This is a genomic window from Hymenobacter fodinae (assembly GCF_004745825.1).
GTDB lineage: Bacteria > Bacteroidota > Bacteroidia > Cytophagales > Hymenobacteraceae > Hymenobacter > Hymenobacter fodinae.
In genome coordinates, this window is sequence record NZ_SRLA01000004.1 from 230,687 (window position 1) to 461,372 (window position 230,686).

Genomic DNA, 230,686 nt, shown 5'->3' on the forward strand with positions numbered 1-230,686 from the left:
TTTCGTATTCGTGCACATCAGTCGTACACTCCTACCTAACGCTCTATGGCCAATCAGCCAATCAAAAATACTCCTATGCTGTACCCGTGGCATCACTTTGTGCTGCTACCGGCCCTGCTTATTCTGTCCATCTACAGCGTTAGGCGCTACTTGGCCGTGGCCGGCGACGACTCCGAAGATTCACGTCTGTGGTTTACGCTTATGGCGCTGGCGGTGGTGAGCTTTGGTGTGCTGGTTATGCTGCGCCAGCATTATGCGCTGCAACTTCAAGACCGGCTTATTCGCCTGGAAGTGCGCCAGCGCTACTTTGAGGTTACCGGCCAGAGCCTCCGCCCCCTAGAAGAACAGCTTACGCTAAAACAGATTCTTTCCCTACGTTTTGCCGGGGATGCAGAGCTACCCGAGCTAGTGCAGGCCACCATCCGGGAGAAGCTGGCACCAAAGGATATTCAGGCTCGCATTCAGGATTTCCACTTCGACCACATGCGGGTCTGAGGTAGAAATACTACGAAGCGGGTGACTGAAATGGACAATTGATCGGCGAACTTTGTTGCTCTATTTGTGCTTGTAAGCACTACTTCTGCTTTTTTACGGCAACTCACTGAGTTGCCACTTCACTCTGCCTCATGATTCTCTACAACGTCACCACCAGCCTCGACCCGGAAATTGCCGACCAGTGGGTGGCCTACATGCGCGATACGCACATGCCGGAGGTAATGGAAACCGGCTTTTTCCTAAAAAGCCAACTCTGCCGTCTGCTCAACGAAGAGGATGGCGGCGTTACGTATGCCTCGCAATACTATTGCGTGAGCTTAGAGCAGCTGGAGGAATACCAGCGGGTAGCGGCTCCGGCTCTCATCAAAGAAATTGAAAAGCACTTTGGGGGTCGTTACGCCTCCTTCCGCACGATGCTGGAAGTTGTTGACTGACCTCCTGCAACTTCCACCAAACAAAAGGGCCCGCTGCCATGGCAGTGGGCCCTTTTGTTTGGTACTGGCCTAGCATTGAGCTTATGGCTCTACTAAAGCCTATTTCTCATCCTGCGGCTGCGTGACAAGCATCTCTACGGTTGGGTCACAGACGTAGGCCTGTAGCTGCTCAATGGTCAGGTTGCCGTTGTGCCACTCGGGGTCGAGGTTGGCACCTATTTTTTTGTAGAAGCCAATGGCGGGTTCGTTCCACTCCAGCACCTGCCATTTCATGCGGTTGGCACCAGTGTGGCGGGCCTCAGCTACCACGGCGTCAAACAGGCGCTTGCCAATGCCGGTGCCGCGCAACGATTCCGTTACTACCAGATCTTCCAGGTAGAGCATCCGGCCCTTCCAGGTGGAGTAGCCCGTGTAGTAGAGCGCAATGCCCTGAATTTTGCCCTCCTGCTCAGCTACAAAGAACTTGAAAATAGCGTCTGGCCCAAAGCCGTCGCGTTGCATGTCTTCCAGCGTATTCGTGACTTCCTGCGGGGCGCGCTCGTACACGGCCAGCTCCTGAATGAGGCCTAGCACTTGGGGTAAATCGGCCTCCCGGCCACGACGGATGGTGATAGTTGACATAGGTGCAAATGTAGTGGCCTAGGCCATTTTTCAACCTTCAACCGTACGGCTAGGCCACTTATATAACACAATGCCCCTCAGCTTTATCAGCCAAGGGGCATTGTTATAACTAGCCGGGAGCCAGATTTACATTACAGGCTGCATCTTTTTGATGTCCTCCGTTGCGTTTACGGCGTTGATTTCGCGCGTAGCTGGGTTTTCAGGTGCCTTTTTACCGCCCGTAGTGTCGGGAGCGGCTGGAATGGGGGGCAGCGGCTGATCTACAATATCTTCGTCCCGCTTGATATCGGGGTTATTGCAGGAAGTTACGGACAGCGTCATCGAGGCGGCCAGCAGACCGAACAGGAGCGTTTTTTTCATATCTGAATGCAAAAGAACAGAGGCAATTACGCGAGTTGCGGCCGCGAAGATACGGGTTGATGCGTTGATTGTTGATGTGTTAGGTACTGATTGTTGCTAGTAGCGGGTTGCTGTTGGAAGTCACTATATCAACTAAGCTAGGCCTGTTTCCGACAACAATCCTTCACTTCGAGCTACAATCAGCCTTTCCACTATTACTTCTTATAGGGGTTTACCCCCATGTTTTGGTACGCAAATGCCCAGATGTCGGCCCACTCGTCAATCTGCAGCTTGGTGCTTTTGCCGGCACCGTGGCCCGCATTCACGTCCACCCGAATCAGTTGGGGCTTGGGTCCCGAATTGGCCGCCTGCAGCGCCGCCGCAAACTTGAAGGAGTGCGCTGGCACCACGCGGTCGTCGTGGTCGGCGGTGGTAATCATGGTAGCGGGGTAGCTGGTGCCTGCCTTCAGGGTGTGCAGAGGCGAGAACTTATAAAGGTTCTGAAACTGGTCGTAGTTATCAGAAGTGCCGTACTCGGGAGCCCAGTTCCAGCCGATGGTGAACTTCTGGTACCGCAGCATATCCATTACGCCCACGGCCGGGAAGGCCACGCCGCACAGATCGGGGCGCTGCGTCATGGTGGCCCCCACCAGTAGGCCACCGTTTGAGCCGCCGGCCATGGCTAGCTTCTCCGTGGTGGTGTAGCCCGTCACCTTCAGATACTCGGCAGCGGCAATAAAGTCATCAAACACGTTTTGCTTGTTGGGCGTCATGCCGGCTTTGTGCCAAGCTTCGCCGTACTCGCCACCGCCACGTAGGTTTGGAATAGCCAGCACGCCCCCGTTTTCCAGCCACAGCATCCGCGCCACGCTGAAGCCTGGCGTCAGGGAAATATTGAACCCGCCGTAGGCATAGAGGTATGTGGGGTTCTTACCGTCCAGCTTAATGCCCTTCTTGTGGGTGATGAACATGGGCACCTTAGTGCCGTCCTTGCTAGAGTAGAACACCTGGGTGGTCACATAGTCGTCGGGCTTCACATCTACCGCCGGCGCCCGGAACACCGTGCTGGTATTCGAAGCCAAATCGTATTTGTAGATAGTGGTTGGGTAGGTGAAGGACGTGAAGGCGTAGTACACCACCTTAGAGTTGCGCTTGCCGCCAAAACCCGAGGCCGTACCAATGGCGGGCAGGGCTACATCGTGCTTGAACTGGCCCTTCTCAGTGTACACCTTTATAAGGCTGCTGGCATCTTTAAGGTAAGAAGCCACCAGATAGCCGCCTACCTGGTCTACGCCTTCCAGCTTGTTCTCGGTCTGGGGCAGTACTTCTTTCCAATTGGCCTCCTGGGGCTTTTTGGGGTCAATGAGCACCACGCGGTAGCGGGGCGCCTTGTAGTTGGTGTGTACCAGCAGCTGCCCACCCACATTGCCTACCACCGAGTTGTTGTACTCGTAGCTGCTGATGAGGGGCGTGAAGGAGTTGGCTTGCTTGGGGTCGGTGAGGTCGCGCACCGAGAGGCGGTTACCGTCGGCTTTACCATTGGTGAGGTAGAGGACCAAAAAGCGTTCATCCTCGGTGGTACCCACCGTCCGGAAGCCTAGAGCCATCTTGGGGTCTTCGTACACCAGCTTATCGGTGCTTTGGGGCTTACCTAGCTGATGGTAGTACACCTTATGGTACTCGTTCTTGCCAGAAAGCTGATTTTGGCCGGCCTTGGGCGCATCGTAGCGGCTGTAGAAGAAACCATCTTTATACCAGGCCGCGCCCGATACCTTTACCCACTGCAGTTCATCGGTGAGCGGCTTACGCGTTTTCAGGTCCAGCACTTTTATCTGCTGCCAGTCGGAGCCACCACCGCTGGTAGCGTAGGCCAGGTAGCGGTGGTTGGTAGAGAAGTAAGTGCCCGCTAGGGCCGTGGTACCATCGGCAGAAAACTTGTTCGGGTCGAGCAGCACGTCGGGCTGACCTTCCTGGCCGTCTTGCTGGGTGTAGAGCACGGCCTGGTTCTGCAGACCGTCGTTTTTGCTGAAGTAGAGTTGGTTACCCTCCTGCTGCGGAATACCAAACCGCTCGTAATTCCAGATCTTGGTGAGCCGCTCCCGGATTCGGTCTCGGAACTTGATCTGGCCTAGGTAATCAAACGTGACCTTGTTTTCAGCCTCCACCCACGCCTTAGTTTCGGGCGAGTCGAGGTTTTCCAGCCAGCGGTATGGGTCGGCTACGAACGTGCCGAAATAGTCGTCCTTCTGATCGACTTTCTTGGTTTGCGGGTATTGCACAGTGGAGCGGGAAGTAGAAGCCTCCGCCTTACCAGCCGCCGGAGTGGGGGCCGTAATAGCGGGAGCCGTGGTTTGCGCGGAGCGGCACGAAGCCAGCGCCGCCAGAGATAGTACGGAAACAGTAATTTTTTGCATGAATACGGGTAACATGGCAGGGCGCCGAAGATAATCTACAATGCCTAAAGTCTGGGCTATTGCATGCGGCCCACCTTCGGAATCACCTGAATAAGGAAGCGTTTGTTGTCGCCTTCGCGGCGCCCCTGGTAGCGCCCGGTGCCATAAAACCCACTGCCGCCAATAATCAGTTCAATACTCCGGTCTTGCCCGAAGTTGATACCGTTCTGCTTCCAGAAGTTCAGCAGGTTCAGGGCGCGGCGGTAGCTCAGTTGATAAGTAGTTTGCTCCTCGGCCGTATTGCGGGGGTCGCCCTGGGGGTAGCGGGCGGCCATGCCTTCTACAATCACGAGGTAGCGCACGGGCTGGTCGGTTTTGATGCTTTTGAGCACCGAGCGTAGCGTGCGGCCAGCCTGCAGCAAAGCGGGCTTGTAGGCTTCCTGTATCTCATCACGACCGGCTTTAAACTGCACGGGCACCAGCAGCTCGTGCCGCTCATTGGTGGGGTCATATTTGAAGTACTTACCCTCTAGCTTCTGCAGGGAACGGCGGATTTTGGTAATCTGCTCCAACTCAATGGCCTTGGCTTTTAGCTCACCATTGGCCTGCTGCAGCTCTCCTTCCCGGTCTTTGAACAGCTTGAAGCTATACACGAACAGCACCAGCATCACCACAAACAGGGACGTCATCAGGTCCACATAGCTGGGCCAGAAGAAGTCGTTGCTTTGGCGGTTGTTGGATGTGGAGTTGTTCATGTAATGAGGTAAGGGTTTGAGCTAGAATACAGCACTGGAAGCCTTCCTATTGTTAAGTTCGACCAATTTGGCTACCTGCTTCATAACTGACTTATCATGCTTACAAGTGAAGCACTCACTACTGTACAAACCAGCACGATAATCCATAATAAGCCGCTTGTGGCCAAGCTGGCTGAGATTATTCCGCACGTATTGCAATTCGTTTTCAACTCTGGTGACAACCCAATACCTAGCAGAGCTATGATCAGTTGGTCCTTGCCCGAAATAGTATACGCCATTATTGCCACATACTTCCAGCATGTTCAAAGTAGTATCAGCGGCAAAAATGTACGTTGTCCTGTCAAGGTTTGGTAGAATCACTAGCCGCTTAATGAGCTCCTCATTGTACAACTCACTATACTGAACAGGAATTTTAATCCTAACTATTTCGCTCTGCTGAGCATATCCAGCAAACGAAATGCTCATACACAATCCTAATCCAGTTAGAAACTTGTTCATAACTACTGCGGCCGCACGCCTCCAAATAGCTTATCCATAAACCGTTGGAAACGGTTCTTGGAGGTGGCTTTTACCAGCACCGTGTTCAGGTTGGAAAGCTCTGAAAGCAGCTTGGCTTGAATCTGCGAGTCGAGTTCTACTTTGCGCATCAGTTCGCGCTGGGTGGCAGTTACGTCGCGGCTGAGGTCAGCTTGTTGCACGTTGAGGTTCTGGAAGGGCTCCAGCTGTTTCAGCAACTTATCGAAGATGTTATCGGCGTTAAGGCGGTCAAAGTACTGCTGCCACTTCTCGTAGGCCAGTTGGGCTTGCCGCTCGTTGTAGGCCAAGCGCTGGGTCATTACATCGGCCAGGGAAACGCCGGCTTGGTCGATGTGCTGCTCGGCGCGGTCTTTAAGGTTGCGCAGCTCCACTTGGTGCTTCTGGAAGAAATCTAGCATGAGCTGCACCGAGTTGTTGTTGCCGCCGATGTACTGGCCTAGGTCGTTAATGCCCTTTTCAAAGCCACGCAACCGGTCGAGGATGCTATTGACACTTTCTGCCGACTGGTACCCCTTAGCCAGCATGTCGTTAAGCTTCTGCTGATAGCCGGTGAAGGCTGCAAACATCTCCGCCGACTCTCGCACCTTATCAAACACCAAGATGTTGGCAGCGGCCATTTTATCATAACCAATGGTATCGAGCCGCTCCAGGAAGTCGCTCTGCACCCGAATATTCTGGGTAACCTTGTCCATCAAGGGGTTAAACAGCTCTACCTGGCCAACAAACTGCTGATTAAATGCATCCAGTACCGACTTCAGATTAGTCAGGGAGCTAGCCATATCAGCGTGCAGCACGGGCAGCAAGCGGGCCTGCAGGAAGGTATAGTATTGGTTTTGCTTACGATCAAGCTGCTCCCGAGCCTGGCGTAGCACCCCGTTACCGAGCAACGTCAGCAACAGGCCTACAAAGGAACCCGTCATGGCAATGAGCACACCCGTGAGGAACGGTGTCAAGGCATTTTCATCCGACACCCCATTGCGGGCAATGCCCACCAGGCCTAGTATCACCCCTAGAAAGGTACCCAACAGGCCTAGGTAAAGCGGGGTGGCTACGTTGGCCTGCACTGAGTTATCCAGCACCTCGCTCTGCCGCTCCGAAATGTCCTTTAAAATCCCAAAGTCGGCGGCGGCACCTTTGTTGTGGCGCAGGTAGTCGTTAGTATCTAGTAGGATCTCTTGGAACTCCGGCGAGGCATTTTCGGCCTTAATGAGATTGGAAGCGAAGGACTCAGGCGGGGCGTCGGCGGCGTAGTCGGGCAGGTCGCGGCCGTCGGGCAGCACAATGCGCTGCTCTACGCGCAACGCTTCCTTTGCGGGGTATAGTTGAGCCAGCCGCTGCGCATTGGCCCGCGTCCGCAGAAACGTGCGGATTTGCAGGCCTACTACAATGGCTACTACGGCTACTTCCAGAATGATTTCAAGCATATAACTACGAAGCTACGGCTAAAAGCTAGTTCCCCTCCCTAAAAGAGGGGGTCAGGGGTTGTTGACTGGCCTAGAGCGGGTTTAGAACTAAAAGCCTAAAACCCGATCCGACGTTCAGCCACGACCCCTAACCCCTACTCTTTTAAGGAGGGGAACTAGCTTGTAATTTCTAGTTACTCAAACCGGATAGCGGCTTTCTGCTCAATCTGCCAGTTTCCGGCCACCTTGCGCAGTACACCTTCCTCCTCGGTTATAATGCGCGTGACCGGGCCCGTAGGCTGCTGGTATTTGCAGGCCTCCCGCAACGAGTATTGCGCGCTCTGGATGGCGTAGGCGTGCACTGCCGGGTTAGAGGTCACGCTAAACGTTGCCAGTTCAGGCCACTGCGGGTCCAGATGAATTTCGTAAATGCTGTCGTGCTGCGGCTCATCACTGAAATCATACTCATTGAATGCCCCATTCACGGGTACTTTCACATAACGCGTTTGTTGCACGGCAGCCGCCGACGCAATTGGCTCTGCAGGAGCGGCGGGGGCAACTGACGCCGCAGGGCTAGGTAATTGTACAGGAGGCACCAAGCTCTCAAACTCATCCCGTGGTGAAGCCGAAGGCGCCCCAACAGGTATTACCGGCGGGGTAACCGGCACCTCCGTAGCAGCCGACGGAGCCGAGTACACAGGCGCCGCTACTGGGGCAGGCGTAATAGGCCTAGGAGGCGCAGGCGCCGGTGCGGCGGGCGCTGGGGGCGCCACTGGAGCGGGCCGCGCTGACTGGCCTGCCGGTTTGGCTGTCGGGGCAGCGGCAGGAGTTGGAGCCGCTGTTGTTTGTCCGCGCAGTTTTTTGAGCTCTTCTTCAACCCGCTGTTGCACCAGTATTTCCACTTCACGCTGCTGCGCCGGCGTTAGGCGGTCGGCGCTGGCGGTACCCAGGCTGGCGCTGCTGCCCATCACCCCGTTCTTCACCGAGTCTATTTCTGAACGATGCCGCCCTAGCCGGTCGCCAAGAGCCGTAATGCTTCGGCGCAGCAGTGCATAGAGCACCAGGCTCAACAAGGATAGAATCAGAGCCAATGGCCCGAAGAATTTGTTCATTAGGCTCTCCCCTGCCCCATTATTAACCGCGGTAGGGGTACTTGCTACACCCGCCTCCGCTAGGCCAGCGTCAGACGGGCTGGCACTCATGGTGTCGTCGGAGGTAGTAGTGGTATCCGTTTGTTCTGTGGCCACCTCCGCATTGCTTAGCTCACCAATGGGCGTACCATTCTGCACGTAGTTGTTAAGTGCTGCCTCCAGCGTTGCCAAGCGTTGCATGCGCGCAGGGTTAGCACGCCGCGCCGGCGAAGCTTTCAGGCGGTTGATTATCTCCGTGGTCAGCTTCTGCAACCGCGATGAGTTGGAACCGAGACCCTTATACATCGTTCCCTTCCCTTCCAGCGGCTGATACAGTGCACTATACACCCGCTGACTGTCAGCCTTAATGCTGCTCTCAAACGCACTCAGTGAGCTGCCACAGTTCAGCCTACCCTTGAGGTTGGAGCGCCCGTTGTCGTCGTACACATAGCGGGCCGTGGCGCACCAGATTTGCACCTTTTGCTCATCGAGCGTAGGCTGGCCTAGCGGGGTTTGGGCACGACTGCCCGCCGCCAGAAGCAGCAGGCCGGAAAGTAGAGAGGCGGCGCGACGGGAAAGGGTCATAGGGTGTTAGTTGGGTAGGGAGTACAGGACGAAACTAGAGGTAGAAGTTTGTTCCCCTCCTCAACTGAGGAGGGGAACTAGTTTTTGCTCTAGTCTGGGATTCTTCTATCATGCCTGCAGCTCGCGGCTCAGGTTGTAGAGTGCCTGTTTCAGTGGCAAGAAGAACAAGGTTTCTGGCAGGGTTTCGTCGGAGGACAGCTGGCGCTGGAACTGGTGCAGGCCTAGGCTTAAGCTATCCTCGATTTCACGCTGCAGAATGTCCTTCACACGCTGACGGTCTACGTCCACGCCTACTTCGCGCAGGTAGGGTGCTACTTCGTCGCCTTCGAGCACGAGGGTGAGGTAGTGACGTACGTTTTCCAGCACTTGGTCTTTCAGCGCGGCATCTACCTGATTCAGTTTCAGGCGCTGCTGATTTAACTCAGTGCCTTCCACGGCGCCGCTGTACTTCACGGGCTTGATGCTGTCGTAGTCTGCCGTATTCGACTTTTCCTCAAACAACACGCCACCGTTGGTAGTGGCCTCCTTAGGGTTGTCAGCCAGGATAACGCGGAAGTTGTGGGGCGGCTCGGTGCCGGTTACGGCGTGGAAGATGGCCTTCGTAATTTTCTCGATGGCCACCAACGAGCTACCACCAGCTAGCAGGCGCAGGTAAAGGCTGCCTTTGCCGGAGAAGCAGAGGTAGCGCGGCGTTTTCAGGCCGAGGTGCTTGGTAAGCTGCGCCGTGTGGTAGATGATGCTGGTGTAGTGCAGGTAGAACAGTACCCGCAGTTGCCGACCTTTACCTAAGCCTAGAGCCTGAGTAAAGCGCAGCGCATCATCGTACTTAAACAGCAAGCTAGTCACGTCAGCAGAACCAAAATCGGTGTTGCTGAGAGCGGCACGCAGGTAGCCTTTGTACTCCTGATTTTGCTCGGAATCGGGCAGGCTTTCCACGTGGCCTACGCCAAGGCGCAGCAGACCGTTCTGCTTGGGCGCACCTTGCACGCGGGCGTACCCGTCGCCCCACAGGTCGTCGCCGGCGAAGCGGAACGAGGTGCTGTAGGCCGGTTTCTGATCGGCGAAGAGCAGCAGGTCGGTGGTGCCGCCGCCGATGTCGATGTTCACCACGTTTTCGTCGCGGTTGGGGACTACCTGGTTGGTGGCCGTGAGGTAGTAGTACGGGGCCACCGACTCGGTGAGGCAGATAGTGGAGCGACGCGTCTTGAATACCTGCTGGAACGACTCGTCCCACACTTGCTGGAACTGGTTGCGCAGGAAGCCATCGAAGCTCAGCGGCGCAAACCACACCACGCGGGTGTCTTCCAGAATACCGCCGTGCAGGGCCGCCTTATGGCGCAGCAGCAGCAGGATTTCCTTGAAGAAGGCTTCAATGCGCGACACGCCCTGCGGGTCCAGCTCGGCCGACCATTTCAGATTGGTAATGAAGCGGTTCTGGGGCAGCTCCGAAGCATTTTCCGTGTTGATGCTGAAACCGATGTTGATGTTGCTAAGCACCTTGGCCGGCTCGTTGGCAAACGACGTGGTTTCGCAAACAGCAGTACGAATCGGGAATTCATACACCGAGCCACCTTCGCCCACGAAGGAAGGCACAAACTCCCGGTTCTGTAGGGTAGCAATGTAGGTCCAGATCTGGCCGGCGCCGGTGCGGTAGCGCTGCGCAGCTGACAGGCCGGCATCGGCCACGGGTGCGTGCAGCCACTCTACCTGCACATCGGCCTCACCAATGGTGAGCGGACGCGGGTGCGCGGTGGGCGAATCGGCGTAGGCAATGTGGGTGTTGGTGGTACCAAAGTCCACTGCGAAGGTAAAGCGGCGGGTACCACGGTCCAGCTCGCGCCAGCGCGGCACGAACAGGCCGCGGGCCGGCTCGGCGCCAATGGTGGCAGGCGGGCAGGTAAGCTCTACTATGTCGAAGTGGGTGCCGGTAACCTCGTAATAGGTGCTGCCGGCGGTGGCCATGCTCTTCTGGGTGCGCTCGTAGCGGGTGGCGCGGCGGGCGGCACCTTGCTCCGTGATTCGCTCCCCATTCACGAAGAACTGCAGGTCGTAGCGGCGGCTGAGCATGGTGGGCGAGTTATCGGCGTCCACCAGCATCACCTTGTAAAGGTCGTTGTACTCGGGCTGGTAGCGCACCTTATAGAACGGAAACACGCCCACGCCTACGGTAGCCTTTACAATGCGGCCCTTCTCCAGAATCTCGCGGCCCTGAGCATCCTTCGGGTTTTGCGGATTGGTGTAGTAGCTGCGCTCAAACGTGATGAAGCGGCCCGCCTGCACCGGTACCCGCAGCTGCACGCGCACGTGGCTCAGGTCGATGGTGAAGGTGAGCAGCTCAGCTAGCTCGTTCTCCGTGAAATACTCGAAGAAGGCTTGCTTCAGCGGCAGCAGGTAGGGAAAACGTGCCCGGCCTTGCCCGTCGGCCCCGTACTGGAACGTGACTTTACCGGTGTGAAAACGCTGCGTGTTCAACTCATAGGGCAGTTCTACCAACGAATCTTCCAGCAAGTCGCCCACCGTGAGGTAGGGGTACTTGAAGCCTTTGCCGGGCAGCACGCGGTTTTCCAGGGCTACTTCGTCGTGGTAGGGTACCGGCGTGCGGTCGTCCCAGGGCTGACCGTTGAGGTAGTTAGCGCCGGGCATCGTGAGGTTGGGGCGCAACACCAGTGGCCTAGGGCGGCCGGCAATAGCCTCCCGCGTGGGCTGGATGAACAGGTCGGAGCTGGTCACGGCCGATTGATCGGCGCGGCCGGGCAGCGGCACGTTCTTCACACTCACCAAGTTGCCATGCACGTCTACGAGTGCGGGGTAGCGAGCAGCAAATTGTTGGGCCGACCGGTCGCCCTGCATCTGGAGCTGGTTGATTTTGCTGCGGTCAAGGCTAGCGTACACGCTGCCGGCAAACTCGCGGCGCTGCAACTGCGGGTAGGCCAGGAACAGTTCATACACGAACTCGCGGAATTGTGGGTCACGGTCTTCGAGCAGCACAGTTTGCTTGTCGAAGTAGTGGCCGCGGGCCTGCGGACGCTCTAGGTCCAGGGGCTTCACCTCGGGGCCGGTGAACAGGATAGTCAGCGGCGAGGTGCCGCCCAGCAGGCGCGTGCCGCCCGCTAGCTCCGGCGACTCGTAATACACCAGGTACATGTCGGTGAAGTCGCGGAACCGCTCGTCTTGCATGTATAGCTGCAAGGTTTCGCCCAGCAGGCGGGTGCCCTCCTCCTGCCGCATCCGACGAATTTCTGCCTCGGCATTCCAGCGGCGCAACGTGATTTTGCGGCCGGCCTGGGTGTAGAGGTGGTAGTTGTAGAGCAGCTCCAGCAGGTCCCAGAAGTGGGTCGTCAGCTCGTGGTACACCGAGCCGGGGTTGCGCTGCCCTTCGCGGGCCAGAAAGTCGAACGCCGTTTCAAACAGGTGCATCCGCGCAAACGGCGTCGGGATGCTCACGGCCAGGTTGCGGGACTTGCCGCCAGCCGGGTCCGTAACGGTATTGATTTCGGTGCTCGTTACCGGCGCCGTTTTCTGCCAGCCTTGAACTTGCTGGGAGCCATTATTATGTAAGCGAAGGACTTTGGCCATGTGCTGCGGAATTCTATTCTAGAAAGCTAGTTCCCCTCCTCAGATGAGGAGGGGTTAGGAGTGGTTGAAGTGGTCTAGTGCAACTCGTATCTGTCATGTCGAGCTTGTCGAGACATCTCGCGTGCTGACGTTGAGTTAGTGTTGCAACGATTCGAGTAAGATGTCTCGACAAGCTCGACATGACGCCCTTACCTAATCGTTCAGGCTAAACAACATCAGCAACGGGGTCAACCACCCCAGCGTCGGCTAAAGCCGCCGCATCCCCTCCTCATCTGAGGAGGGGAGTTTTCGTTCAACAGTTATACCACCTTTACCTTCTCTGCAAACGCCTTATCGGTCACATCATAGAACAGCTCCAGCATCTTGCGGAAGTTGTCGGGTTCCTGGATGGACTTCTCGGTTTTGTTGAGGTTATCGAGGAGGTAGTTGTGGCTGAGGCCTTTGTTGAAGAAGTCGTTCCACTTCTTTTCCACGGGCTTGCCGAGGATCATGGCGTTGAAGTCGTCAGTCTGCAGGTCGAAGGGACGGAAAGAACGACGGTTCTGGGCTAGCTCCTGCAACCACTGATCCACGCCCGAGTCCTGGCTGTGCAGGAAGGTGTTCAACTCCCGGAAGATAGGCTCGTTGCGCATGGCGTAGTCCAGCTTCAGGTTGTCGGCGTAGGGCGCTTTGTCGGTGGGCAGGTGCTGCTTGTGGTAGCGCGTGAAGTACAGGAACTGCGTGAGCTGCTTGGCAATGATTTCGCGCGACTCGTCGGGCAGGTGGCTGAACTGAATTTCCGGCGCGTCGGCCTGTAGGCCATACTCGTGGAAGTGCGGGCCACCGGTGCGCAGCTCGGCGGGCGAATAGCGCATGAAATCCACGATGCTCAGGGCCGCCAGCAGCTCAATTACGTGGGCCTTGTTCTTCTGCTGGGTGCCGCCAGGCTGGTTTTCGTAGGGCGTATCGGGCGTGTCGGCGAGGTAGTACAGCGCGTCGAGGCCCTGAAGGTTGTGCTCGTAGTAGCTGAGCGCTGCTTTCGTTTTCGTCAGGAAGTTGTTGGAGTCGATGACGGCGTTGTCCTCGCTCTGCAGGGCGAAGTAGGGCATTACTGTTACGGCACCCGTAGGAGCGTCGCGCAGGTAGCGTGCATTGCTGAGGCGCGTGTTGGTGTCCTTCAGGTTCTTGAGCATGAGCGGGAAGCCCGCCGCGCCCGTACCGCCGAAGATGCTCGACACGAAGAATACCCGGTCGCCATCCTGGAAGTTATCGGCGAAGAACCGCATTTCGGGGCTCTCCACCAGCTTGTTGAGAACGATACTGCCCACGTTCGGGGAACCGCGAAAGCCAATGGTCAGGGGGCTTTCCAGGTTATCCTGGGTGAAGAGCAAGTCCACCAAGCCTTTGGAATCCACCGACAGGCCGTCGTAGCTCAGGTATTGCCGGAAGCTCTGGTTGATGCCGCCGAAGTCGAAGATAAAGGTATCCTTCACCGAGCCGTTCACATCCTGTGAAATGCCGCTCAGCGTGCTGATATCGGTCTTGAAGAAGCCTTCTTCCCGAGGGCCGAGGCGCTTATAGATCTGCTGGTAGCTCTGCAGCAGTTGCACCGTGCGGTTCATGTCGCCGTTGTGGGCGTCGGGGTCGATGATGATGGGCACTACCCGGTCGCAGTTGGGCAGGTCAACGCCCGCGGCCAGCAGCATGGTGAGCGAGCGAATTACGCGGGAGCCCGTGCCGCCAATACCGAATAAAAAGAGTTTAGCCATGTATGTTCGTTTTCAAGATCTGCGGTATGTCAGGCAACTATTGAGTCATCATCTTCGAAGTTGTAAATAGCCCCATTCAGAACCATGTATAAATCTTCAAAATGACGTGCCTGTTGTACAAGTAAGGTCAGGTGATCAGGCTCAATAAATTGAGTCATTACATCGTCATCCGCTTTTACACAGCGGTCAACCTGTTCTTGCAATTCTTTGAAGCGGTAATTGCCGACTATGTACCATTCACTTTCTACTGGAATACTACCCCAATAGAAATAGGTAAGCACTTTTTGCCATTTACCGAAGTTGCGTTTCAACTTCAGCTTACGTCTGAACTTTCTGCCAGCAGCATCAAAATACAGCTCTGGTTTTCGTTGTGAGCTATAGTAGCCCGCTAGGTTGCAATAACTTAGATCCCGAGTATTTTCTACTAAATAGCAGTAAGGCTTTGCCTCCTCATGCAGACATAGAAGAGGAAAAGTTGGGACCATTAGTACGCTTAGAAAGGTGTTGTGCTGGCGTTGGTGGAGCCTTTGCGCAGAATCAGGGAGAAGATAAAGAACCAGAACAGGCCTAGAATGGCGTTCCAGGTGGCCAGCCAGTAGATGTAGCTGTGGTCGGTGACCTGCTGGGCGTGGGCCTGACTGATAGCCAAACCAAAGGCAATCAGTCCGTTTAGTATCAAAAATATTGCCCAGTGGCGGCCCTTGTTGAAGGTAGCTACTCCCATCATCCGGTTGATGACATAGTAGAATATCACGACCAGCGCCAGCGAAATGCCAATGTTAAGAAGACCGATATTGGGGAAAATAACGTCGCGGTACACGGGCGTGTCGGCGGGTGGCTGCGGAGCCCCGATAAGTTCGTAGATGGAGCGGAATAGTGCTTTCATGGAAGGAAGTAGGGCCAACTAGCCGTTGGCAATTCGTTGAACGATGAGGGCGGAACGAAATTGTAAGCACGACCCCAACTCGGGAGCTGGGCATTCGGCTTCGTTAATGAACGAAAACCATTCCAATTGCGCTAAAAATGACGCTCTGCCGCCAGTGTAAATAAGCCACTCAGCTTCTACTCAGCTGGCTGTAAGGTCAATGGCGCCTCGAAAATTGGCTTTTTTTCTGCACCACTCTGCGCCTCCAGGCCGTCTAGCAGCGAGCTGAGCGCGAAGGTTTTGGGCGCCGGGGTGGCGTCGTTCTTGGTAGTCCACTGCGCCACCCAAGCCGGGCGCTGGTCTTGGAGGCGCAGCACGAGTGGCCTAGCGGCTTTGGGCTGGCGGGTGAGGCGTACTTTGGCGAAATGGGTGAATTTGCTTTCGGGGCCACTGCTAGCGCGGTTCTGGTCGGTAGCAGCAAATACGTCGAGCAGCTTGGCGTCGGTGTCAACACCCTGCAACTTCAGGTTCTGCTTGAGGTAGGCCACTTCGCGGTACTGGCCGGGTAACTGGCCTAGGTCTAGGCCCACTACAAACTCCACGGGTTGCTGAGCGGAGGCTTCTGATACGGCTATTACGCGGTACGACTCCGCGTTGCGCTTGCTGGCGCCGGCGTCGCCGTAGTACCAGCTGCCTTTGTTCTGGAACTTGCTGAGCAGTGAGTAGTTCGGCTGCGGATACGTAACGCCGAAGTGGGCTTGCTTGGCAGGCTGCTGCTCCAACAAAGCGGCATCAAACTGCCGCACGGCACTGGCGGAGCCAACCACCCAGATGTAGTAAGGAATTTCCGTGTCGCAGCAGTTAGTTTTCTTGCCGGAAGCTACCAGCGCCGGATAATAGGTGCCGCGGAAATCAGACGTATAGCCGTACACCGACACCGCCAAGTCGGACTTTTCGCCGCTGCGCGAAAGCGCGTCGGCAATGTCGGTTTTGATGTAAGGAATGGCACCCGCGTTTTTCGGCGAGTAAATGAAGTCTGAAATCAGGACGCTGACGGTACCGGGCTGGTAGTAACTCGTCATCAGCGTGTCGAGGACCGAGGGAATATCAGTGCTCTTGGCGGGCTGCTGAATGCCGCTGCGCACCGTGCCGGAAATAGCTTGGTAGGAGTCTTTGTACGGCCGTTCTTTGATGCGGTAGAAGGTCTTCTGCCGGGCTGCCGAACTACGGTTTACTTCTGAGAGGAATTGCGCCACATGCTGCTGAAACTTGGTGTTCTCGCCGCCGGCTCCGGTTTTGGGCATGAAGCCTTCCATAGAACCCGACACTTCCAGAAACACATTCACAGCTTGCAGGGGTTGCGCGGTGGTGGCTGCAGCTTCTGGGGTGGCAGCCTCTGGTTTAGGCGCCGACGTTGTCTCGGAAGACCCTTTGGACGGCGTGGAGGTGGTTTCAGCGGCAGTACCCTCTTCCGTTTTCATATCGGAGCGGGAGTAACAGCCGGGCAGCAGCAACAGAGACAAGCCTAGGGCAGGCAGCAGGCGAGGAAAGGAAGACAAGTGGCGCATCGAGCTAAAGTAACGACAATCTGCCCTTGCCGGATACATGTTGAAATGGGGATTTAGTGAAATTGTAAGCAGGCAAGGAAGGAAACAGTAACGAAGTGCTAAGGCAACACACTAAAAAGTACGTCATCCCGCCGAAGAAAGGATCTTACTCCGGTGAACGACTGGCCTAGAGCAGCTCGTTTAAGCGGAGTAAGATCCTTTCTTCGGCGGGATGACGTACGGGAGGTATACCGTTTTACCTCGTCACTTCATCACCTTATACCTGTGCTACAAATTAGCTGTAGTCAATCTCGGTGTTGTCGCCGATGTTTAGGCTGTGGCGGGTGCCTTTGAACAGAGCGTCGGAGCCGACGATACAGTCGTGCATAACGGCGGAGCGCAGCTCGGAATAAGAGCCAATGATGGAGTCGCTGAGGATGGTATTCTTGACGATGGTCCTATCGCCGATGGCCACGTTGGGGCCGATGATGGAGTTACTGATCTGGCAGTCTTTGCCGATGCTGACGGGCGGGATGATAATGGTATCGGGGAACTGCGGCACCTGGCCTAGGAACTCGGGCACATTGAGCAAGCGGGCATTGGCTTCCAGCAGGCTCTCCTTACGGCCGCAGTCAAACCAGTTATCCACCGACACGGTACTCATATCGGCGCCGTCCTGAATCATGAGCATGAGCGCGTCGGTGAGTTGGAACTCGCCGTGGGTGCGCTGGTTCTGATCAATGATGCGCTCCAGAGCCGACGCCAGCCAGTCGGGCTTATCTATCTTATAGAGGCCTACGAGGGCGAAGTTCGACTTGGGGATGCGCGGCTTTTCCACCACTTTGGTTACGCGGCCGTTGCTGGCCGTTTCTACCAGCCCAAACATCGAAGGCGTTTTTACTTCCTTCACAGCCAGTACGTTGCCGGGGGTGCGCATCACGGCGGGCAGATCTACATCTACAATCGTGTCGCCGAGCAGAATCAGGATGCCGTCTTGCTCGTGGCGAAACTGGTCGCGGGCCAGCCAGAGGGCGTGGGCAATGCCCTCGCGGGGCTCCTGCACCACAAAGGAGCTGCGCAACTGCGGGTATTGACGACGTACATAGCTTTCAATTTTCTCGCCCAGGTAGCCGATGATGAACACAAACTCCTCCACCCCGGCACTAACGAGCCGGTCGATAATGTGGCCTAGAATTGTGTTGCCAGCCACGGGCACCAGCGATTTGGGCTGCGTGTGCGTGTGCGGCCGCAGGCGCGACCCAATACCGGCAACCGGAATAACTGCTTTCATGAACAATGAGCGTGGCGTAAGCACGCAAAATAGTGAATTGAGCCGGGAGACAGCCATAACACAACCGCTATGTTCTGAATCCGTACTTTGCAGCGCACCGGTTTGTGTAGGGCCAGCGGCTTGCGGCAGTAACCGGCTGACATAGCCTTGGGTTCAGCTATTCTTCATCTGTTTCTCCTTTTCCTAACTACCTATTTCTCTCCCAATCATGAAACGCTTTCTTCTCTACTTCGCGGGCCTGGTAATTCTGCTCTCGCAGTCCTCGTGCGGCTACAACGGCATGGTGAGCCGCGACCAGGCCGTGAAGGCCCAGTGGGCTAACGTGCAGAGCGCCTATCAGCGCCGCTCCGACCTGATTCCGAACCTGGTGAATACCGTGAAGGGTGCCGCTAACTTCGAGAAGTCAACCCTAACCGACGTTATCAATGCCCGGGCCAAGGCTACCAGCGTGCAGCTCAACGCCGAGAACCTGACCCCCGAAAACCTGCGGCAGTTTCAGGAGGCCCAAAGCCAAGTAGGCGCTGGCCTAGGCCGATTGCTGGCTGTGTCAGAAAACTACCCGGAGCTGAAAGCCAACGCCAACTTCCAGGAGTTGCAGGCGCAGATTGAAGGCACGGAAAACCGCATCAACGTAGAGCGCAACAAGTTCAACACCGTTACCAACGACTACAACGGCTTCGTGAAGTCCTTCCCCAACAACCTGTTTGCAGGCGTGTTCGGGTTTAAGGAGAAGCCTTACTTTGAGGCCGACGCTGCTTCGCAGAAAGCGCCCACTGTTCAGTTCTAATTTGGATTGTTAGGGTTTTTGGGGTCTTAGAGTCTTGGAAATTAGGTTGGCGCTCTGTGTTACAGTAGTAACTGGCCTTGCATCAATTCAGCTTCCAAGACCCTAAGACCCTAAGATCCCAGAGCCCCAACAACCATGACCAACCCGCTAACCCCAGAGCAAGAGGCTGCCCTTGTAGCAGCCATCAAGCAGGCGGAAATCACTACGTCTGGTGAAATCCGTGTGCACCTGGAAGACACCTGCCCCACCCCCGAGCCCCTCGACCGCGCCGCCCAGGTGTTTGCCGACTTAGCCATGCATAAAACGGCTCAGCGCAACGGAGTACTGTTTTACATGGCGTGGGAAAGCCGCCAGTTTGCCGTTATCGGCGACATTGGCATCAACTCTATGGTGCCCGACGACTTCTGGGAAACCACCAAAGAAACCGTGCTGCAACTGTTCCGGGCCGAGCGCTACGTGAGTGGCCTAGAACAAGGGGTGCGCATGGTGGGTGAGCAATTGCAACGGTACTACCCGTACAACGCCGCCACCGACAAAAACGAACTCGACGACTCTATCTCGTTTGGCGACTCTAAGCCGCCACGTGTATGATCCAATCACTCTCTCTTGTGCATCGGCGCTGGCTACTGGTGCTGGTGTTGCTGCTAGCCCTGGTGCCTGCGTTCAGCCAGCTGGCGCTAGGCCAGGATGTGCCCCCTCGCCCCAACCCGCCCCGCCTCGTTAATGACTTGGCCGGCATGCTGCGCCCTGATGAGGTGCAGCGGCTGGAGGACAAGCTAGTGGCCTACAACGACTCTACGTCGTCCCAGATAGCCGTTGTCACGGTACCCACGCTGGGCGACTACGAAATTGCCGACTATGCCCAGAAACTCTACGAGACCTGGGGAATTGGGCAGAAAAACAACAATAATGGGGTGCTGATATTAGTAGCCCAACAGGAGCACCAAGTGCGCATCCAGCCAGGCTATGGGTTGGAAGGTGCCATTCCGGATGCCCTAGCCAAGCGAATTATCTCCAACACGCTGGCTCCGGCTTTCAAGGAGGAACGCTACTACGAGGGCCTAGACCGGGGCACCGATCAACTCATTGCCTTAGCCAAAGGTGAGTACAAAGCCGACCCCAGCACCATGCCCCAACGGCAGCGCAGCCGCGACACTAGCGGCTCCGGCTGGACGTTCTGGTTAATTATCGGCATACTGATCCTGTTCATTCTGCTCCGTAACCGGGGCGGTGGAGGCGGTGGCCGACGTAACCGTGGTTTCGGCGGCACCATGATTCCACCCGTCATCTTCGGCGACTTTAGTGGCGGCCGCGGCGTATTCGGCGGCGGTGGCTTCGGTGGAGGAGGCGGTTTTGGGGGCGGCGGAGGCGGTGGCTTCGGCGGCTTTGGGGGCGGCAGCTCCGGCGGCGGCGGCGCTAGCGGCAGCTGGTAAATTCCACCTACTGATAAGAATAAAAGCCCTTGAACATAGCTGTTCAGGGGCTTTTTTATGCTCCTTGTACTTATAATTATTCTGTAGTAAACATAACCAGTACTTATCGGACTCCTAGCTGCCTCTTATTGGTGCCTACTGAACTCTGCCCTATCTTGAACGCCACCATAACGCCTTACTCTACTTTATGCCGCTTGTTCGTGTTTCTCTATGCCTAGCCTTACTCTCGCTCACACAGTGTAGCAGTTGTAAAATTGCTGACCCTGCGCCAATCCTCCTGCCCGCAGAAACTCAGAATGGAGCCTATACATTTGGCTGCCTTGTCAATGGCAAGCCCTTCGTGGCCTCAGGCATTACCCGTACAAGAGGAGATTGGCCGGTTGCCAATAGCTTGACTATCGGTGCACATGCCGGAAATAAGCAGGAGAGCGTCAACATTAACCTACTACTTACAGGCCTGCTAAACAGTAATGCCGTGTATGCCCTCCAACCTCAGAATACTGGATCTTCCACTACGGGTTTCTCAGCATTCTGTAGTACCGAGAAATGCGAATACGATGGCACACGCATCAAGAAAGGGAGTCTGACCCTAACCCGCTTTGATGGCGTCGCCCGCATTGCCGCCGGTCGCTTCGCCTTCACCTTATATGAACCTGGATGCGACACGCTGCGCGTTACGGATGGACGCTTTGATATGCGGTTTTAACGTAGACCTCGCGTACGCGAGACCGTTCCAAAATAGAGTTTTCCAAGGCAGACGCCTCTACAAAGGCCACTTGTCATCTAGGAAATGTCGCTTGACATAATTCTAGTTATAGATGCACTCTTCAGATTATACCAGATATTGTCTTACTAGAAGCAATAATTCTATTATGAAATATTCTATAGCTGAGCAGCTTATCCGCAAAGCCTTTTTCCTATCTGTATGGTGCTTGGAGCAGTGCCATGATATGCCTCACTATCAGCGTAAGGTGGCGGCGCTGGCACAGCTTCCGGCAGGCACGGTTGGCAAGGAGCTAGCGGAATGCTTGCTGGCGAGGGAGCTAACGCTTGTGCCCGGCTTTGAAAGTCACGATTTAAAACATGTGGTACTGGCCTACGAGCTGGAGCCCGTGGGGGAAATCCGTTTGCAAGCTTTCATGCTCGGCAATGGTAACTGGACGCTGCCAAGCATCCTCATCTTCTTGTTTGGCTTGGTGCTGTTGCCGCAACATTGGCGCCTATTCAAGCAAGATTTCCGTGCAGGCCAGCGGTGCCAGCCCATTGCTGCTCTTACTATAGAAGAGTGCCAACACCAACCACTAGAGGAACTCCGCCGCCACCTGTTTAGCCGCTACTGCGAATTAAAGCCCGCCAACAAACCCAACGTTCACATGCGCCTTAGCTTGCTAGGCAGTTACTGCCTAATGATAGTAGGAGTAGCCGCCATGCTGTTTTGCTTCCCCTTCCTGTGGTCGGCTAGCCTGCCCGACTTGGTGGGTGCTGGTTTCCCGTTTATAGCAGGAGCTATCTTGGTTGTGGGTGGCCTACTTAACCTGACTATTCAAGCTAATCTTACCGCAAAAGAGGTTAGAATTCGAGAGTAACTTTGAGCCAGCCCGCGGCCATTTAAGTAGCCAAAAAGCCTTTCTAGGCCACTCCAGCTCGTTCTACCAGAACCGATTGGTGCACACCACCTGCGTCTTCTTCTTCAGGCGCAGGCCGAGCAATATCTCGTGGCTGCCGCCGTGGTAGCCGGCTAGTTGCGAGAGGCCAGCATCGTAGGAATAGCCTACTGTGAGTTGTTCGTAGCTGAGGCCGACCATGCCCACGAAGGAGTCGAAGGCGCGCCACGACACGCCGGCCCACAGCAGGTCTTGGTACTTGAGCTTGGCGTTGAGGTCGAGGGAAAGTGGAGCCGGTTGTACCGCTTTCACCAGCACGGAGGGCACCAACGACCAGTCGTCGCTGAGCGGCACGCGCACCCCACCCGTGGCAAAGTAGTGTCGCTTTAAAGTGTTGCCCTCGCCTGCCTCCAGAGAGTTGGGCCCATAAGAGAAATTGAGCTTGTTGCCCAGCAGTTGCGCCCCCGATACCCCGAAATAGAAATCGGAGCTGTACACCCACAGGCCTACCGACCCATCGAGCACCCGGGAAGCTGCACTGGCAGCCACGGTAGTAGGGTCGAAGAATTGCAGCTTCTGCCCATCAACGGCAAACTGCTGCATACCTACCGATGCACCCAGTGCAGCCCGGAGGTTAGGCCGCAGCACCAAGTTATATGCGTAAGAAAGGTAGGCGCCAGTGCGGCTGGTGGGCCCGGTTTCATCTCGGTAGACTAGGCCCCCGATGGCGTGAAATGGCCGCCGCCGGTCGCGCAGGGTACGTTTGCTGGTGGTGCGCCACTTGCCCAGCGAAGAGCTGCCGCTCACGTAGAACGTCTTGGGAGCTCCTTCTAGGCCAGTCCATTGGGTACGGTAGCTGAGCTTGACATCGATGTAATCCTCTACCCCGGTAGCGCCCGGATTCAGGATGTAATTATTGTTCATGTACTGGCTGTACTGCGCCTGCTGCTGAGCCAGGGCCGGCACGGCGGCTACTAGCAGCGGGAGCAGCAGTAGAGTTAAAGCTCTTTTCATATCAGTAGTTGCCTGAATGCTGATCAAGAAGATAGTCCTGCTGCGGCAAGCGCAGCAGGACGTTTGATTAATACAGAATCGTAATTGAGCCACTGTACGACTTGCCCAGCGGGCCCTTCGTCACGACCACGTAGTAGTAGGTACCCACCGGAGCAGGCTTACCGTTCATGTCGCCGCGCCATTCGTTGGCCCGGCTGTAGTTTTCGGCGGAGAAGATCTTGTTGCCCCAGCGGTTAAACACGGTCACCGTGTTGTCGGGAAACTGCTCAATGAACTCAATCTGCCAGGTATCGTCGCGGCCGTCCCCGTTAGGCGTGAAGGCATTCGGAATGCGAATGGGTGGGCGCACCGTTATCGTCACCTGGTCGCTGTCGGCGCAACCGCCTTCTCCCGCTGAGAGAGTATAGGTAGTGGTTTCGGTAGGTGAAGCAATGGGCCGCAGTGGGTCATTATTCCGGAAACTCAGGCTCGCCTGTGGCGTCCACGTTACGGGGTAGTTGCCATCGGCGCGGCCTTCCAGCGTGATAGAGGTGCCCGCTAGAATCTCCCGGTCGGGGCCAGCATCTACATCGACGGGCGGTTGAATCCGGACTGGTACACCGTTAGAGACCACCGATACGGGCTGACTACACACGTTGGTTGTGCGCAGGCGTAGCGTCACGGTTTGGCCTTCCCGAAGCGTAGTGCTGGTGAACACCGGGCCCGTTGCGCCGGGCACGTCGTTGCCATTTACCTGCCACTGGTACGCGGGATTCGGGCCGGCCTCCGTTACGTTGGCAATGCTAAAGGTGAGCGGCGAGCCTAAGCAAACTGGTCCGCCCGGCTGCACGGCAATAGCCAGCGTGGGCAGCGGCGTGGGAGTACGGGTAACCGTAACCGTTGCCGTTGCTGGCCCCGTACTGCACAGCCCCGCCGTAGCCGTAACCTCCACGGTCACTTGGTCGCCAGTGGCAAGAGTGCTGCTGGTAAAGGTAGCGCCGGTAGCTACTAAGGAGTTGTTTACCAACCAGCGGAACGTAGGGGTAGCGCCGACATTTGTAACCACCGCTGCAAAGGTGAGCGGCGTACCGGGGCACTGCACGGGTGGCGTCGCCAGGGTTACAGTAGGTGTAACGGCCGGCTGCACCCTGATGGTCACCACATTAGATACTACCGTTGAGCAAGAGCCCGTTCCCGAAGTTACCCGCCGCCTGAAGTAGGTAGTAACGGTGAGTGGGCCCGGCGCAAAATCTCCCCCCGTAGCGCCAGCTATGGCAGTCCAGTTGGAGTTATCCGTCGAGGATTCCCACTGATACGCATATGTGCCGGTGCCGCCCGTAGCCGCGCCGCCGCTGGCAAGGGTCGCTGGCGCAGTACCTGTACAGATTTCCTGATTCGCACCAATAACTCCAGCTGTTAATACAGGCAGTACTGTCAGGGTTATAGTGTTGGAATACTCTGGTCCACAGCTTCCCGAAGTTACCCGGCGCCGAAAATAAGTGGTGACCGTAAGAGGGCCTGGCGTTAAATTAGCTTCAGTTACGCCCGCAATAGGTGTCCATGTAGAGCCATCTGGGGAGGCTTCCCACTGGTAGGTAAATGTACCACTGCCACCCGTGGCTGGGGCCGTACTAGTGAGCGGGGCCGGGGCAGCACCGAGGCACACCGTTTGATCAGCGGCAATACTGCCCGCCGTTAGGGCCGGCAATACAGTAATCTTGACAACATTAGACACCACCGGACCGCAAGAACCAGTTGTTACAGTGCGCCGGAAGTAGGTGGTAGCTGATAAGGGGCCGGGCGCAAATTCGGCACCCGTGGCCCCAGCTATAGGACTCCAGGTGGTATTATCCGCCGAGGATTCCCACTGATAGGCAAACGTACCGGTTCCGCCCGCGGCCGGAGCTGTGCTGGTAAGCGGAGCTGGTGTAGCGCCAAAGCACAGCGTTTGGTCAGCGGCAATGGTGCCCGCCGTCAGCACTGGCAGAACCGTGATGGTAACCGTGTTAGATGGTGTGGTAGTGCAGCTTCCAGACGTTACTTGCCGCCGGAAATAAGTGGTAGTAGTAAGCGGACCAGGAGTGAAATCAGCACTGGTAGCGCCAGCAATGGTTGTCCAGGTAGTATTGTTAGTCGATGACTCCCACTGATAGGCAAACGTGCCCGTGCCACCCGTGGCCGGGGCCGTGCTCGTTAGAGGGGCTGGCGCGGCACCCGAGCATAGGGTCTGGTTGGCCGCAATGGTACCTGCCGTTAGGGCAGGCAGCACGGTTAGGGTAACCACCGGCGAGTACACTGGTCCGCAGGTGCCTGCCGTTACGGCGCGCCTGAAGTACGTAGTACCAGCAAGCGGACCCGGCGCATAAGTAGAGTTGGTGGCACCCGCTACGGCAGTCCAGTTTGCGTTATCAGTAGAGGATTCCCACTGATAGGCAATGGTACCCGCACCACCCGTAGCCGGAGCCGTGCTAGTAAACGGAGCAGGCGTAGCGCCAGGGCACAGCGTCTGGTCGGCGGCAATGGTACCGGCTGTTAGCACCGGCGCTACCGTGATGGTGACAACATTGGAAACGGCCGGAGCACAAGCAGTGCCTGAGCTTGCCCGACGCCGGAAGGAGGTAGTAGCCGTGAGTGGGCCGGGCGCGAAGGTTTCGCCGGTGGCTCCATTAACGAGGACCCAAATTGTATTGTCGGTTGATGACTCCCACTGGTACGCAATGGCACCCGCACCACCCGTAGCTGGGGCAGTACTAGTGAGCGGAGCTGGGGTACCGCCAGCACATACGGCTTGGTCAGCAGCAATAGTCCCAGCCGTTAGGGCCGGCACTACTGTAATGGTAACGGTGTTTGAAGCTACTGCGGCGCAGACACCTGAAATTACTTGCCGCCGGAAGAAGGTAGTGGCCGTGAGTGGGCCGGGTGAGTAGGTTTCCCCGGTGGCACCGCTGATAGTCGTCCAGGTGGTATTATCCGTGGAAGATTCCCACTGATAGGCAAATGTGCCCGTACCACCCGTGGCTGGGGCCGTGCTCGTTAGAGGGGCTACGGTGCTGCCTGCGCACACAGTTTGGTCGGCGGCAATGGTGCCCGCTACTACGGCTGGCGTAATTGTGATGGCTACTGAAGCAGTGAAGTTGGGCGTGCAGTAAGGACCCGACTGGTCGGGCAACAGCAGTTGAGCGCGCCGCCGGAAATACGTTATGCCAACGGGCAGTGAAGCAGCTGGCTGGTAGGTTGGTCCGTTGGCAGCACCGGGGACGTTTGTCCAAGTCGCGTTATCAGTCGACGTTTCCCACTGGTACACGAGCGGCAGGCCAGCATCCCCGGAGGCATCAGTAGCGCTGGTAAGGGGGGCCGGTGCGGTGCCTGCGCACAGCGTTTGCGGGCTGGCAATGCTACCCGGATTCGGCAAATTCGGCACTTGAATAGTGCCCGAACTTTCGCGGCAAAAGCAGTCGGTCTCGATACGCAACGTCACTGTGTAGTTGCCGGGCGTAGCATACGTATGAGTGATGACAGAATCCGTTGCAGAAGGTGTTGTTTTAGCACCGTCGCCAAAAGCCCAAGTATATATCTTCTTGTTAAAATTAATAGGCGGGGCCGTGAAAGTAATTTGCCTACAACCTGTTATCTGCGCACTAGGCCCCACGCGCAACAGGGAGCTTTGGTTGAAGTTCACTAGGCCTAGGCCACTCAGGCGGCTGCCGCCTAGCTGCAAGCTATCATCGGCGTATTCAATTTTAGCCCCCAGCGAGTCGGGGTACGGGATGAAGCCCACCGCGGGCTGGTTGTCGCGGGCCACGTAAATCTTGCCATCTGGCGCAGCCTGCAGTGAGCCAAGGTCAACCGGTGTTTTCTGGTTGAGTGGAATATCTAGCTTGGTAGCCGGACCCGTACCGCCGATATTGAATTGCAGCAGCTTAGGCGGGTTGCGCACCGTGGCATAGAGGTAATTACCGGACGAAAAGCTCACCCCATAGTATTTCCCCTCACCGCGGTCGACGATGTAGGGCACCTGCGGATTGGTGCTCACCTGGCCCGTGCCGGTATCAAACCCAAACAGCTCCACGGTGCTGCTGCTATCGCCTAGCGCTTCGCTGTAGCGGGCCAGGGCTAGCCGCTGCCCATCAGGAGTTACCCGCATCTGGCCTTTGTAGCCAAGGGCTGCCACGCTTGGTGCGTGCAGGCTACCGACGGCTGAAGGAATGGGCGCATCGATGAGAACTGGACCTACATAGCCGACCGATGGCCGCACCCGGTAGGCCAGAAAGGCATTGCCCCGGTTATTATTGCCCGTCTTCGCATTGCCCCAACCGTGGGCGATAACCCAGATATCGCAGCCGTTTTTGTGAAATACGCCCGTGAGCTTCTCCGCCGTGCCGCGCGCCAGGGGCGTGTTTTTGGTAGCCGCAATGACGGTACCAGGCCCCCCACCGGTCGGAATCTCAATTTCCGAGTAGCTCAGGCCAACGGTGTCTTTCAGGGTGAAAAGCAGGTAGCGCGTGGGTTGGCCCGCCTGAGGTAAGCCCGGCAGCTTGATGGGCAGGGGGCCGTCGGTGGTGAAGCGGCTGCCCGCCAGCCCCGTGCCGTTAGTCATTACAGTGCCGTCCCCGTTCCACACGGTTTCGCCATTGCTATAAAAGAGAATTTTGCCGTTTCTATCTGACATCACTCCAGAGCCGGCAGGAGCATCCATCGCCCCATCGGTGAGCACCTTTGGGAGAGAGTCGGCAGAAGCCTCATTGAAGTCCAGTCCTGCCTTAAAGCCGAAGTACCAGGTGTTGGCAAACTTCTCGTCGGCCGCGCACTCCGGAGATGTTGCTTGCGCCAGAGCCGTTGTAGCTGCGCCGCTCAGCAATAAAACCACAAGAGTTAACAGCCAGCTAGCAACCCGCCACATCGGCCGGAAAAACCGGGTATTAACCGGGCGTGCCGACTGGCCTAGCGGGGAGGTATGTGGGAACGAAGTTGCGGTAGTAAGTAGGGCAGGATGCAGTAAGTTTGTGGGCATAGGGAGGCAAGTAAGCAGGCGAACTAGTAAGCGGATACTCAAAAGAATAGGTATCACTCACCGCCCTTTAGAAACGAAGCCAGCAGTTGAATTAGTGCTAGGAAAAACTCAACAATCTGGTTTTAGTAAAGCTAAGCACTGCCCGCCAGCTTTGTGCAAACAAATGCTTGAATAGTGCTGCATTTCTTGCATCTGAGCCACTAACTGATTTGCGTAGGTCTGCTAGGCCACTTGCTTGTTATCGTGCCGCTCTTGGCATTGCTTTTTCTGTCCTCTCGGCAGAGTTATAGCCCCTATCTGAACTTAAGATGAATGTGCACTCTGGAGCCCTCAACACCCCTAAGAGGTAAGGGGCCATGAGGAACATTGTGGTGGTAAAACCTGAACCCGGCTCTAGTGCCTGGAGCAGAGATAGGCCTAGCCACGGTCCGGCTTCAATTCGACGAGCTTAACGTTCTGTTAGCGCCGGATACTTGTACCTTAGTCAGGAGAGCTTCACATACAGAGCCCTTCAGTAGTTACTAGCAGTTGCGCTAAGTTAAAGGCTACTCCCTGCCACCTCACCTATGCCAGAACAACCCGTTGCAGATACCTCTTCTCCTGACCCTACACAGCCAGGCACCCCCTCCAAAGTAGTGCAAGGCCTGCACCGCTCCGATGAGCAATTTCGGTTGCTGGTGATGGCCAGCTCCGATATGGTCTATAAGATGAGTGCCGATTGGAGCCAGATGCACCAATTGGTGGGCAAAGAGTTGCTGGCCAGCACTACCACCTCAACTAGCACTTGGCTACATGCCTACTTGCCGGTCGAGGAGCAAGCCCCCACGATGGCTATCATCCAGGAGGCTATCCGTACAAAAAACATATTCGAGCACGAGCATCGGGTGATTCGCGCCGATGGCTCCGTGGGGTGGGTTTACTCCCGGGCGGTACCGGTGCTTGATGCCCAGGGCCAGATTCTGGAGTGGCTGGGCACGGCCAAGGATATTACGTCTCGCAAACAGGCCGAGCAGGAGTTGCTGCTTCTGAAAGACGAAATAGCGCAGCGCGCTCAAGACAACTACCGGGCGTTGTTCAATGTCATCGACGAGGGCTTTTGCGTGCTAGAGCTTCAGTTTGATGCGGCCGGCAACGCCGTAGATTGGATTTACCGCGAGGCTAATCCGGCCTTTGAACTGCAAACGGGCTTCCGCAACCCGGTAGGCCAGCGCATCAGCCACCTCCAGCCCGACCTCGAGCGTAGCTGGTTTGAGCAGTTTGCCCACGTTGCCCGCACAGGGGAGCCAACGCGCTTTATGCAGGAAACGCCGGCCATGAACCGTTGGTACGACGTATATGCCTTCCGCGTTGGGAATACCACCACTCCCCTGGTGTCGTTGCTGTTTACCGATGTAACGGCCCGAAAACGCCATGAGCAGCAGCAGGCGTTCTTACTCCAGCTTAGCGACACGCTACGGCCCCTGTCGGACCCGCTGGAGATTCAGTACCAGGCCGCTTGTGTGCTAGGCCAGTACCTGGGCGCCAGCCGGGTGGGCTACGCCGAGGACCAGGGCGACCAAGCTCACATTGTGGTAACGCGCAACTACACCCAGCCCGGCGTACCGAGCATTGAGGGGCGCTACCATTACGACGACTACGGGCCCGAACTGCTGCGCGCCTTTCGACAAGGTCAGACGGTGGTTCGTCCGGACATCGCCCACGACTCCACCCTCTCCGACGTTGAAAAGCAGGCTCACGCCGACCTGCAGCTAGGGGCCACCGTGAACGTGCCCTTGCGTAAAGACGGACAACTGTTGGCGGTGCTATTTATGCACTACTCTACTGCCCACGCCTGGACCGACCAAGAGCTGACCTTGCTGGCAGAAACTGCCGAGCGCACCTGGGGCTCTGTGGTGCGCGCCCGCACCGAAGCCGCGCTGCGCGACAGTGAAGCCCGGTTTCGGAACTTAGTAGTAGCGCATGCCTACGCCGTGTGGGAAACGCAACCCAATGGACAATTAGTCCAGGACAGCCCGAGCTGGCGGGCGTACACCGGCCAGACCCTGGAAGAATGGCTCGGCTATGGCTGGCTTGATGCTATCCATCCTGAAGACCGAGAATATGCCGGGCGCCAGTGGCAGGAAGCTGTAGCGGTTGAAGGCACCGTTAACGCAGAATTTCGCGTGCGCTCAGTGAGTGGAGGATACCGCTGGACCAACGTGCGGGCCACCCCCATCCGGGATGCGCAAGGCCGCATTAGCAAGTGGATGGGAATGAACATCGACATACACCAGCAAAAATCAACCGAAGAAGCATTGCGGCAGTCGGAAAAACGTCTGCGCATTGCCCTAGAAGCGGCCAAGCTGGGCACCTGGGATTGGGATATACCCACGAACGAGATACGCTGGAATGCCCGGCACTACCAACAATTTGGCCTGGAGCCCACCTCTACTGCACTCACGTCAGCTGACTTTGCCCGCCATCTGCATCCCACTGACCGCGACGCCGTGCTCACTCGCCTGCAAGCCGCCGTTGACGCGAATGGGTTGTTTGAAGCTGAGTTTCGGATCCTCACTGAGCAGGGCACCGTGCGCTGGATGAGCAGCCACGGCCAAGCTACCGACACCGGCCCCGATGGCCGCGCCCTGCGCATGAACGGGGTGCTGCTCGACATAACAGAAAGCAAGCAGGCTGAGCAGCAGCAGCTGGAGCTGGCGGCCTCCCTGGAGCGTAAGGTGCAGCGGCGTACGCAAGCCCTGCAGCAAAGCCGCGACCTCCTCCAGTCCGTCTACGATACCAGCCTCATCGGAATGGCCGTGCTACGGGCCAACCGCAACGCTTCTGGCTCCATTGAGGATTTCACTTTCGTCTCCGTCAACCGCAAGCTGCAGGAAGAAACTGGCCTAGCCGACCTGATAGGCCAGCGCTTTACCACACTTTTTCCCGGCCCAGAATTTAGCAGTTTGCTGGCACTGATGTGCCGCGCCGTGGAAACCGGCCAGCCGCAGCAAACTGAATACTATCACCCCTACGCAGACATCCGGCAGTGGTACTCCTCCATGTACGTACAGCTCGACGACGGCGTGGTGGTTACCACTCTCAACATAACCGAGCGTAAACTGGCCGAAGAAGAGCGCCTGCGCCAGTTTACCTTGCTGCAGCAGGCCGAGTCGGTGGCAGAGCTGGGCAGCTGGGAATATGAGCCAGGAGCGGGTACGTTGCGCTGGTCGGCAGGCATGTACCGCTTGTTCGGGTTGCCTGAGGGTAGCCCCGTTGCGCCCACTATTTATCTCGACTATGTAGTGCCAGATGACCGTGCGGTGGCCGAGCGGCTGGTTCATTGCCTGACCAAGGAGCCCCGCGACCTAGAAGAAACCCTGCAGTTGCGCGTAGGCAAGCTTGTTAAAACCATCCGTGTGAAAGCGGTAGTTTTAGCAGCTGCTCCCGATCAGGCGGCCGGTTTGCTGGGGGTAGACCTCGACATTTCCACCGTACACCAGCTGGAGCAGGACAACCTACGTATGCGCCTAGAGCAGCAGCAAGCGCTGTTTAACGTGGTACTCGAAGCGCAGGAATCGGAGCGCAAACGCATCGGCGAAGCGCTGCACAACGGGGTAGGCCAGATACTCTACGCCACCAAGCTCCAGCTCGACCAAGCCCGGACGCAGGTACCAGAGGCCGCCTGGGCGCGCGCCTACGACCTGCTCGCCGACGCTATCCGCCAGACCCGCGCTATTTCCCACGAGTTGGTGCCGCTGGTCCTGACGGAGTTTGGGCTGGAAGTGGCCATGCAGGACATTTGTCGCACGCTTAGCACGGCCCAGCTTACCATTGAGTGTCACTTGTCCCTGGAAGAACTAACCCAACCATTGCCCCAGCAATTGCAGGTGGCATTATTTCGGATGGCCCAGGAATTAGCCCAAAACATCATTAAGCACGCTCGTGCTACGGAAGCCAGCCTGGCGCTGGAAGTAGTGCCGGGCTATGTACTGCTGCGGGCGGAGGACAATGGCGTAGGTTTTCCGGCTCAAGAGGCGACTAGTATGGGCCTAGGGTTGCGCGGCATCCGCGACCGGGTAGCCCTGCTGGGAGGGGCCGTGCACACGGGCTCCTCGCCGCAAGTGGGCACCTACGTCCGCATCCGTATCCCGTTGTTCACCTCTTCGGCTACCTAGCAAGCCTAGTGCCTCTAACGCAGCCGTTGGTTGGCTACAGCCCTATTCTAGTGGTTAGCGGAAGAGGGTATTGTTAATCGTTCTTCACTGCTTTTTCTGTCTTCTACGCCCAATTATGCGCCCTGCTGATACTCGCCACCGTGGCCCGCACCCGAACGACGAAAGGCTGTTTGCCCCCAAATGGGTGCCGGTTCTGCGCCGCGCGGTGGCCGAACTCTCGTGGCTCCTGACGCGCGGCTATCCACCTAGTGCCACTCTAAAATTAGTGGGCGACCGGTACGCACTTACGGAACGGCAGCGCTGGGCCGTGGGCCGCGCCGCTTGCACCGATGAGCAGTATGCCCAGCGTGCCACCACGCGGCTACCCACTTCTCCGTTAGGTGGCCGCCCCGTGGCCATTGATGGATTCAATTTGATTATCACGCTCGAAACTGCCTTGAGTGGTGGAGTGGTGCTGCGTGGCCGCGATACCTGCCTGCGCGACCTATCTAGCATTCACGGAACCTACCGGGCAGTGCAAGAAACCGACCGTGCCATTCGGCTAGCCGCCGCGGCCCTACACAAGCTGGCCCCTGGCCCAGTGCAGTGGTTGCTTGATCAACCAGTTTCTAACAGTGGCCGACTGGCCGCACGCCTGCGGGAACTGGGCCCCGCCCTAGGCCTGCCCTGGACGGCCGAGGTAGTACTCAATCCCGACCGAGTCTTGGCCGAAACTACGGACGTGGTCGTCACCTCCGATTCTGCTGTACTTGACCGCGCGGGTTCCTGGCTCAATCTGGCCGCCCTAGCGCTAGAAGCCGAGCCGGACTATTGGCTGCTACCGTTAGACGAAGGCAGTACAGAAAGTGAGGCTTCTTAGCGGTATTCTCTCTTACCCGGGGCGCGGCCAACTGGCTTAGCTTTGTTCTGTAGTATACGCTAGTTCTACCTTCCTAGGCCACTTAATGGTCGCTCATCACACCTGCTTGTATAGCAACTAGCAGGCGGTTTTCAGCGGGCGGCACCGGACAGGAATAAAGCGGGCTATACGCACAAAAGGGGTTGTACGCTTGATTGAAATCAAGTACTGCTTGCCCCTGCTGAATCTGGCCCAACCGCATATCTAGGTAGCGCCCACCCCCGTAGCTTGTGTGCCCGTTCGTGGGGTCAGTAAAGGGAATGAATAGATAATCCTCGAAGCCCGGCTTTTGCTTTAAATCTAAGCTTTGATACACCGTGAGGTGCAAGGCTTGGCCTTCCAGCACGAAATGTAGCTCGCCATATTTCTGATAGAGTGGCCTACGGGCTGTGCTGGTGGGCATAGGAAATGGAGCCTGGGAGGAGTCGCGCACGAAACGGGCCAGTACGCAGGCGCTATAGTTAACCGGAAAGAAAGCTAGGCCAGTAAACTTCTCCCGCACCGCCGGCGGCAGCGGCGACTCAGCGGGGTTACGGTACTCCGCATTCAGCGTCTGCTGAAACTTTGCTATGGCCTGGACATGCTCTTGCGGAGTGGGCCGCTTACTAGGCGTTTGAGCAACCGCAGCGGTGGCAGTTGTCAAGAAAATCAGAAGAATGTACAGCCGGTAGCAGGAGCGCAGCATCATGCTGCAAAATACGCAGCACTATTCCCTTCCACCTAACTGCGCCTGGTCCTTTACTGCTCCCGCACCTGCTGGTACAGGGGTAGCTCATAAAATGGGCGCAGCAGCTGCACCACATCTAGGGCATCAGCAAGGGCTTGGTGGGCAACAGTATCATCTTCGAAGCCGGCGCGAGCCTTGCAGGTTTGCATGGTAGGCAGGCGGGTGTCTTTGCGCCAGTTGAGGTAAAAGGCGGCCGGGTCGAGCATGGCGGGCTCAGCCCGAACCAGAATGCCGTAGCCGGGCAGTTCCCGCAGAAAACCCAAGTCGAAGGAGGCAATGTTCTTACCGGCCATCACCACAGCTACGCAATCGTGCTTGTCGGGCTTGAATCCCTGGCCTAGCAGAAATTCCCGCAGTTGAGGCAGCAGTTCCTCAGGTGTGCATAGCTCGGGGTTGGGCTCTTTGCGCGCCAGTTCTTGCAATAGGCCCGCGTTCAAAGCTAAGGCACCAGCCGTACCCACGTATTCGGGGTGGCGCACTACCCGTCGGAAAGCGGGCAGCTCCGCCAGGGGACGCAGGTGCTTGGTATCTTCCACCACGGCCGCCAGCTCCAGAATCTGGTGGCGCTGGGGCTTGCCGCCGGTAGTTTCAAGGTCGAGGGAAATGTAGCGCATGTAAGTAACAGGTACGGCCTTGCCGCGCTCATGTTCCAGGCTATTCTTATCATCAAACTATGAGAGTTCTTGCTAGGCCAGTCTGTTGCTGAGTTATCGTTACCAAACCGTAAATAAATCGTACCACTACAGTCCTAACGCTTTATATAGGTGTTAAAGGGTAGCGTTGCCGCTTTCCTTCCGCTCCGGCGGCCTGTTTCATTCCGTACCTTCGCTCCATGACCGATACTGCTTCTGCCGCCCGCCCCCATAAGCTTTTCCTCCTCGACGCCTTCGCCCTGATTTACCGCGCCCACTTTGCGTTCAGCAAGAACCCGCGCGTGAATTCTAAGGGCCTTAACACCGGCGCCATCCTTGGCTTTACCAATACGCTGGTGGAGGTGCTGCAGAAGGAAAAGCCTACTCACATTGGCGTGGCCTTCGATGCCCAGAAAAAGACCTTTCGCCACGAGCAGTTTGCCGATTACAAGGCCCAGCGCCAGGCCATGCCCGAGGACATAGGCCTAGCCATTCCCTACATCAAGAAAATCATTCAGGCCTTCAACATTCCCATTCTGATGGTGGATGGCTTTGAGGCCGATGATGTAATTGGCACCTTGGCTCAGCGGGCCGAGGCCCAAGGCTTTGGCGAGGTGTTTATGATGACGCCCGACAAAGATTACTGCCAGCTGGTGACCGACTGCATCAAGATCTACCGGCCGGCTTTCATGGGCAATGCCGCCGAGGTTCTCGACGTGCCGCACGTGCTGCAGCGCTTTGAAGTAGAGCGTGTGGAGCAGGTGATTGATATTCTAGGCCTGCAGGGCGACGCCTCCGATAACATTCCGGGCATTCCGGGCATCGGGGAGAAAACAGCTAAGAAGTTGGTGCAGGAGTTCGGCTCAGTGGAAAACCTGATTGCCAACGTGGATAAGCTTAAGGGCAAGCTGCAGGAAAACGTACGCACCTACGCCGAGCAGGGTCTCCTGAGCAAGGAGTTAGCCACCATCCACCTCACGGTTCCCATTGAATTCCACGAGGAGAACCTGCGCCTCGAAGACCCCAACACCGAGCAGCTTCGCCAGTTATTTGAGGAGCTTGAGTTTCGGCAGCTGGCTGCCCGCGTGCTGGGTGGCGGTAGTCCAGCTGGAGTGAGTGCAGCGCCTAACCCGCGGGCGGGTTCGCGCCGCCCTAAAGTGGCTGAGGGCCAGGGCAGCTTGTTCGGCAGCTCTTCTGATGCAGCCGTAGCCATTGGCGCCGAAGAGGGCGAAACCGGCTCTTTTGGCGCCCCGACGGGTCCGCGCCTTACCCTGGCTGACGTGCCCCACCAGTATCACTTGGTTGATACACCCGAGCTCCGGAAGTCGTTGCTCAAGTTCCTGCTCCAACAAACGGAAGTAAGTTTTGACACAGAAACGACTGGCCTAGACACCATGACGGCTCGCCTTGTAGGCCTATCGTTCTGCTGGCTGCCCGGCGAGGCCTACTACGTGCCCGTACCCCACGACGACCAGGAGGCCGCCCAGGCCTTGGTAGACGAGTTTTGTCCCTTCTTCGAGGCGAAAGATATTCTCAAAATTGGGCAGAATATCAAATACGATCTTACCATTCTGAAGCACTACAAGGTGCAAGTGCACGGACCGCTCTTTGATACGATGCTGGCCCACTATCTGCTAGAGCCCGATATGCGCCACAACATGGACGTGCTAGCCGAAACGTATCTGCACTACACGCCGGTGTCCATTATCTCGCTCATCGGGCCAAAGGGCAAGAACCAGAAAACCATGGCCGACCTGCCGCCGGCCGAAGTATCGGACTACGCCTGCGAGGACGCCGACGTCACGCTGCAGCTCAAGCATGTGTTTGAGCCCATGCTGAAGGAAGTAGGCCTGCTCGACTTGCTCAATGACGTAGAAAACCCACTAGTACCGGTGCTGGCCGACATTGAGTACGAGGGCGTAAAGATTGACAGCAGCGCCATGGGCGAGTACTCAGCCGAACTACAAGGGTACATTCAGGAAATCGAGCAGCAGATTTTCTCGGCCGCCGGTGAAGAGTTTAACATCGGCTCTCCGAAGCAATTGGGCGAAGTACTCTTTGACCGCCTAGGCCTAGGCGGCGGCAAAATCAAGAAAACCAAGACCGGCCAGTACGCCACCGGTGAGGAAGTGCTCAGCACCCTGGCCGCCGATAACCCCATCGCCGGCCTGATTCTGGAGCACCGCCAGCTCACCAAGCTGCGCTCAACCTACGTGGAGGCCCTGCCCCAGCTGGTGTGCGAGCTGGATGGCCGCGTACACACCTCGTTCAACCAAGCCGTAACCGCCACGGGCCGCCTCTCTAGCACCAACCCCAACCTCCAGAACATTCCTATTCGGACGGAAAAGGGCCGCGAAATCCGGAAGGCCTTCGTGCCCCGCGACGACCAGCACGTATTGTTAGCCGCCGACTACTCACAGGTGGAGCTGCGCATCATGGCCGACTTCTCGGGGGATAAAACTATGATCGAAGCCTTCCGCCAGGGCCTCGACATTCACACCAGCACCGCCAGTAAGGTGTTCCACGTGCCCTTGGACCAAGTTGACGGTGAGATGCGCCGGAAGGCTAAAACGGTGAACTTCGGTATCATCTACGGTATCTCGGCATTTGGCTTGGCCCAACGCATTGGTATCAGCCGCAAAGAAGCCACCGACATCATCGACACCTATTTTCAGGAATTTGCCTCGGTGAAGCAGTTCATGGATGACAGCATCAACAAAGCGCGGGAGCTAGAATACGCCACTACCCTACTGGGTCGCCGCCGTTACCTCCGCGACATTAACTCCCGCAACGCCACGCTGCGTGGCTACACCGAGCGCAACGCCATCAACGCCCCCATCCAGGGAACCGCCGCCGACATTATCAAGAAGGCCATGATCAACATTCATGAGTGGCTGCTGCAGGAAAAGCTCGGCACGCGTATGATCTTGCAGGTACACGACGAATTGGTGTTTGATGCCGTGAAGGAAGAAGTAGAGCACATCACGCCCAAAATCAAAGAGCTAATGACCCAAGCCCTGCTCCTGCCCCACGGTGTACCGCTGGAAGTAGAAGTGGGTACCGGCAGCAATTGGCTGCAGGCGCACTAGGCCTAAGGCGATTTTTAGGCTTGTCATTCCGACGTAGGAGGCACCTCTGTAATCCGTTTCAACGGGTTTACCCGGGCGGGTGCTTCCTGCATTAGAATGGTAAACGCTTTTATCTGTAGGTAAGGTATCCGACCAATCTAGCAGGCCGTATAGCCCAGTATCGGCATCTTTTAGCCGATGGAAACTGCGATGCAAGAAAAAACGCACACAACAACCCTGCAAAATGTAGCCCGCGGAGTGCTAGGCTCCTTCATGGTATTAGCTGGTACAGGGCATCTCACCTTCTCCCGCCAAGAATTTCAAGCGCAAGTTCCAGATTTTGTACCTCTGGATAAAGATACCACTGTTCTGGCCTCAGGAGTGGTTGAGATAGGCTTAGGCTTGGCCTTACTCACATTGAAAGGCAAAAACCGCGTACGAATGGGCATAGGCCTAGCAGCATTTTACGCGGCCGTATTTCCAGGAAACATCCATCAGTACACCCATCATATTTCTGCTTTCGGTCTAGATACCGACACCAAACGGCTCGGACGCTTGTTCTTTCAGCCCGTACTCATGGCCTGGGCTCTGTGGTCGACGGGGGCGCTGCAGAAGCGCAAGTAAACGGGAGCTAGCGGTCTGGGCCATTGGGTCGGTAAACTCTCAGGCACCGAACTGGTATTACAGGATATGACAATAGAATCTTCCTTCGACGTCGTGGTGATTGGGGCCGGCCCCGTAGGCCTAGCCTGTGCCATTGAGGTGCAGCGGCGCGGCTTTTCGGTGGTGGCCGTAGATAAAGGCGCCTTGGTGAACTCCATCATCGGCTACCCCACCAACATGGAATTCTTCTCGACGCCGGAACTCCTGGAGATTGGCGGGCACCCCTTCCCTACTAGCCACTACAAACCCCTGCGCGAAGACGGCCTTGACTACTACCGCCGCGTGGCCTTCGCCGAGAATATTCCGCTACGCCTCTATGAGCGGGTTATGGGCTTGGAGGGTGGCCTAGGCCAGTATGAAGTTGTGACGGAAAAGGGTCGCATCAAGTGCCGCTACGTCATCATTGCCACCGGTTTCTACGATGTTCCTAACTACCTGAACGTGCCGGGTGAGGATTTACCCCATGTGAACCACTACTACAAAGAGCCGTATGCCCACACCGGTCAGCAAGTGGTAATTGTCGGGGCCAAGAACTCTTCCGCTAAAGCGGCGCTGCAACTGTTGCGCGCCGGTGCCGATGTAACCATGGTTATTCGCGGCGCGGAAATCAGCCAGTCGGTGAAGTACTGGATCCGGCCCGATCTGGTAAACCGTATCAAGGAAGGCCGCATCAAGGCGCTGTTTAACACTAGCATTCAGCACATCACTCCGGAGGCCGTGGAAGTGCAGACGCCTACTGGCCTAGAGACGCTGCCGGCCGCCTACGTGTATGCCCTCACTGGCTACCACCCCGACTTCCGTTTTCTGGCCGACCTGGGCATCACCTGTCAAACCGACGCCGCCCAAACCCCCACCCACGACGCCGAAACCCTGGAAACTAACCGCCCCGGCGTATACCTTGCCGGCACTGTATGCGGTGGCCTCAATACCAGCCGCTGGTTTATTGAAAATGGCCGTTATCACGCCCAAGTAATTGCCGCTCGCCTGGCTGGGGAGAAAGCCCCTGAACTGCCAGAAGTGCTGCAGCCCGTGCAACTCTCTTAAACTAGTCTGCTTGGATACCGTTAAATAAAAAAAGCCTCCGCTGTTAATAGCGGAGGCTTTTTGTTTGGCCTAGGCCAGTATTACTTACTGCGGAAATTTCACACCACGGTAGTCATTAGGATTGATTTGCGGAATGCTCGCGCCGTATTGGATATTAATGGCTCGAATCATCTCGTTCGCAACTACTGCATAGCCACGAGGAGTTGGGTGTACACCATCGAGCGAGAACAGGTTACCGGCAATGAAGCTCGCTGTGTTATTCACACCGTTGGTTACAAAACCAGAAGCAGCTACACGTGAGAAGAAAGAGTTAGCATCAAATACTGCCAGACCTTTCTCGTTGGCTTTGTTGACGATAGCTGTATTAAAAGCCGTAGTAGCTGTACGAACCGAGGTTTGCTCAGTAGCATCCAGCACAAACTGGTTAGGAACGGGGTTAGACTGAAGCGCACTCAGACCTGCACCCACTGGGAACGGGTTGCCTGTAGTGGTAGTACCAATAACAGCAGACGAGGGCAGTGTCAACAGGTCGTTGTCGGTAGCCAAACGTACTACCTGAGCACCAGCCGTGCCGGTCGTCTGAATGTACACATCCAGGGCTGGGTTAGCCGCTTTGAAGCGCGCCCGGATATCAGCCACGCGCACGGTGGTGAAAAAAGGGACGTTTGTTACGTCAGGAATAGTCGCTACAATCCCTTTGGCACCATTAGCCGTCAGAGCGTTGATGATGCGGTTGTTCTTGAGCGTGAACGTATCCGTACGGGTAATGGCACCTCCTACACCACCAGTTGTAGCATAGCCTAGCACATCGTTGTTGCCTAGCCAGTTAGAGAAGAAGGTGGCCGTAGCCGCTTCCGCTTTCACCCGCTGGAAGTAAGACTGGCTATTGCCAAGCGGGGTAATACGCTCAAAGAATGGATTGAACGTAGCCGCGGTTGGGGCACCCGTCTGGCCGGCTAGGTTGCCAAAGTTTGCCGTATGAATGTCCGCCAGTCGAATACCAGGTACACCCAAGTTATCTACTCGGCCATCGTATTTAGTGTAGGGGGCCGACCCTGGAGCACCAGCTATGCGGCCAGCGTTACCCGCTACGTTGGCCGTAATTGGCGAACCAGTGGCGCTGAAGCCTGTCAAACGGAGGTAGCCAGAGCCATTGCTCTGCGCTTCTGTGAACAGAGGCTGATTAAACTCACCACCGCCAGCTGTGCGAAACTGGTTGGCCAGAATGCTTGGATACGAGTTTTGCTGACCCTCTAGGTACAGGCCATTATCAGAGAAACCTGCTGTTAGGGAGTTACCTACTGCAATGTAGCGGGTGAAGTCTGCTGTACCGCGGCTGGCTTCGAAGTCTTTCTCCAGGTCAGGCTGGCAAGCTGTGAGGCCAAGCCCGAGTAGCGTTACGAAGGGCGTAACTTTACGAAATAGAAACGTATTCATGAGGTAAGAAGGAAGTCGCGGTTAGAAAGCGTAGTTCAGGCCGATGCCCGGAATCACAATGTTGGTTTTGTAGGTTCCCGCAATACGGTCCGTGGTACCATTATTAACCAACTGCTGCTGCGTTTCAGTACGCTTCTGAATGCTCACGTACTGCGCCGACAAATCAACGCCGAACTTACCGAAGCTATAAGAAGCCCCGATAGTGCCGCTGAAACGGTCGTTATCGGGAGTTTCGGGAGTTACATACCCATCTCGCACTGGGGTCTCGTCATATGCGCCACCAGCCCGAACCGTTAGGCCATCCGTCAGCTTATACTGACCGCCCACCCGAATCGTCAATGCGTCTTTGTAGTTACGCTTCGACTCGCTGAACGTCTGCCCATTGATTTGCTTGTCGAAGTCAAAACGCAGCGTCTCGTACTTGCTCCACTGGGCGAAGTTGCCATCAATACCAATGGTCAGCTTATCAGTAGGCATAATACCTACCCCAATGCTGGTAGTAGCAATCAGAGGCAGAGTAGCACCAAATTTGGTAGCCTCAAAACGGGTAGCAAACGAAGCTGGAATACCAGTGAACGTTACATCACCATCTTTCACTTGTGCATCGATCTTCGAGCGGTAGTTAATACCAAACGACACTTTATCAGAAGGCTTAAAGAAGATACCCGCATTGAAGCCTAGCTTGGTTTCGGCCTTGCCGTCAAGCTCAATATGCCCGTACGAATCCGGCAAAGGCACGTCGCGCTGCAAGTTAACGGCACCGTAGGCAAGTACTACTAAGCCTGCACCTACGCTGATTTGATCAGTAATAGCGTAGCTTACAGTAGGCTGCACAAAAATCGACTTCAAGTCAATGTCAGTCAGAGCAGTGCGGCCTTCCCATCCTTCAGCATACTGCAGTTTGCTACCAAATGGCGTATACACGGCAATACCTGCGCGAAACTTGCCTTCAGCAGGGCCAAAGCCTGCATACAGGTTGAAGGGCGTCACCACGCTGTTGCGCAGTTCGCGCTGCTGATTACCGCCTTGAGCTACGAAAGCGCTTCGGGCCAGAGTGGCGTTTACGCCTACTTGCACACCTCGGTCCTTCACCATGGCCAGTGCGCCGGGGTTGTAGAACATGGCTGCCTGGTCGAGGGAGAGACCCACACCTACACCGCCCATGCCGTTATTTTTCTGTCCGGCCAGCGTAACCTGGTAGCCACCCGCCGAGGCCGCCGTACCCGTAAGTAGCGCACCACCCACGAGGAGTAGAGATTTTAGAGTCATAAAAAGGAAATGAGTGAGAATTTTGGGGTTGCAGCACTAAATGTAGGTAGAAAAAACATTCTACTATTAGGCAAGCCGAGTAAGTATTTATGCCGGCACGCAACTTCCAGAAATGTGACACTTCATGACCTGTTTTTTGCAGCAAGACCGTGCCGCACTAGCTAAACTGGTTGCTGCCGCGCAGCTTGCCAGCTCACATTTTCTTGAACGCCTTAAAGTTTACTACAGGCTAAGCAGTTACACTTCGCTGCCCAGTGCTGCAAAACTACCCTGGGCAGTGTAAACCTACTCCTCACGCGGGCCTTCGGCCGAGACTTCGGCCAGCACCTGGCGGGTTTTTAGGTTGAGGCGCTGCCCTGCCACCAGCAGATTTACTCGCAAATTTTGCACGCTGATAGGTTCTCCGCGACCAATCCGGCCTAGGTTATTCCCTTCTTGGTGGCACCCGTCAATCATGACTACTACTCCATCACCGAATATCTCTACCTCCTGCCCACCACGGATAATGATACCGGTTTCTTCCGACAGGCCTAGTCCCAGACACATGGAATGCGCAATGAGGGCGTGCGCCAGTCGGCCAAACCTGCCGCGCTCAATAAAGTGCTGATCAATAAGCAGGCGCGGCAACAGGCCTAGACCTGCCTTGGTCTGGATGCCGCCCTTGCGCACGGCCCGCCAGCCGTAGCCTTCCACCAACATTGTGTCGGGGAGGGCGGCGGCTCCGGCGCTGGTGCCAGCCACGATGAATGTAGCCTCTTGCCGGTACCGCTCCCGCAACACTTGCAGAAACTCGGTGTTGTGCAGAAAATCCGTGATGCGCTCCTGGTCGCCGCCACTGAAAAACACCAGCCCCGCACGGCGTAGGCGGCGCAGAGTGGCGGCGGCATCGGCGCGGTAGTGCTCGTTAATGGGCAAGTGCCGGGCATTGCGGCAGCCTAAATCGCGCAGGGCTTTCTCGTACGCGCCGGCCGTGCGCGACGCATCTCGCGAGGCCACCGTGATAATTTCAACCGGGGTATCAAGAGACGGTAACAGGTCGCAGAGCAGCGCTAGCATGGCGTCATCATCGCCGCCTCCAAGAGCAACGAGCGTACCAAGCGGCAAAACAGACGAGTGAGGCATAGGACTAACGCGGCATGAGCGGGCGCCAAAAGTACGCGCCCAACCGACTCCTCAACTGCCTTGGGCAAGGGAAGGTTACGCTCCGCTAGGCCACTCTTGGTAATCGAACTACCCCCGGCCGCTCATGTGTTGCGTCAGGGAGAGTCCGAAGCTCAGCCGTTGTCGTACATCTGGCGGGGCTTCGGCGCCGGATTTATTCTGCTCTGTATTCACTGAATCCGACCCGGAAAAACTACTTTTGCGCGCCGGTTCGGCACTTGTCACCAATTCCCTCTGCCTAGCGAGACACACCCCTCTTTTTTACATGAATCAGCACCCGACTCTCGAACACATTACGTCCCTGATTCAGGAGGGCGAGTTTTTCAAGCTCAAAGAACTCCTTAAGAATTTTGAACCGGCGGAGCTGGTTGAGCTGATTGAGGAAGAGGAAGAACGGGAGCAGCTAATTATTTTCCGGTTGCTGCCACTGAGCTTGGCTACCCAGGTATTTGAGTACCTGGACCTGGACATCCAGAAGCATTTTCTTGCCAACCTTTCGCAGGATAAAATCACGGGCATTCTGAATGAGATGTCGCCCGATGACCGGACAGCACTACTGGAATTCCTACCCGATGATTTCGTAAAGGAGTTAATTCAGACGCTCTCAGAACCAGAGCGACGCGTGACGCTGGAACTGTTGGGCTACCCCGAGTACTCGGTGGGCCGCCTGATGACGCCCGACTACATTGCCATCCGGGAGAACTGGACCGTACAGCAGGTACTCGACTACATCCGCCGCCACGGGGGTCAGTCGGAAACACTGAGCGTGCTCTACGTGACCGATGAGCGGGGTGTGCTGATTGACGACATTCGGATTCGGGAGTTTCTGCTGGCCGATCCGCAGAAGCGGGTTCGAGAGCTCATGGACAGCCGCTACGTGTTTCTGAAGGCCATGCAGGACCAGGAAGAAGCTATTGAGGTGTTCCGCCGCAACGACCGGGTGGCGCTGCCGGTAGTGAATGATGAGGGCGTGCTGTTCGGCATCGTAACCATCGACGATATTCTCGACATCCGGGAAGAAGAAGACACCGAAGACATCCAGAAGCTGGGTGGTTCGGAGGCGCTGGATGAGCCCTACCTCGATACGCCCATTTGGAAAATGGTGAAAAAGCGGGCCGGCTGGCTCGTAATCTTGCTCATTGGCGAGATGCTCACTACTTCGGCCATGCACCACTTCGAGGATGATCTGCAGAAAGCCGCCGTGCTAGGCCTATTTATTCCGCTGATTATTTCGGCGGGCGGTAATGCGGGCTCCCAGGCCACTTCGCTTATCATCCGGGCCATGAGCTTGGGCGAGTTTACCCTCAGCGACTGGTGGATGGTAATGCGCCGCGAAATCCTGTCGGGGCTGGCCTTGGGCAGTATTTTGGGCGTGGTGGGTGCGTTGCGCATTGTCTTGTGGGCCAATTACATCGACCCCGGCTACTTCGGGGAGTATTGGCAGCTAATTGCCGTGACGGTAGGCTTCTCTTTGCTGGGCATTGTGCTGTGGGGGGCACTATCGGGGGCTATGCTGCCCATGCTGCTGCGAAAGCTAGGTTTAGACCCGGCTACTTCGTCGGCACCGTTTGTGGCCACGCTAGTTGACGTTACCGGTCTTATTATTTACTTCTCGGTAGCCACCTTTGTATTGCGAGGCACGCTACTGTAGCTTCTGTAGGACTGAGAGCCAATGCTGAACGGGGGTTTCTGCGCAGTGAAATGGGCCGTAAGACTACTAGGCCCCTTGAGCGGCTTGGGGCTGCTGGCTGGCTGCGCCGCCGTAGGCCACCTCGATGCGCTACCGGAAGGCCGCTATAGCACCGTGCAAACCAACGATGCTACCTTGCGTGGCGCCTGGCCTAATGGCCGGCCCCTGTATGCCCGGCAGTCGGCCGATACGCTCTACCTGCTTCCCGACAGCACTGCCAAAGTACGTTCTTCTTGGACTCCGCTCCCCACTTATTACCGTCTTCGCCCCGGTCGCCACGTGGTACTGGCCGCTCGTCGCCTCGACGTTGATGTGTTCACGATACCCTTCAAGGTGCGCCCACCTCGCGCTGGTGTACCGGTACAGCTAAACACCAATTTTAACGCGGCTTTGTACTTAGGGCGCCGCCTCGATTTTTACCACCTCACCAGCCACCAACTGCTGGGTGGCCGCCGTCAGCCCATCATCCGGACTACGGGCTTGGGCTACGGCATCTTCACTGGCCTAGGCTCCTCCCAAATTACGCCCGACTTCACCCGACAGCACGCTACTACCGATTACGAAGGCTTTGTGCTGCACGCGGGAGTAGCTACCATTTACGACGCCCACATCTTCAACCTAGGCTTGGCCGTGGGCGCCGATCAGTTACTAGGCCCCGATGGGCGGCACTGGATATATCAGCGCAAGCCCTGGTTTGGGGTGTTGTTCGGACTAGACTTGAATTAAAGTGAACTGCAAGGCCTTTTTCTGCTGAACATGTAAGGCATTCCAACGGTCACTATGCTGACTGCTGGAGCAATAAGCTACGGCTGTAGTAAAGCCGTTATTCTGTCCTATGGGCCTTGCGCCAGCGTCGGAAGCCTAGCCAAGCTGGCAGCAAAGCCAGTAGCATAGGGCCAAGCCAGAGCAGAAAATGATAGCTTTCAGCCACTGATAATGCCATTCGTTGAGATATAGGCCATCCGGCAACCAGCATTCCGGCTAATAACACGCTTATTATGCCATACGCGGCCGCAACCCACCAGTGCAGCGCAGCCAATAGAGGACCCGACGTTAAGTCGGCTAGCTTCACTAGGCCGTAACGCACTAGTAAAGGCGCCCCTAGCCAAATAGCACAAGCCATTGCTATAGCTATTGCCGAAACAACATAGAAAAGGCCCATAAGAAGCCAGAACAGGGCAAAGGCGAGCCCAATACCAAACCCGGGGACTATAAATCCTACGACAATACAAGCTACCAGCAGAACCAGTAGCATATTCCGAATAGCACGAAGCAAAGGATTTGCTTAAAAATCTACCCGGCCACGGTTGGCTTTTTTATCGCCGTGTTTTTTCTTGGACTCTAAGCGCTGGCGCACGGCGCCTTGGCTGGGCTTGGTGGCCTTGCGGGCTTTGGGCTTGTGCAGGGCTTTGCGCAGCGTATCGTAGAACTTCTGGAGGGCTATTTCCTTGTTGCGCAGTTGGCTACGGTCCTCTTGAGCGGCAATCAGCAACTCACCCTCAGTAGTTAGTTTGGAAGCCAGCTTTTGTAAGAGCGTCTGCTTCTGCTCGTCTGTGAGCAGCTGAGAACTGGGGATGCTGAATCGTAGCTCTACCCGAGATTCTACTTTGTTTACGTTTTGGCCACCGGGGCCACTGCTACGGCTGGTCTGGAACTGCAGTTCCGGCAGTAAGGCATCGGCGGGAGGTAACATGAGGTAATGGGCTGATGGGTGGTTGAGAGCTAAGCGGCTAGGCCAGTTTAGGCAGTAAAATTGAGCATTTTCCAGAGTAAGTGGCCTAGCAGGCCCGTGCGTATTGTCCAGGCCAGAGTCCGGACCCAGTTGGTGCGCACTAGGCCGTCGATGGCCACGTAGTCGTAGCCGTGGGCAAGGCGGTTGTGGAAGGGTACGGAAATAAAGAACGTAGCGGCCCAAATCAGCACTACCAGGCCCAGGGCCCACCACACCTCCTGGCCTAGCACCCGGCCCTGCCAGGCCAGCCACCCGGCTAAGCCCAGTTCCAACACCATCGGGGCCATTACTACCCAGCTAATGCGGCTAGAATGCTGCTGATGAAACGTGGGAAAGGTTTCGCGGGCGGCTTGCGCAAAGCTGGGGTAGTGCACCAGCTGCACCGTCCAGATAACACCGGTAAGATAAGTAGCCAGGGCAAAATTGAGCAGGAGCAGAAGCTTGAGCGACATAAGGATAAACTGGGTGTCATCTTGACCGCAGGGCGGACTCTGGGTGAAGCCGATACATGGTAACGCAGATGCCGCCGGGCGGTCGGAATCAGAGTTCTAACCTGGCCTAGGCCCACGCAGCCCCGGCCCGACCCTCGGCGTCCATAGGCCTACGCGAAACGGTGGCTTCGTGCTACATTCGCCCTACACATTTAGTCCTGTTCCTTTTATGCCTTTCCCCCCTTCTCTGCGGCCCTGGCTGCTCGCAGCGCCCATGCTCAGCCTGGTGTTTACGGCTTGCCAACCAGGCGGCAAATCTGGCGCGGGCCAGCCCGACCTGCTCCAAGCGAACCTCGACACCACCGTGCGCCCCGGCGACGACTTTTTCACCTACGCCAACGGCGGCTGGCTGAAAACGCACCCCATTCCGGCTTCCGAAAGCTCGTGGGGCATTGGCAAGGAAGTACAGAACGAAGTGTATGCTCGACTGCGCGCGCTGAACGAGGAAGCCGCCAAAGCCAATGCCAAGGAAGGCTCCAACCAGCAGAAGATAGGCGACTTCTGGACTTCCGGCCTCGATTCCGTAACCATCGACAAGCAAGGCATTGCGCCGCTGAAACCGGAGCTTGACCGCATTGCGGCCATCAAGTCGGTGGCCGATGTGCAGGCCGTGATTGCGCACCACAAGATGCTGGGCGTGAATTCTCTCATTGGCGGCTATGTGAACCAAGATGCCAAGAAGAGCGACCAAATGGCCCTGCACCTGTACCAGGCAGGCCTAGGCCTACCTAACCGCGACTATTACTTCAACAAAGACACCCGCACCAGCAACATCCGCCGAGAGTACGTCCGCCACGTAGCGCGCATGCTGCAGCTACTCGGCCAAGACTCCGTAACGGCGCAGCGCCACAGCACCCAGATCTTGCAGTTGGAAACGGCGCTGGCTGGCTCTTCGCGCAAGCTGGAGGCCCTACGCGACCCGTACGCCAACTATAATAAAATTGCCGTTTCGGGGCTTGATAAGCTCACGCCTGGCCTCAACTGGAAGCAGTGGTTGGCTCAGATGGAGCTCTCCAAGGCAGATACCGTGATTGTAGGCCAGCCAGAATTCCTTCAGAAGGCAGGGCAGCTGCTGAAAACTATGCCGCTGGAACAGTGGCAGGCGTACTTGCAGTGGCACCTTGTAAATACCTTCGCCGGCCAGCTCAGCCGCCCAATCGACGATGAGCACTTCCGCTTCTATGGCACCATTCTGCAAGGCCAGAAGGAGCAGCGCCCCCGTTGGAAGCGCGTGCTGGATGAGGAAGAAGGCGGCATGGGCGAAATCCTAGGCCAGCTGTTCGTGAAGGAATACTTCACTCCCGAAACCAAAGAGCGCTACGCCGAACTGACTAAAAACGTAGTAGCAGCCTTCCGCGACCATATTCAGGCCCTGGACTGGATGAGCGACTCCACCAAGCAAAAAGCCCTGGTGAAGCTAGCTAAGATTACGCCTAAAGTGGGCTACCCTGACAAGTGGCGCGACTACTCTTCCCTGAAGATTACCCGCGACTCTTACCTGGCCAACGTCATGCGGGCTAATGAGTGGCAGTACCGCTACAACATCAATAAGCTGGGTAAGCCCGTTGACCGCACCGAGTGGCAAATGACGCCCCAGACGTATAACGCCTATTACAACCCCAGCAACAACGAGATTGTGCTGCCGGCCGCCATCTTCTCGGTACCTGGCCTAGCCGACAAAGACGCCGACGACGCCATCATTTACGGCTATGCTGGTGCCAGCACCATCGGCCACGAGCTGACCCACGGCTTCGACGACGAAGGCAGCCAGTTTGATGAGAACGGCAACTTGCGCAACTGGTGGAGTAAGAAAGACCGCGCCGCCTTCCAGAAGCGCGTAAACGGCATTGTGCGTCAGTTCAACGGCTACACCGTGCTTGACTCGCTGCACATCAACGGCAAAGCCACCGCCGGCGAGAACATTGCCGACTTGGGCGGCATCGTCATTGCTTTCGATGCGTTTAAGAAGACGGATCAGTACAAGAAGGGCGAGAAGATTGGTGGCCTCACGCCTACGCAGCGCTACTTCCTGGGCTACGCGCTGGGCTGGCAGAACCACCAGCGCGATGAGGTACTGGCCCAGCGCATCCTCACCGACGTGCACTCCCCGGCACAGTATCGCGTAAATGGTCCCTTCGCCGACGTGCCCGCCTTCTATGAGGCCTTCAACGTGCAGCCTGGCCAGAAGCTCTACCTGTCCGACTCGGCGCGTGTGAAGATCTGGTAAGTAGTAAAGTCCATGCCAGCAAAAAGCCTTCTTGCCTTACGCAGGAAGGCTTTTTTATTGCGACGAGAAAGTCCACCCGTTGCCTACTACTGCTTCGAAATTGCCGGGGGTTATTTGATACGGAAATAGCTAAAGCTGAGTGGCCTAGGCCACTTGCTTGCTCTCAAACCCAACCGGTTTTCTATCCTATGTCAGTCAGGTGAAATTCTTTTGCTTGTTGGGGCAACGGTTATAGAGTAGGTTTCATCTATCTCTCTGACACTCATCTTCTATCACTTATTTCTTTAGCTCATGAAAACGCTTCGCTTACTACTTCCCGCGCTGCTTCTGGCGCTATTCGTGCTTCCTAGCTTCCGGTTGCGGCTGGCAGACACGCGCGAAACCCGTCAAGTGGGTGACTTCACTTCTCTGACCTTGGCGGGCTCTCCCAACGTAGTGTTGCGCCAGGGTAGCCCGCAGAAAGTGGAAGTAGAAGGTGACCCCGAAGACCTGAAACACCTCGAAACTACCGTAACCAACGGGCGACTGCGCATCGGATCCAAACCGACTAACGGTAACTCGTGGTACCGTAACCGGGGTTCCATTAAGGTGTACGTAACCATGCCCACTATCAAAGGCTTAATAGTAAGCGGCTCGGGCAACATCAAAGCCGCCGAGGCCGTGAAGGCTACTGACCTGAACTTGTCGGTGAGCGGCTCGGGCGGCATTGAACTCGTGAGCCTGACAGCTGATAAAATCAACACGGCGGTTTCGGGCTCGGGCAACATTGACATTGCGGGCGTGGCTCCTACGCAGGACATCAGCGTGAGTGGCTCGGGCAATGTGAAAGCCAGCAACCTGCGCAGCGAAGCCTGCCACGTAGCTATCAGCGGCTCGGGCAACTGCCGTCTTATGGCCACCAAAAGCCTCGATGCAAGCATTGTCGGTTCCGGCGACGTGTACGTGATGGGCAGCCCCAAAATCAGCAGCTCTGTTGTTGGCAGCGGCCGTATTCACCGCGAATAGGCCTAGGCAACTCCTCACAAACCACAACGCCCCGGCTGCTTAGCAGTCGGGGCGTTGTGGTTTAGTTGGGTTCAGGCTGCTTTTAGTAGCAAGTGGCCTAGAAGTCGAACAGGCCACGGCGGGTGCCCGACTTTGTCTTCTCCTTCGACTTGGGTTTGTCTTTGTCGCCCCTGAAGACGCGGTTAATAAAGCTAGTGTTTTTCTCTTTCACTAGGATGTAACGCACGGAAAACGCCGTAGGAAAGCGGGCCCAATCGTCGGAGCCAAACTCCACGGTGGGTTTGAAGTCAACGGAGAGCACAATGGGCGACAGGGCAATCTTATACTCCACGCCGGCCAGTGCATCGATGCCCCCGAAAGCGCCATCGTCCTTGTGGTTACCCACGTGGCCCCCGGCCCCAAAGTAATAGTTGAGGCTGGGCCCCAGAATACCAAAGTGCCGCTCGGCTAGCAACGTCGCCGACACCTCCCGCGACGATACTAGGCCCAGGCCTTCGAGGGTCGTTTTCTCAAAAATCTTCTGCTGCACGGTAAGGCCGTACTGCCCGCCCCCAACCCGAATACCGGCCGCGGTGCGGTACTTCTGTGCCTGCGCGGTGGTGGCCGCCAGCAACCCAATACTGGCTACTAGGGCTGTATGGCGAAACGCCTTCGAAAACATCATAATCTTGTAAGACTCGCAGCCCAACTCGGCCTACCGTAGGCCGTTCAACGAAGATGCGGCGTGCAAAGTACGGGCCATCTGCTGAAAAGGCCATGTAAGTTGAGATGAGCGGCGTACCTTGCTCCGTATTTGCTTTGCCTTCATTCCTCCCACTACCGCGTGTACATTCATCAGGTGGCGGCTTACTTGCCCGCCGAAATCATCACTAACGAGCACTTTACCCGCATCAACGGGCTGTCGAACGAGTGGATTACCGAGCGGACCGGCATTCGGGCGCGGCGGAAAGCTGCCGCCGGAGAAAATACCAACACCATGGCCCTGGAAGCCACGCGCCGCGTACTGGCCGCCGCTTCCGCATTTGCCGCCACTGAGGTAGACTTGATTGTAGGCGCCACCTACACCCCCCACGATACTATTTACACGCTGGCCCATGCCGTACAACGCGAGCTAGATGTGTCGGATATTCCTGTAGTAAGCATCTCCTCGGCCTGCTCTTCGTTGCTGAATGCCATTGAAATTGTGGAAGGCTACTTTGCGCTGGGCAAAGCCCGCCGGGCCCTGGTGGTAGTAAGTGAGCACAACACCGCCTACAACAACGAGCTGGACACCATGGCGGGCCACCTCTGGGGCGACGGTGCCGCGGCGCTACTACTCACCCCCGAGCGCCTAGCCCCCACCGACCTTGATGTGCGCACGGTCATCACGGGCGGAGCTGGTAACATTGGTAAGGCCGACGTATCGGTGACGCTGAAACCGGTGGAAAAAGGCATCGTGATGCCCTTCGGCAAAGACGTATTCATGAACGCCTGCCAGTATATGACCCGCGTCACGCAGCAGGTACTGGAGCGCAATCAGCTAGGCGTGGAGGATGTTCGGTACCTGATTCCGCACCAAGCCAACTTGCGCATCACTAAGAATGTGCTGCAACAGCTAGGCCTGCCCGAAGACCGGGCCGTGTCGAACATCGAGGAGTTGGGCAACACGGGTTGCGCCGGCGCTGCCATTGCCCTCGCCGATACCTGGCCTAGCCTGCAGGAAGGAGAACACGTAGTAATTACCGTATTTGGGGGTGGCTACTCGTATGGGGCCATGCTACTGAAACGCTAGGCCACGCGTGGGTGCCTTTGCTGCCTTTCTAAAACGCGACGTGTAAGCGTACGGCCGCCACACTCACGGGGCCTCGGTCGCGGTTGTAGGCGGGATGCAGTACAAACTGGTAGTCGGGACTGATGGCCGCGTGATAATGCGACAGGTTAAGGCTGTAGTACACCTCACTGAGCATCTCGGGGGAGTAGTTCAGCTTGCCATCCCCGATGATGAAGCCGTAGCCGCCCGCCGCCAAATAGTTGCGGTGTGGGGCAGAGAGGCCGTTTGCCACGACCGCTAGGCCTAGGCGGTCGTCGGGGCGATGCCAGCGCGTGCCCGTGCTTACCAGGCCTAGGCTGGCTGAGCGGTCAATTTCGGTGAAGGCCCACGTTTCGTGCTTGCCATCATTGTAGCTCACTCGCCCGAAAGCGCCTATAGCTGGAGTAAGCTGCTGCTCGGCACTGAGGCCCAGGCCAGTTTTGGTGCGCCCCATCGCCCGCGTAGCCGTGATATCGGGTACTTCTAAAGCGGTAGCCTGCCGGTAACTTCCCATATTAGCCACGATACGGTAGGCCAGTAGGCGCACTAGGCCAGGGTGCTGGGCTACGTGGTAGGCGCGAGTCAGCTCCAGCGTTTCAGAGTGTGCCTGTCCGTAGTGGTAGTTTAGAATGGGGCCGTTAGCCTGCTTTGGCACCAGCGTAGTAGCCGCCCGAAGCGCAAATGCCGGCGTAACGTACTCGGCCACAGCCCCCACGGTGTAGCCGCGCGTGTTGGCCGGGTAGTCCCAGGCGCCGTTGCTCATCAGGCTCCAGTTGAAAAACTGCGTACGTGGGTCGTGGCTATAGCTGTTCTGGTCGAAGAAATCAGCAATACTGATTTTGCCCAAGTTTAAAGCTAGGTAGCGTTGCGGGGCTGTGCCCCCAAGCTGGTTGGGACCATCCTCAACAACTGCCCGAGCGCCTCCAAGCGCCCACACTTGCCGCAGGTAGAGCCGAGCTAGGTAGAGCTGCGGGGCAGGATTTCCAATTCGGAAAGTTTCGCCGTTGGTGAAGCCCGCAATGCCACGGGCGCCGCTCAGGCCACTTCCCCCTGCCACTTCAGGGTTGAGGTACAGGCCCGCCCCCGACCACAGACGCCGCCCGATAAAGGCGGTGGAGGTAAATGAGAGCTTCGCCTTTTCGCGCGGCGCCAAGCTATAGGCACCGGAGTACGGAGCGCTAAATGGGGCATGCCACTGGTCGATGAGGGTTTGTTGAAAGTGCAGGCTCCAGGGTTGCTCCTGGGTGGTATCGGGAGGCACTGGCCTAGCCGTGCCCGCTGATATTCTTAGTGGCCGTGTAGTAGATGGAGAAGCGGGAGTTTGGGCCTGCACCACGTGGCCCGATAGCCATGCTACCGCCGCAATAACTCGAAAAGACACCATAAACAGTGGGCAACCAGAGCCAGTAATAGCGAAGACTACGCCAGATGACCCGCGCAGGCCACCTAGTGCCGTTACCGTACGCGCCGTGCCCTAGGCCACACTGCTACGTCAGGTATTTAACCGGACCCAATGTTGAGCTTGTTTGTATGTTCTTTCGATGAACTCTGCCTGACCCTACGGGATAAACACTAACCGGGCTTTGCCTTTCGGGCCGTTAGAGTCAGTCCAGCGGGCCACGTACGTCCCGGACCGCAGCGGAGGCAGGGTAACGGGCAGAATGTTGAGCCCCGGCTGATAGTTTAAGACGGTGCCGCCCAGGTAGCGCCCAATCATATCGTAGAAACGCAAGGTAAGGGCTCCGGAACTGGCGCCCGCCTGATACTGAAGCCGCACCGCCGAGCCAGCCCCTTCTACTATAGTAGGGTAAAACTCTAGGCCACTCGCCACCGACGGGTTATCAGTAGCTACGAGCGGCACCACTTTATCGAGGGAGTTATCGGGCCGCCGGACGCGCAGGCGGTAGTAGCTCAGGCCCGACAGGGGTTGCGCATCGGTAAAGCGGTAGGCCCCGCCCGAAACACCAGCCGCTACGTTGCCAACCACTTGCCAACCGGCAGCGGTAGTATCAGTAGCGGTAGCCCGTTCCACCACAAACCCCGACAAAAAGCATTCGTCGCGGGTAGACCACTGCAGCACCGTCCCGACGCCGGGCACAAATTCCACAAACTGGCCGATGAGGGGCGCCGGTAGCATGGGGGTCCCTCCGCATTCGGGGTTCACGAAGCTGCGGGTGCGCAGCACGTAACGGCCACCCGCCACGTCGCTGGCAGTGTTTAGCGTGCGGCTTACCTGTCCCCGCGATACGGCGTAGTGCATCACGGCGCGGGGCAGAATCAGGTGGGAAAGCTGCTGGGCGTGGCCGAGCTCGTGCAGCGCTACCGACTCAAAATCTACCTGCGAAGAGGTGGGGTTACCGGGGCCGAACTGCCACGCGCTGGCATCATCAAACTGGGTATCAATTTCCTTCACGTAGAAGCTTACTCGCGTTCTACCAGCGTCCAGGTAACAGCCGGTGTAGTAGCTGGTTGTGCGACCTAGCACATTGGCGGGCAGTTGCGTACCGCTGTCAAAGCCCACGGAGTTTTCTCCATCATCTTCTACGCCAGTTTTAGTGCGAGTAGCTCCCACTTCCCAGTTCACGCCGGTTTGGCACCGCCAGCTAATCAAGGCTCGCTGCCAGGCAGCACTGGCCGCCGTGTTGGCAGCAAAGCCGGCATCGAAGCGAAAGGTGTAACCCCCACGGGTGTTTTGATTGAGCTCCCCGGGCACCGACCGCGCTTTAGAGGCATTATCTTGAGCGTTAGTAGCTGCGTAAATAATGGTAACGGCCAGCACACTAGCTATCTGTTGCTGATCGGTGGTGGTCACGCGCACCGTACCTGTACCGGCCGTATTGCCGGTGGAGGTATACGATGGCACCAGCACCCGAATCTGGTTGTCTGACCAGCTCACGTAGTCGGCATCCGTTATCTTGGTGTAGGAGGCGCCGCCATCATCAGCATTACGGAACTCCACTGAGCCGTTGCCCCGCGTGTTGCCGAAGCCCGCCCCAGAAATGGTGAGTACCGCGCCCGTGCCGGCCGTGATGGTTAGTGGAGCCAGCGTGGTGATGGTCGGGGCCAACACCTTATTGGCAGTGGTGGGCGCCTCCCGGCGACGTAGGGCCGTTTCTAGGGCCGGGTTGGTCTGGACTAAGCGGGGCTGAGCTCCGGGCACCAGTGCTTGGTAGAAAGAGTCGTCGAGGGCGGGGTAGGTCCGAAAGGGTTCGGCGGCGGTAGCATCACTTAGCTCATAGCGCACAAACCCCTGCTGACTGGCGTAGGCCGCCCAGGCGGGACCGGCTGAGGCCGTACCCGGAAAGGCTGCGGGCTCCAGAAAAAACACTCCTTGCTCGCCGGGCGTCAGGCTAAGGGTATTGGTAAGCACTTGGCGGTCTAGGCCTACGGTACCTCCTTCCGTGATAAGGGTTAGCTCGGCGCCGCTAGTGCCTTTCAGGAGCTTATATACCCGCACCCGGTTAGCCGTGAAAATGCGTCCATTCGTGCCTCGGAAACCCCGACTTTCAAGCACCTCTCCTTCTACAATGAGTGGCACCTTATTAGCCCGCGTGAGAGGATCGAGGGCTACAAGCGAACAGTGTATTTCAGCGCTTGGTGAGGGCGCAACCTGCGCGGCTACCCGCGTAGCACTTAATACAAAAGAGAGGGTAGAGAGTAGAGCAAAAGCCGGTGCATTCATATGGTTGAGCAGGCCTCAGGTGGGGCGCAGGCTCAAGATACGTGATTTGCCTTGCCATGGCGTATCACGGAGGCCAAGCTCCCCATATTTTATTAGAGCCACGAAAGCACAACCCTAGAAAATATAAAGGCTACCTCTACCAACCGTTTGCCCTTAGGCCCACTCTATATTGCGCTTCCGATTTATTCTACAACCGTTTTACTCTCATTCTCTATGTGTGCTGTCTATTTAAAGGTGCTGCTAGCTGCTACCCTCGCTGCCCCACTAGCTACCTTCGCTCAGTCTGTTACTCCGACTACTCCAACTCAGCCCATTTATTCCACTCCTACCACTGAGGCTCCCGCCAAAAGCACTTTGTTTAAAGTCGGTACTGGCCTAACGCATGGGTTTGAATTTGGAGGCTTTTCTGGGTTGAGTATCCCTGTAGTGTTAGGGGTCGAGCACCATCTTACGCCCGCCGTTTCCATGTATGGCAATCTGTTTGGGGGCTTGAATATTGTTGACCGCACCGCCTACTACAACCGCCCACTGCTGCGCGAAATTGGTGCTGATGCTGGCGTCCGTTACTACTACAACCAAGAGAAGCGAAAGCAGAAAGGGCGGGCGACTGGGCCGTTTGTAGGTAACTACTTAGCGCTGCATTCTTCCTCCTCGCTGTTCTCTTACCGTACCCAGAACTCTTATAATGTGCGCAATTACTTTGGCTACGATTACTCTACGCTAAACTTGTTATGGGGCATGCAACGGCGTATTGGCGGCCACGGGCTGATAGATGTATACGCCGGGGGCGGAGTGTCAAACCCGTTCCGATTCTCTGATCAAGACCGCTTTTCTCAATACAAACGGCGACCTACGCCAAACCTGGAAATTGGCGTGAAGCTCAGCTTAGTGCCCTAATTGATTTGTTGATGTATACCGAGTGGCCTAGCACTTCAACCAGAAGCAGCTAGGCCACTTCTCATTTAAAACAAACTCCCCTGTACTGGCTGCGGAATTACATGGGGGGGCTGCACCTGCATACCGGTCAGATGGTGCAGGCGGGCCAGAAAGTGTTGCGCCCACAGCGGCGAGTGCATAATGTCTTTCTGATGAATGAACACATAAGCCGCGTGTAGGCCACCCTCCAGCCAGCTGGCAATGCGGGCAGCCCAGTCGTCGGCGCGCCGGAAGTCGGAGTCGACGAGACCGTGGCCGTTGAGGCGCACGAAGGCCGTGGGTGTGGTTAGGCGCATGTGCAGCACGTCGCGGCGCCCGGCCACATCACTCAGCACCAACACCTTGCCCAGTGCTTCCAGCATTGCCGACACGGCGCCCAGCAACTCTTTATCAGCAAACCAAGCGGGGTGGCGTAGCTCCACGGCCAAAGGGATGTAGTCGGGGAAATCGAGCAAATAGCGCTCCAGGCGGCGCAAATGCTCAGGCCCGAAGGTAGGCGGCAGTTGCAGAAAGGCGTGGCCAAGGGTTTCGCCCAAGCCCTCAATGGCCCGACAGAACGATACCGTCAGGTCGTCGGCGTTATAGAGGGCACGGTCGTGGCTGATGCTTTGCGGGAGCTTGGGGCAAAACCGGAACGATGCCGGCACGGCCTCGCGCCACTTGCGTACCGTGGTAGCATCGGGAATTCGGTAATGGGTAGTGTTGAGCTCGATGCTATTAAACTGCCGCGCATAATGGTGCAGGTAATCCGCATCTTTGATGCCCGCCGGAAAGTACGTACCCAGCCATGCCTTGTTTGTCCAGATAGGGCAGCCCACATACACCCGCGGTGGAGCTGGTTGCGCGGGCAGAGCGCGGGCCAATATACCAGCCGTTTCGGGGTGGTCTGGGGGCAGGCGAAAATCAACGTAGCGCAGGTCGGAAAGACGGCCAAAATCCATACCCAAAGGTACGCTGAAACTGTGCTCTCTCTTGCGCCTTTCGCAAGCGCCTGATCAAGTGGCTTAGCTCTCTTATCCTTATGAAAATCCCGGGACTTTTGCAACCTAGCTCCAAGGATAGCGGACCATCCAATGCCAAAATTTTTTTAGCTGTTGATAGTCTAATTTTTCAGCTGTCCCGGAATAAGCCTAATAAGAATACAAAAACAGTCTTGGGGAAACACAATAGATGTTTTAGCACGGTTACAGGGAATTATTTAAATACAAGTTTTCTTAGAAAAGGTAAATTACAAAGCATAGATGCAACCTTATACGTTTTACAGGAAAGAGGTGGTTTGGTGGAGGCTTCTAGATTTGTCAGACTCACCAACCAAGAGAACAAATGAAGTTGATTGTACGACTGCATGTCTCGGGCTTGATGATGGCCATGCTCCTCGTGTTGCTGACGGCCTTCTCGGTCTCGGCTCGCACGCTGCGGGTAAGTGATGATGAAAAAGCCCCGGCCGCTTCGGCCAAAAAGGCCGCCGTTCTGCGGGGCCGCGCTTCCTGGTACGGGAAGGAACACCAAGGTCACCGCACCAGCAACGGCGAGCGTTTCGACCGCCACCAGTACACTTGCGCGCACAAAACCTTGCCCTTTGGCACCCGGCTGCGCGTTACCAACCCCGAAACGGGCGAGGCAGTAGTAGTGCGCGTAACCGACCGCGGCCCCTTCCGCCATCAGCGCATCCTAGATCTATCAGAAGTAGCCGCCCGCCCGCTAGGAATTGTCTCACAAGGAGCCGTGTCGATAGTGGCGGAAGTAATGCCTGAAGACACCCCCCTAGGCCCTACTAATGCGCCTGAGAACCTGACGGCCCTGCTGGTACAGGATACGACCGGCGCCGCAGTAAACGTGCATACCAACATCCAGGCTGGTGAAGTAGAAGCCGCCGACATTGCCCTGCTGGCAGAGCCCACCGCTACCTACGTTATTCAGGCCGGCACTTTTGGCGACCTGCGCAACGCCCAGGCCATGGTGGAGAAAATTCAGAACCTCGAGCCGAAGCTGGTCGTGTCTACCGTGGCCACCAACTCGGCCGCTGGCAAACCGCTCAACCGTGTAGTAGTAGGCCGCTTCGCCACCCAGGCTGATGCCGAACAAGCGCGGCAGCGTCTGCAGCGCATGGGCATTGCCGGGTTAGTCCGCCAGGGCGAGAATCTGTAGGCCACCTTACATCAAACAAAAAGCCGTTTCTGATGCAGGAACGGCTTTTTGTTTGATGTAAGCTTTCGAGCGTAATTTTTCGAAGAGGTACGCTAGTAGTGTCACCCTGAATAGAGGCCTAGCCGCGCACCTCACTCTAGAATACGCAGCATTTACTACCTTCCGGGCTCTTGCTATCAGGTAGTGTATGCTTCGTATTCTTAAGGCCGGCTTGGCGTTGCTTGTTACGCTTACCCTCACGTGGGTACTGAATACCAAACAGGGTGACATTCCGCCCATTGGTAAGCTCCTGAGCCCTTACCGCGGCTTCTGGCAGAACGGAGAAACGGCAGCGGCTACGGATGAGCATCTCACCCTCCGGCTACCTGGCCTACACCAGCCGGTGCGAGTGCGCTTCGACGACCGGCGGGTGCCGCACATCTTCGCCGAAAACGAGCACGACCTCTATTACGCCCAAGGTTACCTCACCGCCCACGACCGGCTCTGGCAGATGGAGTTTATGACCCGGGTGGCGGCGGGCCGAATTTCGGAGGTAGTAGGCCCCAAAGCCCTGGAATACGACCGGTTTCAGCGGCGCATGGGACTGGCCTACGGGGCCGAAAACTCTGTGCGCACCATGCTCCAAGACCCTACCACGCGGGTAGTGCTGGAGTCGTACTCCGAAGGAGTGAATGCCTACATCAACAGCCTTGCCCCGAAAGACTATCCTTTCGAATATAAGCTCCTGGATTATGCCCCCGAGCCCTGGCAGCCACTCAAGTGTGCGCTATTGCTGAAGCTGATGGCCTGGGACCTAAGCGGCCGCTCCGATGACCTGCGCCTAAGCAACATTCTGAGCAAGTATGGCCCCGCTGTAGTAAACGACCTCTTCCCCGATTACCCCAACCGCACCGACGCCATTGTACCCACCGGTTCGCCGCTAAACTTCAAGCCTTTGCCGGTTCCCGCAACGCCTCCTTCGTTTCAGGCGGCGCTGTCAGACAAGGTGCCGGCGCGGGAGCCCGATGCAGAGCTAGGCTCCAACAACTTTGCGGTGGCGGGCAGCCGCTCGGCCTCTGGCCTACCCATTCTCGCCAACGACCCGCACTTGCAACTGAACCTTCCGAGCATCTGGTACCAGATACAGATGGCGGCACCGGGCGTGAACGTATATGGTGTAACTATTCCGGGCGCGCCGGCCGTGATTATTGGCTTCAATGAGAACGTCGCCTGGGGCGTAACCAACGTAGGCGGCGACGTGCTCGACTGGTACCAGCTTAAGTTCAAGGACAACATGATGCGGGAGTACTGGCACAATGGCCGCTGGAAGCCCATCCGCCGGGTGGTGGAGCGCATTGTGGTGCGTGGGCTGCCCGACCGCCTCGATACGGTGCTCTACACCCATCATGGCCCCATTGTGTACGACCGAGAGGAGAAGGTTTTCAACAAACAGACGCCCATTCGGCACGCCATGCGCTGGACCGCCCACGATGGCGCCAACGAGGTGCTGACGTTCTACCGCCTCGACCGGGCCCGGAATTACCAGGACTATAGCACGGCCCTGCAGACATACGGCTCGCCGGCCCAGAACTTTATTTTTGCCAGCAATCAGAACGATATTGCCATCCGGCCGAACGGGCATTTCCCGCTGAAGTGGGCAGACCAGGGCAAGTTTATTTTGGATGGCACTGACAAGGCCTACGACTGGCAGGGCTGGATTCCGATGGAGCAGAACCCGCACGTAGAAAACCCCGCGCGCGGCTTTGTATCATCGGCCAATCAGCCCTCGGCAGGCCTAGATTATCCCTACTACCTGGGCTGGGACTACGCTCCTTCCGACCGCGGCCACCGCATCAATGAGCGCTTGGCCAAGATGCAGCGCGCCACCCCCGACAGCCTGCGCCAACTCCAAAATGACAACCTGGGGGTAAACGCCCGCACTATGCTGCCCTGGATGCTGGAGACAATGGCCGGCACTAAGCTGACCGATCATAAATATCCTCATGAGCCGGCTGCATCCGAAGGGGCGGCCATACGGGTGCTAGCAGACTGGAACTACATATACCAGGCTGATGCTGTGGCGGCTTCCATTTTTGACCTGTGGTACACTAACTTAGTTGACCGGCTGTGGCAGGACGATTTTGGGGCAAAAGCAACTGGCCTAGAGATGCGCTATCCATCGCAAGACCGCACGAACCGCTTGTTGCTTAGCCAATCGATGGGGGCCCGCTTCGGACTCGCTCCGGCTAGCCCTTGGATTGACGACCGTACCACTCCTCAGCGAGAAAATGCGCGTGATTTGCTAGCGGCCTCCCTACACTTTGCTGTTGATTCCCTGACCCGCAAGTTTGGACCAATGGGGCCCAAGTGGGGTTGGGCCAACCAAAAGAGCACCGACATCAACCACCTGGCAAACCTACCGGGCTTTGGCCGTATGGATATTGATTGCGGTGGCAGCCGCGGCTCGGTGAATGCCACGGGACCGCGCAACGGTCCCTCCTGGCGAATGGTAGTGGCGTTGGGGCCGCAGGTGAAAGCTTACGGAATCTTCCCTGGTGGGCAGAGCGGCAACCCCGCCTCAGCTTACTATGATGATATGATTGAGACCTGGCGCCTGGGCAAGTTGGATGAGCTAGTGTTTCTGCGCGCCGCCGACGAAAACCACCCGCGCCTGCAAGCCGCTTGGCGCCTAGAGTCATCCAACTAGCTTTTAAATAGGGGGTGCCTCTGGTTTAAGCATTTCTGCGGTTTCTTCACTCCCTCCGCGGCCGACCAGGGCCTTCATATGTATTGCTGCTTATGAAATCACTTGCCGTTTTTTCTTTATTACTTCTGGTATTTTGTGCGCTAGGCCAGTTGCTGCTGCCGTGGTGGTGCATTGTGCCTATTTGCTTTCTACTGACGGCTTTGCGCGGATCTTCAGGTGGCCTAGCCTTTCTGGCAGGGCTATTTGGTGCCGGCCTTAGCTGGTGGCTTCCGGCCATCTGGCTTAATCAGCACGGGGTTCAGCGCTTGGCAGAGCGGCTGGCAACCTTATTCCCGCTGGGTGGAAGTGTTGGGCTACTGCTGCTGCTTTCGGGGCTGATTGCGGGCTTAGTAGGTGGCCTAGCGGCACTAAGTGGCGCGTGGGCTCGGCAGGCGCTGGCTCCTAGGCCTACCACGCAAGCACTTCAATAAGGTCAAGTTCTGACTTCTGTTCATAAAAAAGCCGCTTACTGAGTTAGCAAGCGGCTTTTCGTTGTAAGAGAATGGCCTAGGCCAGTTTAGTACTGCGTGATGAAGGCATATGCCGACAGCGTGTAGGTAGCTACCGAGGTGAAGTGGTTGCCACCCTGAATGGGACGCAGCTCTACTTGCTTGGCACCCCGGGCCTGCATAGCCTTATAAGCATCTTGCGAGTTGAAGTAGGGCACGTAATCATCGGCGGTGCCGTGGAAGAGGGCCGTGGGCGCCTTGGGCTGCCAATCGTAGATGTCGTTGTCGCGGAAGGCGGCTAGCAGGGCAGGGTCGGAGTCGGTGAGTACGCTCTGGCGGAAGGCATCGGTGAATAGTTGCTTGGGCAGGCTGGGTACTGAGCCAAAAGGGTTGGCCTGCAGCTGCGTAGCATACGGCTCCTTAAAATACGCCGACAGCGGGCGGTTGAGCTTATATACGCGGTTGTAGGTATCCAGCACCCACACGTAGGTACTCAGGAAGTTCAGTGGCTGATCAGAGTTAAGAATGTACTTGGCAAAGGCCGTTTTGTGGTAGGCTCCCGCGCCGGGGGCGCTGGCTGTTACGGGCAACTCTGAAGCATACTTCTCTTCCAGCAGCTTGTGCAGAGCCATGGTAGCGTAGCCGCCTTCTGAGTAGCCCAGCAAGAAGTTCTTGGCGTTTACCTTGATGTTCTGCTGCTTGCAAAACTCCCGGGTGGCCCGCAGCATATCCGCCGAGGCTGAGGCCAGCGACGCGGCATGCTCGTACGGGTGGGGTAAATCCTTGGAAGACCCGTAGCCAATGTAGTCGGGGGCCGACACTACGTAGCCCGTAGAGGCCAGCACCGACACCGCCGACCACAGCTCACTGTTCTGGCTATAGTGCGAGGGCGCGCGGTCTTCATCATCGGGCCGGATGGTGCCGTGCTGATAGCTGATAACCGGTAGAGCTTGCGTAGTTACGGGCACCAGCACCGCGCCTGAGGCCGTAATGCTGCGGCCATCGGTATTTTGGGTGGTGTAGGTGAGCTTGTATACTTTGATGGGCAGGCGGGCTAGCGCCCCCACTAGGGGCACATCTCCAACGCGGCTGGCCAATGTGGCCTGGCTGTATTCGCCAATGAGAGAGCTACCTACCAGCACGCTGGCCGGAGGGGTTACCGGGGGCGTGGGTGGGGCAGTAGTGGTGTCGGGAGCGTCGGGGGCAGGCGAGTCGCTTTTGCAACCCGGAGAGGCCGCCAGAAAAACGAAGAGCCACGCTAGCAGCGCGGCTGGTATACGCACAGGGCGATTAGTAAACAGAGGGTGCTTCACAGTACTACTTTACAAGCTGAGTTCTTACTTATCCTCAACATCAGCCCCGGCAAATAATTCATCTAGCGTCAGTTAGACTGGCCTTTTTTATCAGCTAAAAACGTGACGGCTGAGGTTAATTGGCATATTTCGCCTTTACGACTAAAAAAATAGTTGTATAACTAAAATTTAAGTTATACATTTAACTACATCACTTACTTCATATGTCACAGACCTTTCCTGAGTTAACCCGCGCCGAAGAGCAGGTAATGCAAGTGCTTTGGCGTCGCGGTCCTTCCTACGTGAAAGACGTGCTGCCGGAACTCCCCACGCCTACGCCCGCCTACAACACCGTTTCCACCATTATTCGCATTCTGGAGCAGAAGGGGTTTGTCGGCCATGAGGCCTTCGGGCGCACCCACCGCTACTACGCCCTGGTGGCCCAAGACGACTACCGACGCTTCTCCTTGCGCAAGTTGCTAGGGGGCTACTTCGGTGGTTCCTTCTCTCGGCTCGTGTCTTTCTTCGCCAAGGAGGAAGACTTAGATGCCCATCAACTGGAAGAATTGCTGCGTCATGCTCAACTAGACTCACCTGCTACCCCGCCTGCTGATGAATCTCTCCCTCCTACACCCGAGTCTGAGCGGCCTGCTTAGTGGAGTGCTCCTGAGCACCGTGCTGCTTGGGGCCTGCTGGTTGTTCTACCAGTTGCTATTGCGCCACGAGCGGTGCTTTCACTTCAACCGCCGCTTCTTGCTGTACACGCCTTGGCTGGTGCTGGTAGTACCGCCGCTGCTTGGGGCCGCCAGTCCGTGGCTGGCCAGCTGGCGCCAAAGCTGGGCTAGTGCTGCCTCTTCTGCCGAGGGCCTATTGACTGGCGGAATGCTGCCGGGAGTTACTATTGAGTCTGATAGTCCGCTCAGCACTGCTGATGGGGGATACTGGTTGCTGGTGGTGTATGGCGCGGGAGTTTTAGTGCTGCTAGGCCACCGCGCCTGGCAACTGCTGCACCTGTGGCACTTGGCGCGCACCTGGCCCAGAGAAGCCCGAGCGGGGTACACGCTGGCCTACACCGGCGGACAGCGACCCGTCAGCTCCTTTGGACGCCTGATTTTTTGGGACGAAACTACTGAGCTGGCTCCGGCCGAGGCCGCTCAGGTTCTGCGCCATGAGGTGGCCCATATGCAGCAGCATCATTCCCTGGAGCGCCTGAGTTTGGAGTTGGCGCGGGGGCTGCTGTGGTTCAACCCCTTCGTGCACTTCTACCCCGCCGCCTTGGAGCTTACTCACGAACTGCTGGCCGATGAGCAGGCGCTAGGCCACCCCTCCCCTACGGCGGCTGAGGCCTACACCACCCTGCTGGCCCGGGTAGCCCTGCGGCAGCTGCATCCTAATTTACCCGTTGCGCATTCCTTCACTCAATCATTTACCCTTACCCGTATTCGTATGCTTACTACTTCATCCCCTATTCGGCGCTGGAAACAGTGGCTGCTGGCCCCGGTGGGCACTTCGCTGTTGTTGCTGGTTGCCTGCGAGAAGTCAGCGGAGAAACCTGAGCCTTCCGCGGCCATCACGTTGAAAGAAGTGACTATGGCCACTCCTTCCTCAGAAAGCACTCCTGCTCCTCCCCCACCCCCGCCGCCAGCCTTCACCTATGTAGAGCATATGCCTGAGTACCCTGGTGGCCCAGAGCAGTTGCTTGCTGATATTGGCAAGGCCGTGGTGTATCCGGAAAGTGCCAAAGCCGAGAAGCTGGAAGGCCGCGTATTTGTTCGGTTTATTGTCGGCACGGATGGTACCATTCAGGCGGCTGAGCTGCAGAAGGGCATCGGCTATAACATTAAAGTCCCGGATGGAGGAGGCAAGCCGGTTGTAACGAAAGTAGTAACGCCCGCCGCACAGGCCATGAACGACATGGCGCTAAATGCCGTGCGCAACCTACCCGGCAAATGGAAGCCTGGCACCCAGGACGGCAAGCCGGTAGCCGTTTTCTACACCGTGCCCATCACGTTCTCGCTGAAGTAGCAAGGCTATACTTGACATGTTATGAAAGTATCTGCTTTGGCAGGCGTGGTCTGGTGCTTCAGCGCGCTGGGGGCTGCCGCCCAACCCACACCTGTAGCTTACCCTGTCCTTAGCAAGACCCTCGACAGCCTGGCCTACGTAGATCAGTGGCCTATGCAGCAGCTATTCAAGCAACTGCCCGACAGCGCGGGCCGCAATCTGGTGCAAGTAGAGGCCGATAATTTCGCCCGGCACCAGCCCATCCTCGAGCGAATTGTGCGCCAGGTAGGGTACCCCGGCTTCCGGCAAGTAGGCGAAACAAGCTCCAACAACTTCTGGCTGTTGGTGTAGCACGCCGATGCCCACCCAGCATTCCAGCGCCAAGTGCTGCAGCTTATGCTTCCTGAGGTACGCAAGCACAACGCCAACCCAACCAACTATGCCTACCTCACCGACCGCGTAGCCATCAACTCGGGCCAGCCAGAAGAATATGGCACGCAGGTGGTGTACGAGGGAGCTGGCCTAGGCAAAGCGGTACCTAAGTCGCTGCGCGACCCACAGAACGTAGACAAGCGCCGGGCCGCTATCGGGATGGAACCACTACAATCCTATCTTAACATGATGACGAATATGCACGAGGAAATGAACAAGCCTCGGTCCGTCAATCCCTAGAATAGTTGGCGCTTTCTGTACCGGTAGCCATTACCAGCAAAGAGAGCCAGTGCTAGGCCTGTTAAGTTCTCCAGGCTGCCGACTCGTTCTACTACCACAGCGCCACCGCTCGTGCTACCGCGGGTGGTGGCGTTGTGGTAGTGGCCTAGCGCGTTAAAACCAAGTTAAAAGCAATTGATTGCGGTAGAAGCCCCGGTCTGGCATTCCCGTTATCCCCGGAAAACCCTCTAACTTAGGGGCTCCATTCGCCTTCAATCTGTTTTTCTTCAGTGTCTTATTTCCGGACCATCACCCGCCTGACGGCCCCCGCGCTGGCTACTCTAGGCCTCGTCTTCACGCTCACCACCCTGCCCGGCTGCGGCTCACGCTCCGGCACCGATGCTGAAAACCCCTCGGCCGTAGCCGATACTACCAAGCCCGCGGTAGTGGATACCGTAGCGCTGCAGCGCGCTGCCATGCGCCGCGATTCGCTCAAGGCCGACTCCATCGTGAAGAAAAGCGGGCAGCTGCCCGGCGCCATTTTGCCCGGTCACCGCATTGTGGCTTTCTACGGCAACATTCGGGCGAAGGGCATGGGTATTTTGGGTCGGGAGCCTAAGGAACAGATGCTGGCTAAGTTCCGGAAAGTGCAGAAGGAGTGGCAAGACGCCGACCCCTCGCTGCCCATTCAGCCGGCTCTGCACAGCGTAACCATTACGGCGCAGGCCGCTGCTGGCAAGGATGGTAAGTACCGCCTGATGAACTCTAAGTCGACCATCGACGAAACCATTCAGTGGGCTAAAGACAACAACTGCATTGTGTTCCTGGACGTGCAGGTAGGCCTCTCCGACCTGGAGCACGAGCTGCACAAGCTGGAGCCCTGGCTGAAAGACCCCATTGTGCACATGGGCATCGACCCGGAGTTTGCCATGCAGACCAAGGGCGTGCGTCCGGGCAAGAAAATTGGGACTTACGATGCCAAGGATGTGAACTACGCCATCAACTTTCTGGCGCGCATTGTAAGCGAAAACAAGCTCCCCCCGAAAGTGCTGACCGTGCACCGCTTCACGCAGGGCATGATTACCAACTATAAAAACATCAAGCTTGATCCGCGCGTGCAGGTGGTAATGCACATGGATGGCTGGGGCAACCCCACCCTGAAGAAAGACTCCTATAAGGCCTACGTGGAAAAGCAGCCCGTGCAGTACACTGGTTTCAAGCTCTTCTACGAGTACGACCCCCGGCCGGCGCCCCACCACATGATGACGCCCAAAGAAGTACTAGCCGAGCTCAACCCCAAGCCGCTGTACATTCAGTATCAGTAAACCGTAGGCCTGCCATACAAAGCCCCGCCCCTATACGGCGGGGCTTTTTTCTTGCCTTTAGAATGTCATGCAAAGGTCACGGGTGCAACTTCATGTGCGCTTTACATGAACTCTGTATTTTACGGGTGTTTACCCCGCGGCCGGCCCCGGCTGGGTAGTACCTATGGTTATTAGAAACTCTCGCGCAGGGCGGCGGGATGTCAGCTGCTCATTCCCCGTCCATGCCTGTTATGCCTGCTCCCACTGCTCTACACGACTACCTGACGGTGTTTCGACACTTGCCCGGTAACTTTCTACTGTTACTCCCCGACGCCGATTTTACGATTGTAGATAACACCGATGGGCACGCGGGGGTATCGCTGAAAAGTAGGGAGGAAGTAGCCGGCAAGCCATTGTTCGAGGCCTACCCGCCGTCGGACGAGGAAAACTACCAGATTTTTCGAGGGTCCCTGGCCTACGTGTGCCAGCAGCGGGAAGAGCACACCATGCCCCGCATCCGCTACGATTTGCCCCGTCCGCTGGAGCAGGGAGGTGGCCTAGAGGAGCGGTACTGGCAAGCCACTCACTACCCTATTCTGAACGATGAGGGCCAGTTGCGCTTTATTCTGCAGCAGACGGAAGATGTAACGGCCCAGCACTTGGCGGAGCAGCGGGAACGGCAGGACCGCCTAGAGCTGGAGGAAAGCCAGGCCCGGGCCCGCTTTCTGCTGGAGGAGCTGCCCGTGATGATGTGGTCTACCTCACCCGATGGCTCCGCTGATTACCAGAACCCGCGCTGGCTGGAGTTTACGGGCCGGCAACTGTTGGGGCTGCAGAGCAAAACCTGGCTGGAAGACATTCACCCCGACGACCGAGCACACGCCCAGCAAGCCTGGAATGAGGCTCAAGCCAACGGCCGCACCTACCAAGTAGAGTATCGCCTGCGCCGCCACGATGGGCAGTACCGCTGGATACTAAGCCAGGGCGTGGCGCGCTACAATAAAGCCGGGGAGTTGGTAGCTTGGGTGGGGACCGGCCTCGACATTCACGACCAGAAGCAGGTGCAGCAGCAGTTGGCCGCCAAAGACGAGCAGCTCATGCAGATTATGAGCCAGGTGCCGGCTTATATTGCCACTGTTACCGGGCCCGACCATCGGTTTACCTTCGCTACCCCCAATTATAATACCCTGATGGGCGGGCGGGTACAGCTAGGCCAGCGCGCCACCGATCTGCTGCCCGAGGTAGCCGCCCAGGGATTTATGGAGCTGCTCGACACCGTGTACCGCACCCAAGAGCCCTACGTAGGCCACGAAAATCACATCGAGATACTTAACCCCGTTACCGGCGCCACCCAGGAGTATTACCTCAACTTCGTGTACCAACCCCTTTATGGTACCGATAAGCAGGTGCAGGGCATCCTGGCCTTTGGGGTAGATGTTACGGAGCAAGTACTAGCCCGACAGCGGGCCGAGACCCTAGCCACCGAGGTGCGCCGCAGCGACGAGCGCCTGCGCCGCATGACGGAAGCCCTGCCCAACATCACGTTTATTAATGAAGCTTCCGGGACAGGCCACTACGTTAGTCCGCAATGGTACACCTACACGGGTTTACCCGTCGGCTCCAGCGTTGCGGCCCATTGGCGGGCAACGGTTCACCCAGATGATCTGGCCCGGGCAGAGCGCGAGTATGCCCTGGCTCGGCAAGAAGCACGAGGCTGGAGCTTTGAAGTGCGTTTCCGCCGTCACGATGGGCAATACTGCTGGTTCCTGAACCAGGCCCAATCCGAACTCGATGCCGACGGTAAGCTCCTGCGCTGGTACGGCTCCGACACCGATATTCATGCCCAGAAGGAGCTGACCGAGGCTTTACGCCAAAGCGAGGAGTATTTTCGGTTTCTGGCGGAAAGTGTGCCCCAGGTTGTATGGACTGCCGCTGCCGATGGGCAAGTCGACTACTTCAATCAGCGGCTGCAGGAAGTTACTGGCCTAGCCCCCGCGGCCTGCTTGGGTAGTGCTGCTTGGGCTAACATTCTGCACCCCGATGACCAGCAGCGCACCTTGGCCGCGTGGCAGGCCACCCACGAGACAGGCAGCCCCTACGAAATTGAGTACCGGTTCATCTCGCGCACGGGGGGCTACCGTTGGTTTTTGGGCCGGGCTGAGCCCTTACGCAATGAGAAGGGAGAAATTGTGCGCTGGTTTGGCTCCTGCACTGATATCGACGAGGTGAAACAGACCCAGCAGCTTCTGCACCGGCAAAATGCTCAGCTCACCCAGATCAATCAGGCTCTGGACAACTTCGTGTACACCGCCTCTCACGACCTGAAGCAGCCCATCACGAATATGGCCGGCATCTTTGAGGAGCTTAAGCGCACAGCCACCTTCCACGACGAGGCCGCCGCCCAGCTCATTGGCATGTTTGAGGGGGCCCTGCAACAGATTAACACCACTATCCAAGATCTTTCGGCGGTAGTGCAGGTGCAGCGCCAGCACGAGCAGTTACCCGTTGAGCTGATTGACCTTCTGCCTTTCACTCAGGAAATACTGCACAGCCTGCAAGACCAGATTGACCACTCGCACGCCTGCATCGAGCTCGATTTTGCCGCTACCCCTATCCTGCCATTTGTGCGGCCTAACCTGCAGAGCATCCTGTTTAACCTCATCAGCAATGCCCTGAAGTACGCTGCCCCTGACCGTCCGCCCGTAATTCGGGTGGGCACATGCTGGGCCGAGGATAACCTGCTGCAGCTTACCGTCCAGGACAACGGCCTCGGCATTGATCTGGAGCGCCACGAGCGGCAGCTGTTTCAAATGTTCCGGCGCTTCCACCACCACGTGGATGGCTCGGGCATGGGCTTGTATCTAGTAAACCGAATTGTGCAGCAGCTAGGTGGCAGCCTCGAAGTAGAAAGTGAAGTTAACACTGGCACGCTGTTCCGGCTGCTGCTGCCCATTCAGCCGGTATAAACACACAAAAGCCGCCACCTCAGCGAGGCAGCGGCTTTTGTGTGTTTTATCACTTACCCAGCTTAGTGGGCGGCGTTCAGGTCAACTTTCTCGCCGGGCTTAGCGCGTTTAATCAAGAAGATCAGCGGCACGCACAACAAGAAGAAGGTTCCAATCATCAGGAAGGTTTGAGAGTACGTGATGAGAGCCGTCTGCTTCATAAGCATGCCTTCGAGGGCGGCATAGGCCTGGCGCTGTGCCTGCACCATATCGGCTCCCTTAGCCATAAAGCTGGCTATTAAGCCTTGCATACGCTGCTGGGTCTCAGGGTCGTAGAGCGAGATGTTGGGCAACAGGCCTACGCGGTTCTGCATAGTCGTGCGCTCCAGATACGTACCCACCAGGGCCACCCCAAATGAGCCGCCCAGCTGACGAATCATACCGGTGAGACCAGCAGCCTGGCCGGCGTCTTTACCGCTCAGACCTGCCAACGACATGGTGGTAATGGGCAGGAACAGCAGAGCCAGTCCAAAGCCACGCAGCATGAGGGGCCAGAAGAAGTCGCTCTCGCCGGCGGTGGGCGAAATCTGGGTGCTCATCCAGTAGGAGAAGACAAAGAAGACGGCAAAACCCACCGGCAGCATGAACTTCTGCGACACCCCCGCCTGGATAGATTTACCCACAATTGGCATCATGAAGCCCGAAAGCAAGGCACCCGGCAGCAGCAGGTAACCAGTTTGCTCAGCCGTGAAGCCCAAAATGCGTTGGCAGAAGATGGGGAACACGAACACCGAGGCAAACAACCCGAAGCCTAGAATAAAGCTTAGGAAGGAGCCTACTGCCAGGTTCCGGCTTTTACCCAGTACCCGCAGATCTACCACGGGCTGCTTGGCCGTCAGCTCCCGCCAGATAAAGCCAACCATACCAATGATGGTAAGGCCCGTGAAGAGCAGAATGCTCTGGTCTTCAAACCAGTCATTGCTTTCGCCTTGCTCCAGCACGTATTGCAACGAGCCTACCCCTAGCACCAGCAGGAAAATACCTAGCCAGTCGATTTCGCCGATAGGCCTACGAACGGCATTCTTGATCCGCTCGGGGTCACGAATAAACAGGGTGGTGAAGATGGAGGCCATGATGCCCACCGGCACATTCACGTAGAAAATCCAGGGCCAGTCGTAGTTATCCACAATCCAGCCACCCAGCGTCGGGCCTATGGTTGGGCCAATGATAACCCCCATGCCAAACAGCGCCTGGCCTAGCGCCAGCTGCTGGGGCGGGAAGGTATCAATGAGAATAGCTTGGGAGGTAGCCATGAGTGCACCGCCGCCCACGCCCTGGATAAAGCGGAAGGCTACCAGTTCCCAAATGTTAGTGCTCTGCCCGCAAGCCATGGAGGCCAGCGTAAAGAGTATCACGGAGAACAGGTAGTAATTCTTGCGGCCGAACTGCTCGGCCAGGAAGCCCGTCATCGGAATCACGATAACGTTGGCAATGGCATACGAAGCCACTACCCAGCTTACCTCCTGTTGGGTGGCCGAGAGGTTACCCATCATCTGGGTAAGGGCCACGTTCACGATGCTGGTATCAATTAGCTCCAGCAAGCAGCACATCACCACCGTAATGACGATGATCCACTTGGTAAATCCGGTTTCCAATGTCGTAGTGCTTAAGGAGAGGTGCGCGGCACCCGACTCGTACTCAGCTCAATGAAGAGCTAAGCCCATTCGCCGAGTACCACGCACTAAACTTATTTCGTCGCAACTGTAGCGGTTACGCTCATACCGGCACGCAGGGGGTGCTCGGGGTCAACTTTGTCGAGGATGATTTTCACGGGTACGCGCTGGGTTACTTTCACGAAGTTACCGGAAGCGTTATCAGGGGGCAGCAGGGCAAAACGAGCACCCGTAGCCGCCGACAGCGACTCGATTTTACCCGTGAATTCTTCGTGTGGGTAAGCGTCTACCTCCACACTCACGGGCTGGCCTACGCGCATATTCTCCAGCTGAGTCTCCTTGAAGTTAGCAATAACCCACGTGCGGCTGCTAGCTACAATGCCAAACAGTTGCTGACCAGGACCTACTACTTGGCCGGGCTGCACACCTTTCTTGCTTACGGTACCATCGGCCGGAGCTTTGATGGTGGTATAGCTCAGCTGCAGCTGGGCATTGTCGAGGTCGGCTTGGCGCTGCTTTACCACGGCTTCGGCTACGGCTACTTGCTGCTGAGCGGCAGTTACCTGCTGGCGAGCCACCGCTACTTGCTCCTGAGCAGTAGCCCGCTGAGCAGTAGTAGAGCGCAGATTAGCCTGCACGGCGTCGTAGTCACTTTGCGGAATGATATCTTCTTTGCGCAGGAATTCGCTACGCTTCAAGTCTTTCTGCAGACGTGCACGGTTAGCGTCGCTCACGCCAATAGTGGCCTGGGCGGTGCGTACGTTAGCTGAGGCCGTACCTACGGCGGCGCGGGCGGCAATTACGTTAGCTTGGGCGGCAGCCAAAGCAGCCTGGGCAGCATTAACGCGCTGCTGGTAATCGGAGGGGTCAAGTACTACGAGTACGTCGCCCTTCTTCACTGGCATGTTGTCATCTACTTTCACTTCCAGCACGGGGCCACCTACGCGGGGCAGTACCGGATATACGTCGCCCTCTACTTGGGCATCGTCGGTTTCCTCGTGGGTTTGTCCGAACTGGTAGCGCTGGTAGCCGAAGTAGCCGCCAATCAGCAGCACCAGGGCTAGAACAATCAGGATGATGGGGCGCTTAGAGCGGCCCGCCGGTTGCTCGTCCACTACTGGCTCATAAGCCGCAGATTGAGTAGGCGCTACGGTCGAATCGTGTTGAACGGGGGTTGCCATATGGGTACTTGGTTGTTCGTTGTCGGTTGTTGAGGAGAGGCTGGTCGAGTGGCCTAGACCAGCCAACAAATACTTACGCCGATTGGCGGTATGCTTTGGGGCAGCCAGGCTTTACCAGCAGCGTCACGCACGGAGCAGTGCGCACTACAGATTCGGCGGTGCTACCCATTAAAAAACGCGTGAGGCCCGTTTGGCCATGTGCTCCAATAACAATTACGTCGGCCGGGTGACGGCGTGCTTCTTCTACGATTTCGTGGGCGGCTTCGCCGTACACAATTGCCGTAGTTACTTGAGCGCCAGAGGTAAGAGCCGCCTCCCGTTGCTGAGCCATTTGCCGGGCTAGCTCCAAATCATTGAATGGCGCCGTTGGAGCTGCTGGCCCGGGCTCTAGCACGTGCAGGAGCCGCAGCTCGGCTCCCGTACCCGCCGCCAGGGCCGCCGAGTAGGTTACCAGCGCCTCCGTTGCGGCAGAAAAATCAATCGGACACAGGATGATCATGTCAGGGAATGAGTAATTGAGTGATGAGTGAGTTAGGCGAGTGAATGCGTGGTACCAATTGAGTACTTCACTCAATTACTCAGTCACTCAACCACAGCTACCAAATCTGCTCGCCGGTGGCGCGCTTGAGCTGGTACTGGCCTAGCGTGTAGTTGTAGATGGCCTGCAGACGAGCTAGGCGCGCTTGAGCCAATGACGTTTCAGCATCCAGCACGTCGAGGTTGTTGCCTACCCCATAGCGGTAACGGGCCTGGGCGCGGGTAAGGGCGTCGGTGGCCTGGTTGATTTGCTGAAGGGAGTTGTCGTAGCGGGCCGTGCTCGATTGAATGTTGTTAGCAGCCTGGCGCACGTCGGCGCGCACCTGCTCCTGGGTATCCAGAATCCGAGCCTGCGCACCCCTAATGTTGGCGGCAGCTTCTACCCGCTGGTTTTTGTTGCGGTTACCATCATAAATGGGCACCGAAAGCTGTACCACCCCCACCGAGTTCGGACGAATGCGGTCAAGGTTAGGCAGGTAGCCGTTCTTGGCACCTAGCTGTCCACCCACACCCAGCAATGGCATATTACTACGCTCAATCAGCTTCAGGTTCAGATTAGCCGTTTGCTCAGCGTCGCGGGCCAGCTTTATTTCCGGGCGGTTGGCCTCGGCGTTGGAGAAGGCAGCATTCACATCAATGGCCTGGGGCTGGTACGTGAAAGTACCACGCACGGGCACGTTCACGTACTCTGGGCGGTGCAGTAACCGGGCTAGCTGGGCCTGCTGGTTGTTAAGCTGATTTTGCAGGTCTATTTTGGCGTTCTGGGCCTGCGTAATGCGCACCTGCGTGGTGGTCACGTCGAAGCGGGTGCTAACGCCCCCTTCCACGCGCTTTTCCATCTCGCGCTGGTGCTGCTGCAAGGAGGCAATCTGGGCATCTTGTACCTTAATGCTCTCCCGCACAAACAGAATATTGTAGTACACCTGCACAGCCGAATAGGCCAGGTCACGGCGTGTTACGTTTATCTGGTCGGCGGCCGTTAGGCGGCGGCTTTCTGCTAGGTTGTAGGTAGCATCCTTCTTACCGAAGTCCAACAGACCATACTGCAGCGTGATGTGGGCGTCGTAGTTATTGTTAGGAGCTAACTGGAAAGCAGGAGCCTCAGGGCTGAGCTGCACCTTCACCACGGGGTCGACGCGGGTGTAGGTAGCCGTACCGGTGATTTGCGGTAAGAAGCCACCACGAGCTTGGGTCACGCGGCTGGTAGCGGCATTTACTTCCTCTTCCAGTGAGGTAATGGCAGGGTTTGCGTCTAGCACCGAACGGATGGTGCCATCCAGCGTTAGAGAATCAGAGATAATAGGCCCTTGTTGTGCATGGGCCGCGCCGGCGGTCAGGAGCCCTAAGGCAACCAGGGGGACGGCTATTGTTGGTCGGGAAAGCATACGGATGTACGACTTGGTAGTGCCCGCCTAATAACCAATGATGTGCCAGCTCATTAAAATCTCTTTAATGTCATGCAAAACTGCTCATAGGACACTGTAAAGGCTGAAAATATTTTTAAAATACAAATTTACGGCTTTGCAGTCACGCAGCTTTATTCCTTAAATATCAGGATTACCTAAAAATTATTCCTGATATTTAAGGAATAAATTGATGTTCAACAGCACAACTAGCGGCTCTTTGTACTGAAGTTGAAGCACATTTTGCTGGACAAATTCCCAATAAACTCTTCGCGCTGCACCTAGTTTCCGACTTCTATGCCAGACCAAGACGATTCTCTGCTGCTGTACCTTAATGATGCTATTGCTACGACCCGCAACAAGGAGGACTTGTTTCGGAACATGACGGAAAAGCTGCGGCTAATATTTCCATTTGATGCTATTACCATCATTTCGCTGGATGCTGACCTGCAGTACCGCCGGATTTTTATGCGCGACTATTTGGGCGAGGTTATTATCCCTACTGTTCCGGATCCTAAACTGATTCGGAAGTCGGTAGAGGGTACGCCCATTGCTCAATTCGTGCGGCAAAAGCACCTGCGCCACTATGATTTGCAGGAGTTCTTAGACCAGAACGGAGACTTCCCACCATTCAGGGGGTTGCTAGAACAGGGCATGCGTTACATGACGGTGGTGCCCCTGCGCACGGGCGGCAACCTAATTGGATTACTTTCCTTGGTGGCCCGGCGTCGCCCTGAGCTTTCGGAGCAAGACGATGACCTGCTGGAGAAAATTGGCAGCCTAGTGGCGGTAGCTGTCACCAACGCACTAGCGTTTGAGGACATTGCTCGCCGCGAGCAGGAGAAGACCATGCAGCTGGCCCTTAACAACGCTCTGCTAAGCATTAAAGAGCGCGGAGAGCTGTTTCGGGCCATTGCCACGGAAATTAACCGGGTAGTGGCCTACGATTACTTTGGGGTGCGGATGCGCCAGCCTGACTCGCCGGTGCGGGCGCTGGCGGAGTTTAACAAGCAGCCCGATGGGACCTTTCAGGCCTTGGAGGAAAACCGTTACGACTCCTTCCCGCAGTCGGATGCCAGCAGGCAGGCCGTAATGGCGCTGTTCTCAGAGCCGGGCGTGTATGTAGGGGCCGATTTTGAAGTCTTGGCCCGCCGCTACGATCTGCTACGCTACATCCGGGAGGAGCGCGGCACCCAATCCTTGCTTTGCGTTCCGCTTAGCTCCGGCGACGAGTCGACGGCGGTGGTTATTCTGGCCAGCTATCAGCCTTTTGCCTTCTCCGCCGAAACGCTGGAGCTGATCTTGACCCTTGTACCGCAGATTCGGCTGGCCATTCAGAACGTGTTGGCCTTTGAGCAGATTGACCTGCTGCGTACCCAGCTGGAGCGGGAACGCACTTACCTCATCGACGAAATCAACACCACCGCGGCCGCCCGCCTCGACGACTTTGTGGGTGGCAGTGCCGTGATGCAGCAGGTGTATACCCGCCTGGCCCAGGTAGCCCCCACCGACACTACCGTGCTGATTGAAGGGGAAACCGGCACTGGCAAGGAACTGGTGGCCCGCGCCTTGCATAACCTGTCGCCCAGAGCCGAGCGGGCTCTGATTAAGCTCAACTGCGCCGCTTTGCCCGCTCAGCTCATCGAGAGCGAGCTATTTGGCCATGAGAAAGGCGCCTTTACCGGAGCCCACGACCGCCGCATTGGCAAGTTTGAGCTGGCCGATGGAGGTACTATCTTCTTGGATGAAGTGGGCGAGTTACCTCTCGATTTGCAAGCGAAGCTGCTGCGGGTGCTCCAGGAAAAAGAGTTTGAGCGCATTGGGGGTCGGCGGGTTATTGCCGCCAACGTGCGGGTTATTGCGGCCACAAACCGGGTGCTGGAGGAAGAAGTGGCGGCCGGGCGCTTCCGCGCCGACCTGTACTATCGCCTCAACGTATTCCCGATACGGCTGCCCCCTCTGCGCGAGCGGCCCGAGGATATTGAGCCCCTGATGCGCTACTTCCTGGAGCGTTTCACGAAGCAAATGGGAAAACCCGTGCGGGGCCTACGCGAGCGAGACCTCCGCGCCATGAAGCAATACAGCTGGCCAGGTAATGTGCGCGAGCTAGAGCATGTACTGGAACAGGCCGTCATTGTCAGCCAAGGGCCTTTCCTGGAGTTTGCGGGTTTCTCGGCGGTTGCTCAAGCAGCTCAGGCCCCAGTGGCAACCCCAGATGCTGGTGGGCCTATCAAAACCCTGAAAGACCAAGAGCGTGACCACATATTGGCGGCCCTGCGCCGCACGGGCGGCCGAGTTAGTGGCCCTACTGGGGCCGCCATCTTGCTAGATATCAACCCCAAAACGCTGGAGGCCCGGATGAAAAAGCTAGGCATTCAGCGCACCATCACGGCGGGGTAGCAGCTTGCCTAGTAGTGCCGGAGCGCCCATAACATTTTGGTCTTTCGTGGCCGCGCAGAAAGCTCAGCCGTAGGCCAGTCTAGTAATTCACTTTGCCTTGACTGTTATGGCCCAGCCTACCACCACTCCTCAGCATACCGATCCTGCCACGAAGAACCAGGAGAAAAAGAACGAAGAAACCATCAAGGACAAGCCCGATGGTAAAAAGAAAACCACCCAGAAGGGTAGTTAACCACGCATTCAGAAGAGCCCGACTACCGATGATAGTCGGGCTTTTTTGTGGCCTAGCGCAGCACGAGGGAGCTAAATGCAGCGCTACCGGTGTTTTGACCGTACTTTAGAACCGAATGCCTGCTCCCGACTTCGACCCTACCCAGCTTACCCGCGACCATGTGCTGCGCGCCCTGCGCCAGCTAGACCGTGAGGGCCAGCGCATGCCCTTGAGCACCGTTTATGATTTGGTATACAAGGGCCGGCGCTACCCCCCGCGCACGGTAGCCCGCCTGGCGTGGCAACTGGCTTGCAACGCGCCCGAGGCTAAGTGGCCTTTGGCAGCTGGCTCGCCCACCAACCGCGTGCTAGAGCAGCTCGACTTTACCATTGCCACCAAGCGCCCCACCCTCGAAAACTCGGCCCTAGACGGTGATGTGGCCGCTCAGGAGGCTATGCAGGAGCTGTACCCACTCAAGGCAACCAAGGCTGTTACGGCAGAAAAAACATCAGTGCCTGCCAATGATGCCACAGTTCAGGAGCCGACACTGGCCTACCAGCTGCCCGCCGCCGAGCCCTATGGCCGCGAGCAGGCATTGCAGGAGCTCTTCATAACAGAAGCTAAGCTCGATACCACGCTGGCGGCGCTGAGCAGGCGCCGGAATTTGGTGCTGCAAGGGCCACCGGGCACGGGTAAAACGTTTCTGGCGCGCCGCCTGGCCTGGCTGCAGCTGGGCGCTACAGATGCGCGCCGGGTGGAGCTAGTGCAGTTTCACCCGAGCTACAGCTACGAGGATTTTGTGCAAGGCTTCCGGCCCGATGCGCAAGGCACTTTTCGGCTACAGGAGGGCATTCTGCTGGATTTCTGCCGCCGCGCCCTGCAGGAACCTGACCAGCCCTATTTCCTGCTGATTGACGAGCTAAACCGCGGCAACCTGAGCCGCATTTTTGGAGAGTTGCTGCTCCTGCTGGAAGCCGATAAGCGCGGCCCCGAACATGCTGTGCGCCTGCCCTACTCCCCCGCCGAGGCACCGCGCTTCTACGTGCCCGCCAACGTATACTTCATTGGCACCATGAACCTGGCCGACCGCAGCCTGACACCCCTGGATTATGCCCTGCGCCGCCGGTTTGCCTTCGTGGAGATGGAACCTGAGTTTGGGCCGCCACTGCAGGAACTGTTAGCCCGGCAGGGTGTACCGGAGGTGACAATCCAGCGCCTGGCAGTGCGCCTCACGGAGCTCAACGATGCCATTACCGATGACCCAGAACTTGGCCCGGATTTCCGCATTGGGCACAGCTACTTCTGCCAGCCTCCCACTAAACCCACGGAGGCGGAGCACTGGCTCACACTGATTTTAGAGCAGGAAATTGCGCCGCTGCTAGATGAATATTGGCTCGATCAGCCCGCCAAAGCCGTATCGCACAAAAAAAAGCTGCTCCGAAAATAAGCCCAGTCATTTCAATTAACGCGAGGAAGTATTGGGCTAGCTGATAAAAGCGTCACCCCAGACTTCGGCTATTAACCGGAATAAGACCTGTTCGCTAGGCCACTCTTCGCACATGATTCCTATCCAGAACCTGTACTACCTGCTCTGCTACGCCTGGAACCGCCTGCCAGAGCGCGACGAGTTGCTGGCGACGGATGCTGCAGAGTTTCACCGGCCACTGGAGTTACTGGCTCACGTGCTGCTGATGGGCACGCGCCGCTTATTGCGGCAGGGTTTGGCAGTCTCCTACAGCACCCGGGAGGAAGAGCTGCCTGAAATACGGGGGCGGGTACAGCTGGCACCCACAGTAACGCGCAACTTACTACCACAGGGCCGAGCCGTGTGTGTGTATGATGAGCTAGGTCCCGATACCCCATTTAACGGCTTGCTGCTGGGCACGCTAGGCCACCTCAGTTGCACCCGCAGCTTGCCCGCTACGCTACGCCATGAGCTGCGCCTGATCATGCGCCGGTTCCATGGTAACGTTACCGTTAGGCCACTTACCCTGGCAAATTTGCGCGCCGTGCGCCGTCTGCGGCCCACCGGGGCCAGTGGGTTTTTGCTGAATGTGTGCGAGTTGGTGTACCAGAGTGCGTTGCCGGCGCCAGATGCTGATGGCCCCTCGAGCTTCCGCGATTTCCGGCGAGATGAAGTGCTGATGGCGCGCTTGTTTGAGCAGTTTGTACGCAACTTCTACCGCCTAGAGCAGCGCCGTTTTCGGGTGCTATCTGAAACCATTTCCTGGCAGGCAGAGGCCCCAGACGAAGACACTCTAGGCCTGTTGCCAGCCATGATTACAGATACCACGCTGGAGGCCCCCGACCGCAAAATCATCCTCGATACCAAGTATTACGCGGCGGCCTTGCGCATGCGCTACGATCAGCAAAAGCTGATTTCGCCCCACCTGTACCAGCTATATGCCTACCTGCAAAACCAGTCGCCCACCGCGGGCCAGCAACTGGAAGGCATCTTGCTTTATCCGGCGGCGACTCAAACCTTGGATGTGCGCTACGCCCTCGGCGGCCACCCCGTGCGCATTGTAACCATTAACCTAGAGCAGCCCTGGCAGCAGATTGCCGCTGATTTGCTAGGCTTGGTGCAATAGGAGTTTCATTCTTACCGTGCTCGGAATGACAACAGTCGTGAACTGAGAGTAGGCATCTTCGCTGATAAATTTGTCAGCTTTTTGACGGTTTGGTTGAAAAAATGCAGCCCTTTAACGGCATTTGCGTCGATTGGTTGCAATTGGCCGGGCTTCTGGCTAAACTTCACCACGCATTTCCTCTCCATCACCAAACTGTTTACCCCTTGAAAAGACGCGACTTCGTAGGCCTGACCGGGCTGGCGACCGGGGCGCTGTGGCTCCCTTCTCTGCCGGGCTTTGGCGAATCCATCCTCGTGGACCCGGCCCGCCTGCTCGAAACCGTAGACCCCGCCGTGAAGAAGCGGATGGCGGATGCGGCCCTGAATGCGGCAAAATCGGCCGGTGCCACCTACGCCGATGTGCGTATCGGGCGCTACCTCAACCAGAGCATTTTCACCCGCGAAAAGCAGGTGCAGAACATTGCCAGCGGCGAAAGCTACGGCGCGGGCGTACGGGTTATTGCTAACGGCACCTGGGGCTTTGCCGCCACTAACATTGTAACCGAGGCAGGCCTAGCCAAGGCCGCCCAGTTGGCCGTGGAAATTGCCAAGGCCAACTCCAAGGTGCAGAAGGAGAAGGTACAGCTGGCCCCGCAGAAAGGCTACGGCGACGTTTCCTGGAAAACCCCAATCCAGCGCAACGCCTTTGAGGTGCCGGTGAAAGAGAAAGTAGAGCTGCTGCTGGCGGCCAACGCCAAGGCCCTCGACAACGGTGCTAACTTCGTAAACTCCAGCCTGTTCCAGATCAACGAACAGAAGTACTTTGCCAGCACCGACGGCTCCTACATCGACCAGGACGTGCACCGCATATGGCCTACGTTCAGCGTAACGGCCATCGACCGCACCTCCGGTAAGTTCCGCTCCCGCGATGCGCTCAGCTCTCCCATGGGCCTGGGCTACGAGTACCTCACACCCAAGGCCGCCGACAAAATTGCCGGTCCGCAGGGCACGGGCCTTATCGGCTATAAGCAGAGCTACGATATCTTGGAAGATGCTGCCCTAGCAGCCCAGCAAGCCAAGGCTAAGCTTACCGCCAAGAGCGTTACAGCTGGCAAGTACGACCTCGTGCTGGACCCCAACCACCTAGGCCTGACCATTCACGAGTCGGTAGGCCACCCCTTGGAGCTCGACCGCGTGCTGGGCTACGAAGCTAACTACGCTGGCACCTCCTTCGCTACCATGGAGTGGAAAGCCAAGAATATCCCGTACGGCTCTAAGTACGTGAACATCGTGGCCGACAAGCTGCAAACCGGCTCACTGGGTGCCGTGGGTTACGACGACGAAGGCGTGAAAACCAAGGAGTGGGACCTAATCAAAGATGGCAAACTGGTTGACTACCAGAAGACCCGCGACCAAGCCCACATCGTCGGCCAGAAAGAATCGGATGGCTGCTCGTACGCCGACTCCTGGAGCACGGTGCAATTCCAGCGCATGCCCAACGTGAGCCTGCGCCCCGGCAAGGAAAAAATGAGCGTCGACGACATGATTAAGGGCGTGGACAAGGGCATTTACATTGCTGGCCGCGGCTCCTTCTCCATCGACCAGCAGCGCTACAACTTCCAGTTTGGGGGCACGGTATTCTACGCCATCGAGAAAGGCAAGATTGCCGGTCAGCTGGAAGACGTGGCCTACCAGGCTAATACCCAGGAGTTCTGGAACAGCTGCGCCGGTAGCTGCGACCAATCAGACTACCGCCTGTTCGGCTCCTTCTTCGACGGCAAGGGCCAGCCCTCGCAGGTATCGGCCGTGAGCCACGGCTCGGCCACCACGCGCTTCAACGCCGTGAACGTGATTAACACCGCTCGCAAAATCAGCTAATTACTCGCATCAACTTCCGCAATGGCAATACTTTCCAAAGACGAATCCCAGGCCATCCTCAAGAAGGTCCTGAGCTTTAGCACCGCCGATGAGTGCGAGGCAACCTTAACCGGCTCAACGGGCGGCAACGTGCGCTCGGCCCGCAACTCCATCAGCACCAGCGGCGGCGTCGATAACGTGTCGCTAGCCGTAGAAGCGCGCTTCGGTAAGCGCAGCGGTGTGGCTACCTGCAATGAGTTTGACGATGCCACCCTGCGCCGCTGCGTACAGCGCGCCGAGGAAATTGCCCGTCTCGCCCCCGAAAGCCCCGAGTACATGCCCCTGCTCGGCCCGCAGAAATATCTAGAGTCGCCGCAGGCATTTGCCAAAAGCACCGCCGACATCACGCCCGCCTACCGCGCCCAGCAAGTGGGCGCCAGCATGAAAATCTGCGACGAGAAGAAGCTGACTTCAGCGGCTTTCCTCAACGACTCGGCCGGGTTTGTGGCCAAGCGCAACAACAAGGGCCTGGAGGCCTACCAGCAGCGCAGTGGCCTAGAGTTCAGCATTACGGTGCGTACGCCCGACGGAACCGGCTCAGGCTACGCCACCGCCGACTACAACGATGCCAGCAAGTTTGACGCCGCCCGCCTGACTCAGATTGCCGCCGATAAGGCTTCTGGCTCGCGCAACGCAAAGGCCTTGGAACCCGGCAAGTACACCGTGATTCTGGAGCCCGCGGCCCTGGTAGCCAACACCGATGCCTCCCTGATGCAGGCCCTGATGGGTGCCCTCGACGCTCGCAACGCCGATGAAGGCCGCTCGTTCCTGAGTAAAAAGGGAGGTGGCAACCGCAAGGGCGAAAAGCTCTTTGACGAGCGCGTGACCATCTACTCCGACCCCACCAACCCGGAAGTGGCCGACTTGACTTTCTCCGGCGACGGCCGGCCCCAGCAGAAAGTAACCTGGATTGAGAAGGGCGTAGTGAAGAACCTGTACGCCACACGTTACTGGGCGCAGAAGAACAACATTCCGGACCTGCCCCGCCCGGGCGGCTGGATTATGGAAGGGGGAACCCAAAGCACCGCCGACCTCATCAAGGGCACCCAGCGCGGCATTCTGGTAACGCGCCTGTGGTACATCCGTCCCGTTGACCCCCAGACCCTGCTTTACACGGGCCTCACCCGCGACGGAACCTTCTACATCGAGAACGGCAAGATCAAGCACCCGGTGAAGAACTTCCGCTTCAACGAGTCGCCCATTATCATGCTCAACAACCTGGAAGCCATTGGTAAGCCCGTGCGCGTGGGCGGCAACTTGGTGCCCCCGCTCAAAATCCGGGACTTCACCTTCACCAGCTTGTCTGACGCCGTCTAGGCCAGTACTCCTCCCCCAGCCCTTCCATCCTAGCGAGGGGCTGGGGGTGGAGTCACTACAATTATCTACACATCCAAACCTGTACTCTCTTGAAAAGACGTGATTTTGTGGGCCTGACTGGCCTAGCGACCGGGGCGCTGTGGCTGCCTTCCATTCCGGGCTTCAGCGGAACGCTGGTTGATCCGGCCCAACTGTTAGAGCAAGGCGTGGATGTAGCGGTAAAGAAGCGCCTGGCCGATGCAGCCCTAAATGCCGCCAAAGCCGCCGGTGCTACCTACACCGACGTTCGGATTGGCCGCTACCTCAACCAAGGTGTTTTCACCCGCGAAAAGCAGGTGCAGAATATTGCCAGCACGGAAAGTTATGGTGCCGGTATTCGGGTTATTGCCAACGGTACGTGGGGCTTTGCCGCCACCAACATCGTGACCGAGGCAGGCCTAGCCAAGGCCGCCCAGTTGGCCGTGGAAATTGCCAAGGCCAACTCCAAGGTGCAGAAAGAGAAGGTGCAGTTGGCTCCGCAGAAAGGCTACGGCGAGGTTTCCTGGAAGGCCCCTATCAAGCAAAACGCCTTTGAGGTACCGATCAAGGATAAGGTAGACTTGCTGCTGGCCGCCAATGCTAAAGCTCTGGAAAACGGCGCCAGCTTCGTAAACTCGGTGCTGTTCCAGGTGAATGAGCAGAAGTACTTTGCCAGCACCGATGGCTCTTACATCGACCAGGATATTCACCGGATTTACCCCACGTTTGGCGTAACGGTAGTTGACCGCGCCTCCGGTAAGTTCCGCAGCCGTCAGTCATTGAGCTCCCCCATGGGCCTGGGCTACGAATACCTCACGCCCCGCGCCGAGGACAAAGTAGCAGGCCCCGCCGGCTCTGATGTTATTGGCTACAAGTACAGCTACGACATGCTGGAGGACGCCGCCCGCGCCGCCAAGCAAGCTAAGGAGAAACTGACGGCCAAATCGGTAACGCCCGGCAAGTACGACCTCGTGCTTGATCCGCACCACTTGGGCCTGACCATTCACGAATCGGTAGGCCACCCCCTGGAGCTTGACCGGGTAATGGGCTACGAAGCCAACTACGCCGGCACCTCCTTCGCTACGCTGGAGTGGAAGGCCAAGAACATTCCCTACGGCTCCAAGCAGGTGAACATTGTGGCCGACAAGCTACAGCCCGGCTCGCTGGGCGCAGTGGGCTACGACGACGAAGGCGTGAAAACCAAGGAATGGAACCTGATTGAGCAGGGCAAGCTCGTGAACTACGAGAAAATCCGTGACCAGGCTCACATCGTCGGCCAGACGGAATCGGATGGGTGCTGCTACTCTCAGTCGTGGAGTGACGTGCAGTTCCAGCGCATGCCCAACGTGAGCCTGAAGCCTAGCCCCACCAAGATGAGCGTGGACGAATTGGTAAAAGGCGTTGATAAAGGCATCTATATTGCCGGTAACGGCTCCTTCTCCATTGACCAGCAGCGCTATAATTCGCAGTTCGGTGGCCAGGTGTTCTATGCCATTGAGAAGGGCAAGATTGCGGGCATGCTTGAAGATGTGGCCTACCAGACCAACACGCTGGAATTCTGGAACAGCTGCGCCGGTAGCTGCGACCAATCAGACTACCGGTTCGCGGGCTTCTTCAACGATGGTAAGGGGCAGCCTTCCCAAAGCTCGGCGGTAAGCCACGGCTCGGCCACCACGCGCTTCAACGCCGTGAACGTGATTAACACCGCCCGCAAGATTGGCTAGGCCACTTCAGCCTAGCATTCCGAGTATTTTGCGCAGCAAGCAGAATACTCGGAATGCTAGGTGAGGCAGCCCGTCTCCACATCAGAAATCAGTTCATCAAATGGCGATACTTTCCAAAGACGAAGCCCAAGCTATTCTGAAGAAGGTGCTGATTTTCAGCACTGCCGACGAGTGCCAGGCCAACCTGAACGGGCGCACGGTGGGCAACATCCGTTACGCCCGCAACAACGTGAGCACGGCCGGCCTGTCCGACAACATTTCCATGGTGGTAGAATCTCGGTTCGGCAAGCGCAGTGGCGTGGCTACCTGCAACCAGTTCGACGATGCCACCCTGCGCCGCTGCGTGCAGCGGGCCGAGGAAATTGCCCGCCTTGCCCCCGAAGACCCCGAATACATGCCCCTGCTGGGGCCGCAGCAGTACCTCACGCCCGTTAGCTATGCAGCTAGCACCGCCGCCATCAAGCCCGACTACCGGGCCCAGGTGGCTGCCGACAGCATAGGCCTAGCGGTAGGCAAACAGCTAACGGCTGCTGGCTACCTCGAAGACGGCGCTTACTTTCAGGCCATGCGCAACAGCAAGGGCCTCGAGGCCTACCAGCAAAGCACCGGCCTAGACTTCTCCGTGACGGTGCGCACGCCCGACGGCACCGGCTCGGGCTATGCCGTAGCCGACTTTACCGACGTTTCGAAGTTCAACGCCAAGGCCCTGACCCAGATTGCAGTAGACAAGGCTGCTGGTTCGCGCAACGCCAAAGCTTTGGAACCCGGCAAGTATACCGTGATTCTGGAGCCTGCGGCCCTGGTTTCGGATGAGGGCTTGCTTAACAACCTGATCTACTCCTTCGGGGCCCGCGAGGCTGACGAAGGCCGCTCCTTCCTGAGCAAAAAGGGCGGCGGTAACCGCAAGGGCGAAAAGCTCTTCGACTCGCGCATCAGCATTTACTCCGATCCTCTCAATGCCCAGGCGCCTAGCTCGGTGTTTGACGGGGAGGGCCTGCCGGTGAAGCGTATGAACTGGGTGGAGAAGGGCGTGGTCAAGAACCTGTACTACTCCCGCTACTGGGCCCAGAAGAACGGCGTTGAGCCTACGGCATTTTCCGGCAACTTCATTATGGAAGGCGGCACGCAAAGCGTGCAAGACCTGATCAAGAGTACCGAAAAAGGCATCTTAGTGACGCGCCTGTGGTACATCCGCGACGTGGACCCGCAGACGCTGCTGTTCACCGGCCTCACCCGCGACGGAACGTTCTACATTGAGAACGGCAAGATCAAGCACCCGGTGAAGAACTTCCGCTTCAACGAAAGCCCCGTGATTATGCTCAATAACATTGAGGCCATCGGGCGCCCGCAACGGCTGGGCGGCAACTTGGTGCCCCCGCTTAAAATTCGGGACTTTACCTTCACCAGCCTCTCCGACGCAGTATAAGCAACGCGGTCGTTCTGAGGATGCGAGCAACTTGACAGATAGCCTAGCCTAGAGCCTACATCATGTTTTTCGCGTCCTTGAAATGACCGCTCAGCTTTCCTTATGGGGTACCTTTCTACCCATGCAAGACGCTATTCTCGACCTCGTTCGGCAAGCGCACGCCCTCACAGAGTCTGCGGCAGTTGCAACAACAGACCCTACAACCCGCAAGCAATTCGTGTTGGCTGACTTGTCCCTGCACTTGGTGCAGGCCGCTCTGCGTCATGAGCAGCCCGTTCCTGAAGAGTTGAAGCGCTATCTGTTTAGCGTCCTGACTGTATGTGATGGTTTCGTGCCAGACCTAGACCTTAAGGCAATGGCGAATGCAGTACTGCCACTGCCGGCCGAACAGGCACCTCTGCCTGTGTAATTAGGAAGTGCATTACACAGGCAAGAGCAATACTTGCGTTGCCCGTTACCTTTACTGAAAGTGGCCTAGGCCGCTTTTCCGTGGGCTATTCTTCGCTTACTTATCCGGCAGCATGTTTATCCCATGGCCACTACCCTAGGCCACTACTTGCCAAACTGCAGGGCGGCGTAGGCCTGTATCACGCGGTTTTTGAGGCGCGGGTCGTTGGTGCCACTGATGTTTTTCACGTCATTAATGTCGTTGACGCCGGCATTGAAACGGCCTCCTATCAGTAGGTTGCCCAGCTTGAGGCCGCCACCAGCACAGAGGCTTAGGTCGCCGCGTTTATAGTCACTGTACGGCCCGTTGCCAGAAGCCGAGGTGCTCAGCTTGCCATCCGCTTCCTGCCGAAGCAATACCCCAAATTGCGGCCCAGCCTCCACGAACACAGGCCCAATAGTCACCTTGGCCAAGACGGGCACATTCAGATAGTGCAACTTGGTGTCGTAGTTGCTGAAGTTGTCTTTGAATGACGCGCCTTGCAGGGAGTACAGCAGCTCGGGCTGAATGGAAAGGGGGCCTAGCAGCTTAGCCTCGTAAAAAATACCCGCGTGGTAATACGTCTTGTACTTGGTGGAAGTGGCTCCTAGGTCCTGGCCATCGAGTACGGCGGCGTTGATGCCGGCTTTCACGCCCAGCTGAGCGTGGGCAGTGCTAGCGGCCAGTAGCAAGGCCAGCACGAACAGGAGGGTTTGTTTCATAGCGCAACGGTGCAGGGTAGTTAAACAAGATTTTTTTGGATCTAACGAAAAACCCACCCCTAAGTATACGTTTGCTAGCCAGGGAAAAGAGTTTTTTCCTCCGCTGGAGGCTAATATTTCGGAGTTACTCGCCTACTTAAGCCACCTTACTGTTTCGTTCCGCGTCCTTTCCCGGTCTCTACCTTCCATTCTGTGCCCGCTTCGTTCACTTTCGTGCGTCTGCAATACCACTCCGGCGACTGGGACGCCGTGGATGAGCGGATGCCCGCCAACTTGCTGCATTCCCTAGTGCAATACACCAAGGTGCCCGTCAACCCCAAGGAAAAGGTCGTGGCGCTCGATTCGCCGGAGCTGTTTCGCTACCCGTTCTGCTACCTCTCGGGGCACCGGCTAGTGCAATTTTCGGCGGCCGAGCGCAAAAACTTCGAGCAGTACGTGCGTGGGGGCGGGTTCGTGTTTGTGGATGATTGCAACCACGACATCGACGGACTCTTTGCCCGCTCTTTCGAGGAGCAGATGCGCGTGTGCTTCGGGGCTTCGGCCCTCAAAAAGCTACCCAAAACGCATCCTATCTACTCGCAATTTTTCAAGTTTCCGGAGGGCCCGCCCAACACGGGCTTCGAGCTCAATGGCTGGGGTGATGACCTGGTGCACGACTACCTCAAGGGCATCGAAATCAACGGCCGCCTCGGGGTGCTCTACTCCAACAAAGACTACGGCTGCGAGTGGGACTACGACTTCCGCAACAAGCGCTTCCTGGCCGAAGACAACACCAAATTCGGCGTGAATATTTTGCTGTATGCGCTAACCGCCTGATCCAACAGATTACCCTTTTTCCTCCTGGCACTCCTCCGTGGAAATTCGCGGAAACAACAGACACATGACCGAACAAGACGTAACTCGCCTCCTTCAGAAAATACCGCAGCTCAAACAGGAAATCGGGAAAGTAATTGTAGGCCAGCAAGAAGTGCTGGATGAGGTGCTGGTGGCCCTGCTGGCTGGGGGCCATGCCCTGCTAGAGGGCGTACCTGGCCTAGCCAAAACCTTGCTGGTGCGCACCTTGGCCCAAGCCACCGACCTGCCCTTCCGGCGCATTCAGTTCACCCCTGACCTGATGCCCACTGATATTCTGGGCACCGAGGTGCTGGAGGAAGACCACGGTACTGGTCACCGTTCGTTCAAGTTCAACGAAGGTCCCATCTTCGCCAGCTTAGTGCTGGCCGACGAAATCAACCGGACGCCCCCCAAAACTCAGGCAGCCTTGCTAGAAGCCATGCAAGAGGGCCACGTAACCTACGCCGGCCAGGAACACGCGCTGCCCAAGCCGTTCTTTCTGCTGGCTACCCAAAACCCCATTGAGCAGTCGGGCACGTATCCCCTGCCGGAAGCTCAGCTCGACCGTTTCCTGCTGTACGTGCGCATCGGCTACCCCACCGAGCAGGAAGAGTTGGCCGTGTTGAGCGGCACTACGGGCGCCGTGCGTGCCGAAGTGCGCCCCATTCTGGGAGGCGAAGATGTGCGGCAGTTGCAGGTGCTGACGCGCCAGGTGAGCATCAGCCCGGAGTTGTTGGACTTTGTGAACCGGCTGGTGCGGGCTACTAGGCCTGCCACCTCGGAGGTAGCCTTTATTAAGGAGTATGGCCGCTGGGGAGCGGGCCCCCGTGCGGGACAGGCCCTGATTTTGTGCGCCAAGGCCCGGGCTCTGCTACAAGGCCGGTTTGCCGCTACACTGGAAGACATTCGGGCGCTGGCCCCCGCCGTGCTGCGCCACCGTGTGCTGCTAAACTTCAACGCCGAAGCCGAAAACCTGACTCCCGACGACGCGGTAGCGGCCCTGCTGAAAGCCGTTCATGTGTAGCACGCTGCATGCGTTGCTAGTATCCCTCGGCTACACTGGAACGGGCAACGCACAACTGGCAACCGGTAACTGAATTCTTATGCTGACCCCTGAACACTTACATGCACTCCAAAACCTCTCGCTGGCGGCGCGCCAGGCGGCCGAGGGCTTGTTGCACGGTCACCACCTGAGCCGGCGGCGCGGGGCCGGCATGGAGTTCAGCCAGTACCGCCCCTACCAGCCCGGCGACGACCTGCGCCGCCTCGACTGGCGCTTGGCCGCACGCTCTGACCGCTACTACCTGCGGGAGTCGGAGGTGGAAACCAGCTTGACGGTGCACCTAGTGCTGGATGCCACCGCCAGCATGAACCACCGCGACGACAACGGCCTCACCAAGCTCGACTACGCCCGGTTACTCTGTGCCGCCCTGGCCTACGTAGCCACCCAGCAAGGCGACGCCGTGGCGTTGACCATCCTGCACCCGAGTGGCCTACAGCACCTGCCGCCCCGCGCTGATGCCCGCCAACAGTCGCGCCTCTACCATGCGCTGGAGAATGTGCAGGCGGCGGGCAAGTTTCCGGATGCGGCTACGCTGGCCCCGCTTACGGCGCGCCGCCAGCCCTCGCTGATTATTTGCGTGAGCGACTTATACGAGGAGGATGAAGAAATTGGGCGCTTGCTGACGCGCCTGCGGGCGGCGGGCGGGGAGGTGCTATTGCTGCATCTGCTGGCCCGCAATGAGGTGGAGTTCACGTACCGCGGGGCCGTAACCTTCGAGGACCTGGAAACTGGCCGCACCTTGCAGCTCGATGCCGATCAGCAGCGTCAGGTGTGGCAACAACACCTGCAGGAGTGGCTCCGCAACACTGCCTCCCAGGCGCGCCGCCAGGGCTTCGACTACTATCAGCTTAACACTGCCGCCCCCCTCGACCAGGGCATGCGGGAGTTTCTGCGCCTCCGGGGCAAGATAATTTAAGGAGATTACAAAACTCTTACCTATTCCTTATCAGTTCTTTACACACATTAGAATGAAACATTTTTTGTGGATTTTATTGCTGAGTTTGGCAGCACATGCCCAGGGCCAAACAACAGTTCGCCGGAGGATTATGGGTCTGCCGCTCGACAGCGTTACTCATCGCATTTCGTACCGCGGCACATTGTCGGTACCAAGCGTGCCTGCGGCTGAGTTGTATGGGCGTACGCAGGAATGGATTGCTCGCCAGTTTGAGGACTCGCGAGAAGTGATTCACTTCTCCGACCCCGCTCGCGGCGTGCTAATCGGGCGAGCCATAACCCTTGCTCACGGCCCTCTAACTGAGGGCTTACAAGCCCGCGACTTCCTTGTAAATTTCTTGTTCTGCCTACGCTTTATAGATGGCAGCTGCACCTATGAATTTACAGACCTGAGCTACCCTCGCAACCTGATTACGAGTGCAACTTCGAGCAGCTCAGGTGGACAGGTAGCCGATGCTTTAGCTGAGTGGGCTAACCAACATATGACCTCCCGCATTAGTACGGCAGAAGCACAGTCAACGCGCACTCCTGTTGAGCTCGATCTGGCAGCCGATGCAAACTACACTGCTAAAGGTCTACCCCGCCTTCGAATTTTGCGCGACGCCCGTGGTATTGACACGGCTATGCGCGGACTCGTAACATCATTCAGCCAAACCCTCGGCGTTAAACCCTAAATACTCAGGTCTGAACTCAACTGCCTGAACTTTCTAATCATCCTGATGCAGTAGCTCCCGGCAACGCTAACAGTTCATCTAGTGTCTGTGACTATAGATTACTGGCCTACAGCCCAACTCTGCACCCACTCTTGTAAAAGACCACCCCTACCTCTCCTCGCTCGTTAGTCTTTCACTTCATACGTCTTACAGCTTGCCCGCTTTCTACCTTCAACACCCTACTGCCAGCCTACTAGCTCTGCTGAGCTTGCTCGTGCCGGTGGCTATTTACCTCTGGAACCGGCGGCCGGGGCGGGTGGTGCAAGTAGGCAGCCTGCGCTGGCTGGAGGCCGCCGCCAACCGACGCCTGCGCAGCCTAAAACCCGAGGGTCTGCCGCTGCTGTTGGTACGGATAGCTATTCTAGGCCTCTTGGCATTGGCGTTGGCCGAGCCAAGTTGGCGCAGCCCGGCCCCGGCGCGGCGCGGCCAGATATTGCTCAGCCCCGCGGCTTCCCCTGAAGCTGTGCGCAGCCTCCGCCCTACCCTCGATTCTTTGCTGCGCCGCGGTTATGAGCTGCGAGAGCTCCGTCCGGGGCTGCCGATAATTGCTCCGGAAGCTCAACAGGCTCGACTGGCAGGCCAGATGGCAACCGCCCCAGATACCGATACCCTGGCTGCTCTAGGCCACTCAGACACTGACAATACTTGGGCTCAGGTGCAGCAAGCAGCCGACTCGTTTCCGAACCGGCCGCTGGTAGTAGTTGCGCCCCTGTTGTTGCACAATTTCCGCGGTACCCGCCCTACCTTGCCCGCCAATGTTAGTTGGCGCCCTACCCCCACTGCTACCGACTCTGTAGTAGAAGTGGTGGCCGCCTGGCAACCGCGCCCCGACAGTCTGCTACTACTACTCGCGCACGGCACCGAAACGGGTACATCTTTCCGGCGTGTGCGCCTAGGCCACCCGGCTAGTGGTTCTGCTCTGCGCGTGCTGCCGGCACCGGCCGAGGTGCGCTACCAGGAGGTGGCCGGAAAAGCAACCTTGCAGATCAAGAATCCGGGAGGTCTCCGTACCGTTTCAGTTCAGACCGGCCCCAGCCACTACTGGATCAGCTATGATGCTTCTCACGCAGCCGATGCCCGGGTACTGCGGGCGGCGTTGCAAGCCGCTGGCTCCGTGGCACCGGTAGCACCCCGCCTAACGGTTTCTACTGCCCTGCCTACTTCTTCCGACTCCTTGGCGTGGCTGTTTTGGCTGCGGGCGGAGCCGGTGCCGACGGAGTGGCAACAACGAGTTCGTAAGGGCCTGCACCTGTGGCAGGAAGCCGCTGGTCCAGGAGCCCCGGCAGCTACTCATGTTGCCTGGGCCGAGAGTGCTCCTGTCCAGATTCAGCGCCACGATACTCTTCCCGTACCTCGGTTGGGGTGGGCTCTTTGGCAAGATGCGCAGGGTGGCAGTTTGCTTTCAGCTCAGCCCCTCGGCCAGGGTCGGCTTTATCACTTGCACACCCGCCTAACGCAGCCTTGGAGTGGGTTGGCTGACTCACCGGAGCTGCCAGCTCAGCTCTTACCCTTGCTGTGGCCTAGCGCAACGGCAGGCTCGGCCTTGCCCGACCTGCGGGTACTAGACCCTGCCCAGGTACTAGTATCGCCTACCAGCCTTGCTGCTTCTACCTCAGCTATCCCGTTGCCTACCGAGCGCGGCCCCGTGCACGACTACACGCCGTGGCTGGTGCTGGCCGCAGGGATATTATTTGGATTAGAGCGGTGGTTGGCCGCCCGACGTAGTGCTCACTCTGTTCCCGCGTCAGTATGAATACCGTAGCTACTCTTCCGGTTTCTGAGGCCACCGCATTACTCCACAACTTGCGCCGGAGGTGGCTAACCCGGCGGGCCCTAATCTTGCTTCTGCCCACGGTGGCGGCGTTGCTAGGCCTAGGCATAGCTGCCGCCTACTGGCCTACCCTCCGCTGGGTGGCTGTATGCGGCATAGTACTGCTTGTGGGCTGGCTTACCTGGCAGCTCGTTCGCCTTTCCCAGACTGATGTATCTGCCGTCACCCGTTTCCTCGACCGGCGCTACCCAGAGCTAGAAGACAGCACAGGCTTACTTCTATTACCGCCCGCTGAGCTAAGCTTGCTGGCTGGCTTTCAGCAGCAGCGCGTGGCAGAGCGACTCCAGGCCTTGCAGACGACGGCAAATACCCCGCTGTTGCCCGTGGCTTTTCAACGGCCCGTAATTCTAGCGGCGGCACTACTGCTAGCGGCAGCTAGCTTGTGGTGGCTGCGCCCAGCTCCGGGTAACTCGCAAGCCGCAGCGCCCGCCCTGCAGCTACACTTCGAGGAGGCACCAACTTCCCCCGGCAAACTTGCGCCGGCCCGGGTACTCACAACGCGCATCCGGGTGGCGCCCCCTGCCTACACCCGTAAAGTGGTCTACGCGGCGGCTCAGCCCTCGTTTCAGTGTCCACAGGGCAGCAGGGTACGGTGGAAAGTGCAAGTAAGTCGGGCAGCTGATACCCCGCCCGTGCTGGAGCTTGGCTCGCGGCGGATAGTAATGCGGTCCGCCCCAGATCAGCCTACCGTATTTACGGCGGAGCTCCCAGTGCAAGCTTCGGTCTTGTACCGAATTCGATTTGCGGGCCGCCCTTCTGATGATTATGCTATAGAGGTGCAGGCCGACCAAGCCCCCGTACTGCGTGTAGTAACGCCCAAGGCCTATACCCTAGTAGAGTTTGGGCGCCCCCCTCAGGTAGCGGTAGAAGTAGCCGCGCGAGATGACTACGGCTTAGCCCGCGCCCGCCTGGTGGCCACCGTGGCCCAGGGCCAGGGCGAAGCCGTGAAGTTCAAAGAAGTAGTAACAGACCTCAGCTCGGGGCTACGCGGCCAGCCTACCCAGGCAACCCTGCGCCATCAGCTCCGGCTGCCTAATCTAGGCCTTACCTATGGCGACGAGGTGTACTTCTACGTGCAGGCCTGGGACAACCAGCAGCGCATGACCCGCACCGATACGTACTTGGTGCAGTGGGAAGATACCACGGTGCAGGAGAGCACCCTGGATGTATCTATGGGGGTAAAAAGCGCACCCGCTTATTTCCGCAGTCAACGCCAGATTATCATCGACACCGAAAAGCTTCTGGCAGAGCAACCTCGCTTATCGGCGGCCACGCTGCTAGAGCGCAGCAATGCCATTGGTTTCGACCAGAAGATTCTGCGCATGCGTTACGGCAAGTTTTTGGGTGAAGAGTCGGAAGGTAACATCGGCGCAACGGCTCATGCTCCTACCGCAGAGCCTGAGGAAGAAGAGCCGGGCCTGGGTTCGGTGGTGGCTGAAGACCATGCTCCCCAGGACAAGCCCGCCGCGGCAGCTACGGAAGAACACCACGACCAAGACGGCCACGACCACGGCCACGCGCCTGCTAACCCCAACGCTACGGCCAGCGAAAACCGCACCGCGGAACTGATGGAACCCTACATGCACCGCCACGACGACTCCGAAACAGCCGATTTTCTGGAGCCCGCGGTGAAAGCCAAGCTACAGGCCGTACTCAGTCAGATGTGGGATGCGGAGCTCCACCTGCGTACTGGTCGGCCAAAGGAAGCGTTGCCCTACGAGTATCGTGCCCTGCGCCTACTCAAACAAGTGCAGCAGCAAACCCGCGCCTATGTGAAAAAGGCTGGTTTCACGCCCCCGCCCATGCCCGAAGCCACTATCCGTCTCACCGGCGACCTGGCCGGGGCCGGAGCTCCTCGTTATCAGCAACCGCAGGCAGCTAGCCCACTACCCCAGCCCACGGTGCGCGCTGCCTTGCGAGTACTGGGCCAGCTGCGCCTAGGTCAGCCCGCCGGGCCAGCGGCGGCGGGAGCTCTTGACCAAGCGGGTGGCGAATTGGCCCGGGCAGCCCTGCAGCAGCCTGGCCGCTACCTCGTGGCGTTGCGCACCCTACGCGAAACCAGTGCGGCGCTACGGGCGCAGCGGCCCTTGCCCACTGCCGCCCTCCCAGTAATTGAACGAGCTCTAACCGATCTGCTTCCCGCGGCCACTCCGGCTCCGCAGCGCCTCCCAGGCGCCAACCGACTGGCTCGCCGCTATTTTCAGCAACTCAGCCAGTAAGCCTCCTGACTCCGCATGACGTATTCGCTCCCCACTCCGCTGCTGCCGTTCCTGTTGGTGCTAGCGCTTTGCGTACTGCTGGCAATAGGCCTGAGCGTAGCGGCGTTGCGCCGCTCCAATCGGGCTCGTCGCGGGTGGCGCTTAGTGGCCAGCTTGCTAGCCGTAGCTGGGCTGTGGCTGTTGGCATTCCCCCCAAGTCAGCCCCTGCGCACTAGCACTACCGAAGCGCTACTTCTCACGGATGGGTATTCTCCCGACACCCTACGCCACCTGCTGCGGCAGCTAGGCCCCGGCACTCGGTTTTGGCGCTATACTAGCCCTACCGCCTCTCCCGACACGCCCACGCTAAGCAACCTAGCGGCCCTGCGTCAGCGCCTTCCTGGTCTGCAGCGCTTACACGTACTGGGGCAGGGTTTGCCTGCCGCCGACCTACCGGAGCTTGGGGATCTTCGGTTGCTCATGCACCCCTCTGCTCCAAGAGCGGGTTTTCGGCTGGCTGGCTGGGCCCGTACAACTCAGGTCGGAAAACCGTGGGTAGTAGAAGGAAGCCTGACCACGAGGGAAGCTACTGGGACCGTTTGGGTTCGGTTGCGGGCCGCCGGTGGCTTACGCGACTCCGTGCAGTTGCCGGCTGGCCACGGTGCGTTTCGTTTGCAGTTTGTGCCTAAAACGGAGGGTCGGGCTGTGTATCAGCTTGATGCCCGAGCTGCCGCCAACAGTGGCCTACGCGTGCTCCCGGAGCCTCTGCCGCTCACGGTAGTTGCGGCCCATCCCCTACGGATTCTGCTGTTAGCAGCCTCGCCCTCTTTTGAGTTTCGCTTTCTAAAGGAATATCTGGCTCGGCAGGGGCACTCGGTGGCGTTGCGCGTGGGTCTTAGCCGGGGCCTCACGCAAACAGAATTTCTAAACCAACCAGCGGCAGAAATCGGGCGGCTTACCCCTGCGCTGCTAAGCCGCACAGATGTTGTTCTGACTGACGCGACCAGCTTAACGGCGCTTTCTGGCGCGGAGACAGGAGTATTGCAAGCAGCTCTGCGTAACGGGCAAAGTGGCCTCCTGCTGCTGGCTGATCCTGCTGCCCTGCTGCCCCGCGCCCTACCCGCCCGCCCCGACTTTGTGCTGGAGCTTCAGCCAACCAAGTCAGCGCAGGAGCCCCAAGAGCTTTATTGGGCCGAGATTAGCCCCGCTAAAGCCGTGGTGCCGGCTACGTTGCGCCCTGCCCCTGCCCTACGCGCTCTTGTTACTACCCAACGTCGCCAGCTGGTAGCCGCATCCCGCCGGATAGGCCTAGGCCAGGTGGTAGTAGCTACCATTTCCGAGACGTTCCCCTGGATGTTGCAAGGTCGCCCGGCTGTGTATGGGGCCTACTGGAGCCATCTGCTCTCGGCGGTGGCACCGGCCGTAGCGCCCGGACCAACTATCCTGCCCCAGGATGCTTGGCCCCGCCCTAACGCCCCACTCACCCTTCGGACCACAGGCCTACCGTTGACGCCGATTACCGTTCGGGCGCCTACGGGTCAGTCGGCACGCGTAGCCTTGCAGCAAGATGCCCGGGTGCCGGAGTGGGCTGAGGGCACCTACTGGCCTAGCACCAGTGGTTGGCACCAAGCAACCAGCGGGAGCACTACCGCTTGGTTTTACGTCTTTGGTTCGCAAGAATGGCGGGGGCCTGAAATGCAGCTACGGCAGCAGGCGGCCGCGCAATGGCAAGCGCAAACGCAAGCCCGTATTCGGCCAGCAGTAGCGGCCACTACCAGTTCGCAGCCCTGGTCGAGGTGGTGGGGCTTCGGCCTGTTTTTGCTAGGGGCTGGCCTACTGTGGCTGGAAGAAAAGCTGTAGGCCACGGCAAAATCAAACGGGCAACAAGACAACTTGATTGCCAGCACCTTCTCTTCCGCTGCCAACAGAACTAGGCGTGCCCTCCCTCCAGAAACTGAACAATTTACCTGCTCTGCTTGTACATAAACGAAAAAGCCCGAATTGCTGTTTGCAGCAATTCGGGCTTTTTACTGAGTTAAGTAGCTAACTGGCCTAGGCCAGGTGCAATTACTTCTGCTCGGTGGTAGTCGTGGTGGTGGTAGCCTCCGTAGTGGCAGGAGCCGCCTCGGTGGTAGCAGGAGCAGCGGTAGTAGCAGCAGCCGTGGTGTCGGTGGTTGCAGCGGCAGCCGTGGTGTCCGTAGCCGTAGTTTCTACCGTGCTGGTTTCAGTAGCGGTGGTAGTTTCAGCAGGCTTGTTCTCGCCGCAAGAAGCGAGGGTAGCAGCGAATACAACGGCCAGAGCGGATACCTTCAGAAGGTTCTTCATTTTTGGTAGTAGGTTTGGAAAATTTAGTCCGAAAAACGCCCTTTATACCGTCCGGCATGAATGGTAACCCAACTGCAGAAAATATTTTTTTGTCGGGTTACCAACGGGGGGCTCATGTATTAATCAACGATGCGAATGGGTAAGGGACAACCTTCCTACACCGATGAGGAGTTTGTGGCGGCTATCCGCCGCGGCGACGACCGGGCGCTGGCGCAGCTCTACCGGCTGCACTTCCCTATGATTTCGCACTACGTGCTGCAAAACAGCGGCACCGACGACGAAGCCAAGGATGTGTACCAAGAGGGCGTGATGGTATTTTACGAAAAGGTGCGTGATGGCTCCCTGGAGCTAAGCTGCCAAATCAAAACGTACCTCTACGCAGTGTGCCGCCGTCTGTGGCTCAAACGGCTCACCGAGAAAACCCGCTTCGGCGGTCGTCTCGATGACCACGAACCCTACCTCGAAACCGGCGCCGAAGCTGACTTAGAGTTGGCGGAGGAGCGCGACCGACGCTTTGCCACTATGGCCGAGGCGCTCGAGCGCATTGGGGAGCCTTGCCGTTCCCTATTAGAGGGCTTTTACCTGCTCGATAAGTCGATGCAGCAGCTTACGGCGGAGTTTGGCTACACCAATGCCGACAACGCTAAGAATCAAAAATACAAATGCTTGGTGCGGCTTAAAAAGCTGTTTTTCAACCAGTACCAGGAATTTGAAACCTAAGAACTGGGTTGATAAGCCAGAGCATGCTACCAGGGCCAATCGGCGCTGGTGCAGCCACCGCTTATTTAACCGCCTGTTCTTATAGCTAGGATTACGCGGGACCACCCACCCGCCCTACCAAGATGAAAACCGAAGCTGATTATTACGCTTTATTTGACGCCTACCGCTCGGGTGAGTTGGCCGCGCCTCAGCGCACCGACCTGGAGCGGCGCTTGGCAATGGACCCTGACCTGGCCCGGCGCCTCAGCGACTACGAAACCCTGACTGGCACGCTCACGGCCTATGGTCAGCGCTTGGCATTGCGCCGCAAGCTGAACGCCATTCAGGCTGATATGGACGCGGAGCAAGCCGTACGCCTGTCACCGGCGGAACGAATGGCTCCGGCTTTTTCCTCGGGAGAAGCACCACGGCCGGCATTGCGCATTTCCCGCACCGAGGAGAAGCTGCGCCAGTTTTGGGGCTCACACCGCGCTACCATGATGGTGGCCGCGTCGGTAGCAGTAATGGCGGTGTTTGCCACGCTGCTAGGCATGGAATGGTGGAAAGCCCGCCAGCAACCCTCTTTGTATGGGTATGCTACGCTGCGCCGCGAGGTAGACCGCATCAAGCGCACACAGCGCGTGATGAACAAAGCCATCAATCAAATTGGTACCCCGGCCACTCCGGCCGTCAACCAAGGAAAGTTTAGTGGTACTGGCTTCGCGCTGACCGCTGATGGCTACTTGGTAACCAGCTACCACGTCATTCAGGGAGCCGACTCTCTGCTGATTGAAAGCCGTGACCGGCAGCGTTTCCGCGCCGAGCCCGTGTTTACCGATGTGGCCCACGACTTAGCCATCCTGCACATCAAAGACAAGTCGTTCAAAGGCTTTGGCCGCCTGCCCTACTCCTTCAAGCGTGGGCAGTCGGAGCTAGGCGAGCGGGTATACACCTTGGGTTACCCGCGTGAAGATTTGGTGTTTAACGATGGTTCGCTGAGCGCCCGCTCGGGTTTTGAGGGCGACACAGGTTTTTATCAGATCAGCATCCCGGTAAACCCTGGCAACTCGGGTGGCCCACTGCTGGATGATCGGGGCAATCTGATTGGTATCATCAGTGGCCGGCAGATGGACGTACAAAGCGCGGCTTTCGCCACCAAATCATCGTACCTGATGCGCTTAGTTGACTCTTTAAGTGCCGCTCGTACCGGACAGGCCTACAACCTGCCGCGGGCTAACCAGTTAGCCGGCACCTCGCGGCCCCAGCAGATCCGCAAGCTGCGTGACTATGTATTCGTAGTGAAAGTATACGAATAAGGCCATTGCCCCTACCTTACAAGAAAGGCCGATTTGCTTAGCGAATCGGCCTCTCTTGCCTTTATAGGTTTTGTTGCACTTCACCTTGCCCTCCGCTAGAGTAAGATACTTGGTCTAGAAAAACTGCTGAAGTCAACTATATCAAAATTGCTGGGGTTTGCGTACACGCTTTCCGGTGGTCACTCCACCGTATCATCCCTGACTTCATCTGTTCGACCTTTCATTCTCTGCTATGAGCACCCCAAACACTCAACTGGAAAAAAACATCGACAAAATCGTCCCAGAAGACATCATTAACACGCTGCAGAGCGGTTATAAGGTTTTCACCGGCGACTCTGCTCAGCTAGAGGATTTCCTAAAACACGGCGGCCAACTCTTACGCAAGGCCTCGCAGCGCTTCACTACCACCCAACTAATTATTGGGGTGGCCGTGGTAGCCAGCATTGCCATTATTGCCGTAGCCAAAACCTCCGAAGCCGATACCGACGAGGCTCACAGCTAAGCCTTGGTTTGTATACCTCACACAAGAGCCTCGTTCCACTACCTGGAACGAGGCTCTTTGCTTTTCTGGAATACACTGCTGTACACCCGCTTACACCGGGGCCATTACTTCCGGCGAGTTGTGGGCAGGTGAGTTTACCAGCGTGCTAATGGCGTAAGCCTGCATACCATCGGCGGGGTACGGCTGTAGCAAGTGCTGGTGGTCGGCTAGGCCTATGGTGTCGTCTAGCCAAGCCAGCTCAGCATCTCTGCCGGGCAAAATCACGGGCATACGATTATGAATAGTAGCCATCAGCTCGTTTGGCTCAGTAGTGACAATGGTGAACGAAGGCACTACTTCCCCGGTCTGCTTATCTAGCCACTCGTCCCAGAGGCCAGCAAAGGCAAAGGGTTGCTCTTCTTTCAGCAGAATACGATAGGGCGTTTTGCCATGCGGGCCAGCCTGCCACTCGTAAAAGCTATCGGCGAGAACTAAGGCTCGCTTGCGCTGCAGTAAAGTCCGGAAAGAAGGCTTTTCGGTTAGGGTTTCAGCCCGGGCGTTGATGGGCTTCGGAGCCGCCTTCAAGTCCTTTACCCAGCCAGGCACCAACCCCCAGCGCGCCAGCTGAATCTGGCCCGGGTCGGAGTTAAGAATGATGGGTAGGGTTTGAGATGGCGCTGCGTTATAGGTAGGATCAGTCAGGCCAGCCGCAAAAGCGGCATCAAACCGGTCTTCGAGAATGCTGGGAGGTGGAGTGAGAGTGTAGCGGCCGCACATAACAGGTAGGGAGGGTATAAGATTCTCTGTTTACGTAAACGGCGGCAACCCGACTACCCACTTTCTTACTAGGCCATAACAATCAGGCCCCAGCCGGAGTCGGCTGGGGCCTGATTGGGTAAGTTGTATTCGACTGTTGCGAGGGTACTGCGCTTACTCCCGCACAAACGGCAGATTACGGGTGATGCCTGCTTGTTGCACGCGCACGAGGTAAAGCCCCCGTGGCAGACCTTCAAGCGCCAGCGGAATAAGCTGACCGCCGGTGGCTGGGGTATGTAGCACTACCCGCCCTAGCGCGTCGCAAATCTGAATGCCGTAGGTACCAGCCGGCAGCCCCGACAAGTCGAGCGTAGCAGCACTGGCAGCAGGGTTCGGATAAATTGCTATCTGGCCGGGTGCTTGCGCGAAGTTCACCACCTGCACGGAGCTGTACTGCTCTTTACCATCCAGGTCTACTTGCCGCAAGCGGTAGTACAAAGGTTGCGCGCTGAGGCTACGCACGTTGGCATCGGTGTACGCGTAGTTGGTCTGCTGGCTCTTGTTGCCCTGAGCAGGGAGTTTAGCCAACCGCTCAAACGTGTGTCCATCGAAGGAACGCTCAATATCAAACCGTTCGCTGTTGCGCTCCGAAGCGGTAGTCCAAGTCAGCTTAGCATCGGCAGCTACGGCCGTGGCTACAAAGCGCGCTAGCTCCACTGGTAGCGGAGCCGATACCCCGGTTACTGCTTTTGCTACGTTGTTTGCGAGGTCTGGGTCGGGTATGGCAGACTTAACCTGCGCCTCACTATTCATAGTAAGCGGCCCCGAGTTGGGCAACGTTACGGTCACCTGTCGCGAAACATCCGGTGCACCGCTGCCCAAGGAGTTTACCTTCGTAAAGGTCACTAGGCCAGTACCAGGGTCATAGGTACCTCCTGCGGCGGGCGCTACACTGCTCGCCGGCAAGTTTTGCGGCAGTTGCAACGACAATACCACATCTTGTGCGGTGAGGCTGCCTTTGTTGCTGCCTGTGATGGTGTAGGTTACTTTCTCACCGGGCTTGGCAGTTGCTGGCCCACTGATAGTAGCTGCCATATCGGCTCCTTGCACCGTTACGCTGATGTTAGCCGGGCTAGAAGAGTAGGCAGCCCCCAGAATGGATTGCATGGTGTAGGGTACTACCACGGTTCCGGCAAAGGTACCAGTGGGAGTAAACGACACAACACCCTGTTTGTTGACAGAAAAGACGCCTTTCCCTTCCACTTCCAGGGAGGTCTGCTGGCCCGCAGAGGCGGGGTCTAGGTCTACGGAGCCAGCATCGATACTGCTTCCCGGCGCTACATCATTATCGAGCACCTTAACCGTAACCGATTGGCTGTAGGATGTAGAAGCTACATCGTCGGCGGCGAAGGGGACCTGTACAATATTCAGGTTGCGGATTTCGTGCACGTTGGTGTTGCCGCCAGTTGAGCCAGAAAAGCCCAAGCGCAGGTTGGCTGGGGGCGTGTCTACGGTAAAGTTTTCAACAGCGGTGCGCACCTCTAGCCCGTGCTGAATGCGCACAGTAATGCGGTAAGCCGTTTTACCAGTGACTTTGACCGGTACCACATCAATGTAGGCGCGACGGTAATCCACTGAGGTGTTCTGGGCCCGAGGAGTAGCCACGTCCAGCGAAAAATCTAGGTCTCCGGGCTTGGTGCCTATCAGGTACGGATAGTCGGTAGTGGCCGAGCCGTTGCCTGCTCCCCGAATGGCAATGCCATCGGGCACGCGGCTATTGACATTCAGGATGCTGCTGCCTCCCGAGCGGCCTTCATTGCCGTTAGAATAGTTGCCGAACTCGTCAATGCCGATGCCAATGTACCCCGCCGAGACACCAGGAGCAGTTGGAGTAACAGTCTTTTGCGCGTAGCCTAACGACCCGCCCGATGCTCCAATTCGGAATCCAGTGGACGGCTGCTTGCTGGCATCAACTAAAAACACGCTGAAGCCATCGGCGCCGCTACCGCCGTAAGAAAAGAATTCAAAGGAAATGGAAAAGCCTTCCGAAGAAGGAAAGCTTACATTGTCGATGACGTAGCCAGCCTGGTCGGTTTTTTCGTCGGTGAGCCGCAAATATCCCTCGCCAATGGGGTCGTTGCCAGTGCCGCCAACTCCGGTTAGGCGAGCCGTGCCGCCAAACGAGAAGTTGGAGGCAGAGCTACCCTTGAATGTTTCGTTTCTAGGAAACGACGGCACCGTTGACTGGGCAACTGCGGGTGCTACTAGGCCATAGCAACCCGCTAGCAAACAAGCTTTCTGCCACCAAGAAATACCCTGACTTTGATGATTATGGAGGAAACGTGTTTTCATACAAAAGAACTAAGTGTTTGGACAGAAGTAGTAGACCGAAAAGTCAAATACGCTTTCCTGTAATTCCCTCGCAACCACTAGTTCAATGCGTTACCTGTCATAATCCTACTTCACACCAATTATCAGAATTGGTTTACAGCCAGGAGCGAAATTGTACTATTAAATAATTACTTCAATGTAGCTACACGCATACATACAAACTATTCTATTATTGTAATCCTCTGTTTTTCAGCATACATTATAGCCGTATGGAGGCAATATGAGAATTAGATAGCAGTGGCTTTGACACAACGTTTATTGCACCAAAGCCTATTACCTTAACCATAGTGTTGTCTCCTGTGTGCCTTGATATCTTCCCCACGCCACTGCATCATTTCTCAACCGCTAGGCCACTGCTAGTGCATTACTGGCGCTGGATATTTCTGCATTAGGTGTAGGAGTACTCCGTTGGTCCAGCCGAAGCCATCTTGCAGGGGGTACTCTCCACCCCCACCCGGAATGGAAGGTTGTAGCACATTATATTTCTCCATTAGCTTACCAGTCTGCTGAAACACGCTACTGTTTAAGCTTATCCAACGCTGTGCAATGGTGCCTGCCAATTCCTGCTGCTGGTACCGCCTCAACCCCTGTATACTCATCCACTGAAGCGGCGCCCAGGCATTGGGAGCATCCCACTGCTGGCCAGTAGTTGCTAGGGTAGTTACGAGGCCGCCGGGTTTCAGAAAGTCGCGCTGGAGGCCTTCTGCCACCCGCTTAGCTTGAGTGGCAGTGGCTAGGCCACTCTCCAAGGGAAAGACGCCGGCCAATGTGCGGACAGGAGAAAATTGACGCTTTTCCCAGTCGTAATCCACAAACCAGTTGGCTTGCTTGTTCCAGCAGTACTGCTGAATGGCTTTGGCACGAGCGGCAGCTTTGGCACGAAAACTTTTCGCAGCAATGGCATCGGCGCGTAGGGTACTGCTGCGGGCCAGAGTAGTTTCCAGGTGATATAGTAGGCAGTTCAGGTCCACGGGCACTAGGCTGGTCGTGCGAATAGACTCTAGGCCTGCGCCGGGCACAAACCAACGGCTGCTGAAATCCCAGCCAGAGGCAGCGGCGGCACGCACATCGCGGTAGAACTGGGCTGCGGGCCGGTTGCCGCGTTTGGCCGCCAGCACATCTTCTTGGTATGATTCTTCCCGGGGCTCGGAACTCTGGTCCCAGTAGCGGTTCAGAATCTCTCCGCCGGGCAGGCGCACCACCGAACGCCGGGCCTGGCCTACCCCCAAAGAATCGGCTCCCGCCATCCAAAACTGATATTCACGCAGCAAAGCACCGTGGTAGCGGCGCAGCACCGTATCGCCCTGCTCTTGCGCCAGCAGCTCTACCATGTGGCTAAAGAATGGTGGCTGCGAGCGGGTGAGGTAATATGTGCGGTTACCGTTGGGAATAAAGCCGTACCGGTTGATCAGGAAAGCAAAGTTGTCAACCATTCCCCTGATAAGCTCGGGGCGGTGACTGACCTGCAGGCCTAGCATGGTGAAGTACGAGTCCCAGTAGTAAACCTCCCGAAAGCGGCCGCCGGGTACCACGTAGGGGCGCGGCAAGGGCAGCAGGGAAGAATAAGGAGCCACCGAATCGGTAGGTGGGCGCCGCAGCACCGTCCAGAGCGTGTCGAGGTGGGCACGCAGGCCCCGACTGATGGTGGTGTGGTATGCGGTTTCGGCCGATGTGGGAAGGCGGAAGTAGGCCAGCACGAATCGGTTTAGGTCGAAGCCCGGCAGTTGGCGCTGCTCATCGTAGGCCTTCAGAATTACGGCAGGCGTTTCGCGCGGGATGGCATCTACGAAGGTTTTGTTATCGGGAAACACCCGCTGCATCTGCACCGCCTCAAACAACCCTGGGAACAACTGTCGGGGCGTGCGCAGGGTAGTGTTCTGCGCAGAAACGGTGAGAGTCAGCAGACAAAGGCAGGTGAGCAGAACATTTTTCATACGGCGCGGTGGTGGGCATAAAATTCCCGGACCTCTCTTGTCTACGAAAAACTGCCAACTGTGGAGGTGCTAGGCCACTTGCCAGCGTCCTCGCTGCCAAGCCTTATTCGGGTTGCTCCCGCGGCAGGGCTATAAAAAAGGTTGAACCCTGCTCCTCAGCGCTTTCCACCCAAATTCGACCACCGTGAAGTTCCACAATAGCTTTTATGATGGACATGCCTAGGCCAGTGGTCTTTTCGCCGCGCAGGCCCGGCCGACGGGCCGGCGTAAAGCGCTCAAACAGCACGGGCTGCAGGGCCGCCGGAATGCCCACTCCGGTATCAACCACTCTGATCTGCACCTCCTGTGCGTCTTCCTGCAGGTAGATGGTTATTTGCCCACCATCGGGGGTAAACTTGATGGAATTACTGAGCAAGTTATTGATTACCTGCATGAACTTGTTTTTGTCGAGGGAGTAGTACAATTGCTCTGGCCCTTCATAAGCAAAGTGCTTGCTCAGGTTTTCCTCCGACGACTGGAACTGCTCAATTAATTGCCGGAGCTCTTCTGCCAAATTGGTACGCTCCGGCTTCATCTGCACGTTTACCGACTCCAGGAACTCAGTGTCTACGAAGTCCCGAATCATGTTGATACTGTCTTGACACGTGGTTTGCATCACCATCAGCAGCTCATTTATCGTGCTGTCATTCAGCTCTTCTACTTTTTCACTCACGAAGCCCGCCACCTGCTTGATCATGATGAATGGCCCGGCCAAGTCGTGCGACAAGATTTCGAGGGTCGTGTTCTTTTTGGTGTTGAACCGGTCGGCATTTTCTAAGTATTCCCGGTTGCGCGTAACGTCGGCCACCGTGCCGCTGATATAGGTGGTGCCGGACTCATGCTCTACCCTGGCCGCGGTTATGCAGAGCCACTGCACCCCTCCTTCTGGGTCATTCGGCTTTTCCAGCCGTAGCTCCACGTCTTCCACAAAGCGGCCTTGCTGCAAGTGGCCTAGCCGCGCCTGGGCATAGCTTATGTCGTCGGGGTGCACCCGAGCCACAATGCTGGGCAGGGCCTCCGTTAGCGCCTCGGGCTCTACGCCTAGCACACTCTGACAGGAGGCACTTGCATATACTACCCGTCCGCTTTCTGGGTGGTACACAAAATACAATAGCTGACCGCGTTCAGCTAGCGGACGAAACAGAGTGGCAAAATCAAGCATTGAGGTAAGGTATTATATGTACTATCATACGATGACAACTGGGCGGCGTTGTGATCTGCGCAGCTGAACCGTTTTACGTGAAAATACCGTCACTCTGCTTTCTCTAAAGCAGCCTCCGGATGAGCTCTAACCTGGGCCGTTGGCTCAATGAACAGATGACGTACGTCGGGGTACTGGTGCTGAATGCTGCGCTGCAGGCGCTGTACGGCTTCGGTTAGGTCGGCGGTGCAGAGGTTCGGCCGGAACTCTACGCGCAGCACCATCAGGATTTCGTGCGGGCTCAAATACGACGACATGGGCGTGTCGGTGGCTACCACAGCCGAGTCGGCGCGTGCCAGGGCCTTCACGTTCTGGAGCAACGCATGCTCCGCCGGTTCACCCAACAGCAAGCTTTTGTTCTCGCGCAGCAGCAGAGCTGCCACCACCAGCAAAATTCCCCCAATCAGCAACGAGGCTACCCCGTCGAGGTAGGGGTTTTGGAAGTAATGGCTCAGGAACACGCCCAAGAAAGCTACCAACAGGCCTAGCAAATCGGCAGCATCTTCAAACAGCACCACAAAGATAGAGGGGTCTTTGCTACCACGAAATGCCTGCCAGAATGACTTCCGGCCCCGCTGTGCGTTGAAGGTGCGCCGGGCTACCAGAAAGGAGGCGCCATCGAAGAGGAAGGCTAAGCCCAGCACTACGTAGTTCCAGGTCGGGTCTTTCAGGGGGCCGGGGTCATGCAAATGCTGAATGCCTTCGTAGATGGAGATACCACCGCCAATGGCAAAAATGCAGATGGCCACAATAAACGACCAGAAGTACAGCTCTTTGCCGTAGCCGAAGGGGCGCTTCGCGGAGGCGGGCCGCTGACTACTGCGGAGCCCCAGCAGCAACAGCCACTCATTGGCCGTATCTACTACAGAGTGAATCCCTTCGGCCAACATAGCCGAGCTACCCGTAAAAGCGGCCGCCACAAATTTTATGACGGCAATGGCCAGATTGGCGCCCAGGGCAGTTACAATGGCTACTTTAGAAGAGGGCGGCTCGGTCGTAGTGGTAGCAGGAGTAGGCTCGGTGTTCACGCAGATGTATGAATACGGGATGTACGGAAGGCGGGAGTGGCCTAGCGCCCTTGCTACCGCCTCAGTAATACGGCAGCCCACTACCGAAGGCTGCTACGCACGACCTTTTTCTCCATTTCCGGTTTCGGCGCCTCGCCTACTACTATGTTCATTCTCAGTGATATTTCAGCCGCTAGGCCACTACCCGGCCCATGGACTTGCTTGGCCTGGGGCTCTGCCCGAGTTCGTAAGCTGAAAGGCTTTTGTGCGTAGCGCCTAGGCCACTGTTTTCGTACGCAGGAGTTCCTTACCGCAGCCGCCACTACTCTTTCGTAAGTAAAAAGAGCCTAAGTTGCGGGCCCACTGCCTTTGTTGCCTTACTACTTTTTCTATGGAAACAACTCACACTTTGTACCTGGGCCTGATGGCCGCGGTGTTGCTAGCTGGTGCTTTCCCCGCGGCAGCAATTGCCGACCAGGGCCCAACCGCTCAACAGCCGGCTCGCTCCGTGGTAGCCCCTGGGGCCCAGCTCACGCTTGTCGCCAAGCAGTTTAAGTTCACGGAGGGCCCCGCCGCGGATAAGGCCGGGAATGTGTTTTTTACGGATCAGCCCAACAATAAAATCTGGAAGTACAGTACCGACGGCAAGCTTTCGGTTTTCTTGGATAAAGCGGGCCGCGCTAATGGGCTGTACTTCGATAAGCGTGGTAATCTATTGGCTTGCGCCGATGAGCAGAACCAATTGTGGTCGATTGATAAGCAGGGTCGGCCTACAGTGTTGCTCACTCAGGTTAATGGCCATCAACTCAACGGCCCCAACGACCTGTGGGTTCACCCCAAAACCGAGGGCATCTACTTCACCGATCCTTACTACCAGCGCGATTACTGGACCCGCCAGGCGCCCGACCCAGGGCTGGGGGGCCAGCACCTGTACTATCTGGCGGCCGGCCAGAAGGCGGCAGTAGTAGCCGACGCGCAACTTCAGAAACCCAACGGTATCATCGGCACGCCTGATGGGCGCCTGTTGTACGTGGCCGATATTGGGGCCAACAAAACGTATAAGTACCAGATTACTCCAGAGGGCAGCCTCACCAACCGGCAGCTCTTTGCAGAGCAGGGCTCCGATGGCATGACCCTCGACCAAGAAGGCAACGTGTACCTGACGGGCAAAGGCGTGACCGTGTATAACCCAGCCGGGCAGCAGATAGAGCACATCGACGTACCCGCCGATTGGACTGGCAACGTCTGCTTTGCGGGCAAAGACCGCAAAACACTTTTTATCACGGCCTCGGAGGCAGTGTATGTGCTCCCCATGCGCGTGAAAGGGGCACAGTAAAACAAGCGTTGCCCACAAGTGGCCTAGCTACTCTAGGGTAGATTTACTTCTGCTTAGGCTTTTCTCACAATAAAAAATTTTGGCCATTCTACTTTCCGCAATTTGCTAGCCGCCTAATTATTAGGCGCTTTAGCATAGAGTAAAGCTTAACACTTGTGCGGGGTGCTACATACAAAAATCAGGTTCTAGTAAGGCAGAATGAAGCCAGCGCGTAACTTGGGCGTCTTCTTTCCTCGGACACTACTTGTGCTGGCAGGCGCCGCCGCTGGTTAAGCTGCTGCCCGTGTGCAACCGAATGCCCACCCTAGAAGAAACCTCGCACGTAGCACAGGGCCACACTTGCGAGTGAAAACCAAACCGATACGCCCACTGCATATGACCAAAATCAAAGTAGCCAACCCCGTAGTAGAGCTTGATGGCGACGAAATGACGCGCATCATCTGGAAATTCATCAAGGACAAGCTGATCACCCCTTATCTTGAACTGGATATCAAGTACTACGATCTGGGGATTGAGTACCGGGATGAAACCAACGACCAGGTAACCATTGATGCCGCCAATGCTATCAAGCAGTATGGCGTAGGCATCAAGTGCGCCACCATCACCCCCGACGAGGAGCGCGTGAAGGAGTTCAACCTGAAGCAGATGTGGAAGTCGCCAAACGGCACCATCCGCAATATCCTTGATGGCACGGTGTTCCGCGAGCCCATTGTGACCAACAACGTGCCCCGCCTAGTACCTAACTGGACGGCCCCCATCTGCATTGGCCGCCACGCTTTCGGCGACCAGTACCGCGCCACCGACTTCGTAACCAAAGGCAAGGGCAAGCTCACCATCACCTTCACCCCTGAAGATGGCGGTGAAGAGCAGTCGTTTGAGGTGTACAACTTCAAAGGCGACGGCGTGGCCCTGGCCATGTACAACACCGACGAGTCGATCCGGGGCTTCGCACATGCCTGCTTCAACCAGGCCCTCATGAAGGGCTGGCCCCTGTACCTATCCACCAAGAACACCATCTTGAAGAAGTATGATGGTCGTTTCAAGGACATCTTCCAAGAGATTTACGAGCAGGATTATTTCACCAAGTTCCAGGAAGCTGGCATCACCTATGAGCACCGTCTGATTGACGACATGGTGGCCTCAGCGCTGAAGTGGAATGGCAACTTTGTGTGGGCCTGCAAAAATTACGACGGCGACGTACAGAGCGACACGGTTGCCCAGGGCTTCGGCTCGCTAGGCCTGATGACATCCACCCTGGTTACGCCCGACGGCAAGACCATGGAGGCTGAAGCCGCCCACGGCACCGTAACGCGCCACTACCGCGACCATCAGAAGGGTAAGCCTACCTCCACCAACCCCATTGCCTCCATCTTTGCTTGGACGCGCGGCCTGGAGTTCCGGGGTGTACTGGATGGCAACCAAGAGCTCATCGACTTCTGCAAAGCCCTGGAAGCTGTGTGCATTGAAACCGTAGAGAGCGGCAAAATGACTAAGGACTTAGCAGTGTGCATCCACGGCAACAAAGTGGAACACGGCCGCGACTACCTCTACACCGAGGAGTTCTTGGAAGCCCTCGACGAAAACCTGAAAGCTAAACTGGGCAAATAAGCTTAGCGTAGCCAGTAAGCAAGAAGCCCAGTCGGTGTCCGGCTGGGCTTTCTTGCTTCCGGGACTAGGCTGGCAGTAGTCACACAAAGAGGTTAATACTTCATAAGTGGCCTAACCGAAGATTCACATCTCAAGGCCTCCTAATTATCAATACCCACGCTCAGCTAAATAATAATTATTCTAATAATAAATATTGTTTTATTGATTAAATATCGTGTATTTAACAGGTATAACGCCCTACTTACTACTCCTAAGCCTACCTATTGCCGCTGTTGAATTGATTGTCGTAGCTGCATTACGATCTGGGATATGTGTGCCTTTAAGACCGAGGTGCTTATTGTCGCCTCACCTACACTGCACCGACAGGGCCTATTAGCTGTACTCCACGAAACCTGGCCTACTTTACCCATTACGGTGCTGCCTGAAGCTACTTTGCTGCCTCAGCTAGTGCAGCAACAGTCATACGCCGTGGTGGTGTTAGACTGCAGCCTGCTTACTGAGCCCGTACCAGCAGTACTGAAGCGCTTGCAGACAGTCAGAAGTGCTCAACCTGTTCTCTTACTTACCAGTTCGCGGTTGCCGCCTGATTTGCGCCACTACCTCGCGGAGGCGCCTGCCACGTGCTCGTGGCTGCCACTACAGGCGGCGCCTTCGGCTGTAGCGGCTTTGTTTCACCGCTTACTTCCCGATTACCACCCAGAAAAAGCCGCATCAGCAGCTCCGGCTCCTCGCGTGCGGGTGCCAGCAACGCCGTTCAGCCGCCGCGAATTGGAGGTACTGCGGCTGGTAGTGCAGGACCATTGCAACCAGGAAATAGCCGACCAACTATTCTTAAGCGTGCGCACCGTAGAAAGCCACCGCCGCGCGTTGCTGCAAAAAGCCGGGGCTAAAACGCTCGTAGGCCTTGCCGTACAGGCTGTGCAGCAAGGCTGGGTTTCCTCCCAAGGGCTGCCGGGAACTTGCTAGGCCTCTCAGCAGAAGCCACCGGGCAAGCAGAAAGCAAATAAAAAGGCCACTGCCTGTGGCAGTGGCCTTTTCCCTCGCGTTAGCTGGCAAATATCATTCATCCACCCTACTCCGTTTGCCCAACACTAACACTTCGCGGTAGAAGCCTTCCTTTCCATTAACCCTACAACGCGCTGTTATTTTATTGAGTCAAAGGTATGTAGGCGGGCAGGTACCGTGCTGGCTTACTAGGTCAACGCGTCTACTTTCCCTGTCGCGGGCAGGTTTTGCCCGGTAAATGACTCAAGCTACCTCCTCTCCCGCGTACCTTGGTCGTGCGTGGCTAGTCACTCAGGGCTGTTATGGGAAATTCCCATTTCCCATGACGTAGAGTGCCGTATGCGCTAGGCCAGTACTTTCGGGTAATGAAAGCGCCTACCCTTGCTTCCCTAGTTTACCTACGGGCGGCAGCGCAAATTCCAGCTACTCCTGCCTTACCTACTACAAGCCCCACGGTTTGGTAAACAAACGGGGCCACCATACACCAGCCCCGCTGCGGCGGCTTGCTACTTATACTGTGGAACCTTAACCGACTGGCCTAGGCGCGCCCTACACTCTCGCGGCTGTACTTGCTGCGGTACTGCTTGGGCGAAAGGCCAGTCACACGCTTGAACGTCAGGCGGAAGGCCTTGGGGTCAGTGTAGCCGACGTGGTACATCACTTCGTTTACGTTTTCCCTGGTTGACTCTAGGCTGTTCTTGGCCACTTCCATCTTCACCCGCTGGATGTATTCTACTACGGAGTTGGAAGTAGCCTTTTTAAAGCGCCGCTCCAAGTTACGGCGGCCGAGCGCCAGCATAGAGGCCAGTTGATCCACGGTAATCTTCTCTTGGTAATTGGCCTCAATGTAGGCCTGGGCTTTCTTGATGGGCTCGTCTTCGTGCTCCTTCTGCCCATTAAACACCACGAAAGCCGACTGACTTACCCGTTCAATGTCAATCTGAAACACCTTGGCGCAAATCACTGCCATTTCACGGCTAGCGTATTTCTCAATCAGGTACAGCACTAAGTTGAGGTAGGAAAATGCCCCACCGCTAGAGTAGATGCCGTGCTCATCGGTAATGAGCCGGTCTTCACGCAGTTCTACCTCCGGAAACAGGCGGCGGAAGTCGTTGGCGGCGGCCCAGTGGGTAGTGCATTGCCGCCCGGTGATGAGGCCAGTAGCCGCCAGCAGAAAAGCCCCTAAGCACAGGCTGGCTACCTCAGCCCCGGACTGGTACTGCTGCACTATCCAGGGCAGCAAGGCACGGTTGTTTTCCAGGGCCTGCTCGGGGTCACCATCTACAGCCGGAATGATAACCAAGTCGGTTTTGGCTACTTCCGTTAGTACTGCGTCAGTAGCCACAGTGTAGCGCCCGCCACAAACCGAAGTAGCGGCCTCCAGCCCTACCAGCTGCACATGGAATAAGGCCGGCTTGCCCATGCGCCGAAGCAACGCATTCACCTCCGTAAATACCAGCCGAGGGCCCTCTATACTGCCCAGTATGGCTCCTTTGGGCACCAGAATTGAAATCTGTTTCATAGCAGAAAGGTTAGTGGGTCAGTGTCGCAATTACCCCCGATTTAGTCGCAATTGCCCCGCAGTAGCGGAGGCTCAATTACTAATTTTGCTAGCATAACCTCGGGCAAGATAATGAATATTACTATATCCATTAGTCTTGATAAACACTCTTTTTGCCCTGTGCTTTGCTTCACTACTTACTCTACCCATACACCAGATGAGCACTTTCCAACTCACGCCTTATCTCACCTTCAACGGCACCTGCCGCGCCGCCATGACCTTCTACCAGCAGTGCCTGGGCGGAGAGCTGATGGTGCAGACTTTCGAGGGTACACCAGCCGCAGAGCACCTGCCCGCCGACGCGGATGCCCAACAGCACGTGCTGCACGCTATGTTGAAAACCGATGAATTCTTGCTGATGGCCTCCGACGCTGGTATGCAGGAAGTTACCAAAGGCACCATGGTTTCGCTTTCCCTCAACTGCACCAGTTCCGCGCAGATTCAAGACTTATTCATCCGGCTCTCAGCGGGTGGCACCGTCACGATGCCGCTGGAAGACACGTTCTGGGGCGCCACGTTCGGCATGTTCACCGACCAGTTCGGCATCGACTGGATGCTCAACTACGACAAAGAGCCCCAACAGCACTAAGCTTTCCTTTTGCTTCATTCATCCACTTAACCTGAGGCTAGGCCTCCTGCGCATCATGAAAAAGACCAAGCTTCTATACTGGCTCGCCACGGGTCTGCTAATAGTCCTCATGGCAATGTCGGGCATCATGAATAGTATGAGTACACCGGAGTCAGTAGCGGCGTTTGAGCATTTGGGCTACCCGGCCTATCTGCTGCCTTTTCTGGGCGTAGCCAAGCTGCTAGGCTGCGTTGCCCTGGTGGTGCCCGGCTTTCCGAAACTGCGGGAGTGGGCCTACGCGGGTTTTGTGTTTGATTTGGCTGGGGCCATGTACTCCAGCATAGCCGTGGGTGACCCTGCCAGCACGTGGCTGCCTATTGGGGTTGGCTTCCTGCTGATTGCGGCTTCTTACCGGCTCAACCAGCGGCTGACCGCACCCAAAGCCTACCCGGATGTTGCACCTGGCCTAGCTCCTGCTTTGTAGGCTCCTAGGCCACTGAAGCGGCTTAGCAGTAAGATGGACGGCCGTTCCGACGTCGGTACGTCAACTACCAGCCAACGGTATAGTCTGAATATGCATCCTGTTAAACGTGCCCAGCCAACTCCAGCTCGTCTGTATCATGATGATAGAAGTCTTTAAAACCAACGTGAAAGCCCGGCGCCACGCCCGGCTGCTTCTCGACCGGATTCATACCAACTTCCGGGGCTACCGGGCCAACTTCGACTTAGAGGATTGCGACCAGATTCTGCGGGTGGAAAGCGCCCACGAGCATATTCAGCCCCTTGGCCTAATTCAGTTGCTGCGGGAAGCTGGCTTCCGAGCCGAGGTGCTACCCGATTAGGGCTAGGCCACTTCCAGAGAACAAGCCCTAGATAAACGCCACCGGTCGTGCGGCCGGTGGCGTTTATGCGTTCAAGAAAAGCGGCATTTAGGCAGAATAGTAGCGTTTTCGGGGAGCAGCCTCTACCTTCCGGTCAGTACTTTCCTTTCACTGCTCCTGCCCGCAATGTCCGAAACCGCCCTGCACGAAAGCATTCTTCTGGTTCTAGGCCTGCTGTTTGTTATGCTTCTGCTCGTGATGCTGAGCCAGAAGCTCCGGATGTCGTACCCTATTTTTCTGGTGGTGGCGGGCCTGGCCCTGAGTTTTATTCCGGGCCTGCCGCGCATCGTCATCGACCCCGACCTGATCTTCCTGATTTTCCTGCCGCCCCTGCTCTACCAGGCTGCCTGGGAAACCGCTTGGAAAGACTTCTGGCGCTGGAAACGCCCCATTTTGCTGCTGGCCTTCGGGCTCGTCTTCTTCACCTCCACCATAGTGGCCTACGTCTCCCGGGCCATGATTCCGGGGTTCACGCTACCGCTGGGGTTTCTGCTGGGCGGCATTATTTCTCCGCCCGATGCCGTGGCGGCCACCTCCGTACTTAAGGGCATCAAGGTGCCGCGTCGGGTCACGAGCATTCTGGAAGGAGAAAGCCTCATCAACGACGCCAGCAGCCTGATCGTGTTTCGCTTCGCGCTAGCCGCAGTGGTGTCGGGCACATTTTCGGCCCATCAGGCGGCTACCAGCTTCCTGCTGGTGAGCACCATGGGCTTGGTAGTAGGGCTGGTAGTGGCCTACGGGTTCTACCTCATTCATCGGTTTTTTCCCACCACGCCCAGCATCAATACCGTGCTCACGTTTATTGCCCCCTACGTGATGTACTTGCTGGCCGAGGAGTTCCACTTCTCTGGGGTGCTGGCCGTGGTGAGCGGGGGGCTGCTCCTCTCCCACCTCTCCCACCGGGTATTTGATGCCGACACTCGTTTGCAGGCCAACAGCGTGTGGGCCAGCGTGGGCTTTGTGCTCAACGGGCTGGTGTTTATTCTGATAGGCCTAGAGCTGCCCGTGGCCGTGGAGGGACTGGGCACATACTCGCTGCAGCAGGCCATTGCCTACGGAGGCGCCATCAGCCTAATTATTATCCTGATTCGGCTGCTCTGGATGTACCCCGCCGCCTTTGTCCCCCGCTGGCTGAGCCGCGGCATCCGGACCAATGAAACCAGCCCCGGCTGGCAGGGCCCCCTCATCATTGGCTGGGCCGGGATGCGCGGGGTGGTATCGTTGGCCTCGGCCCTCTCGGTGCCACTACTGCTCAGCAACGGTCAGGCCTTTCCGCAGCGCAATCTGATACTGTTCATCACATTCGTGGTTATTCTCGTCACGCTGGTGTTTCAGGGCCTCACCCTGCCCTTAATTATTCGCCTTACGGGCGTGGCGGAAATTGAAGAAAGCATGCCTACCGATGCTCAGGAAGCCGGTATCCGGCTCCGGCTGCGCCACGTGGCCCTCGCCCACATGGACCAGCACTACGGGCGCGACATGCAGCAGAATGAACTCATCAAGGCTCTGCAGCAACGCATGCAGGCCGAAGCTCAGCGCACTGGCAACCTGCTGGAAGCCCTTGACTACGACGAAACCAAGCGCCAGGCCCTGAAGCGTTACCACCAAGTACTGCTAGATGTGCTGCGAGTACAGCGCGAGGAGCTCTTTGTTCTGCGCCATGAAGATGTGTTTGACGAGGAAATGCTGCGCCATCAAGAAGCTCAACTCGACCTCGACGAAGCCAAGATCAGCCACATGCCGCACTAGCGTTAGGTGGTGAGGTGACAAGATGATGGAGGTAATCCAGTGGTTGGCTGGTGCGCTGTGACAAGACAGCAAGACCACGAGCGCAGATCCCCTACTAAGCAGAACGGTATCGAACAACGGTTGAGTAGGCCACCGCTGAAAGTGGCCTAGGCGCGTTAACTACCTGTGCTGCACGTCGTATAGCCGTGAAAGGACTTTCTTTCACGCCCTCCAACCACCCTCGCTATGGATCAAAACGAGCATAACCGCACCCAAGCCCAGCTAGCCAACGACGGCAGCGACGCTTCCCGCCCCGAAAACGCCCACGGCCTCGCCGGCCAACAGCAAGGCGCCGCCAACCCAAACATCGACAAACCCAACGATACCAGTGGCCGCCACGGCGGCAACCACGGCAACGATGGCGGCGAACTAGTCCGCGACGCCAAGGGCAGCAGCCACCGCGGCGACGAACCCAACGCCGAATCGGAGAATACCGGGGGCGGCGACGATAACACGGGCAAGCATCACACCCAGCACACCACCAAGGACCAAACCAGCTACGGCACCGGCAACGCCGTGCCCAGCTCGGCCAACGACGGCGGCAAAATAGACGACGCCAACAACCAGTAACTTCCCGGACTGCGAAAATCCGTTTCGCGACGAGCCACAGGCGAGTTCCTATGCATGGTAACATGACCGGATAATCGCAGTGCTCGTCGCGAAACGAGTGTTCAGTAGCTTCTTAGACCGTCATGCTGAGCGGAGTCGAAGCATCTCTACCGCTTCGTTGCTAGACCACTTGGTTAGCCAGAGGTAGAGATGCTTCGGCTCCGCTCAGCATGACGTTCTTTTCACTTTCTGTTCGTTATTCTGCCTAGGCCACTTTCCTGGAATGACGGGCTCTAAAGCATCGATTCTAGCACCGTCCGTCCAACCTCGGCCATAACACAGCGCCCCTGGGCAGCCGTAGAGCGAGCCTACCTTCTTTGCTCCATTCATGGCTACTCCCCTCGATAAATTACCGGCCCATGTGGCCCACTCCCACATGCTGGTGCACGTAGTAGTTGAAACGCCCAAGGGTGAACGAAACAAAGTGGCCTACGAGCCCGATCTGGGCGTATTTATGCTGAAAGGCGTGCTGCCCGAAGGCCACAGCTTCCCCTACGATTTCGGATTTGTGCCTTCTACCAAAGCTGAAGACGGCGACCCGCTCGATGTGCTTCTGCTCCTCGACGCGCCCACCTTTGCCGGCTGTGTGGTAGAAGCCCGCCTGATCGGAGCCCTAGAAATTGAACAGCTGGAAGACGACGGCTCCCGCGTCCGCAACGACCGGCTGCTGGCCGTGGCCAACAACTCCCGCCTGCACAAAGGCCTCCACGAAATCACGGACCTCTCCCGTGAAATGCTCCACGAAATCGAGCACTTCTTCAGCTCCTACAACTCCGTAAAAGGCGGCGAAATAAAAGTGCTTCACCGCGTAGGAGCAAAAAAGGCCCACACCCTATTGGCGCAAGCCCTGCTGTAAGCAAGCACAACAGGTTTCTACCATACCACCCGTCATGTCGAGCTTGTCGAGACATCTCGCGTGCTGACGTTGGCGTGGTAATCAAACTGCCCAAGATGACGTGCTTTTGGAGTGGTTTAGCCTACTAAGTCAGTACAAGTAATGAGCTAAAGTTCAGTGGTGGCACGGTAGCGCCTAGAAGAGTAAATGATCAGATTGTCAGCAGCATACTGCTGGTTCTCTTTCACTCTCCTTACTCTCTATCTTCATGTTAGATATTCCGTCCCTAACTACCACTAAACTTCCTCGCTACGATCAGGCCATTAAGGATTACGCTGATGTGCAAGGCAACATCCTCAAAGGACACGGCCGCGACCATGCCGCTTTCCTGTTCATTGAGCTGACCTCTGATAAGGCAAAGAGTCAGGCTTGGCTGCAGTCCTTATTGGATGGAACGGGGCCCGTTACGCTTACCTCCACGGCCAAGCAGCTGCAGGATACGGTTCGCTTCAAGCAGTTTCGTATTCCCGGCGACTTGTTTGCCATGATTCTGTTTACGACCGCGGGGGTGGAAGCGCTAGGCCAAACGCCCCCCACGGAGCCAAAACAAGCAGATCTGCCTCCTAGTGTGGCTCATCTTGCTCCCGCCTTCTCGCGGGGTATGCGCACGGAGGACACCCGGCAGCTACTCTCCGACCCAGCGCCTGAGCCAGATGTTTATGACCCCGGCTGGTTTAAACCTGGCACCGCAGAGCCCACGCCTCTTCACGCTCTCCTGCTGCTGGCCGATGACGACTTCGACCTCCTGCAACGCACCGTCCGCGCCGTTTCCGACGACCTGACAGGCATTGGTGAGATTCGTATTCTGGAGTGGGGCCACGCGCTGCGCAACGCCGATGGCAACGGCATTGAGCACTTCGGCTACGCCGACGGAGTAAGTCAGCCGGTGTACCTGGCCAATGATATGCCCAACGACGACCCCACTAGTGCCGATTTTGAAGATATTGACCGCTGGGACCCTAGCGCTACGCCCGAGGAGCTGGTGCTAGTACCCGATCCGCTCGGGAAAGGACAGGGCAGCTTCTTTGTGTTTCGCAAGCTTCAGCAGTACGTGCGGGAGTTTAAAGAAGCTGAAGAAAAGCTGGCTAAACGCTTAGCCCTGGCCAAAGGCGACGAGGAGCGGGCCGGCGCTATGCTGGTAGGCCGCTACGAGGATGGTACCCCGGTAGTAGAGCGCGGCAGCGACGGGCTCATCAACCCCATTGCCAACAACTTCGACTATGCCGAGGACATGCAGGGGCACCGCTGCCCTTTCCACTCGCACATTCGTAAGATGAACCCGCGTGGCGAAACCGCCCAACAGGCCACTGGCGCTTCCGCTGAGGAGCGGGAAGAGATGCGCAAGGAAGAACTGTTGCGTCGCCTCACTCGCCGTGGCATTCCTTTCGGCGACCCCGAAGAAGCGCAGAAGGAAGATGGCAAACCTGTTGGGTTGCTGTTCATGTGCTTTCAGCGCAACATCGCCCAACAGTACGAATTCATCCAGAAGTTCTGGGCAAATAACGCCGGTTTCCTTAAAAAAGAACCTGCCACGGGCCTCGACCCCATCATTGGGCAAGGCACGCGCGATAAGCTGCGCTTTAACTATACCTACGGCGGCGCGGGCTGCCGACAAGCTGAGTTCAAGGAATTTGTGAAGCTACGCGGGGGCGAGTATTTCTACGCTCCGTCGATGAGCGGGCTACGGGCCCTGGCGGGGGATAAATCGGTCTGATGTCAGTCTACTCTAGTTGCTTATTGCCTCAAGGCCTTTGGGATTTCACTAAACCGGCTCTTGAACGTCACGCTTGATTTGGGGTTCCCTGCCGAAACACGACCAAATAAAAGTCAGATTAGAAGCACCACCTCACTGTCGAAGGGCGCTACCGATAAACTTATTGCTTGCCTGCTCAAAAGCAAGCATAAGCACCTGGCGCCAGTAGCCTTTCAGTGCATCTCTTGCCCATGTTTCTATGAGAAGTATTCGGTTGTTTCTACCATTACTATTGCTGCTCTTGCCCCTAAAAGGCTGCAAAGTGCCCGACGTGAATCCGTTTGCGAAGGCAACTACGGAAATGACTTCTGCTCTTACCCTTGGCCTCGATCATGCCACTACGCAGCTAGGGTTAACGACCAAGCAGAAGCTAGCCCCCGCTCAGCTGCAACAGCTACAAGCCCAGCAAAAAAAGCTGCGTCAGCAGGCAGCGGCTATTCAGGAGATCTTAAAGGCGCTCGATGCGTATTCGGGCACCTTGGTGGAGGTGGCCGATGCCAACTCTAAAGGCAAGGAATCCATTAACGAAGCGGCGGACGCTCTAGCTAGCATCTCCACCGCGCTTGGCCCCAGCGTTAGCTTAGGCATAAAAGGGGCGGCGGAAGGCGTAAAAGCCATTTCGGGTTATGTCCAAACTATCCGTACTCTCAGTTCCCTGAAAAAAGCAGTCCAGCCGGCTGATGCCGCCATTCAACGCGTGGCTACCATTCTACAAGCCAACTTCGCTGACTTGGCCAGAATTGATAGCACGGCCGCCGATATTCAGGAGGTGATTATCACGGATCAAAACCAGCTTATTCTTCAGTCTTACGACGACCTGCAGCAGCGTCAGACGTTAGCCGATACGATGACCGCCTATATTGTGGCTTTTGAGAACACAGCGTATAAGCCTTCTACCCCACGCCGTACCCAACGGCTGGAGCAGCTGTTGAAGTCCATGAAGGCAATTGACAAAGCTGTTCCGGCTGCTACCTCAGCGAATCCTGCCCAACTTAGCGCCACACTCGCCCTGTTAAGTAAGCGGGAGGCATTCTGGCTGCAAAGGGCCACCGACGTCAACCGGTTACGGCCGCGCTATGAGGCGGTGCAGGCCCAGCTGGCGACCATCAGAACCGGTAGCAGCCAGCGTCGCAGCTTATTTGCCCAGAGCACCCACTTGGTCCAAGTCTGGGCGCGGGCTCATACCTCACTCAAAACGGCTGTACTGAAAGAAAGCCGCTCCGTTTCTTTTCAGGAAGTACTTGTTGCGGCTCAGGAGTTGAGATCCTTCATCGACAAGATTGAAACGAACAAGCAATAACGCTTACTGCCATGCCAAAAATAGACTGGGACAACCTGCTACTCCTCTCTGAGTGGGCCGACGCGCTGATGCAATTGTTGGCGGCGGCCGAGGATGCTATTAAGAGCAAAAATGCCACCCAGCGGCAGCAGGCAAACGATATGCTAAAGCTTTACATCAAAAAATCGCCGATAGATGCCGGCCCGCTGGATACCATTGCGGCCGCAGCCATTATCGACGTGGACATTGCCGTAATAGAAGAGGCCTTATTCAGAATCGGGCAGCGGAAAGATGAGCTACAAAAGCAGATTCAGCTTATACAAGGCGTGACCAAACAGGCGAGCAGTAGCGCGAAGGAACTCCGGCTCGATGGCCTCAAAAAAGCAGTAGATAGCACCAAGACAGCGCTGGAAGGATTGAAAGCCGTAAACGACGATTTGAGCAAGAGTGATAGTAAGCTGACGAAGAAGCTGGATAAGATAGTAGCTGACTTGAATAGCCTGGAAGAGGAATAGGACCCTGTGTGCATAAACTTGAAAGCCCGAAACGGAGTACTACTGAGGAGCTGAGTAAGATATCATTTAGCCCTGCTCAAAAAAGCCCCCACACGCCGCTGCGCGGCGCTGGAGGCTTTTTTGCTTATCTGTTTAGTCTTTCATAATTAGCTGCTCGCCAAGAGGATAAATATCGTGGTGAGTGTGGCTTCCGAGGCGCCAGCCGGTTGGGCCAGCGCAGTTAGTCTTACTACTGTCAGTTGGGCGCCCCCACCCCGCCAGCTGTTGGCGCAGATTTTCCGGCCTAGGCCACCCTGCTCGTTCCGTGGGCAGTTGCAGATGCTGGCCCTCAAACTGCCGGATACCATAGGAGGCTCCGTCCACCTCCGCGAAGGCCGGGCTACACCGCACGTTGTAGTCCTCGTCTATTGAGAACAGCTGGCGGTCGAAGGCGCGGTGCAGGTTGGGGCACAGGGCCAGCCCGTTGCCGATGGTGTCGTCGTGACTGAGGGCCCAAGGCACAATGTGGCAGGCATCGAGCAAGGGATTGAGGGCGGCCGTGCCCGTGCTCACCAGCTTCAGGCCCGATATGGCGCAGGTGTGGTTGTAGGCCTCTAGCACAACGCGCTTAAACAGCCCACTCCGCACGGCCGCATCAAGCTCATCGGTAGCGGCGGCCCGGACGGCATACGTGGCAGCGGGCTCCTCCAGCATCTGGCGGCGCAGCTGTTGCACGGCCTCGGTGCCGGCGCGGGGCTGGTATCGGAAGCGCGTCTGTGGAAAGTAACGGCGCATCAGGGCCTGGCGCAGCTCCTCGCGGGCCATCGGCTCCTGCAGCAACGCCCACAGCTCCGCATCCAGATAGGCGTAGGCCACCGTGTCGCGCAGACTCCGCAGGCTCTTAACTGAGCGCGAAGCCGTCAGCAGCAATTCCATGCCGGGTAGGGTGCGCAGGTGCCAGAAACCGTCGCCGGTGAGGTGGTAGAAGGGCAGGAAAAAGTCGTTGGCCCGAAACAATGCCGAGGTGCTCAAGTCGCGGCAGAGGCTCCGGAAAGCAGCCAGCAATTCTGGAGTGATATAGATGCAGTTATCTTGGATACTACCCTCCTCAATGCCATCAAGCACGGCTAGTAGCAACGCAGGCTTATATGGAGCCTCCCCGTGCTGGCGGCTGCGCGCCACGCGCAGGTGGGTGAAGCGGTGGAGGTAGATATCGTGTACGGATTTCGGCACAGTTAACTCAGCTGAAAATTGTCCGCTTATTTTTAGACGTATGTAGCCGCAATAAGCGCTAAAAAAATCCCCGCCTGCAAACAGGCGGGGATTTTCTATGCAATAACATTGCTTGTCAACAGCTACTACCCTAGGCTGCGGTAGCGCACGCGCTTGGGCTCTAGATCGCCGAGGCGCTTCTTCTTGGCTTCTTCGTAGTCGGAGAAGTTGCCCTCGAACCATACTACTTGTGAGTCGCCTTCGAAGGCCAGGATGTGAGTGGCGAGGCGGTCGAGGAACCAACGGTCGTGGCTGATGATAACGGCGCAACCGGCGAAGTTTTCCAACGCGTCTTCCAGGGCCCGGATGGCATTTACGTCCAGGTCGTTGGTCGGTTCGTCGAGGAGCAGCAAGTTGGCGCCTTGCTTAAGGGTCGTAGCTAGGTGCACGCGGTTCCGCTCACCACCGGAAAGCATGCCTACCTTCTTCTCCTGGTCGCCGCCGCGGAAGTTAAAGTTGCTCACGAAGGCGCGGGAGTTCACCTGCCGACCGGCCAGCAGCATAGTTTCGGTGCCGCCCGAAATCGTCTCGAACACCGACTTGTTGGAGTCCAGGGTGTCGTGCTGCTGGTCTACGTAGGCCGTTTGCACGGTGGGACCTACCACGAACGTACCCGCGTCGGGCTGGAGCTGGTCGGTGATGAGGCGGAACAGGGTGGTTTTACCAGCGCCGTTCGGGCCGATGATGCCCACAATGCCGCCCTGGGGCAGGTTGAACGAGAGGTTCTCGAACAGGAGCTTGTCGCCGAAGGCTTTGGTCAGCCCTTCGGCCTCGATTACCTGAGCCCCCAGGCGCGGACCGTCGGGGATGAACAGCTCCAGCTTCTGCTCTTTCTCCTTGGCGTCTTCGTTCACCATTTTATCGTAGCCGGCCAAGCGGGCCTTACTCTTGGCCTGGCGCGCTTTCGGGGCCATGCGTACCCACTCCAGCTCGCGCTGCAGAGTTTTCTGGCGCTTGCTCTCGGTTTTCTCTTCCTGAGCCAGGCGGTTGGCTTTCTGCTCCAGCCAGCTGCTATAGTTGCCCTTCCACGGAATACCCTCGCCGCGGTCTAGCTCCAGAATCCAGCCGGCCACGTTATCGAGGAAGTACCGGTCGTGGGTTACGGCAATTACGGTGCCTTTGTACTGCTGCAGGTGCTGCTCCAGCCAGAGCACGCTTTCGGCGTCGAGGTGGTTGGTAGGTTCGTCGAGTAGCAATACATCAGGCTCTTGCAGCAGCAGGCGGCACAGGGCTACGCGGCGCTTCTCGCCACCCGAGAGGTTTCCGATGATGGCGTCGGCCGGTGGCGTGCGCAGGGCGTCCATGGCGCGCTCCAGCTTGCTATCGAGGTTCCAGGCGTCGAGCTGGTCGAGGCGCTCCTGCACGGCACCCTGGCGCTCCAGCAGCTTGTCAAAGTCGGCATCCTCGGCCCCGAAGGCCTCATTAATTTCGTCGAACTCCTTCAGCAGGGCCACGGTTTCGGCGGTGCCTTCCTGCACCACCTCCAGTACGGTTTTGGTGGCATCCAGCTGGGGCTCCTGCTCCAGGTAGCCCACCGAGTAACCCGGCGACCATACTACGTCGCCCTGAATCTGCTTATCTACGCCGGCAATAATCTTGAGCAGCGAGGACTTACCCGAGCCGTTGAGGCCGAGCACGCCGATTTTGGCGCCGTAGAAAAACGAGAGGTAGATGTTTTTGAGAACCTGCTTTTGGGGAGGGAAAATCTTGCTTACCCTCTCCATGGAGAAGATAATGGTGGGTTGGTCGCTCATGTGCTTGGTAAGAAGAAGGAATTGCGAATGAAAAGTGGAAAGTGGCCTAGCCAGCTGTTGAGGGCCGAATAGCGCCACTAAAAGTTGCGCGTCCGGATTAGGTTCCTATTTTGCGGGTCGAATCTGCCCGGGCGTGCCCGGGGCAGCGAGTCTAGGTAATTTAACCTGATATTGTATGTGTCTTTTGTTCTGAAAATAACCGCATTGCCCGTCCGTGCGTAGCTTCTTGCACACGGAAACAGCCATGAAAACAACAGGTGACGAGTTCCTGATTTTGTCAGGCAGGTCAAAGGTAGGCAGCCGGGATAAAGATTCCACGACTGACCCGCACCGAGGATTTGGCCGACAACCCGTAAACTTGTACAGCTTTCTGGCCTGAATACCGACCTTTCCACCTATTCCGCTCCCCTGCTATTCTACTTATGGAACAACAAGACCACCTACTGGCCGAAGCCCGCCGTTATGGCTACATTGAGGGCGACCAGGTGTGGCTCCGCCCGCTGCTGGACCTGCCCGCCCGGCAGGTGGGTCAGGTTAAAGAGTCCGGCGACGCATCCCTGATCTACTTCGCCCAGCGCTTCGAGCTCTTCCGCAACAAGGTAGAAGATCTGCTGCAGAAGATTGAGGAGTCGGAAAACAAAGGCTCCTTTCTGATGAAGGCCCTGCACCTCAAGGAGCAGGTAGGCAGCTACGATGCCCTGGGGGATTTTGAAAGCCTGCACCGCCGCCTCACCGAAGCGGAAGAGTCCATCAAGGTTACCATTGTTCGTAACCGCGAGAAAAACCTAGCTACTAAAATCGGGCTGATTCAGGAAACCGAGGAGCTGGCCAACACCATCGACTGGCAGGCCGGCACCGAGAAGGTGAAAGATCTGCGCCAGGGCTGGATCAAGACTGGCCCCGTGGAGAAGCACCTCACCGATGAGCTGGAAACCCGTTTTCAGGCCGCCGTTGATAAGTTTTTCGCCAACAAGAAGGAGTTCCTAGCCGAGAAGAAGGCCATGGTCAACCGCGTGTATGACCGCTATAAGGAACTGATCCACAAATCAGAAGCCCTGCAGAACTCCAACGACTTCGAGGAAACTACCCGCAAGCTTAAGCAGCTGCAGCAGGACTGGAAGGAAGTGGGCGGCTCCTTGCCCCGCAAGCAAGCCAACGACCTTTGGACGCGGTTCCGGGCGGCGCACAACCACTTCTTTGAGCGCCTTAAGGTGCACATCGAAAGCAAGCGTACTGAGGGCCAAACCACTTCTACCGACGACAACCTGACCCGTAAGCGAGCCTTGGTAGCCGAAGCGCAGGCACTGTTGAGCCAGCCCATGTCGCAGGCGGTGGCCCGCGCCAAGGAGCTGCAGGCCGCCTGGAAAAAGGTAGGCCCCGTGCGCGGCGAAGAATCGGACCGGGTGTGGGAGCAGTTTATCTTGGCTTGCGATAAGGTATTTGAGATGAGCGCTCTGGAGCACTTTATCCGGAAGCGCCAGCCCGCCGGGCCGGAAACCGGTTCACCAGAGGAACAAGTAACTATTCGGGTGCAGGCCCTGCGCGACTTTATCAAGTACGACAAGCAGGAGCAGGAAGTGCTGGAAGAAAACTTGGGCAAGCTCAACGACTCGCCCGGCAATGAAGCCTTCCGCACCATGCTGCAAGGCAAAATCAGAGCGTTTGAGCGAAAAATCCGCACCAAAAACGACCTGATTGAAATGTTGCGTCAGCGAGTTACCAAGTAACTCAACCTTCGCTCATATTTTACGTTGTCGTCAGCAAAAGCAACCCTGACCCGGTAATGGTGTCATGCCCTTTGCCTCGGCTAGATTTTTGCTGACGACGCTCTACAATTTGCCAACCTTTTTTAGTAGCACACACGACTATGTACTGGACTCTGGAACTTGCTTCGTATCTGGAAGATGCACCCTGGCCTGCCACCAAGGATGAGCTCATCGATTACTCTATCCGCTCGGGTGCCCCGATGGAAGTAGTGGAAAACCTGCAGGCCCTGGAGGACGACGGTCAGCCGTACGAGAACATCGAAGAAGTGTGGCCGGACTACCCGACCAAAGAAGACTTCATGTTCAACGAAGACGAGTATTAATAGAAGAGCTTAGAAGTGAGAGCCTAGAACTGAGCTTCTTTTCAGGTCAAGATCAGGCCACTAGAGTCTCAATTCTTATGTCTGATATCTCAGTTCTGCACATTGAACAGTTGATTGCGGGGTATGGACAGCGCGTCCTGCTCCGCAATCTTTTTTTGTCGGTACCGGAGCCGGCGTTTGTGGCTATTGTAGGCCACAATGGCTGCGGGAAAACCACCTTATTCCGGGCCCTGACCGGGCGCATCCCATACGAGGGTACCATTCAGGTGCTAGGCCAGGACCTGCGCACCGTACGCCAGCCGGCTAACAGTGGCCTACTGGCCTACCTGCCCCAACGCGGCAGCGTGGAGTTTTCTATCTCGGTGCGGGAGTTGGTGGTCATGGGCCGATTCCGTCACCACCGCTTCCTGAGCGCTTACTCCCCCACCGACTACGCCCTAGCCGATGCGGCACTGACCCAAGTGGGCGCCGCGCACTTAGCCACCCGCGACTTTACACTACTCTCCGGTGGCGAACAGCAGCTGGTGTGGCTGGCTCAACTCAGCCTCCAGGACGCGGCCCTCTACCTGCTCGACGAGCCCACCCAGCAGCTCGACGTGTACTACCGCCGCCGTGTGTTCGATCTGCTGCAATCATGGGTGCAAGAGCAGCGTAAAACCGTCCTCTGCATCACCCACGACCTCGATAACCTGCTGGCCCTGCCCGGCGGCTACCTGCTCAACCTCTCCGCCCCAGCCCCCCAGCTAGAGCCCCTAACCCCCGCCACCGTCCGCGCCGCCCGCGAGTACCTGGAAAGCGAAGAAAGTTTGAAAGTCACAACGTAATTAGGTGGCGAGGTGATGGAGTGAGGAGGGAACAAGTAAGTGAAGTGGCCTAGCGCACCGTCTAGGTAGCTCCGATGGGATGATATGTTGATTGATAAGTGGCCTAGTGGATCAGTAGGCCACTTAGTCACCCTATCACCTCATTACCTCATCACTAAAATCACCTCTTGCCTGGCCTGCCGCGAAGTACATGCCAGATGGATTGCAGAAAAGGCCACGGAGTCACGGAATTCATTATCTGGAAGTTCTCCACCCAGGAGGTTTTTTCATCCAGAAAATCAAAGATGCGCTCGGTGGGGTTGCGGCTGAACAGTTGGGCGAAGATGTCGCGGGTGTGCTCTCCGCGGCGCTGCATAATGTCGAGCAACAGAGTATCGAAGAGATGGAACTGCCATTGGTCGCCGGTGGAGTTTTGGGGCGGCTGGCCAGTACGGGCTAGGGCCTCTACCAACCGCGCCGAGTGGGCCTGAATACGCTTGAAGGCGTAGCCGGTGCTGGGTTTGGCCCGCCCCGCCCGCGTGCCTAGGTTGATAATTCGCTCCCCCACCCGGGCCGGAAACGGATGGTCAGTCATGGGGATGGCCCCTACTTCTTCCGCCGTAATCCGGAACTCCGTCACACCCAGCGTGTCGCGCAGGTACGCCCGTATGGCCTCCTCATAGGCCTGTTTGGGCAAGATTTCTCCCGAGAACAACGTGTACTCCACCAGGGCGGTACGCTTGCTGAAGGGCAACACGTAGATGAACCGCGGCTCCTGGTGCTGCTCGCCCCGGAAATCCATAAACTCCATGGTGGTGGGATCGAAGACATCTTGCTCCGTTTCTACCTCCCACCCCACAAAGTGCTGCAGCAGGTACCGGTGCTTCTCGGGGCGGCGCTCCACTTGGGGCGGGCGGCTATCAAACCCGTAACGCGCCGTGAAGTCGCCGAGCAGGGTAGTAGCCTGCACGCCCACGCCCGGCACGTTTTGCAGGTGGCCTACGGTGGTTTGCAGGAGCGTAAACTGCGGGTTGTCGGTCAGGGCCTGCCGCACAAACCGATAGAAGTCCAGCCCCCGAATCATTTTGTAGCGGTGGCGCTTCAGGGCAAACACCTGCTCGAAGCCGGGGCTGCGGAACGCTATCTGGCCCCACTCGTGGGTCACTATCTCGTCGAACAGATTGGGCTCGTCGTCCCAGAAAGACCAAGTCCGGTCGTTGATGTCCTTAGCTTCGGGTTCCAGCAGCAGCACCCGCTTGTCGTGCAGCCGCGGCTCCTGGCTTAGGTGGTAGGCTAGGCTCAGGCCAGCGGCCCCGCCGCCCACAATCAGGTAGTCGAAATCAGAGGTTGCGGCCATACAAAACGGCGGCCGAAAGGGCCGCCGTTGCAAGGTAAGACAGTTGAACCGAACAGGCCATTAGGGGTGCAAAGGGGCCGAAAGCGCGCCGGCCAGATCCCGTACGGCGTCGCGCACGTCAAAATCAAGCTGGGAACTGAAGTGCTGCCGACCAGCCAGAATACTTACCTGGGAGCGTAAGCGCTCCACCCACAGCCGCTCGTTGTCCTGGTAGCCGGAGGTATAGGGGTCATCGTCGGAGAGCAGTACCGTGAGCTTGTCTTCTGGAATGAGGCGGCGTGCGGCTTCAAAATTGATAGGCGCGTGCATCCAGTTCAGAATGTCCTGCCAGGGGCTGTCCACCGAAAACCAGCCGGCCACGCACAGCACGCCCCCAATTTGCGACGCCTCGGGGTGCTGCTCCGCCACGCGGGCCAGGTAGTGCAGAATGGCTAGGCACCCCACGCTGTGGCCTACCAGAAACACATGCGGACCCAGCTTTGCCGGGGGCAGCACCTCGATGAGGTAGTCAACGGCCCGCTCAATTACGGGCAGGTCCCAGGCGGGCATGTCCAGAGCGTGCACGTGGTAGTTGAGGCCATCTTCGGCGGCTACAGCCTGTAGCTGCTCGCTGAGCCAGGGGTACCAGTCGCTGTGAGGTGCACCGGCCCAGCGGGGCACAATAAATACCTCACGGTTTTTGGAAGAAGTTGCGGTGGGATGCATACGGTGTCGTTATAAGGTCGAGCTAACAAGGTACCACTAACCACTGCGTTTTTCCATGTTTTCTCAACTCACATTTCAGCCGCTTGAACGAAAAACCGCCACGCCTCCCGGCTGGGAAGCGTGGCGGTTGCTGGCAGCTTTTGCCTGACCCTGGCCTAGAAGTTGGGCGAGAGCAGGTAACGGCTATAGAACTCGTCGATAATTTTCACGGCCGACTCCGCGTCGTCCACAATCTGCACCAGCTCCATATCCTCGGGCGAAATGTTGTGCTCTTCGTGCAGCATCACGTCTTCAATCCACTTAAACAGACCATTCCAGTAAGCCGAGCCCACCAGCACGATGGGGAAGCGGCCAATTTTCTTGGTCTGGATTAGGGTAATGGCTTCAAACAGCTCATCGAGCGTACCGAAGCCGCCGGGCATGCCAATAAAGCCCTGGGCGTACTTCACGAACATCACCTTCCGCACGAAGAAGTAATCGAAGTTGATCACCTTGTCGGGGTCGATGTAGATGTTGTGGAACTGCTCGAAGGGGAGTTCAATATTGAGGCCTACTGAACGGCCGCCCTCGGAACGGGCACCTTTGTTACCGGCTTCCATGATGCCGGGGCCGCCCCCCGTGATTACACCGTAGCCGTGGCGCACCAGCTTAGCCGCAATTTCCTCGGCCATCTGGTAGTAAGGGTTTTCGGGCTTGGTGCGGGCCGAGCCGAAAATAGAAACGCAGGGCCCGATTTTGGTCATCTTCTCGAAGCCCTCCACAAACTCAGCCATCACTTTAAAGATCTGCCAGGAGTCGGCAATCTTAATCTCGTTCCAGTCCTTATCCACGAACGCCTTCCGGATGCGCTGCTCGTCGTCGAGCTGCACGGTACGCTGCCCGTGGGTTTGCTCCCGAATGTCGCTGATGGTGGTAACCTTGTTGTTATTGATATCGGGCTGGACGATGGTTTGGCCGCTGCCGGCATTCAGGACCTGATCGGCCACTTTGGTGCGGCTGGTTTTTTTGAGCTTCGACATAGGAGCTACGTGGGGTAAGTAGGGCGCAGACAGCCGGCGGCACGAAGTTGCCGACAGCGGTGGGGATGGGCCTGCGCCGGGTAAAAAAATTAGGAAAAAGGCAAAAAGAAGGCCGCCTCACGGAAGGAAGGCGACCAAAAGTAGCGACCGGCAAGTTAACAATTTGTTAACATTACGCTAGTCAGGGTGATGAAATTGTTAGCCAACCCCTAGGCCAGCCCCCTTCATCCATCAATGAGTATCAAAACCCGTTTACTCATGCCCTATGGTGTTACTGCGCTCGAATGGCAATAACAGGGTCTAGGTTGGAAGCCAGCACGGCCGGAATGATGCCTGCCAGCACTCCAATAACTACCGAGACGGTTAGGCCTAGCGAGATGTTACCGGGCGTTAAGAATAGTGGCAGGCCCTCCTGCGGAATCAGGGTAATCAGCCAGACCAGCAAGATACCGGCTGCCCCGCCCAGTAGGCACAGGAAAACCGCCTCGAACAGAAACTGGAATAGGATGAAGTAGTTCTTAGCACCCAACGACTTCTGAATACCAATAATATTGGTGCGCTCCTTCACCGACACGAACATGATGTTGGCAATACCAAACCCGCCCACGAGCATGGCAAAGGACCCTATAACGGCCCCCGCAATACCAATAACGGAGAAGAGCTTGGTAATGGCGTTGGCCAACATTTCGGGGCGGTTGAGCGCGAAGTTGTCTTCCTCCTGCGGTTTCAGCCCCCGGATGTTACGCATCACACCCTTTAACTCGTATTCCAGATCCAGTAGGCCAGGATCATCATCAGAACCTTTAATGCCGATGCTGGGCGACACGCCACCCATACCGTTGGTACTTAAGGCAAACATCTTCGTGAACATGCCAAAAGGAATCAGGCAATTGGTGTCGTTACTGGGCGTATCCAGCAGCTTTTTGCCCTCCTTTTGCAACACGCCAATGATTACAAACTTCTGGCCACGGGTCTTAAACTCTTTGCCCAGGGCAGAACCATTCGGGAACAAGTTTTCCGCAATTTCAGCCCCAATAATGGCCACGTTACGAGCCGACTCCACTTCCTGGAGTGTAAAATAGCGTCCTTCAGCAATGGGCACTTCCGACACCTTGTTGAACTCCAAACTCACACCCTGCAGGTTGCAACCTTCCATGCTGTTGCTTCCTACCTTAAATAGGTTGCCGCTGGTGTTGGCGAAAATGGCGACGCCGTTGTTGTTAGGCCCTAGGCGGCGCTGCAGTTCGCGGAACTCCCGCACGGTGGGCACGGGACGGTTGAAATATTTCCACCACGCAAAGTTGGGCTCAAACACCCAGGGCCACTTGTTCACATAAATCACCTTGTCGCCCACGAAATTCATGCTCTGCCGGATATTGGTTTCCAGCGAGTCGACGACGGTAAACACGGCAATAATGGCGAAGATGCCCACCGTTACGCCGAGCAGAGACAGAATCGTGCGCAGCAGGTTGGATTTAAGGGCTTGCCACGCGAAGCGGAAACTCTCCAGTGTTAGGCGCAATGCTTTCATGAAGCCAAGAGGGGCTAGGGTATTAGCCAGAACCGTAAACGTATCAGTATAACCAGTTAACCAGTAGCTCAGTGGAGCAAGGCCGCACCTTTTCGGGCGAAAAGTAACGATTAATCCGGCGCGAATGCCTACTTTTGCGGCTCAATTTTTTCATTAGGTTCCCCACCTATTGCCCTGTCTGGCCCATGAAACTGTCCGAGTTCAAATTTGACCTGCCTGAAAACTTACTGGCGCAGCACCCGGCCAAAAACCGCGACGAATCTCGCCTGATGGTGTTGCACCGCGACAGCGGCAAGATTGAACACCGCGTATTTAAAGATATCATCGAATACTTTGGCGAAGGAGATGTTTTCGTAGTAAACGACACGAAAGTATTTCCGGCGCGCCTCTACGGCAACAAGGAGAAAACCGGCGCTAAAATCGAAGTATTCCTGCTGCGTGAGCTGAATAAAGAAATCCACCTGTGGGACGTATTAGTTGACCCGGCCCGTAAGATTCGGGTGGGCAACAAGCTTTATTTCGGTGAAAGCGACATGGTAGCCGAAGTTATCGACAACACCACCTCGCGCGGCCGTACCATCAAGTTTTTGTTCGATGGTTCCGACGAGGAGTTCTACAAGGCGCTGCACGACCTCGGCGAGACGCCCATCCCGAAGGAATTCATTCCGCGCGAAACGGAAGCCGCCGATAAAGAGCGCTACCAGACCATCTACGCGAAGCACACTGGTGCCGTAGCGGCCCCTTCGGCTGGTCTGCACTTCACCCGCGAGGTAATGAAGCGCCTGGAAATTAAAGGTGTGGATGTAGTTCCCGTAACCCTGCACGTAGGCCTAGGCACCTTCCGCCCTGTTGATGTGGAAGACCTAACCAAGCACAAGATGGACTCGGAAAACTTCATCGTGCCGGCTGATTCGGCCGTGGTGGTTAACCGGGCGTTGGATGCTAAAAAGCGCGTGTGCGCCGTAGGTACTACGTCTATGAGGGCTATGGAGTCGTCAGTTTCGGCGCACTCCCGCCTCAAGCCCACGGAAGGCTGGACGGATAAGTTTATCTTCCCTCCCTACGACTTCAAAATCTCGAACGCCCTGCTCACCAACTTCCACACCCCGGAGAGCACGCTGATGATGATGGCCTCGGCTTTTGCAGGTCATGAACTCCTGATAGAGGCTTACCAGCTGGCTATCAAAGAGAAATACAAGTTTTTCAGCTACGGCGACGCCATGCTGATTCTGTAATAGCAGGTAGCAGTGGCCTAGCGCCCTGCTTAGCTGACGTACTACAACGCCGAATATCCAGCAGGGTATTCGGCGTTTTGTATGTAGCGCAGTGCGTACTTTACGGCACAATCTGCCACCCATGAACTCAGCCCCCACCTCTCCGCTAACTCCTTCCACCTCCCCGCGCTTTGCTATTCTGGTAGCAGGCGGTAGTGGCACCCGAATGGGGGCCGGGCGGCCCAAGCAATTCTTGGAGTTACTGGGTGAGCCCGTATTGCTGCACACGCTCCGGCGTTTTACGGAGGCGGCTCTGCGGGTGCAGGAGTGCGTAGTGGTGTTGCCCCCTGATCAGTTTGCCAGTTGGCAGGAGCTCTGTGAGCAGCACCAGGTAACTATTCCGCATACGGTGGTGGCGGGTGGGCACAGCCGGTGGGCTTCGGTCCGCAACGGGCTGGCGCACCTGCAGGGGCAGGCGGCCGGTACTGTAGCCGTGCACGATGGGGTACGCCCCCTGGTCTCAGCTGCTGTAATTGAAGCTACGTTTGCCGCGGCCGAAGCGCACGGCGCCGCCATTGCCGCCGTCGCCCCCAAAGATTCTGTGCGTAGTGTAAGTCAACAGGGCTCCTTCGCCCTCGATCGGTCTCGCCTGCGGCTGGTGCAAACGCCCCAGTGTTTTGAGCTAACGTTGCTACAGCGCGCCTATCAACTCCCCGAGCTTTCGGCCTTTACCGATGATGCCAGCGTGGTGGAAGATCTGCACCCTATTCAGCTCGTGCCCGGCGACTATCGCAACTTAAAAATTACTACGCCAGAAGACTTAGTACTGGCCGAAGCCTTGCTCCGTAGCTCAATACACTAACCTGCTCTTCTGGCTTCTTCCTAGGCCACTAGTTAATACGTACACCAGCTACGCGCCCTCTGGTTATACTGTTAAACCAAGGCATATAGCAGGTGTATGAGAGTTATACTGGCCGAAGTCGGCTATCGACCACAACGGATAAGGCGGGTTTTGCCATTACTGGTCACGGAGGCCAGATTATCGCAGGCCTGGGTGCCCGTGGGGTCGTAGTTGAGCAGTAGGTTCTGCTCTTTCGCGTTGATGAAGCGCACGGTGCCCGCTACAAAAGTGCGGCTGCAGCCCTGCTTAAACTCTTTCAGGAGGGGCTGCTCGATGGTGGCCGTGTAGGCGATACCGTTGCGGTTGGTTCCGCTGGCGTTTCCCGTAACGGAATACACATCATCGAGAATAGTGCGCGTGCCGCCTCCTGCCGTTCGGTTGTATTGGCGTTGCGAGGCCCACGTGTGAGTGCCCGCCGCAGTAGTTACGCTGGCATTTCGCACATCCAACGCCCAAGAGCCATTTCCGAGGTTAGTAAGTGTCCGGGTGCCGGTATGCAGGTTATCATTGCGGTAATACTCTACTAGCGAAACAGTAATAGTAGCTCCGGCCTGGCGGTACGGGCCCGCAAACACAGCCACTATTTTGCCGCGGCGAGCTACTCCATTTGGCCCCAAACAATTCGTGGGTCCGAAGTCGAGGGTGAGAGTATGGGTAGCCGCATTGTAAGTCCGGGTGCAGCAAGAACCAGCCAAGCGCGCCAGGTCGGTTGGCTCTAGGGCGGGACTACCGCTTTGGGTGGCGTCCGCAGGAGAGGCTGCTTCCAGCATATCTCCCAACGTAGCATTATCGTCTTCGGCAACGCTTTGATCTTCCACTGAAACCGTTGCAACGGCGCTGCTTGGGTCGGAAGTTTTTTCGCAGGAAGAAAAGGCGAGTAGGCCACCCAGCAGTATAAAGCTGGTGCGCAGGCAGAAAGTAGAATTTACCATGGGGAACGGGAGTAAAAGGTGGGAGAGTAAGTGCAAATCTGCTCTTTCGACCGCGCCGCATTATCCAACGTTTAACCACCCATGGAACTTTTTTTGAAACTGCTTTCCCAACTCCAAGCACAAGGGCGCGTATAGCTCAAGTACACCCTTCCTGCCCAATGGTAATTTATTGACTATATGCCAGTTTCCCGTCCGCTATACCTATTGCTCTTGCCCGCTTTCTTCGCTTGCTCTTCCGGTGAAAGCAACAAAGACCCTGTTGCGGAAGCCAAATTTCAGAACGAGAAACGCATTAGCGATGAGGCCATTACCAAAAAACAGTCGCGGGATGCGGAGTATGTAGTCAATTCGGCAAATCGCAACATGTTTGTGCGCGACATCAGCCAGCTGGCCCAGACCAAATCAACTTCGCCCGACGTAAAAAATCTGGCTCAAAGCCTGGTAGCGGCGCACGCTGGCAGCCAGCAGAACCTCCAGACGCTAGCGGGGCAGAAGAGCATTGTGCTGCCAACTGGCCTAGGCGGTGACCTAGCCAAGTCGCTAGGCCAGTTGGCGGGCTTGAATGGCAACTCCTTCGACCAGAAGTACACTGATTTGCTCATCGACTTGCACGAAACGGCCGTCGATGAAACTGATGACATGCGCGACGATGCCTATGATGGCGACATCCGCCAATATGCCAATCAGCAGCTGCCGGTGTTAAAGCAGCACTTAGAAGCCGCTGAACAGCTACAAGAAAAACTCAAAAAGTAATCTCTCCTACTCCATCACCTAAACCGATTCCATGAAACTGCGCATTCTTTCTGTTCTGACCCTGGCCACCGCGCTTTCCCTTAGCAGCTGCGGCGACGCCAACAAACGCACCGACGGCACCGCGGGCACTGCTGTAACCGATATGGACTCGGCCGCTGCTGAAGGCGGTGTGAAAGCCGATGCCGTTGTAATTGATAACAACGCCGGTCCGACCGTAACCGCCGACGGCGATTCAGCTGAAGCCGCAGCTAAATAGCCTAGGCCACTAGCCGCGGCTAGTGCTATTCTTGCTTGTTCTGCTCTACTCTTTCTTTTCTTTCCTTATCGCCCATGAAACGCTCCTTTCTGTCCTTGGCTTGCTCGGCGGCGCTGTTGGCTGGTACAGTAGCCTGCAATTCCCAAGACTCGGTGAAGCAGGCTGAGCAGACCAACGAGGCGAAAAACGAAGCGGCTGCTCCTGATACTGAAGTGGGCGACGTAACGAAAGCGGGCAAAGACTTCGACGCCGACTTTATGGCGAAGGCCGCTAGCGGTGGCATGCTTGAAGTGCAGCTAGGCCAGGCCGTAGCGACTAAAGGCACCACGGCGGAGGGAAAGGAATTCGCCAACATGATGGTGCAGGACCATACCAAAGCCAATGCTGAGCTAAAGGCGCTGGCTGCCAAAAAGAACATCACGCTGCCCTCTACCCTCGGCGACGATCATCAGCAAGTGCTGAAAAAAGTAACTGAGGAGAAAGGAGTAGCAATGGATAAAGAATACCTAAAGGAAATGATTGAGGATCATGAGGAGGATGTAAAGGAATTCACGGAAGCCTCCGTAAAAGCCTCTGATCCTGAAATCAAAGCCTTTGCCACCAAGCAAGTACCCGTACTCCAGCACCATCTAGAAATGGCGCAGAAAATGAGCGCTACCGTAGAGGCACGCAAGTAAGCTGGAGTTGTTTTTCTGTTCCTACCCAATCCAAACTAACATCCTACTAACTATGAAACGCACGCTGTTAAGCATGGCCGTAGCTGCCCTGATGGCTACCACTGCTTGTTCATCTAATGACTCAACCACGGCTGCCACGGATACTACGGCGCCTACGGACCCAACTTCGGCACCCGCCAATGACGGCATGGGTACTACCAATACCGACTCTGCCGGTGCCAGCACCAACACCGCCATGTCTGGCGACACCAGCGCGGCGGGCGGGTCGGCCATGGCTGACCCCAACGGTCCCACTGCTCCTCACTCCACCGACGCTGAATTCATGAAGTCGGCGGCGGCCAGCGACCAGAACGAGATTCAGCTAAGCAAGCTGGCCTTGGAAAAGGGCGTAACCGGTATGGTGAAAGACCATGCTAACCAAATGATTACCGACCACACCAAGTCGACGACTGATCTGAAGGCCATTGCCCAGAAGAAGAACGTGACGCTGCCTGCCGACATGGATGCCGAGCATAAAACCATCGCGGCTGATATGCGCAAGCTTTCGGGCAAAGATTTCGAAACTAAGTACATGCAGCAGATGAAGACCGACCACCAGAAAACCCTCAACACGCTGGTTGCTCATAAGACCATGACGAAGGACACTGAGGTGCAAGGCTTCATCGATAAAGTGCAGCCGGTAGTTGCGGCTCACCTGAAGATGTTCAGCAGCATGTAGTAAAAAGATCTTTCCTGATTACGTAAAAAACCGTCCTTGCTTCAGGGACGGTTTTTTGTTGTGCCTGTGCCTAGGCCTATATTTAACGAGCCCGGACTCACCTACACCGGCGGCCTTTCTCCCATGGATGGCAACGAAGCCCCCCTCCACAACCGCGACGAGTTTCAGCTCGAACGCCTGATTCTGTTTACCGACGCAGTTTTTGCCATTGCCATTACGCTGCTCATTATCGAAATCAAGGTACCGGAGCTGCACCATGGGGCTTCAGAAAGCGCTATACTCGCTCACCTCGCGGCCCTGACGCCAAAGTTCATTGGCTTCTTTGTGGCGTTCTTCATTATTGCCATTTACTGGTTGGCTCACCATCGGGTGTTCCGCTTCGTGACGCGTTATAATAACCGGCTCATCTGGCTCAACATCCTATTTCTGCTCAGCATCGTGCTTATGCCGTTCACGGCTGCTTTCCAGGGCGAATATCCCCTGCTGCGTACCCCGTGGGTGCTGTACTCCCTGAGCGTTCTATTCACAGGCTTTATGCAGCTATGCCTACAGGCCTACATCCGCAACCCCGCTAACGGCGTTGCACCGGCGATTTTCGCTACGCATCCCGACCTTGACTTAGTGCGGCCCTTGGTGCCGATGAGCCTGTTTGTGGTCAGCATACTGCTGTGCTTCATCAGCTCCCCCTGGGTTTGCAAGCTTTTCCTGATTGTGATGGCACCAGCCATGATGCTTTATGGCCGGCGTTACCGCCGGCTCTTACACGAGTACGAGCATCCGGTTGTGGTAGTCTAGGCCAGTTCTTAACGCGCGGGAGCAGCTACCCACTGCACCGAGTACGTCTCGCAGGGAGAGGACGATAGGTTCATGCGGAAGGTCTGCTTGCGTACGGTTTTGCCGCCGCTGAAGTCTCCTTGCAGATCAAAGTGCCAGGCACTGCCGCTAGGAGCATCCTGCACTACCCCGCTCACCCTGCCGTCGTGAATTTCAAAGATTTCCTGAGGACCGAGGGTACGCTTTGCCTGCGTTCCGGCACACTTCCAGAAACCATCAAACGTCAGACCTGAAAGGTGCTTCCCGTCGGCTGATACCACAAAGTCAATCTTATTTTCTTGTGGTCCGCTGGTTGTAGAACCGGTCCAGTGAGTGCCTTTAGGGGGCGCAGTGAGTATTGCAACAGTTAGGAGGGCGGGAAAAAGCAGGACTTTCATCGTGGGAATATTATAGAGCAAGGCCTTAACATACAAAAGTCCTGTATATCGCGCAACCTCTATAAGGATTGCTGCTTTATACAGGACTTTTGCTGGTGCGTATCCTCCGCTTTGCCGGCTAGGCCTATGCTGCTTTTTCGGCTTTGCTGGTGGTTTCCGCGGCGTACTTACTGGTGCGAAGTTCCTCGGCCAGGAAACGACCCGTGTGCCCTTTACCCGCCTTGGCTACTTGCTCGGGCGTGCCTTGGGCCACAATGGTACCACCGCCCGCGCCCCCTTCCGGCCCAATGTCGATGATATGGTCAGCTACCTTAATCAGGTCCAGGTTGTGCTCAATAATAAGTACCGTGTTGCCCTTGTCGGCGAGCTTCTGCAATACGTCGGCGAGGTGGTTGATGTCCTCGAAGTGTAGGCCCGTGGTAGGCTCATCGAGGATGTAGAAGGTCTTGCCGGTGTCTTTTTTGCTGAGTTCGGTGGCCAATTTCACGCGCTGGGCTTCACCGCCCGAAAGCGTGGTAGCTTGCTGGCCTAGCGTGAGGTAGCCCAGGCCTACTTCGTTCAAGGTCTGAATCTTGCGCAGAATACGAGGCTGAAACTCGAAGAACTCCACGGCTTTCTCCACCGTCATGTCGAGCACGTCGGTGATGGACTTGCCTTTAAAGCGCACTTCCAGGGTTTCGCGGTTGTAGCGACGGCCTTTGCAGGTTTCGCAGGGCACGTGCACGTCAGGCAGGAAGTTCATCTCAATGGTGCGCATGCCAGCCCCTTCGCAGGTTTCGCAGCGCCCGCCTTTCACGTTGAAGGAAAAGCGTCCCGGTCCGTAGCCCCGGATTTTGGCCTCAGGCAACGACGCGAAGAGCTGGCGAATTTCGGTAAACACGCCGGTGTACGTAGCTGGGTTGGAGCGCGGCGTACGGCCAATCGGCGACTGGTCTACCTCAATCACTTTGTCGATAAACTCTAGGCCCTCAATTTTCTCGTAGGCCAGAGGCTCGCGCTTGGCGTTGAAGAAATGCTGGTTCAGGATGGGGTACAGCGTGTCGTGGATCAGCGACGACTTGCCCGAGCCCGACACGCCGGTTACGGCGATGAGCTTGCCCAGCGGAAACTTGGCTGTTACGTTTTTGAGGTTGTGGCCTTTGGCACCCTTCAATACCAGCTCGTTGCCTTCGCCAGCGCGCTTCTTCTTGCGCAGCTCAATGTGCTTCTGCCCGCTCAGGTACTGTGAGGTGAGGCTGCCCGAGGAAAAAATTTCCGTGGGCGAGCCTTCGGCCACAATGTGTCCGCCATGAATACCGGCGCCAGGGCCAATATCCAGCACGTGGTCGGCGTGCATGATCATATCCTTGTCGTGCTCCACCACAATCACCGAGTTGCCCAGGTCGCGCAGGTGCTGCAAGGCCTTAATCAGGCGCTCGTTGTCGCGCTGATGCAGGCCAATGCTGGGCTCATCCATGATGTAAAGCACGCCAACCAGCTGGGTACCAATCTGGGTGGCCAAACGAATGCGCTGGCTTTCACCGCCAGAGAGCGTCCGCACGGAGCGGTGCAGGTTTAGGTAGTCGAGGCCTACTTCTAGCAGGAAGCCAATGCGCTTACGAATCTCCTTCAGCAGCTCGCGGGCAATTAGGTTCTGGCGGTCGGTGAGGCGGTCTTCCAGCCCTTCAAACCAGCCAGCTAACTCGCTCAAATCCATCACCGATAGCTCCCCAATGTGCCGGTCGGCAATCTTGAAGTGCAGCGACTCCTTCTTCAGGCGGTAGCCGTGGCACTCAGGGCACTCCTGAGCCTGTGTATACTGCTGAATCCACTCCCGGATGTTCTCCGAGTCGGACTCCATTTGGCGCTGCAGGAACGGGATGATGCCCTCGAAGGGCTCCACGTAGTTCGGCTTTTTGGGGTCGGCGTCTTCGTCCTCGGGCACACCATAGAGCAGGCGCTGCACCAAGTCTTCGGGTAGCTTCTCGATGGGCGTGCTGAGGCTGGCCTTGTTCTTTTTCAGAATGAGGCCTAGCTGCTGGAAAATCCAGATGTCGCGGTACTCACCCAGGGGGGCAATGCCGCCGCGGCTTACGCTCAGCTTCTTGTCCGGCATCACCGATTCTTCGGTGATTTCCTGCACCTCGCCTAGGCCATTACAAGTGGGGCAAGCGCCGTAGGGCGAGTTGAAGGAGAAGGTGTTTGGCGCCGGGTCATCGTAGGCGATGCCGGTGGTGGGATCCATGAGGAAGCGGGAGAAGAACTGGGTGCGCTTGGCTTCGTTCTTCTCATCGGGGGCCAGCACCAACATGGTGCCTTTGCCGTGGGTAAGGGCGTTCTGCGCCGAGCCCGACAGCCGGAAACGGTCCTCCTCCTTTACCACCAGACGGTCAATCACAATCTCGATGTCGTGGATCTTGTAGCGGTCCACCTGCATCTTGGGCGTAATATCGAGTAGCTCGCCATCTACGCGCACCTTCGTGAAGCCCAGCTTGGCAATTTGCTGGAACAGCTCGCGGTAGTGCCCCTTACGGCCTTTTACCACCGGCGCCAGCACTACCAGCTTCTTCTCATTGTAGTGCTTAAGGATGTAGTTGATGATCTGGTCGTCGCTCTGCCGAATCATCTTCTTGCCCGTGGCATAGCTGAATGCCTCGGCGGTGCGGGCGTAGAGCAGGCGCAGGAAGTCGTAAATCTCGGTGATGGTGCCGACGGTGGAGCGGGGGTTGCGGGAGGTGGTCTTCTGCTCGATGCTAATAACCGGCGACAAGCCCTCGATCTTATCCACGTCGGGGCGCTCTAGGCCACCCATGAAGCTGCGGGCGTAGGCCGAGAACGTTTCCATGTAGCGGCGCTGGCCCTCGGCATAAATCGTATCAAACGCCAACGACGACTTGCCCGAGCCTGAGATACCCGTAAATACTACCAGCCGGCCGCGCGGAATCTTAATAGAAACGTTCTTGAGGTTGTGCTCCCGGGCCCCGTATACTTCAATGAAGGGAGCCTCCATGTCGGCGGCGTGGCCTAGCTGACCCTGCACTAGTGAAGGCAGCACGCCCGGCAGCGTGGTAGCCGCCGAGGCTACTATGGTCTCGGAAATCTGCTCGGAGCGAGGGGTAGAGGCTATAGCCGCTGCCTGAGCGCCTTTCGCCGTGGTGAGGTCGGGCTGAGGAGCTGCCGGAGCCGCTTTCTTGGCTGGCTTGGCCGCCGGCGCTTTAGCCGGTTTGTCGGCCTTGGGCGCCGCTTTGGTTTTAGCAGCTGAGGAGGAAGTACTAGAAGCGGCAGTTGTTTTTTTGGCCATGCAACAGCGAAGCGGATAAGTCTGCAAAGGTACGCAAAACGCGCCCCGATGGCTATCCTCACTAGGTTAATTGCCAAGCCGGTTAGCGGTGCAGCACACCTGTATCAGCAACAAACACAGCGGAGGATAGACGGCCTATAACACACTAAGGCACCGAAATGTCCCGCGCTATCAGAAGTTCTTCGGGGGTGCTGCTAAATTCTTAGGCCTAACTACTTACCCATTGAATTATGGTGCTGTTTTTGCGTTAGATAGGTATCTCCCTTCTGTTCTCTTTCAATTATGAAACTATTGCTCAAATCTGCCTTCCTGCTGGCGCTAGGCCTGCTGGTTTACACTGAGCCAGCCCAGGCCCAGGTGCAAATTCAGGTGGGCATCAACCAGCCATACTGGGGGCCGCCGGTACCCCAGGGCGTACAGTACTACTATATTCCCGAAATCGATGGCTACTACGATCTGTACAGCCAGTCGTATCTGTTCTTCGACCCCGTGTACGGCGCGTGGGTTAGCTCGCCGGTGCTGCCGCGCGCGTACGCCTCCTACGACCCGCGTTTTTTCCACCCTGTAGTTATTCATTATGTGGGTCGGCAGCCCTGGGGCTACCTGCGCGACCACCGCGCTTACTGCAACAACTGGGGCGTGGTACCCGGCCGTTATTACGGTGCTAACTGGCCCGGCCGCGGCTACTACTCCGTGCCTCCTCGGGGCGGTTACTACACCAATGGTGGTTACTACGGCAACCGCCCTTACAATAATGGTGGCTACGCCAGTGGCAACTACCGCGACGACCGGGGTGGCTACTACAGTGGCGGCCGCAATGACAACCGCGGCGGCTACGATAACCGGGGCCCACAGGGAGGCTACGACCGTAACGATAACCGGGGCGGGGGCTACGACCGTCGCGGCAATGACCGCGGTAATGATAACCGGGGCGGTGGATTCGACCGCAACGATAACCGCGGCGGCTTCGACAACCAGGGTAGCCAACAGGCTTCTGGCGGTAATGGCGTCCGTGGCAGAGGCCGGGTAAACTAGCCGGTTCATTACTTGAATTAGCAAAAGGCTCTTCTTCGGAAGGGCCTTTTTGTTTTAGCACCGGAGGTGTGCTAGGCCTATCAGGCTCTTTGCTGCAGAAATAAGTTGCTACTTTTCGGAGGGGATTCCTGACCGATGCTTTCTATGGTTTATAGAGTTGAGTATTGCTTGCGGCGTGGCTAAGTTCTCGTTCCTGACGGGTAAGCGGCGCGTGTTCGGTGCTCTGATGCTCTTGCTGCTGCTGCCTGCCATTCAGACCTGGCTCAACATCAAGATCTTCCGGACAAGCCCACTAGCTGGCTACTCTGAACCCGCCCCGCGCCCTGCCCTCACCTGGCAGAGCCTGCGCGATAACACTTACCAGCCGGCGCTGGAGCGCTACCTCACGGAGCGCATCGGCTTTCACGACCTGCTGGTTCGTCCGCGCAACCAAGTGGCCTACAGCCTTTTTGGGCAGACCCGGGCGCATGGCGTAATGATGGGGAAAGACAGGACCCTTTTTGAGCAAGACCCTATTTTGGGTTACCTCGGCCGCGACACGGTGCCTATGGCAGAGGTTGTAGCCAATGTGCAGCGGTTTAAGACGGTGCAGGATACCCTGGCCCGGCGTGGCAAGCTGCTGGTATTTGTAATTGCGCCCAGCAAAGCCGCTATCTACCCCGAGCTGCTCCCGGCTGCTTACCAGGGCCAGCGCCCATTGCGCTCCAACTACGACCGGTACGCCGCCAGTATGCGGGAAGCCGGGGTAAACGTGCTCGATTTTGGGGGCTTGTTTCGGCAGTGGAAGGACACCTGTTCGTACCCGCTGTTTGCGCGGGGTGGTATTCACTGGAGCGGCTACGGCCTTACCCTGGCCGCCGACACCCTCTTTCCATACCTGGAGCAACGCGCCCACCTCAACCTGCCCGACTACCGGCGCACTGGCCTAGAAGTCACGACCACCCCGCGCCACCCCGATGGCGACATGACCAAGGCCCTGAATCTGCTCTGGGCTCCGGCCTCTTACCCCCTGGCCTACCCCACCGTGGAGTTTCAGCCCCTGCGCTCCGGGCAGCGGCGCCCGCGCCTGCTGGTGGTGGGAGATAGTTTCGTGTGGAATTTCATTGAGCAGTACCCCTACCTCGATTCGCTGTTTGCGCCCGACTCGCGCTTCTGGTACTACAACCAGCTAGTGGTCTGGCGTAAGCATAACGACCAACTGACCGGCGAAACCAATGTGGCCCAGCTCGACCGCAAAGCTGAATTATTGCGTTTCGATGTAGTACTGGTGATGTTTAATGAGCACAACCTGAAGGTATTTGACCAAGGCTTCAGTCAGGATGCACTACGGGCGTTCGGAGGGCAGTAAACGAAGCGACGCACCTTTCCGGCAAGCTCGTGCGTAAGCTGCTTTGCCAGTTTGGCCCCGTTCTTGTTTTCTGTCTACTGTTCTCCCATCCTTTTGCTTTTACACATATGAAACTGCTCACTAAACTCAGCCTGACTGGCCTACTAGGTGTGGCCCTGTCGATGGCTTCGGCTCCGGCCCAAGCGCAGGTAACTATCAACGTAAACCCGCCTTCCTGGGGCCCCTCCACCCCAGCCGGTACGCAGTATTACTATATTCCCGAGACGCAGAGCTACTATGACCTGCGGGCCCAGCGCTACATTGTGCAGCAAAACGGGCAGTGGACGCGCGTAGCCAACGTATCGGGTTATGATCCGCGCAGCTTCCACCCGGTGGTGCTTGATTACCGCGGCTCCCAGCCCTGGGACCAGTTCAACCGTCACCGTGAAATCTACCTGCCACCCGGCCAAGTGAAGCGCCTGCAAAGCGGCAAAGGCCTGCCCCCTGGCCAAGCCAAGAAAATATATGGTAACAACCCTGGCTACCCTGGGCCTGTAGGCCACCCCGGCAACGGTAATGGTAAAGGGCACGGCAAAGGCAAGCACTAGGCTTATTTGCAATGTTTTAACCGGAAGCCTCCCCTCTTGGCACTGCTGAGTCGGGAGGCTTTTTTGCGCCCACATTGCGGGAGCGGGAAGGCCGCCCTGTATTTTCGCCGGGCCTTCCGTTGTCGCGCCTCATGGTATTCAGTAGCTCGCTGTTTCTCTTCTACTTTCTGCCCGGCTTTCTGCTGCTGTACCTGCTGGCGCCGGCGCGCTTGAAGAACGCGGTAGCCTTGGTGGCCAGCCTGCTGTTTTACGCCTGGGGAGGGCTCAACTTTCTGGCGCTGTTTCTGGCCTCGGTGGTGCTCAACTTCTACCTCATCCGGTTGATGGAAGCCGCGGCAGGTTGGCAGAAGCGCATTTACCTGACGGTTAGCATCGTGCTCAACGTGGGCATGCTGTTTTACTTCAAGTACACCAACTTTTTTCTGGAGAACCTGAGCGGAGTGAAAACGGCTCTGGGCGGCGAGGCCCTGCACTGGCAACAGGTGGTGCTGCCCATTGGCATTTCCTTTTTCACCTTCGAGAAGCTGACCTACTCCATTGATGTGTACCGGGGCGTAAACAAGCCCCTGCGTAGTTTCTGGGACTTCCTGCTCTACATCATGCTCTTCCCGAAGATGATTGCCGGACCCATTGTACGCTTCCATGAAATAGCCGGGCAGCTCCAGGACCGCACGGCCTTCGATACCGTAGATCAGAAGCTGGCCGGCCTGTTTCGGTTTGGCTTGGGCCTCGCCAAGAAAGTACTCATTGCCAATGCCCTAGGCCAGGAGGCCGACCGGATTTTCGGCCTGGCCCCGGCCGAGGTATCGGCGCCGCTGGCATGGCTGGGCGCAGTGGCCTACACCTTCCAGATCTACTTCGACTTTTCTGGCTACTCCGATATGGCCATCGGGCTGGGTCGCCTCATGGGCTTTCAATTTCCGGAGAACTTCAACAACCCCTATATCTCGCGAAGCATCACCGAGTTCTGGCAGCGCTGGCACATCACGCTCGGCCGCTGGATGCGCGACTACCTCTACATTCCGTTGGGCGGCAACCGCGTGAAGCCCGCCCGGCTCTACCTCAACCTCTGGACGGTATTCCTGCTCTCGGGTTTCTGGCACGGCGCCGCCTGGAACTTCATTGCCTGGGGTGCCTACCACGGCCTGTTCCTGGTTCTGGACCGCCTGTTTCTGCTGCGCCTTTCGCGCCGGCTGGGCGCGCTGAGCATCGTGCCTACCTTCTTGGTGACTGTGGTAGGCTGGGTGCTATTCCGGGCCGAAAGCTTGAGTGCCGCCCTGGCCTACGTGGGTCGCATGTTCTCCCCAGAGTGGCCTAGGCCCCTCCCCGACCTATCGGCGGAATTCTGGACTACGCTAGGCTTGGCCGGGGCCTGCGCTTTCCTGGCCGCCCTGCCGCGGGTAGAGCATTGGGAGCTGGACTGGCTGGCTGCCGAGCCCCTACCCCTGCGGCGGGCGGTAGGCCTCGGCTTGCTCACGGCGGTGCTGTTGGTGCTGAGTGCCAGCTATGTAGTCAGCAGCACGTTCAACCCGTTCATCTACTTCCGCTTCTAGGCCAGGGGCGTGGCTTGTTCCAGCAGTTTGTTCCAGTTGATTTTCTTTCGGGCCGCGGTGGGCGTGGGCATACGGTCTTGTTGAAATAAGGCCTCAATGCAAATCATGTCATCGTCGCGGTTCATGGCGGCAGCGGCTACTATGCGATTGTTGAGGGCGTAGAGGGCCAGAAAGTCGAGGCGGCGCACGTCGCCGTGGAAGATAATTTCATCCCAGCTGCTGGCGTGGCCGGCGTAGCGCAGGCTTTTGCCGTACTGCTGGGTCCAGAAAAACGGTACGGCGGTGAAGGCTTCCGGCCGGCCCAGCATGTTGCGCGCGGCGCAGGCACCTTGCTGCTGCGCCATGCGCCAGTGCTCAATGCGGTGCTGGCCTAGGCCACTCGGTAGCGGAAACAGGGCTACGTCGCCCGCGGCGTAGATGTGCTCGGCGGCGCACAAGTGAGCATCTACACGTAGGCCACCATCTTTCTCCAAGTCCAGCACCTCCGCCAAAAAATCGGTGGCGGGCCGCACGCCCACGCCCAGTACCACCACATCGGCGGGCAGGCGCTGCCCCGACTCCAGCCGCACGGCTACCACCCGGCCGTTTTCACCTTCCAGTGCCGCTACGGCGGCCTCGGGCTTGAAACGCACCCCCTGGCGGCGGTGCAAATTGCGAAAGGCCCGCCCAATCTTCGGCCCCAGAATTCGCTCAAAGGGTTCTGCCTCCTGGGCTACCACGGTCACATGCCGCTGCCCATCAGCCAAGCTAGACGCCGCTTCCATCCCGATAAAGCTAGCCCCGATAATAACCACACGTTGCGCGCTAGCTGCGGCCTGCCGCAGAGCGGTAGCGTCTTCAGCCGTTCGGAGTGGCAGCACACCCGCCAGTTCGTGCCCTGGCAGTTTAGGCAAGAGGTTAGGTTGGCTGCCGGGCGCTAGCAGCAGTGCATCGTAATGCAGCGTAGTACTGTCGCTGAGCTGCACTTCTCGCTTATGCTGGTTGAGCCTAGTTACGCGGGCTGGCACTAGCTCAATCTGATGCTCGGCGTAGAACTCCAGCTTGCGCAATGGCAGCCCTTTTTTGTCAGCTTTGCCCGCCAGGTAGCTCTTGCTCAGCTTGGTACGATCGTAGGGCGGCTCCTGCTGGCCCGTAACCAACACGATGCGGCCCCCGAAGCCTTCGGTGCGCAGGGTTTGCGCCGCAAACTGGCCGGCCGCCCCGCCACCTACCAGCACAAACGTCCGCGCATCAGGAGCCGCGGCGTGCGGTGGGGGCGCCTCGCCGCCTACCAGGGCCGTCGGAGTTTTCTCGGGGCTATCCGCTGCGGCAACTGGCTTGCTCGGCACCTGCACCCACACCCGGCCTTCGGCCACCCGCACGGGGTAGCTGGGCAGATTGTCTAGGGCCGGTGGCTGGCACAAGTGCCCATCCGTCACCCGGAAACAGGTATGATGCCAGGGGCAAATCAGCTGGTCATTCACAATACGCCCCTTCTCCAGCGGCGCCCCGTAGTGTGGACAGCGGGCTGCCAGCGCCAGGTACTGCCCTTCGCGGCGAATCAAGAGCACTTCAGTGCCTTGGGCCGTGAAGGCGCGCATGTCACCATCCTGCAGAGCATCAGCGGGGGCGAGGTCAAGTTCGGGCATTGGTGGGTACGGTTGAGGTTGGGGTGCTTTGCCAACGCAGAGAAGTAAAACCAGGTTGTGCCCTCTTTGCGTAATTCTATTTCCTGACTTCTATCCAGTTAGCCCCCGCTTCCTATTCCGTCAGCCTGTTATGTCCCGCTCCCACCCGCTTCCGTATTCTGGCTTATCGGTCGAGCTGCAGCAGCTATTGCCCGCCGACCATTGCTGCGTGCTGGTGTACCGCACCCCCGGTACCTCCGCCGAATTTAGCGTGCGCACCAATGTGCTAGGCCTATTGCGGCGCGGCACAGTCGATTTTCTGTGTCTGGATGAAGGCCGGGAGCTGCCCCTCGATTGGCTGGTGGCCGTAGATGGGCACCGCTTAGCCGCCTAGGCCACCTCAACTGACGATTCTGCGTAAATAGGTTTATCCACCCACTTAAGCCTGCTATGTCTACGCCCGCCTACACGCCCATCAGCTGCTCTTTCTACGACGAGCTCGAAGCCCGCGCCACCACCGGCCAGCCCTGCACCCTCACCTACCGCACCGAGCCCGATACCCCGCCCAGCACCTACCACGGCACCATCCAAGACCTGTTCATCAAGGACAAAGTAGAATACCTCCGCCTCGCCGACGGCTTCGAGCTGCGCCTAGATGCGCTAGTAGCTGTGGACGATAAGGAAATGCGTAATTACTGCTAGGCCAGTTTCTTTAACCATATTATAAAGCACGTCATCCTGAGCGAAGCGAAGGATCTTATAGTGTTTAACGACTCGTACAAACATTATAAGATCCTTCGCTTCGCTCAGGATGACGTGTAGGTTTATCAACAAACAACGGCCGCCTCATAAGAAGCGGCCGTTGCTGTAAAGTGCACCAACTGAATCCGTGCAATCCGAAAAATCCGTCTAAATCGGTGATTTAGAATTCAGCGCTCTTGGGGAAGCGGGGGAAGGGGATTACGTCGCGGATGTTGGCCATGCCGGTCACGAACAGGATGAGGCGCTCGAAGCCCAGACCGAAGCCGGCGTGGGGCGCGGTGCCGTACTTGCGCAGCTCCAAGTACCACCACAGGTCGTGCTCGGGCACATTCATTTCGGCCATGCGCTGGGTGAGCTTTTCCAGGCTTTCCTCGCGCTCCGAGCCGCCGATGATTTCGCCGATGCCGGGGAAGAGCACGTCCATGGCGCGCACAGTTTTGCCGTCGTCGTTGAGCTTCATGTAGAAGGCCTTGATATCCTTGGGGTAGTTGGTCAGGATAACTGGCTTCTTGAAGTGCTTCTCCACGAGGTAGCGCTCATGCTCGCTCTGCAGATCGGTGCCCCAATCCACGGGGAATTCAAACTTCTGCTTCGCCGACTTCAGGATTTCGACTGCCTCAGTGTAGTTCAGGCGCTGGAACTCGTTGTCCACCACAAACTGCAGACGTGTGAGTAGCTCCTTGTCGTACTGCTCGTTGAGGAACTTGAGGTCGTCCTGGCAGTTGTCGAGGGCGTAGCGCACCAGGTAGCGGAGGAAATCCTCGGCCAGGTCCATGTTGTCCTGCAGGTCGTTGAAGGCCACTTCGGGTTCAATCATCCAGAACTCGGCCAGGTGGCGGGCAGTGTTGGAGTTTTCAGCCCGGAACGTGGGGCCGAAGGTGTACACTTTACCCAGCGCCATGGCCGCCACTTCGCCTTCCAGCTGCCCCGATACGGTCAGGTTGGTTTGCTTGCCGAAGAAGTCCTGCTTGTAGTCTACGCCAGCTTTATCCTCCGTGAGGGGCGGGTTCTGATCGGGCAGCGTAGTTACGCGGAACATTTGGCCGGCACCTTCGGCATCGGACCCCGTGATGATGGGCGTGTGCACGTAGTAGAAGCCCCGGTCGTTGAAGAACTGGTGCACGGCAAAGGCCATGGCGTGCCGAATGCGCAGCACCGCCCCAAACGTGTTGGTGCGAGGACGCAGGTGGGCAATTTCGCGCAGGAATTCCAGCGAGTGGCCTTTCTTCTGCAGAGGGTAGGTTTCGGTATCGGCCTTGCCATACACCGTTATTTCCGTAGCCTGAATCTCCACCGACTGCCCTTTGCCCTGCGAAGCCACCAGCTGGCCGCGCACTTGCACGGCGGCGCCGTTTTCTACGCCCTCAGCCTTCAGCTTCTCCTCCGGAAACTGCTCGGCATTGGCTACCACCTGAATGGAATTAAAGCCGGAGCCGTCGTTCACGGCAATAAACTGCACGTATTTGTTGCCGCGGCGGGTGCGCACCCAGCCGCGTACCAGCACTTCGCGGTCCAGCTCAGTGCTGCTCAGCAACTCCTGCACGCTGGATCTTCTAAGGTCGGACATCGGGACTCTGTGTTCTCAGGGTTAAAACTTTGGTAAGAGCAAAGGTAAACGATTTGCAGGCCGAAAATTGCCCTTTCTTGCGCGTCTTCTGCTTCGGGCGTGCCAGCAGGGTGGCCTAGGCCACTTCCGGTCGCCTTCAGCTACTGGCCTATGTCGTTGCGGCCAACCTCAACACTAGGCTAAGCGTAGTCAAAACGGGAAGCCTTGTCCCAACATTTTCGGCCTAACTCAAGTACAGAAAGGGCTATATTTGGCCACACCACCCCGTTTCCCAACCGGCGGGGCGTACGCGTTTTTAGAGTATGCAACGACTGGACATGAAGCAGCTTCTCTCGCAGAAGCTGTCGCCCCAACAGATACAATTTATTAAGCTGCTGCAGATTCCGACGGCAGAGCTGGAAGCCCGCATCAAGGAAGAACTGGAAGTAAACCCAGCCCTTGAGGAAGGCGACGACAACGAGGAGTACGAGGAAGAGGAGCGCTCCGACGACAGCGACGACGAGGACTACGACGACCCCGACTCGGAATTTGATAACGACGACAACACGCTCGACGAGGACTTCCGCGACGAGCAGGGCGAAGAGCAGCCTGAAATAGAACTCCCCGCCAAAGACGAGGAGCCCGCCGACCTGAAAGACTCATCGTCGGAGGAAGACCTCGACCTGAGCGACTACCTCAACGACGACGAAATAGCCGGCTACAAAATGCAAGGTGACGGCCCCGGCGAGGACGAGGACGACCGGGAAATGCCCCTGGCCGATACCAGCGGCTCGCTGATCGACAACCTGATCGACCAGCTGGGCTTTGCCAACCTCGATGAAAAGCAGGAAGCCATCGGCCGCCAGCTTATCGGCTCCATCGACGGCGACGGTTACATCCGCCGCGACCTGTCGGCCATTGCTAACGACCTAGCTTTCTCGCAGAACATTGAGGCCACGGTGCCCGAAATTGAGGCTGTGCTGCACGTAGTCCAGTCGTTTGACCCGGCTGGCATTGGCGCCCGCGACCTGCAGGAGTGCTTATTGCTGCAACTAGAGCGCCGCCCTCAGGATGATATTACCGAACACGCCGAGCGCATCCTGAACGAGACGTTTGATGAGTTTACCAAGAAGCACTACCAGCGCATTCAACAGCGTCTGGACTTGGAGGACGAAGAAATCAAGGAGGCCATTGCCTTGATTCTGAAGCTCAACCCCAAGCCGGGCGGCACTGGCCCGGTAGGTATGGGCAAGGTACAGTACATCATTCCCGACTTCATTCTGACCCACGATAACGGGCAGTTCAACCTGACCTTGAACTCGCGCAACGCCCCCGATTTGCGCGTGTCGCCGGCCTATACTGAGATGTTTCAGGCCTACGACAAGGCTTCGAAGAAGGACAAGAAGATGAAGGAGGCCGTGACCTTCGTGAAGCAGAAGCTCGACTCGGCCCGCTGGTTCATTGACGCCATCCGGCAGCGCCAAAACACCCTACTGCGCACCATGGACGCCATCGTGCGCTACCAGCGTGACTTCTTCCAGGACGGCGACGAGAGCAAGCTGCGCCCCATGATTCTGAAGGACATTGCTACCGAAATCGGGATGGATATTTCGACGGTGAGCCGGGTGGCTAACTCGAAATCGGTGCAGACGGAGTTCGGTATTTATCCGCTGAAGTACTTCTTCTCCGAGGGCATTGCCACCGACTCGGGCGAGGATGCCAGCAGCCGCGAGGTGAAGCACATCCTGAAGGAAATCATCGAGGGCGAGAAGAAAGACCGCCCCCTCTCCGACGACAAGCTGGAGAAGATGCTCAACGCCCGCGGTTACAACATTGCCCGCCGCACCGTGGCCAAGTACCGTGAGCAGCTAAACATTCCGGTAGCCCGCCTGCGCAAAGAGCTCTAGGCCAGTCTCTCTAGCTGCTAACCAAACAATCCATAACCTCCTGCCGTGCGTATTTGCGGCAGGAGGTTTTGTTTTTAGCCCACTTGATTGCATACCCAGTGGCCTAGGCCACTTACCGCAAGTACGGAGGTGCTAGGCTGCATTTGCTCTATCTTCGCCTTTCGCATTTTTTCAGTTACCGGGTGTCGCGTGGGCTAGCCATGGCGCTGTCGGTGGTATTTCATCCGCTGCTGGTGCCGTCTTATTTGTACTACATTGTGTGCTACCAGCTACCCGGCTTGGTGCTGCGTCCCCTGTTGCCCGAGCGCTGGTTTGTGCTGGCCACGGTGCTGCTGTTCACGTTTGTGCTGCCTACAATCAGCTCAGTGGTGCTCCTGCGCTTCGGACTACTCGACTCCCTGGAAATGAGTGTGCGGCGGCAGCGGGCCTGGCCCTTGCTGCTGGCTACCAGCAGCTTTACCATTGCGGCAGTGCTGCTCAACCGACCACAGTTCTTCGACCCATTGCTAGGGCAACTAATGGTAGGCATGGCGCTGGCCGTGGGCCTCACTTTTCTCATTACCCTGCGCTGGAAAATATCGGCGCACGGCGTAGGCGTGGGTGGGGCGCTAGGCCTGTCAGTACTGTTGCACTTGAGTAGCCCAGACAGGCCTAGCGCCTTGTGGTGGCTGGTGGGTGCTGTGCTGGTAGCCGGTGCCGTGCTCAGCGCCCGGTTGGCGCTCAATGCTCATACCGTTGCGCAAGTATGGGCAGGCCTAGGCCTCGGGCTGGGGCTTGTGCTAGGCTTGGGGGCCGGCTTGGCCGCTGGTTAAGCCCCGCTAATTTGTATCTTTCTGCTTGCAATGGTGCTATTCGTTGGTCGCACTACGCTAAGTAGTGCGCTACTGCTACTGAGGCATTTATTGGCAAAAAGAAGCTAGCAGACTCGGCGGTAGAATTCTTGTTTCTATGCAACACCCACACAGCAATCAGGATAGTCTCTCACTTACGGAGCAGCTAGAGCAGGAACGACAGGCCCGCCAAGCTGCCGAGCAGCAGGCTTACGACTTAAAGCGGCAGCTTGCCGTATCGCAGCGCGTGGCCCAGCGTATGACCAGTGGTATTGCCCGGTTCACGCAAAACCTGCGGATTGCGGTGCTAGCAGTGCGCCGGAACGGTTCCGTGGCCTTGGTAAATCAGGAGCTGTGCGACGTATTTGAGATTGAGCAGGATGCCGTTGAGTTTCAGGACCAGCCTGTTCAGCCGCTGCTAGCCGAGATGGAAACGCGGTGCGCTGAGCCCGCCGAAGCGGCCGCTCGCCTGGCTTCTTTGCGGGCTGATGGGCAGCGGGTATTAGGGGAAGCCCTGCGGCTGGCCGATGGTAGCGTGCTGGAGTTTGATTACATCCCCCTGAGTGGGCAGGAGGAGTTGCTGCCCAATGGCTACCTGCTCTCCTTCCGAGATGTTACCCAGGCCCGCCGCACGGAGGAGTATATGAACTCGCTCTCCCGAATTCCGGGTCAGAACCCCAACCCAGTGCTGCGTATTCACGCCGAAGGGCACCTGCTATACGCCAACCCCGCTGCCGACGAGATGCGGCGCGAGTACAACACCCCCTGGCAGGACCCAGACTTTTCACCAACCCTGCGGCGGGCCGTGGCTAGAGCCCTCACCGACAGCACGTACACGCAGGCAGAGGTTCACTTTGCCGGCAAATGCCAACAGGTAGCCATTGCGCCCTTCGTAGAAGACCAGTACGTAAACCTGTACTTCGCCGACATCTCGAGCCTGAAGGAGGCAGAGCAGAAGCTGGCAGAACAGCGTGAGTTTTACGAGACTATACTCAATAAACTGCCTGCCGATGTAGCCGTCTTCGACGCTGAGCACCGGTACCGCTTCGTAAATCCCGCTGCTATCCAAGATCCAGCCCTGCGCCAGTGGATCATCGGGCACGACGACTTTGAGTACGCAGCTCATACTCACCGCCCCCCTACTACTGCACAAAAGCGCCGGGCGCTTTTTCAAAAAGCCGTGCAGCAGCAAGGGGTACTGGCCTGGGAAGAAACTGTGCAAGGCGAAAATGGCCCGCGCTTGGCCTTACGGCACATGCAGCCCGTATTTGGGCCCGATAATGAGTTGCGGCTGGTTATTGGGTACGGTATTGATATTACGGAACGCCATAAGGCTGAAGAAGAGCTCCGCCGCAGTGAGGCCCGCCTGCAAGAACAGCAGGAGTTTGTGCGGCAGGTAGTAGACACGACTCCCAGCATTATCTGGGTAGCCAGTGAAGATGGCACCATCCAGTTTGATAACCAGGCGTTCCGGGAGCTAAGAGCCGCCGGCAACCACCGTTCCGTAGATCGTAGCGACCCTTCTAGTCCGGTAGCAGCCGAAGCTCGGCGGCATTATGGCATCATTGAACAAGTGATCCGCACCCGGGAAGAAATGTCGTACGAAAGCTCCTTTACTCAGATTGATGGCAACGTGAGGTGGTTCCAGACGGTAGTACGCCCCCTGCACCGCGCCGATGGTAGTTTGAACGTGCTGGGCGTAAGCACCGACATCACCGAGATGAAGGCCGCTCGTAGCACTTTAGAGCGCAGCACCAAGCAGTACCGCGACCTGATGCATTACTCGCAGGCGCTTATTTGTACCCATAATCTGAACGGCGAGCTGCTTTACGTGAACCCTGCCGCCGCTCAGCTAGTAGGCGTCACTCCCGAGCGACTAGTGGGCCGCACCTTGCACCACGTGCTGGCCCCAGAGCTCCACCGGCAGCTAAATGAGTACTTGCAACTGGTAGCGCAGCAGCAAGAAGCTACCGGCCTTCTAACGCTCAGGGGCCCCGATGGCCGCCCCCACCACCTCATCTACGATAACTACCGGGTAGATGAGGAGGGAGAAACTCCCTACGTAATTGCCTACGGCCAGGAAATAACGGAACGACTTCTGGCCGAGCAGGAATTGCGCCGGGCCAAGGAAGCCGCCGAAAATACGGCCCAAGCCAAGGAGAACTTCTTGGCCAACATGAGTCACGAAATCAGAACGCCTATTAATGGTATTCTGGGCATGGCGGGCTTGCTGGCTAAAACGCAACTTGACGCCGTGCAGCAAGAGCACCTGCGGATTTTGCGTAACTCAGGCCGCCACTTGCTCACGGTTATCAACGATGTGCTCGATGTAGCCAAGATTGAGTCGGGTAAGCTGGAGTTGGAGCAGGTGCCTTTTGATATTCAGAAATCAATTTGGGAAGCCACCCAAAGCCTGGCTTTCCGGGCCGAAGAGAAGGGAATCGACTTCGTATTTGCCCTGCCTCAGCTCCATGATCCTGTAGTTATCGGCGACCCGGGCCGAATCAACCAGATTGTACTCAACCTACTGTCTAACGCCATCAAATTTACCACCCACGGGCAGGTGGAGCTAGCCGCCGAGGTGCTGGAAGACACCGCCACGGCCCTGACCCTGGAATTCCGGGTAAAGGACAGTGGAATTGGCATTGCCCCGGAGAAGCTGGAGACCATCTTCGAGAGCTTCTCCCAGGCCTACGCCGATATTTCGCGGCGGTTTGGCGGTACTGGCCTAGGGCTTACCATTAGCCGGCGGCTGATAGAGCAATTGGGAGGCCGCTTGTGGGTTACCAGCCAGCTAGGCCAGGGCAGCACGTTCTTCTTCTCGCTCACGCTGCCCAAAGCCGGACAGGCCCTGCCCGCACCCGCGCCCTTGGCGCCGCTCAATTACGATAACCTCCGTGGTACGCGCATTTTGTTGGTAGAAGATCACCCCGTAAACCAACAGCTGGTGCAACTTATTCTGGAAAGCTGGAACGTGGAAACCCACATTGCCTCCGACGGAATAGAAGCGCTAGAGCAACTGGAAGCGCGCTTGTATGATGTAGTGCTTATGGACATTCAGATGCCGGGAATGAGTGGCCTAGACGTGACCCACCGGCTGCGCCAGCACCCCGACCCGTTACGGGCCAACTCCCCCGTAATTGCCCTGACGGCCAACGTGATGCGCAGCGACGATGAAATCTACCGCAAGGCGGGCCTCGATTACTTGTCGAAGCCATTTGAGGAAGACGACCTGTTCCGGAAGATCGAAGCCAACCTGCGTCCTGAGCGCGTAGCTGTTCTCGAAGCTCAGCCGCTTCCGGCCGCTGCACCCGTGACACCCTTGCCGGCACAGCCTACTCATGCCCCAGTAGAATCAGCGCCCGAATCTGCGCTTTTTGATCTGCACCGCCTGCGCGAAACTGCTCACGGCAGCACCATTTTCATGGATAAGATCTTAGCTTCCTTCCGGACGCACACCCCACCGGCGCTTGAGCGAATGCAGGAAGCTGCCGCCGCTAACGACTGGCCTACGGTGGGCGAAATTGTGCATAAGCTGCGGCCATCCATTCAGCTGCTCAATATTCACGCGGCTCAAGCTGATGTAGCCCTCTTGGAGCCTCTTTCCCGCCCCGCCCCTGAAGGTAGCCCCTCTCCCGACCCCAGCCAGCTGCAAGCTGCCTCGAGCCGCCTGCGGACTATGCTAGAAGAAGTAGTGCAGGCGCTGCCTGTAACGGTAACGTAAGGAGCATTTACCCATAAAAAAAGGGTCCCGCATCAGTAGATGCGGGACCCTTTTTTTATGGGTAAATGCTGAGAGGCCTAGATGCGGTTAAGCTTACGAAAGAAGGCCTCCTGATATGATTTGCCGATGGGTACGTGGTGGCCGCCAGGCACCACTGCGGCGCCATCTTCAATGGCTTCAATTCGGCGCATATTCAGAATGTAGGAGCGGTGCACCCGCACAAAGTGGTCGAAGGGCAGACGAGCATCCAGCGCCTTCATCGTGGTGTACACAATGTACTTCTGCTTCTCCGTTACAATAACCACATAGTCTGACAAGGCTTCGATGTATATCACATCATCAAAATTGATACGCACCATCTTGTTGTTCACCTTCACGAACAGGTCGTTGTCCGGTGGGGCAACGGGAGCCGCAGGGGCAGCGGCTACGGCTACTGGGGCCGTATGCTGTTGCAGTGCCCGCTGTACTGCCCGACTGAAACGGGCATAGTCGAAGGGTTTTACCAAGTAATCCGTGACCCGCAGGTCAAACGCATCCACGGCAAAATCTTCATGGGCCGTAGTAAGAATAACAATGGGGGGGTCGGGCAATACGCGCAGCATGTCTAGGCCACTAAGCTGTGGCATCTGCACATCCAGAAACAACACATCTACGCGGTTGCCAGCCCGAAAATAGCTGAGCCCTTGCAACGCATCATCTAGTGATACAACTAGTTGCAGAGAATCGGTCAGAGAAATATAATGTTCCAGCGTCAGCCGATTGATTTCTTCATCATCAATGATGGCACAAGTCAAGACGGGAGCAGCCATAGAATGTAAATTCAAGAGCTAGAAAAACAGTACGCACCGCCTGATATTAGGCAAGTGAAATAGGACATTCACACGGCAAAAAACGACGTTCAGCCGGAAATTTCAACCTCTTAACAACCCCTAAACTAGGGTAGAAAATGGAAAGCGCCAAGCTTCCCCATTTGGGATAAGTGAAATGCCAATATATACCTACTGCCCTTTTGCAAAATCTTGTATAAAAACATGCTTAGCAGCTCGATAACCCACAATTTGATGTAGTAACACCGTTCTGCCGGTTTGATACTTTTTCAATTTAGTAGACTAATTCCTGGGCTTTATACAGTTCCTGAATGTTCTGAACCTATTAGGTACCCGCAATCAACAAGCAAAAGCGTTTTGCCTTGTATGTAGGCCAAGACCGATGAACCACTATTGTATCTATTACCTTTCTACTACCTGGCCTACTGGCGCCGGGCTAATTCCTGTGCAATCAGGGCTTGGACTGCCGGTTGATCGAAGTCGGCCTCTGACTTGATGTGGGGCATAATGCGCTGCATAATCCGTTCTTGCTCTTGCCCACTGGCCCAGGCTTCTGCATAGGGCTGATGCGAAAAGGTTACTTGGGAGTACAACGGCAACCACTGCTGCGGATACTGCGCCGAAATCTTGCTTTCTATCTTTTTCTGCAGCAAAAAGCGGGGGTCTGCCACTCGGTCACGCATCTCCTCAAAGTTATACACAGCCAGGTCGGCCATGGCATCGGCGTTAGGCTTGCGCTGCTGCTGAAATTGCTGGAAAATCGTGAGCCAATCGTGGCCGTATTGGGCCATAAGTCCCTGCAAAATGGTGCAGTCTTCAAACCCGGCGTTCATACCTTGTCCGTAAAAAGGCACAATAGCGTGCGAAGCATCCCCGAGTAGTAGCACCTCGTCAGCCACCGACCATGGATAGCACCGAACGGTCACCAATGAACTGGTAGGGTTTTCAAAGAACTCCTGCTCTAGCTCCGGCATGAGGGGCACCGCATCCGGGAATACTTCTTCAAAGAAGCAGCGTACTTGCGCTGGCGTCTGGAGCGTTTCAAAGGAAACATCTCCTTCGTAGGGGAAAAATAACGTGCAATTAAACGAGCCATCTAGGTTAGGCAGCGCAATCATCATGTACTGCCCCCTAGGCCAGATGTGCAGCGCGTTTTTCTCAATTACCCAACTATTGTCAGGACCGGCCGCAATGGTTAGTTCTTTGTACCCGTAGTTGAGATACTGCTGGGAGTAGTTGAAGCGGTCGGTTTTCTGCATGGCAGCGCGCACAGCCGAGTAGGCGCCATCCGTTCCGAACAAGTGGCGGTAGGGCCATACGCGTGTGCTGGCCGCGGCAGTATCAAACATTTCGAGGGTACGGTTCCGCAGGTCTACGCGGCGGCACTGCTGATTGAAATGCACCTGCACCCGCGGCTCCTCATCTACTAGATCCAACAAGCGCTGGTTGAGGCCAGCCCGCGAAACTGAATAAATGGCCTGTCCTTCTTTACCATAGGGCTGCATGGTTAGCTGACGGCGCTGGTCGTGCATTACGCGGCGGTAAAGCGGAATGGCCACTTCGCGCACTGCCTCTTCTACTCCAATTCCTTGTAAAGCCCGCCACCCCCGGTCAGATAGGGCCAGGTTGATGGATCTGCCTTCTTGGTTTTCGCCTTTTCGTGGGTCGGCCCGCCGCTCAAATACTTCCACAGAATGTCCCTGCCGGGCCAAGTACAGGGCCAGTAACGAGCCGACTAAACCGCCGCCAACTACAGTGAGAGGTTCATTTTCTGGGCCAGATGAGGGTAAGACAGGTGCGGACATACAAGAGGTCGAATAAGAAAGGCAAAGATCGCCTTAACGAAAGTAGAAGATTATAGCGGCTTCGATTAAACGAGAAAAGTTCCGAGTCTGTCTGGTTCTACCTGTGTTTAGTCGTAAAATCTGACCTAGCTAGCAGGCGTTCCTTTCCTTTGGATTTTTCGGAGTAATACTGAAATAACGTCAATTCTATATGCTAGCGGATATGTACCAATTGGCAAAAGTATATCGAGGCCCTGTACGGCGTTCACACCGGAGTCTTTCAGTAACTAACACGCACGACACAACCCCGGAACTATTCAATTCGACGCCCCCTAACTATACTACTACTAAAACTCCTATTGTCACTACTTCAAAACCTATAAGTATAACTGCGGCCAAAACTCGTTTTTGGCTGGGTGAGTATTGCTTAGGAGAAGGTGACTGCCCGACTTTGTACGGTGACCCCGGAATTAGATATTAAGCGTTCCATTGTGAACGATGTCTACTAATCACTTTTCTCTGGTATCCAACTTAACTAAACTTATTATTGGCATAATGCAATAAAATATCAGTAGAAATATGATGGAGATATATGATACTGCATATAATATCTACTGTGTTGTCATTACATTTGTGACCTTTTCTTCTAAACACACCCCGTTGTAATTTTTTGTAATTTTTCCAGTATGAGAAAACTCTACCGTTTTCACTCTCTTTTTTTATTGCTCTTGTTCCTGAGCGTTTTGCCTGCTTGGGCTCAGGAAGCAGCTCTTATCAGCGGCACCATTCAGAATACTGCAGGCGAGCCGGTACCGGGCGCTACTATCTTTATCCGGGGCACATTTATTGGCACCAGCACCGATCGGGAGGGTAAGTTTACCCTGCGTGCTGATTTTGGCGAGGCCCCTGTTGTGCTTTCAGTCTCTTTTGTAGGCTACGAAAGCCGGGAAGTAACCTTGTCCAAGCCCGATAACGCAGTACTAGTTCAGCTCAAGATTAATTCTACGCTGACAAACGAGGTAATTGCCTCTGCGTCTCGCGTAGAAGAAGGCATTTTACAAGCCCCCGTTACGGTAGAGAAAGTAACCTCCCAGCAGGTACTGCGCATGCCTCCCCCCGATGTTCAGGTCGGACTCAATCACTTCAAGGGCATCGATGTGAACAGCACCAGCATGCTGATGAACTCCTTGAGCACCCGCGGTTTTAACTCCGCAAAATCTGAGCGCCTGATTCAGCTAACCGACTACTTCGACACCCAGTCGCCTTCGCTTAACATTAACGCTGGCAACATTACTGGCCTACCAGAGCTCGATATTGAGAGCATTGAAATTATTCACGGGCCAGCCTCCGCTCTATACGGAGCTAATGCCTTTAACGGGGTACTACTCTTAAACTCCAAGGACCCTTTCGTGAGCGAGGGCTTGAGCGCCCGAGTGCGCGGTGGTGAGCGGAGTTTTGGAGAAGGCCAACTGCGCTACGCCAAAAAGCTAACGGATAAGCTCGCCATAAAAATCACAGGCGCTTACCTGACAGCCAACGACTGGTTGGCTACGAACTACGCCGCCACCAGCACAGCCGTGGAGCGCGATAATAACCCCGAAGGTTCTGCCCTGGGCTTCGATGCCGTGAACCGCTACGGCGACGTAAAAAATACTTATAGCCCCGCCCAAAACCGGGCCGCTACTACCACTACCCCAGCCTACACTGTAAATCCGGAACTTTACGGTAAGAGTGTATTTATGCCAGGCTTTACCGAAACCACGCTGGTGGGCGACGACCATAAGGCAAAGGCCTGGAAGGTGCAGCCCTCCTTATCTTACCTAGTTACCAGCAGCGTGAAGATGACCGTAGGGGCCAACATTAACCGGGGCACGGCTAGCTACCAGAGTTCCAGCCGCTACCGGCTGCGCGACTTGGGCACCAACCAGTACCACGGCGAGATAAAAGGCGAGCGGTGGTTTTTACGCGGACAGTCCATTCAAGACTTTGGCAACCGTAGCTACGACTTAGGCTTTTTAGGGGCCTTTATTCAGACCTCACCAGTGGCTGATGGTGCCGCTACGCGCTACGTAGACCAGTATTTTGGTACTTACAACGGCGCTTACACTGCAGCGCGCAATGCGGGGGCTAGTGCAGAGCAAGCGCAGGGCGCGGCTAAAGCCAAAGCCGACCAACTACAGCTAGACCCCAACAGCGCGCGGTTTCAACAGTTGCGCAGCCAGATCATTCAGGATGCAACCCCGGGCCGCGGAGCCCGCCTCAACCCCAGTTCTTTGCTGAACGAGGGCAATGCGCAATACAACTTCAAGCTAGGCACTACCGCCGACCTGATTGTGGGGGCCGCTTACCGTAAGTTCCGCTTGGGCTCTAATGGCAATATCTACTCCGACGACCACAAGCGTATTCAGAACCACGAAACAGGTGGCTATGCTCAGTTCACCAAGAAATTTCTGGATGAACGCCTTAAGCTGGCCCTGGCTGGCCGAATTGATGCCTTCAAGAATTTTGACGCTGCCTTCTCTCCACGGGCTTCGGTAGTGTATTCAGCCGGCGACAACAAGCAGCACAACCTGCGCGCCAGCTTCGGGCGGGCTTTCCGTTCGCCTACCCAACTCGACCAGTACATCCGTCTTGATGTGGGCCGTGCCTTGCTGCTCGGCAACGTTGATAATGGTTTCCAGGGTTACCGTCTGCTCAATGCTCAGGGCCAGCGCTTCGGCACTGTGGGCGCCGACCTTGCTTCATTTGAGGCCAACATTGCCCCGCTGCAATTGGAACGCCTGAGCACGTTTGAGGTAGGCTATAAAGCGGCCCTTAGCGACAAGCTTGCCCTGGACGTGAACTACTACCAGAGCTACTACAACGACTTTATTGGTGCTACCACCTTTATCGGCAACGCAAATGGCTCGCGGCCTACAGTGGCCCAGCTTCAAGCCGGTACGCCCACGCAGTTCCAGTCGGGCGAGACCCGCGTGCTACAGGTCTGGACGAATGCAGCCCAGGAAGTGCGCACGAAGGGTGGAGCTATTGGGGTAACGTACTCTGTAGCGCCCGCGCTTAATCTGGCCGCTAATTACTCGCTTAACATCCTCGACCGCAGCGAAGTGCAGGATCAGGCTTTCCAGACTTATTTCAACACGCCTAAGCACAAGTACAATGTGAGTGCAAGCGGTACCGCCCTCACTCATCTGAGCTATTCGGTAAACTACCGTTGGGCACAAGGCCACGAATACGGTATGCCTTTCGCCGTAGGCCAGTTAGCCAACTATTGTGCCGTTGACGCTTTTGTGGGCTATACCTTTCCTACGTTGTCTAGCACCTTGCAAGCCGGCGCTTCTAATCTGTTAGATGCTAACAACATTCAGGTATATGGCGGACCTAATATTGGTCGCTTGATATACGTAGGCCTGCAGATCGACGTAAAATAACCCTCTTCCCTTAGTTACCTAGTTACTAAGTAAAGTGCTATAAGATGCCGCTTACTCTGGATGCATCCCAGTGTAGGCGGCATCTTATTTTTATTTAATAATAAATAGTTAAATAATGCTAATATAAATTTCCCAAATCCAAACAACTGCTGATTATTTTTCAAGATATCATACCTAAAAAGTAAGCCAAAATTGACGCAATTAGATACTGTCAGCTTATCATATTGGGAGGAAATTCTCAATTTTAGATAATATGTAGCAACATTAACTTGCTAATTCAAGCTATTAACCCTTGATTTTATACTATTCATCTAGAATCAGAGCATGTGTTATTATACAGCTCTAGGTTTGCAGATAGTTTATATTCTCACCTAGTGCTTGCATGAAAAATCTTTACCCGCCAATGTTGGCGGCCTTGCTCCTCCCCCAACTATCTGCTTCGGCAGCCCACCTTCGCAACGCTCACTCCTCTACCGCCACTACTCGCACCCCCGATCCAACAGAGTTTGTATCTGGTGTAATCAAAACATCTACAGGTGAAGCGCTTCCTGGGGCTACTGTATTCATTAAAGGCAGTTTCATTGGCACCAGCACTAACCACCTAGGCCAGTTCCGTCTGGGAGTACCTTTTGAAAATGGGCCCGTTACGCTGGTGGTGTCCTACGTTGGCTACGACTCGCAGGAGGTAGAACTAAAAACCGTCGACAATGCCCTAAGCGTAGCACTAGCCCCCAGCGCTACGTTGCTTAATGAGACAGTGGTATCGGCCTCCCGTATTGAGGAGAACATCCTACGAGCACCCGTTACTATTGACAAGCTCTCGACCCAGCAGATTGAGAAGATATCGAATCCGGAGATTTTAGGTGGCCTAGGCCAGTTGAAAGGAATTGATGTGAGCTCCGCCTCAATGCTCTTTACCAGCGTTAGTACGCGTGGGTTCAACACGGCAAAGTCGGAGCGCGTAGTGCAGCTGGTGGATTATATGGATACCCAGCTGCCTTCCCTGAACCTGAGCCCCGGCAACCTAGTCGGAATTCCGGAGCTGGATATGGAAAGCATTGAGATTATCCATGGCCCAGCCTCGGCTCTGTACGGCTCAAATGCACTAAGCGGCGTAATTCTGTTTAACACCAAAGACCCCTTCGTGTACGAAGGCCTGAGCGTGCGGCTACGAGGCGGACAGCGCAACTTGCTTGATGGGCAGCTGCGCTACGCTAAGAAACTGACCGATAAACTGGCTATTAAAATTAACGCCAGCTCGTTCCGAGCCAACGACTGGATTGCCAACAACTTTGAAGCTACGCAGAGCTCGGTTAACCCGGCTGGCTCACCGCTGGGCTATAACGCCGTGAACCGCTACGGCGAGTACGGCTATACCTTTATGCCCTCGCAACAGTTGCCCGGAGGCACCAATGCGGAGCTTTATGGCAAAACTGCCTACATGCCTGGCTTTACGGAGCAAGACCTAGTTGCTAATGACAACAAAACCTCTTCTTACCGCCTGCAGGGTGCAGTATCTTACCTGCTGCGTGAAGACCTGAAGCTTACCGTAGAGGCAAAGTATGCCGAAGGCACGGCTACGTATCAGAATATCAGCCGATTCCGGGTGAAAGGCTTGGGTACCACCCAGTACCGGGCCGAGCTGAAGAGCAGCAAAGGCTTCTTGCGCCTGTACTCCACGGAGGATTTCACGGGTAAGTCATACGAACTAAACCAGTTAGGCACTCTTTTACAGGAGTCGCCAGCTGCTGAGGGGGGAACAGTGAGCTATGCCCAGCAGTTTTATGCTACGTATAACGCGGCATACAGCCAGGCCCGCCGCGCGGGCGCGCCCGTGGAGGCTGCACTGGCCGCAGCTCAGCAGGCCGCCGCAGCTACGCAGCTCAATACGGGCAACCCTCGCTTTACGGCACTGCGCGAGCAAATTATTGGCAACAAAACCCCGGGCGTAGGAGCACAGCAGTATTTCAACTCCTTCCTGAATGACATCAGTGGACAGCGCAACTTTCAGCTGAATAACGCGGGTACCAGCTTGGTAGTGGGGGCCGCTTACCGGGAATACCGCCTTGGGTCGAACGGGTTGCTTTTCAATGACAAAGACAACAAGCGCATTCGGAACTACGAGTACGGAGCCTATGGGCAACTGACGCAAAGCCTGTTGGAAGAGCGCCTGAAGCTTGCCTTTGCCGGCCGTGTAGATGACTTTAAGAATTTCAAGCCAGCATTTTCTCCGCGGGCTTCGGTAGTTCTCTCATTAGGCGAAAACAAGCAGCATAACATCCGGGCTAGCTACGGCCGTGCATTCCGCTCCCCCTCCCAAACCGAACAGTACTTCTACAACGACATCCGGACTGGGGTGCTGATTGGCAACATTGGCATGGGGTTCCAGGGGTATAACCTGGCGTTATTTAACTCACCGCAATTGCTCGCGGCGGCCCAGAACAACCCCTCGGTACTGCAGCCCTACGAGTACAACATCAAGCCCTTGACGCTGGAGCGAGTAGGCACGGTCGAAATTGGGTACAAAGGTGCTATTCTGCCTAAGGTATATCTGGATGCCAGCTACTTCCGGAGCCGCTATAACGACTTCATTGGCGCGCGCACCTTCGTAGGTAATACCGATGGCTCACGCCCAACGCCCCAACAATTGGCGGCTGGCTATAGCACCGCCTATACCAACCAGAACCAGCCCACCCGCGTACTCTACGCCTACTACAACAACGACCAAGAGGTACGCACTCAGGGCGTGACGGCAGGCTTAACGTACTACTTCAAGCGGGCGCTGAACATCACTGGCAATTACTCGCTGAACGTGCTGGACAAAAGCAATCTACCCGAAGGCTTCCAGACGTTTTATAATACGCCCAAGCATAAGTACAACGTAGGCGCTACTGGCACCATCGGGAACCTGAGCTATAACGTAAATTACCGCTGGGTACAGGGCCACGTACAGGAGATGCCCTTTGCTACCGGCAGCATCAAAGACTACAGCACAACCGACGCTTACCTGGGCTACACACTGCCTAAGCTAAACACTACGCTGCAGACTGGCATTTCTAACGCATTTAATACCAATAACGTGCAGGTGTTTGGTGGCCCCCAAATCGGCCGACTGGCCTACCTGGGCCTGCGGGTAGATTTAAAATAACTCTGGGGTCCAAGGATTCTTTCCAACTGCCTACCAATTAACTGGCCTAGAGCGCCGGGCTCCCGCCCGGCCGCTCTAGGCCAGTTTTGCGCTGACGAACTACCAGTTGTTCACTTACCTTGCAATACTACTACCCTCTGTCCGGAGTAATTACCAATCGAAAGGTTAGGTTGAGACGGGGTTCCTGCACGCGAGTCGTTTTGGGCAGAGCGTGCAGCCAGGCTTGCTGGGTGAGGCCGCGCATCACGAGTAAGCTACCAGAGGTCAGCGCCAGACTAAGCGGCGGGTGCGGCGTCAGGAGCGGGTCGCGGGGGCGCAGCCGAAAACTGCGCGTAGCTCCCAGGCTTACGGAGGCAATGACAGGCCTAGAACCAAGTTCAGGCTCGTTATCTGCGTGCCAGCCCATACTATCCTGGCCGGTACGGTAGAGGTTGAGCAGTACACTGTTAAATGCAGCTCCCGTAACAGCTTCTACGTGTTGGCGGAGCTTCTGCAAGGCAGGTGTCCAGGGCTGGGGGTTAAGTTGCAAGCCAGAGTAGCGGTAAGTAGCTCCAGCATCGCCGTGCCAAGCTGTAAGCCGGGGCTGCAATACTTCCTGGCCAAACAGCCGGATGGCCTCATGCTGCCACGGGATAGTAGCCGTTAGCTCCGTCAGTAATTCCGCCGCCTCCAGTCGAGATAAAAACTCCGGATCCAGCAGCAAATCGGCATCGGGTAGCGGGATAGGCGTGAGTGGCATAGCAAAAAGATAGGCCTGAAGCTTGTCAGGAAGACAAACTTCAGGCCTATATAGTTAGAACGAGGCCTGACTATTTCACGGGAATACCCATTTCCGTGAACTGTCGCATCAGTATGGGTGCCAATAGGAGCAATAGGAGCATGCTTACCGCCATACAAATAATGAAGGGCGCAAACCAGCCTCGGCGCTGATACTGCTGCGCCCCAATGTACCGCGGCCAGAACCATAAGTTGTAGGCCATGATGGGCGGCAGACTACCAAACTGCATCAGGAATGGCGCTACCTGGGGTAGCGCTTTGAGGAGAATAGCAAACAGGATCAGATAACCAATCAGGAACAAGACCAACCGAGTGGTAGCTCCCTTGCGGCCTAACGCCCTAAAGTTTAGGATCAGCAGTATTGCCCCAGCGAACAACGAGAACAGGACCGAGAAAAGCGTAATGGTCAGGGGCGAATACAACGCCGGACCCGTTTCCTCCGGTAATTCAGCGGCAGCTCTCTGCTGCTGGCTAGCCGCCAAGCGCTGTGCCTCTGCTGCTTGCTGCTGCGCCGCAATGGGCTCCAACTCCGCGCGCAAGGCGGCCGGATTGAATTCTTCTACAGGAAGCTGCCGCTGCTGCGCTTCTGTGAGAGCCGCCAGCACAGCTTCTTCCCTGTACTCTGCGCGGTTACGCAGGTACAGCAACAGCTCGGCGTCGGTTTTACGGCTCATTTTTGCCGCGTACTCTTCGGCCATGGTCAAGGCAAATAAAATCAACAACTGAATAGAGGCCTAGCCTCTATTCTCCTTACGCGCCCCAGCCAATTCGGCTGATATTCGGTGCTCTTTTCTGGCTCGAGGTCATAATTCTACCTAACGCCGTAACTACCTGCAGCTGCTCAGCCAGCAGGTTTACGGCGCTAGGCCAGTATCGGCTGTTGCCGGCCAGCCCACTCCGCCAGCACCTCCCCCACGCGATACACGTCCTCGAAGGTATTGTAGAGCGGTACCGGGGCTAGGCGAATCACGTTGGGCTCGCGCCAGTCACCTATTACGCCTACGGCCATCAGGTGGTCGAACAGGTCGCGGCCGTTTTGGTGTACTAGTAGTGAGAGCTGGCAGCCGCGCTGGGCCGGGTCGGAGGGGGTAATGATTTCCAGCTGCGACTTTGAGAGACCTAGGCGCGTAATCAGGAACTCCAGGTAGCCCGTGAGCTGCTCACTCTTACGACGCAGTGCTTCCATCCCCCCGGCAGCCTCGTGCACGGCCAGCGCCGCTTGGTGCACAGCCATGGTCAGGATGGCACTATTCGACAGCTGCCAGCCGGCCGCCCCGCGCATAGGACGGAAGCCCTTGCGCATTTTAAAGCGCTGAGTTTCATCGTAGCCCCACCAGCCAGCCAGGCGCAGCAGCTCAGGCTGGTCGGCGTAGCGCTCGTGCACAAATGCCCCCGCAACCCCACCAGGCCCCGAGTTGAGGTACTTATAGGTACACCAGCAAGCAAAGTCTACGTTCCAGTCGTGCAAGTGCAGCGGGATGTTGCCAGCCGCGTGCGCCAGATCAAACCCCACTTTGGCTCCCACGGCTTGGCCCGCTCGCGTGATGGCCGCCATATCGTACACCTGCCCCGTGTAGTAGTTGATGCCCCCCATGATAATGGTAGCCAGCGAATCGCCGAGCTCCTCAATCTTGGCCAGGATATCCTCGGTGCGCAAGGTATGCTCACCGGGGCGAGGCGTGAGCTCCACAATGGCGTCGTCGGGCTGGCGGCCGTGCAGCTTCACCTGTGTTTCGAGGGCGTACTGATCCGAGGGGAAAGCCCCGCCCTCCATCAGCACCTTGTAGCGCGTGGCGGTGGGCTGGTAGAAGGAAATCAGGAGCAGGTGCAGGTTGGTGGTCAGGTTGTTCATCACCACCACCTCCAAGGGCTTAGCACCCACAATGCGGGCCGAAGGGGCTGCTAACGACTCATGAAAGCTCATCCAGGGCGAGTCGCCGCGGAAGTGACCCTCTACTGCCAGGTTCTGCCAATTATTGAATTGCTGCTCGGCTGCGGCGCGGGCAGAGCGGGGTTGCAGGCCCAGCGAGTTGCCGCAGAAATAGAGGCTCTCTTGCCCATCGGGGCCGGGCGGAATGTGAAACTGCTGACGAAACTCATGCAGGGGGTCCTGCGCATCTAACTGGCGGGCGAAGTCGAGGGTAGGTTCGAAGGTCATGGGTAGCAAAGATAGCCAAGCCCCGCGCCTGGGCACTATGTTGCCAGCGCCATGATTTTGGCCAAGTGCTCCTGGCCTAGGCCTAGCCAGTCAAGCGCATTCTGCCCGAGCATGCGCGCTTTCACGTTCTCGGCGTAGGGCATAGACCGGATTAGCTGCCCCGGCTCTAGCTCGCCCAGCGGAAACGGATAATCGGTACCCAGCGTGATTTTATCAGCCCCGAGGGTTTGCACCAAGTACTCCAGCATACGCGGGTCGTGCACCAGAGAATCAACCCAGAAACGCCCTAGGTATTCGCGCGGGTTTACAGGGTTGTCTACGGCGCAAAGGTCAGGCCGCACCTGAAATCCGTGCTCAATGCGCCCAATGGTGCTGGCGAAAGTGCCGCCGCCGTGAGCTACTGCCACCCGCAGCCGGGGCAACCGCTCCAGCACACCCCCAAAAATTAGGGAACATAATGCCAACGTGCTTTCTGCCGGCATGCCTACCAGCCACGGCAGCCAGTATTTGGGCATCTTCTGCTGGGCCATCATGTCCCAGGGGTGAATAAATACGCAGGCACCCAGCTCCTCGGCTGCCTGAAACACTTCAAAGAGCTCAGGAGCATCCAGGTTCCAGTCGTTGACGTGAGACCCGATCTGCACGCCGGCCAGGCCCAGTTCCTTCACGCAGCGCTCTAGCTCCCGAACGGCCAGATCGGGGGCTTGCATGGGCAAGGTACCCAGCCCCACGAAGCGGCCAGGGTAGCGGGCCACCACGCCAGCAATATGGTCGTTGAGCATCCGGCTCAGGTCAAGCGTATCGAGTGGCCTAGCCCAGTAGCTGAACATGACCGGCACCGTGCTTAGTACCTGTACCTGTGCCCCAAACTGGTCATACTCCCGCAGGCGCACATCCGGGTCCCAGCAGTTATCCTGAATTTCACGAAAGAACTTATCATCCTGCATCATGCGGGCGCAGCACGGCCGATGATGCTCTAGCCGCACGAAGCCCCCATACCCATACCGCTCCCGCAGATCGGGCCAGCTTTTAGGCAGAATGTGGGTATGGATATCGATGGTGAGCACGGACGCAGGGGGCTATTCAATCGGCTTGACTGGGGCCGGGGGTTGCATGACGGTACCGCATACTTTGCATGTGCGTTTCTGCTCATCCTGCCAAAAACGATTCATGATAGGTGGTAGCTGTGCCACGATATCTGTGATTTCAGCAAATTCCTCGTAGAGCTTATTACCACAGTTTTCGCAGTACCACTGGAAGCCATCTACCTCGCCAGGAGTACGGTAACGTTCCAATACCAAGCCCACGGTTCCAGCCGGCCGGCGCGGAGAGTGCGGCACCCCGCCGGGCAGCAGAAACATACTCCCTTCTTTAATTTCAATATCAACGGGCTGCCCATCCTCAATGATTTTCACCACAATGTCGCCCTCCAGCTGCAAGAACAGCTCCTCACCTTCATCTACGTGGTAATCTTTCCGAGCATTGGGCCCGCCTACCACCATCACTATAAAATCCTTGTTGTCTTTGAATACTTGCTGATTGCCAACCGGAGGCTTAAGCAAATGACGGTGTTCTTCAATCCACTGCTGGAAATTAAATGGACGAGCAACGGGCATAGGATGCAATAGTAAGAGTGAACGAATAGCAAACGGCTAGGCCTAGCCCGCCGAAGCAAATAACGTAATTCCTGTGAAGCCGAGTAACGTATACCTTCGCGAGCTTACCATTGCCTGCACATTTCTATCTTTTTCGTACTTAACTCGACTCGCCAATGGATTTTATTTCTCAACGTGCCCTCGTGGGCGGTAGCACCCAGGGAATTGGGCGGGCGGTAGCTGAAGAATTAGCGCAACGCGGGGCTACCGTAACCTTACTGGCACGCAATGCAGAGGCGTTGCAAGCGGTAGTTGCTGCCTTACCTAGGCCTAACAACCAGCCCCATGACTTTATCGTGGCTGATTTCAGCCAGCCAGAGCAACTACGCGAGCAAGTTCATTCCTACCTAACCCACCACCCGGAAGGGTTTGATATACTCGTGAATAATACGGGCGGTCCGGCTGGTGGTCCTCTTCTGGATGCTTCCATTAATGCCCTGCGGGATGCCTTTGAGCAGCACGTAATTTGTAATCAGCTACTGGCACAGGAGGTTGTACCAGGTATGCAGGCGAGAAAGCACGGACGCGTTATCAATATTATTAGTACTTCCGTGAAGCAGCCCCTGCCGGGCCTGGGCGTTTCGAATACTATTCGGGCCGCCGTCGGAAACTGGGCCAAAACTCTGGCTAACGAGCTAGGCCCGGATGGTATCACGGTAAACAACGTGCTGCCTGGTGCCACTGTTACGCAACGGCATACCTCTCTAATGGAAAAGAAAGTAGCCCAAACGGGCCAAAGCCTATCAGAAGTAGAAGCTGCAATGCTCCAACAAATTCCAGCCCGCCGCTTCGGGCAAGCCACAGAAGTAGCAGCTGCCGTGGCATTTCTAGCTTCAGCAGCGGCAGCCTACATTACGGGCATCAACGTTCCGGTAGACGGGGGCCGAACTGGTAATTTGTAGCCAGCCTATAATGAAGCGGCGTGCTTAAAAACACAAGGAGGCCACTTGAGTGACCTCCTTGTGTTTCAAATGGCTAATGAACCCGATGTACTCAGCTAGTCCACAATTTTCAAGGTTATGTCGTCAGCATAAACTGAGTCAAAGGCGGCGTCACGATACAGGAATAGCTTCAAATGATGTGTTGGCTGAATAGTTTCTGGCAACTCAAAGTCTTTGTCGATTTCCACCCACTTATTGTACTTCTTAATGGTCTCCATCTTCACTCCATCACCAAAAACGGGCTGCCCATTGGCGGGGTCGACTACTTGAATACCCAGAATGGCGTTGGTTCTATCGGTGGGGAGAAGAACCCAAGCATGCAGATTAATTTTTTTGACTTTGCGCGGGCTCATTTCTCCGAGCACTACGTCGTACGTCAAGCTGAATTCGTGAGTGTTATCTACTTTGATACAATACTGACCCGTATGTGCCCGCGTTTTCGTCAGTAACCCTGTGTCTAGGCCACCCCAGCCAGCTAGTTCTTCAAAGCTGGTGCTGGTCAGCACTTTGGGGTCCACCTTTTTTTCCTCGCCCGATGCGCAGGCAGTCAGTAAAGCAAAGGCGGCTACATAGGATAATCTTTTCATACAAGTAGGGTATTGATGAGGGAAGAGCGGACAAACTTAGCCTAAAACAAGGAGTGGAAGGAGTGGGGTTATGAAAGAGAACCTATTCCAAGACGCTGCCAAGCCCGACGTAGTATGGCGGGACCATATTGAACCACTAGCAACAACGCCACAAATGGCATCACCCACGATACCCGAGCCTGCAACCTATCTAGCACGTTGGCTAGACCACCAGTTACAACAGCATTACTCACTACTCCAAGGCTCAATATTACCACCACCAGTATAGCACTTGGCGTTAATAAGCGCCTTAAGCCAGTAAGTAGAAGCCCGGCTAATACTGCTACAGCCAGCAGATGGGTGGTGTATGTGCGCTCGTTAAGGGCACTAAAATCAAGTGCTCCCCGGTTCTGCAAGGACGTCATGTACTCCTTCAACTCATAGTAGGCCAGGTCGCTTACTTTCCAATAAGGGTTGGTATTCTCTCGGAAGGGCGTCAAGCCATCACCATGCCCAATATGAGTAAGCTGACGCAAGGTAGCTTGCACTGTTTCTGATACGAGGTAAGGATAGTAGCGCGGAGAGGTGAGCACCTCCCGGATAATGTACTTATACTCATCTGTATGCGCCTGCCACCCGCCAGTTTTTATTAATGGGCTGTTGCTATCCCATAAGAACCCAATCGCATCGTTGGGTAGGTTATCTCGGAAAGCGCACAGACTATACTCGTTACCTGCTTGGCAATTGCGGCTCAAGAAATTATCCATGATGCCAGCTTCTATCAATCGGCCCATCAAGAAGGCGGGTGAGGCCTTGGAAATGACGAAGCCACCACCAAATGCTGCATGTATACTCGGCAGCACCAGCCAGCCAGCTAGTACTACGGCGGTAGTTACTGCCCACTGAACCCGTTTGACTAGTCCCTTTTCGAATACACCCGTTATCCAAGCCGTTCCTCCAAAGCTCAGCACTACCAACGTAAACGTAAGTAGGTTAGAGGAATGCATCAGTGCCGCGAGTAAAGTAATAGCTAACAGGCCTAGCCGCTCTTTCCATCCCAACGCAACGCCCATCAGCAAGAGGCCTAGAGCCAAGATACCCATAGCAGTAAAGATATCGGGCATTAGTTGGCTGCAGAACCATGATGCACCCGTCAGCCAAACAGCAAGAGCAATCAGCAGCACTTGAAGTGCCGGGTAGTGACGTAAGCGAGGCGCCAGTACCCGCACGTAATGCAGCAGCAGCCACCCCAATAACAAACCCTGTGCAAAAATTACCAGCCACAGCGTGAATTGCAGAGAGGTAATTTGAGTGAACAGGCCATACGTAATGGGCCGGTCGTCGGGTACAACCCTATGAATGCCGCTTTCCAGATACGTACCCGTGTCTGACGTAACTAGCGGAAACCCATTATAGAGTCCGGCGCTTATCAACATCAACGCCGTACTTATCAGGGTAAGAAAGCCGACCCACAGGCGCGGAGTAGAAGCCGTCATAGAAAGTGCGTATAACGAGCGAGCAGTACTCTACCAACGAAGTTTGAAAACAGACAATACTCGGCGGCCGAAGGCTCTCACCTGATATATCTCCTTTTGCTGAAATTCGTATTCTTCTTGGTGGCCTCTATAGGCGGTAATTAAGTAGTCCGCTTCTTCGATTTTATTAACAAACACCAGTCGATTTTGCTCCTCGGGCGTCAGCAGAAAACGGTTATTATCACCTGAGCTCCACTCTCCTAATAAGCAATTGATTTTGGGTCGTGAGTCATTTGCCAATACATATTCCAGTCCTTGGCGGTAGCTTAGACTCCAGTAGTCCATCTCGAATCGGTGCGGCACATCATCTCCAGCCAGTAGGTTGAAGTACACGTTCTGCAATGGATGTGCTGCCACCATTTGCGCCACCAGCGTAAGCATGCTTACTACTGCTACGCCGCCCACGAGCTGGGGCCAGCGTTTAGCCCACCGGGGCAGCCGTGGGCGCCAGTGCCAGATGGCATAGGCCCCACGCAGTGCCACCAGCAGTGCTGCCGGATACACGAAGTATAACTGCCGCCACCCGTCGTAAATGATGGAGTGAAGCACCAGAATTGCCAACAGCGGAGCTAACCACAGGCCTAGAAAGAGCAGATCTTGCAACTCTTGCTCGCTGCCCCACAGCCGCAGGCCCCCCGCCCGCAGCCGCCGGACTGCCTGAGTTAGGATCAGAGGTAGGCCGAGCAGGAACGGTATCACATAGAGCAGTGGCGTGGTGATGCCCATCCAGACAAAAGCATAGTGCCAGGGTAAGTCTTTCGCAAACATGCCTGTACCAAAATAGAGCACCTGGCCATCCCAGCGGAACACGCTCATATTGTGAAAGGCCTGGCGGAAGTTTTCCCACGGAGCCGACCATAGATATGGCCAGAGCAACACTACTAGGCCAGTCATCACGAGCACATAGATTAAAGTAGTGCCTAACGCTCTGCGCCAGCTTATTTCCCCATACAATACGCGCAATACCAAAATAGCTAACGTGGCCGCTGGCAGTAGCACTCCCATGATGCGTACGTCTATGGTGATGGCGCAAGCTAACGCATGCCAAAGGGCCTGCGTCCAGCCTGGGCGGAGTATAAATTGCACGCCGGTATTCATGGCAATGGCAAACAATGCCATGAACACTGCATCCTTATCATTATAAAATGACTCCGCAAACAAGCGTGGGCTAAGCACTAGCCATAACGCTCCCAGTAACCCCCACTTCCAGCTATTGAAGCGCCGCCGTGCGAGTTGATAAAACCCAATGCAGCCTGCCCAACACACGAGAAACGTAGCTAGGTGCCGAAAAAGGTATTGCTCCTTGGTAGTATCAAGATGCAATACCCGCTCTAGGTAGCTGACGGGCGTTTCAAATGCCACACCATAATCTCGGTCTATATACTCCATTAAAGGCATTTCGTAGGGCTGAAACGCCGGGTCCTTTGCCACAAACTCTGGGTTGAAGCGCATCATGAGGTGACGCAGCGTAATCATCCCGTTTTTACGACTAACTGGCTCATCAATTGACACTCCATAGTCTGGGTAAATGGATAAACCCAACACCAACAGTAGCAAAAAGAATAAGCTTACAATCAGCCAAGGCCGACGGGCTACTACATCAGGTAACGGTAAGCGGGTACTACGCATTGAAATACAGTTGAATAAAGTGCAGAAGCGAATTCAGCAGTTGGCTGGCGTACCTGGAGCAGTAGCCAGCAAGCCTACCAGCGCATCTTAAACACCGAAAGTACGCGTCGCCCGTTGGCTCGCACTTCATGCACTTGTTTCTGCATGAAGTCGTAATCTTCGGGGTGAAAACGGTAAGTGGAAAGAAAATAATCAGCCTGACCGAGGTCTTCGACAAAGACCAAGCGGCTCTGTTCGTCGGGCGGCAAAATGTATATATTGAAGACGGCCGGACTTGGCATCGGGGCGTTAAAGGTGATACGAGGCCTTGGATCGGTGGCTAGGATGTACTCTAGGCCTGCACGGTAGCTCAGCCCCCAATAGTCCATCTCGAAACGATGTACCACATCATCTCCAGCCAGTAGGTTGAAGTACACGTTCTGTAAAGGATGCGCCTCTACCATTTGTCCGGCCGTGCCTATCATACTCAGAGCCGCTACGCTGCCCACGAGCTGGGGCCAGCGTTTAGCCCACCGGGGCAGCCGTGGGCGCCAGTGCCAGATGGCATAGGCCCCACGCAATGCCACCAGCAGTGCCGCCGGATACACGAAGTATAGCTGTCGCCACCCATCGTAAAGCACTGAATGCAGAATTATTACTGCCAACAGCGGAGCTAACCACAGGCCTAGAAAGAGCAGATCTTGCAACTCTTGCTCGCTGCCCCACAGCCGCAGGCCCCCGGCCCGCAGCCGCCGGACTGCCTGAGTTAGGATCAGAGGTAGGCCGAGTAGGAACGGTATCACATAGAGCAGTGGCGTGGTGATGCCCATCCAGACAAAGGCATAGTGCCAGGGTAAGCTAGTGGCAGCTTTCATTTTGCCGAAATACAACACTGTACCTCCCCAGCGGAACACGCTCATATTGTGAAAGGCCTGGCGGAAGTTTTCCCACGGAGCCGGCCACAGATAAGGCCAGAACAATACCACTAATCCGACCGTAAATGGTAGATATAGCAAAGTAGCGCTTAACGCTCTGCGCCAGCTTACTTCCCCATACAATACGCGCAACGCTAGCAATACTAACGTAACCACTGGCAGTAGCACCCCCATGATGCGTACATCTATAGTAGCAGCACAAGCCATAGCATGCCACACCGCGCGGCTCCAGCTCGGACGTAGAATAAATTGCACGCCGGTATTCATGGCAATAGCAAACAATGCCATGAACACTGCATCCTTATCATTATAGAAAAAGTCAGCGAACAGGCGCGGGCTAAGCACTAGCCATAATGCTCCCAGTAGCCCCCACTTCCAACTGCCAAAGCACCGCCGGGCAAGTTGATAAAACGCGATGCAGCCCACCCAACATACGAGAAACGTAGCTAGGTGCCGAAAAAGGAACCGCTCCCGGATGGTTTCTAGGAGGAGCAAACGCTCTATATAGCTTATCGAACTTTCGAACAAGATACCATAGTCCCGATCATAGTACTCCATCAGTGGTGTGCTGAATGGACTAAATGCTGGGTCCCATAGTACAAAGTCAGGATCAAAACGCTGCAGCACGTGCTTGAGCGTAATCATGCCATTGTCGCGACTTTGATTTTCGTCAATCGACAAGCCATAATCAGGATATATCCAACAGCCGAGCAGCAGAAATAGTAAGAAAAAGCCTGTTACCAGCACCCAAGGTCGCAATGCCAAGCTGGGTAAGAGCTTTAATTTCTCACTAGCCATTGAAATAGGTCTGAATAAAGTAGAGCGGTCGGTTTTGGTTTTCCCGGTAAATACGCGATACATATTCACCGAGTATGCCCAAGAACAGGAGCTGAATGCAGCCGACGAAGTAAATGCTCAGCTCTAATGACGACCATCCGAAAGGCGCCACTCCAGTCAGTTTGCTAATTAGCGCCCATATACCTCCAGCCAGACAAATTATCATTCCGAACAAGCCGGTGTAGAGGCAAATTTTGATGGGCAGGCTAGAAAAGGAGAATACCGCATCTAGTGCCAAGGCGAACAACCGTTTGTACGACATCTTGGGCACGGTACCGTCGTGGCGAGCCTGACGTGCATAGGGAACTGGTACCTGTCGAAAGCCTATGAATGAACGTAATCCCGGCAGGTAACGATTCTTCTCATTGAGCGATAAAAACGCTTGCAAAGCCCGCTGATTCAACATGGAGAAATTACCCACGTTATCGGCTTCCTCCAGCTGGGAGAAATTGCGGAACACGCTATGAAATGATTTAATGAGGGTTTGTCTTACCCAGCCCTCTGCCCGATCGGTGCGGTGCCCGTAAGCAATGTCGTACTGATCTTGCTGGAGCGATTCATACATGCGTGCAAGCAACTCGGGTGGGTCCTGCAGGTCTCCATCCATCATTGCCACATATTGTCCCTTGGCCGCATGTAAACCCGCCGTGTAGGCAGCCTGATGCCCAAAATTGCGAGATAGTACCAGCACTTTCAGTCGTGGATTACTAGCCCGAGCTGCTAGTAATTTGGCCAGGGTTTGGTCACGCGACCCATCGTCAACACAAATTATTTCGTAATCCTCTGTAATAGTCTGAACAGCATCAGTAGTACGCTGCACCAACGTTGAGATGAGGCCTTCCTCGTTAAAAACCGGAATAACAACGGAAAGCAGCGGGTTGGCCATAGACAATCGATACGGATACAATACCAGTTTTTACAAATGTAGCAAGATGTTGCCAGCTCTGAAGCCAGTCGGCACGGCAGTAGCATGTGTACAGTTCACACTCCCCCACTTATCTTGCCTCTGCACAGTAGGAGCCTATACTCGTATTGCAAGGCCTTTTTCCAGTTGCCAAGATTACTTTTCTTGAGCTTTTCTTGACCATAAGAAAGGTAACCAGCCCCATTTCTACATCCGCCGCTTACACTACCCCGTGGACCTATCAGTCGTAATTCCGGTTTATAACGAAGAAGCCAACCTGCCGGCCCTTTACGACCGTCTGCGTAATGTAATAGAAAGCATGGACCTGCCGGGCAGCCACGAGTTTATTTTCGTCAACGACGGCTCCTACGACCAGTCACTGGCGCTCCTGCGTCTGCTGGCTTCGCGCGATGAACGGGTGCGTTATCTGGATTTTAGCCGCAACTTTGGTCACCAGATTGCGGTGACAGCAGGCCTAGACCGGGCCCAGGGTGAGGCAGTAGTAATTATTGATGCCGACTTACAGGACCCGCCGGAGCTCCTGCCCCAGCTCTACCAGAAGTTGCAGGAAGGGTATGAGGTCGTGTACGCCAAGCGCCGGAGCCGTGCCGGCGAAAGTGCAGCCAAGCGTCTAACGGCTAAGATTTTTTACCGACTTCTAGCCCGTATCACTCATATCTCTATCCCCGTTGACACCGGCGACTTCCGCATTATTTCGCGCAAAGTAGTGCTGGCACTTCGACAGATGCCGGAGCAGAACAAGTTTATCCGGGGCCAGATTTCGTGGATCGGTTACCGCCAAGGCTGCTTAGAATACGACCGCATTGAGCGCACCGGTGGTGCCACCGGCTACACGTACCGCAAGATGGTGCGCTTTGCTCTGGATGGCATTACTGCCTTCTCTGATCTACCCCTGCGTATTGCTACCATCAGCGGGTTTGCGGTTTCCGGTATTGCCTTTCTGGTCATGCTTTACACGCTCTATGCCCGCTTCGTAACCCGTGATTATCAACCCGGCTGGGCCTCCCTGATGATTAGTATCTTGTTTCTGGGAGGTGTGCAGCTGATTGCAGTGGGTATCATTGGGGAGTACATTGCTCGGCTGTCGGCCAACGTACGTCAACGGCCCTTATATATAGTTTCGGAAACAAATACGACCTCTCCCACCGAGGACCCCGCATAGCGCTTTTGAGGTGGGGATGGTATCTTTCTTATCCACTTATGCTCCGCTATGCACTTTCTCCAGAACTATGTTGGTGGCCAGTTGGTACCACCCGCTACCGGCCAGTACTTGCCTAACATAGAGCCTGCTACTGGCCAGGTGTTTGCTCAAATTCCGTCTTCTGATGCTACGGACGTGGCCGCGGCGGTGCGGGCCGCCGAGCAGGCTCTGCCCACCTGGCGCCAGCTGCCCGCCGAGGAGCGGGGCCGCCTGCTGGTACGCATCTCAGAGTTGATTGAGCGCGACCTTGAACGGCTAGCACAAGCAGAAAGTCAGGATAATGGCAAACCCGTGAGCTTAGCCCGCACGGTAGATATTCCACGAGCGGCCAGCAACTTCGCTTTTTTCGGCACCGCCGCCCAGCACTTCGCCTCCGAAACCCATTTTCAGGAAGGCGTAGCCCTAAACTACACAGTGCGTCACCCGCTAGGGGTGGTAGGCTGCATTTCTCCTTGGAATTTGCCGCTTTACCTATTTACCTGGAAGATTGCGCCAGCCCTAGCGGCTGGGTGCTGCGTAGTTGCAAAACCTTCCGAAATAACACCCTATACGGCTTTTCTACTGAGCGAATTATGTATGGAGGCTGGCCTGCCCGCGGGAGTACTCAACATTGTGCATGGCACTGGCCTAGCGGTTGGGCAGGCCCTTGTTGAGCACCCCAGTGTTAAAGCCATCAGCTTCACGGGAGGCACTGCTACCGGTCGGCACATAGCTCGCACGGCGGCCCCTCTGTTTAAGAAGCTGTCGTTGGAGCTCGGGGGCAAGAACCCCAACTTAGTATTTGCTGACTGCAATCTCTCTGAAGCCGTCGCGACTAGCTTGCGCAGCAGCTTTGCTAACCAAGGGCAAATCTGCCTTTGCGGCTCCCGAATTTTCATTGAGCGCGCTATTTATGAGCCATTTAAGCAAGCGTTTCTGGAAGGTGTAGCTGCCCTGACGGTTGGCGATCCACAGGAAATTGCTACTAAGCAGGGCGCTTTGGTGAGCGAGGCCCACCTCACAAAAGTGCTTAGCTATATTGAGCTAGCCCACCAAGAAGGCGGAAAATTGCTATCGGGTGGGCAGCGCGTGCAATTGGCGGGCCGATGCGCAGGCGGCTACTTCCTGCAACCCACGGTATTTGAAGGGTTGCCTCCCGAGTGCCGGGTAAATCAGGAAGAAATATTTGGCCCAGTAGTTACGCTTACCCCTTTTGATACTGAAGCAGAAGTACTGGACTGGGCCAATAGCACCGAATATGGCTTAGCCGCCACCATCTGGACGCGGGATTTAACCCGGGCCCACCGTGTAGCGCATGCCTTGCAGAGCGGTATTGTGTGGGTGAATACCTGGTTGCACCGCGACTTACGCACCCCGTTTGGTGGCATGAAAAACTCAGGCGTCGGGCGTGAGGGTGGCCTAGAGGCGTTACGCTTCTTTACGGAACCCCAGAATGTGTGCCTTAAACTCTAGGCCTGTATTATAACAGAAACTATAGCCGCTTAACAAGCCCCACGAGTCAGCATCTCAGCCGGAGAAGTATGCTCCTTTCTTGCCCATAGGCCTAGCGTACATCCCACCGATATAAGCGCAGTTTACCCGACTCCGCAACCAAAGTAAGATGTTGATTGGTGGGAAAAGGGGCGCCCGCCTCAACTAGCTGCTTGGCGTGCGGATTAGTCTGTCGGCCCGCCAGATCATTGGAACCGTCGTAATAGCTTTGATCAAAGAAAACTAATACGGGCTTGCCATTGGCTGCTAGCTGCTGGCGCAGTTCGGGAGCAGGGCCTGCGGGGTCAAAGATGGTGCGTAGTAGGCGGGCATGCTCCGGAGGTGTCCGTGACATTTTATTGGCCATTAGCGGCAGATTTGTGCGCAACGCCAATTGATAAGTATGCCGTGAGTGGGGGTCGTCGTCATCCAGGGTCAGATCTATATTCTCGCTGCCCACGTGATAGTACGGTACTGGCAGAATAGCTTGGTAGTCTTCGGGGCGGACGGCTAACACTAACGGGTTAACCTCGGTTTGATTGGCGAGGTTGGTGAGTGTATTCGGAACTAGGCTGCGGCTGTAAAATTTAAGTGTATCCCGAGTGTCGACATAGGCCAGTACAATGAGACCAGCGGCTAGCCACCAGCGCACCGCATGACGGCCCGTGCGCAACCAGTAATCTAGGCCTACCAGTACGAAGAGATTTACAAACCAGAAAAAGGGCCAGCAGAAGCGGGCCACCGTCCGGAAGTGCGATGCCTTATCGGTGAGCTTATGCAGGTAAAAGAAGGGACTTAGGTAATTCGTGATATGGTACTGCCCATCAAACAAATCGTACACCGTGCCCACAGAGCCCAAGAGGCCTATTAACGCGGCGATACCCAGCAGGGTCATAAACTTTCGTTCTGCCGTTTGCCCCCAGGCTTTCCACCACTGCGTGGTGGCCGGCCGAAAGAAAAGCCAGGCTACTCCCAGTCCTACCAGTCCAAACAACGCAAATGCCCCCAAGTACGCTTGTGATTCTTGCGTGATGTACGTGGTAGGCTCAATAATAAAATGGGTGGTTTGATAAGAGTAGCGTTGCAGTAGCGCCGACACCTGCAGCTTCCAGGCCGGATAGTTGAAGCCGGTAGGGTCGTTGAGGCGGAGCGAGTAATACCGGTCAATAACCCGGATGATCAGCATGCTCAGCACTATGGGCAGCCCGGTTAGGACTGCTCCGGCCAGCGTTAGCCGAGGCTGCTTGCGCCAGCGCCCAGTTGGCAGGAGCCAAGCCGCAAAAAAGGAACCTGTTAACAGGCCTAGCAACGGCAGATAGTACAGGTGCAGGAAAGAAATCAGAGTGAAGGCGACAACTAACCCGGCTACCGTTTTGCCGAGGGGTTGCCCAGCTTGCTGACGGTCATAAATTCGCAACAGGCCCCAGATAGCGAGCAATACTACCCAGCTATACGAAAGGTTGAAGTGCCCCATAAGCAAGCGACCAACCTGAGGACTTAGCCAGGGTAACCCAATGGAGAAGATTAGCCCCAGCCCCCAGTAGTGTAGCAAACGGCGTAAGATTAGAACCAATAGTGCTGTGCTAGCCAGAAACCCTACCAGTAATAATCCATGATAGATATCTATTCCATAGGGGGTTATATCATGCACGTACTGCGACCAAAGTCTCACTAGTACTGCCAGAAGTGGGGTGTTGTCGGTGTAGAAAATATAGTCCCCGTAAGGATGGTTCATCATTTCGAACCAGGCAAAGCCCGCAGCAGCCGGCTGCTGCAGATAGGCTTGGAACGTGAAGTAATTTTTCAGTCCATCGTACCCTGGCGAAAGCAAATGTTGACCCGGCTCTGTAAGCAGGGCCCCTAGGGCTCGGAAGACCAATACCGTTTGAAGCAACAAGGCTGCTAAAAGCAGCCCTGTAGTTGAAGGACGGCGCACCCACGCCGGAAACGAAAACGTCATTCGAAAAAAGCTCAGCGAATAATCTGCATTCGGCATGTGCGACGCTCGTCGCCTACGCGCAGCTCCGCAATATAGAGCCCTGCGGCGGGAAAACTGCTCACATCGAGCCACTGCTCGTGCCGCCCGGCTTTCTGTTTCTCACCATTCAGCATGCGTAATACTTCCCGGCCTTGCACATCTAACACCCGCAACCACACTGGGCCAGCTTCGGGCAGTTGGTAAGCCATTAGGCTAGACTGATCAAACGGATTAGGATAGTTAGGCTCCAGCATGAGGCTGGTGTATTTCTCTCCATCGCTCTGGTTGGCTGCAGCCAACACCCGCGGAATAGCCAGCGTATCGCCGATTTGCTGGCCATTCTTGTGGCGCACCTGCGCATACTGACGCCCGATAAACTGTAAGTGTGAGGGGTCCCAGCCCGAGGGCTGCCCGTGGCTGGTCATAGTTTCGCTGTAGGCCAAGTACACTGCCCGCTGATTAGTTGTTTGGGCGGGCTGCAAGTTCATTGGGCGCTTGCGGCTATCATAGCCTACGTAAAGCAGCGTGCGGCACTCAATAGTGCTGGTGGCAGCCAAGGCTACTACGCCGGCCATGCGGTGGTCGGAGTGGTCACGCGGGTTATAGCGCTCGTCGGGTTGTGGAGCATGTACGCTTACTCGCTCCTCCCCTACCTCTTTTTTTAGAATGCGCTGAATCGTTTGGATAAGGTCATCCCAAGAAACGTAGGGCGCTCCACCATCCAGCGGCGTCATAGTGCGCCCATCTTTGAAAAGCTGACGTAGACTCTGAAATTCTCCACGTGCTTGTCCTTTACCGTCGAGGTTACCGTCGGGCAGGCGCAAGGAAAAGGCAACCGTATTCCGATAACGCTGCATTACTACGGAATGGTCCTTTACCTTGATCGTTTTGATGGTAGGCACCCCGCCGGAAGTTGACGCGGAGAGGTTAGCCGCTTGCTGTACGGCAGCCTGAAAAGCATCTTCGCGGCCTAACCAGAAGTTGTCTCCTGACTCGTTGGCTTGTCCTCCGGTAAGGCAAATAAAGACGGCTTTACCACCCATGCGCTGCACATCGGCGCACGCATCAGCACCCATAAACAACTGCCAGTCATCGGGGTGAGCGGTAATGTAGACGGCAACGGGTGGTGTTTTAGAAGGAGTGGTTCCCGTTTGAGCTTGGGCGGCAAAAGACCATAGGATGGTCAATCCAAATCCAAAAATTCGGAGTAAAGTTGATGTCATTCAGATGTAGTCGCGTGGTGGAGCAGCAAAAGGCAGCCGAAAGAAGATCATAGAATCGAAAATTAACTATTTCGAGTCTTAATTCCCGTTCAGCCTACACTCTATCCGACGAATAGTTCACTTTCCTCGGTAGGTGCACAGATTCACTCGCTAATATACATCCTTATATCATTATAAAAAGAATGTTTTAGCTTATTGTATTAACAAGCTCTTATTCTTACTATACTTAGTTAAACTTTGCTAATGCTGTTTCTAGGTCAGCAAGTGAGGTCTCTGAGAAGTGCAATGAATCGGGAGGCGTACTGGTGCGGGCGTCTTGCCGAGCTATGAAAGGAGCACCATTTTCGTAACGCATGCCTAGTAGCACTATTCTGGCACGGGCTGGTACGGCCAGAAACTGATAACCCCCAGCTTGTGGAAGCCCAGCCAATATAACCTGGCGCCCCGGCACCAGGATGCGCAGGGCCGTTTGCTCAGTAGCGGAGGGCATAGGCACATAATACGCCGTTGTGACGCCACTCCAGGGCTTTCCAGTTGCTACCCACCCTAGTCGTTTTACCCAAATACCATTAGGAACCTCTGCAAAGTCAGCTTCTGATTCAGCTTGGTCCCCAGTGCTCTGCGCAACTCCGGCGGGCACTTCCACGGTTGAAGCTGCCCCCTGATCAAAAGCGAAGCGAATAGGCAGGGTCAGCCGAACTTTTACGGGTTGCCCCTCTCGCACGCCGGGTTGCCAGTGGCCAGAGGTTTGCTGCAGCACCCGCACTACCTCTTCATCACAGCCGTCACCGATACCCTTTACAATGCGTGGATTTATTACGCGGCCGGTTTCGTCGATAACAAATGAAGCGAATACTACCCCCTCGGTCTGCCGGCTTTGCGCCTGAGCCGGATAACGCACTAGTTTATTGATGTCAGCAGGGCCGGCACCGTACTGGGGCATTTGTTCAACTGAACTATATATTTTTTCAGCGGGCGTGGCTGGAACGTCGGCTTCGTGCCAGCGCAGAGCGGAAGCTGTACCTACTGCCTCCCCGTAATATAGCTGGGGCTGCGCTGCGCCAGCTAACTGCACTTGCATCTCCTGTCCGGCTGCCAGAGCTAGTTGTTGCCCACTGGCGGTAGCACGCACCAGCACGGCACCGGCCAGTTCAAGCGGCGTACCCGAAGTTGTTTCCGTCAGCAGGTTAGAGAGCAACAAGTCGGCGACAGAATAGCATTCCTTCAGCTCTACCCATACGGCCCCCGTCACGGGACGCTGCCGGGCGTCTAGCAGGGATTTAGCCGGAATTCGAACAATAGTGCCTTCCCGCCCTCGTACTTCTGCCGGTCGGGAAGGGTCAATTTGAAAATACTCACTGGCCTTTAGCGTCAAGTCTTGCAACCGCGCTTCCACGGGAGGGGCAGCCGCATCGAAAGTAGATGGGCGTATTACCCCCCGCCGGTACACCACCAGGGGAGCCTTTCGGTTAGTAAGCCGCTCCAAATGGTGCCAATTGCGCCGGACAGGAGTCGTTGCTACGGGCTCAACAATCGAGTCTAGTGCTAGAGAGTCGGCGAGGGCAGGGCTGCGTTGTTTAGTGCGCTTAGGCTGCTCGCGTTGGCAACCAATAATAGTAACTGCCAGCAGAGCCAGCAGAGAGAGGGGGCGGAGAATCGGCATAACGGGTGCTATACGCTAGAAAGCAGCAGCTTATTTAGCTTGAACCGGTGCTTTTCGGCAAATAACTGATTAGTACGGAGAAAAAGTATAACTGCCAATGTCTAGTCCACTCGAGGTGCCACCGCCGCGGACTGGTGGTTAAAAGCATCGGAACTAAAATGTCTACGAGAATTAGACGTTAAGATGGAAACAACGAGCTATCTACTTTCCAACCATGTTTAATGAAATAGTGATGCCTTTGCGTACTTGTCAGAGAGGTTCTAGGCCACTCCAAGATATTCATCAGTTGTAGTATACCCCGTCAAATCTCCGACCTTTACGCAGTTATGCGCTTTTCTATAACCCTTCTGCTTTTTACGCTGCTAGGCCTAGCGGCTTGTGAGTCCGACCTCAATCCTGGGCCCCTCGTTGATTTTGTGGCTAGTAGCCGTTTCAATACCGGTAATCGACGCCTTACTACGCCTGGCGACACAGTAGCCACCCGGATATACGCTAGGACGCAAGGTGATAATACACTACAGCGGATGCGAATTACGGCCGAGTATCAGCCCGTCCCCGAGGGCATTATTTATCCGCAGGTAGGCTACCAAGAGGGTGAACAGCCTTCGTTTACTCTAGTTTACCTAGATACCACCTTTACGGGTTCGCGCCAGGAGTTTGCGTTTCAGAGTGTGCAACCTTCCCGTACCACTGCGGGCAAGGAAACCTGGCTTTACGAGGCTACCGATAATAACGAGGACAAGGGCAAACGAAGCTTCTTCCTGCGCCTAGGCCGGGCTGACTCAGCCTACATTTACCATAGCTACCGAATCGGACTTCAGGCACCAGCCAGTAACAATACTACGCGGCGCAGCTTCTTGGCACTTCGCTCTGGTCTAGCGCTGCCCAAGTTTACGGTGTATAAAGCGCCTCAAAACGATATTGCGCAGCAACTGGTTGACTTAGTTTACATACCCAACATAAATACGGGGCCAGGCCTAGCTACGCTTTCCAGCAAGGTTATCAATCTTAAATCCTCCTGGCCTATTAAACGCCAGACGCTCATTCGGCGCACTACGCTTACCGAAAGTGACTTCACAGCTCTTATCACCGAAGCACAGTTTACAACTGCATTCACTGGGGGCACCCGCTTTTCTACCTTGAATTCTACTTCAACTGATACTAGCTACACCGGAGCCGTTACGAAAAACCAGGTCATTGCTTTTCGCACACCGGAGGGTATTAGTGGTGCCATCTTCGTTGAAGACATTCTTGCTACCGCTGTTCCTACGCTGGTGCTCCAAGTGAGGGTACCAAAACGATAGGCCTAGCCTAATAAAAAAGCGCCTCTCACTACTGAGAGGCGCTTTTTTATTAGGCTAGGCCTATCTGTTAGAAGTTAACTCCTACGGTTACTGACGTAACAAACCGGTCACCTTTCACTCCTATTACAGGCTGGCGGCCGCTGTCAATTGTGTACGCCGATGTGTAGCTATCGGAAGTGTTATATACCCCGGCTACATCCAGGTAGAAGTTGCGCTGAGCAAAGCCTAGGCCAGCGGTATAGAAATTTTGCGCTCGGTCGAAGGCAGCTGTTTTAAAGGGGTCACCATAGCGTGCATATCCTGCCCGTACCCGGAACACCTCAAAGCGACCTTCAATACCGGCGCGGTAGTTTAATGCCTTCCCGTAGCTGTCACTGATGGCTTCGTTCTCTACCGAAAATACACTGGCCCCATCTCCATCCGCCCCTGACAACCGAGCTTGGCTATAATTTACATACTCAACGTCGCCGCTCAAGAACGCATACTTGCCCAGTAGAAAAACAGCTCCACCGGTGGCCCGGAAAGGTGTAGTAAGCTGATAGGTATACTCACCGGGCTGGGTATTCTCGAATGCGGAAGTTACACCGGCACCCGTGTAAGGCTCGCGGCTGAAGTTAGACTGGATAGAAGCAGTGTACGAGTCGGTGAGCTTACTGAAGGTGGGCGTCTGTACCGACAAGCCAAACCGCATATAATCAGCTGGACGATAAATTACTCCCAGCCGGAAGTTCACTCCGGTTCCTTTCGTTTCAAGTGTATTGCGCCGCAATAAATCCGTAAATGGGGTATTGGGGTCACTCTCCGTTTCCTTGAAGTCACGGGTTTCTTTGTAGCGCGTGCTCACAATACCAATGGCCCCCCCAATGTAGAGTTTGTCTTGGTAGCTAGCGCCGTAACCAAAGTCGAACTGCGTTTGGCCGCCGCTAGTCTGTACCGTCTCTTCCTGGTTTATATTTCCTATCCGCCGAAGCGTACCCAACGAGTCGCCCCCAGTGAGCCGGCTGCGATAGAAGTTCGTGAGGTAAGCACCATAGGCTAGGCCATCGAGGGAAGTATAGGCATTGTCCTGATACTCTTGGTCAATGTCATCGTAGCTAACGCGCGGCTCTCGCAACCGCTGAAAAAAGGAGCGGTCGTCGGTGGTGGTATTGCGGTACTGATACCGGCTATTAAAGTCGTTGAGGCGAGTAATACCGAAAGCAAATGTCCCCGAGCGCCACTCTGAAGAATTGTCATCGTCGGTTAGCCGATTGGTGAAGGCTATTCCGAGGTTATTCAGGATCAGAGAAGAACGCTGGTCGCTGATGCTGCTGCCACCCGCTTGGGCTTTGGTAGAAAGTTGGCCAAAGCCGGGAGTGATACTAGCATCTGACTTCACGTATAGGCCTAGGCCAGCTGGGTTCGAAACTAGGCTACCCAGGTTAGCCCCCACCGCTGAGGTAGCTCCACCAATGCCCAGCGCTCGGGCTGGGCCGCCAAACTGGATGCGGGAAAAACGCAGGGCGTCTGCTTCGTTTTGGGCAAAGGCGTGGCTGGCTAGGCCCATAAGAGCCAGCCCCAAGCCGTATTTCAGGTTTTTCATGGGAAAGGAAGAGAGTGACCAGCCCTTAAGGCTGGCCGTTCATCAGTAGACGCCTCAAATACGATGGCCGAGCTGAGATTATTGCACCCGGCCCCGACCACGTGAGCCACCGCCTCCCCCACTGTTGCCGCCGAAGCTGCCGCCGCTGTTGGAAGGTGAGTAGCTCCGAGAAGGCTCGGAGTAACTACGGGAGGGTTGCTCATACGAGCGAGAAGGTTGCTCGTAGGTGCGCGTAGGCTGCTGCCAGGCCCGCTCCCGACGCCCCGATTGCTCGGCTGAGCCCGAAGACTGCTGGGCGGGCTGCCCGTCGCTTACCCAACCCCTGCCCCGACGAGGCTGGCTGTAGTCGGCGGGCGAAGAAGAAGGCTGCGTGCTGGGCTGGCCAGCAGCTTGCTCCAACACGCGCCACCGGCGGCCAGCATTGGGGTTGAGGTTAGGCTGCGAAGAAATACCTTCCCGCTGGTCGCCGGAGGAAAGGACTCGGCCCGTGCGACCAGCTCCATTATTATCCGATACCGCTCCTTGCGAAGAACCTGCGGACACAGGAGTAGTCGCGTCGGCCTCAATGCGGCCGCGCCCCCGAATAGGCTGCGGCGAGGACACCACGCCAGCTGAACCTACTGCGGGTGCGAGCACTCCATTTTGCTGCACCTGCCCGCGCACACCACCACTAGTGGCCGTACTGGTTGCCCGAGAAGCATCAGTTGCTCCATCACGGCGCGGACCGTACACTACGCGGTTGCGGGGGTTGTTATCGTAGGAACTTGGCCGGCCATAATAGCCGGAGCCCAGTCCGCCGTAGTAGTTGCCGAACCCGCCTAGGCCACCGTAGTACCCGCCGTAGCCGTACCCGTAGCCGCCATAGCCATACGCATCGTAGGGGCCATAACCGTAGCCGTAACCAAACGGCCGGTACCAGGGCCGCCCGAAGCTGATGCTAATGAAGGAGCCGCCACCCCAGTATGGTGAATAAAAAGGATCATAGAAGGGCGAGCCGAACCGCGAGTACATGCCGGGGTAGTAAGAATAAGCCGGGCCACCGTACCAGAAGGGGTCAGTGTAGGCAAAATCGTAGTACCCCATGCCTAGGCTACGGTAGGCCGGCTGATGGAAACGACGCAGGCGCTCTGCGTAGCTGTACCCATTATCGTAGTACTCAGTGCTGCCAGCAGCAGAGCTGCTGTTGCCGTTATAGTCAGGGTTAGCTACATCACCGGGGTTACTAGCATCCGACTGGCCTTGATCGGCCGTTGCCGATTGCATGGCTACCGGAGCCGATACACGGTCTTTGGAAGAAAAATATACGCCGTCGCTCTCCGTAGTGGTGAGGCCCGACGTGCCGGCGCAACCGCCCAGCGTAAGCAGGGCTAGAGCGGGCAATACGGAGTGGATGGATTTTTTCATGGATGCTAGCGCGAAAAGAACGAATCGGAAGATCAAAAACTAATAGTGCCCGGTGATGAAGGGCCAGGGCCGGTCCATATCCTCCGGATTTAATAACGTAATTTGGCCCCGAAACGGTGCCCTTTCCTTGAGACAAATCTTATACCAGAAAAGGAACCTTTCTGCCCAATCAAAGATACTCCGAATATGAGCAAAAGTTTGCCTAAACGCAGTGAAGATTACTCCCTGTGGTACAATGAATTGGTGAAACGTGCAGGCCTAGCCGAAAACTCGGCCGTACGGGGCTGCATGGTGATCAAGCCGTATGGTTACGCCATCTGGGAAAAGATGCAGCGTACCCTCGACGACATGTTCAAGCGCACGGGCCACGAGAATGCCTATTTCCCTCTTTTCGTACCCAAAAGCTTGTTTGAGGCAGAAGAGAAAAACGCAGAAGGTTTTGCCAAGGAATGTGCCGTAGTAACGCACTACCGCCTGCAGACAGACCCCGAAAAGCCCGGTAAGCTGCGCGTTGATCCCAACGCCAAGCTAGAGGAAGAACTGGTGGTGCGCCCTACCTCGGAGGCTATTATCTGGAGCACCTACAAAAACTGGATTCAGAGCTACCGCGACCTACCCCTGCTGATCAATCAGTGGGCGAACGTGGTGCGCTGGGAAATGCGTACCCGTCTGTTTTTGCGCACTGCCGAGTTCCTGTGGCAGGAAGGCCATACCGCGCATGCCACCGCCGAGGAAGCGGTAGCCGAAACCCGCCAGATGTTGGAGGTGTACGCTCAATTTGCCGAGGAGTGGCTAGCTCTGCCCGTGGTAAAAGGCGTGAAAACCGAGAATGAGCGTTTTGCCGGCGCCCTCGACACGTATTGCATTGAAGGGTTGATGCAGGATGGCAAGGCCTTGCAAGCAGGTACTTCTCACTTCCTGGGCCAGAACTTTGCAAAGGCATTTGATGTGCAGTTTGCTACCAAAGAGGGTGGCCTAGAGTACGTATGGGGCACCAGCTGGGGCGTGAGCACCCGCCTGATGGGGGCTTTGGTAATGGCCCACTCTGACGACGAAGGCTTAGTGCTGCCTCCTAAGCTGGCCCCCATTCAGGTGGTAATTGTGCCTATCTACAAAACCGGTCAGCTCGATGAGTTGCTGGAGCGCATCCGGCCGATGCAAATGGGCCTGATTGAGCGCGGCATCTCGGTAAAAATTGATGACCGCGACACCGAGCGCCCAGGCTTTAAGTTTGCCGAATGGGAGTTGAAAGGTGTGCCCGTACGCATTGCTGTGGGTATGCGCGACCTAGACGGTGGCACCGTAGAAGTAGCTCGCCGCGACACCAAGGAGAAAATGAACCTGCCGCTGGCCGATATCGTCAACAGCGTCGACCAGCTGCTACAGGACATTCAGCGCAATATTTATCAACGCGCTCTGCGCTTCCGGGAGGAGAACACCACCCGCGTAGACACCTACGAGGAATTCAAACAGGTGCTCGATAACAAGCCCGGCTTCGTGGTGGCCCACTGGGATGGCACATCCGAAACCGAAGAACGCATCAAAGAGGAGACCAAGGCTACTATCCGCTGCATAGCCCTCAACGAGCCCGACGAGGACGGCGTGTGCATTGTAACGGGTAAGCCCTCGAAGCGCCGCGTGTACTTCGCTCGCGCTTACTAGGCCCTGTTTAGTATACTACAACAGCCTCGCTGCATACTGGTAGCGGGGCTGTTGCATTCTTAAGTGATTACGCTACGCGGGTTGTAACTGCTGTTGCGCCACCGCTGCCGCTCGCTCAGCTTGTTGTACGTGGCGCTGCATATGCGCTACCACAAAGAGCAGCGCCTCCCCTACCCGCAGCTTCAGTAATCGAAAAAACTCAACGGGCACCGCCTTTTGGTTGAGGTTGGCCTGTGCCATTAGCGGAAGTAGTGCTTGTAAGTTGGCAAGCTGACTCTGAAACTCTTCTAATACTGCGGGCGTCAGGTGACTCCGGGCCGGATTCATGCGGCGGAGTGTTTTCTGCGCCTTACGGTTTTCGGGCCGTACTAACTCATACGACTTGCGGCCAAACCAGCTGAGCCCCACTTCTTCCTCTGGCCTAGCGGCGCCTCTGGGGTGGACTAGGGCCTGTTGCAGGGCGGGCAGGTAGTAACGCCCGTACCGGTTCAGATGCTCTAGGCACTCCAGCACACTCCAACTCTCGGAAGTAAATTTGTGGTTGAGAGCTGCTTCGGGCAGGAGCAGCAGCTTTTGCTGCAGGCTGGCTTCAATAGAGGCTATTCGCTGCTGGATATCGGAGAGAAAGTTGGTGGGCTTCATAGCAGGGGCTCTGGTGTAGTGCAAACATCAGAGGTCTAGGCCACCAAATCCTTGATGGCAATCAAGATTTACCGTAGTCTGCTGAGCGTTTCGGGCGTCATGCGCAGGTAGGAGGCAATGTATTTTTTCGGCACCCGCTGAAACAGCTGCGGGCTGCGCGCCAGCAGGCGCTGGTAGCGGTGAAGCGGATCGGGCAGCAACAGGTCTATTTCTCGTTCAATGCGGCCCACTAGGTTACGTTCTAGCTCCGCGCGCCAGAAGCGGGCGAAGTTGGCGTTCTGCTCCACGAAAGCCATAAAATCTGTGCGGCTGATGCCAAGCAGCTCGCTACGGCGCAACGCCTGAATGCCATATTCCGACGGCTGCCCAGTAACGAAGGATGGAAACGAACAGATCAGACTGCTTTCGTAGCCGAACCCCACGCATATTTCTTCGGCGCCCGTCGGGAAATAAATGCGCAGTAGGCCAGTATGCACGAAGTACAGGGTGTGCTCTGCTTGGCCCGGCCGAATCAGAAACTCACCCCGCGGTAACTGCACCTCTTTCTGCCAATGTGCTACAAAAACTTGTATATCGGTGGCCGTGAGGTGCGGCACCTGGCCTAGCAGCAGGCTGAGGGCCTGAACGGCAGAAGATGGAGCGGCGGAAGTATGCGGCACAGAAACAAAAGCGTATAACCCGTTTGAAAAGATAAGGAATCCGGGCCATTACTAGGCTTCTGCGTATATTTTCTCAACCAAACATCTTACTGCTATGGACTGGCTTACGATTGCGCTCTTGCTTCTATTTGGGCTGCTGTTTCTGGCAGCCGAGGTTATTTTTATTCCGGGCACCACGGTGGTTGGGCTCGTAGGCTTTTGCCTGTTGCTAGCTGGCATCTGGTTTACCTACCGCGACTTGGGCACTAGCACGGGTCATGTATTATTAATTAGCTCAGCGGCAGTTGTAGGCCTGTTGGTGTACTTGGGCCTCCGACCTAAGAACTTGAACCGCGTGGCGCTTACAAACGTCAACCACGCCCGCGTGCACGACGTGCGCCACCCCGACGTGGTGCCGGGCACTACGGGCCGCACGCTCTCGGCTCTGCGGCCTGCTGGCACTGTTCTGTTCGAGGATGACCGGCGGGAAGTAACCACTCGTGGCGAGTTTGTGGCGGCGGGCTCTGAGGTACGCGTGCTGGCCATCGAGCAAAACCGCATTGTCGTGGAAAAGGTGGCCTAGTGGGTTCTCCGCGTTTTTGTTGTTAGTTGCCGCCCGGTTTCGTCTCCTTTCCTTTTTTCTCTGATTGTTAGATAGTATGGATTTTCCCTTTCTCCCGATTGTCATCGGTGGTATTGTGCTGCTGGTGTTTCTGTACTTCTTCCCTATCAGTCTCTGGATTACGGCGCTGTTCTCGGGAGTGAAAGTGAGCTTGTTTCAGCTGGCGTTTATGCGCGTGCGCAAGGTGCCACCATCCCTCATTGTGAACTCAATGATTACGTCTACCAAAGCTGGCCTAGAGCTCACGGCCAACGACCTGGAAACGCACTATCTGGCCGGCGGCAATATTCCGAGCGTTATCAAAGCCCTTATTTCTGCCGATAAGGCCAACATTCCGCTCAGCTTCAAGCAAGCCACGGCCATCGACTTGGCCGGCCGCGACGTATTTGAGGCCGTAACTACCAGCGTTAATCCTAAAGTCATTAACACGCCTAATGTGGCCGCCGTGGCTCAGGATGGCATTCAGCTTATTGCGAAGGCTCGTATTACGGTACGCGCTAACATTGCTCAGTTGGTAGGTGGCGCCGGTGAGGAAACCATTTTGGCCCGCGTGGGAGAAGGCATCGTAACCAGCATCGGCTCTTCTATGTCGCACAAGGAAGTGCTTGAGAATCCCGACAAAATTTCCAAGCTGGTTCTCCAGAAGGGGCTCGACGCCGGTACGGCCTTCCAAATCCTCTCCATTGATATTGCCGACATCGATATTGGAGAGAACATTGGGGCTAAGCTTCAAACCGACCAAGCGTCGGCTGACCTGCGCGTGGCCGAAGCCCGCGCCGAAGAGCGCCGAGCCATGGCGGTAGCTATGGAACAGGAAAACCGCGCCAAAACCCAGGAGGCCAAAGCCCGCGTGGTAGACGCCGAAGCCGAAATACCCAAAGCCATTGCCGAAGCTTTCCGCTCTGGCAACCTAGGCATCATGGACTACTATAAGATGCGCAACATTCAGTCTGACACCGACATGCGTGACTCCATTGCTAACCCCGGCGGGCAGAACAGTAGCACCAAACCCGGCCGCGACGAAACTCGGTTGAGTTAAGCAGCTGCGTATTGAGCAACAAAAAAGCCCGATGAGAATCGGGCTTTTTTGCTTTTAGTCAGGTACCGCAGCAAGCAAATTTTACTTCTTCGTGATGCGGAACTCTACGCGGCGGTTGAGGCGGCGCGTTTCTTCCTGATCGTTGGAGGCAATAGGCTTCTTATCGCCAAAGCCTTCCGTGGTAATGCGGCTGCTGCTAACACCTTTGCTCACGATGTACTTCTTTACCTCGTTCACGCGGTCTTGGCTTAGCTTCAGGTTGAGGGCGGGGTCACCTTGGTTATCCGTGTGGCCTTCAATCTTGATTTCAACCTGCGGATACGCCTTAAGCGTTTTGATCAGGCGTTGCAGTTCCGGATAAGAGGTTTCGCGCAGCGTGTATTTACTCTGCGCGAAGAAGATATTATTCAGCTTGATAGTCTGGCCTACGGCAAAAGGCACCAAGTACAAATCTTGGTTTACCTCCGAATACTTCTGACGGTCTGTCACATCTAGGTTATCCGACTCAGCGAGGTATTCCTTCGATTCAGCCCGATACCCGTAGTGCGCACCAGAAGGCAGCACAATGGTGTAAGAGCCATCAACGGGGCTGGTTTCCGCAACACCAATTTCTTCGCCCGTAAGCAGGTTCTCGTAGTGGATGGTCGCTACAATGGGCTTCTTAGTAGCGGCATCCAGCACCCGACCCCGCACCAGCGTCACCACTTCCGGGCGGAAGGTAGGCGTGAGATTAATACGGAAGATGTCTTTAGAGTTGTCGATGCCTTTACGTGCAGATACCAAGTAGGCCTCTTCGCCCGCTGCCGATACCGTATAGTAGGCATCAAAGTCAGTCGAGTTTACCGTGGAGCCCAGATTACGAGGCTTGGTCCAGTTAGTCCAAGAGTCATCGAGGCGCTTGCTGTAGAAGATGTCGCTCTTACCGTAGCCGCCCCACCCTTCAGAAGCGAAGTACAGCGTTTTGCCGTCGGCGGCTAGGAAGGGCGCAAACTCTGGCTTTTTGGTATTGATGTTAGACCCTAGGTTGCGAGGTTTGGTCCACCCTTCGCCATCCTCCTTGCGGAAGCTCACAAAGATGTCCTGCTGGCCTTGCCCGTCCTTGCGGTCCACAGCCATCAGCAGCACCTTCCCCGAAGTGCCTAAATAGTAATCGACGTTCTCGGGGTCATCGTTATAATAGTCATCGATGGTAACTTTTTCCGGTTGACTCCAGCCCGTTTTGGTCCGGCGCGTCATACTTAGGCCTTTCGGATCAAGCGAGCCGTCGGGTTTGTACACGTTGATTAGCAGAGCGGTATTCCCATCCGAAGACACGGACGCTAGGCCATTAGGGCCCGGCGTATTAATGGGGCTGCCAATGTTTTTGGCTTGGCTCCAGGTTTTCTTCTGTGCGTTCTGTAAGGTTGAATACCATACGTCCTGGGGGTCTTTCGCCCCGCCCACGTTTTGCGGGCTTTCTTGGCGCGCAAAGAATAGGGTGCGGCCATCAGGAGAAATTACCGGATGGGTGTCAACGTACTTTGTATTTACATTGGGGCCGAGGTTTACCATAGCCGAGTCGAAGCTCACGGCGTTTTTTTCCGCCTGGAACTCCTTCTTCACCATGGTTTCGGCCACGTCAGCAATGCCAATGGCGTCAATCTGGTTAACCCCGTTTACTGACTTGGTATTTAGCGAAACAACGACGCCAATAGTCCGGTAGGTACTGGGCGAAAAGGTTACCTGAAGCGCCCGAAATGCTTCGGGTATAGGCCCTGGCTCTTTGTTCTCGTATACCTGGTGTTTTTGCCCGCGAGTATCGACTAGCTCTATTTTGGCAACAGCCCCAGGGTTGAAGTTTTCAATCACAGTTACCTGTTTGGCCACTAGTGATTTAGAAAACCGCACTTCAATAAATTCGTTGGTACCTTCCTTTCTAGGAATCCAGGCTTCGTTGCTAGCCTGGCCTAGGGGAAGGGCGTTGGGTTCACCGAGCACTTTTTCAGGGGAGAAAGCTTCTTTGCCTTCTGCCTTTTGCGATGAAACGGCCACGACTTTATTGGCCCACACCGCGTGTTGAGCCTGCGTAACACTATGTATCCCTACTACCAACCCTCCCGACAACAGTATTTTTCGGATGCTCATATGGTCAAGGGCAAAACATAAGGCTCTTAGATGGTCACGGCTTCGAAGTGCCACACGATCAGAATCCTCTTAGACGTTTTGAGTGTTCGGTAAGTTGCACCTTTCTACGAAAGCTGCATGTAAGCGCGCAAAGTTACCTTGATACCGCTCAATGACATAAGCACAAGGCGTAAAATTTAGCAAACAAATTCTTTTACTAAGCTAATTAAATCCAGGAAAAAGTAAATTTTATTTCCTCTGTGCGACTTTGCAAAGGTACAACTAGAGGTGACAGCTACTTGTTAGCAGGCAACAGCTATTCTCTTTCTATACCTACTACACTTGTTTTGCTAGTCATCTTCTCTTTGGACATTTCGTCTGCGTGCCTAACAGTTAGCCGTCCTCTCTTTACAAGGTCAGTAACGCGCTAAAAGATAATTTCTTGTGCGAGGTCCAGTCGTATTTCCATGCTACTTAGGGCTGTAGCGTGAATGTGCGGGTTTCCGCATTGAATGGGCCTGGAATCTGGTTGCCTTTTGCATCAATCAACTCCAGCTTTATAGTATTCTCGCCGGGTGCCAGCCCCTCCATTATATAGGGCACCCACTGATCTAGCAGAAACTCAGTGCCGTCGATGGTGGCGCGCACCCTATTTCCATCGGGCGAGAGCGTTGTGTTTACTAAGTAAAAATCCAGTATAACCTTCTTCGTGTCGGCACCCTTATACACGTCTTTCGGGCGGCTATAGAATAGGTGCGGCGCTTGCAGATCAAAGGTTTGGCTGCTGTATACGCCCGGCCCTACGGTGAGCACACGCAGATCATAGGCGCCGCGGTGCTTGAGGCTCTCATGATAGGAGCGCGACAGAAAGGATAATACCACGTGTTGCCCGTCGGGAATAGGTTTGCTGAACTCCGTGGTGTAATGGGCAGTGTAGGGCTGGTTATCAACTATGTTATGGATGTGCTGACCCTGCTGGGAGTTGGCCAGGTGCTCGGCGTGGGGCCCGCCGGTCATACGGGTAAGCTGAAAGTTGGTGAGGTCGTAGTCGAAAGCCACGCTGCCGCTGGGTACTGCCGAGCCAGGGGCCGGCGATTTCAGCACCAGTTGCGCTTCAGCCATTTTGGGTGAGTCGGTGAGCGGAGTAAGCCGAATCCCGTTTTTTTCCATTGATGCTTCAGACCGTGTACTGGTCACCACCTCACTGCTAGGCTCGGTTTCTACCTCTTGCACCCGCCGGGCCGTATCGCAGGCCGCTACCCCCACAACCAATAAGCTGTTCAGTAAGTATGTAGTTGTTTTCATAGAGCTGTATGCGGTGCTACCGAGGCCTCGCCTCGCCTTAAAGACGCGTTTTTTAAGTATCTTGCGCCTTACGTAAGGTTCTCCAAAAAGTATATCGTTTCTCCCCCATGGAAGAAAAACTGCTGGAGGAAATTCCCTCCCTCGATCTGGCCGATTTTCGCTCCGGTGACCCGGAACGCAAAGCCCGCTTTGTTCAACAACTGGGTGAAGCCTACCAAAACATTGGCTTCATTGCACTCAAAAACCACGGTCTGAACGCTGAGCAGACCACCAAGCTTTACTCCGACGTGCAGTCGTTTTTTTCACTGCCTGACGAGGTGAAGCAGCAGTACGAAAAGCCTGAGCTAGCGGGCCAGCGCGGCTACGTTAGCAAAGGCAAGGAACACGCCAAGGGCCGCAACACCGGCGACCTAAAGGAATTCTACCACGTAGGCCAGGAAGTAGACGACCCGAATGACCCCATTGGTGCCGAATACCCCGATAACATTTGGCCTAAGGAAGTAGGCAGCTTTGCTGAAACCTCCTTAACCACTTACAAAACCCTCGAAGCTGCTGGTAAGGATGTGCTACGGGCCATTGCCCTGTATCTCAACCTACCCGAAAATTACTTCGATGACAAGGTGCGCAACGGCAACAGCATTTTGCGCCCCATCCACTACTACCCCATCGAAAACCCCGACAGCGTACCGGCCGATGCTGTCCGCGCTGCTGAGCACGGCGACATCAACCTCATTACGCTGCTGATGGGCGCTTCTGCCGACGGCCTGCAAGTGCTGCGCCGCGACGGTAAGTGGATTCCGATTACTGCCCTCCCCGACCAGATTGTGGTGAACGTGGGCGACATGCTGCAGCGCCTCACTAATGGGGTGCTGAAGAGCACCATCCACCGCGTGGTGAACCCACCCCGCGAGAAAATGAACTCTTCCCGTTACAGCATCCCCTTCTTCATGCACCCGCGCTCCGAAATGAGCCTGGCGGCTCTAGAGAGCTGCGTAACTCCTGAAAACCCGAAAAAGGAAGCCGATATTACTGCCGGTGAGTTCCTGAATGAGCGCCTCATAGAGCTGGGACTAAAGAAAAAATAGTCCCCTGGCCGTAGGTGCCCGCGCTTGAACTCATCAGGACCTTACGTAATCCCACTCGCGCCACCTGCCCGTTCCCTTGTTTTCACGCCGGCCCCGGCTGCACCCGCAGTCGGGGCCGGTTGTTTTTCTGACTGGTTTCTGCTTCTTTGTCAGGCATCTACGCTACGTCACCTTGCTACCTCAAACCCCTTCAACTGCCCCAGCCTCTCCCCCACTCCGTCCGCCAGAAAGGCGGGTGAAGCGTGGGCGTAACCTGATCTTTCTGAAGGATGTGGCAGCGCTAGGCCTCACCGCTTTTGGTGGTCCGCAAGCACATATGGCCATGATGCTGCGTTTACTTGTGGATAAGCGCCGGTACCTTACCGCCGCCGACCTGCTCGAAATTACCGCCCTGTGCCAGATCTTACCGGGCCCTACCTCCACGCAAACCATTACGGCCATCGGCTTCCGGCTGGGCGGCCCTAATCTGGCCTACCTCACGCTGCTGGTCTGGATGCTGCCCTCGGTATGCTTTATGACGGCAGCCGGTCTCACCATCAGCTACCTCGATAAAGACCAAGTGGCCCGACTGGTGCAGTTTGTACAGCCCGTAGCCATTGGGTTTGTTGCCTACTCCGCGTACAAAATCTCCGAGAAAGTTATTCACACCAAGACCTCGGTAGGTATCATGGTAGTGTCGGCGCTATTGGTCTACCGCTTTCAGCTGCCGTGGCTCATGCCTATTCTGCTGCTAGCCGGTGGCAGCCTTACTACCTTCCGCTACCAAAAAATGCCGCGGGAGCAAACCATTCCACTACAAATTGAGTGGTCTAACTTCTTGCTGTGGCTGGGTGTGTTTGTAAGCGCAGCACTGCTGGGCTCCTATACCAAGCTATTGCCCGTCCGGCTCTTCGAGAATTTTTATCGTAACGGCAGCCTAGTGTTTGGTGGCGGCCAGGTGTTAGCACCGCTTTTCTACACCGAGTTTGTGGAGTTTAAGCACTACCTGACCAACAAAGAGTTTCTCTCTGGCCTAGGCCTAGTTCAAGCTATGCCGGGACCCAATTTTTCCTTTGCTTCTTATATAGGAGCGTTAGCCATGCGCCAAACCGGCAGTGGCATGAGCGGGCAGTTACTGGGAGCTATGGTTGGGGCAGCAGGGATATTCATGCCGGGCACTCTGCTTATCTTCTTTTTAATCCGCTTCTGGGACCAATTGAAGCGCTATCGAGTTATTAAGGCTTCCTTGGAAGGTATCAATGCAGTATCAGCTGGCCTAGTATGCGCCGCTACGTTCCTACTGTATCACCCCCTGCCAGAAACTCCTGTCAACCTAGGCCTCATCGTTGTGACCTTTCTGCTGCTGCTTTGGGAGCGAGTACCGTCTTACGTTATCGTCGGGACGGCCCTACTGGCCGGAGCTATTTTCTAATCTTGGCCCATTCGAAATAAAAGCCATCTACTGGCCCAGTATAGCAGAATTCTTTGCATCTAGGCCAGTAGGCGGCTTATTTAGTTGGCGCTTGCCTACGTTGCCTATTACATCAACAGCTGTTCGGGCAGATGCAGCAAATAGTCGCCGTAGCCACTCTTCCGCAGCGGCTCAGCAATCTTCCGCAACTGGTCAGCGTCAATGAAACCTTGACGGTAGGCCACTTCCTCGATGGAACCTACCTTCAGACCCTGACGCTGCTCTAGCACGCGCACAAACTCGCCTGCCTGCATTAGGCTTTCGAATGTGCCCGTATCGAGCCAGGCCGTGCCCCGACCTAGAATACCCACCTTCAGCTTGCCCCGACGCAAATACTCTTGGTTTACGTCCGTAATCTCGTACTCACCGCGGGGGCTGGGCTTAAGGTTGCGGGCTATTTCGATTACCTCGTTGTCGTAGAAATATAAACCGGGGACGGCGTAATTGCTCTTGGGCTGCTTGGGCTTCTCTTCAATGCTCAGGGCTTTGTGATTTTCGTTGAACTCCACTACGCCATAACGCTCCGGGTCGTGCACGTGATAGGCATACACCACACCACCGTCAGGGTCGTTGTTAGACTTGAGCAATTCCTCCATACCCTCGCCGTGGAAGATGTTGTCGCCAAGCACTAGCGCCACCTTATCGTCGCCAATAAAGTCAGCCCCTAGCACGAAAGCCTGAGCTAGGCCATTAGGCACTTCCTGGATAGTGTACTGGAAGTTACAGCCCAAGTTTTTGCCGTCTCCCAGCAGTTTCTTGAATTGCTCTTGATCGTGGGGCGTCGTGATGATCAGGATATCCTTAATACCAGCCATCATCAGAATCGATAGCGGATAGTAAATCATCGGCTTGTCGTAGACGGGCATCAGCTGCTTAGAGACAGCTAAAGTAAGCGGGTGCAAACGGGTGCCAGAGCCACCGGCGAGGATAATACCTTTCATGTTGAGTTCTTGCTATCGTATGGTCTTGGATGCTGACTCTGCTGAAGCCAGAAAGAAGCAGTGCAATGGGGTTAGTTAATTCCGCTCCGCAATAAACTCTTGGTTTGCCTTAAACCAAGCGAGAGTTTTCTGCAGACCTTCCCGGATGCGAATCTGGGGGTTGTATCCGAGTAGATTCTGCGCTTTGCTGATATCAGCAAGCGAGTCCCGGATGTCGCCCGGACGGTCAGGGCCATACTCGGGGGTAATGTCTGAGCCAGCTTCTTCTTTCAGAATATTGAACAGGTCATTGAGAGAGGTCCGGTCAGCTACTGCAATGTTATACACTTGGTTAACTGCCTCTGGGTTCTGCACTAACGCTGCCTTAATATTAGCCTGCACGCAATTTTCCACGAAAGTAAAGTCGCGCGTCTGACCACCATCACCGTTCATACGGGGGCTCTTTCCTTCCAACACAGCATCAATGAAGAGCGGAATAACGGCCGCATAAGCGCCATTAGGGTCCTGGCGAGGGCCGAAAATATTGAAGTAGCGCAGCCCAATAATTTCCATGCCGTAAGTTTTACCAAACACATCGGCATAAAGCTCATTAGCATATTTGGTGACGGCATACGGCGACAGTGGCTTGCCAATGCGGTCTTCTACTTTCGGCAGGGCCTTATGGTCGCCGTAGGTGGAGGAAGAGGCGGCGTATACAAAGCGCTTCACGCCGGCTTCCTTGGCTCCCACCAGCATATTCACAAAACCACCCACATTCACATCGTTACTCGTGATGGGGTCGTTGATAGAACGGGGTACGGAGCCCAACGCGGCCTGATGCAGTACTACATCAATCCCTTGGCAGGCATCAATGCAGGTTTGCCGGTCACGGATGTCACCTTCAATTACTCGTAATGCTGGGTTACCCTCGAACAGCGCCACATTTTTGCGGAAGCCGTTGGAGTAGTTGTCTAGCACGCGCACCTCTTTGGCTCCGTACTTCAGCAGGTACTCAACCAAATTAGAGCCAATAAAACCAGCTCCACCTGTCACTAGGAAGGCAAGGTTATCAATAGGCTGGTCGTGAAAGGGAGTGTTATACACGCTGTGTTAATTAACAGTGATACAAGAACAATGAGCAGGAACAACTGAGCAGTGTGCGTAGGCCACTACTCAGTTGTTCCTGCTCATTTAAGCGCTTTAGCGCGCAGCATATTGCTGCTGGTAATACTGCTGGTAGGCACCGCTAGTCACGTGCTCAAGCCACTCAGTATTCTCCAGGTACCAATCTACCGTCTGCGACAACCCTTGCTCGAAGGTCACAGATGGCTTCCAGCCGAGCTCGTTCATGATCTTGCTGCTGTCAATAGCGTAGCGCAGATCATGCCCGGCGCGGTCGGTTACAAAGGTGATGAGCTTGCGAGAAGTACCTTTTTCTTTGCCAGTTTTCTCATCTAGTGTATCGCAGAGCAGGTGAATCAACTCCAGGTTGGCCCATTCGTTCACCCCACCGATGTTGTACGTATCGCCCAGTTTGCCCTTATGGAACACAGCGTCGATGGCGGTGGCATGGTCCTTCACGAAGAGCCAATCGCGCACGTTTTCGCCTTTGCCATATACCGGCACCGGCTGGCCGTGCTGAATGCGGTGAATAGCCAGCGGAATAAGCTTCTCGGGGAAATGGTTAGGACCGTAGTTGTTTGAGCAGTTGCTAAGCTTCACGGGCAGACCGTAGGTGTGGTGCCAAGCTCGCACGAAATGGTCAGATGAGGCCTTGGAAGCCGAGTAAGGCGAACGGGGGTCGTAGCTGGTTTCTTCAGTGAACATTTCAGGACCAAAATCCAGAGAGCCGTACACTTCGTCGGTGCTTACATGGTAGAAGGTTTTGCCTTCATAGCCCAGCGGCTTCCATAGATTTTTGGCTGCGTTCAGCAGGTGTACCGTACCCAGCACGTTAGTCTTCACAAACGCCAGCGGATCGGTGATGCTACGATCAACATGCGACTCGGCTGCGAGGTGAATTACTGCGTCTGGTTCTTCCGTAGCAAACAGCTGATCAACAAAGGCTTGATCCGTAATATCGCCTTTCACCAAACGGTAGTTAGGTGCCGATTCAATATCGCGCAGGTTTTCAAGGTTGCCGGCGTAAGTAAGGGCATCCAGATTCAAGATCTGATACTCCGGATACTTCGTCACGAACAAGCGCACCACGTGCGATCCAATGAAGCCGGCACCGCCGGTGATGATGATTTTCATAGGTGTAGAGAATGCATAAACCCGCTCTGTGCTAAGCTTGCCGAAGTAAACTTACCAGTAGCTGACAATATGAGATGTCTTTTTTGCCAACAGGCCTAGGCCTATTGGTAGACTACTTGAGTTACTTTTTCTGATCTAGGGCTTGCTGCCAACGCCATGCACTAGCCAAGGTCTCCTCTAGAGTGGAGGTAGTTGTAAAACCAAGCTCTGAAGTAGCCTTGGTAACATCGGCATAAATAGCCGGAACATCACCGGGGCGAGGAGGACCAATTTTGTAATTCAGCTTCTGACCTGTAGCTCGCTCAAACGCATGCACTACTTCCAGTACTGAGTTACCTTGGCCGGTGCCTACATTAAAGGTCTCTACTGCTTCACCCTGTCCTTCTAACAGGCGCTGTACCGCTACAATGTGCGCCTTTGCCAAGTCTACCACGTGCACGTAGTCGCGAATGTTGGTACCATCTGGCGTATCATACGTATCACCGTAGATGGTGAGCTGTTCGCGGATACCGGCAGCTGTTTGCGTTACAAAAGGCACCAAGTTTTGCGGTACTCCTAAAGGCAATTCGCCTATTTCGGCCGAAGGATGCGCACCAATGGGGTTGAAGTAGCGAAGCAAGATTGTTCGCAGAGACTGTCCAGGCACGGCAGCAAGGTCACGCAGAATGTCTTCGCACATCTGCTTGGTTGCGCCGTAAGGAGAATTGGCTTTCTTAGTGGGCGTCTGTTCCGTTACAGGCAACTGATCTGGGATGCCATACACCGTGCAAGAAGAGGAGAATACAAGTGCATTCACGCCAAATTCCCGCATCACTGAAAGTAGTGCCAGTAGTGAGCCCACGTTGTTACGATAGTACTCTAGTGGTTTCGCTACTGACTCACCTACTGCCTTAAATGCAGCAAAGTGAATTACCCCCCGCAGGTTACCCTCTTGGGCAAATACTGCGCGTAGAGCTTCTTCATCATTGCAATCAACGTTATGTACTGGTACGCGCACACCTAAGATGTGCTCTAGACCATTAAGTACCTGCTCCCGCGAGTTGCTGAAATTATCCACAATTACTGGCAGAAAGCCAGCATTGTATAGCTCTACTACTGCGTGCGAGCCAATATAGCCCGCGCCGCCTGTTACTAGTATTTTGGTGCGCTCCATTTTAAGTCAGTAATACAGCCAGTGATAAAACTAATGAGTTGATGAAGAATAGGCTAACTACCTTATTTCATCAACTCATTAACTATTGGTTAGAGGCTCCAGTAGGCCAGTTCTTCAATCTTATTACGGAACAGGCCCTTAATGTCTACTACCACAGCGGGCTGGTTGGTAATAGACTTGAAATAGGCCTCATCCAATTCTAGGTAGGGCTGGTGGCTAACGGCTACAATAACCGCATCATAATCGTTGCGGATTTGGTCTTGTGGGGTCAGACGGAAGCCGTACTCGTGGTTCAGCTCATCAGAATCGGCGTGGGGGTCGATGATGTCGACGTTCACGGAGAAATTCTTCAGCTCCTGAATAACATCAGCCACTTTCGAGTTACGGATGTCCTCCACATTCTCCTTGAACGTAGCGCCCATTACCAGCACACGGCCTTTAGCCACGTCTTTGCCTTGCTTGATCATGGTTTGCACCGTCTTGCGGGCAATATAGGCTCCCATGTTATCATTAGTGGTCCGGCCCGAAAGAATGACCTTAGCATCGTAGCCTAGTTCCTTAGCCTTGTAAGTGAGGTAGTAGGGGTCAACGCCAATACAGTGGCCACCCACCAGACCGGGCGAGAACTTAAGGAAGTTCCACTTGGTGCCAGCGGCTTCCAGCACTTCATAGGTGTTGATGCTCATGCGGTCGAAGATCATCGACAGCTCGTTCATCAGGGCAATGTTAACGTCGCGCTGCGTGTTCTCAATAATTTTAGCAGCTTCGGCTACTTTGATGCTGCTGGCGCGGTGTACCCCAGCCTTTACTACTAGCTCGTAGGTCTTGGCAATTTCTTCCAACGACTCCGCATCGCAACCAGCTACCACTTTCACAATGCTCGATAGGGTGTGCTCTTTGTCGCCGGGGTTGATGCGCTCAGGAGAATAACCCACTTTAAAGTCGCCGTTGGCAAAGCTTAGACCTGAGTGCTTTTCCATTACTGGAATACAATCTTCTTCCGTGCAGCCAGGGTACACAGTGCTTTCGAACACCACGTAATCACCTTTCTTTAAGACCTTGCCCACGGAAGACGAAGCGCCCAGCAGGGGCTTCAGATCGGGCATAGCATGCTCATCAATAGGAGTTGGCACGGCAACCACGTAGAAGGTTGCTTCGCGCAATACATCAAGTGAGTCGGTAAACTCAATGTCGCAGCCTTCAAAAGCCTGTGATTCCAGTTCGCCGCTCGGATCAATGTTATTGCGCATCATCTCCACCCGCTTAGCATTTATATCAAAGCCGATTACTTTGACTTTACGGGCAAATTCTAGGGCAATAGGCAAGCCTACATAGCCGAGGCCAATAACGGCCAGCTTGGTTTGTTTCTGAAGGAGTTGCTCGTACACGGGTCGGGACTTAGAAACTTGGATTAGGTAAGATGGTATAAGCGGGCAGCTTATAATTCAGGGGAAACAGGAAAGACCTGGTTGTTAGTTAGGCGATAGTGCTGACCACTTTCGGGACAAGTGGCTAGGCCAGTAGCAGTGAAGTGCAGGCGGTGCCCGTGCGTGCTCATCCAACCACGGGGGCGTGCAGGATTACCCACTACTAGGCAGTATGGAGCTACATCTTTGGTTACCACAGAGCCGGCACCCACAAAGGAGTACTCTCCCAGGTGGACGCCGCACACGATGGTACTATTTGCCCCAATACTTGTGCCACGTTCTACCATAGTAGAGCGGTACTCGTGGCGACGGGGTACGGCCGAGCGCGGATTTAGCACATTTGTAAAGACCACAGAAGGACCAATGAAGACATCATCGGCGCACTCTACGCCAGTGTAGAGACTAACGTTGTTCTGCACCTTCACATTTCTGCCTAATCGTACGCCATCAGCCACAAATACATTCTGACCTAGGGAACAATTGGGGCCCAGTTCGGCTCCAGCACTTACGTGCGAAAAATGCCAAATTCGACAACCATCACCAATGCGGCACCCTTCATCCAGGATGGCAGTAGAGTGCGCATAGTAAGCCAGAGGCTCAGGCATACCGAGGTGATTGGAGAGAAGAATTCAGCCGGCAAAGGTAGGAGTTTTGCCAGTTCGGAAAGATAGAAGTTTGAACGGATGCGAGTTAAGGTTCTGCTATCATTCTACCTATGTGCTTTCTTGGCTAAATAAGCCCAATTCTAGGTAGTATCAATACTTCTAACTTACGCTAGCAGGCCCAGCCCAACTTCTTTTTCCTCAAGCTCCTAGCCAAGTAGCACGTGTCATCCGGTCCTTGCCAAACAGATCAGCCATTAGGGCGCAGTGCTGATAATTTAGCTCTTGCAGCATTGCAATGGTGGCGTGCGCATACTGCTCATTTATTTCAAAATACAGACTACCGCCCGGGCGCAGCAGGCGCTGGCCTAGCGTGGCAATGCGGCGATAAAAGAGCAGCGGATCGTGGTTGGGCACAAATAGCGCCGTGGCGGGTTCGTAGGCCAGTACATTGGGCCGCATATGAGCACGCTCTTCTTCCAGCACATAAGGCGGATTACTCACTAGCACATCAAGTGCCGTACTTATTTGAGGCTCAGCTGTCAGAATATCTACTTCCTGAAAATTGATAGGGACTGCGTAACGAACGGCGTTGCGATGCGCCACTGCCAACGCTTCAGAAGACACGTCTACGGCCGTGAGGGTGCTGCCGGGCAACGCTACGCCTAGTGCCACCGGAATGCAACCCGAGCCAGTACCTACATCCAAGATATGTAGGCCACCACGGTTTTGCTGCTCCCGGATGATTAAAGCCACCAGCTCTTCTGTTTCAGGGCGCGGAATGAGTGTGGCCGGAGATACCGCTAGCTCTAAGCCCGCAAAGTGTGCCGTACCCAACACGTATTGCAGGGGCTCGTGCGTCAGAAGCCTCTCCTGGATGGCGGCCAATTGTTGCGCTACCGTCTCCACAACCGGCTCATTGGCTTGCATACGGCGCTGCAGGGGGGATAGGCATAGCACGTGCTCTAACACCAGCCCGGCTATAGCGTCGGCTTCGGGGGCGGGATAAATAGCCTGTATGGCCTCTGAGAGAGAAGTGGTGAGCTGACGAACCGTTGGCATGCCGCAAAGGTAGTTGCTAGGGGCTGCCGCTGTTCGTAGCAGGGAGAGGCTCTCTGGCACGCCTACTTTTGTACCTTCACCCTCCCACCAATTCCGCTTCTATGTCTGCCACCGACTTCGACCACCTCATGATGCGCCGGGCCCTCGACTTGGCTCGTTTGGGCATGGGCTATGCCCGTCCTAACCCGATAGTAGGCTGCGTCATCACTCACGAAGGACAAATAATTGGCGAGGGCTGGCACCGGCAATATGGCGGACCTCATGCAGAGGTAAATGCTATAGCTGCCGTTACCGATTCTGCTTTGCTGCCTAAAAGCAGGGTGTATGTCACCTTGGAACCCTGCTCTCACCATGGGAAAACTCCGCCTTGTGCCGATTTGCTCATTGAGAAAGGGGTAGCAGAGGTGGTGGTATGTAATCTTGACCCGAACCCGCTGGTCGCTGGCCGCGGTATTGCGAAGCTGCAGGCCGCAGGCATCAAGGTAGAAACTGGATTACTAGAGCAGGAAGGGCGCTGGCTCAACCGGCGGTTCTTTACTTTTCAGGAAAAGCAACGGCCTTATGTGGTGCTGAAGTGGGCTGAAACGGCCGACGGGTATTTGGCTGGTCCTTATTTCCAGCCCGTGGCTATTAGCGGCAAGCTGGCCAATATAGTGGTACACCAGTGGCGAACCGAAGAACAGGCAATTCTGGTGGGTACCCGCACCGCCCTGCACGATAACCCCCGCCTAAATGTGCGAGAATGGCCCGGCCCAGATCCTACCCGCCTCGTCATCGACAAAAACCTGTGCCTGCCTCCTACCCATAACTTGCTCGACGGTAGCCAACCCACCATTGTTTTCACCTACCGAGAGCGGGACTCAACCAACAACCTAGCCTACGAGCCATTGTCGGAAGCCAACGACTTATTCCCGCAAATTCTGCACAAGCTGTATGAACGCAATGTGCAGTCGGTACTGGTGGAAGGTGGCCCTACAGTGCTAAATTCCTTACTCAAAGATGGCCTCTGGGACGAAGCCCGGATTATCCGTAGCCATAAACTACTGGGCGGTGGCGTAGCCGCCCCTCACCTGGGCCTCACTGGCCTACGGGAGCATTTTACCTTAGGCGAGGACGAGGTGTTTGTGTATCAGCGGCAGGCGCAAGGCCAGGTAGTACCAGCGCGGTAATAACTTTGCGGGGCTGGCCTGGTTAGCTAGCACTTTCATTCTGTATTACTGCTTACCCATGGCCGAAGAACTGCACCTCGATACCACGCTCACTAAAGCTGAGCAATACCGCCAACTCTTTCCCCAAATTGAAGCCCTCACCACGGGCGAGCCTGATTTGGTAGCTAACCTAGCCAACACAGCGGCGGCGCTACGCCAAGCTTTCGGCTTCTTCTGGGTAGGGTTTTATTTGGTCAAAGACGAGGAGCTGGTGCTTGGTCCCTTCCAGGGCCCCATTGCCTGCACTCGTATCCGGCGCGGGAAAGGGGTGTGCGGCACCAGCTGGAGCCGTGCCGAAACGGTGCTCGTACCCGACGTAGAACAGTTCCCCGGCCACATTGCCTGCAGCTCCGACTCGAAGTCGGAAATAGTAGTTCCGGTGCTGAAAAACGGGCAAGTAGTGGCCGTGCTAGATGTGGACAGCGACCAGCTTAATGACTTTGACCAAGCCGACCAAGTGGCGCTGGAGGAACTGATGGCGCTGGCAGCGCGGTGGTTCTAGGGCGCGGTAGGCGCTGGCAGTAGAAAGGCGTTTTGTGGAGGTGGTTCTCAACTGCCAACCGCGTAACTTACTCCGGATAAGTCCTACCCACACCCTACCCCACCCATGCGTAAAGTTGTTTTGTACATAGCCACCAGTCTGGATGGCTATATTGCCTCCCCGGATGGCTCCGTGGAATGGCTGCCCACCCCACCCCCGAATGAGGACTACGGCTACGGAAACTTCCTAGCCACCGCCGACGCCACCTTGCAAGGCCGCGCTACTTACGAGCAGGTCCTTACTCTCGGCGACTGGCCATACCCCACGCTAACTAACTACGTCTTTACCCGGCGCCCACCCAGCGAGCCTGCGCATCCCTCGGTTCATTTCGTGACCGAAGACCCGGTGAGCTTTGTCAACCAGCTTAAGCAGCAGCAAGGCAACACCATCTGGCTAATTGGCGGCAGCATGCTGGCGGCCCCATTGCTAGCGGCCGGCGTGGTAGATGAACTCATGCTGTTTATTGTGCCACAGCTGTTGGGCGCAGGCATTCCGTTGTGGCGGGCGCAGCCCCAGCCACGCCCCTTGGTGCTCCTCAACCAGCAAGCCTGGGCCGATGGCATGACGCTACTTCATTACCAGCTACCCACCTAGGAGAGGCCGCTTTTGACCGTAGAACAGGCTTAGTCCGGTATCGCTCATGCAAAAAAGCCGCGGCCTCCTTACTCGGAGGCCGCGGCTTTTTCAATGCCTTTGTAGTCTAACTAACTTAGAACAGGCTGGGGGCGTCGGTTTTCAGTTGGGCAATAATGGTCTGCCCGCCTTTTACTTTCTCGCCAATCTGCACTTTCACTTCTGTATCGACTGGCACGAAAATGTCTACGCGGGAGCCAAACTTGATAAAGCCAAACTCTTCGCCTTGACTTACTTCGTCGCCTTCGTTTACATACCACACAATGCGGCGGGCCATGGCACCGGCAATCTGCCGGAATAGCACAAATGGACCAGCCTCCGACTCTACCACCACCGTAGTTCGCTCGTTTTTAGTGCTGCTCTTGGGGTGCCAGGCTACCAGGTAGTTGCCGGGGTGGTATTTGAAGTAGCGTACAATGCCCGAGATGGGGTTGCGGGTGATGTGCACGTTAATCGGCGACATGAAGATGCTGATCTGCTTGCGTACGTCATCGAAATATTCGGGCTCATGCACGTCCTCAATTACTACCACTTTGCCATCGGCGGGGGCAATAACCAAGTCTTCGTGAGTGAAGAGACGGCGGGCAGGGCTCCGAAAAAACTGGAGCAGCGCCAGAAAGACGATGACCGAAATACCCGCGAAAATCTTGTTAAAATCATCGTAGCGGGCATTATAGCGGAAGAGCAATAGGTTGGCAGCCACTAGGGCCAGCAACGTAAAGAAAAGAATACGTCGTCCTTCTTTGTGAATCTTCATAAATCACTGATTTGCGCTGATTACGTGAATTACGATGATTCAGACGCTTTTTCCAGAAACAGAGCTCAGCAGGCAGATGATTCCCCCGCGACGGGAAACCCTTGCCAACCTGCACAAAGATAGCCCGAGCCACCGGCCCGGGCTATCCGGAAACAAATATAGCTAGTTCGGGCTCACAGCCCAGTTGACAGCCAAAAACCTGCTTTGCGGCAGGCACTGGTGCCTAGTAGTGGCCTAGAAGCCGCCGCGGAACTTATACGTCTGGGCTACTTTATCGATGGCCACTACGTAAGCGGCAATACGCATCGGGATGTTATACTTCTGGCTGGTGGCGTACACTTTCTCGAAGGCGTCATTCATGATCCGGTCGGCGCGCTCAGTTACCATTTCCTCGGTCCACTTGAAGCCCTGACGGTTCTGCACCCACTCGAAATACGAAACCGTTACCCCACCCGAGTTGGCCAAGATATCGGGCACCACCATAATGCCTTTCTCATTGATGATGGGGTCAGCTGAAGCGGAAGTAGGGCCGTTGGCGCCTTCTACAATCAGCTTAGCTTTAATGTTATGGGCGTTGTGCTCCGTAATTACGTCTTCTACGGCGGCGGGCACCAGCACGTCTACGTCGGCAGTTAGCAGGTCATCGGCATCATCCATGAGCGTAGCACCGGTGAAACCGTCGAGGCGACCTTTGTGCACGTTCTTGTAGGCCACCGCCTCGTCGATGTTGATGCCGTTCTCGTTCCAGTAAGCGCCGCTTACGTCGGAAATGCACTTAATTTTCACACCCTGCTCGCTGAGCAGTTTGGCGGCCCAAGAGCCCACGTTGCCGAAACCTTGCACCGCTGCAGATGCCTGCATAGGGTCCATGCCCAGCTTCTTCATGGCAGCCAGCGCCGATACCATCACGCCGCGGCCAGTAGCCTCAGTGCGGCCCAGGGAGCCTCCCATTACCAGCGGCTTGCCGGTTACAACCGCCGGCGAGGTAGCGCCTACAGTCTTGGAGAACTCGTCCATCAGCCAGGCCATTTCGCGCGGGCCAGTGCCCATGTCGGGGGCCGGAATGTCGCGGTCGGGGCCGAACACATCCTTCATGGCCATAGTGTAGCCGCGGGTGAGCCGCTCAATTTCGCCGGCACTCATGGTGGTTGGGTCGCAGATGATGCCGCCTTTAGCCCCGCCATAAGGCAGGTCTACCACGGCGCACTTCCACGTCATCCAGGCAGCCAGGGCTTTCACCTCATCCAGGTGCACATTCTTATCGTAGCGGATACCGCCTTTCGAGGGGCCCAGAATGGTGTTGTGCACCACGCGGTAGCCTTCAAATACGCGCACCTTGCCATTGTCCATGGTCACGGGAATGTGCACGATAACCTGCTTATCAGGAGCCTTCAGTACGTCGTAAGTTTCGTCGTCAAGACCGAGAATTTCGGTGGCCACGTTGAAACGTGACATCATCGACTCGAGGGGGTTTTCGGCATCTACGCGAGGAGCCGGTTCTTTGTACACCGTGGTGGCAGCCATACGGGGTTGGGGGTTGGGGTGGGTGAGGAATGAAAAAAGGGCGACCAAGGGCGGTGGGAGCCACTAGTCGCGCGCAGAAATTTGGTGGTCAAAGGTAGTAGGAATATGCCATACGCAAGGCGTAGCGGGTGGGGTGCACTTTCCCATAACCTTCGTTCTAGGCTACTCTACGCACAAAAACAGCACCAAACACCTGTTAGTTTTCAACAAACTGACGTGCGGCTGGTAATAGCACAAAAAAAGCCCGTGAAAATATTTTCCACGGGCTATACCTCAGTAGCTACCTAAGCGGCAAGTGGCCTAACTGAGGACCAGTTGCAACAACGCCAGAACCGGCAGAATAAACAGAAACGCATCAAACCGATCTAGCAAGCCACCGTGACCAGGCATAATACGGCCAGAGTCCTTCACATCAACGCTGCGCTTGAGCATAGACTCGGCCAAGTCGCCAAGCGGACCGAACACGGCTACCACGCCCGCTACTACCAAGCGGTAGGTTAAAGAGAGTTCTGGCAGTAAGTAGCCCAAGGCCCAACCCATTGCCAGTGTTAGAAGGAAGCCTCCTACGGCTCCTTCCCAGGTTTTACCGGGTGATATTTTGGGGGCCAACTTGTGCTTGCCCAACGTTTTGCCCGCCGCGTAAGCCCCGATATCCGACGACCACACCAGCAGTAGAAGGGCGAAGATGCGGCGGTAATCATAACTTTCTCGACCACTGAATGCCACTACGCTCAACAGGCTCATTGGCAAGCTTACGTACAGGATGCCTAGTAACGCTACTCCTACATTTGCGAAAGGAGGTATGTCGTGATTTTCTCGAGGCCACGAATACATTTCCCTCAAGATTAGAATAGTAGGCAGCAAGAAAGCCACTATGTATAAACTGTTTTCAGCTGGCTCTATAGTGTTAAGCCAGGTAAGACTATCATTGGTCTCAAGCACGGCCGTACTTCCTGCTACCCCGGCATGATAACCCGCACTCTGCAGAAAATAGATAGCAGTGAATAACACCATACTCAATGCGCCCCCCAGCAACGCCGCCGGCTTGTACCCAGCGTGGCGCATCATACGGTAGAACTCCCAGAGCATCCGCATCTGCACCAGCCCAAAGAACAAGGCAAACGTCCAGGCGCTGTACCACACGCTGCCTAGCAGCAAGACGGCCCCAATGACCCCAAATAGTATCCGCTGGGCCAAGTTGGACATAGGTGGCTTGCTGGTAGCAGGTTCAGTGGCCGGCTGCGGGGTGGGAGCGGGAGAGGTGGGCAAGGACGAGGAGAGTTGGAGAGTGATACAGGCAAACAAGAACCTAAAGTGGCCTAGCGGCAAAATACAGGCCTCTTTCGAGGGTTTTCTATTTATTTTCCCGGGTGATATCGACGCCGTGGTGGCTGAGGGTGCGGGCCGGTACTGGGGCGTCAGCAGAAGCCACGGCCACGCCGCCACTGCTGAGCGTGTGCATTTCAGTGGGCAGTTCATCGGCGTGTGGAGCCTGCATGTGGCGGCGCAACAGCCAAAGTAAACCTGCACATACCACCAAGGAAAGCAGCATTAGCGGCCACGGCAGGGCTTCGGTAGAGTCGGGGTCGAAGGCGGTAGTTGACCACTCCCGCTGCTGAATGTAGAGCAGCAGCAATTGAAAGCCGTTTTGGGCAAAGTGTGCGGCAATGGGCACGAAAATATTACCGCTCCACTCGTATAAGTACCCTAGTACTAGGCCTAGCACAAAGCGCGGCACAAACCCTAGAAACTGAAAGTGAATAGCGCTGAAGATGGCCGCGGCCAACCAGATACCCACATGGCGCGAATTAAACCACTGCACCAGATTGCGCTGAATCACGCCCCTGAAAAACAGCTCTTCGCTTACAGCTGGCACCACGGCAATAACCAGCACGGCTACCAGAAAGCGGGTAAGGGAGGTAAACCGCGTGAGAAAACGCGTGATAATCTGCGCCTTATCCTCCATAGCCTTGGCCTTCACTTCCCAACTGTGCAGGAAATCGGGCAAGTGCGCGTGGGCGTTCCAATCAATCAGCCCGGACATAAAGGGCAGGCTAATGATAATCAGTGCCATGGCCACCAGCGCCCACCAGAGTGGCACTGGCCTACGAGGGGCAAAATAGTCGGCTAGCTTATGCCCGGTTAAGGCAGCCAATACTATGGCCGCCCCGCCCACTCCACCTAGCAGGAGCAGGCCTTGGCTGAGCATCATTACGCCCCAACCATTGGGGTAAGCCTGCGGTGCCTGCTGCACGTTGCCCATCTCCAGCAGGCCTACGTGAAAGAACAGATTGCTGCACACTGCAATCAACAAGCTCGACAGGCAAAACATCACAAATGCTACCACCAACAACAGAAGCAGGTTGGCGGCGGGGTGCAACCGACTGGAGACGAAACCTTTCATAGGTGGTTGGGGTCTTGAGGACTTAGATCTTGGGCTTGAATGCCGTGCAACGCTTGTGTAGATGAACGTTGGCCAAGAACTCAAGCTCTTAGGGTCCTAAGACCCTGAACTAATCGTAAATTTGCGCAAAATACTAGAATAGACTGCCGTGGTACACATCCGCAACATTGCCTTGCCCGATTTCCCTTTGCTGCTCGCGCCCATGGAGGACGTGTCGGACCCGCCGTTCCGGGCCGTGTGCAAGCAGGGTGGGGCTGATTTGATGTACACCGAGTTTATTTCCTCGGAAGGCCTAATCCGGGCCGCTGCCAAGAGCCGGCAGAAGCTCGACGTGTTCGACTACGAGCGGCCCATCGGCATTCAGCTGTTCGGTTCCGACGTGGAAACCATGGGCGAGTGCGCCCGCATCAGCACCGAAGCCGGCCCCGACCTCATCGACATCAACTACGGCTGCCCCGTGAAGCAGGTAGCCTGCCGGGGTGCTGGCGCCGCCCTGCTCCGCGACATTCCGAAGATGGTAGAAATGACGGCCGCCGTGGTCAAAAACACCCACCTGCCCGTAACGGTGAAAACCCGCCTGGGCTGGGACGACTCGACCAAGAACGTGGAGGACGTGGCCGAGCGCCTGCAAGACATTGGCATTGAGGCCCTGACCATACACGGCCGCACCCGCGTGCAGATGTACAAGGGCGAGGCCGACTGGGAGCTGATTGGCCGCATCAAGAACAACCCGCGCATCAAAATTCCCATCTTCGGCAACGGTGATATTGATTCGCCCCAGAAGGCCGTGGAGTACAAAAACCGCTACGGTGTGGACGGCGTGATGATTGGCCGCGCCGCTATTGGCTACCCCTGGATTTTCCGGGAAGTGAAGCACTACGCCGCTACTGGCCAACTGCTGGCCCCGCCCACCGTGGAAGAGCGGGTGCAAGCCTGCCGCATGCATTTTGAGAAAAGCTTGGAGTGGAAGGGCCCGCGGGCCGGCATCTTCGAGATGCGCCGCCATTACGCCCAGTATTTCCGTGGCCTAGAAGGTGCCCGCCAGTGGCGCACCCGCCTCGTGGAAAGCAACGACCCGGCGGAAATCCACGCCATCATGGACGAAATCATTGCCGCCGAGCCGGTTCTAGTGGCCTAGCCTGCCACCTGCTTTCAATAAACGTCATTCCGGGCGCAGACGAGATTCCTCGACTACGCTCGGAATGACGTTCTACATTTTATTAATCCCCTCCCATGCCTACCGCCCCCGCCCCGGCCGTTACCTCCGCTCCTGGTTCCCCGACCGTGGCCCCGCCCCCACCCCACCGCACGCCGGCCTCTGCCTGGGTGCTGCTGCTGATTCTGGCCAGCATCTGGGGCACGTCGTTTATCCTGATGAAGAAGGGCTTGGTGGTGTTTTCGGCCCTGGAGCTGGGGGCTACGCGGGTGAGCGTAGCGGCGCTGCTGCTCCTGCCGTTTGCCCTCAAGCATATTGGCAAGGTTGAGCGCAGCCGCTTTAAGTGGCTGGTGTTGAGTGGCGTGGTAGGTACGCTGGTACCAGCTTTCCTGTTTGCTTACGCCGAAACCCGCTTGGCCTCAGGCTTAGCGGGGGTACTCAACGCCCTCACGGCCGTATTTACCCTGGTGGTAGGCGCGGCCTTCTTTGGGCAGAAACTGACGGGCCTGCGGGTGCTGGGGATAGGCCTAGGCTTGGCGGGCACGGTAGTATTAATGCTGCTGGGCGGCAGCGGCGGCGATGCTACCCCCTCCGGGGAAAGCAATGCCTGGTACGGCCTGTACATTGTGCTGGCTACATTGGGCTACGGCTTCAGCGTCAACATCATCAAGCATCACCTGAGCGGCATTCCGTCGGTGGCCGTAACGGGACTGTTGCTGCTGTTCATTGGCGGGCCGGCCCTGGCCTTCCTGCTAACTAGCACGCAGTTCCTCTACAAGCTGCAGCACGTGCCCGGCGCCTGGACGGCTTTCGGCTACATTGTGCTGCTGGCTACTATGAGCACGGCCGTGGCCATGGTGCTGTTCAACAAGCTTATCCAAAGCTCCACGGCGTTATTCGCGGCCTCCAACACCTACTTGGTGCCCATTATGGCCCTGGGCTGGGGCCTCCTCGACGGAGAACAGTTTAACCTCTGGCACCTGCTGGGCATGTTGATTATCCTGGTCAGCGTCGCCATCATTCACCGGGCGAAGTAAGCCGGTGCGCTTGACGGCTATAGCTGGATAGAATTGAAAAACTCCATTCGCTCAGCTTCCTTAAAATCCCCGGATTGACGTAGCGGCAAGAAATGTAGTTGGTATACCACCTTGCCCACCGTGAAGCAGCGGATATACTTGATTACTGGTAGCCCCTCTGCACTTGCTGCCTTGTATTTGACGGTAATCAAGTCAATGTCATCCTGTTGCGTTATCGACTGCTCTAATAAATTAGGATAATCACCCCCAAGCATTATTGGAATAGCTCGGTCTATATAATAGTTTTTCCGCTCTTCAAAAGTTGGCAGCACTACCGGCTCCTCAGCCAGTGGAATCCGAACTACCACGTAGATAGCGGCGGTGTCTTGCAGCGTATAGGCTTGACTATTCTTCACCATAGCATCTTGTCGCCGCTCAGGGTTGACAACCGCCATAGTTCCCGGCACATCCACTTCTTGTGGTTTCGCTGGCAATGCCACCGTTAGCTGGTCATCTATTTTTACTGGTATCCACGAAGTTTCTGTTTTGTGACGCACACAGTTGCACCACAACAGCGTCAGGATAAAAACACCAATGTATTTCATATAGTTAGCAAGGCCTCTGACCTCAATGTTACGCTTCATTTATTCCGGCTCCCTCCTGCACGTATGGTCAGTCGTGGAACCGGTCCGGCAGCTGTAGGCGCTGGGGGTGACCTAGCAGGTACTGACGAATGCGGTCAAGCTCGGCGGCATCTAGCACGGGCAGCTCATGGAAGCCGGTTTGCCAAAAGTCGGCTTCGGGCGGGAGCTGGCCGCGCAGAAGGCGCCGGGCCTGGGTGGCGGTACGCTGGTGAAGCAGTTCCAGGGCCTTATACAGCGACACTGACTGGCCTAGCGGCAAGTGCAACACCGCGTGCAAGTGGTTAGGCAGCAATACAAAGCACGGCACGTGCAACCCTTGCTCTTCTAGCATCAGCAGCTCCCCGGCTACCATTTCAGCTAGCTTTTCCTTCTCCAAGTATGCCGGCCCCACGGTGCGAGCGTCGAGCAGGGCATCGAAGCCGGCGAAGAACTTTTTTTCAGCGCGGCGGTGAGCTTCCGGAGAGCCAGCGGCTTGTTGGGCGACTACGCGCTGGGCGTGCAGCTCCCGGCCTGCCCTCGCCGGAATGGAGCCGGCCAAGCGCAGGGTAAGCAGAATGGTTTCGCCGGGTGGGAGCATGGTCGTTCTGATGAGAGTTCCCGCAGAGGACGCAGAGGTTTTTCGCAGAAGGCGCTGAGCTGTTCTGGATTAGGCTGGGTGCAGGATGCCGTTTAGCTCCACTACCTCTCCCCTTTCGAGCAACCCAGCTAGTACCGGCTCCAGTTGCTGGCGCATTTCATCTGACAACCGACTGAAGCCGAGCAGGCGGACGGAGGGTAGGAACACGGCCTCGCGGGGCAGGGCAAAGCTTTGCTCTACTACGGTGCGCAGGGCGCGGGCTAGCTCTTCGGGCGCCACGAAGGCCAGCTTGCGGGATATAGCGGGCAGGCTGCTCCGGTCGCGCAGGGGCGGTTGCTGCATGGTAATGTCCCAGAGGAAGTTGCCTTGTTGGCGCAGATGGCGCAGATTGGCTGCCAATAGGGCCGCGTCGCGGCCGGTTTTGCGCATGCGAGCCCCTACCTGGGCAGCGCCACTGGCTTGAGCTAGGCGGCGGGTGGCTTCGTCAAGGTGAATGGGGCTTTCGATGCGCACTATCTGAGTAAGCCAGTTAGCCAACTGGCCTAGGCTGTGCTGGTGCAGCTCGCGGTGGCCTACGGCAGCCGGTAGCTGCGCCACTTGGTACGGCTCGGCTACCACTTGGTCGGCAGCGGAAAGCTCCTCGCGTTCAACTCCCGTTGTTTCTGGTGCTGGTTCAGGTTCTGCCGGCTCGTTGGGGTCGTCCTGAGCGGCGTGGCGACGGGCTTCTTCAATGGCTTGCACCGCGCGCTCGGTTTCACGTTGGGGATCCCGGAACCAGTCGGTGCTCCAGATGCGGTGCAGGCGCCAGCCCACGGCTTCGAGCACCTGCTGGCGCAGCCGGTCCCGGTCGCGGGCCGAGCGGGCGGAGTGATACATGGCCCCATCGCACTCAATGCCCAGCACGTAGCGGCCGGGCTGGTCGGGGTCTACTACCGCCAGATCGATATAAAAGCCCTGGCTGCCAATCTGGGAGCGTACGGTGTAGCCACGGGCTGTTAGCGTCCGGTACACGGCTTCCTCAAACGGCGACTCCATTGCGCGGCCGGTTTCCTCGTTTTGGTTTAGGCGCCCATGCTGGGCGAAGTTCAGAAAGGTTTTGAGCGCGGCCACGCCTTTGGCGCGGGTACGGCTGAGGTCCAGATCATCGGCGGTGAGGTTGGTAAACACCTCGCACCGCTGCTTGGCCCGGGTGATAAGCACGTTCAGGCGTCGCTCGCCCCCTTCCCCGTTCAGGGGGCCAAAGCTCATGGTTAGATAGCCATCCTTGGTGCGGCCATAGCCCACGCTGATCAGAATAACGTCGCGCTCATCGCCCTGCACGTTTTCGAGGTTCTTGATGAAGAAGGGCTCATGGGGGTGCCGGTTGAAGAACGATTCCGTTTCGGGGTGCTGGCGACGCATCTTTTCCAGTGCGTCCTGAATGGCCTGGCGCTGGGCCGTGCTGAAGGCAACTACACCCAGCGTGAGGCGCGGCGTGGTACGGGCGTGGTGCAGCACGGCTTCGGCCACCGCTTGGGCCTCCAAGGGATTGGTACGCGTGGTACCCCGCTCGTAATGCGTTTCGGGCAGATGATGGTAGACCAGCCCGAGTTGCCCCTGCCCGCCAGGACTAGGGAAGATGACCAGCTTATCCTCGTAAAACAAGTGGTTGGAAGCCGCAATCAGCGACTGGTGTAGACTGCGGTAGTGCCAGCGCAACATGCGCTCGGGCATCTGGCGGGCCTTGCACAGCTCCAGAATGCTCTGAATGTCGGCCGTTACATTTTCCTCGTCGGCTTCTTCTCCGCTACCCGTCAGGGAATCAAAGAACGAGGTGGGCGGCAGTTGCTTAGAATCTCCTACTACCACCAGCTGCTTGCCCCGCGCAATGGCCCCTAATGCGTCCACGGGCTTTACCTGCGAGGCTTCATCGAACACCACCAGGTCAAATTCCACTGCGCCCGGCGGCAGGTAGCTAGCCACCGAAAGCGGCGACATCATAAACACCGGCTTGATGGCCTGTATCGCCCTCCCGGCTTGCTGCATAAGCTTGCGCAGGGACAAATGGCGGGTCTTTTTGGCAAATTCATTACGCAGCAGTAGCATCTGGCCGCCGGCCTGTGGGTGCGGCAAGCCCTCGTGGTGTTGGCGCAAGGCCCGAATGCGGTTGTGGTAGAGTGAGTCCTGGTCGGCCTGCCGGAAGCGGGCGGCTAGTTCCTCGTGGCTGGCCCGCTCGAACTGCCGCAGGGCCGGGTGCTGTTCGTAGGCCAGGCGCTGCAGAAATTCCAGCCAGGTTTGCCGCACGGCGGCTCCTAGCAACTGCGGAGCCTGAGGCCAGCTTTCGGCCAGCAGCAAAAGTTCCAGAAGCTGCTCCTGCTGCACAGTGGCAGCCACGTTGTTCCACTCAGTCATCAAGCGCAGAGCGGGCACATCGGCGGCCCAAGCGGCCAGGGTACTTTGCTGGGTTTCGAAAGACTGAAACTGCAGTCGGCCAGCCGGTCCGAAGCGGCGTGCTTCGTTAAGCTGCAGGGCATCAACCACGGCTTGGATGGCCGCGCGGTGCTGCACCAGTGCTGCCTCTAAGGTAGCCAGGGGTAGGGAGATGGCGCTGGGATTAGTTTCGCGTTGCAAATAGTCAAGCAAACCATCCGGCAACTCCCCGCGTGCAATTCGCTGGTGGGTAAGGGCTAAGTACTCCTGAATTTTTAACAGCCTGGGCCAGTCGGAGCGCTCAGATTGCCAGTTGGCCCCGAACAGTTGCTGGCCTAGGCCATTGGCTTCGGCTACTGTTTTAGCGTGGCGGGCTGCTTCGTGAATAGTATCTATTACTGCAATCAGCCCAGCCGACTCCTTGGGCAGCGGTCCGCGCCAGAGGCTTTGCAGGCGCTTGCGGGCCCGGCGGTAGTCGCCGTTGAGGAAGTTCCACCACTTGTCGCCAGCGGATAGCAGGGTGGCGCGCTCCGCCAGAAGCTGCTGGTCCCAGGCTTCGGGCAACAGGGTTGCCTCGTGCTGCTGACGTAGCGAGTTGTAGGCCAGTCCAGCTCTCAGTATTTCCTGGATGCGCCCCGCCTGCTGGTGCCAAGCTGCATCAGTCACGGCGGCTCCTAGTAGTGGCGGCGCTAGTTGGGCGTGGCGGGCGGCAGGCAGGAGTTGCTCGGCAGCCGTGCGCTCCGTGGGTACGGGCAGGCCAAGCAGCTCCGCTAAGACTTGCGCGGCAGCCGCTAGGCCACTCACGGACGCTTGAGCTGCGTCGAGCGCCGCAGTTAGGTTAGCCTGCTCGGCGGGCAGCAGCACCGTCAGTTCACTACCCCAGAATAGCAGGTTCTTAGGCGAACCCACCTTTTGCAATGTTGCCTGCAGACGGGTAGCCAGGTCCTCAGCGTGGGCAGCATCGGCATCAGTCCAAGTGGATAGGTTGACAAAGACGATGCGCGGCAGCTCCGTAGAACCGCGCTCTTCGGCCAGGTGCAGCAGTTCCCCGGTCACCTGCTGGGCCGTGCGCCGACTGCGGCCGATAGGTGCGTTTACGGCCAGGGCATAGTCGTTGAGGGCTTGGCGGTAGCGCGGCAGTTGGGCCATCTGGTCTTCCACGTTGGCCGCCGCGGCGGGGCGGCCTAGGTTGAGCGTGGCTTTCAGCTCGTCGTGGAGGGCTTTTTTGTTGGCCTTTTGGCTGTGCAGCTCCAGGCAAGCCGCGCCCAGGCCCAGGCTGTCGAGACGGCGCTTCACCACTTCCAGGGCCGCCATTTTCTCGGCCACAAACAGCACCTTCTTTCCTACCCCAATGGCTTCGGCCAGCAGGTTGGCAATGGTCTGCGACTTCCCGGTGCCGGGTGGACCCTGCACTACCAGGTTGCGCCCTTCCTGTACGGCCAACAGGGCCAGCAGCTGGGAGCTGTCGGCGTCGAGGACTTGGTGCAGCTCGTGGGCGGTGCTTTCAATGTCCAGAAAGGCCGTGTCGCTCACGGTGGGCGGCGCGTCGCGGAAGCCGGTGTCGGTTCCCAGCAGGGCCTGCAGGGCCGGATGGTCGAGCAGAGTGGCGCCGCTAGGCCAGGTGGCGGGGTCCAGGTCGCGGTAGAGCATGAACTTGCCGAAGGAGAAGAAGCTCAGCGCAATCTGGTTGGGTTCTACCTGCCAGCGCGGCAGGCCGCGCACGGTTTCGGCCACGGCGGCGAGGTAAGTGGCTACCCCACTTTCTTCGTCCCACTCCGGCAAGCTCAGCCCGAAACTGGCTTTCAGCTTGGCTTGCAAGGATAGGTTGGCTTCTACCTCGGCGCCGGTGTGGCGCAGCTTGAATCGCTCGGCTGCAGTACCGCGCTCCAGTAGCACGGGCACTAGCACCAGTGGCGCGTGGCGGGGCTCCTTACTGCTGGCGGCCTCATACCAGGTCAGCATGCCTAGGGCCAGGTACAAGATGTTCACGCCCTGCTCTTCCAGGCTGGTACGAGCGGTATAGTATGTGTTAAGCAGCCGACTTTCCAGCTTTGCCAGTGGCTCAGCGGTTTGCAGCTTGTTGTCGGTGAGCAATGTTTGCCGCTCCGTTTCACTTAGGTACTGACTGGACGCTGCTGACCCGTGTTCACCTTCATTTTCCGCTGCTCCCGAGGTTTCTTCGGGCTCGGAAGGCAGCGAGTCAGACAGGGTTTCGGTGAGAGGTAGGGCATTTGCGGCCTGAGGTACGTCTCCGGTTCTTCGCTTGGTTGGCTCAGGGGCAGCCTGGAAGTACATCGTCTTGGCCTGGCTCACTAGCACCTCATACACGGCTGCGGCTTCTTCCTGCACCACCGCCACCCCCTGGGCATTGGAAAGACGAAAGTTGAGCAGCGGATTGCGCAACCCCAGATCCAACAACTCCTGGCGGGAAGCATCGAGGCGGGCTGCGAGAGAAGGTATGGTTTGCGGCGTGGTAGCAGTAGAAACCGGAGAACCTGATTCCATAAAAATTGCCGGGAGGCAGTATAGCTAGCGGGCATTCAAGTTACGGCCATGAGCTTTGCCGAACAATTGCCACCCCTCCCCTTCATGCCAAACGCCCCGGCTACTTGCTCAGCAACCGGGGCGTTTGATTAATGGGAAAGACGACCTGCAGGTTACGCCCGACGCTGACCGTTCGGCAAGACTTTCAGGCCTAGCTTGCTGTGTTTGAAGCCATAGTTGAAGTACAGGGCCAGTCCGATAATCAGCCAGCCGAAGAACAACAGCCAGTTGTTGATGCCCAGCTGGGTCATGAGGTAGAGGTTGGTGAGCAGGCCTAGCACCGGCAGCAAGCTCAGCTTCTTGCGAAACGACAGCCACGCCAGGCCCAGGCAAAACACGAAGAACACCAACATCGGGATATAATGGCGAGCTTCCTCGTAGCCGCTGCTCAGGGCCTGCTGAAACTCCTGAATACCCGCCTGGTTGTACACGAACAGCAGCGCAGCACCTACCAATAACACCAGCGGCACCAGAAACTGCCCGTTGATATAGGGCACCTTAAACCGGGCATCCGACTGGCCATGGGGGTCAATGATGAGGATACCGCCGCACACCAGTGCAAACGCGAACAGCGTCCCGATGGAAGTCAGGTCGATTACCAGATCCATGTTCAGCAGCATGGCCGGCACGCCCACAAAGAAGCCCGTCACGATGGTGCTGAACGAGGGCGTGTGGAACTTGGGGTGCACACGCGAGAATACGGGGGGTAGCAGTCCATCCCGGCTCATGGTCATCCAGATGCGGGGCTGCCCGATCTGGAACACCAGCAGCACCGAGGCCATGGCCAGCACCGCCGATACGGCTACCACGCCGCCCAGCCACTTTACGCCCACTTTGTTGAACACGTAGGCCAGGGGGTCGCCCACGGCCAGCTCTTTATAATTCACCATGCCCGTGAGGACCAGCGTGATAATCACGTAGAGGATGGTGCAGATAATCAGAGCGTAGATCATAGCCCGGGGCAGGTCGCGCTGAGGGTTCTTGCACTCCTCGGCAGTCGTCGAAATAGCATCAAAGCCGATGTAAGCAAAGAACACCGCCGACACACCTTTCAGTACGCCGCCAATGCCGTTCGGGGCGAAGGGGCTCCAGTTTTCGGGCTGCACGTAGAAGGCGCCTACCAGAATCACCACGGCCACTACCACCAGCTTTAGGGCCACCAGCAGGTTAGAGGCGTTTTTAGATTCCTTGATGCCCACGTACACCAGCGCCGTAATGGCCAGGGTAATGAGGCCGGCAGGCAAATCCAATACGAGGCGTAGGCCACCCGGCAGTTCTGGGGCGGCGCTCCAGGCCCGGTAACCTTCCAGCTGGGCCGCTGAGGCTTCAGCTAACGGTCGGCCCGACTGCATCAGCTCCAGCACTTCATTATAGTGCTTATGAGCACTTTGCATGCCCATCGTCAGCCAAACGGGTAGGTTGATGCCCACACCCTGCAAGAGCCCCGTGAAGTAGTCCGACCAACTAATGGCCACCACGATGTTACCAACCGCATACTCCATAATCAGGGCCCAGCCAATAATCCAGGCGGCTAGCTCCCCGAAGGAGGCGTAGGCGTAGGTGTAGGCTGAACCGCTCACCGGAATGGTGGCCGCAAACTGCGCGTAGCACAAGGCCGAGAAGGCGCAAGCAATAGCCGTAAACACAAACAGCAGCGACACGGCCGGACCGCCGTCGTGGGAGGCGTTGCCGATGGTACTGAAGATACCGGCCCCAATTACAGCCGCAATACCCAAGGCCGTCAGGTCGCGGACGGTGAGGTGACGCTCTAGGCCACCGCCGTGGCCACCGTGCCCGTCAGCGTCGGCGGGGGGGTTATGCAGAATATCGTCGAGGCTTTTGCGGCGAAACAGGCCGCTGCTGCGCGTGGGCGGAAGAGGTGTAGACAAAGCGGTAGTGAGAGGTTAAGGGGGCAAAAGATACAGAATAATGCCGGGGGCTGCACAGTATCGGGTACAACGGCTCTTCTGACCAAGATTATAGATTTGAGTGCCTGCTCCTCGTTTCAAAAACTTTATTGGCTTTGTGGAAAGTGGCCTAGCCCGGCATCACTACAGTAAACCAAACCTGTTGCTGTATGCTACCTCGTCCCACTCTCTCGGTTCCTACTCCCTGCCCCGCCACCTGGGCCGATATGACGCCCGCGCCGGGCGGCCGCCACTGTGCCGCCTGCAACAAGGTCGTCGTTGATTTCACCTGCATGACTGAGGCTGAAATACTGGCGGCCCTAGGCCACCCGGGCTCCATATGCGGCCGCTTTCGGCCAGAACAGCTCGGTACTCCCAGACGACTACGAGTAGCTGCTGCCCATTGGGCAGGCTGGCTGACGGCCGCCGCAGTAGCGTTGAGCGGCTGCGAAGTGCCAGACCCGGCGCAGCTTAAGCTTCGCACCATTCCTACTGTGTCAGAAAACTCTTCATTTCAAGTGCGAGGCCACGTGCTCGATAAAACTACTGGTCAGCCTGTTGCGGGCGCTCATATTGTCTGCTTAGCAGATAGCACTCTACGCACTACAACTGCTCCAGACGGCAGTTTTGAGCTTCAACTACCAAACGCACTACGAGATTCTTTCTTAATTGTATCTGGCAGTCTGCCAGACTACGAAGCAGATGTCCCATTCAAGTATTTCGGCCGTCGGGTCCCGACAGCCAAAGCTGCGGTAGTTCAACTACGGCGCTATGAAATACCTATGGTTCTGGGAAGAGTACCTGAACCGAAAATGAAGCGAGATGAAGTAAGCCCGCCGCCTCCGCCGCCTCCGCCGCCACCTAAGCTTTCCACAGTCATATTTACTGCTCCTATTAATTAATAGGGCAAAGCCTGATTCAGAATAAATATTTCTAAACTCATTTGTGGAAAGTGACCTAGCGCGGCATCAATACAACACACCTAACCTGCTATTGCTATGCCCACTCGCTCTATCCTATCCGTTCCGAAACCCTGCCATGAGAACTGGCAGACGATGACGCTCGCCGCTCAGGGTCGGCACTGCGCCGCTTGTGATAAAGTAGTAGTTGATTTCACCCGCATGACGGATGCGGAGGTACTGGCTTATCTAGGCCAGTCGGCAGGTAAGAGCTGCGGCCGGTTCCGGGCAGAACAGCTGGATAGGCCATTGGTAGTGCCAGCGGCAGATGTAACGTGGCGCAGGCGCTGGGTGGCGTTGGCGGCGCTGTTAGGCTTGGGGGCAACAGCTGCGTCAACTCAAGGTCAGGCGCAACAGCCTCCTAGGCCAGTCAGGGTTCCGCAAACTATTACGCTGGGAATGGTTGCCGCGCAGCCTCCGGCGGTACCCTTACCGACCCTAATGCCGCCTCTGGTTGTGCGAGGTGTAGTAGTAGATTCAACTACGCATGAGCCGCTGCCGGGCGTGACAGTGATAGTAGCTGATACCAAGATCGGTATCAGTACTGACGCGCAGGGGAAATTTGAACTGTCATTGCCCGAAACCTATCGTCAGAGCACATCTATAAAGCTGCTGATCAGCTATATCGGCTATGAAGGACAGCAATTACAACTCAACCCGCATACTACCATTAAACAGACTATTGAGTTAGCGGCCAGCACCCGCATGCTCGGCGAAATGGTTATTGTGGGCGGATACCAGACCAGCTGCTGGTATACGCCCCGCGGCTTGTGGCACCGCCTCACCCGTCCGTTCCGGCAATTCTAAGCCAGCGGCCTAGCAAACCTTTTGGCCCCGAAAAGCCTTATTCCGGGGTATGAAGCATAGTATCCTGTCCTTTCTGATTCTGTTGTTTGCGGCTGCCGGCTGCGCCCTCAAGCCTACCAATAAGTACGACGTCTTCAAGGAGCGGGCGCAGCTGCCCCAAGAGGAGGCCGTGCACAAGCAAAACTCCCTAGAGTGGTGGTACTTCACCGGCCACTTGCGCGACAAAGCTACCGGCGAGGTATTTGGCGTGGAGTACGTGTTTTTCCACTTCAACCTGACCGGCAAAAAGGACTGGAAGATGGTCAACTTTGCCATTTCCGACCCTAAAACCCAGGAATTCCGCTATGATTATAAAGTAGAGCGCCTGCCCCAGCTCTTGTCCGAGAGTCTGCCCATTAACCTGGCCACCCAAAAGCAGGCCCAGCGCTGGACGTTGACCGGCCAGGAGGGCAGCTACCATCTGCAAGCTCGCATGGCTGCGCACAAGGGCCACGCCATCAACCTTACCACTACTCCCGCCAAACCGGTGCTGCTGCACGGCGGCACCGGCTACGAAAAGTACGGCCCCGTGGCGCAGGCGGGCTACTACAGCTACCCACGTATGACGGCTACCGGCACCATTGAAATCAATGGCAAAGAGCGCCAGGTGGAAGGTGAGCTATGGTACGACCGGCAGTGGAACTGCAACAGCGTCACGACCAAAGACATCGGCTGGGACTGGTTCAGCATTCAACTCGATGAGCCGCGGGAGGAAATCATGGCCTACCAGCTCTACAACAAAGTCACCGGCCAGAGCATTGGCGGCGGTTCGCACTACGGCACCCAAGCCCAAAACACCCACCTCGACCAAAAGGATTTTGAGCTGGAGCCCCTGGCCTACTGGACCAGCCCCCACTCCAAGCAGCGCTACCCCAGCAAGTGGCGCCTACGCATCCCGGCCCAGGGCTACGACCTCACCATCACGCCTCTCATACCCGACCAGGAGCTGACGCTCAAGCTGTTTGCCGGCATCAAGATGCATTACTGGGAGGGCATGTGCCGCGTTGAAGGCACTCACCACGGCAAGCCTGTGAAGGGCAACAGCTACGTGGAAATCACCAACCGCTCAGAGGTAAAGAAAGCCCGCGAAGCAGCCGAGGAAGTGACAGCCAAAGAGGAGAAAGCCACGCGCTAGGCTAGTACCTCACCCATTCAGAATCAGCCGGAACGTAGTGCCGCGGCCTACTTCGCTCCACTTCACGAAGAGGCGGCCCTCGTGGTAGTTCTCGATGATGCGCTTAGCCAAGGCTAGGCCTAGACCCCAGCCCCGCTTTTTGGTGGTGTAACCGGGCAGGAACACGCTTTCTAGTTTGCTCTTCGGGATGCCCTTGCCGGTATCGGTGATGTCAATAGCAATCTGGGACTTGTTGCGCACGGGGCGACGCAGGTGAATGGTAATACTGCCCCGGCCGTCCATGGCATCGACGGCGTTTTTGCAAATGTTCTCAATTACCCAGTCGTAGAGCGGGATGTTAACCTTAGCGGGCGTGTCGCGGGGCAGATCGGTTTTAATTTCAAACGTCACCTTCTTCGACACCCGACTTTGCAGGTAGGCAATGGCGTTTTCGGTCACGCGCAGAATGTTCTCGTCGTTGAGCACCGGCACCGAGCCGATGTTGCTGAAGCGCTCCGTGATAATCTGCAGGCGCCGCACGTCCTTGCCCAGCTCCTCCACAATGGGCTCGTGCTTAAACCGCTCCGATTCGCTTAGGTAGCTCTGCCAGGCCATCAGGCTGCTCAGCGGAGTGCCTAGCTGGTGAGCGGTTTCCTTGGCTAGGCCTACCCACACCCGGTTCTGCTCGGCGCGCCGCGAGTAGCTGAAGGCGAAATAGGCAATGACCCCCAGGCAACCAATGATGGCTAGTTGTACGAGTGGGTAGTAACGCAGCTGGGTCAGCAGCGCCGACTCCTTATAATATAGGTAGTTGCGCAGCCCGGCCCCAATCTCAATCACGATGGGTGGGTGCTGCTGCTTCATGGTCTCAATCTCGCGGTGCAGGTAGGCAATTGCGGCTTGCTCGCTCAACCCCTTTGGAATGGTCACGTTATGCGCATCCACAATGTTGTTGTCCCCGTCGGCCAGAATAACCGGAATGGTATTATTGGCGTCGATGATTTCCGTCATCAGAAACGACACGTTCGATTCTTCCTCGGTGTTGATCAGGTAGCGCTGAGTTTTAGCGTAGAGGTCAATCTGCTTCTGCTCCCGCTCCGACAGCCGCTGCACCAGAATGTTGGTGTAAATAACCGTAGCGGCCCCAATCAACAGGGCCACGCCCACAATGACGAGCTTGATACGGGATTTTTGGTCGTAGATGGGAAGCACAGAGAAAAGGCCGAGGTAGAAAAGTCTGGGACGTCAGCCGTCCGCAACGAAGATACGGACGGCTGCGAGTAGCGGATGAAAAGGCAAACCAAGTTAGCCGCTAGGCTTTTGCCGCTGGCGTCCTTCCCTCCCAGAAATGATTTTTATCAGCTTAAGTCCCACGAATCGTCCATTACACCGGCAGAACGGACTTTTTAGACTGAATAGTACTTACCCCGAACCCTAGTAGTGATTCAACTGTTTCACACTAGTTATTTGTAGCGTATTTTTGCCTCCTGATTATCGCACTAGCTCCAGCTATGCTCCAACCATTTAAGGCCGTTAGTCTCTCCTTCAAGAAAGCTCCCCTAGAAATTCGGGAGCTGATTGCATTGGATGAGGCTGCCTGTCGCCGTTTCCTGCACACCCTCCACCACGAGCTAGGCCTCTCCGACCTGCTTGTGCTGAGCACCTGTAACCGTACGGAAGTTTACTACTCCGCTGAGCGCGACCAGAGCCCCGCTATCATTGAGGCCTTAGGTCAGCTCAAAGGATTGGCCAATATCAGCCACTACTTCCCTTACTTCGATATTCTCGACGAACACGCCGACGCCGTGCGTCACCTCTTTGAGGTAGCCATGGGCCTCGATGCCCAGGTGGTGGGCGACCTGCAGATCAGCAACCAAGTGAAGCAGGCCTACCAGTGGTCGGCGGATGAGGACGCGGCAGGCCCCTTCCTGCACCGAGTGCTGCACACGGTGTTCTTCACCAATAAGCGGGTCCAACAGGAGACATCCTTCCGCGACGGCGCTGCCTCCACCTCTTACGCGGCCCTGGAGCTGGTAGAAGAGCTGACCGGCGACGTGGCCAACCCACGCGTACTGGTAGTAGGCCTAGGCGAGATTGGCGCCGACGTGTGCCGCCACCTCGGCGACAGCAAGCTGTTCACCGACGTGACCATCTGTAACCGCACTCGCTCTAAGGCTGAGCTGCTGGCCGAAGAATGCGGCCTGAAAGTGCTCAACTTTGAGGATTTGGTGCAGGGCATGAAGGATGCCGACGTAATCATTTCCAGTATTTCCCGCTCTGAGCCCTTCTTCACCACCGAAATGGTAGAGCGCCTAGACGTGCTGAACTACAAGTTCTTTATTGACCTCTCGGTACCCCGCAGCATTGAGGCTGATGTAGAGAACGTACCCGGCGTGCTTGTATATAACATCGACGCCATCCACAGCAAAGCCTCGGCCGCACTGGAGCGCCGCTTGGCCGCCGTACCGCAAGTACGTGCCATTATTGAAGAAAGCTTGGCGGGTCTACAAGACTGGACCAAGGAGATGATGGTGTCGCCGACCATTCAGAAGCTAAAGAACGCCCTGGAGCAAATCCGCCTCGAAGAGATGGACCGCTTCCAGAAGAAGATGACGCCCGAAGAAGCCCGCCGCGTTGATGACATCACGAAGTCGTTGATGCAGAAAGTGCTCAAGATGCCGGTATTGCAGCTCAAAGCCGCCTGCAAGCGCGGTGAGGCCGACCAGCTCATCGACGTGCTCACCGACCTCTTTGACCTTGAACGTCAGCCCGACTTGGCCTAGGCCAGTCTGCCTTGAGATATAAGCCCCCACAGTTGGCGAAACGAATTGCCCTTACCTCCGGCGTGGAAGTAAGCCCTGATAGTCTGCCGCCGCCGAATCAGTATATCTGGTTCGGCGGTTTGCGTTTCTGCGCATTCTAGGCGGTTTCCATAACTGCAGTGTGACTGTACGCCAGTGACCAAGTCAGTGACCAGCGCAATATGATGCATTTCGTCAGTGACCAGCCTAGCATACTGGGCCTACCTCCACCGTGCTAATCAATTTGGCATACAGTAGAAAATGAATATTCCTGTCTCTCATGCTTTTAGCTGGGTGAATACCTGCTTTATTGGATATACGCCGTATAACTAGCATCTTACCTACTGAGACCTGCCAGTTTATACTAAGCCTATTAGCATGATTACCTACGAGTACAACATGAAGGAGCCCTACTTATGGAGGCGAGCTAATCGGGCACATGCTACAACGGACAAGGCGCCCATTATTCTACGTATAGAAATTATTGGCTACGAGCGGGCAGAGTTCGCAACGGGCGTTACAGCTACCACATCCGAGTGGAACCAGGACACGCAACGCCTGCAGGTCGGGCGTGGAGCCAGCAAGGAAGAACAACTGCTGGTCCGGTCGTATAACAACAAGCTCATTGACTGGATTCGCAAAAGTG

The 230,686-nt window shown here is 56.4% G+C and carries 183 protein-coding genes and 1 pseudogene (1 of these 184 only partly in view); 98 read left to right on the forward strand and 86 right to left on the reverse strand.

What is annotated here, in order from left to right:
• Positions 1–45: 45 nt before the first annotated feature.
• The gene (locus tag EU556_RS18790) at positions 46–495 is read left to right on the forward strand and encodes a DUF6526 family protein (protein ID WP_135435679.1); all 450 of its coding nucleotides are present in this window, start codon (positions 46–48) and stop codon (positions 493–495) included.
• Positions 496–626: 131 nt separating this feature from the next.
• On the forward strand, positions 627–929 hold the full coding sequence (locus EU556_RS18795; RefSeq protein ID WP_135435680.1) for a DUF4286 family protein: 303 nt from the start codon (positions 627–629) through the stop codon (positions 927–929).
• Between the two features lie 99 nt (positions 930–1,028).
• Here EU556_RS18795 and EU556_RS18800 read toward each other — a convergent pair whose 3' ends face one another.
• The 12 genes from EU556_RS18800 to EU556_RS18855 form a co-directional block, all read right to left on the reverse strand.
• Complete coding sequence (locus tag EU556_RS18800) at positions 1,029–1,550, reverse strand: GNAT family N-acetyltransferase (RefSeq protein WP_135435681.1); 522 nt, start codon at positions 1,548–1,550, stop codon at positions 1,029–1,031.
• A gap of 126 nt (positions 1,551–1,676) precedes the next feature.
• On the reverse strand, positions 1,677–1,910 hold the full coding sequence (locus EU556_RS18805) for a hypothetical protein (protein ID WP_135435682.1): 234 nt from the start codon (positions 1,908–1,910) through the stop codon (positions 1,677–1,679).
• A 194-nt stretch (positions 1,911–2,104) separates the two neighbouring features.
• Positions 2,105–4,303 (reverse strand): prolyl oligopeptidase family serine peptidase, encoded by a 2,199-nt coding sequence (locus EU556_RS18810; protein ID WP_135435683.1) that lies wholly within the window; start codon positions 4,301–4,303, stop codon positions 2,105–2,107.
• A 56-nt stretch (positions 4,304–4,359) separates the two neighbouring features.
• Entirely contained in the window at positions 4,360–5,037 is a 678-nt protein-coding gene (locus tag EU556_RS18815; RefSeq protein WP_135435684.1) for a hypothetical protein, read from the reverse strand.
• 500 nt (positions 5,038–5,537) lie between these two features.
• Positions 5,538–6,998, reverse strand: a complete 1,461-nt coding sequence (locus EU556_RS18820; RefSeq protein WP_135435685.1) for a hypothetical protein — start codon at positions 6,996–6,998, stop codon at positions 5,538–5,540.
• A 173-nt stretch (positions 6,999–7,171) separates the two neighbouring features.
• Positions 7,172–8,692: a hypothetical protein gene (locus tag EU556_RS18825; protein ID WP_135435686.1), complete on the reverse strand. Its 1,521-nt coding sequence runs from the start codon at positions 8,690–8,692 to the stop codon at positions 7,172–7,174.
• A gap of 108 nt (positions 8,693–8,800) precedes the next feature.
• Entirely contained in the window at positions 8,801–12,268 is a 3,468-nt protein-coding gene (locus EU556_RS18830) for an acetate and sugar kinases/Hsc70/actin family protein (protein ID WP_135435687.1), read from the reverse strand.
• A gap of 299 nt (positions 12,269–12,567) precedes the next feature.
• Positions 12,568–14,016 (reverse strand): hypothetical protein, encoded by a 1,449-nt coding sequence (locus EU556_RS18835; RefSeq protein WP_135435688.1) that lies wholly within the window; start codon positions 14,014–14,016, stop codon positions 12,568–12,570.
• Between the two features lie 29 nt (positions 14,017–14,045).
• Positions 14,046–14,501, reverse strand: coding sequence for a hypothetical protein (locus EU556_RS18840; protein ID WP_135435689.1), 456 nt, complete (start codon positions 14,499–14,501; stop codon positions 14,046–14,048).
• 8 nt (positions 14,502–14,509) lie between these two features.
• Positions 14,510–14,902 (reverse strand): hypothetical protein, encoded by a 393-nt coding sequence (locus EU556_RS18845; protein ID WP_135435690.1) that lies wholly within the window; start codon positions 14,900–14,902, stop codon positions 14,510–14,512.
• 176 nt (positions 14,903–15,078) lie between these two features.
• Positions 15,079–16,449 carry a hypothetical protein gene (locus EU556_RS18850; protein ID WP_167855636.1) on the reverse strand — a complete coding sequence of 457 codons (1,371 nt, stop codon included), beginning with the start codon at positions 16,447–16,449 and terminating at the stop codon, positions 15,079–15,081.
• 274 nt (positions 16,450–16,723) lie between these two features.
• The gene (locus tag EU556_RS18855) at positions 16,724–17,719 is read right to left on the reverse strand and encodes a sugar phosphate nucleotidyltransferase (protein WP_135435692.1); all 996 of its coding nucleotides are present in this window, start codon (positions 17,717–17,719) and stop codon (positions 16,724–16,726) included.
• A 208-nt stretch (positions 17,720–17,927) separates the two neighbouring features.
• On the opposite strand from EU556_RS18855, the gene EU556_RS18860 reads away from it, so the two are divergent.
• From EU556_RS18860 to EU556_RS18880, 5 genes are all read left to right on the forward strand, one after another.
• On the forward strand, positions 17,928–18,506 hold the full coding sequence (locus EU556_RS18860; protein WP_135435693.1) for a LemA family protein: 579 nt from the start codon (positions 17,928–17,930) through the stop codon (positions 18,504–18,506).
• Between the two features lie 135 nt (positions 18,507–18,641).
• Positions 18,642–19,097, forward strand: coding sequence for a TPM domain-containing protein (locus EU556_RS18865; RefSeq protein WP_135435694.1), 456 nt, complete (start codon positions 18,642–18,644; stop codon positions 19,095–19,097).
• Entirely contained in the window at positions 19,094–19,939 is an 846-nt protein-coding gene (locus EU556_RS18870) for a TPM domain-containing protein (RefSeq protein WP_135435695.1), read from the forward strand. Before EU556_RS18865 ends, EU556_RS18870 begins: the two co-directional genes overlap by 4 nt.
• A gap of 187 nt (positions 19,940–20,126) precedes the next feature.
• Positions 20,127–20,645, forward strand: a complete 519-nt coding sequence (locus tag EU556_RS18875) for a hypothetical protein (RefSeq protein ID WP_135435696.1) — start codon at positions 20,127–20,129, stop codon at positions 20,643–20,645.
• A gap of 166 nt (positions 20,646–20,811) precedes the next feature.
• Positions 20,812–21,525 carry a hypothetical protein gene (locus EU556_RS18880; RefSeq protein ID WP_167855637.1) on the forward strand — a complete coding sequence of 238 codons (714 nt, stop codon included), beginning with the start codon at positions 20,812–20,814 and terminating at the stop codon, positions 21,523–21,525.
• A gap of 63 nt (positions 21,526–21,588) precedes the next feature.
• Here EU556_RS18880 and EU556_RS18885 read toward each other — a convergent pair whose 3' ends face one another.
• Together EU556_RS18885 and EU556_RS18890 are read right to left on the reverse strand one after the other, a co-directional pair.
• A complete protein-coding gene (locus tag EU556_RS18885; protein WP_135435698.1) occupies positions 21,589–22,557 on the reverse strand; it encodes a PorP/SprF family type IX secretion system membrane protein in 969 nt (322 codons plus the stop codon).
• Positions 22,558–22,624: 67 nt separating this feature from the next.
• On the reverse strand, positions 22,625–27,547 hold the full coding sequence (locus EU556_RS18890) for a T9SS type B sorting domain-containing protein (protein WP_135435699.1): 4,923 nt from the start codon (positions 27,545–27,547) through the stop codon (positions 22,625–22,627).
• Positions 27,548–28,113: 566 nt separating this feature from the next.
• Between EU556_RS18890 and EU556_RS18895 the strand changes: the two genes are divergently transcribed.
• Together EU556_RS18895 and EU556_RS18900 are read left to right on the forward strand one after the other, a co-directional pair.
• Positions 28,114–31,701, forward strand: coding sequence for a PAS domain-containing protein (locus tag EU556_RS18895; protein WP_135435700.1), 3,588 nt, complete (start codon positions 28,114–28,116; stop codon positions 31,699–31,701).
• A 115-nt stretch (positions 31,702–31,816) separates the two neighbouring features.
• Entirely contained in the window at positions 31,817–32,560 is a 744-nt protein-coding gene (locus EU556_RS18900) for a DUF434 domain-containing protein (RefSeq protein WP_135435701.1), read from the forward strand.
• A gap of 82 nt (positions 32,561–32,642) precedes the next feature.
• Here the strand turns inward: EU556_RS18900 and EU556_RS18905 are convergent, their stop codons facing one another.
• Entirely contained in the window at positions 32,643–33,287 is a 645-nt protein-coding gene (locus EU556_RS18905; protein ID WP_135435702.1) for a DUF1684 domain-containing protein, read from the reverse strand.
• A 50-nt stretch (positions 33,288–33,337) separates the two neighbouring features.
• Entirely contained in the window at positions 33,338–33,940 is a 603-nt protein-coding gene (locus EU556_RS18910; RefSeq protein ID WP_135435703.1) for a 3'-5' exonuclease, read from the reverse strand.
• 218 nt (positions 33,941–34,158) lie between these two features.
• Here EU556_RS18910 and polA point away from each other — a divergent pair, with 218 nt between their 5' ends.
• From polA to EU556_RS18925, 3 genes are all read left to right on the forward strand, one after another.
• Complete coding sequence (polA, locus tag EU556_RS18915; RefSeq protein WP_135435704.1) at positions 34,159–37,047, forward strand: DNA polymerase I; 2,889 nt, start codon at positions 34,159–34,161, stop codon at positions 37,045–37,047.
• Between the two features lie 177 nt (positions 37,048–37,224).
• Positions 37,225–37,650: a DoxX family protein gene (locus tag EU556_RS18920; RefSeq protein WP_245327797.1), complete on the forward strand. Its 426-nt coding sequence runs from the start codon at positions 37,225–37,227 to the stop codon at positions 37,648–37,650.
• A 66-nt stretch (positions 37,651–37,716) separates the two neighbouring features.
• Positions 37,717–38,733: a YpdA family putative bacillithiol disulfide reductase gene (locus EU556_RS18925; RefSeq protein ID WP_135435705.1), complete on the forward strand. Its 1,017-nt coding sequence runs from the start codon at positions 37,717–37,719 to the stop codon at positions 38,731–38,733.
• 84 nt (positions 38,734–38,817) lie between these two features.
• Here the strand turns inward: EU556_RS18925 and EU556_RS18930 are convergent, their stop codons facing one another.
• The 3 genes from EU556_RS18930 to EU556_RS18940 all read right to left on the reverse strand — a co-directional run bounded on the left by EU556_RS18930 (position 38,818) and on the right by EU556_RS18940 (position 42,561).
• A complete protein-coding gene (locus tag EU556_RS18930; RefSeq protein ID WP_135435706.1) occupies positions 38,818–40,170 on the reverse strand; it encodes an SGNH/GDSL hydrolase family protein in 1,353 nt (450 codons plus the stop codon).
• Between the two features lie 21 nt (positions 40,171–40,191).
• Positions 40,192–41,439 (reverse strand): OmpP1/FadL family transporter, encoded by a 1,248-nt coding sequence (locus tag EU556_RS18935; RefSeq protein WP_135435707.1) that lies wholly within the window; start codon positions 41,437–41,439, stop codon positions 40,192–40,194.
• Positions 41,440–41,724: 285 nt separating this feature from the next.
• Complete coding sequence (locus EU556_RS18940; RefSeq protein WP_135435708.1) at positions 41,725–42,561, reverse strand: cyanophycinase; 837 nt, start codon at positions 42,559–42,561, stop codon at positions 41,725–41,727.
• A gap of 304 nt (positions 42,562–42,865) precedes the next feature.
• Between EU556_RS18940 and mgtE the strand changes: the two genes are divergently transcribed.
• Entirely contained in the window at positions 42,866–44,251 is a 1,386-nt protein-coding gene (gene mgtE / locus EU556_RS18945) for a magnesium transporter (protein ID WP_135435709.1), read from the forward strand.
• A 75-nt stretch (positions 44,252–44,326) separates the two neighbouring features.
• Positions 44,327–45,016 carry a hypothetical protein gene (locus tag EU556_RS18950; RefSeq protein WP_135435710.1) on the forward strand — a complete coding sequence of 230 codons (690 nt, stop codon included), beginning with the start codon at positions 44,327–44,329 and terminating at the stop codon, positions 45,014–45,016.
• A gap of 559 nt (positions 45,017–45,575) precedes the next feature.
• Here the strand turns inward: EU556_RS18950 and arfB are convergent.
• The gene (gene arfB, locus EU556_RS18955) at positions 45,576–45,983 is read right to left on the reverse strand and encodes an alternative ribosome rescue aminoacyl-tRNA hydrolase ArfB (protein ID WP_135435711.1); all 408 of its coding nucleotides are present in this window, start codon (positions 45,981–45,983) and stop codon (positions 45,576–45,578) included.
• Positions 45,984–46,030: 47 nt separating this feature from the next.
• Positions 46,031–46,474 carry a hypothetical protein gene (locus EU556_RS18960; protein ID WP_135435712.1) on the reverse strand — a complete coding sequence of 148 codons (444 nt, stop codon included), beginning with the start codon at positions 46,472–46,474 and terminating at the stop codon, positions 46,031–46,033.
• Positions 46,475–46,682: 208 nt separating this feature from the next.
• On the opposite strand from EU556_RS18960, the gene EU556_RS18965 reads away from it, so the two are divergent.
• Complete coding sequence (locus EU556_RS18965; RefSeq protein ID WP_135435713.1) at positions 46,683–48,740, forward strand: M13 family metallopeptidase; 2,058 nt, start codon at positions 46,683–46,685, stop codon at positions 48,738–48,740.
• Positions 48,741–49,031: 291 nt separating this feature from the next.
• Positions 49,032–49,745 (forward strand): head GIN domain-containing protein, encoded by a 714-nt coding sequence (locus EU556_RS18970; RefSeq protein WP_135435714.1) that lies wholly within the window; start codon positions 49,032–49,034, stop codon positions 49,743–49,745.
• 97 nt (positions 49,746–49,842) lie between these two features.
• On the opposite strand, the gene EU556_RS18975 is transcribed toward EU556_RS18970, so the two are convergent.
• Complete coding sequence (locus tag EU556_RS18975; protein ID WP_135435715.1) at positions 49,843–50,409, reverse strand: hypothetical protein; 567 nt, start codon at positions 50,407–50,409, stop codon at positions 49,843–49,845.
• A gap of 159 nt (positions 50,410–50,568) precedes the next feature.
• On the opposite strand from EU556_RS18975, the gene EU556_RS18980 reads away from it, so the two are divergent.
• A complete protein-coding gene (locus tag EU556_RS18980) occupies positions 50,569–51,516 on the forward strand; it encodes a 3-oxoacyl-ACP synthase III family protein (RefSeq protein WP_135435963.1) in 948 nt (315 codons plus the stop codon).
• A 28-nt stretch (positions 51,517–51,544) separates the two neighbouring features.
• Here the strand turns inward: EU556_RS18980 and EU556_RS18985 are convergent, their stop codons facing one another.
• A complete protein-coding gene (locus EU556_RS18985) occupies positions 51,545–52,918 on the reverse strand; it encodes a carbohydrate porin (RefSeq protein WP_135435716.1) in 1,374 nt (457 codons plus the stop codon).
• Between the two features lie 174 nt (positions 52,919–53,092).
• Positions 53,093–55,216, reverse strand: a complete 2,124-nt coding sequence (locus EU556_RS18990; protein WP_135435717.1) for a matrixin family metalloprotease — start codon at positions 55,214–55,216, stop codon at positions 53,093–53,095.
• Positions 55,217–55,429: 213 nt separating this feature from the next.
• On the opposite strand from EU556_RS18990, the gene EU556_RS18995 reads away from it, so the two are divergent.
• On the forward strand, positions 55,430–56,113 hold the full coding sequence (locus EU556_RS18995; RefSeq protein ID WP_135435718.1) for a hypothetical protein: 684 nt from the start codon (positions 55,430–55,432) through the stop codon (positions 56,111–56,113).
• 65 nt (positions 56,114–56,178) lie between these two features.
• Here EU556_RS18995 and EU556_RS19000 read toward each other — a convergent pair whose 3' ends face one another.
• Positions 56,179–57,093, reverse strand: coding sequence for a DUF72 domain-containing protein (locus EU556_RS19000; protein ID WP_135435719.1), 915 nt, complete (start codon positions 57,091–57,093; stop codon positions 56,179–56,181).
• A 382-nt stretch (positions 57,094–57,475) separates the two neighbouring features.
• Here EU556_RS19000 and EU556_RS19005 point away from each other — a divergent pair, with 382 nt between their 5' ends.
• The 3 genes from EU556_RS19005 (at position 57,476) to EU556_RS19015 (ending at position 61,456) form a co-directional block, all read left to right on the forward strand.
• Entirely contained in the window at positions 57,476–58,300 is an 825-nt protein-coding gene (locus tag EU556_RS19005; RefSeq protein ID WP_135435720.1) for a septal ring lytic transglycosylase RlpA family protein, read from the forward strand.
• A gap of 187 nt (positions 58,301–58,487) precedes the next feature.
• Positions 58,488–60,986 (forward strand): penicillin acylase family protein, encoded by a 2,499-nt coding sequence (locus tag EU556_RS19010; protein ID WP_135435721.1) that lies wholly within the window; start codon positions 58,488–58,490, stop codon positions 60,984–60,986.
• A gap of 92 nt (positions 60,987–61,078) precedes the next feature.
• A complete protein-coding gene (locus tag EU556_RS19015) occupies positions 61,079–61,456 on the forward strand; it encodes a hypothetical protein (protein WP_135435722.1) in 378 nt (125 codons plus the stop codon).
• 86 nt (positions 61,457–61,542) lie between these two features.
• On the opposite strand, the gene EU556_RS19020 is transcribed toward EU556_RS19015, so the two are convergent.
• Positions 61,543–62,757: an alpha/beta fold hydrolase gene (locus tag EU556_RS19020; RefSeq protein WP_245327798.1), complete on the reverse strand. Its 1,215-nt coding sequence runs from the start codon at positions 62,755–62,757 to the stop codon at positions 61,543–61,545.
• Between the two features lie 233 nt (positions 62,758–62,990).
• On the opposite strand from EU556_RS19020, the gene EU556_RS19025 reads away from it, so the two are divergent.
• From EU556_RS19025 to EU556_RS19050, 6 genes are all read left to right on the forward strand, one after another.
• The gene (locus EU556_RS19025) at positions 62,991–63,422 is read left to right on the forward strand and encodes a BlaI/MecI/CopY family transcriptional regulator (RefSeq protein ID WP_135435723.1); all 432 of its coding nucleotides are present in this window, start codon (positions 62,991–62,993) and stop codon (positions 63,420–63,422) included.
• Positions 63,379–64,791: a M56 family metallopeptidase gene (locus EU556_RS19030; protein WP_135435724.1), complete on the forward strand. Its 1,413-nt coding sequence runs from the start codon at positions 63,379–63,381 to the stop codon at positions 64,789–64,791. Before EU556_RS19025 ends, EU556_RS19030 begins: the two co-directional genes overlap by 44 nt.
• A gap of 21 nt (positions 64,792–64,812) precedes the next feature.
• Positions 64,813–65,121, forward strand: coding sequence for a hypothetical protein (locus EU556_RS19035; RefSeq protein WP_135435725.1), 309 nt, complete (start codon positions 64,813–64,815; stop codon positions 65,119–65,121).
• Positions 65,122–65,166: 45 nt separating this feature from the next.
• On the forward strand, positions 65,167–65,442 hold the full coding sequence (locus EU556_RS19040; RefSeq protein WP_135435726.1) for a DUF6624 domain-containing protein: 276 nt from the start codon (positions 65,167–65,169) through the stop codon (positions 65,440–65,442).
• Positions 65,443–65,711: 269 nt separating this feature from the next.
• A complete protein-coding gene (locus EU556_RS19045; protein WP_210116329.1) occupies positions 65,712–66,746 on the forward strand; it encodes a hypothetical protein in 1,035 nt (344 codons plus the stop codon).
• Between the two features lie 230 nt (positions 66,747–66,976).
• Complete coding sequence (locus EU556_RS19050) at positions 66,977–69,691, forward strand: PAS domain-containing protein (protein ID WP_167855638.1); 2,715 nt, start codon at positions 66,977–66,979, stop codon at positions 69,689–69,691.
• Positions 69,692–69,753: 62 nt separating this feature from the next.
• On the opposite strand, the pseudogene EU556_RS19055 reads toward EU556_RS19050, so the two are convergent.
• The 4 genes and pseudogenes from EU556_RS19055 to EU556_RS19070 form a co-directional block, all read right to left on the reverse strand.
• Positions 69,754–71,331 (reverse strand): annotated as a pseudogene (locus EU556_RS19055) (DHA2 family efflux MFS transporter permease subunit); the annotation flags it as partial.
• 86 nt (positions 71,332–71,417) lie between these two features.
• Positions 71,418–72,524, reverse strand: coding sequence for an HlyD family secretion protein (locus EU556_RS19060; protein WP_135435729.1), 1,107 nt, complete (start codon positions 72,522–72,524; stop codon positions 71,418–71,420).
• A gap of 73 nt (positions 72,525–72,597) precedes the next feature.
• Entirely contained in the window at positions 72,598–73,023 is a 426-nt protein-coding gene (locus tag EU556_RS19065) for a universal stress protein (protein ID WP_135435730.1), read from the reverse strand.
• Positions 73,024–73,120: 97 nt separating this feature from the next.
• Complete coding sequence (locus EU556_RS19070; protein WP_135435731.1) at positions 73,121–74,446, reverse strand: TolC family protein; 1,326 nt, start codon at positions 74,444–74,446, stop codon at positions 73,121–73,123.
• 315 nt (positions 74,447–74,761) lie between these two features.
• Here EU556_RS19070 and EU556_RS19075 point away from each other — a divergent pair, with 315 nt between their 5' ends.
• The 9 genes from EU556_RS19075 to EU556_RS19110 all read left to right on the forward strand — a co-directional run bounded on the left by EU556_RS19075 (position 74,762) and on the right by EU556_RS19110 (position 86,455).
• Positions 74,762–76,864 carry a sigma 54-interacting transcriptional regulator gene (locus EU556_RS19075; RefSeq protein WP_135435732.1) on the forward strand — a complete coding sequence of 701 codons (2,103 nt, stop codon included), beginning with the start codon at positions 74,762–74,764 and terminating at the stop codon, positions 76,862–76,864.
• 106 nt (positions 76,865–76,970) lie between these two features.
• Positions 76,971–77,096: a hypothetical protein gene (locus EU556_RS26685; protein WP_262709665.1), complete on the forward strand. Its 126-nt coding sequence runs from the start codon at positions 76,971–76,973 to the stop codon at positions 77,094–77,096.
• Positions 77,097–77,211: 115 nt separating this feature from the next.
• Entirely contained in the window at positions 77,212–78,522 is a 1,311-nt protein-coding gene (locus tag EU556_RS19080; RefSeq protein ID WP_135435733.1) for an AAA family ATPase, read from the forward strand.
• A 112-nt stretch (positions 78,523–78,634) separates the two neighbouring features.
• Positions 78,635–79,666, forward strand: coding sequence for a 5-methylcytosine restriction system specificity protein McrC (locus EU556_RS19085; protein WP_135435734.1), 1,032 nt, complete (start codon positions 78,635–78,637; stop codon positions 79,664–79,666).
• A gap of 203 nt (positions 79,667–79,869) precedes the next feature.
• Positions 79,870–81,522 (forward strand): TldD/PmbA family protein, encoded by a 1,653-nt coding sequence (locus EU556_RS19090; RefSeq protein WP_135435735.1) that lies wholly within the window; start codon positions 79,870–79,872, stop codon positions 81,520–81,522.
• A 21-nt stretch (positions 81,523–81,543) separates the two neighbouring features.
• Positions 81,544–82,878 (forward strand): TldD/PmbA family protein, encoded by a 1,335-nt coding sequence (locus EU556_RS19095; RefSeq protein WP_135435736.1) that lies wholly within the window; start codon positions 81,544–81,546, stop codon positions 82,876–82,878.
• A gap of 89 nt (positions 82,879–82,967) precedes the next feature.
• Complete coding sequence (locus EU556_RS19100; RefSeq protein WP_135435737.1) at positions 82,968–84,620, forward strand: TldD/PmbA family protein; 1,653 nt, start codon at positions 82,968–82,970, stop codon at positions 84,618–84,620.
• A gap of 100 nt (positions 84,621–84,720) precedes the next feature.
• Entirely contained in the window at positions 84,721–86,046 is a 1,326-nt protein-coding gene (locus EU556_RS19105) for a TldD/PmbA family protein (RefSeq protein ID WP_135435738.1), read from the forward strand.
• Between the two features lie 121 nt (positions 86,047–86,167).
• Complete coding sequence (locus tag EU556_RS19110) at positions 86,168–86,455, forward strand: hypothetical protein (protein WP_135435739.1); 288 nt, start codon at positions 86,168–86,170, stop codon at positions 86,453–86,455.
• Between the two features lie 143 nt (positions 86,456–86,598).
• Here the strand turns inward: EU556_RS19110 and EU556_RS19115 are convergent, their stop codons facing one another.
• The gene (locus tag EU556_RS19115) at positions 86,599–87,195 is read right to left on the reverse strand and encodes a porin family protein (RefSeq protein ID WP_135435740.1); all 597 of its coding nucleotides are present in this window, start codon (positions 87,193–87,195) and stop codon (positions 86,599–86,601) included.
• A 192-nt stretch (positions 87,196–87,387) separates the two neighbouring features.
• Here EU556_RS19115 and EU556_RS19120 point away from each other — a divergent pair, with 192 nt between their 5' ends.
• From EU556_RS19120 to EU556_RS19150, 7 genes are all read left to right on the forward strand, one after another.
• Entirely contained in the window at positions 87,388–88,011 is a 624-nt protein-coding gene (locus EU556_RS19120) for a DUF4159 domain-containing protein (protein WP_135435741.1), read from the forward strand.
• A gap of 64 nt (positions 88,012–88,075) precedes the next feature.
• Positions 88,076–89,053 carry an AAA family ATPase gene (locus EU556_RS19125; protein WP_135435742.1) on the forward strand — a complete coding sequence of 326 codons (978 nt, stop codon included), beginning with the start codon at positions 88,076–88,078 and terminating at the stop codon, positions 89,051–89,053.
• Positions 89,054–89,132: 79 nt separating this feature from the next.
• Positions 89,133–90,008, forward strand: a complete 876-nt coding sequence (locus EU556_RS19130; RefSeq protein ID WP_135435743.1) for a DUF58 domain-containing protein — start codon at positions 89,133–89,135, stop codon at positions 90,006–90,008.
• Positions 90,009–90,138: 130 nt separating this feature from the next.
• Positions 90,139–90,720, forward strand: coding sequence for a DUF4468 domain-containing protein (locus EU556_RS19135; protein ID WP_167855639.1), 582 nt, complete (start codon positions 90,139–90,141; stop codon positions 90,718–90,720).
• Between the two features lie 193 nt (positions 90,721–90,913).
• Complete coding sequence (locus EU556_RS19140; RefSeq protein WP_167855640.1) at positions 90,914–92,512, forward strand: BatA domain-containing protein; 1,599 nt, start codon at positions 90,914–90,916, stop codon at positions 92,510–92,512.
• Positions 92,509–94,809 carry a hypothetical protein gene (locus tag EU556_RS19145; RefSeq protein WP_135435746.1) on the forward strand — a complete coding sequence of 767 codons (2,301 nt, stop codon included), beginning with the start codon at positions 92,509–92,511 and terminating at the stop codon, positions 94,807–94,809. The genes EU556_RS19140 and EU556_RS19145 overlap by 4 nt, the downstream gene beginning before the upstream one ends.
• Positions 94,810–94,824: 15 nt before the next feature.
• The gene (locus EU556_RS19150) at positions 94,825–96,648 is read left to right on the forward strand and encodes a hypothetical protein (RefSeq protein WP_135435747.1); all 1,824 of its coding nucleotides are present in this window, start codon (positions 94,825–94,827) and stop codon (positions 96,646–96,648) included.
• A 207-nt stretch (positions 96,649–96,855) separates the two neighbouring features.
• Here the strand turns inward: EU556_RS19150 and EU556_RS26130 are convergent, their stop codons facing one another.
• The gene (locus tag EU556_RS26130) at positions 96,856–97,113 is read right to left on the reverse strand and encodes a hypothetical protein (RefSeq protein WP_167855641.1); all 258 of its coding nucleotides are present in this window, start codon (positions 97,111–97,113) and stop codon (positions 96,856–96,858) included.
• A 135-nt stretch (positions 97,114–97,248) separates the two neighbouring features.
• Between EU556_RS26130 and EU556_RS19160 the strand changes: the two genes are divergently transcribed.
• The 3 genes from EU556_RS19160 (at position 97,249) to EU556_RS19170 (ending at position 99,630) form a co-directional block, all read left to right on the forward strand.
• Positions 97,249–97,833 carry an RNA polymerase sigma factor gene (locus EU556_RS19160; RefSeq protein WP_210116097.1) on the forward strand — a complete coding sequence of 195 codons (585 nt, stop codon included), beginning with the start codon at positions 97,249–97,251 and terminating at the stop codon, positions 97,831–97,833.
• A 122-nt stretch (positions 97,834–97,955) separates the two neighbouring features.
• Positions 97,956–99,128 carry a S1C family serine protease gene (locus tag EU556_RS19165; protein WP_135435750.1) on the forward strand — a complete coding sequence of 391 codons (1,173 nt, stop codon included), beginning with the start codon at positions 97,956–97,958 and terminating at the stop codon, positions 99,126–99,128.
• A 232-nt stretch (positions 99,129–99,360) separates the two neighbouring features.
• Positions 99,361–99,630 carry a hypothetical protein gene (locus EU556_RS19170; protein WP_135435751.1) on the forward strand — a complete coding sequence of 90 codons (270 nt, stop codon included), beginning with the start codon at positions 99,361–99,363 and terminating at the stop codon, positions 99,628–99,630.
• Between the two features lie 90 nt (positions 99,631–99,720).
• Here EU556_RS19170 and EU556_RS19175 read toward each other — a convergent pair whose 3' ends face one another.
• The 5 genes from EU556_RS19175 to EU556_RS19195 form a co-directional block, all read right to left on the reverse strand.
• Positions 99,721–100,386 carry an SOS response-associated peptidase gene (locus tag EU556_RS19175; RefSeq protein ID WP_135435752.1) on the reverse strand — a complete coding sequence of 222 codons (666 nt, stop codon included), beginning with the start codon at positions 100,384–100,386 and terminating at the stop codon, positions 99,721–99,723.
• Between the two features lie 153 nt (positions 100,387–100,539).
• Positions 100,540–102,717 carry a T9SS type A sorting domain-containing protein gene (locus tag EU556_RS19180; protein WP_135435753.1) on the reverse strand — a complete coding sequence of 726 codons (2,178 nt, stop codon included), beginning with the start codon at positions 102,715–102,717 and terminating at the stop codon, positions 100,540–100,542.
• Between the two features lie 395 nt (positions 102,718–103,112).
• Positions 103,113–104,690: an alpha,alpha-trehalase TreF gene (gene treF / locus EU556_RS19185; RefSeq protein ID WP_135435754.1), complete on the reverse strand. Its 1,578-nt coding sequence runs from the start codon at positions 104,688–104,690 to the stop codon at positions 103,113–103,115.
• 103 nt (positions 104,691–104,793) lie between these two features.
• A complete protein-coding gene (locus EU556_RS19190) occupies positions 104,794–105,891 on the reverse strand; it encodes a sensor histidine kinase (RefSeq protein WP_135435755.1) in 1,098 nt (365 codons plus the stop codon).
• An 89-nt stretch (positions 105,892–105,980) separates the two neighbouring features.
• A complete protein-coding gene (locus tag EU556_RS19195; RefSeq protein ID WP_167855642.1) occupies positions 105,981–106,958 on the reverse strand; it encodes a cation diffusion facilitator family transporter in 978 nt (325 codons plus the stop codon).
• 370 nt (positions 106,959–107,328) lie between these two features.
• Between EU556_RS19195 and EU556_RS19200 the strand changes: the two genes are divergently transcribed.
• The 3 genes from EU556_RS19200 (at position 107,329) to EU556_RS19210 (ending at position 110,847) form a co-directional block, all read left to right on the forward strand.
• Positions 107,329–108,273, forward strand: coding sequence for an SMP-30/gluconolactonase/LRE family protein (locus EU556_RS19200; RefSeq protein ID WP_245327800.1), 945 nt, complete (start codon positions 107,329–107,331; stop codon positions 108,271–108,273).
• A 375-nt stretch (positions 108,274–108,648) separates the two neighbouring features.
• Entirely contained in the window at positions 108,649–109,881 is a 1,233-nt protein-coding gene (locus EU556_RS19205) for an isocitrate dehydrogenase (NADP(+)) (RefSeq protein WP_135435756.1), read from the forward strand.
• A gap of 309 nt (positions 109,882–110,190) precedes the next feature.
• Positions 110,191–110,847, forward strand: coding sequence for a helix-turn-helix domain-containing protein (locus tag EU556_RS19210; RefSeq protein WP_135435757.1), 657 nt, complete (start codon positions 110,191–110,193; stop codon positions 110,845–110,847).
• Between the two features lie 577 nt (positions 110,848–111,424).
• Here EU556_RS19210 and EU556_RS19215 read toward each other — a convergent pair.
• Positions 111,425–112,408, reverse strand: a complete 984-nt coding sequence (locus tag EU556_RS19215; protein ID WP_135435758.1) for a GlxA family transcriptional regulator — start codon at positions 112,406–112,408, stop codon at positions 111,425–111,427.
• 196 nt (positions 112,409–112,604) lie between these two features.
• Between EU556_RS19215 and EU556_RS19220 the strand changes: the two genes are divergently transcribed.
• The 9 genes from EU556_RS19220 to EU556_RS19260 all read left to right on the forward strand — a co-directional run bounded on the left by EU556_RS19220 (position 112,605) and on the right by EU556_RS19260 (position 120,735).
• Positions 112,605–113,036 carry a VOC family protein gene (locus EU556_RS19220; protein ID WP_135435759.1) on the forward strand — a complete coding sequence of 144 codons (432 nt, stop codon included), beginning with the start codon at positions 112,605–112,607 and terminating at the stop codon, positions 113,034–113,036.
• Between the two features lie 55 nt (positions 113,037–113,091).
• A complete protein-coding gene (locus tag EU556_RS19225; RefSeq protein WP_135435760.1) occupies positions 113,092–113,499 on the forward strand; it encodes a DoxX family protein in 408 nt (135 codons plus the stop codon).
• A 136-nt stretch (positions 113,500–113,635) separates the two neighbouring features.
• Positions 113,636–113,857 (forward strand): hypothetical protein, encoded by a 222-nt coding sequence (locus EU556_RS19230; RefSeq protein WP_245327802.1) that lies wholly within the window; start codon positions 113,636–113,638, stop codon positions 113,855–113,857.
• Positions 113,858–114,022: 165 nt separating this feature from the next.
• Positions 114,023–115,645: a Na+/H+ antiporter gene (locus tag EU556_RS19235; RefSeq protein ID WP_135435761.1), complete on the forward strand. Its 1,623-nt coding sequence runs from the start codon at positions 114,023–114,025 to the stop codon at positions 115,643–115,645.
• 225 nt (positions 115,646–115,870) lie between these two features.
• Positions 115,871–116,254 carry a hypothetical protein gene (locus EU556_RS19240; protein ID WP_135435762.1) on the forward strand — a complete coding sequence of 128 codons (384 nt, stop codon included), beginning with the start codon at positions 115,871–115,873 and terminating at the stop codon, positions 116,252–116,254.
• A gap of 367 nt (positions 116,255–116,621) precedes the next feature.
• Positions 116,622–117,149, forward strand: coding sequence for an inorganic diphosphatase (locus EU556_RS19245; RefSeq protein ID WP_135435763.1), 528 nt, complete (start codon positions 116,622–116,624; stop codon positions 117,147–117,149).
• A gap of 247 nt (positions 117,150–117,396) precedes the next feature.
• A complete protein-coding gene (locus tag EU556_RS19250) occupies positions 117,397–118,902 on the forward strand; it encodes a Dyp-type peroxidase (RefSeq protein ID WP_135435764.1) in 1,506 nt (501 codons plus the stop codon).
• Between the two features lie 238 nt (positions 118,903–119,140).
• Entirely contained in the window at positions 119,141–120,241 is a 1,101-nt protein-coding gene (locus EU556_RS19255) for a hypothetical protein (protein WP_135435765.1), read from the forward strand.
• A gap of 11 nt (positions 120,242–120,252) precedes the next feature.
• Positions 120,253–120,735: a hypothetical protein gene (locus EU556_RS19260; RefSeq protein WP_135435766.1), complete on the forward strand. Its 483-nt coding sequence runs from the start codon at positions 120,253–120,255 to the stop codon at positions 120,733–120,735.
• A 132-nt stretch (positions 120,736–120,867) separates the two neighbouring features.
• On the opposite strand, the gene EU556_RS19265 is transcribed toward EU556_RS19260, so the two are convergent.
• Positions 120,868–121,947, reverse strand: a complete 1,080-nt coding sequence (locus tag EU556_RS19265) for an HNH endonuclease (protein ID WP_167855643.1) — start codon at positions 121,945–121,947, stop codon at positions 120,868–120,870.
• A gap of 125 nt (positions 121,948–122,072) precedes the next feature.
• Positions 122,073–123,740, reverse strand: a complete 1,668-nt coding sequence (gene ettA / locus EU556_RS19270; RefSeq protein WP_135435768.1) for an energy-dependent translational throttle protein EttA — start codon at positions 123,738–123,740, stop codon at positions 122,073–122,075.
• A 422-nt stretch (positions 123,741–124,162) separates the two neighbouring features.
• Here ettA and EU556_RS19275 point away from each other — a divergent pair, with 422 nt between their 5' ends.
• From EU556_RS19275 to EU556_RS19285, 3 genes are all read left to right on the forward strand, one after another.
• Positions 124,163–125,467 (forward strand): DUF349 domain-containing protein, encoded by a 1,305-nt coding sequence (locus EU556_RS19275; RefSeq protein WP_135435769.1) that lies wholly within the window; start codon positions 124,163–124,165, stop codon positions 125,465–125,467.
• Between the two features lie 140 nt (positions 125,468–125,607).
• A complete protein-coding gene (locus EU556_RS19280) occupies positions 125,608–125,829 on the forward strand; it encodes a DUF2795 domain-containing protein (protein WP_019948259.1) in 222 nt (73 codons plus the stop codon).
• 77 nt (positions 125,830–125,906) lie between these two features.
• A complete protein-coding gene (locus EU556_RS19285; RefSeq protein ID WP_135435770.1) occupies positions 125,907–126,653 on the forward strand; it encodes an ABC transporter ATP-binding protein in 747 nt (248 codons plus the stop codon).
• 160 nt (positions 126,654–126,813) lie between these two features.
• On the opposite strand, the gene EU556_RS19290 is transcribed toward EU556_RS19285, so the two are convergent.
• The 4 genes from EU556_RS19290 to EU556_RS19305 form a co-directional block, all read right to left on the reverse strand.
• The gene (locus EU556_RS19290; RefSeq protein WP_135435771.1) at positions 126,814–127,989 is read right to left on the reverse strand and encodes a lycopene cyclase family protein; all 1,176 of its coding nucleotides are present in this window, start codon (positions 127,987–127,989) and stop codon (positions 126,814–126,816) included.
• Between the two features lie 60 nt (positions 127,990–128,049).
• The gene (locus EU556_RS19295; protein ID WP_135435772.1) at positions 128,050–128,694 is read right to left on the reverse strand and encodes an alpha/beta fold hydrolase; all 645 of its coding nucleotides are present in this window, start codon (positions 128,692–128,694) and stop codon (positions 128,050–128,052) included.
• Positions 128,695–128,849: 155 nt separating this feature from the next.
• Complete coding sequence (locus tag EU556_RS19300; RefSeq protein ID WP_135435773.1) at positions 128,850–129,713, reverse strand: LOG family protein; 864 nt, start codon at positions 129,711–129,713, stop codon at positions 128,850–128,852.
• Between the two features lie 271 nt (positions 129,714–129,984).
• Positions 129,985–131,244 (reverse strand): ABC transporter permease, encoded by a 1,260-nt coding sequence (locus tag EU556_RS19305; RefSeq protein WP_135435774.1) that lies wholly within the window; start codon positions 131,242–131,244, stop codon positions 129,985–129,987.
• A 185-nt stretch (positions 131,245–131,429) separates the two neighbouring features.
• Here EU556_RS19305 and queA point away from each other — a divergent pair, with 185 nt between their 5' ends.
• A complete protein-coding gene (gene queA, locus EU556_RS19310) occupies positions 131,430–132,479 on the forward strand; it encodes a tRNA preQ1(34) S-adenosylmethionine ribosyltransferase-isomerase QueA (RefSeq protein ID WP_135435775.1) in 1,050 nt (349 codons plus the stop codon).
• Positions 132,480–132,600: 121 nt separating this feature from the next.
• On the forward strand, positions 132,601–133,320 hold the full coding sequence (locus EU556_RS19315; RefSeq protein ID WP_135435776.1) for a 2-C-methyl-D-erythritol 4-phosphate cytidylyltransferase: 720 nt from the start codon (positions 132,601–132,603) through the stop codon (positions 133,318–133,320).
• Positions 133,321–133,442: 122 nt separating this feature from the next.
• Here the strand turns inward: EU556_RS19315 and EU556_RS19320 are convergent, their stop codons facing one another.
• Complete coding sequence (locus tag EU556_RS19320; protein WP_135435777.1) at positions 133,443–134,291, reverse strand: hypothetical protein; 849 nt, start codon at positions 134,289–134,291, stop codon at positions 133,443–133,445.
• 177 nt (positions 134,292–134,468) lie between these two features.
• Between EU556_RS19320 and EU556_RS19325 the strand changes: the two genes are divergently transcribed.
• The 5 genes from EU556_RS19325 to EU556_RS19345 all read left to right on the forward strand — a co-directional run bounded on the left by EU556_RS19325 (position 134,469) and on the right by EU556_RS19345 (position 137,490).
• Positions 134,469–135,044: a DUF4142 domain-containing protein gene (locus EU556_RS19325; protein WP_135435778.1), complete on the forward strand. Its 576-nt coding sequence runs from the start codon at positions 134,469–134,471 to the stop codon at positions 135,042–135,044.
• A gap of 31 nt (positions 135,045–135,075) precedes the next feature.
• Positions 135,076–135,300 carry a hypothetical protein gene (locus EU556_RS19330; RefSeq protein WP_135435779.1) on the forward strand — a complete coding sequence of 75 codons (225 nt, stop codon included), beginning with the start codon at positions 135,076–135,078 and terminating at the stop codon, positions 135,298–135,300.
• 74 nt (positions 135,301–135,374) lie between these two features.
• The gene (locus tag EU556_RS19335) at positions 135,375–135,977 is read left to right on the forward strand and encodes a DUF4142 domain-containing protein (protein WP_135435780.1); all 603 of its coding nucleotides are present in this window, start codon (positions 135,375–135,377) and stop codon (positions 135,975–135,977) included.
• Positions 135,978–136,029: 52 nt separating this feature from the next.
• The gene (locus EU556_RS19340; RefSeq protein WP_135435781.1) at positions 136,030–136,695 is read left to right on the forward strand and encodes a DUF4142 domain-containing protein; all 666 of its coding nucleotides are present in this window, start codon (positions 136,030–136,032) and stop codon (positions 136,693–136,695) included.
• Between the two features lie 66 nt (positions 136,696–136,761).
• Entirely contained in the window at positions 136,762–137,490 is a 729-nt protein-coding gene (locus EU556_RS19345) for a TMEM175 family protein (protein ID WP_135435782.1), read from the forward strand.
• Between the two features lie 8 nt (positions 137,491–137,498).
• Here the strand turns inward: EU556_RS19345 and EU556_RS19350 are convergent, their stop codons facing one another.
• Both EU556_RS19350 and uvrA read right to left on the reverse strand, forming a co-directional pair.
• Complete coding sequence (locus tag EU556_RS19350; RefSeq protein WP_135435783.1) at positions 137,499–137,906, reverse strand: hypothetical protein; 408 nt, start codon at positions 137,904–137,906, stop codon at positions 137,499–137,501.
• Between the two features lie 124 nt (positions 137,907–138,030).
• On the reverse strand, positions 138,031–140,895 hold the full coding sequence (uvrA, locus tag EU556_RS19355) for an excinuclease ABC subunit UvrA (protein ID WP_135435969.1): 2,865 nt from the start codon (positions 140,893–140,895) through the stop codon (positions 138,031–138,033).
• A 573-nt stretch (positions 140,896–141,468) separates the two neighbouring features.
• Between uvrA and EU556_RS19360 the strand changes: the two genes are divergently transcribed.
• The 4 genes from EU556_RS19360 (at position 141,469) to EU556_RS19375 (ending at position 145,709) form a co-directional block, all read left to right on the forward strand.
• Positions 141,469–142,221, forward strand: coding sequence for a hypothetical protein (locus EU556_RS19360; RefSeq protein WP_135435784.1), 753 nt, complete (start codon positions 141,469–141,471; stop codon positions 142,219–142,221).
• 175 nt (positions 142,222–142,396) lie between these two features.
• The gene (locus EU556_RS19365) at positions 142,397–143,569 is read left to right on the forward strand and encodes an alginate O-acetyltransferase AlgX-related protein (RefSeq protein ID WP_135435785.1); all 1,173 of its coding nucleotides are present in this window, start codon (positions 142,397–142,399) and stop codon (positions 143,567–143,569) included.
• A 107-nt stretch (positions 143,570–143,676) separates the two neighbouring features.
• A complete protein-coding gene (locus EU556_RS19370; protein ID WP_135435786.1) occupies positions 143,677–144,156 on the forward strand; it encodes a hypothetical protein in 480 nt (159 codons plus the stop codon).
• A gap of 131 nt (positions 144,157–144,287) precedes the next feature.
• Positions 144,288–145,709: an MBOAT family O-acyltransferase gene (locus EU556_RS19375; RefSeq protein WP_135435787.1), complete on the forward strand. Its 1,422-nt coding sequence runs from the start codon at positions 144,288–144,290 to the stop codon at positions 145,707–145,709.
• Here the strand turns inward: EU556_RS19375 and EU556_RS19380 are convergent.
• On the reverse strand, positions 145,706–147,337 hold the full coding sequence (locus tag EU556_RS19380; protein ID WP_135435788.1) for an FAD-dependent oxidoreductase: 1,632 nt from the start codon (positions 147,335–147,337) through the stop codon (positions 145,706–145,708). The two genes, EU556_RS19375 and EU556_RS19380, sit on opposite strands and share 4 nt — an antisense overlap.
• A gap of 130 nt (positions 147,338–147,467) precedes the next feature.
• Between EU556_RS19380 and EU556_RS19385 the strand changes: the two genes are divergently transcribed.
• Positions 147,468–147,710 carry a hypothetical protein gene (locus EU556_RS19385; protein WP_135435789.1) on the forward strand — a complete coding sequence of 81 codons (243 nt, stop codon included), beginning with the start codon at positions 147,468–147,470 and terminating at the stop codon, positions 147,708–147,710.
• 56 nt (positions 147,711–147,766) lie between these two features.
• A complete protein-coding gene (locus EU556_RS19390) occupies positions 147,767–148,018 on the forward strand; it encodes a hypothetical protein (protein ID WP_135435790.1) in 252 nt (83 codons plus the stop codon).
• Between the two features lie 220 nt (positions 148,019–148,238).
• On the opposite strand, the gene asnS is transcribed toward EU556_RS19390, so the two are convergent.
• On the reverse strand, positions 148,239–149,645 hold the full coding sequence (gene asnS / locus EU556_RS19395) for an asparagine--tRNA ligase (RefSeq protein ID WP_135435791.1): 1,407 nt from the start codon (positions 149,643–149,645) through the stop codon (positions 148,239–148,241).
• 302 nt (positions 149,646–149,947) lie between these two features.
• Here asnS and rpoN point away from each other — a divergent pair, with 302 nt between their 5' ends.
• The 3 genes from rpoN (at position 149,948) to EU556_RS19410 (ending at position 156,085) form a co-directional block, all read left to right on the forward strand.
• Positions 149,948–151,531, forward strand: coding sequence for an RNA polymerase factor sigma-54 (gene rpoN, locus EU556_RS19400; RefSeq protein WP_135435792.1), 1,584 nt, complete (start codon positions 149,948–149,950; stop codon positions 151,529–151,531).
• 143 nt (positions 151,532–151,674) lie between these two features.
• Positions 151,675–152,343 carry a hypothetical protein gene (locus EU556_RS19405; RefSeq protein WP_135435793.1) on the forward strand — a complete coding sequence of 223 codons (669 nt, stop codon included), beginning with the start codon at positions 151,675–151,677 and terminating at the stop codon, positions 152,341–152,343.
• 136 nt (positions 152,344–152,479) lie between these two features.
• Positions 152,480–156,085, forward strand: a complete 3,606-nt coding sequence (locus EU556_RS19410; protein ID WP_135435794.1) for a PAS domain-containing hybrid sensor histidine kinase/response regulator — start codon at positions 152,480–152,482, stop codon at positions 156,083–156,085.
• 77 nt (positions 156,086–156,162) lie between these two features.
• On the opposite strand, the gene EU556_RS19415 is transcribed toward EU556_RS19410, so the two are convergent.
• Both EU556_RS19415 and EU556_RS19420 read right to left on the reverse strand, forming a co-directional pair.
• Entirely contained in the window at positions 156,163–156,894 is a 732-nt protein-coding gene (locus tag EU556_RS19415) for a LytR/AlgR family response regulator transcription factor (RefSeq protein WP_135435795.1), read from the reverse strand.
• Positions 156,895–157,334: 440 nt separating this feature from the next.
• A complete protein-coding gene (locus EU556_RS19420; protein WP_135435796.1) occupies positions 157,335–158,717 on the reverse strand; it encodes an FAD-dependent oxidoreductase in 1,383 nt (460 codons plus the stop codon).
• A gap of 665 nt (positions 158,718–159,382) precedes the next feature.
• Here EU556_RS19420 and EU556_RS19425 point away from each other — a divergent pair.
• Both EU556_RS19425 and EU556_RS19430 read left to right on the forward strand, forming a co-directional pair.
• The gene (locus EU556_RS19425; RefSeq protein WP_135435797.1) at positions 159,383–162,124 is read left to right on the forward strand and encodes a TonB-dependent receptor; all 2,742 of its coding nucleotides are present in this window, start codon (positions 159,383–159,385) and stop codon (positions 162,122–162,124) included.
• A 382-nt stretch (positions 162,125–162,506) separates the two neighbouring features.
• Positions 162,507–165,272, forward strand: a complete 2,766-nt coding sequence (locus EU556_RS19430) for a TonB-dependent receptor (protein ID WP_135435798.1) — start codon at positions 162,507–162,509, stop codon at positions 165,270–165,272.
• A 130-nt stretch (positions 165,273–165,402) separates the two neighbouring features.
• Here the strand turns inward: EU556_RS19430 and EU556_RS19435 are convergent, their stop codons facing one another.
• The 5 genes from EU556_RS19435 to EU556_RS19455 all read right to left on the reverse strand — a co-directional run bounded on the left by EU556_RS19435 (position 165,403) and on the right by EU556_RS19455 (position 169,823).
• Positions 165,403–166,011, reverse strand: coding sequence for an alpha-ketoglutarate-dependent dioxygenase AlkB family protein (locus tag EU556_RS19435; protein ID WP_135435799.1), 609 nt, complete (start codon positions 166,009–166,011; stop codon positions 165,403–165,405).
• Between the two features lie 70 nt (positions 166,012–166,081).
• Entirely contained in the window at positions 166,082–166,747 is a 666-nt protein-coding gene (locus tag EU556_RS19440) for a hypothetical protein (RefSeq protein WP_135435800.1), read from the reverse strand.
• Positions 166,748–166,911: 164 nt separating this feature from the next.
• Positions 166,912–168,207 (reverse strand): kynureninase, encoded by a 1,296-nt coding sequence (gene kynU / locus EU556_RS19445; RefSeq protein WP_135435801.1) that lies wholly within the window; start codon positions 168,205–168,207, stop codon positions 166,912–166,914.
• A 35-nt stretch (positions 168,208–168,242) separates the two neighbouring features.
• Entirely contained in the window at positions 168,243–169,274 is a 1,032-nt protein-coding gene (locus EU556_RS19450) for an amidohydrolase family protein (protein WP_135435802.1), read from the reverse strand.
• 12 nt (positions 169,275–169,286) lie between these two features.
• On the reverse strand, positions 169,287–169,823 hold the full coding sequence (locus EU556_RS19455) for a 3-hydroxyanthranilate 3,4-dioxygenase (protein WP_135435803.1): 537 nt from the start codon (positions 169,821–169,823) through the stop codon (positions 169,287–169,289).
• A 155-nt stretch (positions 169,824–169,978) separates the two neighbouring features.
• On the opposite strand from EU556_RS19455, the gene EU556_RS19460 reads away from it, so the two are divergent.
• Positions 169,979–170,764, forward strand: a complete 786-nt coding sequence (locus EU556_RS19460) for an SDR family oxidoreductase (RefSeq protein ID WP_135435804.1) — start codon at positions 169,979–169,981, stop codon at positions 170,762–170,764.
• Between the two features lie 95 nt (positions 170,765–170,859).
• Here EU556_RS19460 and EU556_RS19465 read toward each other — a convergent pair whose 3' ends face one another.
• From EU556_RS19465 to EU556_RS19485, 5 genes are all read right to left on the reverse strand, one after another.
• Positions 170,860–171,390 (reverse strand): hypothetical protein, encoded by a 531-nt coding sequence (locus tag EU556_RS19465; RefSeq protein WP_135435805.1) that lies wholly within the window; start codon positions 171,388–171,390, stop codon positions 170,860–170,862.
• Positions 171,391–171,458: 68 nt separating this feature from the next.
• Positions 171,459–172,865, reverse strand: coding sequence for a hypothetical protein (locus tag EU556_RS19470; RefSeq protein WP_135435806.1), 1,407 nt, complete (start codon positions 172,863–172,865; stop codon positions 171,459–171,461).
• 30 nt (positions 172,866–172,895) lie between these two features.
• Positions 172,896–174,533 carry an ArnT family glycosyltransferase gene (locus tag EU556_RS19475; protein ID WP_135435807.1) on the reverse strand — a complete coding sequence of 546 codons (1,638 nt, stop codon included), beginning with the start codon at positions 174,531–174,533 and terminating at the stop codon, positions 172,896–172,898.
• A gap of 74 nt (positions 174,534–174,607) precedes the next feature.
• A complete protein-coding gene (locus EU556_RS19480) occupies positions 174,608–176,212 on the reverse strand; it encodes a hypothetical protein (protein WP_135435808.1) in 1,605 nt (534 codons plus the stop codon).
• Positions 176,213–176,237: 25 nt separating this feature from the next.
• The gene (locus EU556_RS19485) at positions 176,238–177,170 is read right to left on the reverse strand and encodes a glycosyltransferase family 2 protein (protein WP_135435809.1); all 933 of its coding nucleotides are present in this window, start codon (positions 177,168–177,170) and stop codon (positions 176,238–176,240) included.
• Positions 177,171–177,420: 250 nt separating this feature from the next.
• Here EU556_RS19485 and EU556_RS19490 point away from each other — a divergent pair, with 250 nt between their 5' ends.
• Positions 177,421–178,371, forward strand: coding sequence for a glycosyltransferase family 2 protein (locus EU556_RS19490; RefSeq protein WP_135435810.1), 951 nt, complete (start codon positions 177,421–177,423; stop codon positions 178,369–178,371).
• 48 nt (positions 178,372–178,419) lie between these two features.
• Positions 178,420–179,862, forward strand: a complete 1,443-nt coding sequence (locus tag EU556_RS19495) for an aldehyde dehydrogenase (protein WP_135435811.1) — start codon at positions 178,420–178,422, stop codon at positions 179,860–179,862.
• Positions 179,863–179,953: 91 nt separating this feature from the next.
• On the opposite strand, the gene EU556_RS19500 is transcribed toward EU556_RS19495, so the two are convergent.
• From EU556_RS19500 to EU556_RS19510, 3 genes are all read right to left on the reverse strand, one after another.
• Positions 179,954–181,318 carry a hypothetical protein gene (locus EU556_RS19500; RefSeq protein ID WP_135435812.1) on the reverse strand — a complete coding sequence of 455 codons (1,365 nt, stop codon included), beginning with the start codon at positions 181,316–181,318 and terminating at the stop codon, positions 179,954–179,956.
• Positions 181,319–181,851: 533 nt separating this feature from the next.
• The gene (locus tag EU556_RS19505; RefSeq protein ID WP_135435813.1) at positions 181,852–183,081 is read right to left on the reverse strand and encodes a PIG-L family deacetylase; all 1,230 of its coding nucleotides are present in this window, start codon (positions 183,079–183,081) and stop codon (positions 181,852–181,854) included.
• A gap of 226 nt (positions 183,082–183,307) precedes the next feature.
• Positions 183,308–184,744: an energy transducer TonB gene (locus tag EU556_RS19510; protein WP_135435814.1), complete on the reverse strand. Its 1,437-nt coding sequence runs from the start codon at positions 184,742–184,744 to the stop codon at positions 183,308–183,310.
• Positions 184,745–185,070: 326 nt separating this feature from the next.
• Between EU556_RS19510 and EU556_RS19515 the strand changes: the two genes are divergently transcribed.
• Positions 185,071–186,048 carry a hypothetical protein gene (locus EU556_RS19515; protein ID WP_135435815.1) on the forward strand — a complete coding sequence of 326 codons (978 nt, stop codon included), beginning with the start codon at positions 185,071–185,073 and terminating at the stop codon, positions 186,046–186,048.
• Between the two features lie 67 nt (positions 186,049–186,115).
• On the opposite strand, the gene EU556_RS19520 is transcribed toward EU556_RS19515, so the two are convergent.
• Together EU556_RS19520 and EU556_RS19525 are read right to left on the reverse strand one after the other, a co-directional pair.
• Positions 186,116–187,630 (reverse strand): OmpP1/FadL family transporter, encoded by a 1,515-nt coding sequence (locus tag EU556_RS19520; RefSeq protein ID WP_135435816.1) that lies wholly within the window; start codon positions 187,628–187,630, stop codon positions 186,116–186,118.
• A gap of 78 nt (positions 187,631–187,708) precedes the next feature.
• Entirely contained in the window at positions 187,709–189,034 is a 1,326-nt protein-coding gene (locus tag EU556_RS19525) for a hypothetical protein (protein ID WP_135435817.1), read from the reverse strand.
• Between the two features lie 186 nt (positions 189,035–189,220).
• On the opposite strand from EU556_RS19525, the gene proS reads away from it, so the two are divergent.
• Positions 189,221–190,696 (forward strand): proline--tRNA ligase, encoded by a 1,476-nt coding sequence (gene proS / locus EU556_RS19530; RefSeq protein WP_135435818.1) that lies wholly within the window; start codon positions 189,221–189,223, stop codon positions 190,694–190,696.
• Positions 190,697–190,768: 72 nt separating this feature from the next.
• Here proS and EU556_RS19535 read toward each other — a convergent pair whose 3' ends face one another.
• Both EU556_RS19535 and EU556_RS19540 read right to left on the reverse strand, forming a co-directional pair.
• On the reverse strand, positions 190,769–191,338 hold the full coding sequence (locus EU556_RS19535) for a DinB family protein (RefSeq protein ID WP_135435819.1): 570 nt from the start codon (positions 191,336–191,338) through the stop codon (positions 190,769–190,771).
• A gap of 68 nt (positions 191,339–191,406) precedes the next feature.
• Positions 191,407–191,997, reverse strand: coding sequence for a Crp/Fnr family transcriptional regulator (locus tag EU556_RS19540; RefSeq protein ID WP_167855645.1), 591 nt, complete (start codon positions 191,995–191,997; stop codon positions 191,407–191,409).
• Positions 191,998–192,064: 67 nt separating this feature from the next.
• Between EU556_RS19540 and EU556_RS19545 the strand changes: the two genes are divergently transcribed.
• Together EU556_RS19545 and floA are read left to right on the forward strand one after the other, a co-directional pair.
• Positions 192,065–192,559, forward strand: a complete 495-nt coding sequence (locus EU556_RS19545) for an NfeD family protein (protein ID WP_449404972.1) — start codon at positions 192,065–192,067, stop codon at positions 192,557–192,559.
• A gap of 76 nt (positions 192,560–192,635) precedes the next feature.
• Positions 192,636–193,637 carry a flotillin-like protein FloA gene (gene floA / locus EU556_RS19550; protein ID WP_135435822.1) on the forward strand — a complete coding sequence of 334 codons (1,002 nt, stop codon included), beginning with the start codon at positions 192,636–192,638 and terminating at the stop codon, positions 193,635–193,637.
• A gap of 81 nt (positions 193,638–193,718) precedes the next feature.
• Here the strand turns inward: floA and EU556_RS19555 are convergent, their stop codons facing one another.
• Both EU556_RS19555 and EU556_RS19560 read right to left on the reverse strand, forming a co-directional pair.
• Complete coding sequence (locus EU556_RS19555) at positions 193,719–195,761, reverse strand: OmpA family protein (protein ID WP_135435823.1); 2,043 nt, start codon at positions 195,759–195,761, stop codon at positions 193,719–193,721.
• Positions 195,762–196,214: 453 nt separating this feature from the next.
• The gene (locus EU556_RS19560) at positions 196,215–197,045 is read right to left on the reverse strand and encodes a hypothetical protein (RefSeq protein ID WP_135435824.1); all 831 of its coding nucleotides are present in this window, start codon (positions 197,043–197,045) and stop codon (positions 196,215–196,217) included.
• Between the two features lie 107 nt (positions 197,046–197,152).
• On the opposite strand from EU556_RS19560, the gene EU556_RS19565 reads away from it, so the two are divergent.
• Complete coding sequence (locus EU556_RS19565) at positions 197,153–198,130, forward strand: isopenicillin N synthase family dioxygenase (RefSeq protein WP_135435825.1); 978 nt, start codon at positions 197,153–197,155, stop codon at positions 198,128–198,130.
• A gap of 172 nt (positions 198,131–198,302) precedes the next feature.
• On the forward strand, positions 198,303–199,541 hold the full coding sequence (chrA, locus tag EU556_RS19570) for a chromate efflux transporter (protein WP_449404971.1): 1,239 nt from the start codon (positions 198,303–198,305) through the stop codon (positions 199,539–199,541).
• A 107-nt stretch (positions 199,542–199,648) separates the two neighbouring features.
• Here chrA and rfbA read toward each other — a convergent pair whose 3' ends face one another.
• From rfbA to prmC, 7 genes are all read right to left on the reverse strand, one after another.
• Positions 199,649–200,521, reverse strand: coding sequence for a glucose-1-phosphate thymidylyltransferase RfbA (rfbA, locus tag EU556_RS19575; RefSeq protein WP_135435826.1), 873 nt, complete (start codon positions 200,519–200,521; stop codon positions 199,649–199,651).
• 75 nt (positions 200,522–200,596) lie between these two features.
• Positions 200,597–201,604 carry an SDR family oxidoreductase gene (locus EU556_RS19580; protein WP_135435827.1) on the reverse strand — a complete coding sequence of 336 codons (1,008 nt, stop codon included), beginning with the start codon at positions 201,602–201,604 and terminating at the stop codon, positions 200,597–200,599.
• A gap of 96 nt (positions 201,605–201,700) precedes the next feature.
• Positions 201,701–202,756, reverse strand: a complete 1,056-nt coding sequence (gene rfbB, locus EU556_RS19585; RefSeq protein WP_135435828.1) for a dTDP-glucose 4,6-dehydratase — start codon at positions 202,754–202,756, stop codon at positions 201,701–201,703.
• A 121-nt stretch (positions 202,757–202,877) separates the two neighbouring features.
• Complete coding sequence (gene galE / locus EU556_RS19590) at positions 202,878–203,909, reverse strand: UDP-glucose 4-epimerase GalE (RefSeq protein WP_135435829.1); 1,032 nt, start codon at positions 203,907–203,909, stop codon at positions 202,878–202,880.
• A gap of 89 nt (positions 203,910–203,998) precedes the next feature.
• On the reverse strand, positions 203,999–205,297 hold the full coding sequence (locus EU556_RS19595; RefSeq protein ID WP_135435830.1) for a nucleotide sugar dehydrogenase: 1,299 nt from the start codon (positions 205,295–205,297) through the stop codon (positions 203,999–204,001).
• Positions 205,298–205,347: 50 nt separating this feature from the next.
• Positions 205,348–205,941, reverse strand: coding sequence for an acyltransferase (locus EU556_RS19600; protein WP_210116330.1), 594 nt, complete (start codon positions 205,939–205,941; stop codon positions 205,348–205,350).
• Positions 205,942–206,139: 198 nt separating this feature from the next.
• On the reverse strand, positions 206,140–207,000 hold the full coding sequence (gene prmC / locus EU556_RS19605) for a peptide chain release factor N(5)-glutamine methyltransferase (protein ID WP_135435831.1): 861 nt from the start codon (positions 206,998–207,000) through the stop codon (positions 206,140–206,142).
• Positions 207,001–207,101: 101 nt separating this feature from the next.
• Here prmC and ribD point away from each other — a divergent pair, with 101 nt between their 5' ends.
• The 3 genes from ribD (at position 207,102) to EU556_RS19620 (ending at position 209,343) form a co-directional block, all read left to right on the forward strand.
• Positions 207,102–208,169, forward strand: coding sequence for a bifunctional diaminohydroxyphosphoribosylaminopyrimidine deaminase/5-amino-6-(5-phosphoribosylamino)uracil reductase RibD (ribD, locus tag EU556_RS19610; RefSeq protein WP_135435832.1), 1,068 nt, complete (start codon positions 207,102–207,104; stop codon positions 208,167–208,169).
• A 58-nt stretch (positions 208,170–208,227) separates the two neighbouring features.
• Entirely contained in the window at positions 208,228–208,710 is a 483-nt protein-coding gene (locus EU556_RS19615) for a GAF domain-containing protein (RefSeq protein ID WP_135435833.1), read from the forward strand.
• Between the two features lie 105 nt (positions 208,711–208,815).
• A complete protein-coding gene (locus tag EU556_RS19620) occupies positions 208,816–209,343 on the forward strand; it encodes a dihydrofolate reductase family protein (RefSeq protein ID WP_135435834.1) in 528 nt (175 codons plus the stop codon).
• A gap of 115 nt (positions 209,344–209,458) precedes the next feature.
• On the opposite strand, the gene EU556_RS19625 is transcribed toward EU556_RS19620, so the two are convergent.
• The 4 genes from EU556_RS19625 to EU556_RS19640 form a co-directional block, all read right to left on the reverse strand.
• Positions 209,459–210,139, reverse strand: coding sequence for a phosphatidylserine decarboxylase family protein (locus tag EU556_RS19625; protein ID WP_135435835.1), 681 nt, complete (start codon positions 210,137–210,139; stop codon positions 209,459–209,461).
• A 234-nt stretch (positions 210,140–210,373) separates the two neighbouring features.
• Positions 210,374–211,663, reverse strand: coding sequence for a Glu/Leu/Phe/Val family dehydrogenase (locus EU556_RS19630; protein ID WP_135435836.1), 1,290 nt, complete (start codon positions 211,661–211,663; stop codon positions 210,374–210,376).
• 300 nt (positions 211,664–211,963) lie between these two features.
• Positions 211,964–212,932: a phosphatidate cytidylyltransferase gene (locus EU556_RS19635; protein WP_167855646.1), complete on the reverse strand. Its 969-nt coding sequence runs from the start codon at positions 212,930–212,932 to the stop codon at positions 211,964–211,966.
• Positions 212,933–213,017: 85 nt separating this feature from the next.
• Entirely contained in the window at positions 213,018–214,067 is a 1,050-nt protein-coding gene (locus EU556_RS19640; protein WP_135435838.1) for a CPBP family intramembrane glutamic endopeptidase, read from the reverse strand.
• A 148-nt stretch (positions 214,068–214,215) separates the two neighbouring features.
• On the opposite strand from EU556_RS19640, the gene dusB reads away from it, so the two are divergent.
• On the forward strand, positions 214,216–215,205 hold the full coding sequence (gene dusB / locus EU556_RS19645; RefSeq protein WP_135435839.1) for a tRNA dihydrouridine synthase DusB: 990 nt from the start codon (positions 214,216–214,218) through the stop codon (positions 215,203–215,205).
• A gap of 95 nt (positions 215,206–215,300) precedes the next feature.
• A complete protein-coding gene (locus EU556_RS19650; RefSeq protein ID WP_135435840.1) occupies positions 215,301–216,260 on the forward strand; it encodes a DMT family transporter in 960 nt (319 codons plus the stop codon).
• 17 nt (positions 216,261–216,277) lie between these two features.
• Here EU556_RS19650 and EU556_RS19655 read toward each other — a convergent pair whose 3' ends face one another.
• From EU556_RS19655 to EU556_RS19670, 4 genes are all read right to left on the reverse strand, one after another.
• Positions 216,278–216,844: a hypothetical protein gene (locus EU556_RS19655; protein ID WP_135435841.1), complete on the reverse strand. Its 567-nt coding sequence runs from the start codon at positions 216,842–216,844 to the stop codon at positions 216,278–216,280.
• Between the two features lie 67 nt (positions 216,845–216,911).
• Positions 216,912–217,460 (reverse strand): hypothetical protein, encoded by a 549-nt coding sequence (locus EU556_RS19660; protein WP_135435842.1) that lies wholly within the window; start codon positions 217,458–217,460, stop codon positions 216,912–216,914.
• 69 nt (positions 217,461–217,529) lie between these two features.
• Positions 217,530–222,374, reverse strand: coding sequence for a DUF3320 domain-containing protein (locus tag EU556_RS19665; protein ID WP_135435843.1), 4,845 nt, complete (start codon positions 222,372–222,374; stop codon positions 217,530–217,532).
• A 152-nt stretch (positions 222,375–222,526) separates the two neighbouring features.
• Complete coding sequence (locus EU556_RS19670; RefSeq protein ID WP_245327804.1) at positions 222,527–224,302, reverse strand: amino acid permease; 1,776 nt, start codon at positions 224,300–224,302, stop codon at positions 222,527–222,529.
• A 100-nt stretch (positions 224,303–224,402) separates the two neighbouring features.
• Between EU556_RS19670 and EU556_RS19675 the strand changes: the two genes are divergently transcribed.
• The 3 genes from EU556_RS19675 (at position 224,403) to EU556_RS19685 (ending at position 227,260) form a co-directional block, all read left to right on the forward strand.
• Complete coding sequence (locus tag EU556_RS19675; protein ID WP_135435844.1) at positions 224,403–224,603, forward strand: hypothetical protein; 201 nt, start codon at positions 224,403–224,405, stop codon at positions 224,601–224,603.
• Between the two features lie 715 nt (positions 224,604–225,318).
• Positions 225,319–226,086: a carboxypeptidase-like regulatory domain-containing protein gene (locus tag EU556_RS19680; protein ID WP_135435845.1), complete on the forward strand. Its 768-nt coding sequence runs from the start codon at positions 225,319–225,321 to the stop codon at positions 226,084–226,086.
• 49 nt (positions 226,087–226,135) lie between these two features.
• On the forward strand, positions 226,136–227,260 hold the full coding sequence (locus EU556_RS19685) for a lipocalin family protein (RefSeq protein ID WP_135435846.1): 1,125 nt from the start codon (positions 226,136–226,138) through the stop codon (positions 227,258–227,260).
• A gap of 9 nt (positions 227,261–227,269) precedes the next feature.
• Here EU556_RS19685 and EU556_RS19690 read toward each other — a convergent pair whose 3' ends face one another.
• Positions 227,270–228,451, reverse strand: coding sequence for an ATP-binding protein (locus EU556_RS19690; protein ID WP_135435847.1), 1,182 nt, complete (start codon positions 228,449–228,451; stop codon positions 227,270–227,272).
• Positions 228,452–228,750: 299 nt separating this feature from the next.
• Between EU556_RS19690 and hemA the strand changes: the two genes are divergently transcribed.
• Together hemA and EU556_RS19700 are read left to right on the forward strand one after the other, a co-directional pair.
• Positions 228,751–230,022: a glutamyl-tRNA reductase gene (gene hemA, locus EU556_RS19695; RefSeq protein WP_135435848.1), complete on the forward strand. Its 1,272-nt coding sequence runs from the start codon at positions 228,751–228,753 to the stop codon at positions 230,020–230,022.
• Positions 230,023–230,418: 396 nt separating this feature from the next.
• On the forward strand, positions 230,419–230,686 hold the beginning of the coding sequence (locus tag EU556_RS19700; RefSeq protein ID WP_135435849.1) for a site-specific integrase. The gene runs 1,004 nt beyond the window's last position; only the first 268 of its 1,272 coding nucleotides appear in the window; the start codon lies at positions 230,419–230,421; the stop codon falls past the right edge of the window.

Coding starts and splice junctions, on each gene's coding strand:
- EU556_RS19655 (WP_135435841.1), bottom strand. CDS start 216,844: ATGAAATACATTGGTGTTTTTATCCTGACGCTGTTGTGGTGCAACTGT.
- EU556_RS19495 (WP_135435811.1), top strand. CDS start 178,420: ATGCACTTTCTCCAGAACTATGTTGGTGGCCAGTTGGTACCACCCGCT.
- EU556_RS19115 (WP_135435740.1), bottom strand. CDS start 87,195: ATGAAACAAACCCTCCTGTTCGTGCTGGCCTTGCTACTGGCCGCTAGC.
- EU556_RS18975 (WP_135435715.1), bottom strand. CDS start 50,409: ATGATGTTTTCGAAGGCGTTTCGCCATACAGCCCTAGTAGCCAGTATT.
- treF (WP_135435754.1), bottom strand. CDS start 104,690: ATGAAAAATGTTCTGCTCACCTGCCTTTGTCTGCTGACTCTCACCGTT.
- EU556_RS19065 (WP_135435730.1), bottom strand. CDS start 73,023: ATGATCATCCTGTGTCCGATTGATTTTTCTGCCGCAACGGAGGCGCTG.
- EU556_RS19510 (WP_135435814.1), bottom strand. CDS start 184,744: ATGCCGATTCTCCGCCCCCTCTCTCTGCTGGCTCTGCTGGCAGTTACT.
- EU556_RS19520 (WP_135435816.1), bottom strand. CDS start 187,630: ATGAAAAACCTGAAATACGGCTTGGGGCTGGCTCTTATGGGCCTAGCC.
- EU556_RS18985 (WP_135435716.1), bottom strand. CDS start 52,918: ATGGTGTCTTTTCGAGTTATTGCGGCGGTAGCATGGCTATCGGGCCAC.
- EU556_RS19025 (WP_135435723.1), top strand. CDS start 62,991: ATGTCACAGACCTTTCCTGAGTTAACCCGCGCCGAAGAGCAGGTAATG.
- EU556_RS19275 (WP_135435769.1), top strand. CDS start 124,163: ATGGAACAACAAGACCACCTACTGGCCGAAGCCCGCCGTTATGGCTAC.
- arfB (WP_135435711.1), bottom strand. CDS start 45,983: ATGTTACCTCCCGCCGATGCCTTACTGCCGGAACTGCAGTTCCAGACC.
- rfbA (WP_135435826.1), bottom strand. CDS start 200,521: ATGAAAGGTATTATCCTCGCCGGTGGCTCTGGCACCCGTTTGCACCCG.
- EU556_RS19650 (WP_135435840.1), top strand. CDS start 215,301: ATGCCTACCGCCCCCGCCCCGGCCGTTACCTCCGCTCCTGGTTCCCCG.
- EU556_RS19340 (WP_135435781.1), top strand. CDS start 136,030: ATGAAACGCACGCTGTTAAGCATGGCCGTAGCTGCCCTGATGGCTACC.
- EU556_RS19010 (WP_135435721.1), top strand. CDS start 58,488: ATGCTTCGTATTCTTAAGGCCGGCTTGGCGTTGCTTGTTACGCTTACC.
- EU556_RS26130 (WP_167855641.1), bottom strand. CDS start 97,113: ATGAAGAACCTTCTGAAGGTATCCGCTCTGGCCGTTGTATTCGCTGCT.
- EU556_RS18830 (WP_135435687.1), bottom strand. CDS start 12,268: ATGGCCAAAGTCCTTCGCTTACATAATAATGGCTCCCAGCAAGTTCAA.
- EU556_RS19685 (WP_135435846.1), top strand. CDS start 226,136: ATGAAGCATAGTATCCTGTCCTTTCTGATTCTGTTGTTTGCGGCTGCC.
- EU556_RS18940 (WP_135435708.1), bottom strand. CDS start 42,561: ATGCCTCACTCGTCTGTTTTGCCGCTTGGTACGCTCGTTGCTCTTGGA.
- EU556_RS19190 (WP_135435755.1), bottom strand. CDS start 105,891: ATGCTTGATTTTGCCACTCTGTTTCGTCCGCTAGCTGAACGCGGTCAG.
- EU556_RS19565 (WP_135435825.1), top strand. CDS start 197,153: ATGGAAGAAAAACTGCTGGAGGAAATTCCCTCCCTCGATCTGGCCGAT.
- EU556_RS19290 (WP_135435771.1), bottom strand. CDS start 127,989: ATGGCCGCAACCTCTGATTTCGACTACCTGATTGTGGGCGGCGGGGCC.
- EU556_RS19030 (WP_135435724.1), top strand. CDS start 63,379: ATGAATCTCTCCCTCCTACACCCGAGTCTGAGCGGCCTGCTTAGTGGA.
- EU556_RS19015 (WP_135435722.1), top strand. CDS start 61,079: ATGAAATCACTTGCCGTTTTTTCTTTATTACTTCTGGTATTTTGTGCG.
- EU556_RS18995 (WP_135435718.1), top strand. CDS start 55,430: ATGTGTGCTGTCTATTTAAAGGTGCTGCTAGCTGCTACCCTCGCTGCC.
- EU556_RS19475 (WP_135435807.1), bottom strand. CDS start 174,533: ATGCGTAGTACCCGCTTACCGTTACCTGATGTAGTAGCCCGTCGGCCT.
- EU556_RS19420 (WP_135435796.1), bottom strand. CDS start 158,717: ATGTCCGCACCTGTCTTACCCTCATCTGGCCCAGAAAATGAACCTCTC.
- EU556_RS19625 (WP_135435835.1), bottom strand. CDS start 210,139: ATGAAGATTCACAAAGAAGGACGACGTATTCTTTTCTTTACGTTGCTG.
- EU556_RS18855 (WP_135435692.1), bottom strand. CDS start 17,719: ATGAAAGCAGTTATTCCGGTTGCCGGTATTGGGTCGCGCCTGCGGCCG.
- EU556_RS18865 (WP_135435694.1), top strand. CDS start 18,642: ATGACCAACCCGCTAACCCCAGAGCAAGAGGCTGCCCTTGTAGCAGCC.
- EU556_RS18910 (WP_135435703.1), bottom strand. CDS start 33,940: ATGCGCTACATTTCCCTCGACCTTGAAACTACCGGCGGCAAGCCCCAG.
- uvrA (WP_135435969.1), bottom strand. CDS start 140,895: ATGGAGGCTCCCTTCATTGAAGTATACGGGGCCCGGGAGCACAACCTC.
- EU556_RS18990 (WP_135435717.1), bottom strand. CDS start 55,216: ATGAATGCACCGGCTTTTGCTCTACTCTCTACCCTCTCTTTTGTATTA.
- rfbB (WP_135435828.1), bottom strand. CDS start 202,756: ATGAAAATCATCATCACCGGCGGTGCCGGCTTCATTGGATCGCACGTG.
- EU556_RS19415 (WP_135435795.1), bottom strand. CDS start 156,894: ATGGCTGCTCCCGTCTTGACTTGTGCCATCATTGATGATGAAGAAATC.
- EU556_RS19555 (WP_135435823.1), bottom strand. CDS start 195,761: ATGAGCATCCGAAAAATACTGTTGTCGGGAGGGTTGGTAGTAGGGATA.
- EU556_RS19630 (WP_135435836.1), bottom strand. CDS start 211,663: ATGGCTGCCACCACGGTGTACAAAGAACCGGCTCCTCGCGTAGATGCC.
- EU556_RS19130 (WP_135435743.1), top strand. CDS start 89,133: ATGCTGACCCCTGAACACTTACATGCACTCCAAAACCTCTCGCTGGCG.
- ettA (WP_135435768.1), bottom strand. CDS start 123,740: ATGAGCGACCAACCCACCATTATCTTCTCCATGGAGAGGGTAAGCAAG.
- EU556_RS19390 (WP_135435790.1), top strand. CDS start 147,767: ATGTCTACGCCCGCCTACACGCCCATCAGCTGCTCTTTCTACGACGAG.
- EU556_RS19005 (WP_135435720.1), top strand. CDS start 57,476: ATGAAGTTGATTGTACGACTGCATGTCTCGGGCTTGATGATGGCCATG.
- EU556_RS19110 (WP_135435739.1), top strand. CDS start 86,168: ATGCAAGACGCTATTCTCGACCTCGTTCGGCAAGCGCACGCCCTCACA.
- prmC (WP_135435831.1), bottom strand. CDS start 207,000: ATGCCAACGGTTCGTCAGCTCACCACTTCTCTCTCAGAGGCCATACAG.
- EU556_RS19165 (WP_135435750.1), top strand. CDS start 97,956: ATGAAAACCGAAGCTGATTATTACGCTTTATTTGACGCCTACCGCTCG.
- EU556_RS18965 (WP_135435713.1), top strand. CDS start 46,683: ATGCCTTTCCCCCCTTCTCTGCGGCCCTGGCTGCTCGCAGCGCCCATG.
- EU556_RS19255 (WP_135435765.1), top strand. CDS start 119,141: ATGAGAAGTATTCGGTTGTTTCTACCATTACTATTGCTGCTCTTGCCC.
- kynU (WP_135435801.1), bottom strand. CDS start 168,207: ATGACCTTCGAACCTACCCTCGACTTCGCCCGCCAGTTAGATGCGCAG.
- EU556_RS18815 (WP_135435684.1), bottom strand. CDS start 5,037: ATGAACAACTCCACATCCAACAACCGCCAAAGCAACGACTTCTTCTGG.
- queA (WP_135435775.1), top strand. CDS start 131,430: ATGAAACTGTCCGAGTTCAAATTTGACCTGCCTGAAAACTTACTGGCG.
- EU556_RS19075 (WP_135435732.1), top strand. CDS start 74,762: ATGCCAGACCAAGACGATTCTCTGCTGCTGTACCTTAATGATGCTATT.
- EU556_RS19035 (WP_135435725.1), top strand. CDS start 64,813: ATGAAAGTATCTGCTTTGGCAGGCGTGGTCTGGTGCTTCAGCGCGCTG.
- EU556_RS19105 (WP_135435738.1), top strand. CDS start 84,721: ATGGCGATACTTTCCAAAGACGAAGCCCAAGCTATTCTGAAGAAGGTG.
- EU556_RS19200 (WP_245327800.1), top strand. CDS start 107,329: ATGGAAACAACTCACACTTTGTACCTGGGCCTGATGGCCGCGGTGTTG.
- EU556_RS19235 (WP_135435761.1), top strand. CDS start 114,023: ATGTCCGAAACCGCCCTGCACGAAAGCATTCTTCTGGTTCTAGGCCTG.
- EU556_RS18800 (WP_135435681.1), bottom strand. CDS start 1,550: ATGTCAACTATCACCATCCGTCGTGGCCGGGAGGCCGATTTACCCCAA.
- EU556_RS18895 (WP_135435700.1), top strand. CDS start 28,114: ATGCCAGAACAACCCGTTGCAGATACCTCTTCTCCTGACCCTACACAG.
- EU556_RS19360 (WP_135435784.1), top strand. CDS start 141,469: ATGAAACTATTGCTCAAATCTGCCTTCCTGCTGGCGCTAGGCCTGCTG.
- EU556_RS19060 (WP_135435729.1), bottom strand. CDS start 72,524: ATGGCAACCCCCGTTCAACACGATTCGACCGTAGCGCCTACTCAATCT.
- EU556_RS19175 (WP_135435752.1), bottom strand. CDS start 100,386: ATGTGCGGCCGCTACACTCTCACTCCACCTCCCAGCATTCTCGAAGAC.
- EU556_RS19370 (WP_135435786.1), top strand. CDS start 143,677: ATGAAACTGCTCACTAAACTCAGCCTGACTGGCCTACTAGGTGTGGCC.
- EU556_RS18805 (WP_135435682.1), bottom strand. CDS start 1,910: ATGAAAAAAACGCTCCTGTTCGGTCTGCTGGCCGCCTCGATGACGCTG.
- EU556_RS18795 (WP_135435680.1), top strand. CDS start 627: ATGATTCTCTACAACGTCACCACCAGCCTCGACCCGGAAATTGCCGAC.
- EU556_RS19560 (WP_135435824.1), bottom strand. CDS start 197,045: ATGAAAACAACTACATACTTACTGAACAGCTTATTGGTTGTGGGGGTA.
- EU556_RS19470 (WP_135435806.1), bottom strand. CDS start 172,865: ATGACGGCTTCTACTCCGCGCCTGTGGGTCGGCTTTCTTACCCTGATA.
- EU556_RS19335 (WP_135435780.1), top strand. CDS start 135,375: ATGAAACGCTCCTTTCTGTCCTTGGCTTGCTCGGCGGCGCTGTTGGCT.
- EU556_RS19070 (WP_135435731.1), bottom strand. CDS start 74,446: ATGCTTTCCCGACCAACAATAGCCGTCCCCCTGGTTGCCTTAGGGCTC.
- EU556_RS18835 (WP_135435688.1), bottom strand. CDS start 14,016: ATGGCTAAACTCTTTTTATTCGGTATTGGCGGCACGGGCTCCCGCGTA.
- EU556_RS19040 (WP_135435726.1), top strand. CDS start 65,167: ATGCTTCCTGAGGTACGCAAGCACAACGCCAACCCAACCAACTATGCC.
- EU556_RS19410 (WP_135435794.1), top strand. CDS start 152,480: ATGCAACACCCACACAGCAATCAGGATAGTCTCTCACTTACGGAGCAG.
- EU556_RS19315 (WP_135435776.1), top strand. CDS start 132,601: ATGAACTCAGCCCCCACCTCTCCGCTAACTCCTTCCACCTCCCCGCGC.
- EU556_RS18960 (WP_135435712.1), bottom strand. CDS start 46,474: ATGTCGCTCAAGCTTCTGCTCCTGCTCAATTTTGCCCTGGCTACTTAT.
- EU556_RS19000 (WP_135435719.1), bottom strand. CDS start 57,093: ATGGATTTTGGCCGTCTTTCCGACCTGCGCTACGTTGATTTTCGCCTG.
- EU556_RS19515 (WP_135435815.1), top strand. CDS start 185,071: ATGCGCTTTTCTATAACCCTTCTGCTTTTTACGCTGCTAGGCCTAGCG.
- EU556_RS19135 (WP_167855639.1), top strand. CDS start 90,139: ATGGGTCTGCCGCTCGACAGCGTTACTCATCGCATTTCGTACCGCGGC.
- EU556_RS19285 (WP_135435770.1), top strand. CDS start 125,907: ATGTCTGATATCTCAGTTCTGCACATTGAACAGTTGATTGCGGGGTAT.
- EU556_RS18870 (WP_135435695.1), top strand. CDS start 19,094: ATGATCCAATCACTCTCTCTTGTGCATCGGCGCTGGCTACTGGTGCTG.
- EU556_RS19330 (WP_135435779.1), top strand. CDS start 135,076: ATGAAACTGCGCATTCTTTCTGTTCTGACCCTGGCCACCGCGCTTTCC.
- EU556_RS18885 (WP_135435698.1), bottom strand. CDS start 22,557: ATGAAAAGAGCTTTAACTCTACTGCTGCTCCCGCTGCTAGTAGCCGCC.
- polA (WP_135435704.1), top strand. CDS start 34,159: ATGACCGATACTGCTTCTGCCGCCCGCCCCCATAAGCTTTTCCTCCTC.
- EU556_RS19050 (WP_167855638.1), top strand. CDS start 66,977: ATGCCTGCTCCCACTGCTCTACACGACTACCTGACGGTGTTTCGACAC.
- EU556_RS19205 (WP_135435756.1), top strand. CDS start 108,649: ATGACCAAAATCAAAGTAGCCAACCCCGTAGTAGAGCTTGATGGCGAC.
- EU556_RS19300 (WP_135435773.1), bottom strand. CDS start 129,713: ATGTCGAAGCTCAAAAAAACCAGCCGCACCAAAGTGGCCGATCAGGTC.
- EU556_RS19640 (WP_135435838.1), bottom strand. CDS start 214,067: ATGAAAGGTTTCGTCTCCAGTCGGTTGCACCCCGCCGCCAACCTGCTT.
- EU556_RS18900 (WP_135435701.1), top strand. CDS start 31,817: ATGCGCCCTGCTGATACTCGCCACCGTGGCCCGCACCCGAACGACGAA.
- EU556_RS19170 (WP_135435751.1), top strand. CDS start 99,361: ATGAGCACCCCAAACACTCAACTGGAAAAAAACATCGACAAAATCGTC.
- ribD (WP_135435832.1), top strand. CDS start 207,102: ATGTCTGCCACCGACTTCGACCACCTCATGATGCGCCGGGCCCTCGAC.
- EU556_RS18820 (WP_135435685.1), bottom strand. CDS start 6,998: ATGCTTGAAATCATTCTGGAAGTAGCCGTAGTAGCCATTGTAGTAGGC.
- hemA (WP_135435848.1), top strand. CDS start 228,751: ATGCTCCAACCATTTAAGGCCGTTAGTCTCTCCTTCAAGAAAGCTCCC.
- EU556_RS19305 (WP_135435774.1), bottom strand. CDS start 131,244: ATGAAAGCATTGCGCCTAACACTGGAGAGTTTCCGCTTCGCGTGGCAA.
- EU556_RS18840 (WP_135435689.1), bottom strand. CDS start 14,501: ATGGTCCCAACTTTTCCTCTTCTATGTCTGCATGAGGAGGCAAAGCCT.
- EU556_RS19215 (WP_135435758.1), bottom strand. CDS start 112,408: ATGAAACAGATTTCAATTCTGGTGCCCAAAGGAGCCATACTGGGCAGT.
- EU556_RS18935 (WP_135435707.1), bottom strand. CDS start 41,439: ATGACTCTAAAATCTCTACTCCTCGTGGGTGGTGCGCTACTTACGGGT.
- EU556_RS19505 (WP_135435813.1), bottom strand. CDS start 183,081: ATGACATCAACTTTACTCCGAATTTTTGGATTTGGATTGACCATCCTA.
- EU556_RS19485 (WP_135435809.1), bottom strand. CDS start 177,170: ATGGCCAACCCGCTGCTTTCCGTTGTTATTCCGGTTTTTAACGAGGAA.
- EU556_RS19385 (WP_135435789.1), top strand. CDS start 147,468: ATGTCCCGCTCCCACCCGCTTCCGTATTCTGGCTTATCGGTCGAGCTG.
- EU556_RS19620 (WP_135435834.1), top strand. CDS start 208,816: ATGCGTAAAGTTGTTTTGTACATAGCCACCAGTCTGGATGGCTATATT.
- EU556_RS19455 (WP_135435803.1), bottom strand. CDS start 169,823: ATGCCCGTTGCTCGTCCATTTAATTTCCAGCAGTGGATTGAAGAACAC.
- EU556_RS19665 (WP_135435843.1), bottom strand. CDS start 222,374: ATGGAATCAGGTTCTCCGGTTTCTACTGCTACCACGCCGCAAACCATA.
- rpoN (WP_135435792.1), top strand. CDS start 149,948: ATGCAACGACTGGACATGAAGCAGCTTCTCTCGCAGAAGCTGTCGCCC.
- EU556_RS19280 (WP_019948259.1), top strand. CDS start 125,608: ATGTACTGGACTCTGGAACTTGCTTCGTATCTGGAAGATGCACCCTGG.
- EU556_RS18925 (WP_135435705.1), top strand. CDS start 37,717: ATGACAATAGAATCTTCCTTCGACGTCGTGGTGATTGGGGCCGGCCCC.
- EU556_RS19220 (WP_135435759.1), top strand. CDS start 112,605: ATGAGCACTTTCCAACTCACGCCTTATCTCACCTTCAACGGCACCTGC.
- EU556_RS18970 (WP_135435714.1), top strand. CDS start 49,032: ATGAAAACGCTTCGCTTACTACTTCCCGCGCTGCTTCTGGCGCTATTC.
- EU556_RS19380 (WP_135435788.1), bottom strand. CDS start 147,337: ATGCCCGAACTTGACCTCGCCCCCGCTGATGCTCTGCAGGATGGTGAC.
- EU556_RS18905 (WP_135435702.1), bottom strand. CDS start 33,287: ATGATGCTGCGCTCCTGCTACCGGCTGTACATTCTTCTGATTTTCTTG.
- EU556_RS18810 (WP_135435683.1), bottom strand. CDS start 4,303: ATGCAAAAAATTACTGTTTCCGTACTATCTCTGGCGGCGCTGGCTTCG.
- EU556_RS19350 (WP_135435783.1), bottom strand. CDS start 137,906: ATGAAAGTCCTGCTTTTTCCCGCCCTCCTAACTGTTGCAATACTCACT.
- EU556_RS19240 (WP_135435762.1), top strand. CDS start 115,871: ATGGATCAAAACGAGCATAACCGCACCCAAGCCCAGCTAGCCAACGAC.
- EU556_RS18845 (WP_135435690.1), bottom strand. CDS start 14,902: ATGAAAGCACTATTCCGCTCCATCTACGAACTTATCGGGGCTCCGCAG.
- EU556_RS18825 (WP_135435686.1), bottom strand. CDS start 8,692: ATGACCCTTTCCCGTCGCGCCGCCTCTCTACTTTCCGGCCTGCTGCTT.
- EU556_RS19435 (WP_135435799.1), bottom strand. CDS start 166,011: ATGCCACTCACGCCTATCCCGCTACCCGATGCCGATTTGCTGCTGGAT.
- EU556_RS18890 (WP_135435699.1), bottom strand. CDS start 27,547: ATGCCCACAAACTTACTGCATCCTGCCCTACTTACTACCGCAACTTCG.
- EU556_RS18920 (WP_245327797.1), top strand. CDS start 37,225: ATGGAAACTGCGATGCAAGAAAAAACGCACACAACAACCCTGCAAAAT.
- EU556_RS19160 (WP_210116097.1), top strand. CDS start 97,249: ATGGGTAAGGGACAACCTTCCTACACCGATGAGGAGTTTGTGGCGGCT.
- EU556_RS19660 (WP_135435842.1), bottom strand. CDS start 217,460: ATGCTCCCACCCGGCGAAACCATTCTGCTTACCCTGCGCTTGGCCGGC.
- proS (WP_135435818.1), top strand. CDS start 189,221: ATGAGCAAAAGTTTGCCTAAACGCAGTGAAGATTACTCCCTGTGGTAC.
- EU556_RS19295 (WP_135435772.1), bottom strand. CDS start 128,694: ATGCATCCCACCGCAACTTCTTCCAAAAACCGTGAGGTATTTATTGTG.
- EU556_RS19260 (WP_135435766.1), top strand. CDS start 120,253: ATGCCAAAAATAGACTGGGACAACCTGCTACTCCTCTCTGAGTGGGCC.
- EU556_RS19375 (WP_135435787.1), top strand. CDS start 144,288: ATGGTATTCAGTAGCTCGCTGTTTCTCTTCTACTTTCTGCCCGGCTTT.
- galE (WP_135435829.1), bottom strand. CDS start 203,909: ATGGAGCGCACCAAAATACTAGTAACAGGCGGCGCGGGCTATATTGGC.
- EU556_RS19230 (WP_245327802.1), top strand. CDS start 113,636: ATGATGATAGAAGTCTTTAAAACCAACGTGAAAGCCCGGCGCCACGCC.
- EU556_RS19535 (WP_135435819.1), bottom strand. CDS start 191,338: ATGAAGCCCACCAACTTTCTCTCCGATATCCAGCAGCGAATAGCCTCT.
- EU556_RS19125 (WP_135435742.1), top strand. CDS start 88,076: ATGACCGAACAAGACGTAACTCGCCTCCTTCAGAAAATACCGCAGCTC.
- EU556_RS19465 (WP_135435805.1), bottom strand. CDS start 171,390: ATGAAAAGATTATCCTATGTAGCCGCCTTTGCTTTACTGACTGCCTGC.
- EU556_RS19225 (WP_135435760.1), top strand. CDS start 113,092: ATGAAAAAGACCAAGCTTCTATACTGGCTCGCCACGGGTCTGCTAATA.
- EU556_RS19210 (WP_135435757.1), top strand. CDS start 110,191: ATGTGTGCCTTTAAGACCGAGGTGCTTATTGTCGCCTCACCTACACTG.
- EU556_RS26685 (WP_262709665.1), top strand. CDS start 76,971: ATGGCCCAGCCTACCACCACTCCTCAGCATACCGATCCTGCCACGAAG.
- EU556_RS19525 (WP_135435817.1), bottom strand. CDS start 189,034: ATGAAAAAATCCATCCACTCCGTATTGCCCGCTCTAGCCCTGCTTACG.
- EU556_RS19245 (WP_135435763.1), top strand. CDS start 116,622: ATGGCTACTCCCCTCGATAAATTACCGGCCCATGTGGCCCACTCCCAC.
- EU556_RS19320 (WP_135435777.1), bottom strand. CDS start 134,291: ATGGTAAATTCTACTTTCTGCCTGCGCACCAGCTTTATACTGCTGGGT.
- floA (WP_135435822.1), top strand. CDS start 192,636: ATGGATTTTCCCTTTCTCCCGATTGTCATCGGTGGTATTGTGCTGCTG.
- EU556_RS19250 (WP_135435764.1), top strand. CDS start 117,397: ATGTTAGATATTCCGTCCCTAACTACCACTAAACTTCCTCGCTACGAT.
- EU556_RS18930 (WP_135435706.1), bottom strand. CDS start 40,170: ATGAATACGTTTCTATTTCGTAAAGTTACGCCCTTCGTAACGCTACTC.
- EU556_RS19440 (WP_135435800.1), bottom strand. CDS start 166,747: ATGGCCGAAGAGTACGCGGCAAAAATGAGCCGTAAAACCGACGCCGAG.
- EU556_RS19600 (WP_210116330.1), bottom strand. CDS start 205,941: ATGCCTGAGCCTCTGGCTTACTATGCGCACTCTACTGCCATCCTGGAT.
- mgtE (WP_135435709.1), top strand. CDS start 42,866: ATGAATCAGCACCCGACTCTCGAACACATTACGTCCCTGATTCAGGAG.
- EU556_RS19095 (WP_135435736.1), top strand. CDS start 81,544: ATGGCAATACTTTCCAAAGACGAATCCCAGGCCATCCTCAAGAAGGTC.
- EU556_RS19425 (WP_135435797.1), top strand. CDS start 159,383: ATGAGAAAACTCTACCGTTTTCACTCTCTTTTTTTATTGCTCTTGTTC.
- EU556_RS19680 (WP_135435845.1), top strand. CDS start 225,319: ATGCCCACTCGCTCTATCCTATCCGTTCCGAAACCCTGCCATGAGAAC.
- EU556_RS19150 (WP_135435747.1), top strand. CDS start 94,825: ATGACGTATTCGCTCCCCACTCCGCTGCTGCCGTTCCTGTTGGTGCTA.
- EU556_RS18850 (WP_167855636.1), bottom strand. CDS start 16,449: ATGCGCCACTTGTCTTCCTTTCCTCGCCTGCTGCCTGCCCTAGGCTTG.
- EU556_RS19080 (WP_135435733.1), top strand. CDS start 77,212: ATGCCTGCTCCCGACTTCGACCCTACCCAGCTTACCCGCGACCATGTG.
- EU556_RS19180 (WP_135435753.1), bottom strand. CDS start 102,717: ATGAAAACACGTTTCCTCCATAATCATCAAAGTCAGGGTATTTCTTGG.
- EU556_RS18790 (WP_135435679.1), top strand. CDS start 46: ATGGCCAATCAGCCAATCAAAAATACTCCTATGCTGTACCCGTGGCAT.
- EU556_RS19430 (WP_135435798.1), top strand. CDS start 162,507: ATGAAAAATCTTTACCCGCCAATGTTGGCGGCCTTGCTCCTCCCCCAA.
- EU556_RS19615 (WP_135435833.1), top strand. CDS start 208,228: ATGGCCGAAGAACTGCACCTCGATACCACGCTCACTAAAGCTGAGCAA.
- EU556_RS19460 (WP_135435804.1), top strand. CDS start 169,979: ATGGATTTTATTTCTCAACGTGCCCTCGTGGGCGGTAGCACCCAGGGA.
- EU556_RS19325 (WP_135435778.1), top strand. CDS start 134,469: ATGCCAGTTTCCCGTCCGCTATACCTATTGCTCTTGCCCGCTTTCTTC.
- asnS (WP_135435791.1), bottom strand. CDS start 149,645: ATGTCCGACCTTAGAAGATCCAGCGTGCAGGAGTTGCTGAGCAGCACT.
- EU556_RS18860 (WP_135435693.1), top strand. CDS start 17,928: ATGAAACGCTTTCTTCTCTACTTCGCGGGCCTGGTAATTCTGCTCTCG.
- EU556_RS19145 (WP_135435746.1), top strand. CDS start 92,509: ATGAATACCGTAGCTACTCTTCCGGTTTCTGAGGCCACCGCATTACTC.
- EU556_RS18880 (WP_167855637.1), top strand. CDS start 20,812: ATGAAATATTCTATAGCTGAGCAGCTTATCCGCAAAGCCTTTTTCCTA.
- EU556_RS19085 (WP_135435734.1), top strand. CDS start 78,635: ATGATTCCTATCCAGAACCTGTACTACCTGCTCTGCTACGCCTGGAAC.
- EU556_RS18875 (WP_135435696.1), top strand. CDS start 20,127: ATGCCGCTTGTTCGTGTTTCTCTATGCCTAGCCTTACTCTCGCTCACA.